This is a genomic window from Bradyrhizobium sp. STM 3562 (genome assembly GCF_045571435.1).
Lineage (GTDB): Bacteria > Pseudomonadota > Alphaproteobacteria > Rhizobiales > Xanthobacteraceae > Bradyrhizobium.
Window position 1 is genome coordinate 4,970,030 of record NZ_CP120694.1, and the last position, 228,154, is coordinate 5,198,183.

The 228,154-nt window shown below is 62.3% G+C and carries 211 protein-coding genes, 1 tRNA gene and 7 pseudogenes (2 of these 219 cut by a window edge); 94 read left to right on the forward strand and 125 right to left on the reverse strand.

The window, feature by feature from the left end; all coding sequences use genetic code 11:
• The 11 genes from P6U23_RS23065 to rpoZ all read right to left on the reverse strand — a co-directional run.
• On the reverse strand, positions 1-183 hold the 5' portion of the coding sequence (locus P6U23_RS23065; protein WP_407174871.1) for an ABC transporter ATP-binding protein. It extends 1,371 nt beyond the left edge of the window; 183 of the gene's 1,554 nt are visible here — the first part of the coding sequence; it begins with the start codon at positions 181-183; its stop codon lies beyond the left edge, outside the window.
• A 20-nt stretch (positions 184-203) separates the two neighbouring features.
• Positions 204-785, reverse strand: a complete 582-nt coding sequence (locus tag P6U23_RS23070; protein ID WP_407174872.1) for an aminotriazole resistance protein — start codon at positions 783-785, stop codon at positions 204-206.
• A gap of 326 nt (positions 786-1,111) precedes the next feature.
• On the reverse strand, positions 1,112-1,864 hold the full coding sequence (recO, locus tag P6U23_RS23075) for a DNA repair protein RecO (RefSeq protein WP_407174873.1): 753 nt from the start codon (positions 1,862-1,864) through the stop codon (positions 1,112-1,114).
• A 131-nt stretch (positions 1,865-1,995) separates the two neighbouring features.
• Positions 1,996-2,376, reverse strand: a complete 381-nt coding sequence (locus P6U23_RS23080) for a hypothetical protein (RefSeq protein ID WP_407181548.1) — start codon at positions 2,374-2,376, stop codon at positions 1,996-1,998.
• 13 nt (positions 2,377-2,389) lie between these two features.
• Entirely contained in the window at positions 2,390-3,319 is a 930-nt protein-coding gene (era, locus tag P6U23_RS23085) for a GTPase Era (RefSeq protein ID WP_407174874.1), read from the reverse strand.
• A complete protein-coding gene (rnc, locus tag P6U23_RS23090) occupies positions 3,309-4,148 on the reverse strand; it encodes a ribonuclease III (RefSeq protein ID WP_407174875.1) in 840 nt (279 codons plus the stop codon). Before rnc ends, era begins: the two co-directional genes overlap by 11 nt.
• On the reverse strand, positions 4,145-4,903 hold the full coding sequence (lepB, locus tag P6U23_RS23095) for a signal peptidase I (RefSeq protein WP_407174876.1): 759 nt from the start codon (positions 4,901-4,903) through the stop codon (positions 4,145-4,147). Before lepB ends, rnc begins: the two co-directional genes overlap by 4 nt.
• Positions 4,904-5,184: 281 nt before the next feature.
• On the reverse strand, positions 5,185-5,604 hold the full coding sequence (acpS, locus tag P6U23_RS23100) for a holo-ACP synthase (protein ID WP_407174877.1): 420 nt from the start codon (positions 5,602-5,604) through the stop codon (positions 5,185-5,187).
• Positions 5,605-5,760: 156 nt separating this feature from the next.
• The gene (locus tag P6U23_RS23105; protein WP_407174878.1) at positions 5,761-6,522 is read right to left on the reverse strand and encodes a pyridoxine 5'-phosphate synthase; all 762 of its coding nucleotides are present in this window, start codon (positions 6,520-6,522) and stop codon (positions 5,761-5,763) included.
• Positions 6,523-6,549: 27 nt separating this feature from the next.
• Positions 6,550-8,823: a RelA/SpoT family protein gene (locus P6U23_RS23110; RefSeq protein WP_407174879.1), complete on the reverse strand. Its 2,274-nt coding sequence runs from the start codon at positions 8,821-8,823 to the stop codon at positions 6,550-6,552.
• Positions 8,824-9,065: 242 nt separating this feature from the next.
• A complete protein-coding gene (gene rpoZ, locus P6U23_RS23115) occupies positions 9,066-9,458 on the reverse strand; it encodes a DNA-directed RNA polymerase subunit omega (protein WP_024512695.1) in 393 nt (130 codons plus the stop codon).
• Positions 9,459-9,790: 332 nt separating this feature from the next.
• On the opposite strand from rpoZ, the gene P6U23_RS23120 reads away from it, so the two are divergent.
• From P6U23_RS23120 to P6U23_RS23130, 3 genes are all read left to right on the forward strand, one after another.
• Positions 9,791-10,420 carry an NYN domain-containing protein gene (locus P6U23_RS23120; RefSeq protein WP_024512696.1) on the forward strand — a complete coding sequence of 210 codons (630 nt, stop codon included), beginning with the start codon at positions 9,791-9,793 and terminating at the stop codon, positions 10,418-10,420.
• Complete coding sequence (locus tag P6U23_RS23125) at positions 10,401-11,087, forward strand: uracil-DNA glycosylase (protein WP_407174880.1); 687 nt, start codon at positions 10,401-10,403, stop codon at positions 11,085-11,087. The genes P6U23_RS23120 and P6U23_RS23125 overlap by 20 nt, the downstream gene beginning before the upstream one ends.
• A gap of 137 nt (positions 11,088-11,224) precedes the next feature.
• Positions 11,225-11,533 carry a GIY-YIG nuclease family protein gene (locus P6U23_RS23130; protein WP_407174881.1) on the forward strand — a complete coding sequence of 103 codons (309 nt, stop codon included), beginning with the start codon at positions 11,225-11,227 and terminating at the stop codon, positions 11,531-11,533.
• Positions 11,534-11,622: 89 nt separating this feature from the next.
• On the opposite strand, the gene P6U23_RS23135 is transcribed toward P6U23_RS23130, so the two are convergent.
• The 4 genes from P6U23_RS23135 to dapA form a co-directional block, all read right to left on the reverse strand.
• Entirely contained in the window at positions 11,623-12,198 is a 576-nt protein-coding gene (locus P6U23_RS23135; RefSeq protein ID WP_407174882.1) for a peroxiredoxin, read from the reverse strand.
• A gap of 138 nt (positions 12,199-12,336) precedes the next feature.
• Positions 12,337-12,810, reverse strand: a complete 474-nt coding sequence (gene smpB, locus P6U23_RS23140) for an SsrA-binding protein SmpB (protein WP_024512440.1) — start codon at positions 12,808-12,810, stop codon at positions 12,337-12,339.
• 1 nt (position 12,811) lies between these two features.
• Positions 12,812-13,225: a large conductance mechanosensitive channel protein MscL gene (gene mscL / locus P6U23_RS23145; protein WP_407174883.1), complete on the reverse strand. Its 414-nt coding sequence runs from the start codon at positions 13,223-13,225 to the stop codon at positions 12,812-12,814.
• Positions 13,226-13,261: 36 nt separating this feature from the next.
• The gene (gene dapA, locus P6U23_RS23150) at positions 13,262-14,152 is read right to left on the reverse strand and encodes a 4-hydroxy-tetrahydrodipicolinate synthase (protein ID WP_407174884.1); all 891 of its coding nucleotides are present in this window, start codon (positions 14,150-14,152) and stop codon (positions 13,262-13,264) included.
• Between the two features lie 260 nt (positions 14,153-14,412).
• Between dapA and P6U23_RS23155 the strand changes: the two genes are divergently transcribed.
• The 4 genes and pseudogenes from P6U23_RS23155 (at position 14,413) to P6U23_RS23170 (ending at position 19,261) form a co-directional block, all read left to right on the forward strand.
• The gene (locus tag P6U23_RS23155; protein WP_407174885.1) at positions 14,413-16,686 is read left to right on the forward strand and encodes a transglycosylase SLT domain-containing protein; all 2,274 of its coding nucleotides are present in this window, start codon (positions 14,413-14,415) and stop codon (positions 16,684-16,686) included.
• A gap of 265 nt (positions 16,687-16,951) precedes the next feature.
• Complete coding sequence (locus P6U23_RS23160) at positions 16,952-17,236, forward strand: hypothetical protein (RefSeq protein ID WP_407174886.1); 285 nt, start codon at positions 16,952-16,954, stop codon at positions 17,234-17,236.
• A gap of 504 nt (positions 17,237-17,740) precedes the next feature.
• Positions 17,741-18,686: pseudogene (locus P6U23_RS23165) on the forward strand (IS630 family transposase).
• A 481-nt stretch (positions 18,687-19,167) separates the two neighbouring features.
• Positions 19,168-19,261: transfer RNA gene (locus tag P6U23_RS23170), tRNA-Ser, on the forward strand.
• A 46-nt stretch (positions 19,262-19,307) separates the two neighbouring features.
• On the opposite strand, the gene P6U23_RS23175 is transcribed toward P6U23_RS23170, so the two are convergent.
• From P6U23_RS23175 to P6U23_RS23205, 7 genes and pseudogenes are all read right to left on the reverse strand, one after another.
• Positions 19,308-20,348 (reverse strand): DUF1254 domain-containing protein, encoded by a 1,041-nt coding sequence (locus tag P6U23_RS23175; protein ID WP_407174887.1) that lies wholly within the window; start codon positions 20,346-20,348, stop codon positions 19,308-19,310.
• Positions 20,312-21,919 (reverse strand): IS66 family transposase, encoded by a 1,608-nt coding sequence (gene tnpC / locus P6U23_RS23180; protein WP_407181549.1) that lies wholly within the window; start codon positions 21,917-21,919, stop codon positions 20,312-20,314. The genes P6U23_RS23175 and tnpC (P6U23_RS23180) overlap by 37 nt, the downstream gene beginning before the upstream one ends.
• 50 nt (positions 21,920-21,969) lie before the next feature.
• A complete protein-coding gene (gene tnpB / locus P6U23_RS23185; RefSeq protein WP_353705796.1) occupies positions 21,970-22,323 on the reverse strand; it encodes an IS66 family insertion sequence element accessory protein TnpB in 354 nt (117 codons plus the stop codon).
• Positions 22,320-22,745, reverse strand: a complete 426-nt coding sequence (tnpA, locus tag P6U23_RS23190; protein ID WP_407174888.1) for an IS66-like element accessory protein TnpA — start codon at positions 22,743-22,745, stop codon at positions 22,320-22,322. The genes tnpB (P6U23_RS23185) and tnpA (P6U23_RS23190) overlap by 4 nt, the downstream gene beginning before the upstream one ends.
• A gap of 128 nt (positions 22,746-22,873) precedes the next feature.
• Positions 22,874-24,062: pseudogene (locus P6U23_RS23195) on the reverse strand (IS3 family transposase).
• A 63-nt stretch (positions 24,063-24,125) separates the two neighbouring features.
• A pseudogene (locus P6U23_RS23200) lies at positions 24,126-24,581 on the reverse strand (DUF1254 domain-containing protein); the annotation flags it as partial.
• 562 nt (positions 24,582-25,143) lie between these two features.
• Positions 25,144-25,445: pseudogene (locus P6U23_RS23205) on the reverse strand (ATP-binding protein); the annotation flags it as partial.
• A 655-nt stretch (positions 25,446-26,100) separates the two neighbouring features.
• Between P6U23_RS23205 and P6U23_RS23210 the strand changes: the two are divergent.
• The 10 genes from P6U23_RS23210 (at position 26,101) to P6U23_RS23255 (ending at position 36,161) form a co-directional block, all read left to right on the forward strand.
• Positions 26,101-27,198, forward strand: a complete 1,098-nt coding sequence (locus P6U23_RS23210) for a helix-turn-helix domain-containing protein (protein ID WP_407174889.1) — start codon at positions 26,101-26,103, stop codon at positions 27,196-27,198.
• Positions 27,199-27,361: 163 nt separating this feature from the next.
• On the forward strand, positions 27,362-27,802 hold the full coding sequence (locus P6U23_RS23215; RefSeq protein WP_407174890.1) for a hypothetical protein: 441 nt from the start codon (positions 27,362-27,364) through the stop codon (positions 27,800-27,802).
• Complete coding sequence (locus P6U23_RS23220) at positions 27,802-28,035, forward strand: hypothetical protein (RefSeq protein ID WP_407174891.1); 234 nt, start codon at positions 27,802-27,804, stop codon at positions 28,033-28,035. Before P6U23_RS23215 ends, P6U23_RS23220 begins: the two co-directional genes overlap by 1 nt.
• A gap of 72 nt (positions 28,036-28,107) precedes the next feature.
• A complete protein-coding gene (locus tag P6U23_RS23225) occupies positions 28,108-28,371 on the forward strand; it encodes a helix-turn-helix domain-containing protein (protein ID WP_407174892.1) in 264 nt (87 codons plus the stop codon).
• A 249-nt stretch (positions 28,372-28,620) separates the two neighbouring features.
• Entirely contained in the window at positions 28,621-29,364 is a 744-nt protein-coding gene (locus P6U23_RS23230) for a serine protease (protein WP_407174893.1), read from the forward strand.
• Between the two features lie 734 nt (positions 29,365-30,098).
• Positions 30,099-31,046, forward strand: coding sequence for a helix-turn-helix domain-containing protein (locus P6U23_RS23235; protein ID WP_407174894.1), 948 nt, complete (start codon positions 30,099-30,101; stop codon positions 31,044-31,046).
• Positions 31,047-32,213: 1,167 nt separating this feature from the next.
• A complete protein-coding gene (locus P6U23_RS23240; protein WP_407181550.1) occupies positions 32,214-33,875 on the forward strand; it encodes an arylsulfatase in 1,662 nt (553 codons plus the stop codon).
• Positions 33,876-34,257: 382 nt separating this feature from the next.
• Positions 34,258-34,746 (forward strand): sulfatase-like hydrolase/transferase, encoded by a 489-nt coding sequence (locus P6U23_RS23245; RefSeq protein WP_407174895.1) that lies wholly within the window; start codon positions 34,258-34,260, stop codon positions 34,744-34,746.
• A gap of 378 nt (positions 34,747-35,124) precedes the next feature.
• On the forward strand, positions 35,125-35,658 hold the full coding sequence (locus P6U23_RS23250; protein WP_407174896.1) for a hypothetical protein: 534 nt from the start codon (positions 35,125-35,127) through the stop codon (positions 35,656-35,658).
• A gap of 53 nt (positions 35,659-35,711) precedes the next feature.
• Positions 35,712-36,161 (forward strand): hypothetical protein, encoded by a 450-nt coding sequence (locus tag P6U23_RS23255; protein ID WP_407174897.1) that lies wholly within the window; start codon positions 35,712-35,714, stop codon positions 36,159-36,161.
• 62 nt (positions 36,162-36,223) lie between these two features.
• Here the strand turns inward: P6U23_RS23255 and P6U23_RS23260 are convergent, their stop codons facing one another.
• On the reverse strand, positions 36,224-36,451 hold the full coding sequence (locus tag P6U23_RS23260; protein WP_407174898.1) for a hypothetical protein: 228 nt from the start codon (positions 36,449-36,451) through the stop codon (positions 36,224-36,226).
• Between the two features lie 378 nt (positions 36,452-36,829).
• On the opposite strand from P6U23_RS23260, the gene P6U23_RS23265 reads away from it, so the two are divergent.
• From P6U23_RS23265 to P6U23_RS23280, 4 genes are all read left to right on the forward strand, one after another.
• On the forward strand, positions 36,830-38,512 hold the full coding sequence (locus P6U23_RS23265) for an arylsulfatase (protein ID WP_407181551.1): 1,683 nt from the start codon (positions 36,830-36,832) through the stop codon (positions 38,510-38,512).
• Between the two features lie 217 nt (positions 38,513-38,729).
• Complete coding sequence (locus P6U23_RS23270) at positions 38,730-39,107, forward strand: hypothetical protein (RefSeq protein WP_407174899.1); 378 nt, start codon at positions 38,730-38,732, stop codon at positions 39,105-39,107.
• A gap of 108 nt (positions 39,108-39,215) precedes the next feature.
• On the forward strand, positions 39,216-39,548 hold the full coding sequence (locus tag P6U23_RS23275) for a hypothetical protein (protein WP_407174900.1): 333 nt from the start codon (positions 39,216-39,218) through the stop codon (positions 39,546-39,548).
• Positions 39,549-40,012: 464 nt separating this feature from the next.
• The gene (locus tag P6U23_RS23280) at positions 40,013-42,154 is read left to right on the forward strand and encodes a cytochrome c3 family protein (protein WP_407181552.1); all 2,142 of its coding nucleotides are present in this window, start codon (positions 40,013-40,015) and stop codon (positions 42,152-42,154) included.
• A gap of 14 nt (positions 42,155-42,168) precedes the next feature.
• On the opposite strand, the gene P6U23_RS23285 is transcribed toward P6U23_RS23280, so the two are convergent.
• From P6U23_RS23285 to P6U23_RS23295, 3 genes are all read right to left on the reverse strand, one after another.
• Positions 42,169-43,755, reverse strand: a complete 1,587-nt coding sequence (locus tag P6U23_RS23285; protein WP_407181553.1) for an OprO/OprP family phosphate-selective porin — start codon at positions 43,753-43,755, stop codon at positions 42,169-42,171.
• Between the two features lie 105 nt (positions 43,756-43,860).
• Positions 43,861-44,664, reverse strand: coding sequence for an LssY C-terminal domain-containing protein (locus P6U23_RS23290; RefSeq protein ID WP_407174901.1), 804 nt, complete (start codon positions 44,662-44,664; stop codon positions 43,861-43,863).
• A gap of 142 nt (positions 44,665-44,806) precedes the next feature.
• On the reverse strand, positions 44,807-45,901 hold the full coding sequence (locus tag P6U23_RS23295; protein WP_407174902.1) for a transporter: 1,095 nt from the start codon (positions 45,899-45,901) through the stop codon (positions 44,807-44,809).
• Between the two features lie 347 nt (positions 45,902-46,248).
• Between P6U23_RS23295 and P6U23_RS23300 the strand changes: the two genes are divergently transcribed.
• The 5 genes from P6U23_RS23300 (at position 46,249) to tnpC (P6U23_RS23320) (ending at position 52,379) form a co-directional block, all read left to right on the forward strand.
• Positions 46,249-46,539 carry a hypothetical protein gene (locus P6U23_RS23300; protein ID WP_407174903.1) on the forward strand — a complete coding sequence of 97 codons (291 nt, stop codon included), beginning with the start codon at positions 46,249-46,251 and terminating at the stop codon, positions 46,537-46,539.
• Between the two features lie 142 nt (positions 46,540-46,681).
• Positions 46,682-49,873 (forward strand): ABC transporter substrate-binding protein, encoded by a 3,192-nt coding sequence (locus P6U23_RS23305; protein ID WP_407174904.1) that lies wholly within the window; start codon positions 46,682-46,684, stop codon positions 49,871-49,873.
• Positions 49,874-49,982: 109 nt separating this feature from the next.
• Entirely contained in the window at positions 49,983-50,390 is a 408-nt protein-coding gene (tnpA, locus tag P6U23_RS23310; protein ID WP_407174905.1) for an IS66-like element accessory protein TnpA, read from the forward strand.
• On the forward strand, positions 50,387-50,734 hold the full coding sequence (gene tnpB / locus P6U23_RS23315) for an IS66 family insertion sequence element accessory protein TnpB (RefSeq protein WP_407174906.1): 348 nt from the start codon (positions 50,387-50,389) through the stop codon (positions 50,732-50,734). Before tnpA (P6U23_RS23310) ends, tnpB (P6U23_RS23315) begins: the two co-directional genes overlap by 4 nt.
• 73 nt (positions 50,735-50,807) lie before the next feature.
• Positions 50,808-52,379 carry an IS66 family transposase gene (gene tnpC / locus P6U23_RS23320; protein WP_407181554.1) on the forward strand — a complete coding sequence of 524 codons (1,572 nt, stop codon included), beginning with the start codon at positions 50,808-50,810 and terminating at the stop codon, positions 52,377-52,379.
• Between the two features lie 300 nt (positions 52,380-52,679).
• Here tnpC (P6U23_RS23320) and P6U23_RS23325 read toward each other — a convergent pair whose 3' ends face one another.
• The 10 genes from P6U23_RS23325 to P6U23_RS23370 form a co-directional block, all read right to left on the reverse strand.
• On the reverse strand, positions 52,680-54,248 hold the full coding sequence (locus tag P6U23_RS23325; RefSeq protein ID WP_407174907.1) for a porin: 1,569 nt from the start codon (positions 54,246-54,248) through the stop codon (positions 52,680-52,682).
• A gap of 982 nt (positions 54,249-55,230) precedes the next feature.
• Positions 55,231-55,497: a hypothetical protein gene (locus P6U23_RS23330; protein WP_407174908.1), complete on the reverse strand. Its 267-nt coding sequence runs from the start codon at positions 55,495-55,497 to the stop codon at positions 55,231-55,233.
• 1,171 nt (positions 55,498-56,668) lie between these two features.
• A complete protein-coding gene (locus tag P6U23_RS23335; RefSeq protein ID WP_407174909.1) occupies positions 56,669-57,100 on the reverse strand; it encodes a hypothetical protein in 432 nt (143 codons plus the stop codon).
• A 150-nt stretch (positions 57,101-57,250) separates the two neighbouring features.
• The gene (gene gatB / locus P6U23_RS23340; protein WP_407174910.1) at positions 57,251-58,729 is read right to left on the reverse strand and encodes an Asp-tRNA(Asn)/Glu-tRNA(Gln) amidotransferase subunit GatB; all 1,479 of its coding nucleotides are present in this window, start codon (positions 58,727-58,729) and stop codon (positions 57,251-57,253) included.
• A complete protein-coding gene (locus P6U23_RS23345; protein ID WP_407174911.1) occupies positions 58,726-59,031 on the reverse strand; it encodes a hypothetical protein in 306 nt (101 codons plus the stop codon). Before P6U23_RS23345 ends, gatB begins: the two co-directional genes overlap by 4 nt.
• The gene (gatA, locus tag P6U23_RS23350; RefSeq protein ID WP_407174912.1) at positions 59,022-60,497 is read right to left on the reverse strand and encodes an Asp-tRNA(Asn)/Glu-tRNA(Gln) amidotransferase subunit GatA; all 1,476 of its coding nucleotides are present in this window, start codon (positions 60,495-60,497) and stop codon (positions 59,022-59,024) included. The genes P6U23_RS23345 and gatA overlap by 10 nt, the downstream gene beginning before the upstream one ends.
• Positions 60,494-60,712, reverse strand: a complete 219-nt coding sequence (locus tag P6U23_RS23355; protein WP_407174913.1) for a hypothetical protein — start codon at positions 60,710-60,712, stop codon at positions 60,494-60,496. The genes gatA and P6U23_RS23355 overlap by 4 nt, the downstream gene beginning before the upstream one ends.
• 53 nt (positions 60,713-60,765) lie before the next feature.
• Entirely contained in the window at positions 60,766-61,053 is a 288-nt protein-coding gene (gene gatC, locus P6U23_RS23360; protein ID WP_407174914.1) for an Asp-tRNA(Asn)/Glu-tRNA(Gln) amidotransferase subunit GatC, read from the reverse strand.
• Positions 61,054-61,182: 129 nt separating this feature from the next.
• Positions 61,183-63,807, reverse strand: a complete 2,625-nt coding sequence (locus P6U23_RS23365; protein ID WP_407174915.1) for an EAL domain-containing protein — start codon at positions 63,805-63,807, stop codon at positions 61,183-61,185.
• 222 nt (positions 63,808-64,029) lie between these two features.
• Complete coding sequence (locus P6U23_RS23370; protein WP_407181555.1) at positions 64,030-65,106, reverse strand: NAD(P)H-dependent flavin oxidoreductase; 1,077 nt, start codon at positions 65,104-65,106, stop codon at positions 64,030-64,032.
• A gap of 162 nt (positions 65,107-65,268) precedes the next feature.
• Here P6U23_RS23370 and ruvX point away from each other — a divergent pair, with 162 nt between their 5' ends.
• Positions 65,269-65,748 carry a Holliday junction resolvase RuvX gene (gene ruvX / locus P6U23_RS23375; RefSeq protein WP_407174916.1) on the forward strand — a complete coding sequence of 160 codons (480 nt, stop codon included), beginning with the start codon at positions 65,269-65,271 and terminating at the stop codon, positions 65,746-65,748.
• A gap of 57 nt (positions 65,749-65,805) precedes the next feature.
• Here the strand turns inward: ruvX and P6U23_RS23380 are convergent, their stop codons facing one another.
• From P6U23_RS23380 to P6U23_RS23390, 3 genes and pseudogenes are all read right to left on the reverse strand, one after another.
• The gene (locus P6U23_RS23380; protein WP_407174917.1) at positions 65,806-66,582 is read right to left on the reverse strand and encodes a CPBP family intramembrane glutamic endopeptidase; all 777 of its coding nucleotides are present in this window, start codon (positions 66,580-66,582) and stop codon (positions 65,806-65,808) included.
• A gap of 10 nt (positions 66,583-66,592) precedes the next feature.
• Positions 66,593-68,236: an acyl-CoA dehydrogenase family protein gene (locus P6U23_RS23385; RefSeq protein ID WP_407174918.1), complete on the reverse strand. Its 1,644-nt coding sequence runs from the start codon at positions 68,234-68,236 to the stop codon at positions 66,593-66,595.
• Positions 68,237-68,279: 43 nt separating this feature from the next.
• Positions 68,280-68,366 (reverse strand): annotated as a pseudogene (locus P6U23_RS23390) (peptidase M15); the annotation flags it as partial.
• Between the two features lie 233 nt (positions 68,367-68,599).
• Between P6U23_RS23390 and P6U23_RS23395 the strand changes: the two are divergent.
• From P6U23_RS23395 to P6U23_RS23410, 4 genes are all read left to right on the forward strand, one after another.
• Positions 68,600-69,553 (forward strand): aspartate carbamoyltransferase catalytic subunit, encoded by a 954-nt coding sequence (locus P6U23_RS23395; protein ID WP_407174919.1) that lies wholly within the window; start codon positions 68,600-68,602, stop codon positions 69,551-69,553.
• A 22-nt stretch (positions 69,554-69,575) separates the two neighbouring features.
• Positions 69,576-70,883 (forward strand): dihydroorotase, encoded by a 1,308-nt coding sequence (locus P6U23_RS23400; RefSeq protein ID WP_407174920.1) that lies wholly within the window; start codon positions 69,576-69,578, stop codon positions 70,881-70,883.
• A gap of 32 nt (positions 70,884-70,915) precedes the next feature.
• Positions 70,916-71,512, forward strand: coding sequence for a glycerol-3-phosphate 1-O-acyltransferase PlsY (gene plsY / locus P6U23_RS23405; protein ID WP_407174921.1), 597 nt, complete (start codon positions 70,916-70,918; stop codon positions 71,510-71,512).
• A 195-nt stretch (positions 71,513-71,707) separates the two neighbouring features.
• Entirely contained in the window at positions 71,708-73,069 is a 1,362-nt protein-coding gene (locus tag P6U23_RS23410; protein ID WP_407174922.1) for a patatin-like phospholipase family protein, read from the forward strand.
• Here the strand turns inward: P6U23_RS23410 and P6U23_RS23415 are convergent.
• Positions 73,066-74,304: an amidase gene (locus P6U23_RS23415; protein ID WP_407174923.1), complete on the reverse strand. Its 1,239-nt coding sequence runs from the start codon at positions 74,302-74,304 to the stop codon at positions 73,066-73,068. The genes P6U23_RS23410 and P6U23_RS23415 overlap by 4 nt on opposite strands.
• 179 nt (positions 74,305-74,483) lie before the next feature.
• On the opposite strand from P6U23_RS23415, the gene dprA reads away from it, so the two are divergent.
• Positions 74,484-75,599, forward strand: coding sequence for a DNA-processing protein DprA (gene dprA, locus P6U23_RS23420; protein ID WP_407174924.1), 1,116 nt, complete (start codon positions 74,484-74,486; stop codon positions 75,597-75,599).
• Here the strand turns inward: dprA and P6U23_RS23425 are convergent, their stop codons facing one another.
• Positions 75,600-75,998 carry a winged helix-turn-helix transcriptional regulator gene (locus tag P6U23_RS23425; RefSeq protein WP_407174925.1) on the reverse strand — a complete coding sequence of 133 codons (399 nt, stop codon included), beginning with the start codon at positions 75,996-75,998 and terminating at the stop codon, positions 75,600-75,602.
• 97 nt (positions 75,999-76,095) lie between these two features.
• Between P6U23_RS23425 and P6U23_RS23430 the strand changes: the two genes are divergently transcribed.
• Positions 76,096-76,710 carry an FMN-dependent NADH-azoreductase gene (locus P6U23_RS23430; RefSeq protein ID WP_407174926.1) on the forward strand — a complete coding sequence of 205 codons (615 nt, stop codon included), beginning with the start codon at positions 76,096-76,098 and terminating at the stop codon, positions 76,708-76,710.
• Between the two features lie 62 nt (positions 76,711-76,772).
• Here P6U23_RS23430 and P6U23_RS23435 read toward each other — a convergent pair whose 3' ends face one another.
• Both P6U23_RS23435 and P6U23_RS23440 read right to left on the reverse strand, forming a co-directional pair.
• On the reverse strand, positions 76,773-76,994 hold the full coding sequence (locus P6U23_RS23435) for a hypothetical protein (protein WP_407174927.1): 222 nt from the start codon (positions 76,992-76,994) through the stop codon (positions 76,773-76,775).
• Between the two features lie 189 nt (positions 76,995-77,183).
• Entirely contained in the window at positions 77,184-77,957 is a 774-nt protein-coding gene (locus P6U23_RS23440; RefSeq protein ID WP_407174928.1) for an SDR family NAD(P)-dependent oxidoreductase, read from the reverse strand.
• A gap of 127 nt (positions 77,958-78,084) precedes the next feature.
• Between P6U23_RS23440 and P6U23_RS23445 the strand changes: the two genes are divergently transcribed.
• Complete coding sequence (locus P6U23_RS23445) at positions 78,085-78,558, forward strand: winged helix-turn-helix transcriptional regulator (protein ID WP_407174929.1); 474 nt, start codon at positions 78,085-78,087, stop codon at positions 78,556-78,558.
• Between the two features lie 9 nt (positions 78,559-78,567).
• On the opposite strand, the gene P6U23_RS23450 is transcribed toward P6U23_RS23445, so the two are convergent.
• Positions 78,568-78,804 carry a hypothetical protein gene (locus P6U23_RS23450; RefSeq protein ID WP_407174930.1) on the reverse strand — a complete coding sequence of 79 codons (237 nt, stop codon included), beginning with the start codon at positions 78,802-78,804 and terminating at the stop codon, positions 78,568-78,570.
• Between the two features lie 227 nt (positions 78,805-79,031).
• Between P6U23_RS23450 and topA the strand changes: the two genes are divergently transcribed.
• The 7 genes from topA (at position 79,032) to P6U23_RS23485 (ending at position 87,893) form a co-directional block, all read left to right on the forward strand.
• Entirely contained in the window at positions 79,032-81,779 is a 2,748-nt protein-coding gene (gene topA / locus P6U23_RS23455) for a type I DNA topoisomerase (RefSeq protein WP_407174931.1), read from the forward strand.
• A 5-nt stretch (positions 81,780-81,784) separates the two neighbouring features.
• Positions 81,785-84,103 carry a ribonuclease R gene (gene rnr, locus P6U23_RS23460; protein WP_407174932.1) on the forward strand — a complete coding sequence of 773 codons (2,319 nt, stop codon included), beginning with the start codon at positions 81,785-81,787 and terminating at the stop codon, positions 84,101-84,103.
• Entirely contained in the window at positions 84,103-84,555 is a 453-nt protein-coding gene (locus tag P6U23_RS23465; RefSeq protein WP_407174933.1) for a DUF983 domain-containing protein, read from the forward strand. Before rnr ends, P6U23_RS23465 begins: the two co-directional genes overlap by 1 nt.
• A 61-nt stretch (positions 84,556-84,616) precedes the next feature.
• A complete protein-coding gene (locus P6U23_RS23470) occupies positions 84,617-85,366 on the forward strand; it encodes an NUDIX hydrolase (RefSeq protein ID WP_407174934.1) in 750 nt (249 codons plus the stop codon).
• A gap of 213 nt (positions 85,367-85,579) precedes the next feature.
• On the forward strand, positions 85,580-86,905 hold the full coding sequence (locus P6U23_RS23475; protein WP_407174935.1) for an LLM class flavin-dependent oxidoreductase: 1,326 nt from the start codon (positions 85,580-85,582) through the stop codon (positions 86,903-86,905).
• 134 nt (positions 86,906-87,039) lie between these two features.
• Positions 87,040-87,207, forward strand: coding sequence for a 50S ribosomal protein L33 (rpmG, locus tag P6U23_RS23480; protein WP_024512402.1), 168 nt, complete (start codon positions 87,040-87,042; stop codon positions 87,205-87,207).
• Between the two features lie 155 nt (positions 87,208-87,362).
• Positions 87,363-87,893, forward strand: coding sequence for a hypothetical protein (locus tag P6U23_RS23485; RefSeq protein ID WP_024512401.1), 531 nt, complete (start codon positions 87,363-87,365; stop codon positions 87,891-87,893).
• A gap of 94 nt (positions 87,894-87,987) precedes the next feature.
• Here P6U23_RS23485 and P6U23_RS23490 read toward each other — a convergent pair whose 3' ends face one another.
• From P6U23_RS23490 to P6U23_RS23505, 4 genes are all read right to left on the reverse strand, one after another.
• A complete protein-coding gene (locus P6U23_RS23490) occupies positions 87,988-89,121 on the reverse strand; it encodes a DUF6745 domain-containing protein (RefSeq protein WP_407174936.1) in 1,134 nt (377 codons plus the stop codon).
• The gene (locus P6U23_RS23495) at positions 89,099-89,443 is read right to left on the reverse strand and encodes a hypothetical protein (RefSeq protein ID WP_407174937.1); all 345 of its coding nucleotides are present in this window, start codon (positions 89,441-89,443) and stop codon (positions 89,099-89,101) included. Before P6U23_RS23495 ends, P6U23_RS23490 begins: the two co-directional genes overlap by 23 nt.
• 142 nt (positions 89,444-89,585) lie before the next feature.
• Positions 89,586-90,974, reverse strand: coding sequence for an ammonium transporter (locus tag P6U23_RS23500; protein WP_407174938.1), 1,389 nt, complete (start codon positions 90,972-90,974; stop codon positions 89,586-89,588).
• 492 nt (positions 90,975-91,466) lie between these two features.
• Positions 91,467-92,645: an MFS transporter gene (locus P6U23_RS23505; RefSeq protein ID WP_407181556.1), complete on the reverse strand. Its 1,179-nt coding sequence runs from the start codon at positions 92,643-92,645 to the stop codon at positions 91,467-91,469.
• Between the two features lie 200 nt (positions 92,646-92,845).
• Here P6U23_RS23505 and P6U23_RS23510 point away from each other — a divergent pair, with 200 nt between their 5' ends.
• On the forward strand, positions 92,846-93,436 hold the full coding sequence (locus P6U23_RS23510) for a TetR/AcrR family transcriptional regulator (protein ID WP_407181557.1): 591 nt from the start codon (positions 92,846-92,848) through the stop codon (positions 93,434-93,436).
• Positions 93,437-93,531: 95 nt separating this feature from the next.
• Here the strand turns inward: P6U23_RS23510 and P6U23_RS23515 are convergent, their stop codons facing one another.
• Positions 93,532-93,957, reverse strand: coding sequence for a GFA family protein (locus P6U23_RS23515; RefSeq protein ID WP_407174939.1), 426 nt, complete (start codon positions 93,955-93,957; stop codon positions 93,532-93,534).
• Positions 93,958-94,464: 507 nt separating this feature from the next.
• Between P6U23_RS23515 and P6U23_RS23520 the strand changes: the two genes are divergently transcribed.
• Both P6U23_RS23520 and P6U23_RS23525 read left to right on the forward strand, forming a co-directional pair.
• Positions 94,465-95,385, forward strand: coding sequence for a DMT family transporter (locus P6U23_RS23520; protein WP_407174940.1), 921 nt, complete (start codon positions 94,465-94,467; stop codon positions 95,383-95,385).
• A gap of 268 nt (positions 95,386-95,653) precedes the next feature.
• Positions 95,654-96,535, forward strand: a complete 882-nt coding sequence (locus P6U23_RS23525; protein ID WP_407174941.1) for an aldo/keto reductase family oxidoreductase — start codon at positions 95,654-95,656, stop codon at positions 96,533-96,535.
• Positions 96,536-96,580: 45 nt separating this feature from the next.
• On the opposite strand, the gene P6U23_RS23530 is transcribed toward P6U23_RS23525, so the two are convergent.
• Entirely contained in the window at positions 96,581-96,874 is a 294-nt protein-coding gene (locus P6U23_RS23530; RefSeq protein WP_407174942.1) for a hypothetical protein, read from the reverse strand.
• 340 nt (positions 96,875-97,214) lie between these two features.
• Here P6U23_RS23530 and P6U23_RS23535 point away from each other — a divergent pair, with 340 nt between their 5' ends.
• A complete protein-coding gene (locus tag P6U23_RS23535) occupies positions 97,215-98,177 on the forward strand; it encodes an IS110 family transposase (protein ID WP_407174943.1) in 963 nt (320 codons plus the stop codon).
• Between the two features lie 440 nt (positions 98,178-98,617).
• Here the strand turns inward: P6U23_RS23535 and P6U23_RS23540 are convergent, their stop codons facing one another.
• Together P6U23_RS23540 and P6U23_RS23545 are read right to left on the reverse strand one after the other, a co-directional pair.
• Positions 98,618-99,991, reverse strand: coding sequence for a PleD family two-component system response regulator (locus P6U23_RS23540; RefSeq protein WP_407174944.1), 1,374 nt, complete (start codon positions 99,989-99,991; stop codon positions 98,618-98,620).
• Between the two features lie 12 nt (positions 99,992-100,003).
• A complete protein-coding gene (locus P6U23_RS23545) occupies positions 100,004-100,369 on the reverse strand; it encodes a response regulator (RefSeq protein WP_024508686.1) in 366 nt (121 codons plus the stop codon).
• A gap of 234 nt (positions 100,370-100,603) precedes the next feature.
• Between P6U23_RS23545 and P6U23_RS23550 the strand changes: the two genes are divergently transcribed.
• Entirely contained in the window at positions 100,604-100,903 is a 300-nt protein-coding gene (locus tag P6U23_RS23550; protein ID WP_407174945.1) for a DUF3572 domain-containing protein, read from the forward strand.
• Complete coding sequence (locus P6U23_RS23555) at positions 100,882-102,189, forward strand: DNA polymerase IV (protein ID WP_407174946.1); 1,308 nt, start codon at positions 100,882-100,884, stop codon at positions 102,187-102,189. The genes P6U23_RS23550 and P6U23_RS23555 overlap by 22 nt, the downstream gene beginning before the upstream one ends.
• Before the next feature lie 110 nt (positions 102,190-102,299).
• Here P6U23_RS23555 and P6U23_RS23560 read toward each other — a convergent pair whose 3' ends face one another.
• Both P6U23_RS23560 and P6U23_RS23565 read right to left on the reverse strand, forming a co-directional pair.
• Entirely contained in the window at positions 102,300-102,551 is a 252-nt protein-coding gene (locus P6U23_RS23560; RefSeq protein WP_407174947.1) for a hypothetical protein, read from the reverse strand.
• A gap of 194 nt (positions 102,552-102,745) precedes the next feature.
• Positions 102,746-103,600: a cell envelope integrity EipB family protein gene (locus P6U23_RS23565; protein WP_407174948.1), complete on the reverse strand. Its 855-nt coding sequence runs from the start codon at positions 103,598-103,600 to the stop codon at positions 102,746-102,748.
• 239 nt (positions 103,601-103,839) lie between these two features.
• Here P6U23_RS23565 and P6U23_RS23570 point away from each other — a divergent pair, with 239 nt between their 5' ends.
• The 4 genes from P6U23_RS23570 (at position 103,840) to P6U23_RS23585 (ending at position 106,929) form a co-directional block, all read left to right on the forward strand.
• Positions 103,840-104,307: a RidA family protein gene (locus tag P6U23_RS23570; RefSeq protein ID WP_407174949.1), complete on the forward strand. Its 468-nt coding sequence runs from the start codon at positions 103,840-103,842 to the stop codon at positions 104,305-104,307.
• Positions 104,308-104,322: 15 nt separating this feature from the next.
• A complete protein-coding gene (locus P6U23_RS23575) occupies positions 104,323-105,069 on the forward strand; it encodes a glycerophosphodiester phosphodiesterase (RefSeq protein WP_407174950.1) in 747 nt (248 codons plus the stop codon).
• A gap of 136 nt (positions 105,070-105,205) precedes the next feature.
• Positions 105,206-106,450, forward strand: a complete 1,245-nt coding sequence (locus P6U23_RS23580; RefSeq protein ID WP_407174951.1) for a GNAT family N-acetyltransferase — start codon at positions 105,206-105,208, stop codon at positions 106,448-106,450.
• A gap of 50 nt (positions 106,451-106,500) precedes the next feature.
• Complete coding sequence (locus P6U23_RS23585) at positions 106,501-106,929, forward strand: HIT family protein (RefSeq protein WP_407174952.1); 429 nt, start codon at positions 106,501-106,503, stop codon at positions 106,927-106,929.
• A 122-nt stretch (positions 106,930-107,051) separates the two neighbouring features.
• Here the strand turns inward: P6U23_RS23585 and tsaA are convergent, their stop codons facing one another.
• Together tsaA and P6U23_RS23595 are read right to left on the reverse strand one after the other, a co-directional pair.
• On the reverse strand, positions 107,052-107,543 hold the full coding sequence (gene tsaA, locus P6U23_RS23590) for a tRNA (N6-threonylcarbamoyladenosine(37)-N6)-methyltransferase TrmO (RefSeq protein ID WP_407174953.1): 492 nt from the start codon (positions 107,541-107,543) through the stop codon (positions 107,052-107,054).
• Positions 107,544-107,634: 91 nt separating this feature from the next.
• Positions 107,635-108,621 (reverse strand): lytic transglycosylase domain-containing protein, encoded by a 987-nt coding sequence (locus P6U23_RS23595; protein ID WP_407174954.1) that lies wholly within the window; start codon positions 108,619-108,621, stop codon positions 107,635-107,637.
• 304 nt (positions 108,622-108,925) lie between these two features.
• Here P6U23_RS23595 and P6U23_RS23600 point away from each other — a divergent pair, with 304 nt between their 5' ends.
• Positions 108,926-109,957 carry a TRAP transporter substrate-binding protein gene (locus P6U23_RS23600; RefSeq protein ID WP_407174955.1) on the forward strand — a complete coding sequence of 344 codons (1,032 nt, stop codon included), beginning with the start codon at positions 108,926-108,928 and terminating at the stop codon, positions 109,955-109,957.
• Positions 109,958-110,054: 97 nt separating this feature from the next.
• Positions 110,055-111,479 carry an MFS transporter gene (locus tag P6U23_RS23605; RefSeq protein WP_407174956.1) on the forward strand — a complete coding sequence of 475 codons (1,425 nt, stop codon included), beginning with the start codon at positions 110,055-110,057 and terminating at the stop codon, positions 111,477-111,479.
• A gap of 114 nt (positions 111,480-111,593) precedes the next feature.
• Here the strand turns inward: P6U23_RS23605 and clpA are convergent, their stop codons facing one another.
• The 3 genes from clpA to P6U23_RS23620 form a co-directional block, all read right to left on the reverse strand.
• Positions 111,594-113,993, reverse strand: coding sequence for an ATP-dependent Clp protease ATP-binding subunit ClpA (gene clpA / locus P6U23_RS23610; protein WP_407174957.1), 2,400 nt, complete (start codon positions 113,991-113,993; stop codon positions 111,594-111,596).
• Positions 113,994-114,185: 192 nt separating this feature from the next.
• Positions 114,186-114,518, reverse strand: a complete 333-nt coding sequence (gene clpS / locus P6U23_RS23615) for an ATP-dependent Clp protease adapter ClpS (RefSeq protein WP_407174958.1) — start codon at positions 114,516-114,518, stop codon at positions 114,186-114,188.
• 504 nt (positions 114,519-115,022) lie between these two features.
• Complete coding sequence (locus tag P6U23_RS23620; protein WP_407174959.1) at positions 115,023-115,364, reverse strand: phasin family protein; 342 nt, start codon at positions 115,362-115,364, stop codon at positions 115,023-115,025.
• Positions 115,365-115,756: 392 nt separating this feature from the next.
• Between P6U23_RS23620 and P6U23_RS23625 the strand changes: the two genes are divergently transcribed.
• Positions 115,757-117,559: a serine hydrolase gene (locus P6U23_RS23625; RefSeq protein WP_407174960.1), complete on the forward strand. Its 1,803-nt coding sequence runs from the start codon at positions 115,757-115,759 to the stop codon at positions 117,557-117,559.
• A 323-nt stretch (positions 117,560-117,882) separates the two neighbouring features.
• On the opposite strand, the gene P6U23_RS23630 is transcribed toward P6U23_RS23625, so the two are convergent.
• From P6U23_RS23630 to P6U23_RS23645, 4 genes are all read right to left on the reverse strand, one after another.
• Positions 117,883-118,608: a DnaJ domain-containing protein gene (locus tag P6U23_RS23630; protein ID WP_407174961.1), complete on the reverse strand. Its 726-nt coding sequence runs from the start codon at positions 118,606-118,608 to the stop codon at positions 117,883-117,885.
• Positions 118,609-118,647: 39 nt separating this feature from the next.
• A complete protein-coding gene (locus tag P6U23_RS23635) occupies positions 118,648-119,334 on the reverse strand; it encodes a VWA domain-containing protein (RefSeq protein ID WP_407174962.1) in 687 nt (228 codons plus the stop codon).
• A gap of 162 nt (positions 119,335-119,496) precedes the next feature.
• Positions 119,497-120,387, reverse strand: coding sequence for an alpha/beta fold hydrolase (locus P6U23_RS23640; RefSeq protein WP_407174963.1), 891 nt, complete (start codon positions 120,385-120,387; stop codon positions 119,497-119,499).
• A 284-nt stretch (positions 120,388-120,671) separates the two neighbouring features.
• Entirely contained in the window at positions 120,672-121,592 is a 921-nt protein-coding gene (locus P6U23_RS23645; protein ID WP_407174964.1) for a division plane positioning ATPase MipZ, read from the reverse strand.
• Positions 121,593-121,893: 301 nt separating this feature from the next.
• Here P6U23_RS23645 and panC point away from each other — a divergent pair, with 301 nt between their 5' ends.
• Positions 121,894-122,745, forward strand: a complete 852-nt coding sequence (gene panC / locus P6U23_RS23650) for a pantoate--beta-alanine ligase (protein ID WP_407174965.1) — start codon at positions 121,894-121,896, stop codon at positions 122,743-122,745.
• Here the strand turns inward: panC and P6U23_RS23655 are convergent, their stop codons facing one another.
• The 5 genes from P6U23_RS23655 to P6U23_RS23675 form a co-directional block, all read right to left on the reverse strand.
• Complete coding sequence (locus P6U23_RS23655) at positions 122,746-123,186, reverse strand: DUF1489 family protein (RefSeq protein WP_407174966.1); 441 nt, start codon at positions 123,184-123,186, stop codon at positions 122,746-122,748.
• Positions 123,187-123,220: 34 nt separating this feature from the next.
• Entirely contained in the window at positions 123,221-124,228 is a 1,008-nt protein-coding gene (locus P6U23_RS23660) for a hypothetical protein (RefSeq protein WP_407174967.1), read from the reverse strand.
• Between the two features lie 278 nt (positions 124,229-124,506).
• On the reverse strand, positions 124,507-124,710 hold the full coding sequence (locus P6U23_RS23665; protein WP_157450028.1) for a hypothetical protein: 204 nt from the start codon (positions 124,708-124,710) through the stop codon (positions 124,507-124,509).
• Positions 124,711-124,925: 215 nt separating this feature from the next.
• Complete coding sequence (locus P6U23_RS23670; protein WP_407174968.1) at positions 124,926-125,294, reverse strand: YidB family protein; 369 nt, start codon at positions 125,292-125,294, stop codon at positions 124,926-124,928.
• A gap of 130 nt (positions 125,295-125,424) precedes the next feature.
• Positions 125,425-126,084: a glutathione S-transferase family protein gene (locus P6U23_RS23675; RefSeq protein ID WP_407174969.1), complete on the reverse strand. Its 660-nt coding sequence runs from the start codon at positions 126,082-126,084 to the stop codon at positions 125,425-125,427.
• Positions 126,085-126,168: 84 nt separating this feature from the next.
• On the opposite strand from P6U23_RS23675, the gene P6U23_RS23680 reads away from it, so the two are divergent.
• Together P6U23_RS23680 and P6U23_RS23685 are read left to right on the forward strand one after the other, a co-directional pair.
• The gene (locus tag P6U23_RS23680; RefSeq protein ID WP_407174970.1) at positions 126,169-126,852 is read left to right on the forward strand and encodes a DUF599 domain-containing protein; all 684 of its coding nucleotides are present in this window, start codon (positions 126,169-126,171) and stop codon (positions 126,850-126,852) included.
• A gap of 200 nt (positions 126,853-127,052) precedes the next feature.
• A complete protein-coding gene (locus P6U23_RS23685; protein WP_407174971.1) occupies positions 127,053-128,000 on the forward strand; it encodes an IS630 family transposase in 948 nt (315 codons plus the stop codon).
• 6 nt (positions 128,001-128,006) lie between these two features.
• On the opposite strand, the gene P6U23_RS23690 is transcribed toward P6U23_RS23685, so the two are convergent.
• From P6U23_RS23690 to P6U23_RS23700, 3 genes are all read right to left on the reverse strand, one after another.
• Positions 128,007-128,813 (reverse strand): hypothetical protein, encoded by an 807-nt coding sequence (locus P6U23_RS23690; protein ID WP_407174972.1) that lies wholly within the window; start codon positions 128,811-128,813, stop codon positions 128,007-128,009.
• A 59-nt stretch (positions 128,814-128,872) separates the two neighbouring features.
• Positions 128,873-129,691: an aldo/keto reductase gene (locus tag P6U23_RS23695; RefSeq protein WP_407174973.1), complete on the reverse strand. Its 819-nt coding sequence runs from the start codon at positions 129,689-129,691 to the stop codon at positions 128,873-128,875.
• A 99-nt stretch (positions 129,692-129,790) separates the two neighbouring features.
• Positions 129,791-130,090: a helix-turn-helix domain-containing protein gene (locus P6U23_RS23700; RefSeq protein ID WP_407174974.1), complete on the reverse strand. Its 300-nt coding sequence runs from the start codon at positions 130,088-130,090 to the stop codon at positions 129,791-129,793.
• Positions 130,091-130,340: 250 nt separating this feature from the next.
• Between P6U23_RS23700 and P6U23_RS23705 the strand changes: the two genes are divergently transcribed.
• Positions 130,341-131,123: a polysaccharide deacetylase family protein gene (locus P6U23_RS23705; RefSeq protein WP_407174975.1), complete on the forward strand. Its 783-nt coding sequence runs from the start codon at positions 130,341-130,343 to the stop codon at positions 131,121-131,123.
• A gap of 94 nt (positions 131,124-131,217) precedes the next feature.
• A complete protein-coding gene (locus tag P6U23_RS23710) occupies positions 131,218-132,510 on the forward strand; it encodes a polysaccharide deacetylase family protein (protein WP_407174976.1) in 1,293 nt (430 codons plus the stop codon).
• Between the two features lie 2 nt (positions 132,511-132,512).
• Here the strand turns inward: P6U23_RS23710 and P6U23_RS23715 are convergent, their stop codons facing one another.
• The 5 genes from P6U23_RS23715 to P6U23_RS23735 form a co-directional block, all read right to left on the reverse strand.
• Entirely contained in the window at positions 132,513-133,751 is a 1,239-nt protein-coding gene (locus P6U23_RS23715) for an NAD(P)/FAD-dependent oxidoreductase (protein ID WP_407174977.1), read from the reverse strand.
• Between the two features lie 34 nt (positions 133,752-133,785).
• A complete protein-coding gene (locus P6U23_RS23720) occupies positions 133,786-135,276 on the reverse strand; it encodes an MBOAT family O-acyltransferase (protein WP_407174978.1) in 1,491 nt (496 codons plus the stop codon).
• 9 nt (positions 135,277-135,285) lie between these two features.
• Complete coding sequence (locus P6U23_RS23725; protein WP_407174979.1) at positions 135,286-136,221, reverse strand: hypothetical protein; 936 nt, start codon at positions 136,219-136,221, stop codon at positions 135,286-135,288.
• A gap of 342 nt (positions 136,222-136,563) precedes the next feature.
• Positions 136,564-137,220 carry a DUF5074 domain-containing protein gene (locus tag P6U23_RS23730; protein ID WP_407174980.1) on the reverse strand — a complete coding sequence of 219 codons (657 nt, stop codon included), beginning with the start codon at positions 137,218-137,220 and terminating at the stop codon, positions 136,564-136,566.
• 35 nt (positions 137,221-137,255) lie between these two features.
• Positions 137,256-138,476 carry a helix-turn-helix domain-containing protein gene (locus P6U23_RS23735; protein ID WP_407174981.1) on the reverse strand — a complete coding sequence of 407 codons (1,221 nt, stop codon included), beginning with the start codon at positions 138,474-138,476 and terminating at the stop codon, positions 137,256-137,258.
• Between the two features lie 91 nt (positions 138,477-138,567).
• On the opposite strand from P6U23_RS23735, the gene P6U23_RS23740 reads away from it, so the two are divergent.
• On the forward strand, positions 138,568-138,867 hold the full coding sequence (locus P6U23_RS23740; RefSeq protein ID WP_407174982.1) for a hypothetical protein: 300 nt from the start codon (positions 138,568-138,570) through the stop codon (positions 138,865-138,867).
• Between the two features lie 120 nt (positions 138,868-138,987).
• Here the strand turns inward: P6U23_RS23740 and P6U23_RS23745 are convergent, their stop codons facing one another.
• Positions 138,988-139,362 (reverse strand): hypothetical protein, encoded by a 375-nt coding sequence (locus P6U23_RS23745; protein WP_024508645.1) that lies wholly within the window; start codon positions 139,360-139,362, stop codon positions 138,988-138,990.
• A 383-nt stretch (positions 139,363-139,745) separates the two neighbouring features.
• Between P6U23_RS23745 and P6U23_RS23750 the strand changes: the two genes are divergently transcribed.
• Complete coding sequence (locus tag P6U23_RS23750) at positions 139,746-140,006, forward strand: hypothetical protein (protein WP_024508644.1); 261 nt, start codon at positions 139,746-139,748, stop codon at positions 140,004-140,006.
• Between the two features lie 285 nt (positions 140,007-140,291).
• Positions 140,292-140,414, forward strand: coding sequence for a hypothetical protein (locus tag P6U23_RS23755; RefSeq protein ID WP_407174983.1), 123 nt, complete (start codon positions 140,292-140,294; stop codon positions 140,412-140,414).
• Between the two features lie 22 nt (positions 140,415-140,436).
• Here the strand turns inward: P6U23_RS23755 and P6U23_RS23760 are convergent, their stop codons facing one another.
• From P6U23_RS23760 to P6U23_RS23800, 9 genes are all read right to left on the reverse strand, one after another.
• The gene (locus tag P6U23_RS23760) at positions 140,437-141,447 is read right to left on the reverse strand and encodes a formate dehydrogenase subunit gamma (RefSeq protein WP_407174984.1); all 1,011 of its coding nucleotides are present in this window, start codon (positions 141,445-141,447) and stop codon (positions 140,437-140,439) included.
• 43 nt (positions 141,448-141,490) lie between these two features.
• A complete protein-coding gene (gene fdh3B, locus P6U23_RS23765) occupies positions 141,491-142,087 on the reverse strand; it encodes a formate dehydrogenase FDH3 subunit beta (RefSeq protein ID WP_407174985.1) in 597 nt (198 codons plus the stop codon).
• A gap of 14 nt (positions 142,088-142,101) precedes the next feature.
• A complete protein-coding gene (locus tag P6U23_RS23770) occupies positions 142,102-145,047 on the reverse strand; it encodes a formate dehydrogenase subunit alpha (protein WP_407174986.1) in 2,946 nt (981 codons plus the stop codon).
• Between the two features lie 10 nt (positions 145,048-145,057).
• Positions 145,058-145,267, reverse strand: coding sequence for a twin-arginine translocation signal domain-containing protein (locus tag P6U23_RS23775; RefSeq protein ID WP_407174987.1), 210 nt, complete (start codon positions 145,265-145,267; stop codon positions 145,058-145,060).
• 27 nt (positions 145,268-145,294) lie between these two features.
• Entirely contained in the window at positions 145,295-146,077 is a 783-nt protein-coding gene (locus P6U23_RS23780; RefSeq protein ID WP_407174988.1) for a molecular chaperone TorD family protein, read from the reverse strand.
• 120 nt (positions 146,078-146,197) lie between these two features.
• Complete coding sequence (locus P6U23_RS23785; RefSeq protein ID WP_407174989.1) at positions 146,198-146,854, reverse strand: DUF3306 domain-containing protein; 657 nt, start codon at positions 146,852-146,854, stop codon at positions 146,198-146,200.
• On the reverse strand, positions 146,851-147,366 hold the full coding sequence (locus P6U23_RS23790) for a DUF3305 domain-containing protein (RefSeq protein WP_407174990.1): 516 nt from the start codon (positions 147,364-147,366) through the stop codon (positions 146,851-146,853). The genes P6U23_RS23785 and P6U23_RS23790 overlap by 4 nt, the downstream gene beginning before the upstream one ends.
• Entirely contained in the window at positions 147,363-148,370 is a 1,008-nt protein-coding gene (locus P6U23_RS23795; RefSeq protein ID WP_407174991.1) for a DUF6352 family protein, read from the reverse strand. Before P6U23_RS23795 ends, P6U23_RS23790 begins: the two co-directional genes overlap by 4 nt.
• Positions 148,371-148,507: 137 nt before the next feature.
• Entirely contained in the window at positions 148,508-149,239 is a 732-nt protein-coding gene (locus P6U23_RS23800; RefSeq protein WP_407174992.1) for a biotin/lipoate--protein ligase family protein, read from the reverse strand.
• A gap of 152 nt (positions 149,240-149,391) precedes the next feature.
• Between P6U23_RS23800 and P6U23_RS23805 the strand changes: the two genes are divergently transcribed.
• Positions 149,392-151,362: a 4Fe-4S binding protein gene (locus P6U23_RS23805; RefSeq protein ID WP_407181558.1), complete on the forward strand. Its 1,971-nt coding sequence runs from the start codon at positions 149,392-149,394 to the stop codon at positions 151,360-151,362.
• Positions 151,363-151,425: 63 nt separating this feature from the next.
• Here the strand turns inward: P6U23_RS23805 and P6U23_RS23810 are convergent, their stop codons facing one another.
• The 6 genes from P6U23_RS23810 to P6U23_RS23835 all read right to left on the reverse strand — a co-directional run bounded on the left by P6U23_RS23810 (position 151,426) and on the right by P6U23_RS23835 (position 159,021).
• Positions 151,426-151,731 carry a hypothetical protein gene (locus P6U23_RS23810; RefSeq protein WP_407174993.1) on the reverse strand — a complete coding sequence of 102 codons (306 nt, stop codon included), beginning with the start codon at positions 151,729-151,731 and terminating at the stop codon, positions 151,426-151,428.
• A 109-nt stretch (positions 151,732-151,840) separates the two neighbouring features.
• Complete coding sequence (locus P6U23_RS23815) at positions 151,841-153,127, reverse strand: c-type cytochrome (RefSeq protein WP_407174994.1); 1,287 nt, start codon at positions 153,125-153,127, stop codon at positions 151,841-151,843.
• A 1,113-nt stretch (positions 153,128-154,240) separates the two neighbouring features.
• Entirely contained in the window at positions 154,241-154,939 is a 699-nt protein-coding gene (locus tag P6U23_RS23820; protein ID WP_407174995.1) for an ABC transporter ATP-binding protein, read from the reverse strand.
• A complete protein-coding gene (locus tag P6U23_RS23825) occupies positions 154,936-156,765 on the reverse strand; it encodes an ABC transporter permease subunit (protein WP_407181559.1) in 1,830 nt (609 codons plus the stop codon). The genes P6U23_RS23820 and P6U23_RS23825 overlap by 4 nt, the downstream gene beginning before the upstream one ends.
• 14 nt (positions 156,766-156,779) lie before the next feature.
• On the reverse strand, positions 156,780-157,655 hold the full coding sequence (locus tag P6U23_RS23830; RefSeq protein WP_407174996.1) for a branched-chain amino acid ABC transporter permease: 876 nt from the start codon (positions 157,653-157,655) through the stop codon (positions 156,780-156,782).
• A gap of 43 nt (positions 157,656-157,698) precedes the next feature.
• The gene (locus P6U23_RS23835) at positions 157,699-159,021 is read right to left on the reverse strand and encodes a substrate-binding protein (RefSeq protein ID WP_407174997.1); all 1,323 of its coding nucleotides are present in this window, start codon (positions 159,019-159,021) and stop codon (positions 157,699-157,701) included.
• Positions 159,022-159,371: 350 nt separating this feature from the next.
• On the opposite strand from P6U23_RS23835, the gene P6U23_RS23840 reads away from it, so the two are divergent.
• The 8 genes from P6U23_RS23840 to P6U23_RS23875 all read left to right on the forward strand — a co-directional run bounded on the left by P6U23_RS23840 (position 159,372) and on the right by P6U23_RS23875 (position 167,807).
• Complete coding sequence (locus P6U23_RS23840) at positions 159,372-159,593, forward strand: hypothetical protein (protein ID WP_407174998.1); 222 nt, start codon at positions 159,372-159,374, stop codon at positions 159,591-159,593.
• A 263-nt stretch (positions 159,594-159,856) separates the two neighbouring features.
• Positions 159,857-161,203, forward strand: a complete 1,347-nt coding sequence (locus tag P6U23_RS23845) for an extracellular solute-binding protein (RefSeq protein ID WP_407174999.1) — start codon at positions 159,857-159,859, stop codon at positions 161,201-161,203.
• Between the two features lie 150 nt (positions 161,204-161,353).
• The gene (locus tag P6U23_RS23850; protein WP_407175000.1) at positions 161,354-162,385 is read left to right on the forward strand and encodes an ABC transporter ATP-binding protein; all 1,032 of its coding nucleotides are present in this window, start codon (positions 161,354-161,356) and stop codon (positions 162,383-162,385) included.
• A gap of 15 nt (positions 162,386-162,400) precedes the next feature.
• Positions 162,401-163,333 (forward strand): carbohydrate ABC transporter permease, encoded by a 933-nt coding sequence (locus tag P6U23_RS23855; protein ID WP_407175001.1) that lies wholly within the window; start codon positions 162,401-162,403, stop codon positions 163,331-163,333.
• A gap of 2 nt (positions 163,334-163,335) precedes the next feature.
• On the forward strand, positions 163,336-164,181 hold the full coding sequence (locus P6U23_RS23860; RefSeq protein WP_407175002.1) for a carbohydrate ABC transporter permease: 846 nt from the start codon (positions 163,336-163,338) through the stop codon (positions 164,179-164,181).
• A 301-nt stretch (positions 164,182-164,482) separates the two neighbouring features.
• Entirely contained in the window at positions 164,483-165,520 is a 1,038-nt protein-coding gene (locus tag P6U23_RS23865; protein ID WP_407175003.1) for an AI-2E family transporter, read from the forward strand.
• A gap of 44 nt (positions 165,521-165,564) precedes the next feature.
• Complete coding sequence (locus P6U23_RS23870) at positions 165,565-166,716, forward strand: glycosyltransferase (protein ID WP_407175004.1); 1,152 nt, start codon at positions 165,565-165,567, stop codon at positions 166,714-166,716.
• Positions 166,713-167,807: an AI-2E family transporter gene (locus P6U23_RS23875; protein WP_407175005.1), complete on the forward strand. Its 1,095-nt coding sequence runs from the start codon at positions 166,713-166,715 to the stop codon at positions 167,805-167,807. The genes P6U23_RS23870 and P6U23_RS23875 overlap by 4 nt, the downstream gene beginning before the upstream one ends.
• 41 nt (positions 167,808-167,848) lie before the next feature.
• On the opposite strand, the gene hpnA is transcribed toward P6U23_RS23875, so the two are convergent.
• Together hpnA and P6U23_RS23885 are read right to left on the reverse strand one after the other, a co-directional pair.
• Positions 167,849-168,898: a hopanoid-associated sugar epimerase gene (gene hpnA, locus P6U23_RS23880; protein WP_407175006.1), complete on the reverse strand. Its 1,050-nt coding sequence runs from the start codon at positions 168,896-168,898 to the stop codon at positions 167,849-167,851.
• A 196-nt stretch (positions 168,899-169,094) separates the two neighbouring features.
• Positions 169,095-169,808 (reverse strand): hypothetical protein, encoded by a 714-nt coding sequence (locus P6U23_RS23885; RefSeq protein ID WP_407175007.1) that lies wholly within the window; start codon positions 169,806-169,808, stop codon positions 169,095-169,097.
• A gap of 317 nt (positions 169,809-170,125) precedes the next feature.
• Here P6U23_RS23885 and hpnI point away from each other — a divergent pair, with 317 nt between their 5' ends.
• On the forward strand, positions 170,126-171,367 hold the full coding sequence (gene hpnI / locus P6U23_RS23890; protein WP_407175008.1) for a bacteriohopanetetrol glucosamine biosynthesis glycosyltransferase HpnI: 1,242 nt from the start codon (positions 170,126-170,128) through the stop codon (positions 171,365-171,367).
• A gap of 173 nt (positions 171,368-171,540) precedes the next feature.
• Here hpnI and P6U23_RS23895 read toward each other — a convergent pair whose 3' ends face one another.
• Complete coding sequence (locus tag P6U23_RS23895) at positions 171,541-172,332, reverse strand: Crp/Fnr family transcriptional regulator (protein WP_407175009.1); 792 nt, start codon at positions 172,330-172,332, stop codon at positions 171,541-171,543.
• A gap of 282 nt (positions 172,333-172,614) precedes the next feature.
• Here P6U23_RS23895 and P6U23_RS23900 point away from each other — a divergent pair, with 282 nt between their 5' ends.
• The 3 genes from P6U23_RS23900 to P6U23_RS23910 all read left to right on the forward strand — a co-directional run bounded on the left by P6U23_RS23900 (position 172,615) and on the right by P6U23_RS23910 (position 176,639).
• On the forward strand, positions 172,615-173,946 hold the full coding sequence (locus P6U23_RS23900) for a class I SAM-dependent methyltransferase (RefSeq protein WP_407175010.1): 1,332 nt from the start codon (positions 172,615-172,617) through the stop codon (positions 173,944-173,946).
• Positions 173,947-173,997: 51 nt separating this feature from the next.
• Positions 173,998-174,654 (forward strand): YkoP family protein, encoded by a 657-nt coding sequence (locus P6U23_RS23905; RefSeq protein ID WP_407175011.1) that lies wholly within the window; start codon positions 173,998-174,000, stop codon positions 174,652-174,654.
• 197 nt (positions 174,655-174,851) lie between these two features.
• Entirely contained in the window at positions 174,852-176,639 is a 1,788-nt protein-coding gene (locus P6U23_RS23910) for a glycoside hydrolase family 15 protein (protein ID WP_407175012.1), read from the forward strand.
• 85 nt (positions 176,640-176,724) lie between these two features.
• Here P6U23_RS23910 and P6U23_RS23915 read toward each other — a convergent pair whose 3' ends face one another.
• The 3 genes from P6U23_RS23915 to tnpB (P6U23_RS23925) form a co-directional block, all read right to left on the reverse strand.
• Positions 176,725-176,892 carry a hypothetical protein gene (locus tag P6U23_RS23915; RefSeq protein ID WP_407175013.1) on the reverse strand — a complete coding sequence of 56 codons (168 nt, stop codon included), beginning with the start codon at positions 176,890-176,892 and terminating at the stop codon, positions 176,725-176,727.
• A 72-nt stretch (positions 176,893-176,964) separates the two neighbouring features.
• Positions 176,965-178,617 (reverse strand): IS66 family transposase, encoded by a 1,653-nt coding sequence (tnpC, locus tag P6U23_RS23920; protein WP_407175014.1) that lies wholly within the window; start codon positions 178,615-178,617, stop codon positions 176,965-176,967.
• A 69-nt stretch (positions 178,618-178,686) separates the two neighbouring features.
• A complete protein-coding gene (gene tnpB, locus P6U23_RS23925; protein WP_407175015.1) occupies positions 178,687-178,845 on the reverse strand; it encodes an IS66 family insertion sequence element accessory protein TnpB in 159 nt (52 codons plus the stop codon).
• 67 nt (positions 178,846-178,912) lie between these two features.
• Here tnpB (P6U23_RS23925) and P6U23_RS23930 point away from each other — a divergent pair, with 67 nt between their 5' ends.
• Positions 178,913-180,262 (forward strand): IS701 family transposase, encoded by a 1,350-nt coding sequence (locus P6U23_RS23930; RefSeq protein WP_407175016.1) that lies wholly within the window; start codon positions 178,913-178,915, stop codon positions 180,260-180,262.
• An 88-nt stretch (positions 180,263-180,350) separates the two neighbouring features.
• Here the strand turns inward: P6U23_RS23930 and tnpB (P6U23_RS23935) are convergent.
• From tnpB (P6U23_RS23935) to P6U23_RS24015, 17 genes and pseudogenes are all read right to left on the reverse strand, one after another.
• Positions 180,351-180,485 (reverse strand): annotated as a pseudogene (tnpB, locus tag P6U23_RS23935) (IS66 family insertion sequence element accessory protein TnpB); the annotation flags it as partial.
• Entirely contained in the window at positions 180,482-180,874 is a 393-nt protein-coding gene (gene tnpA / locus P6U23_RS23940) for an IS66-like element accessory protein TnpA (protein WP_407175017.1), read from the reverse strand. The pseudogene tnpB (P6U23_RS23935) and the gene tnpA (P6U23_RS23940), both read right to left, overlap by 4 nt.
• Positions 180,875-180,968: 94 nt before the next feature.
• A complete protein-coding gene (locus tag P6U23_RS23945) occupies positions 180,969-181,325 on the reverse strand; it encodes a hypothetical protein (protein WP_407175018.1) in 357 nt (118 codons plus the stop codon).
• Positions 181,322-181,975: a cytochrome c oxidase subunit 3 gene (locus P6U23_RS23950; RefSeq protein ID WP_407175019.1), complete on the reverse strand. Its 654-nt coding sequence runs from the start codon at positions 181,973-181,975 to the stop codon at positions 181,322-181,324. The genes P6U23_RS23945 and P6U23_RS23950 overlap by 4 nt, the downstream gene beginning before the upstream one ends.
• Complete coding sequence (locus tag P6U23_RS23955; protein WP_407175020.1) at positions 181,965-183,635, reverse strand: cbb3-type cytochrome c oxidase subunit I; 1,671 nt, start codon at positions 183,633-183,635, stop codon at positions 181,965-181,967. Before P6U23_RS23955 ends, P6U23_RS23950 begins: the two co-directional genes overlap by 11 nt.
• Entirely contained in the window at positions 183,632-184,579 is a 948-nt protein-coding gene (coxB, locus tag P6U23_RS23960) for a cytochrome c oxidase subunit II (protein ID WP_407175021.1), read from the reverse strand. Before coxB ends, P6U23_RS23955 begins: the two co-directional genes overlap by 4 nt.
• Positions 184,580-184,583: 4 nt before the next feature.
• On the reverse strand, positions 184,584-185,405 hold the full coding sequence (locus tag P6U23_RS23965; protein WP_407175022.1) for an SCO family protein: 822 nt from the start codon (positions 185,403-185,405) through the stop codon (positions 184,584-184,586).
• Entirely contained in the window at positions 185,402-185,929 is a 528-nt protein-coding gene (locus P6U23_RS23970) for a hypothetical protein (RefSeq protein WP_407175023.1), read from the reverse strand. Before P6U23_RS23970 ends, P6U23_RS23965 begins: the two co-directional genes overlap by 4 nt.
• On the reverse strand, positions 185,922-187,022 hold the full coding sequence (locus P6U23_RS23975) for a hypothetical protein (protein WP_407175024.1): 1,101 nt from the start codon (positions 187,020-187,022) through the stop codon (positions 185,922-185,924). Before P6U23_RS23975 ends, P6U23_RS23970 begins: the two co-directional genes overlap by 8 nt.
• Positions 187,019-187,534 (reverse strand): c-type cytochrome, encoded by a 516-nt coding sequence (locus P6U23_RS23980; RefSeq protein ID WP_407175025.1) that lies wholly within the window; start codon positions 187,532-187,534, stop codon positions 187,019-187,021. The genes P6U23_RS23975 and P6U23_RS23980 overlap by 4 nt, the downstream gene beginning before the upstream one ends.
• Complete coding sequence (locus tag P6U23_RS23985) at positions 187,531-188,064, reverse strand: DUF3341 domain-containing protein (RefSeq protein ID WP_407175026.1); 534 nt, start codon at positions 188,062-188,064, stop codon at positions 187,531-187,533. Before P6U23_RS23985 ends, P6U23_RS23980 begins: the two co-directional genes overlap by 4 nt.
• Positions 188,061-189,428, reverse strand: a complete 1,368-nt coding sequence (gene nrfD, locus P6U23_RS23990) for an NrfD/PsrC family molybdoenzyme membrane anchor subunit (protein ID WP_407175027.1) — start codon at positions 189,426-189,428, stop codon at positions 188,061-188,063. Before nrfD ends, P6U23_RS23985 begins: the two co-directional genes overlap by 4 nt.
• Entirely contained in the window at positions 189,406-192,378 is a 2,973-nt protein-coding gene (locus P6U23_RS23995; RefSeq protein ID WP_407175028.1) for a TAT-variant-translocated molybdopterin oxidoreductase, read from the reverse strand. The genes nrfD and P6U23_RS23995 overlap by 23 nt, the downstream gene beginning before the upstream one ends.
• A complete protein-coding gene (locus tag P6U23_RS24000; protein WP_407181560.1) occupies positions 192,375-193,028 on the reverse strand; it encodes a cytochrome c3 family protein in 654 nt (217 codons plus the stop codon). Before P6U23_RS24000 ends, P6U23_RS23995 begins: the two co-directional genes overlap by 4 nt.
• A 234-nt stretch (positions 193,029-193,262) precedes the next feature.
• Positions 193,263-194,645 carry an alpha-hydroxy-acid oxidizing protein gene (locus P6U23_RS24005; protein WP_407175029.1) on the reverse strand — a complete coding sequence of 461 codons (1,383 nt, stop codon included), beginning with the start codon at positions 194,643-194,645 and terminating at the stop codon, positions 193,263-193,265.
• A gap of 188 nt (positions 194,646-194,833) precedes the next feature.
• Positions 194,834-197,944, reverse strand: coding sequence for an FAD-binding and (Fe-S)-binding domain-containing protein (locus tag P6U23_RS24010; protein WP_407175030.1), 3,111 nt, complete (start codon positions 197,942-197,944; stop codon positions 194,834-194,836).
• On the reverse strand, positions 197,941-199,767 hold the full coding sequence (locus P6U23_RS24015; protein ID WP_407175031.1) for a thiamine pyrophosphate-dependent enzyme: 1,827 nt from the start codon (positions 199,765-199,767) through the stop codon (positions 197,941-197,943). The genes P6U23_RS24010 and P6U23_RS24015 overlap by 4 nt, the downstream gene beginning before the upstream one ends.
• A gap of 194 nt (positions 199,768-199,961) precedes the next feature.
• On the opposite strand from P6U23_RS24015, the gene P6U23_RS24020 reads away from it, so the two are divergent.
• The 3 genes from P6U23_RS24020 to P6U23_RS24030 all read left to right on the forward strand — a co-directional run bounded on the left by P6U23_RS24020 (position 199,962) and on the right by P6U23_RS24030 (position 202,055).
• On the forward strand, positions 199,962-201,041 hold the full coding sequence (locus tag P6U23_RS24020; protein ID WP_407175032.1) for an NAD(P)/FAD-dependent oxidoreductase: 1,080 nt from the start codon (positions 199,962-199,964) through the stop codon (positions 201,039-201,041).
• Between the two features lie 146 nt (positions 201,042-201,187).
• Positions 201,188-201,370: a hypothetical protein gene (locus P6U23_RS24025; protein WP_407175033.1), complete on the forward strand. Its 183-nt coding sequence runs from the start codon at positions 201,188-201,190 to the stop codon at positions 201,368-201,370.
• A gap of 175 nt (positions 201,371-201,545) precedes the next feature.
• Positions 201,546-202,055 (forward strand): dienelactone hydrolase family protein, encoded by a 510-nt coding sequence (locus tag P6U23_RS24030; RefSeq protein WP_407175034.1) that lies wholly within the window; start codon positions 201,546-201,548, stop codon positions 202,053-202,055.
• 226 nt (positions 202,056-202,281) lie between these two features.
• Here P6U23_RS24030 and P6U23_RS24035 read toward each other — a convergent pair whose 3' ends face one another.
• Positions 202,282-202,650: an HIT family protein gene (locus P6U23_RS24035; protein WP_407175035.1), complete on the reverse strand. Its 369-nt coding sequence runs from the start codon at positions 202,648-202,650 to the stop codon at positions 202,282-202,284.
• Between the two features lie 648 nt (positions 202,651-203,298).
• Here P6U23_RS24035 and P6U23_RS24040 point away from each other — a divergent pair.
• The 7 genes from P6U23_RS24040 to P6U23_RS24070 all read left to right on the forward strand — a co-directional run bounded on the left by P6U23_RS24040 (position 203,299) and on the right by P6U23_RS24070 (position 211,178).
• A complete protein-coding gene (locus P6U23_RS24040; protein ID WP_407175036.1) occupies positions 203,299-204,249 on the forward strand; it encodes a hypothetical protein in 951 nt (316 codons plus the stop codon).
• A gap of 151 nt (positions 204,250-204,400) precedes the next feature.
• Positions 204,401-205,219 (forward strand): nucleotidyltransferase domain-containing protein, encoded by an 819-nt coding sequence (locus tag P6U23_RS24045; RefSeq protein ID WP_407175037.1) that lies wholly within the window; start codon positions 204,401-204,403, stop codon positions 205,217-205,219.
• A complete protein-coding gene (locus tag P6U23_RS24050) occupies positions 205,209-205,931 on the forward strand; it encodes a metallophosphoesterase (RefSeq protein WP_407175038.1) in 723 nt (240 codons plus the stop codon). The genes P6U23_RS24045 and P6U23_RS24050 overlap by 11 nt, the downstream gene beginning before the upstream one ends.
• An 18-nt stretch (positions 205,932-205,949) precedes the next feature.
• Entirely contained in the window at positions 205,950-206,576 is a 627-nt protein-coding gene (locus tag P6U23_RS24055; RefSeq protein ID WP_407175039.1) for an HAD family hydrolase, read from the forward strand.
• 328 nt (positions 206,577-206,904) lie between these two features.
• Positions 206,905-207,375 (forward strand): hypothetical protein, encoded by a 471-nt coding sequence (locus P6U23_RS24060; RefSeq protein ID WP_407175040.1) that lies wholly within the window; start codon positions 206,905-206,907, stop codon positions 207,373-207,375.
• A 242-nt stretch (positions 207,376-207,617) separates the two neighbouring features.
• On the forward strand, positions 207,618-207,905 hold the full coding sequence (locus P6U23_RS24065) for a DUF5132 domain-containing protein (protein ID WP_407175041.1): 288 nt from the start codon (positions 207,618-207,620) through the stop codon (positions 207,903-207,905).
• 144 nt (positions 207,906-208,049) lie between these two features.
• Positions 208,050-211,178 carry an HAD-IC family P-type ATPase gene (locus P6U23_RS24070; protein ID WP_407175042.1) on the forward strand — a complete coding sequence of 1,043 codons (3,129 nt, stop codon included), beginning with the start codon at positions 208,050-208,052 and terminating at the stop codon, positions 211,176-211,178.
• Between the two features lie 40 nt (positions 211,179-211,218).
• Here P6U23_RS24070 and P6U23_RS24075 read toward each other — a convergent pair whose 3' ends face one another.
• The 7 genes and pseudogenes from P6U23_RS24075 to P6U23_RS24105 all read right to left on the reverse strand — a co-directional run bounded on the left by P6U23_RS24075 (position 211,219) and on the right by P6U23_RS24105 (position 219,567).
• Positions 211,219-212,565, reverse strand: a complete 1,347-nt coding sequence (locus P6U23_RS24075) for an IS5 family transposase (protein ID WP_407175043.1) — start codon at positions 212,563-212,565, stop codon at positions 211,219-211,221.
• Positions 212,566-212,738: 173 nt separating this feature from the next.
• Positions 212,739-213,392 (reverse strand): hypothetical protein, encoded by a 654-nt coding sequence (locus tag P6U23_RS24080; RefSeq protein ID WP_407175044.1) that lies wholly within the window; start codon positions 213,390-213,392, stop codon positions 212,739-212,741.
• An 87-nt stretch (positions 213,393-213,479) separates the two neighbouring features.
• Positions 213,480-214,625, reverse strand: a complete 1,146-nt coding sequence (locus P6U23_RS24085; RefSeq protein ID WP_407175045.1) for a DUF445 domain-containing protein — start codon at positions 214,623-214,625, stop codon at positions 213,480-213,482.
• A 496-nt stretch (positions 214,626-215,121) separates the two neighbouring features.
• Positions 215,122-215,634, reverse strand: a pseudogene (locus tag P6U23_RS24090) (ferritin-like domain-containing protein).
• A gap of 793 nt (positions 215,635-216,427) precedes the next feature.
• Positions 216,428-217,936 carry a PQQ-binding-like beta-propeller repeat protein gene (locus P6U23_RS24095; RefSeq protein ID WP_407175046.1) on the reverse strand — a complete coding sequence of 503 codons (1,509 nt, stop codon included), beginning with the start codon at positions 217,934-217,936 and terminating at the stop codon, positions 216,428-216,430.
• A gap of 94 nt (positions 217,937-218,030) precedes the next feature.
• Entirely contained in the window at positions 218,031-218,357 is a 327-nt protein-coding gene (locus tag P6U23_RS24100; RefSeq protein WP_407175047.1) for an antibiotic biosynthesis monooxygenase family protein, read from the reverse strand.
• A gap of 19 nt (positions 218,358-218,376) precedes the next feature.
• Positions 218,377-219,567 carry an NADH-quinone oxidoreductase subunit D gene (locus P6U23_RS24105; protein ID WP_407175048.1) on the reverse strand — a complete coding sequence of 397 codons (1,191 nt, stop codon included), beginning with the start codon at positions 219,565-219,567 and terminating at the stop codon, positions 218,377-218,379.
• 324 nt (positions 219,568-219,891) lie between these two features.
• On the opposite strand from P6U23_RS24105, the gene P6U23_RS24110 reads away from it, so the two are divergent.
• The 8 genes from P6U23_RS24110 to P6U23_RS24145 all read left to right on the forward strand — a co-directional run bounded on the left by P6U23_RS24110 (position 219,892) and on the right by P6U23_RS24145 (position 227,090).
• Entirely contained in the window at positions 219,892-220,329 is a 438-nt protein-coding gene (locus P6U23_RS24110) for a CBS domain-containing protein (protein ID WP_407175049.1), read from the forward strand.
• 298 nt (positions 220,330-220,627) lie between these two features.
• Entirely contained in the window at positions 220,628-221,611 is a 984-nt protein-coding gene (locus P6U23_RS24115; protein WP_407175050.1) for an alpha/beta fold hydrolase, read from the forward strand.
• A 447-nt stretch (positions 221,612-222,058) separates the two neighbouring features.
• Positions 222,059-222,232 carry a hypothetical protein gene (locus P6U23_RS24120; RefSeq protein WP_407175051.1) on the forward strand — a complete coding sequence of 58 codons (174 nt, stop codon included), beginning with the start codon at positions 222,059-222,061 and terminating at the stop codon, positions 222,230-222,232.
• Between the two features lie 367 nt (positions 222,233-222,599).
• The gene (locus P6U23_RS24125; RefSeq protein ID WP_407175052.1) at positions 222,600-223,172 is read left to right on the forward strand and encodes a carboxymuconolactone decarboxylase family protein; all 573 of its coding nucleotides are present in this window, start codon (positions 222,600-222,602) and stop codon (positions 223,170-223,172) included.
• A gap of 11 nt (positions 223,173-223,183) precedes the next feature.
• A complete protein-coding gene (locus tag P6U23_RS24130; protein ID WP_407175053.1) occupies positions 223,184-224,278 on the forward strand; it encodes an acyl-CoA dehydrogenase family protein in 1,095 nt (364 codons plus the stop codon).
• On the forward strand, positions 224,275-225,045 hold the full coding sequence (locus tag P6U23_RS24135) for an ABC transporter ATP-binding protein (protein ID WP_407175054.1): 771 nt from the start codon (positions 224,275-224,277) through the stop codon (positions 225,043-225,045). The genes P6U23_RS24130 and P6U23_RS24135 overlap by 4 nt, the downstream gene beginning before the upstream one ends.
• Positions 225,046-225,060: 15 nt before the next feature.
• Positions 225,061-226,251 (forward strand): ABC transporter substrate-binding protein, encoded by a 1,191-nt coding sequence (locus P6U23_RS24140; RefSeq protein WP_407175055.1) that lies wholly within the window; start codon positions 225,061-225,063, stop codon positions 226,249-226,251.
• Complete coding sequence (locus P6U23_RS24145) at positions 226,248-227,090, forward strand: ABC transporter permease (RefSeq protein ID WP_407175056.1); 843 nt, start codon at positions 226,248-226,250, stop codon at positions 227,088-227,090. The genes P6U23_RS24140 and P6U23_RS24145 overlap by 4 nt, the downstream gene beginning before the upstream one ends.
• A 49-nt stretch (positions 227,091-227,139) precedes the next feature.
• Here P6U23_RS24145 and P6U23_RS24150 read toward each other — a convergent pair whose 3' ends face one another.
• Both P6U23_RS24150 and P6U23_RS24155 read right to left on the reverse strand, forming a co-directional pair.
• Positions 227,140-227,940 carry a MetQ/NlpA family ABC transporter substrate-binding protein gene (locus tag P6U23_RS24150; RefSeq protein ID WP_407175057.1) on the reverse strand — a complete coding sequence of 267 codons (801 nt, stop codon included), beginning with the start codon at positions 227,938-227,940 and terminating at the stop codon, positions 227,140-227,142.
• A 25-nt stretch (positions 227,941-227,965) separates the two neighbouring features.
• A protein-coding gene (locus tag P6U23_RS24155) for an O-acetylhomoserine aminocarboxypropyltransferase/cysteine synthase family protein (RefSeq protein ID WP_407175058.1) crosses the window boundary here: on the reverse strand, positions 227,966-228,154 show its final stretch. Its footprint extends 1,137 nt past the window's final position; 189 of the gene's 1,326 nt are visible here — the last part of the coding sequence; its start codon lies off the right edge, out of view; the stop codon is at positions 227,966-227,968.

Below are 228,154 nucleotides of genomic sequence, written 5' to 3' on the forward strand. Positions count from 1 at the left end.
CATGCGCTGCGGCCGGATCAACTTGGGAACGACGCCCGCCGCCACGGCAAGCAGGCTCGACTTGCCCGAGCCGCCCGCCCCCGTCACGATCGTGACGCTGCCTTGCTCCAGAGCGAGATCGATATTGGACAGCACGTGGGCGTCGGCGCGAAAGCCGACGCTCACCGCCTGCAAATTGAGCATTCCGATGGCTCCCCGGGTGGTCAGAACCGGTGCAGGCTTCCGCGGCTGAGGCCGGCCAGAAGCTTGGCGCCGGGGCGCACCAGGAGGGGCGTTCCGATCACCATCGGAACGATGTCCGACAGACCGATGTAGAGCATCGCATACCAGAACGGGAAAATGCCGAGGAAAGCAAGGCTCGCCGACACCGCCGCCACCATGATGACGCCGACCACCGCGCAGATCACGGCGATCTTCGCCAGCACCGGCATGGAGAGATCGAAACTGGTCTTGCGCAGATTGACCAGCAGCGGCGGCACGACACCGGTGAGCCCGACCATGATGCCATCCACGATCAGCGAGTGCGCCGGAATGAACGTGCCCGCCAGCAGCGACCATACGATCGTGCCGATATAGCCGCAGATGAAGCCGCTCTTCGGCCCGAGCAGGAGCCCGATCAAGGGCGGCAGGAATGCGAAGATGCGCCACTGGATGACGCCGGGCACGAGTTGAATTGGATTGGCGTAGGCCCACAACACGCCGGTCGCGACGCCGCACACGACGGCCAGGACGATCGGAAAGAACCCGACCGAGTCGGATTCGGTGTAAGTCATTTGCGAACTCATCTCATGCTCCGTCTGCCAGGAAATTTGACCATCTCGAAATTGTTCGGCGACTCGCGCTGCGACTTCTGCGCGAGAGTACCTCGCTCGATCGCAGAAATCCCGCTTCACCACAGATTTGCAGGCAAGTTCCGGGCCACGGACTGCGTAGATCGCGGGCAAGCGGATTCGCGTGGCCGCTCCAGCGCCACGCATGGAGCACAGGTGATGTGATCGCTTTCCTCGTCGAGGTGTTGCTTTGGCGCGAACGCCCTGGCGCATCCGCGACCGCGCTGCAGTTGCCGATCAGCTCAAGGCGGCTCCGTTCGGCATGACGGAAGCGCGGCAGTTCAGGAGGCGACGGTTGCCTTCGACCGCCGCCTCGTCACCGCGCTGATGAAGCCGTCGCGGGCATCCGAGTGGCCCTGGCCGCGCGGCTCCAGCACATGGCGCAACAGGAAGAGGCCGGTGAGCTGGAAGCCATCGAGCAGATCCTGATCGGACCAGGCATTTTGCCGGCTTTCATCCTCGCGCAGGAATGGCGGCAGGGGCAGCAGGCGGTCGCGCCAGGGCTCGCCGGCCGTGCGCGATACCGCACTGCCTGATTTCGGCGAGACGTAGACCAGATCGGTGATCTCCCCAGTCGCGGCACAAGTCTGCAGATCAAGTCCAAAGCCGAGCTCGGCGAGCATTGCGAGCTCAAAGCGCACGAGATGCACCGCCGCTTCGCCGGCGTCGTCGAAATCGTCGAGCGTCCGCTCCAGCATCTCGTAGATATCTTCGTGCGGATCGCGTTCCGGCAACAGCCGCGCCAGCGATGCCAGATGGGTGACCCCATAGACCGCATGGGACGACGCGAGCAGGCCGGCGGCGCGCAGCCGCGTCCCCTCTATCGCGTAAGTGCCGAGATGCTCATCGAGCCGCGCCCGCCATACCGCACGAACGCTGTTGCCCGGCTGCAGCCAGGGCCGCATTCGCGCGCTCGCCGCGCCTCGCACCAGGCCGAGGTGGCGGCCATGGGCGCGGGTCAAAAGCTCGACAATGGCCGATGCCTCGCCATGCCGGCGCACCCCGAGCACGATGCCTTCGTCGGTCCATTCCATGGTCAAAAGTGTATCACGTGGGGTGGGCTCAGCGAAGCAAGCACCCGTCGTTTCGGGGCGGCCCGAAGATCCGAACCCAGAATCTCGAGAGTCCGGGTTCGCCTTCGGCGCCCCGGAATGACGGCGGGAGGTCAGGCGTTGAACCAGCCCTTGGCGTCGCCGGTGAAAGAGAAATAGAGCCCGAACGCGGTCAGGACGCAGGACACGATCTCGATGCCGCTGTCCAGTTCCAGGCCGTTATCCCCGATGACCTGCACCAGTGACAGCACCGACAGCACAAGCGCCGCGGCCAGCACCCAGCGCGGCCAGTTCTTGCGGTGCCGGGCGGCCAGGTGGACGAAATAGAGCAAGAGCAGGATCATGGCGCCGCCAAGGATCGCGGCGGCCAGGATCATGGAATCCGTCATCTCCGCGGTCGGTGTGCGGTCCTCAAAAGCGAGCGACAGCGCGTCCAGCATCAGGGACGAATAGAGCAGCGCTTCGAACCACCGGACGTTATTCGGGACGTTCATCGGGATCGGCAAATTATTCCTTTGGGAACTCAAGTCCCATTTCCCGGTAACGGTCGGGATCATCGCCCCAGTTTTCGCGCACTTTGACGAACAAGAACAGGTGCACCGGCACGCCGAGGATCTCGGCGATCTCCTTGCGCGCTTCGGCGCCGATCGACTTGATGGTGGCGCCGCCCTTGCCCAGCACGATCTTGCGCTGCCCTTCCCGCTCCACAAAGATGGTCTGCTCGATGCGCACGGACTTGTCCTTGCGCTCTTTCCAGCTCTCGGTCTCGACGGTGGACTGATACGGCAACTCCTGATGGAGCTGCTGAAAGATCTTCTCCCGGGTGATTTCGGCCGCCAGATGCCGCAGCGGCGCGTCAGACATCTGATCCTCGGGATAAAGGAACGGCCCCGCCGGCACCATTTCGGCAAGCGCGTGGCGCAGGTCCGCGACGCCGCTGCCCGACAGCGCCGAGATCATGAAGGTCCTGGCAAAGGCCAGGCGGTCATTGGCCGCTTTCGCCAGCGCCAGCAGTTTTTCGCGCGGCACGAGGTCGATCTTGTTCAGCACCAGAATCTTGTCGTGCTCGACACCGGCGAGCCTGTTCAGGATGCCGTCGGCTTCCGCATCGATGCCGAGCTTGGCATCGAGCAAGACGCAGACGAGGTCGGCATCATGGGCGCCGCTCCATGCCGTCGACACCATGGCGCGATCGAGCCGACGCTTCGGCGAGAAGATACCAGGCGTATCGACCAGAATGATCTGCGACTGGCCTTCGATCACGATGCCCCGGATCAGGGCGCGCGTGGTCTGCACCTTGCGCGAGACGATGGTGACCTTGGAGCCGACGAGCGCGTTGACGAGAGTGGATTTGCCGACATTGGGCGCGCCGATCAGCGCGACAAAGCCGCAGCGCGTTGGCGCGGGCGGCGCGTCGGCGCGTGCCTCATCCGTCATTGCCGCCGCCGCTGACGCCTTCGCGCTCGATCATTACCGAGGCGGCGACCTTTTCCGCCGCACGCTTGCTGCCGCCGACCCCTTCGGCCGGCGCGAGTCCCGGCAGGTCCACCGCGACGCGGAACTGCGGATCGTGATGGGGTCCGGTGCGCTCGACCTCGCGATAAACCGGTGTCGGCAGGCCTTTGCCTTGCGCCCACTCCTGCAGCACCGTCTTGGGATCGCGCAGCGGACGCCGCGGCTTGTGCATCCGCTCGGTCCAGTTGCGCGTGACGAATTCGGCTGCCGCCGTGTAGCCGCCATCGAGATAGATCGCGCCGATCACGGCTTCGCAGACGTCGCCCAGCACCGATTTGCGCAAGCGCGCGCCGACGCTGGCGCCGACGGCGCCGAGCTTGATGTCCTCGGCCAGTCCAAGCGACTTTGCGACATCGGCGCAGCTCTCCTTGCGAACGAGCTCGGCGAGGCGCTTGGACAATTCGCCCTCATCCGCGTTGGGAAAGGCGCGATAAAGCATGTCCGAGACGATCAACCCCAGCACGTGGTCACCCAAGAACTCGAGCCGCTGATAGCTCTCGGTGCGCTTGCGCTGGGACTTCAGCGCGGAAACATGGGTGAAGGCGGTGATCAGCAGGTTGGGATCGGCAAAATTGTGCCCGATCCGCGCCTCGATTTCCGCATGCGCAGGCTTGGCAGCCGCCGCGGCCTTGGCGGCGCTGGCCTTGCTGCGCTTCTTCTTCGCTGGTCTGGCCTTGCGCCCGGGCTCAGGCTCCTGGCTCTGCTGGCCGGCAAGCGAACTGGTCTGGATGTCCGGTGTGTCGTCGTTCATCGCACGATTTTGAATAGGCGATTCCAACGCACCGCCCACGGCCAGCGCCAGAACATCCAGGCGTGCTCGCCTTCCGCAATGGAGAAGAAGATCATCTGGGCGCGCCCCACGATGTTTTCGAACGGCACATAGCCGACCGCCGACAGCACGCGGCTGTCGGTCGAATTATCGCGGTTGTCGCCCATCATGAAGAAATGGCCGGGCGGGACGGTGTAGACGTTGGTGTTGTCGTAAAAGCCGTTGTCGACGCAGTCGAGCGTCTCATAGCTCACCCCATTGGGCAGCGTCTCTTTCCAGCGCTTCACCCGTGCGGTCGCCTCCGAGCCGCACGGATCTTCGCCGATGAAATCACTCAGCCGCTCACGCTCGACCGGCTTGTCATTGATATAGAGCAGGCCCTCCTTCATCTGGATCCGGTCACCAGGAAGTCCGATCACGCGCTTGATGTAGTCGGTGGAGTCATCCTTGGGCAGACGAAACACCACGACGTCGCCGCGTTGAGGCTCCGAGCCGAAGATGCGCCCCGCGAACAAGGGCGGCGAGAGCGGCAGCGAATAGTGGCTGTAGCCGTAGGAAAATTTCGAGACGAACAGGTAGTCGCCGACCAGGAGCGTCGCCTTCATCGATCCCGAGGGGATGTTGAAGGGCTGAAACAGGAAGGTGCGAATCACGAGCGCAATCAGGAGCGCGTGGATGACGACGCGGATCGTCTCGCCAAGGCCGCTTTCAGTTTTGGTCGGAGATGTCACGCTCATCGTTTCCTGCTTCCTATTCCGCCGACCGCCCCGCGCGATGGCAGAACATCCCCACGCGAACGGCGTATGCCTCGCGCTTATCGAGGGAATTGGTCCTGATTCTGATAGTGAGAGCCAATTCCGGCGCAAACCCGAATTCGCCCGCATGGAGTATCGCGCGGCTGTTTTAGACCGTTGCGCCCGGGCGCGCAACAAACGGCCGCATCAAAACTTTCCAACCGTCTGAATTCACTGCTATTTTTAGTTTTCGCCCGCGACGGCCCCCACCGAGCCGCAGTCCGCTAGGATTCGTCCGAGCGGACTGCGGAAATGATGACGAAGGCCTGGGCCAACGGCCAATCATCGGTGATGGAGACGTCGATTCGCGCCTCAAAGCCCTCCGGCGTCAGGGCCTGCAGCCGCGCCAGTGCCCCGCCGGTCAACCGCATGGTCGGACGCCCGCCCGGCAGGTTGATGACGCCCATGTCGCGCCACCAGACGCCGCGCCTGATTCCCGTTCCCAATGCCTTGGAGCAGGCTTCCTTGGCGGCGAATCGCTTAGCATAGGTTGCAACCACCATCTTTTCGCTTTTGGCGCGACGGGCGGCCCTGGCGCGCTCCTCTTCCGTGAAGATCCGGTCCAGGAAGCGATCGCCATGCCGCTCGATCACCTTGGCGACGCGACGAATATCGATCAGGTCGGAGCCGATGCCGATGATCATAGGCTAGCGCCCTCTTTCCGAAGTTCGAGAACGATCGTGGAAGCCCCTTACACGAACTTCGGAAAGCAAAGGGCACTAGCAAACAATGAAATATTCTAGCGCCGCTTTTCGATTTGAAGTTCCTGGCGCGAACTCGCGGCCAGCTCTGCAGGAACTTCAAATCGGCGGCGCTAGCCTCCGGCCCCGGTCCATGGCCGCCCGCATGGTCCGCACGGTCTCGGCCAGTCCGACGAAAAGCGCCTCGCCGATCATGAAGTAGCCGATATTGAGCTCGGCAATTTCAGGCAGCGCCGAGATTTTCTCGGCGGTCTCATAATCCAGTCCATGACCGGCATGGACCTCAAGGCCGGCCGAGCGGGCAAGTGCCGCGCCGGCGACGATGCGCTGCCATTCCGCCTCGGCCTTGTCGCTGTGCCCATCGACCACGGCGTCGCACCATGCGCCGGTGTGGAGCTCGATCACGGGCGCGCGCAGCTTCGCCGCCGTCTCGATCTGCCGCGGATCCGCGGCGATGAACAGCGACACCCGGATGCCGGCATCGTTCAGGCGCGCGATGAAGGGGGCAAGCACATTGTGCTGGCCGACCACATCGAGGCCGCCTTCGGTCGTGAGTTCCTGCCGTCGTTCCGGCACCAGGCAGACGGCGTGCGGCTTGGTCGCAAGCGAGATCCGCATCATATCGTCGGTCGCCGCCATCTCGAAATTCAGCGGCTTTGATATCTCGGCCTTCAGCCGTGCCATGTCGGAATCGCGGATATGGCGGCGATCCTCGCGCAAATGCGCGGTGATGCCGTCGGCGCCCGCTTCGATCGCCAGCAACGCCGCCCGCACCGGATCAGGCCGCTCGCCGCCGCGCGCATTCCGTAAGGTCGCGACGTGATCGACATTGACGCCAAGGCGCAGCGGGGGAGCAGGCATGACCGGACTCGCTAAAATGAGAGCAACCTAACCATTCACGCGCTCGACCCGTGCGACCACGGCCTTGGCGCGCAACTGCGCGATGATAGCGCTGAGGTGCTTGAGGTCATAGACCTCGAGATCGATGGTCAGTTCCGTGAAATCGGGCGAGCGGCGAAACATGCTGATGTTGTCGATATTGCCGTCGTGCTCGGCGATTACGGTTGCGACCTGGGCGAGGCTGCCGGGCTCGTTGACGTTCTCGACCAGGATGCGCGCCGGAAAGCGCTGCGGCGTCGTTTCATCGACGTCCCAGCGCACGTCCAGCCAGCGCTCCGGCTCTTCCTCGAAATCCTTCAAGGCCGGCGACTGGATCGGATAGATCGTGATGCCCTCGCCCGGGGTCACGATGCCGACGATGCGATCGCCCGGCACCGCGCCGCCGTTCGGCGCGAATTTGACCGGCAGGTCGGAATTGATGCCGCGGATCGGGATCGCGTTGGGACTGCGGGCGGGGTCAGGCGGCGACTTGGCCACGGGGCTCTTCTTCGCGCCGTAGCGCGCAACCCTCTCCTCCTTGTAGTCCGGGTACATGGCCCGCGCGACGTTGGAGGCCTTCATCTCGCCGCGGCCGACGGCGGCCATCACATCCTCGATCGAGTTGCGAGCGAGCCTGGGCAATGCCCCCTTCAGCTTGTCGTCGGCGTATTCCAGCTTGGCGCGCTCGAACAGGCGCTCGACGATACGGCGGCCGAGCCCGGCGTACTGATCGCGCACCGCGGCGCGGGTGGCGCGCCGGATCGCGGCGCGTGCCTTGCCGGTCACGGCAAGGGACTCCCAGGCCGACGGCGGCGCCGATTGCGCTTCCGACGTCAGCACCTCCACCTCGTCGCCGTTCTGCAGCTCCGAGGACAGAGCCGAGAACTTGCCATTGATCTTGCAGCCGACCGCGCTGTTGCCGACGTCGGTGTGCACCGCATAGGCGAAGTCGATCACATTGGCATGCCGCGGCAATGCGATCAGCTTGCCCTTCGGCGTGAAGCAGAACACTTGGTCATGGAACAGCTCCAGCTTGGTGTGCTCTAGGAACTCTTCCGGGTTGGCGCCTTCGGAGAGGATCGCAATGGTACTGCGCAGCCAGGCAAAGGCATTGGATTCGCGCTTCAACAGTTCGGTCGGCGAGCCAACACCTTCCTTATAGAACACGTGCGCGGCGATACCGAACTCCGCTACGCGGTGCATTTCCTCGGTCCGGATCTGCAATTCGACGCGCTGGTTGCCGGGACCGATCACCGTGGTGTGGATCGAGCGGTAATCGTTCTGCTTCGGTGTCGAGATGTAATCCTTGAAACGACCCGGTACCACCGGCCAGGTGGTGTGCACGATGCCGAGCGCGCGGTAGCAGGATTCGACGTCGCCGACGATGACGCGGAAAGCGAAGATGTCGGACAGTTGCTCGAAGCCGACCGACTTGCGCTCCATCTTGGTCCAGATCGAAAACGGCTTCTTGCGCCGGCCATAGACCTGCGCGGTCAATCCGTTCTTGCGCAGATTCGTAGTGAGCTGGGTTTCGATCTCGCCGATCAGGTTGCGGTTGCGCTCCGCCAGAGAGTCGAGCCGCTGCTTGACCACGGCATGGGCTTCCGGATCGAGCGTGCGGAACGAGAGGTCTTCCAGCTCTTCCCGCATCTCCTGCATGCCCATGCGGCCTGCGAGCGGCGCGTAGATGTCGAGCGTCTCCTCGGCGATGCGCTGGCGCGATTCGGGGCGGACGAATTCCAGCGTGCGCATGTTGTGCAGGCGATCGGCGAGCTTGATCAGCAGCACGCGCACGTCGTCGGAGATCGCGAGCAGGAGCTTGCGCAGATTTTCCGCCTGCTTGGCCTCGCGCGACACGAGTTCCAGCCGCTTCAGCTTGGTCAGCCCCTCGACCAGCGCGCCGATCTCCGGGCCGAAGATCTGGTCGATCTCCGCCCGCGTCGCCTCGGTATCCTCGATGGTATCGTGCAGCAGCGCCGCCACGATCGTGGCGTCGTCGAGTTTGAGGTCGGTGAGAATCGCCGCGACTTCCAGCGGATGAGAGAAATAGGGGTCGCCCGAGGCGCGGGTCTGCGACCCGTGCGCCTTCATGGCGTAGACATAGGCGCGGTTGAGCAGGTCCTCGTTCGTATCGGGGTTGTAGGAGCGGACGCGCTCGACCAGGTCATATTGCCGCATCATGCGGACGCGGGACTTCGGCGGCTTCGCCGGCGCAGAGGGCGCCATCGCGACCTGCTCGGTCGCCGCCTGCATCTGGGGTGGGCCTTGGCGCCAATACGCCATCGAAAACCGCCTCTCACGCTTTCGCGGCCGCAATATGCGGCGTTGCTCAACTGCGGCCCAGTGTAACGCCAATGAGGCAGCCCGCCGATTAAATCGGGGACAGCCTAAGCGGACGTTTGTGGGCCGCGGGAAGACCCTAAGGTAACCACGAAAACGCCAACAAAAGCAAAGGCCCGGATCAGAATCCGGGCCCTAAAGATGTGGCGGCTGGAAAGGTCGGAAGCAAGCCTCGGCTTGGCGGCTTACTCGTCCTCTTCGGGCTGCTCCTCGGGCGGCGCCAAGCCCTCAAGTCCCTTCAAGAGCTCCTCTTCGGTCATGCGCTCGACCGCCACTTCGGTGTCGTCCGCATCGACGCTGGCGCCGGCCGAACCGATCAAGGGCACGGTATCGGGCTCGGGCTCGTCCACCTCGACGAACTTCTGCAGCGAGTGCACGAGCTCTTCGCGCAGGTCCTCCGGCGAAATGGTCGAATCAGCGATCTCCCGCAGCGAAACGACAGGGTTTTTGTCGTTATCGCGATCAACTGTAAGTTGTGAGCCGGAGGAAATCATACGGGCGCGATGTGCGGCCAGCAGGACGAGGTCGAACCGGTTGTCCACCTTGTCAATGCAGTCTTCTACGGTGACGCGCGCCATGGCCTGTCGCTCCGTTGGTTGGGGGTCAATAAATGTCGATTTGCCCGCTAGTTATAGAGCCGGGCGGCCTTTCGCAAGACTAATTTGTGATTTGGCCTCACGTGAACGCTCTGATAACCGATATGAGGGTGTGGGATCGAAAGCGGCACGTGGCGGTTTTGGACAAGAAAACGCTTTATTGCTTCGTCACAGTTATACCTTTATTGCCCCGCCCCTACCCGATTTGCGGTAATGTCCGAAAGACGATCCGGCCGGCGTCGGCAGTGCTTTGAAATGCGCGGTCCCTGCCGCCGCGCCAAGAACGGATACCAAACAACGCGAGTAAGCAACGAATGTCCTCTTCCTCAAACAAGATCGCGCTCTTTATCGACGGCGCCAATCTTTACGCGACGGCCAAGACGCTCGGTTTCGATATCGACTACAAGCGCCTCCTCAAGGAATTCCAAAGCCGCGGCAATCTCGTCCGCGCGTTCTACTACACCGCGATCATCGAAGATCAGGAGTATTCCTCGATCCGCCCCCTGATCGACTGGCTGGACTACAACGGTTACACGGTCGTGACCAAGGCGACCAAAGAGTTCATCGACGCCAGCGGCCGTCGCAAGGTCAAAGGCAACATGGACATCGAACTCGCCGTCGACGCGATGGAACTCGCCGAGCACATCGATCAGATGGTGCTGTTCTCCGGCGACGGTGACTTTCGGTCCCTGGTCGAGGCCGTGCAGCGCCGCGGCGTGCGCGTAACGGTGATCTCGACCATCTCGAGCCAGCCGCCGATGATTGCCGATGAGCTGCGCCGCCAGGCCGACGTCTTCACCGATCTCGTGGAGCTGCAGTCGAAACTCGGCCGCGATCCGTCCGAACGCCCCGCGCCGCGCGAGCCGCGTCATCATGCGCCGCAATTCCTGCAGCGCGCGACGACGATGGCGCCACGGGGCGGCGATGACGATTTCGACGATTGAGAAGCATGCGGCGGGGGCACCGACATCCTCCGCGCCGCTCGGCATCGAACCCGACCGCAACTGTCCGCTCTGCCCAAGGCTAGCCGCATTCCGCGCCGAGGCGCGGACGAAGCAACCCGGCTGGTTCAATGCACCGGTGCCCTCCTTCGGTGATCCCGCGGCCCGCCTGTTGGTGGTCGGACTAGCGCCGGGGTTGCAGGGCGCCAATCGCACCGGCCGCCCCTTCACCGGTGATTTTGCCGGCGACCTGCTCTATGCGACGCTGCTCGAGTATGGCTTTGCGCGCGGCCATTACGAGGCGCGGCCCGACGACGGACTCACGCTGGTCGATTGCCTCATCAGCAACGCGGTGCGCTGCGTGCCGCCGCAGAACAAGCCGCTGCCGGCAGAGATCAACACCTGCCGATCCTTTCTCGCCGCGACCATCGATCATCTGCCGCGGCTGCGCGCGATCGTCGCGCTCGGCCGCATCGCGCATGATTCCGTGGTGAAAGCACTGAAGCTGCGCAGTTCAGCGGCGCCATTCGCGCATGGCGCGGTCCATCAGGCCGGGCGGCTCAAGCTTTACGACAGCTATCATTGCTCCCGCTACAACACCAACACAGGCGTGCTGACGGCGGACATGTTTCGCAGCGTGTTTGCGAAGGTGAAGGCGGATATGGATTGACGCGCTGGGTGGACCACTCTTGCTGCGGGCCGAGCACCAATCTCAAACCGTCATCCTGAGACGCTCGCGCAGCGAGCCTCGAAGGATGAACGGCCCCGCTGCAGCCACTCGTGCGCGACGCAAAGGGATGAACGCCCTTGGGCATATACGTCTACATGCTCCGTTGCTCCGATGGCTCATTCTATGTTGAAAGCGCAACCGGAGAAGATCTGTCGCCACGTATCGATCAGCACAATGCAGGCGCCTATCCCGGCTACACATTCTCGCGTCGACCGGTCGTTCTCGTCTGGTCCGAGTATTTCGACCGCATCACGGACGGGATTGCCATCGAACGACAGATCAAGGCTGGAGTCGCACCAAAAAAAGAAGCGCTCATTCGTTCCGATTGGAAAGCCCTCAGTGTACTCGCCCGTCGTCGGGCTGGAGCGCCGAAAGCGAGTGAGTGAAGCAGCCGCGCCGTGCATCCTTCGAGGCTCGCTTCGCTCGCGCCTCAGGATGACGGGTCAAATGAGCGCCGCTGAAAGGATGGCCAGCGCTAAGCCTTATTCTCCTTCAACCACGCCAGCACTTCCGCGGCATTCTGGTCCGGCGGAAATACCGGATAGAACACGTGGGTGATGCGGGCGTCATCGATGATCAGCGTCAGCCGCTTGATCAGCGTCAGTCCCGCCACCTCCATCGTGGGCAGGCGCAGCGCCTTGGTCAGTTCAAGCTTCTCGTCCGACAGCACCGGAAACGGCAGATGCAGCCGCGAGGCCATCTCGGTCTGATAGGCGTTGTCCTGCGTGGACAGGCCGAACACATGGGCGGCACCCGCCGCCTTCAGCTCGGCGAACAAATCGCGGAAAGCGCAGGTCTGCGGCGTACAGCCGCGCGCCCCCGGGATCATGTCCCAGTCGTCGACCAGCGCGATCTTGCCGGGCTCGCCGGTGCGGGGATAAGCGAACACGACGCTGCGTCCGGAAAGCGCCGACAACGTCACCATGGTGTCGTCGGTCGCACGCAGGCCGATGGGCGGGATCGCCATGCCGGGCAGGTGCGCCGCGCCGCCATCGTCGCTCGGCGCGGGGATCTTGCTCCAATCGACTTCGAGAAGATTTCGCTGGTTCATGTCGTTTCCTCAACATCCTCGACGCCCGATCCTCATGGTGAGGAGGCGCTAGCGCCGTCTCGAACCATGAGGCCGCCGCTCGAGCCTCATCCTTCGAGACGCCCGCCGGCGGCGGGCTCCTCAGGATGAGGGCAATCATTACCCCCTTGCCCGCAACAGGCGGCCTTTCTCCCGACCCCAGTCTCGTTTCTTGAGAGTCTCGCGCTTGTCGTGCAGCTTCTTGCCCTTGGCGACGGCGAGCTGCAGCTTGGCGCGGCCGCGCTCGTTAAAGTAAAGCTTGAGCGGGATCAGCGTCATGCCTTCGCGATCCACCGCGCCGATCAATTTGTTGATCTGCTTGCGGTGCAACAACAGCTTGCGCGGCCGTTTCGGCTCATGGTTGAAGCGGTTGGCCTGCAGATATTCGGGAATGTTGGCGTTGATCAGCCAGATCTCGCCGCCCCTTGCATCGGCATAGGATTCCGCGATCGTGCTCTTGCCGCCGCGCATCGACTTCACTTCGGTACCGCTCAGCGCAATCCCGGCTTCCACCGTATCCTCGATCGCGTAGTTGAACCGCGCTTTCCGGTTTTCCGCGACCACCTTGATCGCACGTTCGTTTTTCTCGGCCACTTCAAGTCTTCTTCAACAGATCCCGGATTTCGGTCAGGAGCTCTACCTCGGGTGTCGGCTTCGCCGGCGCGGGAGCTGCTTCCTCATGGCGCCTCAACTTGTTCATGACGCGAACGACGAGGAACATCGCAAAGGCGACGATGAAGAAATTGATGGTGAGCGTCAGGAAATGCCCCCAAGCCAGTACCGCGCCTTGTTTTTTTGCTTCCGCAAGATCCCCCGCAGTGACCTTGCTCGACAGGGGCAGGAAATAGTTGGAGAAGTCGATCCCGCCGGTGACCGCGCCGACAACCGGCATGATGACGTCGGCAACCAGAGAGCTGACGATCGCTCCGAACGCCGCGCCGATAATGAGGCCGACCGCGAGGTCGACGACATTGCCTTTCATCGCGAATTCGCGGAATTCCTTCAGCACCTCCGCCTCCCTCCTCGTTGACCCGCGAAGAGCGTATCAATTGATCAAGCCGGCATGCACCATGGCGTTGCGCACGGCGATCCGGGTGGGTTCGGACACCGGCACCATCGGCAGGCGCAGCTTCTCCTCGATCTTGCCGAGCAGCGAGAGCGCATATTTCACCGGCGCCGGATTGCTTTCGATGAACAAGTTCATGTGCAGCGGCATCAGCTTGTCGTGAATCTTCAGCGCGGTGGCGTGATCGCCGCGCTGCCAGGCGACGTGAAACTCCGAGCAGAGCCTTGGCGCGACATTCGATGTCACGGAGATGCAGCCGTGACCGCCATGGGCCATATAACCGAGCACGGTCGCGTCTTCGCCCGAGAGCTGGTTGAAATCCTCGCCCATGGCTGCACGCTGTTGCGACACCCGCACCATGCTCGCGGTCGCGTCCTTGACGCCCGCGATGTTCTTGAGCTCGAACAGCCGCTTCATGGTATCAACCGACATGTCGATCACCGAGCGCGGCGGAATGTTGTAGATGATGATCGGAATCCCGATCGCATCGTTCATGGCCTTGAAGTGCTGGTAAAGACCCTCCTGCGTCGGCTTGTTGTAATAAGGTGTCACCACCAGCACGGCGTCTGCACCCGCTTGTTCGGCGTGTTCGCAGAGTTCGATGGCTTCCTTGGTCGAATTGGAACCGGCGCCGGCGATGACAGGCACCCGGCCCTTGGCCTCCGCGATGCACCACTCCACCACGCGCTTGTGCTCGTCATGGCTCAGCGTCGGGCTCTCGCCGGTGGTACCGACCGGGACCAGCCCGTGGGTGCCCTCGGAGATCTGCCAATTCACCAGCGAACGGAACGCCGCCTCGTCCACTGAGCCATTTTTGAACGGGGTCACGAGGGCGGTGAAGGAGCCCCGGAATTTTGTCTTGGCTGCCATGGAACTTCTCCAAAAACGCGGGCTGCGGCCGCTAGCATCTGGCTGAAAACTCCTTCTTATCGGGTCCGGCGACTGGGCGAAAGGGTCGCTTGCCCCCTCTCAGGTCCACCGTAGCCTCGCGGGAGCCTTCGGCCGCGATTTCGCCGCGGTGCGGGCGCACAAACCGGGCCTTCGGGGCGCGTTTTCCAGTTTTTTCCGAAATATTCAGACGAATACCGCTAACCCTTGGGCGACCAAATGATTCGCCGCGAAGGAATGCCGTGATCCCCTCTCCTCTCGCCGCCGTTTTGCGATCGACGGGCCTGCTTGCCTTGTCCTCGGTGCTGGCGATCGGCCTGACCATTTCGGTCGGGCTAACCGCCTATGCGGCAAACGAGCTGATCGGTCCCAAGGTTCCTCTGCCGAAGCCTCGCCCGATCGCACGCAATGCAGCATCCACGGCCCGCAACGCCGTACCCAAGGCCATTCCGGTCTCGGCGCACGCCTCCGCGTCCGTTCCCGCGACCGCGCCGAAGGTAACCGCAAGCATTTCCAGCCAGGCACCGCTGGCCACACCGCCGACGCGACAGCGTGCCGCAATGCCGGCGCTCGCCCCGCGCAAGCCGATCGTCCCGGCCGCGATCGCCGCGACCGCCTCGACCTCGCAAGGCGACCGCGACGCGCTGGAAAACGTCATCGAGCTCATTCGCAAGCACAACCCGACCGAGGCGACCCAGGTCGAGGCTTCGATCTCCGATCCCGTGGCGAAAAAGCTCGCCGAATGGATCATCCTGCGCAGCGACGACAATGGCGCGAGCGCCGAACGCTATCGTGCTTTCATCGAGGCCAATCCGAGCTGGCCATCGCAGACATTCCTGCGCCGGCGGCTGGAGGCCACGCTGTGGGACGACAAGCGCGAGGACTCCGCGGTGTGGTCGTGGTTCGAGAACGAATCGCCGCTGTCGGCCAAAGGCCGCTTTGCGCTAGCCAAGGTACTGCTGGCGCGGGGCGACCGCACCAATGCCGAGCGGCTGGTGCGCGAGGCCTGGCGCAACGACTCCATGGGTGAGGAAACCGAGAGCACCGCGCTCGACCTGTTCGGCGCGCTGCTTGCGCCGTCCGACCACAAGGCGCGCATGGACACGCTGCTCTATGGCAGCGAGCATGAGGCCGCGATGCGCGCAGCCAAGCGTCTGGGCTCCGGCTATGTCGCCTTGGCCAAGGCGCGGATCGCTGCCTACCGCAAGGCGCCCAATCTTCGCGCCCTGCTGGAAGCCGTTCCGTACGAGCTGCGCAGCGACACCGGCTATCTCTTCGCCAAGATCCAATTGCTGCGGCGTGAGGAAAAATTCGCGGAAGCCGCGCAGCTCATGGTGAACGCGCCGCGCGATCCGGCCCGCCTTTATAATCTCGACGAATGGTGGGTCGAGCGGCGCCTGCTCGCGCGCAAGATGATCGACGCCGGCGAATATCGCACCGCCTATGTGATCGCGCGCGATGCCGCGCTGCCGACCCGCGATATCTACAAGACCGAGCAGGAATTCACCGCGGGCTGGATCGCGCTGCGCTTCCTCAACGATCCCACGACCGCCGCCCAGCATTTTGCCCGGATCGGCGTCGGCAGCGTCAACCCGACCACGCTCGCGCGCGCCGGCTATTGGCAGGGCCGCGCGGCGGAAGCCGCCGGCCGGATGCAGGAGGCGCGCGCAGCCTACGCCTCCGCCGCCGAGCAATCGACGAGCTATTACGGGCAATTGGCCCGCGCCAAGCTCGGCCTGCCGCAGCTCGGCTTACGGTCGGCGCCGCGCAGCCGCAGCGCCGAACGGCTGGAGATCGTCCGCGCCGTGCAGTTGCTCTACGAGCTGGACGAACGCGAAATCGCGGTGCCGATCTTCGCAGACATGGGCGAGAACGGCGATCCCGAAGCACTGGTCGGACTCGGCGAGCTCGCGCATCGCTATAACGATGCGCGCGGCATGCTCCTGGTCGGCAAGGCCGCGCTCAATCGCGGGCTGCCGTTCGACTTCTATGCCTATCCCCTCAACGGCATTCCGCAGTACCGGGCGATCGGGCCGGAGGTCGAGCAGAGCGTCGTCTTCGCGATCGCGCGGCAGGAAAGCGCTTTCAATCAGGCCGTGGTGTCGCCGGCGCAGGCCTATGGCCTGATGCAGGTGACGCCCGATGCCGGCCAATATGTCTGCAAGCGCGCCGGCGTCGCCTTCGATCTCAGGCGGATGAAGAGCGATCCGGTCTACAACACGGCGCTCGGCGCCGCCGAGCTCGGCGGCCTGCTGGAGGATTATCGCGGCTCCTACATCATGGCCTTCGCGGCGTACAACGCCGGTCGCGGCAGCCTGAAGAAATGGATCGAGCGTTACGGCGATCCGCGCGATCCCAAAGTGGACGCGGTCGACTGGGTGGAGCTGATCCCCTTCTCCGAGACTCGCAACTATGTGCAGCGGGTGATGGAGAACCTGCAGGTCTACCGCGCCCGTTTCGGCGGCGGCACGCATCTGCAGATCGAGGCCGACTTGCATCGCGGTGCGATCGAATAGCGGCGCCGAGAAATCAAACGATTGCCGATGCACACGCTTCCTGGAGCGCGAACGAGCGACGCGTCACAGCGGCTGCCCACACAACTGCCTCATTGCTTTAGACCAATGTCACCGCGACACTCGAGGCAAAATGCCCTAGTATGGAGCCGGCAACTTGTGCGTGGAGGACTATATCGGCGCAGCTTTTGCATGAGCCCAATCGGGCTAGGACCAATCAAACTAGAAAAAAGACCAGAGACCACTCTGGCTATCTGGGGAGGATCGGGTGAACTTAGCAGACGTTCAGAACTTCTGGGCGAGAGCTCTCGGCGTGCGAGGGCCGCAATGGATGATCATTATGGCCTTGCATGAGCTCGAGCGGGGCAAGGCCGTTCCGGTCGCGGCGGTCGCCGAAATGCTTCACGTCGACGCTGCGTTCGTGACGACGCAATCGAGACTTCTCTGCAGGAGAGGCTTTGTTTGGCAGATCGAAGACGACGAGGTTGTCTTCCTCTCACTCACGGACAAGGCGCGCAAGCATTTGGCCGAGCTGACTTCGCGACAGATCTAGAGAGTAGCGTCATTACGAGCGCAAGCGAGGCAATCCAGTCCGCATCCGCGGAGAAAGTCTGCATTGCTTCGTCACTAGAGCCAGTCATCGGGCCGCGCTTTGCGCGGAGCCGTTGGCTTCTCGCAATGACGGCTTGGTCGAAGGCGCTCATCCTCCACAAGAGCTCCACAGGAGCGCGTGCTCTTTGCGAGAGCACGGACGCTCACATTTCGCATTGATCGACGCCGTCCTAAGCAAAAACCCGGCGGATGGGCATGCAGTGCGCTTGCCAAGATGTCGGCGGGCACTCCCTCACCCTGATCGAGATCCTGCAACGCGGCAATGATCATCCATTGCGGGCCACGGACGCCGAGAACCTGCGCCCCAGAATTTTCGAATCTCTTCCAAATGCATCGGCGGTTTTCCGAGCTAGGAGCGGTTCACAGCTTCATTGAATCGGAAGGGATTCCGGTTTTGGGGCGAATGTGATTCAAGATGCTGGCTGGGACTGGAGGCCAGCATCCGATGGTTCGACCAATTTCCAATGACCTGCGTAAGCGTGTTGTTGCGGCGGTTGCGAAGGGTGAGAGCTGTCGTTCGGTCGCAGCGAGGTTTGGCGTTGCGGTGTCGTCCGTGGTGAAGTGGTCGCAACGTTATCGCGCGACCGGCTCGGTAGCGCCCGGGAAGATGGGGGCCATCGCAAACCCGTCCTTGAGCCGCATCGCGCCTTCATCAAGGAACGGATCAGTCAGACGCCGCATGTGACGCTTCACGCCCTAAAGGACGAACTGGCGGCGCGCGGGATCAAGGTTTCCCACAATGCGGTTTGGCTGTTTCTGCGTCGCGAAGGGCTGCGGTTCAAAAAAACGCTGCTCGCCCTCGAGCGAGCTCGCTCCGACGTCGCGCGTAGACGCCAGCGCTGGCGTTCATGGCAGGCCAACCTCGATACCCGACGCCTGGTCTTTATCGACGAGACCTGGATTAAGACCAACATGGCCCCACTGCGCGGATGGGGGCCAAAAGGCGCGCGGGTGCGGAGCTTCACGCCACATGGCCACTGGCGCACCCTGACTTTTGTCGGCGCCTTGCGCTGCGACCGCCTCACCGCACCGTGCCTGTTCGACGGCCCAATCAACGGCGAATGCTTCCGCGCCTATGTCCAGCAGGTTCTCGTTCCGCAGCTTCAGCCCGGCGACATCGTCATCATGGACAATCTCGGCAGTCATAAGTCGGCGGTCCTGCGCCGCTTGATCAAAGCCGCCGGCGCGAGGCTCTGGTACCTGCCGCCATACTCCCCGACCTCAATCCGATCGAACAGGCCTTCGCCAAGATCAAGCACTGGATGCGCGCCGCCCAGAAGCGCACCATCGACGACATTTGCCGCCATATCGGCAGCCTCATCACAACCATCCAGCCCAACGAATGCAGCAACTACTTCGAAAACGCCGGATACGCTTCTATCAAAACGTGAAACGCTCTAAGACATTTCCAGTCTCACGCAAAAGGGCAATTCCAATACATTTTATCGCAGACCTGCCGGAGATCGTATTGGCGGCCCCGTCTTGGAGTAAGCCGAGAGCACGGCCCTCGGTTTCCTGCCGAGCTGTATTGGAATGCCCCGGAGGGGGGACGCCCTGGTCAGAAGTCACGCAGCACGCTGACGTTGAGCGTCCATCCGCGCACGGGTCTCAGCGGCCTCCGGAACCGGACAGAACAGATGAACTGCGCCGGCGCGTGCACGCGTCGTCAGGGGGGTGTTGCACAAATGGCACGCAATCAAGCCCTCCCACCCAAGTTATTGTTTTTTCTGAAGATTTCTGGCAGGAGTTTTCGACTGTCCGTTTGCCAGTTCGCGCTCGTTACCCAACCGCAGGCGTCCCGCACATTACAAACGGGACAGACCAAATCTGGCGCTTGCGGCGCAGGGCAGCGTCAGGCATATCGGCGCTGCCGGAGACGTGGCCGAGTGGCTGAAGGCGGCGGTTTGCTAAACCGTTATAGGGTTGTAAAGCCCTATCGAGGGTTCGAATCCCTCCGTCTCCGCCACCAGCTTGTTTCGCAGCGTGCGCCAAAAGCCCAAAGCCAACGCGGTCTATTGAGCAGCTAGGCCCCGCGCAGCCTGAACCCGTGTGACCGGGGGCGGGTCCCATTTTCCCGTGATCGCCTCTGATTTCGGGGCATACATGCGCATGGTCAAATTGAACGGCCCCTTTGGAGCTGGCAGCCAGTTGGCTTCCTTGTCAGTGCCCGGACTTTCGTTCTGAAAATAAAGATCGAGCGATCCGTCCGGATTGTATTTCCACGGCATCCAGCTACTGACGGCGAAGCGATTGAGCGCGTTTGGGACCTGATAGCCCTCGCTGTTATACAGTGTGACGGACCAGAACGCGTGGACGGGTGGTGTGCTTGCCTTATCGAAGTGAAGAACGAACTTGTTCGACCCCTCGAGCGGCTTTCCCATCTCATCACCAAGATTGAAGGGATAGATCGCATCTTCAGGCACGCTCGCCCCAAGGCCGACTGCGGCCACGACAGCGCGTTTTAAGTAGTAGTTGCCATAGACGCCCATCGTGGTCGTATTCATTTGCCAGCCGTTGACGACGCGGGCCAGCCTTGGTGTGATCCATTCCATCAATTTATGCGCGTCTTCCGGAGCCGTCATGAGCCCCCTTCGAATGGCAGGATCGACCTTGCTCAAGTCGAAACTCTTGCCACGCTCGATGCCGATCTTCTTCAGCTCATCCAGCATAGGTTGATCAGTGATGTGCGGAGGGTTCACCTTCAAAAGCTCGGCGGCATATGCGAAGTAGCGATCTGCCGACATCCCGTCCACCTGCTCTTTCGGCGGCGTCTTCATGTCGATGCTGGGATCGACTTTCACGGTCAACAGCTGAGGTGGTTTGCCCCACTCGGACAGTGGGGTGACCCTGTAGTCCGCTTGTATCTTGTGGACTGCATCATAGTCCTGTGGACCGTCAGTTTTCGTGCGCCCGATCACGATGCTGTAGGGGGTCGGCGCCTCGATGACCTGTGTATCCTTGGGCAGCTTGAAATCCTCGATGACACGCTGTCGTAAGTAAGCGCTTAGCCGCAACCCTATTGATGCTGGCTTGACGTTTTGCGGAACCGCCATGGCATGAGGTCGTCGATTTCGCTTTGGGGATGGCCGGCAATGATCGCCGTGAGCGTTTCGGCGATGTAGGCGACCGGGTTGACGTCGTTGAGCTTACAGGTCGCCACGATGGATGCGAGCAAGGCCCAGTTTTCGGCTCCGACCTCATGACCGGCGAAGAGAGCGTTTTTTCTGGTCAAGCAGATTGGCCGGATCGCGTTTTCAACCGGATTGGTATCGAGCTCGAGACGCCCGTCATCGAGGAAGCGCGTCAGCCCCTGCCAATGATTGAGCGCGTAGCGGATGTCCTCAGCGAGCGTCGAGCCGCTGGAGATCATCGACAGCTGTTTCTCGAACCACGGCTTCAACGCCTCGACGAGCGGCAGCGAGTGTTCCTTCCGCGCGGCCAGCCTGATATCCGGCGATGAACCGCGTACCATGGCTTCGATGGCGTAGAGCTGTGCGATCTGCCGGACGGCGGCCTCGGCGATCGGCGATTTACTGTTGCGGGCCAATTTGACGAAGCGCCGGCGCAAATGGCTCCAGCAATGTACGAGCGTCCACGGCCCTTGCGGTCGGGCGACTTCGAGCAGCCGATCATAACCGTCATAGGCATCGCATTGCAGGAAGCGTCCGTTGAAGCCGTCCAGGAACTGCTCAGCGAAGGCGCCGCTGCGACCGGGGGCATATCGGAACAGCACGATCGGCGGACTTGGGCCGCTATGGCCGCGGTCGTCGGAGACGATTGCCCAGAAGTAGCCCTTCTTCGTTTGACCCCGCCCAGGATCGAGCACCGGCGCCGTGGTTTCATCCATGAACAGACGATCCGCTGCTGCCAGATGGCGGCGCATGCGGTCGGCAACGGGTTGCAGATGGAAGCAGGCGCGGCCTGACCAATTGCCCAGGGTCGCCCGATCAAGCCGGATCCCCTGGCGCGCATAGATCTCGGCCTGACGGTAAAACGGCGTATGGTCGCCAAACTTGGAGACGATCACCTGCGCAATCGCCGCTTCGGTCGGTAGTCCGCCAGGCACGACATGCTCCGGCGCGTGCGCCTGCACGACAGGGCCGGAGCAGCGGCGGCAGATGTATTTCGGGCGGCGCGTGACCAGCACGCGCCATTGTGCCGGGATCACGTCAAGGCGCTTGCTGACGTCCTCGCCGATCTTCGTCATCGCGCCGCAGCCGCACGGACAGAACGTGCTCGCAGGCTCGAGGATCCGCTCCACCCGCGGCAAATGGGCAGGCAAGCAGCCCCGATTGCGATGACGGTCCTGATCCGATCCAGCACGCGATCGGCCCCTGATGACGGCCGCAGCCTTCTCCTGTGCCGCGTCCAGGACGCCTTGCGCGATCTCCACGTCTTCGAGCGGCAAATGATATTGATCTGGCCGCAGCTTCTCGGACTTCGCTCCGAACTTCTCTCGGCGTAGTTCCCCGAGAATGACCTCCAACCGGCGCCGCGCTTCTTCCGACGTTGCCAGCGCCGCTTGATGTTCGCTCAATGCTGCCTGCGTTTGCGCTAAAAGCGCCTTCAGGCGTTCATTCTCGTCGCGAAGCGTCGCGGTGCTCATGCGCCATGTCGAGCACATCTGCGCCGCCGGCGCCATGCCCAACTCGGTACAGAGTCATTCTGCCGCACTTATCCAGCGACCTGTGGACGCCGCGCTTCCTCCGGGCGGACCAATCTCCAGTCCAAGCCTTCGAACAGTGCCGCGAACATCGCCGGCGATATCCGCATCACGCCATCCGCAATCTTTGGCCACACGAACTTGCAACCCTCGAGGCGTTTGTGCACCAGCACCAGGCCCGTTCGATCCCACACCAAAATCTTGATCCGGTCCGCCCGTTTCGACCGGAACACGAAGGCTGCACCGCTGAACGGATCGAGACCAAGCATCTCCTGCACCTTCGCAGCAAGCCCATCATGCCCACAGCGGAAGTCGACGGGCCGCGTCGCGATGTAAATCTTCAGCTCGGCGCCGGGGACAATCATCGTGACGCCCGCACCGCGCGGATCACTCGAGATAACTGCTCCCCATCTATCGCCGCGTCCGTCCGCACGACGACGTCGCCAATCGCAATCTCGAGCTTGACTGTTGGAACGTGACGCTCCTCAAACGGCCCCTCCACGACCAGCGGCGCGAACGGCGGCTGCGGAGCCTCGCACGACGGCAATTCGCCGCGCTGTCGGAAGCGTCGTCGCCAATCGTAAATTTGCCAGCGCGTCGCCCCGTGCTTGCGCGCCACCTCCGCCACCTGAGCGCCGGGCAACAGACTTTCGGCGACGATCCGAGCCCGCTCGGCCTCTGAACGCACGCGACGCCCGGACGGTCCCTCAAGCACCTCAAGCCGGCTGACTGCTCCACCAACTGATGAGCTGTCCAAATGGGCGTCTTTTTTGCCGTCCGATCCCATCCCAAACCTCCGTTCAAGCCGGAGGCTTCTTCGCACATCTAATCCAACCCCGAAGCCAGGGTATTGGCTGAGCGCTTACTGTCGTAAATCAGGCCGCCATCCAGGTGGAATGACCATGCCCCCAAGTTTTATCCAGTCCTGAGTTCGCCCTGGCTGTTGGATTTACCCGGTTGGGCGGTGGGAGCGACGGGAGCTGGCGCGGAGCCCTCGGCAAAGCGCAGCGCCAGATCCCGGCGCGGGTGGCAGATCAAGGCAAACTCAGATGGTGTTCTCCATCCAAGCTGCGAGTGTGGTCGTGCCTCGTTGTAATCGGCCTGCCAGCATTTGAGCGCGATGCGGGCGTGGGCCAGCGACGTGAACAGTGTCTCGTTCAACAGTTCGTCCCGCAGCCGGCCATTGAAGCTCTCGATGAAGGCGTTCTGCATGGGCTTGCCCGGCGCGATGTAGTGCCATGCGATGCGGTTCTGATCGGCCCATGCCAGGATGGCGTTGCTGGTGAGTTCGCTGCCATTGTCGCTGACCACCATCTTCGGCTTGCCGCGCTCAATCACCAGCCGGTCCAGTTCCCGCGCCACCGGCGTGCCGGAGAGCGAGGTATCGGCCACCAGCGCCAGGCACTCGCGGCTGCAGTCGTCGACCACTGTCAGGATGCAGAAGCGGCGGCCGTCGGTGAGTTGATCGGATACGAAGTCAAGCGACCAGCGGTCGTTCGGCGCCATTGGCACCATCATTGGCGCCCGGGTCCCGATCGCCCGCTTGCGACCGCCACGGCGAGGCACCGCAAGCTTCTCTTCCCGGTAGAGCCGGAACAGCTTCTTGTGGTTGATCACATAGCCCTCTCGCTTGAGCAGAACGTGCAGGCGCCGATAGCCGAAGCGGCGGCGCTGCTGGGCGATCGCCCTCATGCGCTGGCGAAGGCCGGCTTGGTCCGCCCGGGTCGTCTGGTATCTCATGGTCATGCGGCAGCAGCCGATGGCTTTACACGCCCGCCGTTCGCTCATCGCGAATGCGCCTCGCAGATGGGCGACAGCTTCCGCTTGGCCGCGGGCGTCACCATTTCTTTCCCAAGAGATCCTTCAAGGCCGCGTTGTCCAGCATGGCGTCGGCCAACAGCCGTTTCAGCCGCGTGTTCTCGTCCTCCAGCGTCTTCAGCCGCTTGGCCTCCGAGACCTCCATCCCACCGAACTTGGCCTTCCATTTGTAGATGCTGGCGTCGCTGACGCCATGCTTGCGACACAGGTCGGCGACCGAGACGCCGGCCTCGTGCTCCTTCAAAATCCCGATGATTTGCTCTTCCAAAAAGCGGCTGCGTTTCATGCTCTGGTCCTTGTCGTGGGCCAGAACGAACTTCAAACTGGATTAAGCCCGTGGGGCAAGGTCAGGAACGACCAGAAACGTCTGAGCCTGCGTCCCTGTCGTTCTCCAGGCTGGAGACGCATACACATCGGTCCACATGTCGAGCATGGGTAGAAGGAAGTAACGACCGTTGGTATCAGGCGAGGAAACAACGACAGGCTCTTTGGTCATGTCGAGCCAAGCCAAGGAATACAGCGTATCGAAGTTGATACGGACGACGAGCTTGAGATCGTCGGGGGGATAAGCGGCTGCGCTTACGAAAGTGTTCATCGGCCCTCTGAGCGGCTCCTTTCCGGGCTCGCTGTTAGTGCTCCAAAGCCGCGTAACATCCGTCGAAATCAACGGATAGAAATACAGATACGCGTTGACGCCAATGGCGTGTGCCTCTTGCTCGGTTATGGCTGATTGGGAATCTGCCGGAACTGCAGAACTAGCCAGGAAGCAAGAGCTCAAGAGGACGGCTAATTTTATATGCTTCATTCGCCTACTCCCGCATCAGCTCGTCTTTTCCGGATGCTAGAGGGCGAAGAACACGATCGCCTATGCAAGTTCGGCAAGCCGGAGCTTAGTGGGTGGGACCGATCGACTCAGGACTCCCGCGCGAGGCCAACAGGTAGCGTTTGAAATAGTCGGCCGTGAAGAACCTCCCAAGCCATTCAGCGGACTCAATTTTGCGGACGGAGCGGCATTTGAGATTGCAAGCTTTTGGGGTGTGAGACCGCAAAAGCTTGCAACTTCGTTTTCGGGATTATCGATGCCCGTGATTCCTTCGGTCGCATCGGAGGCGACGATGCGACCGAACGAACGACGCGACAGCGGACAGACCGATATCTTGCGCTCGCGGCTGGACGCGATCATCGACATAGGGCACCCGCTGGTGAAGCTTGCGCAGACGATCGACTGGTGGTTCCTCGAGCAGCGCTTCGGGGCGGTTTACGAGGGTTTGCTTTCCGCCATCTGCGGATTCCGACGAAGTCGCCCAGGGATTCCGAGACGATGTCGCCCACCTTTCCGATTTGATCTCGCCCGGGGGCGAGGCGTTCTGGCAGAGGTCGTCGCGGGCGCTGGCATCGAGCGGGGCGAAGACCAGTCGTCGAGGATGAGCAGATCGACGCGGCCAAGCGCGCGCAGCAGGTGCGGATGGCGGCCGTCGTCGCGGGCGAGTGCCAGATCGTCGAACAGGCGCTGGGCGCGCTGGTAAAGGACGGAGCGATTGTCGCGGCAGGCCTTGTGGCCGAGCGCCGAGGCGATCCAGCTCTTGCCGACGCCGGCTGGTCCGCAGATCAGCAGGTTAGTGTGGTCATCGAGCCAGCGGCCCTCGACAAGCTTGGCGAACAGCGGGCGGGTTATTGCTTGCGGACCCTGATTTCCCGTGAGCGTGGTTGCGGTGCTGGCTGATCGTGTGGTGTGCGCGCGCCAAAGAGAGAGAACAGGCCAGGCGGCACCGGATCACCAGGCTGCCATCTTACGATCGTTCCGGGAATGGCCGTAGTCACGCCGGCTGAGCCCGCCGGCCCGGTGGCAGCAGCAGTCCCCATCAAGCCGCCGAACAGAATCGTTGCGAATAGAAGGGAGGGCTTCATGTTTGCTACAGCCTCCTCTGGTCCTATAGAGATCATATTACCAAACACCCGCCGATCGGCCTATGCGAAACCGGCAGATTTGCCGAATGCCGCGGACCCCAACCTGCCCGGTGCGTGGTCTGGCCGAAAATTGCCCAGCCCGCGTCCCGGTCCAACGCGCGTTCGGCTGACCCACCAATCGGATGCCCTCCGCCGCGCGATGAGGTCTCGCTATCCGACTTAATTCCAACACCGCATGCGAGCCCCGGCACGATGCCACAATTCCGTGCATTGATCAGAAGTGGTAGTCGCGATAAAACACGCCCATTCCTAGCGGCGGCGATTGGGGTAGGTGAACAGCGATCTTTGAGGGTCAGCCAGTTTGGGGCTGGCCCATGGATATTTCATAACCGCGAACTTTTCTCGGGAGGCCGGAAATGGCCTGGAGTAGGGTTATCAGCTTCACCGATCCGCTGGCATGTCAGGCGGCGATCCTGGCGGCCGACGTCGAAATATTCCCGATAACAAGAGAAGATTTTGAGGTCGAAATCACGCAGGTCGGCACAAACCGGCTTTGGATGCAACGTTTCCACGTATCCTCGCCGCAACTCTGCACGGTCGCCTGCAAGCCAGACCGGCGATCGATCGGCTTTCTTACCGAGCCCAATTCGTCGCCGTTCCAACACTGCGGCCTGGAAGTCTTGCCCGGCGACATCATCGTCAACAGATCCGATGTGGTGCATCGGCGATCCGGCCCCAATCTAAAATACGGCTCGATGTCTCTCCCGATCGATGAACTCGATACTGCAGTCGAGGCAATCATCGGCCGTGACTTTGTGAAAAGACTGGATCAGCGGATTGTTCATCCGCATCCTCAATTGATGTCGCGCCTGTTGAGGCTGCACAGAGCGATAGGACAGCTCGCCCATGACTGTCCGGACATACTGCAACTGCCAGAGGTGCTTCGTGCGCTTGAGAACGAGCTTATCCACACCATGGTCCGATGTCTCGCGGAGGGCGCCGACGTAGAGACCACGACTGGCGGCCGCCGCCACGACGCGATCATCGCGCGTTTCGAAGATTTCCTGGCGGCAAATCCCGACCGGCCGCTTTATCTCACCGAAATCTGTGCCGGCATCGGCGTCGCGGAACGAACGCTTCGTGCCTCATGCGAAGAGCATCTGGGGATGGGACCGATCCGCTTTCTCACCCTACGCCGAATGCACTTCGTCCGGCGGGCGCTGTTGCGTGCGGATCCATCCAAGTCAACTGTCACCCACATTGCCACGAATCACGGGTTTTGGGAGCTTGGGCGTTTCTCGGTCGCGTACCGTACACTATTCGGGGAGTCGCCATCGGATACATTGCACCGCGCCGTGGAGCGCACTGTGGTCGGCATTGATCGCGGGTCGACACTCGCGGGCGGCGAAACTCCACACTTGAACCAAAAGCACGCGAAGAAAGACACAACCAGGTGTCGAATTGCGGGTCTCTTGCCGAAACGGCAGGGGACGCCTCTCACCAGCGTGCCCTGATCTCAACATCGTATCTCGGTCGAGGGCGCTAGTCGACAATTACACGGCAAGTCCCTGCAACGACGATCGCCTTGACGGACGGGCATCTATGAAGGGCCCTTGAGATCATTTTTGCGAAATTTTGATACGCGTAACCGCGGACTGTTCTGCCTGGGGGAGACCGATGCCTTGGAGTAGAGTCCTCAGTTTTACCGACCCCCTGGCCTGCCAGGCGGCCGTTCAGGCTGGCGACGTGGAAATCCTTCCTACCGCGAGGGGACGCTTTCATGTCGAAATGACGCAAATCGGCATGGACAAGTTGTGGATGCAGCGTTTCGGCGTGGTTCTGCCGCAGATAAGCACCATAGCGACGGCGCATGATCGCATGGCCATCGGCTTCGTCGAGACAAGCTCACCGAACCTGCAACATTGCGGCGTCGAGGTCACGCCGAACGATATCCTCGTTCATGGCCACGACATCCTGCACCAGCGATCTGCATCCGGCTTTCACTACGGAACAATGTCAGTTCCGCTGAACGACTTTCCTGCGTTTGCAAAGCGATCACTGGGCGAGAGTTTTTGGAAGAACCGCGCTCCTCGATTGTCCGTCCGAGTCCTGCGTTGATGTCGCGACTGCTGAAGCTGCACAGGATTGTCGGCCGACTTGCACACGACGCTCCCGATATACTTGCTCTGCCGGAAGTACGCCGAGCGTTGGAGGAACAATTGATCCACGCCATGGTACGATGCCTCGCCGAAGGCGCCGGCGTCGAGGTCACTACGGGTGGTCGCCGCCACGATGCGATCATCGCGCGCTTCGAGGATTTCCTGGCGGCAAATCCCGACCGGCCGCTTTAGCTTACCGAAATCTGTGCCGGCATCGGCGTCGCGGAACGAACGCTTCGTGCCTCATGCGAAGAGCATCTGGGGATGGGCCCGATCCGTTTTCTCACCCTGCGCCGAATGCATCTGGCGCGCCGGGCGTTGCTGCGCGCCGAGCCGGGAAGTGCTACCGTAACTCGCGTCGTGACCGATCACGGTTTTTGGGAACTTGGCCGCTTTTCTGTCGCGTATCGCGCGCTGTTCGGGGAGTCGCCGTCCGAGACGTTGCGGCACTCCGTGGAGCCTACTCCGGCCCAAATTGCCCATCCGTCACTTAGAGCCATTGCGGCGGAAATGCCTGAATTGGCGTGACGCGCTGGGGCGAGGCGTCGATAGGCTGCTCAGCCAGCAAGCCCCCTCGGCCAATTTAGGAACATTGTGATCTTGCAAATGTTTGTCGATCGGATCGCGGGACGAGATAAGTCGCGGCCCGGAAACCGAAGCGCCACATTACGCGCGGAATTCCCGAGCTCTGCGAAAACCTCCGGATAAGCCGATCCGTTCTGTTGCTTCCCCACGGGGTTTCGCTTTCCCTGTGTCCGGGCACGGGGATTCCTGCGGATGCGTGGACCCGCTTCTGAGCTGTTTCTACTTTTCACTCTGCTTGCAGATACCAGCATCGCTGCCACAGCTTGCGTTGATCCGACTCAGCTTGCACACTCGGCCGTCCGGCTTACGCGATATTTCGACGAGTTGGAGAGCCATGACCATCGCGGTTTGGTCGGAGTGAGGGGCACCGGATGGTTTCTATCCCCAACGACGATCGTTACCGCCGAGCACGTCACCGCCGCAATGACGCTCTCAACCCAAAGCTGGAAGCCGCTCGAGATCGTCGACGAAGATGGCAGCCAATTCGTCCCCACGCGCATTCAGCGCGTAGCGGGACCCCAAACCGAAAGGCTCGCTATCATCGAACTGCAACGCGCCGTCTCGGACGCGAGAAGTGTCGCAATCCGCAAAGAGCCGCTGGCGCCCGACGAGCAGGTCATGGTCCTCACCTATCCGGCCGGGCGTCCGCAGCTCATCACCGGACGATTCGTTCAATTCGGGGATTACGGAAAGCTCATTGGTTTGGTGCTGTTGGAAATGTACGACGGCGACAATCGCCTCATTGTCGATCACGGCGCGTCAGGAGCCCCCGTTTTCGATTGCAAGGGCCGCATCGCGGCTGTGGTCAGCAATGTCTTTACTCAAAGCATCGAGTGGGCACACCACGAGATACGCATCTCGACCGCGTGGGGCATGCCGAACGTCGTGTCTGTGCCCATCCAGGCGCTCGATGACAGTTCTCCCCAACCCCACTGAGATCGTAGATTCCACTGGTATTTGCTCGTTTCGCTCATCCGCTAACGAGACCAACGGCGCTTCCTGTCGCGTGGCGCTTCTCTGCGCTCGCGTCCGGTTAACATACACGCAAGCAGCCATGGCATCCTACTCAAACTCCCGTCTGTTTGCCGCTATCGCATAGTGGCTCGGGATGCCGATGATTATCTTTCCCTTAGCCGGGGGTCATATTTGGTCGGAGAACACTTAACTCGCGACCGGCTGGGTTTAGTGTCCTGCAGGGAGACGAATATGCTTAGCTTGAGAACACTCTTCGCTGTCGCTTTGCTCGTCCCATTCATTGGCGCGTCATTACCGGTAAAAGCGGCCAAGATGGATTCCAGGGCAGCACGTGCTGAATGCTTCAGGCAGGCGCAGGCTGCAGTGAACACCATCGGCTTTAGTCCGACAACTGCCGACAAAAATGAGGTTGGAATGGACGCCTATCGCCAGTGCTGCTATAAAATGGGCATACGGCCATAAGACGACATGATCGTCTTCTAAAGACCGCTGTCGGGCGGTCTTTTTTTGTTGACCGTGGCCTCAGTCGCGATCCCTCCCCCACCACCTGCCGGAATTGCATAGCCGCCGCGCCCTCCGAAGTTCCGAAGCCGCATAGCCAGATCCGGCCGCTGATCTAAAGCTTTCCAACTCGGTGAGGCGCAGAACCTTGAACAGGCCGCAAGAACTGTCCGCCGCTCCGACGGGTGGGAGATATGGCAGAAGGCGGTACACTTACCTTTAGCGATCCGCAGAGTTACGAAGCCGCATTTGGCGATGGACGTGTCAACCTCACGGTGACAGGCGCCGGAGATTTCAAGGCACGACTGACATGGCTGAAATTGCGGCATCTCGACGTTCGTCGGTATTACGAAAGCCTCCCGCGTATTGCCTTTATTTCGCTGCCCACCGATCGGATTTTTCTGTCGTTTCCGGTGGGTACGGCATCACCGATATTCGGTGGATTTGCTTTGCGAAGCGGCGACATGGTCTTTCACAGCCGCGGCGAGTGCGTGCATCAACGCACCAGCGGCGAGTGCCAATGGTGTTTGATATCGTTGCCGCCTGAGCAACTCGCCAGTTGCGGCAAGGCATTGACCGGACGGTCGATCACGTCCCCACCTGCAAACAGGATACTCCGTCCCTCGCGCTCGGAAGCAGCAAGGTTTCAGGGCCTGCTCAGGCAGGCCTGCCACCTTGCGGAAGCCAAAGCGAAACTCATCGCGCGTCCTGAGATCGCACGAGCACTGGAGCAGGAAATGCTTCACGCCATCGTGCATTTCCTGGCTGCCAACGAGGCCGACGACCATCCCAGGGCAAGACATCATCGCGCTGCCGTAGTGCTTCGTTTCGAACAAACGCTGAGCAAGCGCATTGATCAAAAATTTAGGATGCCGACGATTTGCGCGGAGATTGGCGTAGCAGAGAGAACGCTGCGGATGTGCTGCAGCGAATTTCTCGGCGTGAGCCCCACGCGGTATGCCTTGTTGCAACGATTGAACAAAGCTCGCGCAGCGCTGCGGCGCGCCGATCCTTCGAAGGCGAGCGTCGCGCAGGTGGCCCGAAATCATCAATTCCTGGAGCTTGGGCGTTTTGCGGTGACGTATCGCACCACCTTCGGTGAATCGCCTTCAACCACACTGCAGCGCAATTACGAAATTTAAGAGCACCTTGCCGAAACCGCATAGCGTAACACGCTCCCTGTGGTTCGACTCCGCGTTAACCGCCCCTGTCAATGTCACAGCGTACGACGTTGGCTGACGCCGAGATTGAAGGCGCCCTTCTATTGCAGTCGATCCCGGGAAGCGGAGGATGGAAGGAGTGCTTGGCCGACCTAGAACAGGCGCGCTCCGAAGAGCTACTTCAATGCACACTGCCGTCCCATCACACAATTGTCCAAGATAGGAGAATAATCAATGTTGCGTAGAGCACTGATTGGATGTGCAGCCGCCCTCGTTGTGGGCGCAACCCTTGTCCCCGCCGACGCGCTCGCTCGTGGTTTTCGCGGTGGAGGGTTTCACGCTGGTGGGTTTCACGGCGGCGGGTTTCGCGCGGCAGGTTACCGAGGCCATGCCGTAGGCGTCGCGGGACGTGGCGTGGCTTATCGCGGAGCGGCCTATCGTGGAGCATATCCTTACCGCGGAGCAGCAGTTGGCGCAGCGGCGGTTGGGGCCGCGGCGGCTGGTTATTACGGCGCTTACGGCTACAACAGCGGCTGTTACCGTAGCGCCGCCGGCTGGGTCTGCCCAAATCAGTACTGACCGCCTCACGGATCGGTATTGACCGCCTACCGAGCGATCCGGACGGCAGACGCCGCCGGGATTTGACGTCTCTCCTTTGTCGCAACGGCGGAATCTCGGTCGTTCGCGAGGGAGGGACTCGAGAACAAGATAGAGGTGCGGTAGGCGCAGTCGAGGACGGGCACGCGGAATATCGAGGCGCGCGGTGCCACTTACATTATCAATAGCACAACCACGACGTCACCATCGTCAGTTCCGTTTCGAGCACGATCTGTTGAACGCGTGAACAAGCGTGCGCAAGACGGCCCCGCGCAGCAGCCACCTGCCGATCAACCACTCGCGGGTCCAAAAACCGTAAATCGCCGGACTTGCATAGCGCATCCGGGTCGTCTCAAGGAATTTTCGTGTTCGCAAGGCATCGAACGGTTGCCCAAACGATCCAGCATCAATCAGCAAGGGCAAAGACGGTCGGTGGGTGGAACTGGGCGAAGGCTGCGGCCCGTGCCTCGGCAGCCGAGATTGAGGAAAGCAACCATGAGCATGTTCAGAGCAATCTGGGGCGCTCTTGTCGTGTTGTGTACCGCCACCACGATGGCCAGCGTTCCCGCCTCCGCCCAGCGGCAGGGGCAGAAACCCAACATCCTCTTCATCATGGGCGACGATATCGGCTGGATGCAGCCGAGCATCTATCACCGCGGCCTGATGGTCGGCGAAACGCCGAACATCGACCGTATCGGCAATGAGGGCGCGATTTTCATGGATTACGTCGCCATGCAGAGCTGCACCTCGGGGCGCAACGCGTTTTTCACCGGTATGTATCCGCTGCGCACCGGCATGATCCCGCCGCAACTTCCGGGCAGCCCGTCCTACTTGCGGCCCGGCACGCCGGCGCTCGCCAAATTCCTACTTGATCTCGGCTACACCACCGGCGAGTTCGGCAAGAACCACTTGGGCGACCACACCGACGCGCTGCCAACGGCGCATGGCTTCCAAGAATATTGGGGCTATCTCTACCATCTCGATGCCATGCAGCAAGTGAGCTTCCCTGACATCAACAAGACGCCGCTGCAGCAGACCGTTGCGCCGCCCTGCAAGAACACGCCGATACCCGGCATTCCGGAAGTGCCGGGTGCTGTGGACCCCAAAACCACGATGTGTCTAACGCCTCCACGCAACATCCTAGCGTGCAAGTCGCCGGACGGCAGCAGCAAGAGCCAAATGTGCAGCGACGAGGGCCCGCTGACGTTGGAGCGCTCGAGGACGGTTGATGAGGAGATCTCCGAAAAGGTCGTCGACTTCCTTGACCGCAACGACCCGAAGAAGACCGGCAAGCCGTTCTTCGTCTGGTACAACCCGGCACGCATGCATGTGGTTACCGTGCTGCCACCAAAATATGAGGCGATGATCGGCGAGCGCGGCGGCAAGGACTGGGGCGTCAATGAAGCCGGCATGAAGCAGCTCGACGACAATATCGGCGTCGTTCTTAAAAAGCTCGACGACATGGGCCAGGCCGACAATACCGTCGTCGTGTTCACTACGGACAACGGTGCCGAGGCGATTTCCTTCCCGGACGGCGGCGTGACCCCGTTCAAGGGCCAGAAAGGCGAAGCCTGGGAAGGCGGCTATCGCGCGCCGATGGTGGTCCGGTGGCCGGGACATATTAAGGCGGGTACGGTGAAGAACCAGCTCTTCGCAGCGCTTGATTGGGTGCCCACCTTCATCGATATCGCGGGCGGCCCGAAGGGTGACGGGCTCAAGCAGCAGATCGAGGCTGGCCAGTACCCCGGCATCGTTAAGACCACGCTCGATGGCTTCGACCAGCGCGACTATCTCGAAGGCAACTCCGAAAAGTCGGCGCGCGATTACTTCTTCTACTACTCGGGCGCAACGCCCTCCGCGGTGCGCTACAAGAATTGGAAGATGTACTACACCATGTCGGAGCCTGGGCCGGCCGGGTGGATTATGCCGCTCGTTCCGTTCCACTTCACGTTGGTCCAAAACATCAAGCGCGATCCCTTCGAGCAGAACGTCGGCATCAATCAGAAGTCAGCCATGAGCCTGGGCGGCGCGCTCGGTGCCCCGGCAACAGCATTCCAGTATGACTGGAACATGCTGCCGATCGGCCAGCGGTTGTGGCTGGAGCATTTGTCGTCCTACGAAAAGTTCCCGCCGCTGCAGGCGCCGGAGAGCTACAACCTCAGCCAGGTCCTGGAAGAGGTCAAGAAGGCCAATGCCAGTCACGCAAGCGATTAGCTTCGCAGGCCTGATGTGACAAGCGGACGCCCGCCGTGGGCGTCCGCTCCCCGCAGGTGAGCGCTGAATGCGCTTCGCATGCAATCCCTTCGAGACACATCGACCTGCCCCACGCCCTTGCGATGACCAGGAGTGCTCATGACCATGACAACGGACCCCGTGAACTCGCCACGAAACGTGCGGCGGGTGATTACCGGTTCGTTGACTAGAACGACGGCCATCCGAGTGCACCGGGCAATCGCCATTAAAGCGCAGATAGGCAGGTGACATATGAGCAGTAGCAGGACGATTTGGCTCGGTTTGCTTGCAGCGCTCGCCTCCATAATGGTCCTGCCGGCGCAATGTCGTTTTCATTCTCGCCGATAACGTTGGGTACGGTGATTTGGGCGCCCATGGCGACGGTGAGCTGCGCGGCGCGCCGACGCCGCGTCTCGATCAGTTGGCCCGCGAGGGATTGCGTCTCACTCAGTTCCTGGTCGAGCCGGCCTGCACGCCGTGGCGGGCGGCGTCGATGACGGCGCGGTACTCCGTCCACAACGGTCTGTCGATGATGGCCGTCAAAGCAAAGGCCCCCTACACCTTCCTGCGCGTGCCTTCACAATGGGTGAGCTGTTCAAGGAACAAGGCTACGCCACGGCAATCTTCGGCAAGTGGCGTCTGGGTAGCGAACCACGGAGCCTGCCACGCGCACGGGTTCGACGAATTCTACCGCATCCGACCGGCCATCTCGTGGGATGCGGCCAGCGCTTCGATGGCAGGCTACCCAAAGGCGTATAATATCGGAATGGATCCGCATGAGGATCTCGTTGTCGCAGGCCTGTTTGGCTGGATCTCCGAACCCTCGCTTAAGGTGGTCGAACAATACCTGTAGTCGGTCAAAAGATAACGCCATCCGCCTGCCCCGAACCTCACACGCTTCAGCAGTGGTGGTGGCTAGTCACCGCCACGCCAGCGGCCCGGCAGTTTCTCAGTGGAAATGCTGAGGCTTCGCTATCGACGAGCTCGGACACGACGACCAGCCGAAACTGCATAGCTTCATCAGCGCACTTCCGCCAACTTCCCATCATCGACCTGCGTCATTGGAAGCAGGTAAACTTACAAGTGGACGTCTTGGCCGGACAGTTCCGGTGATCGCATATTGAGCGCCGGCTTGGCTTCAGTTCTGCTGATGCCCTTTTACGAGTGCAAGGCAGATCGCGCCACTTCAGCTCATGCGAGAGCGACGCCCGAAATCAAAAGGAGGCATGCAATGCGCAACAAGAGATTAGCGATTCTGAGCAGTATTGCGATCGTCGCATCGATGCTGGCGCTGACTCCAGAACCTGCCGGCGCGAGAGGAGGCTTCGGTGGTGGCGGCTTCCACGGCGGCGGGTTTGGTGGCGGGTTCCATGGTGGCGGCTTCGGCGGCGGCTTCCGTGGCGGAGGCTTTGCAGCGAGAGGTTTCGGAGGCGGATTAAGCGGCGCTCGCTTCGCGGGAAGCCGCGCCATGGCTATTGGCGCTGGCGGCTTTCGCGGCGCCGGTGTGGTCGGACGACCTGGCTGGGGCGGCGCTGCATGGCGCGGTGCTGCATGGCGCGGAGGCTGGGCTGGATGGCGGCCCGGCTGGCGCGGTGGCTGGGGCGGATGGGGCTGGCCGGTTGCGGCTGGCGTCGCCGCCGGCGTCATCGCCGCCAATGCTGCCTGGGACTACGACTATCCCTATGCGGGCTATGACCAGTGTTTGTTCTGGAACGGCTTCGCCTGGGTGAACGGCTGCTATCAGTCTCCCGGTTGGTGGTGGTGACGAACCGATGAAATGGGGCGCCCGCTAAGCATCGCATTGAAGCCGGAGGCCACATGAAATTCCTGACTGGCGTGCTCGCGGCAATGCTCTTGCCAGCGGGTGCAGGGGTGAGTCACGCGACTGTTCGGATTGCCCATGACCGCGGCGGACTGATTGCGAGCTACTTATACAAATATGAAAAGCTGCGCGCTTCCGGCGACACCGTGATCATTGACGGCCTCTGCGCTTCGGCATGCACGATCGTGCTTGCCGCGATCCCGCCGAACAACATCTGTGTAACTTCAAACGCCAATCTCGCGTTCCATGCGGCCTGGGAATTTGGCGTCCGGGGGCGCGCCATCCCAAACTTTGAAGCAACGCAGATGCTATTCTCATTGTATCCGTTGCCGGTGCAGCGCTGGATCGCTCGTCGCGGCGGTTTGACGCCGCGACCACTCTTTCTTCGAGGCAAGCAACTCCAGTCGATTTATCGCTCCTGCGCAACGGCCTCCGCGTCACGCTGACCCATAGCCGCTCCGCCCCAAGGCAATACCGATCCTGCGGAGGACAACGGAAAAGACCAGGATCATCCGCCCTGGCACTTCAGCTTCGCGAGATCAACGTTGACGCTGCATTGCTCGGCGATGCTCTTGACCGCCCGCGTGAAGTCGGGATCGTGGATCAAATTCTGATAGTTCATTCCGCGGACCGCCGCTCTCGACGGCTGCGAAAGATTGACGATCAGCGCAAAGGCGTTTAGCGCGCCCAGCAAACAGAGGAACGAGGTCAAGATAACGTTGGCTCTGACCGACATTGCCGATCTCCCGATTTTTCGTCGCAGGTGAAGCAGCAAGGCTCGTGCCCGCCGCCGCCCAGCGGGATGGTAACACGCGGTATGTCTGCTCGATATGCCTATCCGCGTTAGCCGCGGATCGCCGAAGTCAAGGCGATGTAGGAATGCAACACGAATTCTGTCTCGCTGCTCGCCTCGCAAGCGGATCGGCAAATTTAACTTGCCGTAATCGCATAGCGCTTCGGCGGCGCTTCGACGATTCTCCCGTCCGGCATCCGACCGATGATCCGAAATATCTTCGGTGTGGATCGGCAACGGCAAATCGGCCGGTGGGTGGAAATGGGCGACGGCTGCGGCCTGCGCTTTCGGCACTCCATCTTGAGGAAAGCAACCATGCACATGTTCAGAGCAATCCGGGGCGCTTTTGTCGTGTTGTGTACCACCACAATCATTGCCAGCGCTCCCGCGTCCGCCCAGCAGGGCCAGAAACCCAACATCCTTGTGATTATGGGTGACGATGTCGGCTGGTTCAATGTCGGCGCTTACCACCGCGGGATGATGTCCGGCAAAACACCAAATCTCGACAAGTTGGCGTCCGACGGCATGATGTTCACCGACTACTACGCCGAGGCGAGTTGCACGGCGGGCCGTGCCAACTTCATCACCGGCGAGTTGCCAATCCGTACTGGATTGACAACGGTCGGTCAGGCCGGTGCCGATGTCGGCATACCGGACCAAGCCGTGACGCTTGCCACTGCACTCAAATCGCTCGGCTATGCAACCGGCCAGTTCGGCAAGAACCACCTCGGCGATCTCAACAAATATCTGCCGACGGTGCACGGCTTCGACGAGTTCTTCGGCTATTTATATCACCTGGACGCGATGTCCGATCCCTACTGGTACTCGTTCCCGGTCAACGAGGCATACTACAACAAGTACGGCCCGCGCAGCCTGATCCACAGCTACGCGACGGACACCGACGACCCCACCGAGATGCCGCGCTGGGGCAAGATCGGCAAGCAACGGATCGTCGACGAGGGCCCGCTGCCGCCGTTCCCCGACATGTCCAACGTGCCGAATATGCACGATCTGCCGTTCCTCAAGCCGAAGTACAACATGACCACCTTTGATGAGGATCTGGTCAAGGCGTCCAACGACTTCATGGACAAGGCCAAGCGCGACGGCAAGCCCTTCTTCGTCTGGCACAACACGACGCGTATGCACGTCTGGACGTTCCTGCAGAAGAAGTACGCCGCCATGCAGAACCACGACACGAACTATGGTCTCGAGGAAGCCGGCATGGCCCAGTTGGACGATAGCGTAGGCGCTCTGCTCAAACATATCGACGACATCGGCGAAACCAACAACACCATCGTCATCTTCACAACGGACAACGGCGCCGAGGTGTTCACCTGGCCGGATGGTGGCATGACCCCGTTCAAGGCCACCAAAGGGACCAGCTTTGAAGGCGGATTCCGCGTGCCGGCCATCATTCGTTGGCCGGGTCACGTCAAGCCGGGTTCGGTCGAGAATGGAATCTTCTCGGGTCTCGATTGGTTCCCGACACTGACCGCTGCGGCGGGAAATCCGAACATTACCGACCAGCTTCTCAAAGGCGTGTCGCTGGAAGGCCGCACCTACAAGAACCATCTCGACGGCTACAATCAGATGGATCTTCTGACCGGCAAGGGCCCGTCAGTTCGCCACGAGATCTTCTATTTTGCCGGCCCGAAACTCGGCGCACTTCGCTACGATGACTTCAAGTTCCAGTTCTTCCAGCAGCCATACGGATGGCCCGGTGAGAAGGACACGACCGACATGCCAACGGTCATCAATATCCGCCAGGACCCGTTCGAGCGGACGCCATCAATCCGCGGCGAGAGCCTGAATAACATGGGCGGCGGTTATATGAATGATTTCTTTGGCCGCGAATTTTGGCGGTTCGTGCTTGTACAACAGGAAGTCGCCAATTTGGCGAAAACGGCCATTGATTACCCTCCAATGCAAGCACCGGCAAGCTTCAACCTTGAAGCGGTAAAGAGGGAAATTGATGAGAAGATCAAAGCCCATCAAGGGCAATAATCGGGCTTGGGCTTTCAAAAGCGGGCGCTCTGCGGAGAGTGCCCGCCCATCCTTGCCGAAATCTGCAGGGCAGATCGTCTTCTCGGCCTCCGAAAATTCCGATGCATATCAGCACCGCGGGTGGGACATTTAACTCGGCTTGTCTCAACAGAAGGCAAGGCGCCTGCGCGCTCCAAGCCTCCGACCCGTGATTCAGTTCAACTGGAAGGAGCACCCCATGAATGTCGCGTTTTTGCCAATCGCACTTGCTGTTCAACTTGGAAATCCGTTGGTGACCCCCATCGGAGATCGTGTACCGACGATCGACGTCGAACGGACCTGCAAAGAAACGGCGGCCACGGATAAAGCAATGAACCTCGATCTTCCTCAATCCGTCGCGAATTGCATGCGCGACGAGAATGCGGCGCGAGAGCAGCTTGCCACTGTATGGTCGACCTATTCCGTTTCCATTCGCGATCGTTGCACGCAGGAAGCGACCCTCGTCGGAATGGGCAGCTACGTCGATCTGCTGACCTGCATGCAGATGACGGATCCGGCGAAGTTGTCGCCAGCGCTCGACCTGAAGGGAGCGAGCAAAAATCGAAGCAAGAACTAGTGCCAAGCGCCACGCGGGCAGCGCAGCCGGCGGCTTTGCCGGGACCGAAGGAAGCCCGAGACGTGCAGCCCCTTGTTAGGGCCAGCCTGATTATTAAGGATAGTCATTATGAAAACTCTATCGTTGGTTATCGGCATCGCTGCAGCGCTTGCGGCTACCGGTGCTTCAGCTCAATCGATTAACCTGACCGGGATCTATATGTGCGTTGACATGTGCCGAGGAAGTCAACTTGCCCATGTCACGCAGAACGGGCCCGCGCTTAACCTCTTAACCGAAGCAGGCGTACCCGCCCAAGCATGGCCAGACTGGTTTGCGCCGGCAAGCCGGATCTGGATTGATGCCTTCAACCAAGGTGCCATTTATTCTCCGGATGGCATGGTCATTCAGTTCGATAATGGGACCATCTGGCACCGGGGCTTGCCACCGCTACGGCGAAGGTAGTGCCGGTGGAACCTGCTGGCCCGCGCCGGCTATCGACCCAAGCCGCCTTGATCCAGTTCAGAGCAGTACCGGTAAATTGCCGAATCTGCATAGCCCGAAGGGACCGGTGCTGATCAATTTCCCTTGGAGAAATCCGGCAGGTCTGACGAGCAGAGCCAGTGGAACGCAACAGGAGCACGAGCGGCAGGAGCGACAAGCGTCCTCGGCGCAGCGTCAATTCGAAGACGGCCACAAGCAAAGCAGATGCCGGCAACGCACCGGTCCGCTCGAAGCCACGGATCATCGCGCTAGCTGCAATCGGCGCCATCGTGACGGGCGGCTTAGCTCTGTTGTTCGTGGCCGATCGCGAGGAGCTTCGCACCCACACACCGCCCCCCGCCCTCGCCTTTGTCGGCAGCGAAACCTGCGCCGGTTGCCACCAGGCCGAAACGGCGCTGTGGAAGAAATCCCAGCACAGGCACGCCATGCAGCACGCCAGCGCCACCACTGTGCTCGGAGATTTCGACAACGCAAATTTCGATTACTACGGTATTCAATCCCGCTTTTTCAAAAAGGACGACAAATTCTTCGTTGAAACCGACGGCCCCGACGGCAAGCTTGCCACGTTCGAGGTCAAATACACGTTCGGCATCGATCCACTGCAGCAATATCTGATCGAATTCCCGGATGGCCGCATCCAGGCGCTGTCAATTGCGTGGGACAGCCGGCCGAAGGACCGGGGCGGCCAACGCTGGTTTCATCTCTATCCCAATGAAGACATCAAGCACGACGATGCGCTGCACTGGACCAAGCTCAATCAAAACTGGAATTTTATGTGCGCCGAGTGCCATTCCACTGGCGTCCACAAGAACTACGACGCGGCCAAAGACAACTTCCACACCAGTTGGTCCGAAATCAACGTAGGCTGCGAGGCGTGTCACGGCAAAGGCTCGCGGCACGTCGCGTGGGCGTACAATCAGCGACGCTGGTGGCCTTTCGAAAGAGATGGACACCCGCTGAAGGGTCTCCCGGTGTTCCTGGACGAGCGAGAAGGTGTCACTTGGCAGCTCGATCCCAAAACCGGCAATTCGCGACGCAGCGTCGCCCCGGCAAATATTCGCCGCGAAGTCGAAACCTGCGGACTGTGCCACGCGCGGCGTGCCGAATTTTCGGAGGATTGGATACCCGGACAACCCTTGTCAGACACTCATGTCGCCTCTCTCCTTGCTCGCGGTCTCTATCATGCAGACGGGCAGATGCTCGACGAGGTTTACAACTATGGCTCGTTCAGGCAGAGCAGGATGTTCGCGGCCGGCGTTACCTGCAGCGACTGTCACGAGCCACACGCTGCCACGCTGCGCACGCCCGGCGATGGCGTGTGCCTGCAATGCCATGCGCCGGAAAAATACGAGACTGCCTCGCATACCCACCACGCCGGCGTCACGCCGAGGGTCACCTGTGCGTCGTGCCATATGCCGGTCAGTACCTACATGGTGATCGACAAACGGCACGATCACAGCCTTCGAATTCCGAGACCGGACCTGTCAGTGACGCTCGGCACGCCCAACGCCTGCAACAATTGTCATGCCGATCAATCTGCGCAATGGGCCGCTGATGCCATCGAGCGTTGGCACGGGCCGGTACGGAAGGGTTTCCAGAATTACGCCGAGGCATTTCATGCTTCCTGGACCGACCGAGCCGATGCGGCTGCGCTGCTTGCGGTGGTTGCAGCAGACCCGACAAACCCGGCAATCGCGCGCGCAAGCGCCCTTAGCGAACTTCGTTCGCGAGTCTCGCCCACCAATATCGAGCTCGCGCGTAGGGGGCTGTCAGATCCTGATCCATTGGTGCGGATCGGGGCGATTGACATGCTAGACGGCCTGCCAGTCGATCGGATCTGGCCCCTCGTCTCGCCGCTTCTCGCCGACACTAGTCGCGGCGTTCGCATCAGGGCAGCGTCCGCGTTGGCCGCCCTGCCGACCGCCAACCAACCGGCTTCCGACCGCGCTGCTTTCGAGCGGGCCGCCGCCGAATTTACTGCTGCACAGCGCCTCAATGCAGATCGACCCGAAGGCCGCTCGACGCTCGGCAATTTCTATGCGCGTCGCGGGCTCACGGATGCTGCAGAAAATGAGTATAAGGGGGCACTGCAACTCAGCGCCCAATATACGCCTGCTGCGATCAACCTTGCGGACCTCTACCGGCAGCGCGGTCGGGATGGCGATGGTGAGAAAGTGTTGAGGGCAGCTATCGCATCGTCCGCCCGCGACGCGGGCTTGCACCATGCGCTCGGGCTTACCCTGATCCGGGAAAAACGCTCCGATGATGCGCTCCTCGAATTGCGGATGGCAACCGAGCTCGAGCCTGACCGGACGCGCTACGCTTATGTCTACGCCGTGGCACTGCATTCCTCGGGCGCGGTGGACGAGGCGACGAAGGTCCTGAAAGAGAATCTGGCTCGTCATCCAAGCGATCGCGACACCTTGCGCGCCCTGGTAAGCTTCAGCCGCGATGCCGGCGATATCGCCGCAGCGCTTGGATATGCTGAGCACCTCTCACGCATAGCCCCGAACGACCCGAATACCGCCCGTCTCACCGACGACCTTCGCGCCCGTTTGAAGCAATAGGGCTGGCCGGCCGTTCAAAAAGCGACCTGCGTGCGCATCGCGAAAGCGTCGAACCTGGCGCCGGCATCTCCATTGTTGGTCGAGCTGATCTGCTTAGCGATGTTGCCGTGCAAATAGTCGAACATAAAGCGCACGTTGCCATTGACGTACCAGTTCAAACCCACGGTGTAGATGGTCTGCTGTCCACCAGCGACGCCATTTGCCGTTCCCAGTTGATTGTTCAAATTCATGGTGCTGACGCGTCCGGCGATCTCCCACGCGCCCCAGCCGCCGCCCCATAGCGAGAACGGATTTGCAGGGATGATGCCGCCATAGGCCGCGGTGGCCGGAAGATAGGGATGGGTTTCGCCGGTTAGCACAAGGCTCGCTTCGGCGTAACCGCCCTGGAATTTCAGATTCGGCAAGCCCAGCAGGTTGTTACGGGCGACGTTGTACCAGAAGTATTCGCCCTGGAAGAAAAATAGGCCGTAAGTCGCAGCGGCTTCGGCATTGTAGACCTGTGCCCCCGATATGCCTGACATTGCGTCGGTGGTGATAATCACTGTCGGATCGATGCGCAATTCCGGTCGGTCGCTCAATGTAAGGGTAAACGAGTTGTCGACTAGGTTGTGCGGCGGCTTGATCAGAAATTCGGCGTCGGCCCCGAAATGCAGCGAGTAGTCGTATCCGCTGATGACCTGACCAGCGACACGGGCCGTCGCGCCGAGTTGCTCTGTGGTGCCGTTGGGATTGGTGCTGGAGGCCGAATGGATCGCGCCGGTGGTAGGCCCAGTCACATAGGATCCGGCCCAGAACACGTCATTGTACCACCGCGCTCCAAAGGCGGATCGCTTGTTGCCCGCCGCAATATTGACGGCGATCACCTCCGAGGAGGCCCGTTCGAGAAACAGGGTGTCGGTCGAACTCGTGATCTCGTCGAGCGCGTAGGGAACTTTCATGTAGCCGCCCTCGATGGCGAGCTGGCCGCCGAAGGGCTTGATGCCGGTGTAACTAAGGTAGGCCCTCTCAATGCCTGACAGGCCGCCACCCGGCAGGAAATCGACCTTCGTGCCACCTGCGCTTGCAGTGCCTGCGAAGCCGTCGGAAGAGCCGCCGAAGTCGTAATAGAGGAAGTAATTCCAGTCACCCAGGAATTTACCCAGCACGCCAATGCGGGCGCGGCGAGCATTGACGCCGTCATCGAGACGTTGCGGTTTGGTGTTTGCGGTATTGGGACGATAGTCGTAACCGCCGGCGTCAAAATCCAGATGGCTGGTCAGCGCGATGCAATTCTGTTCGTCGGCTGTGCAAATCGTCGGCCGGTTGTTCGGCATTTTGACGATGGCCTCCGGCGGCCGGGGCGGAGCCTTGACGGGGACAGTATTAGCGTCGACAACGCTGACCTTGGCGCTCGCTTCGACTTTGGCGTTGGCCTTTGCCGCGGCAGCCGTATTGGCTGCGGTCTGCTTCTGCAGCCTGTCGAGCTTTTCCTCCATCAGCCGGAGCTGTCTCTTCAGCGCGGCGATCTCCGCGTCTGCTGAGCCCGCCGATTGCGCGCTGACCTGCGAACCGGCAAATGTCGTCACCAGGGCAATTGCAACTTTCGTACTCTGCCTTGCGATGGCCACGGAAGCGCCCTCCTCATTGGTTGGGATTGGACTCGTCTCGAAAAGAATTGATGTTCGCGCAGCCTGAACGACACTCTGGCCGGCCAGATATCGCGACTTCTATTGGCTGATTGCGTTGCTGACGCGGTGCCAGACTGCATCCTTCACCGCAATCAGTGGCGGCGGTGGCAGCGTCATGGGCGGCTCTATCCGCCTGACGCCATCGATCACCAGAGTGGCAAGGTCGATTTCGCCGTCCGTGTAGTAAGGATCGCCTTCGCCATTTCGGCTGAACAAGGTCGGGCCCGTTCCGGAAATCTGAAAAAAATCTTGAACCATCCCGGCGTCGCGCAAATCGCGCATCAGGAGGTCACGCTCCGCATCAATGTCAGGGGCGATGTGATGGGTCACCTGCCCCGTGTCATGGCTCAATCCTACCCCGCGGTCGAAGGTCGCTGAACCGAGCCAGACCGGACGGCCGTCCGTTCCCTTCTCGAGCACCTGCCAGAAGCGGACGTGATGGCGCCGGTCCGCGCTTCTGCCATCAGGCTTCTCGAATGCGAGCTGCTCCCTTTTTCCCTCGTAGTAGAGTGGACTGACAGGTGCATCGCGATAGGGGCGATCAAGCACCACACTTCCGACGATCTCGACGCTGGTACGCAACGTAATCGGGTCAGCCGGAAACCAGCCGGCTGCATTCATGGCGCGAAGGACATCTTCCTTGCTGCCGATCAACCCTACATTGAGAGCATCACCGGGGATGCCGCTCGCTGTTCGCGTCACCATGGGCAGGGAAGCCAAGCCCGGCTCGTGTTCGTGATGTCTCCACAACGCGGGTAATATGACGTAGGCCAGCGTCAGGTAGGCGAAGAGCACGCCCACAAGAACTATCCACCATCGTCGCGCAGCCGTAATCCGTGTCATATGCCGCCACCGCCAAATGGTTGCGATAGCTTCGTGCAGCCTCTCCCCGCGCGCGATCCGCCAAAATTCGCTGGGTGTGGACTGGGATCAATCAGATCAAATAGTTGCTCATGTCGTCATAAGGAGCTTGGCACCGCCGCTTCTATTTCGTGAACATGGGCCTTGTGGGCGTCGGCGGCGTTGGCGCCGCCGGCGAGAGGTTGAACGTCAGCCAGAGATTCCAGCCCGCTGGCCTATTTTCATTGGCGAATTCGCCATAGGCCTTCAGGTTGATATACCCCTGCATTTTGTCGCCGACCGGAAAAATGTAGCCGACCTGCGGGCCGACACCGATCACCCGCGACTGGAAACAACCGACGCGATCGCCGGAGCCGCTGTCGCAGCCGATCTCCTGATAGAGGTAACCCACCAGGCCGACTTGCCACTGCTTGGTCAGGAATTGCGACACGCCCCAGTCGAGGTGCATGTCGACGCCGCTCTGATATTGGGTGGAAGGGTTGACGAAGTTGTAGGTGAATCCGAGCACGGCCGAAGCTTCACGCCCGGTCTTTTGGTCGAAATAGGTGTAGCCGAAGCCGGAGTCGATCGCCCAGTGTCCGAGTCCAATATTTGCGAGACGGGTCGACTGGTAGGCGCCGACTGGGATGTCGCCGGTGATGTAGGTCATGAAGTTGTTGACACCGGCGTTCCATTTCAGCTGGAACATTGGGAGCAAATCGCCAAACGCGATGATCGAGCTGTTGATGCTGTCGAAGCGCGAGAACGGAACGGTGCCGAACGGTGTCGCCAATGCTCCTGAGAGCGTTCCCGCAAGCGTGCTCGAGTTGGAGCCGTAGACTCCCAACAGGCTGGCGGAGGCCTGAGCACCCAAAACCGGGGTCGCGAAGGTATAGGTCCCGGCCAAGAGGCCAAGATCCAAGTTTGCATTGACGTTACCGGTGAAGCTGGCCGTCAGGTTCGCGGGAACGCGACCGAGCGTGATGTCACGTGCGCGCGCCACGTCGCCGGCGGCGGAAACCGAGTCGTGCCAATAAATCGATGTCATGGACCAGCCCGGGGCCTGCGCGGGGACAGCCGCGAGGCTGCCGAAGAATCCGGGGATCCAGAAGCTGACGCCGTCTTCATCGGCTCGGGCGATTTGAGAGGTAAGCGCGAGCGAGGCGGCAACTACCCCAACACACAAATAAAAATACCGTCGAGAAAAACTGGACCCCATGCCCAATGACAGGCATCGCATCTGCCGCTCCTCCTGGCCCTATGCCCCTGCCAAGAGTCCCGCACGCGGAGACTCAACTCCCGATCAGCATAACTCGACACTGCCACCGGTCGTCTATGCAGAATCGGCAAGCCCCGCGATCGCCGGATGTTTGTTGAAGGACTGTGCCCTGGGTGCCACAACCGATCTTCGTGGCCGCCTGCCGTTTTCGCATAGTCGCACAGGATCAATTCCTCCAAAATCGAGAGAAGCAAAACGGCTTCATTTGGCCTGCAATGGCAAAGCTCACGGGTCACATCCGAAGGTGAGCAAACTTACCTTTTGCGTCGCTCGGTACTGGGCAGGCGCGAGTTGAGAGCGGGCGCCCCATGAGAACGGGTCGAGATCTCCTGTTTTTGTCCTTCCTTGTCCTCGCCGGCATGCTGTTGGCGAACCGGGCGACCGGTCCTGTCGCAAGGGCCGCCGGAGAATCGGCCAAGGATATGCTCGCCGCCCAGATCCGCAGCCAGGGGGTTGTGTGCGACAACCCGCAGCGCGCTGTGCGGGACGTAAAGCGCTCCAGGCCGGATTATGACGTCTGGGTTCTCACATGCCAGAACGCAACATACAGGATCGGTCGCTATCCCGACCTTGCGGCGAAGATCGTGCGGCTTCGATAGTGCTGCCGGAGATCCGAGCTTGCCTCCATCCTCCGTCCGCGGGTCGTGCGCCGCAGCGTGCCCCGCTCGCTGCAAGCCGATGATGCACACCGGCGACCGGCTTACCAGGAGGCATCGACCTGTGACGCCTTAGAGAGAGGCCATGCGCATGAAACATGCCATGTGGAACTTCGCGGCGGAACGATCGCACCTGCTCTTCCGGTCCGCCAGCTTGGCCAACGCAGGCTTTTTCGTTTGCCTGATCCTGCTGCTCATCGCACCGGCCAGAGCTCTCGACCGCGTCTCGCTGCAGCTCAAGTGGAAGCACCAATTTCAGTTCGCCGGCTATTACGCAGCGATCGAGAAAGGCTTTTATCGCGACGGCGGTCTGGAGGTCGAAATTCGCGAAGGCGGCCTCGACATCGATGCGGGCGCCGCAGTCGCGTCTGGTGCTGCCGACTTTGGCGTTTGCACAACGAGCGTTCTGGTGGATCCGGCCCAACGCGCGAACAATGTTGTCCTCGGTGTGATCTTCCAGCACTCCGCAGCCATCATCTTGGTGCCGCATCGCGTCGGAATTCATGCCGTTTCAGAGTTGAAGGGCCACCGTTTAATGGATGTTCCCGGCGAAGTCGCCATCGCTGTAATGCTGAAACGCGAGGGCGTCGACTATGGGAGTCTGCCACGTGTCTACTACGACGGTAATCCACGCGGTCTGCTCGACGGCAAGGCGGACGCGATGGTCGCATATAGCACGAACGAGCCTTACCTTTTTGAGGAGTACGGTACGCCGTATCTGACCTTTTCGCCGCGCGCCTATGGGCTCGACTTTTATGGCGATAACCTTTGCACCTCGAAACGGCAGGTAACGGAGCATCCCGAACGCGTGCGCGCATTTCGCGACGCCAGCCTGAAGGGCTGGGAGTATGCCCTCGCCCACAAGGACGAGATCGTCGGCCTAATCCAACGCAAGTATCCGACGCAAAAGAGTCAGAAGGCTCTGCTGTTTGAAGCAGCACGGACCGAACCACTGATCCAGCCGCATCTGAAGCCGATTGGCGACCAGAGCAACGAGCGCTGGGCGACCATCGCCAAGGCTTATGTCGAGCTCGGCATGTTAAGCGAGGGGAAGCTGCCTGAAGGCTTGCTCTACATGCCCGACGGCAGCGGATGGCGCGCGTGGCTAAAGGCACCGCTGCTGTCCGCCCCGCTTGCCGCAATCCTCCTGTTCGCCGCGGGCTGGACCATCTACCGGAACGCTCGCGCGCTTGGTGCACTTCGGCTCAGCGCAGTGATGTCCGGATTGTTTGTGCTTCTCAGCATTCCGACGCTGATTTTCATCCTGCTTTACAACTATGAGCAGAATGCCGCCGCGATCAATGCGACCTTAAACGACGTTGTGGCCAAGACCAAGCAGGCAAGCATCGAGGACGCCGAGAACTTGATCAATCCGGTCGCAGCCACGTTGACGCTGCTCGCGACGGTTGCCGCAGAGAACCCGGAAGGCTTCAAAAAGGAAGAGAGCCGGAATTTACTCTACCAGGCCCTCACCTCGGCGCGGCAGATCGATGCGATTTATGTCAGTTTCGAAGATGGCTATCATAGGGTCGTGACCCGGATCGACGACGACCGCAGGCGCTCCGATCCCCAGATCCCTCCATCGGCGAACTGGCATTCCAGCTATATCGACAGCTTTTCCGGCTCCCCGCGACGGGTCCGGCATCGCACGTTTTTCGACACCTGGCCACATCTGGTCGGAAATTACGATGTCGAGCAAATCATGGATATCAGGACGCTACGGGGATATCAGGCCGCGAAGGACACACGTTCTCTGATCGTAGAGGAACCGTCACTCAATCCGGATACCGGATATCCGGTCATCTTCGTCCGGTTTCCGATTGTCAGGAATGAGGCCTTCATCGGCTGCGCCACTGCTAATATCACCCTCGACATACTATCGCAGTTTCTCACCAGTCACCGTGCGAGCCCTCGCAGCACCACGGTCATCGCCAATCCAGCCAAGGGCACCATTATCGCGCATCCCGACCCGAAGAAGACCGTGCGTCTTGAGAACAGCCGGCTGGAACTCGCCAAACTCGATAGCATTGCCGACGACAATGTGCGTGAGGCTTATCGATTGCAGAGCGAGACTAACAGCGACGATTTCTTCTTCCGCTCGCCGGCAAACGACGAGGAAATCAGCGCGTCCTTTACGCGCTTTCCCGGCAGTTTCGGACAGCCGTGGGAGATCATTATCCTGACGCCGACCGACGACTTTGTCGGCACTCTCAAGCGAACGAACCGGCAGATGATCGTTCTGATCGCCGCTCTAACCGGCCTCGAGCTGCTGCTGATCTATGTCTTCTCGCGGCGATTGTCGCGACCAATCGAGGGCGTGTCACGGGAGTTGCGCTCGGTCGAGGACCTGACGTTCTCTCATGCTGCGCCCCCATCATCTAAAATAAAGGAGATCAAGGAGCTGCAAACTGCAGTGTCGCTGTTCGAGACTTCGCTGCGCTCGTTCTCGTCGTTCGTTCCGCTGGATGTGGTTCGACAGCTCATCAAAACCGGCACGCCGTTGACGCTTGGCGTCGAACCACGCTTCATGACGGTCCTGTTTGCCGATCTGCAGGATTTTTCGACTCTCGCCGAGCAGATGGCGCCGAATGATCTGCTCGCGCAACTCTCGGTCTATTTTGAAGCCGTTTCGCACGCGATTGCAGAGGAATCCGGCACAGTCGACAAATTCATCGGCGATGGCATCATGGCGTTCTGGGGAGCACCGGCGCATCGCGACGACCACGTGCTGCGTGCCTGCTGCGGCGCATTGCGGGCCGTGCGGCGAATGCAGCAGCTCAACACGGAATGGAGCGCGCAAGCGCGGCCGCCATTGCATCTTCGAATCGGGCTGCATTGCGGGGACGTGCTGGTCGGCAACGTCGGCTCAAGCGAACGGCTGAGCTACACGGTGATGGGCGACGGGGTCAATGTCGCCTCGCGGCTCGAGGGCATCAACAAGACGTTCGGCACCACGATCTGCATCAGCGACAAGGTTATCGCGGCCGCGGGATCGGCTATCGTTGCAAGACCCATCAGGAAAGTTCAGGTCAAGGGACGCAAGCATGAGTTTATGATCCATGAGTTATTGGGAATCAGAAACATCACCGATCCTGAGTTGGCCGCGGCTACTGGAAGTGAGAGGTTGTGTGACATGACCCGGGCCGCCTCGGATCATTTCGAGCGCGGGCAGTTCGATGAAGCCGCCCAGCGCTATGAGCAAATATTGCGGACGTTTCCTGAAGACGCGGTTGCCAAATCATTGCTGGCGATGTGCTCAAGCATGACGCAGGCTTAGCAGAGCACATCCCCGCGACCTGCTGAAGAACGCAAAACTGCGGCAGTTTACTGGTACGCATCCGGTGACGGCCGCCTTGGAGTGAGGCATGTTGTTGAGAACTGTCCTTATGGACAGTGATAGGTGCAGTGCCCAAGTCGAACGGCTTGAGGTGGTGGACACGGGCCGGCGGCGGCGCTGGTCCGAGGATGAGAAGCTCAAGATCGCCCTGGAGAGCTTACAGGCGCCGCGCCAGGTCGCGGCAACAGCGCGGCGGTATGGCGTTTCGCGCTCATTGCTGCTGCGATGGCGACGCTCGTTTCGGCCGGAGCCGAAGGATGCCGCCGATCAACCTGGCTTCGTACCGGCGATAGTCTCGGAATCAGGGCCGACGCCTGGTCCAGTCGCGCCGGCCAGCAGCGGCGGGTCGATCGAGATCGAGTTTGCGGCCGGGGCTCGGATGCGGATCACGGGCGCGGTCGACGCGGCGACGCTGAAGGCCGCCGTGGCGGCGCTGGCAGATGGACGCCACCGGTGATCCCCATTGCGTCGGGCGTGCGGGTGTGGATTGCGACCGGCCACACCGATATGCGTCGCGGCATGAACTCGCTGGGCTTGCTGGTGCAGGAAGCCTTCAAGCGAGACCCGCACGGCGGCGACCTCTATGTGTTCCGCGGCAAAAGTGGCAAGCTGATCAAGATCCTTTGGCACGATGGACTGGGCATGTCGCTCTACGCCAAGCGGCTGGAGCGCGGCCGCTTCGTGTGGCCGTCGTCGGCTGATGGCGTGGTGACCATCACCCCAGCCCAGCTTGGCTACCTGCTGGAGGGTATCGACTGGCGGCTGCCGCAACATACCTGGCGACCGCAGGCGGCGGGCTGATCGCCGGGATTTGAATCGGTGGCAGGATCTGCGGTTCGGACAGAGATCGCGTCTTGTGCTTCTCTGGTCGGCGATGGGCGCTGATGATTCTCTTCCCGACGATGTGACCACGCGGCAGGCGATGCTGCGCACCGAGCGAGCGGCCCGGTTGGCCGCGGAGGCGGAAGCCCAGGCGGGGACCTTGCTGATCGAGAAGCTCAAGCTCACGATCAAGAAGCTCCGGCACGAGCAGTTCGGACAGTCCTCCGAGCGAGGCGCATTGCTGGACCAGCTCGAGCTCCAGCTCGCCGACCTGGAGGAGACCGCAGCGCAAGCTGAGACCGCGGCGCAGATGACAGCCGAGAAGATTGCGGTGCCATCGTTCGAGCGCCGCAAGCCAGCCCGTCGGCCGCTGCCGGAGCATTTGCCGCGGGAGCGCATTGTTTATCCGGTGCCTGCCATCTGCCCATGCTGCGGCGACAGCCGATTGCGCAAGATTGGCGAGGACGTGACCGAGACGCTGGAGCTCGTTCCCCGCCAGTGGAAGGTGATCCAGCACGTGCGCGAGAAGCTCGTCTGCCGGGCCTGCGAAGCGATCACCCAGCCGCCGGCTCCCTCGCATCCGATTGCGCGCGGTCGTGCAGGGCCCAAGCTGCTGGCCCATGTCCTGTTCGCCAAGTACGGCCTGCACCTGCCGCTTCATCGTCAGAGCGACGTCTACCAGCGTGAAGGCATCGATCTCGACGTCTCGACGCTTGCGGACTGGGTCAGTGCCTCCGCGGCAACCCTGATGCCTCTGGTCGATGCGATCCGGAGCCACGTCTTCGCAGCCGAGCGCATCCACGCAGATGACACCACGGTGCCGGTCCTGGCCAAGGGCAAGACCCGGACCGGTCGGCTCTGGACCTACGTACGCGACAACCGTCCGTTTGCCGGCCCAGATCCGCCGGCGGCCGTGTTCTTCTACTCGCCCGATCGTGGCGGTGCGCATCCGGAGCAGCATCTCGCCGGCTATGCCGGACTGATGCAGGCCGACGCCTACGCCGGTTTTGGCAGGCTCTACGAGGCCAATCGTAAGGGCGGCCCGATCATCGAGGCCGCGTGCTGGGCGCACGGCAGACGCAAGTTCTTGGATCTGGCACGGCTCACCAAGGCGCCGATCGCGGCTGAGGCGGTCAAGCGCATCGATATCCTGTTCGCCATCGAGCGTGAGATCAACGGTCTTGCTCCGGAGGAGCGCCTACGTGTGCGCCAGGAGCGTAGCCGCCACCTGATCGTCGAGTTGGAGGCGTGGTTGCGCGAACAGCGCGCCAAGCTCTCCAGGAACAACGACACGACCAAAGCGATCAATTACTGCCTCAGCCGCTGGGATGCATTTAGCCGCTTCCTCGATGACGGACGGCTTTGCATGTCGAACAATGCTGCCGAGCGCGAGCTACGGGCGGTCGCTGTGGGACGAAAAAATTGGACCTTCGGCGGGTCCGACGAGGGCGGCCGGCGTGCGGCCGCCATCTACAGCCTCATCGCCACCGCCAAGCTCAACGACATCGATCCGCAGGCTTGGCTTGCCGACGTGCTGGCGCGCCTACCGGATCACCCTGCCAAGCGCATCCACGAACTCATGCCCTGGAATTGGCGACCTCAGAACGTCGCCCAGGCCGCATAAGCGCGGTCAGCCATCTGCTCAAGATGACCTAACCAGGGGCCGCCACCGGACGCGTACGTTTACTGCGCGGGGCTCTGTTACGCGATGGCATGTTCATGCCGTCATGACCTGGACGTTAGGGATCGGGCCAGGGAATGCGGGCGCCACTCGCATGGGGGATCCAGCACGCAGTAGGCATTCTTGGTGTGAATGCGCTTCCTCTTGCGTGCTGTAGCAACGAAATGAAGGCCCACGCGCACCAACGCAAACCCCGGCGGTTTCCCGCCGGGGCCTTGTTAGACAATGCTCAGTGCGTTCAGATCAGAAGTTGCGCTGAACGCGAACGTTGAGAGACACGGTGTCCTGGTTGTGGAAGGTCCAATTCTGGACCGGCTGCGGCGCACCCGGCGAGAAGAGGCCCGTTACGCCCGAGAAACCGGTGTTCAGGTGAGTCCACATGACTTCGCCCGAGAACGTCAGGTTCTTAACCGGAGTCCAGCGGGTGATAACACCGAGCTGGGAGACGTTGAAGTTCGGGTCGCAGGTATAGCTCACGCCTCGACCGGGGACGACTGTAGCAATGGCTGAACAGAGCTCGGCCTTTGCGGTGTCGTCATAGCGTACCCAAGACCAGCTACCAAACAAGCTGGTCGACCAGTACGGATCCCAGTTGTGGTTGAACGCACCGCGGAAACCAAAGGCTTCCGTCAGGTGAATCGAACCATCGCCGCCGGCCGCGACCGGGAGGTACACGCCGTCCGTGGTCAACCCGACACCGAGGCTGCCATCGGGTCCGAACTGGCCGGGAACACCACCCAACATCAAGAAGGACGGCGAAGCAGCCGAGGTAGAGATCACGTTCTTGGTGTCACCCTTGGCCCAGCTCGCGTCCAACTTGATGTCGTCGCCGGGACCGGTCGGGATGTTCTTGATCTGCAACGCAGCCATCACCGAACCACCCAGCTTCGTGTCTGGGTGACCCGACAGGACCGAAGCGGTGTTTGGCACGGCGCCAGCAGTGCCGGAGCTGAGCGAGTTGTACGATGCATTGACGGTGTGCAATGCGCCCGACAGCTGGAACAGACCCCAAGCCTGATCGATACGCACGTTACCAACCAGGTCTGGCGCCACAAAGCCGCCGTAGGCGTTCTGGCCCTGGAAGGTCGAGCCAACAGGAACCGACAAGTTGTACAGCGGGGTGCGGTTGAACACGGTCGGATCATCGAGGCCGATGGTGGCCGACACGCCGTTACCGAACTGCGCCTGATACTGGATGTTGTTCACGCCAGTGACGGTGTCGTGGCCGCCCAGCAGGAACGATGTGTTGTTGCCGGGATAGCCGTTCCAGGGCGTTGCATAAGCCGAGGACGACTTACCGAAGGTGAATCCGGCAAACTGGATGAAGACGTACTCAACCGCGACATAGCCGCCGCCTGGGCCGTTCAGAATGCCCCCAGAGAGGCCATTGAGAGCGCTGACGTTCGCAGCAAGACCGTTCGGGTTGGTCGTACCGAAGTTATTGAACTGGAAGTCGCCCTGCATAAAGGTGCGGACGACGCCGTATTCGGTAGCGGTACGGGTATCGACCGTCAGCGCCATACGGGAACGGCTGTTGATCCGGTCGGCGAAGCGGTTGCCCTGACCGCCGTCACCGTTCCAGAACGGAGCATCGTAAACGCCGCCGTTAAACGTGGTATCGATGCGCAGATAACCGCCGATCTTCATGCAGGTGTCGGTGCCAGGGATATACCAGAATCCGGCACCATACAGGGAGCAGATCCTCACGTACTCGACCGCTTTGGCCTTGACGGGAAGATCAGCAGCCTGTGCCCCGCTCATGGCGATGAGACCCGCCACTGAGCCGAGCATAAGGCTCTTAACCAACTTCATGTTAAACCTCCAAGTTGCTCTATCAGGGAAGGTTCCGGATCCACTGGGTGAAACACCCCAAGTCAGGTCCCTTAGTCCCCGTGACCCGCGCATGCGTCTCATCGCGCCTTCGGACACACCCGCGAAACGCGAGGGACGTAAAGCGACAAGCTGAAAACACGGGACGACTTCGGGATGCCCCCCTCCGTCGCGATGTCAGAATTACCGAAGGGCCATGCACAAGCAACAAAGGAACCGCTTCGAACGCAGTGCTGCAGCGCGTTTTCCGAAGGGTGTTGCACAAATAACACGCAATCGTGATCGCGCCGTCTTCGCAACTCTTTGTTTTTTCAGCGGATTTCAAAACAGCGTTGATCGATGCGCGCTTTTCGTGCAAACGGCCACGGACGCCATCTCCCGTGACACAATTACATCAGCAGCGAATCGAGAGCGGCCTCGCAGGCGCCAATGATGGCCAATGATAATGATAATGATAATGAGTATCGGAGCCATCGCTGATCGGTCTCGTCCGCCATCCGTCCCGTCCGCCGACGAGTCGCGACCGGCCGTTGCGGCTTGGCCGGAGCCGCAGTTGGAGGCGTGAATCGGTTCTCCGGTCGGGCCCTACGCACGTCACGAGCGGGACAGGCCAATCTGCCGCTTCCGGCGCAGAGCAGCGTCAGGCATACCGCCGTGCCAGAGAGGTGGCCGAGTGGCTCAAGGCGGCGGTTTGCTAAAGCCTTGAAGTCCTATTGAGGGTTCGAGTCCCTCCGTCCCCGCCACCTAGGCACCGAACGCTAAGAGGCTCTGCCTCGCGCCGCGCGGCCGATGCGCCCGATCTATTGTAAAGCGGCCGTCCGACATCGCTGCAACGATCGCCGCGTTCTTCTCGTGCCGTTTGGCCTTTTCTTCAATCGCGACGACCCAAGCCTTAATGAAACCGCGCCCACGGTATGCGCGGCGCAAGGCGCCGCTCTCGTACTCAGCGCTACAGACGTGCGGCTCAATGCGCGCTGATCCAGGCGCGGGCTTCGCGCTGGGCGCGAGCGATCTCTTCGTCGGACATCTGCTCGGCGACCTCGCGGCGAAGCGCGATCGCATCGCTGCGACCCTTGAGCGCCGCGAGGTTGAACCATTTGTGGGCGGCCACGAGGTCGACGAGGCCGGAGCGGCCGCTCGCCCAGTACAACCCGCGCTCGAACAACAGGTCCGGGATCGCAGTCGCCGCAACCGGCGTCGCCGCATCCAGATCGATCAAACCCTGAAACATACGCACTCCCCTTTTTCTTCTTGCCGCAGCTCGTACGAGCCGCGGCCCCTGTCCACTTCTGTCACTATCCCCCAAGCCGCTGCGGGCTTGTTGAGGCAGATCATGACCGATCAAATTTGAAAGGCAGTTTAAGAGGTGCGATGAACCGGACGTAAACGCGGCGTGCCGCGCCCGGGCGCTGAATTCTAGAAATGCCGGGATTGCAAGGCTTTCTGCCGCTTCGAGAGATTCGGTTTACCGTGCCGGTTCGGTTCGCGATAACCATCGCGGCACCAATCGCGAGCTCCCTTCTCGTCGCCGCGAAAGCTTGCGCAAGCAGGGACCCGTTAGGCAACAGCCAGCCGCATGAGCATGCCCGGGCTTGTCCCTGCGTCCACGATTTTGTTTCGGATACCCGGGGCAAGCCCCGGCATGACGAGCAAGGTTTGACCGTCTCAGCAGCGATGCCGGCCTGTGATGGCTCCCGGCTCTGCGCGGAGCCTGCCATCGCGCGCGGCGACCCGTTGTGGCGTTTGCCAGGAGTTCGCTTGGCCGGGACGACGGCCGATCTCGGCGGCAGGACCAAACGCCCACGCTTGAATGCTTGCTATCGATGTCGGGGAGAGAAAGGGAAGGCCCGCTGACGTTTTTGCCTTCCGGAGAACGAGGGCGTCGGCGAACACGTCAGGACCAGATCTCATCCGGAGATGAGCCCCGGTGAAACTGCGGTCCTCTCACCGAGGAGCCGCATCGAACGAAGAAACCTTGTTTCTTCTGCCGGACCGGCTTTGCGAGGCGAAGCCTTCGAAAGTGATGGTCCAGCCGCTCGACCTGATGTCTCGCCGACACCCTCTTTCGTCAATCGGAGCTACCAGGATCGTCCCATCGGCTCCAATGACGTGCCGGCAACAAGCCTGCCGGCATTCGTAAGCCAGGCGAGGCTTACTTCTTCTTCTTGGCGACCTTGCGGGTCTTCTTCGCAGTCTTCTTCACTGCGCTCTTCGCCTTCTTCGCCTTCTTCGCTTTCTTAGCCATAGTGCCCTCCGATCTAAGTGAGATGGCTATCATTCGCTGCGTGCACTCGGGAATCGAGATACACGACATCCCGAATACACCAACACGGCGAAAAAAACAGCGTCCCGCTTAAGGAAGTGTTGACGCGTCGATCCGTGTGCGCGCAGTGCGCATCGACTCAACACAAGGCGAAGATTGCGAGCAGCGATGCAAGAAGCGCCGCAAGGATCGACGCTTCCATTTGTCGAATATGCAAGAAGTGCTTGTGCCGCAGCGGTTTCTTGAATTGATCGATGATGCGCTTCTTGCAACGATGATGTTGCTGCGAATAGCGAAAGCCGCGCGGACGACGCTTGTTGGAAGTCCGGACCGCGTTTTTCGGCAATGAAAAAAATTTTGGGAGTAACCCTGCAAAGCCGCCTCGCGGGGGCGAGAGAGCACCGTCACGAGCGAATCGAGACGGTCGATTCGTGATTGGTGGAGTGCCGGTCGACGGCGAAGCGCGGCTTGGTACGTCCGCCGAAGTGGCGTGCAGCAGTACCCTCGAGCCGCTCATGAAGCTGTCATCGCCCGGCTTGCCGCCTCCGCTGAAGCTCGGCGCGCCCAGCACTCGTGAGCCTCATCGAGGCTTTGGCGTAAGACCGGACCGGACGATCCAGTACGCCGCGGCGCGCATCGTGAGCTCGCAACGGGCGCCACGGGTTACTGGATGCCCGCATTCGCGGGCATGACGTGAGGAAAGTCCGTCCGAAACCCGGCGTCACACGCCGAGCTTTTCCTTCAACAGCGCATTGACGGCCTTGGGATCGGCCTTGCCGCCGGTCGACTTCATGACCTGGCCGACGAACCACTGGATCGCCGCCGGCTTCGCGCGCGCCTGCTCGACCTTATCGGGATTGGTGGCAATGATATCGTCGACCACCTTCTCGATCGCGGCGAGGTCGGTGACCTGCTTCATGCCGCGCTCTTCCACCAACGCTCTCGGATCGCCGCCCTCCTGCCAGACGATCTCGAACAGATCCTTGGCGATCTTGCCGGAGATCGTTCCCTCCCCAATCAGATCGACGATCGCGGCGAGCTGCGTGGCGGATACCGGCGAGCTCGCGATGTCCTTGCCCTCCTTGTTCAGGCGGCCGAACAGCTCGTTGATCACCCAGTTGGCGGCGACCTTGCCGTCTCGCTTGGCGTCGGCGAGCTTGGCGAGCACCGCTTCGTAGAAGTCGGCGCTCTCGCGCTCGGCGACGAGGACGCCGGCGTCATAGGGCGACAGCCCGAGATCGGCGATGAAGCGGGCCTTCTTCTGGTCCGGCAGCTCCGGAAGCCTCGCTTTCAGCTCGTCGACGAAGGCCTGGCTGAACTCGAGCGGCAGCAGGTCGGGATCGGGGAAATAACGGTAGTCGTGCGCTTCTTCCTTGGTGCGCATCGAGCGCGTCTCGCCCTTGCCGGGGTCGAACAGCCGCGTCTCCTGCTCGATTGTACCACCGTCCTCGATGATGTCGATCTGGCGGCCTGCTTCATACTCGATCGCCTGGCCGATGAAGTTGATCGAGTTCATGTTCTTGATTTCGCAGCGGGTGCCGAGCGGTCCGCCTGGCTTGCGCACGGAAACGTTGACGTCGGCGCGCAGGTTTCCCTTTTCCATGTCGCCGTCGCAGGTACCGAGATAGCGGAGGATTGAACGCAGCTTCGACACATAGGCCTTGGCCTGCTCGGCATCGCGGATATCGGGCTTGGAGACGATCTCCATCAGCGCCACGCCGGAGCGGTTGAGATCGACAAAGGACATGCTCGGCGATTGGTCGTGCAGCGACTTGCCCGCGTCCTGTTCCAGATGCAGCCGCTCGATGCCGATCGTCGCCGTCTTGCCGCCGTCGAGTTCGACCGTGACCTCGCCCTCACCCACGATCGGCGACTTGTATTGGCTGATCTGATAGCCTTGCGGCAGGTCGGGATAAAAATAGTTCTTACGGTCGAACACCGAACGCAGGTTGATCTTGGCATTGAGACCCAGCCCGGTGCGCACCGCCTGCTTGACGCATTCCTCGTTGATGACCGGCAGCATGCCGGGCATCGCGGCATCCACCAGCGAGACATGGCTGTTCGGCTCGCCGCCGAACGCGGTGGAGGCGCCGGAAAACAGTTTTGACTTGGAGGTGACTTGGGCATGCACCTCCATGCCAATCACGACCTCCCAGTCGCCGGTTGCGCCCTTGATCAGCTTGCCGCTTGCTGCCGTCATGCCTTGCCATCCTCGATGAGGGCGGAAGCGATCCGCTCCCATTCGGTCTCCAGAGAATCCTTCGCCATCGGCTGGCCCGCCTGCCGGTACCAATAGCCGGCGTTGCCAAGATCGCCTTCGACGCGGTGCAGATAGGCATGCACCCAGGCCGCCTCGCGCGTCGTCTCGTCCTGGACGATCTTGTGGGCCTTGTCCCAGTCGCCCTTCGCCGCCCACCAGAGCGCCGCGAGCGGCGGCGCCAGCGCAGCCGCGGGCGCGGCGTCCGACAGGCTCGCCTTGAACGCCGCGGTGCTCACCACCACCTCTCGGGCGTAAAGCGCCCCGCCGCCTGCTCGATCACCTCGCCGAGCGAGAATAGCGTCTCCTCGTCAAAGGGTTTTCCGATCAACTGCAGCGCCAGCGGCAAACCCTGTGCATCCTTGCCGGCGGGCACCGCGATGCCCGGCAGCCCTGCCATGTTCACGGTCACCGTGAAGATGTCGTTCAGATACATCTCGACCGGATCGCCGCCACCCTTCTCGCCGACGCCAAAGGCCGCCGACGGCGTCGCAGGCGTGAGGATCGCGTTGATGCCCTTCGCAAACAACTCCTCAAAGTCTCTCTTGATCAGGGTGCGCACCTTTTGCGCACGCAGATAATAGGCGTCGTAATAACCGGCCGAGAGCACATAGGTGCCGATCATGACACGGCGGCGCACCTCGGCGCCGAAGCCGGCCGCACGGGTGTTCTCATACATGTCACTGATGCTGCCGCCCGGCACGCGCAGCCCGTAGCGCACGCCGTCATAGCGCGCGAGGTTCGAGGAGGCTTCCGCCGGCGCGACGATATAATAGGCCGGCAGCGCATATTTGGTGTGCGGCAGCGACACTTCGACCAGCTCGGCGCCGGCCGCCTTCAGCCAGGCCGCGCCCTCGCTCCAGAGCTTTTCGATCTCGGCCGGCATGCCGTCGAGGCGATACTCCCTGGGGATGCCGATCTTCATGCCCTTTACTGACTTTCCAACCGCAGCCTCATAGTCGGGCACGGGCGTATCCACCGAGGTGGTGTCCTTCGGATCGTGGCCGGCCATCGAACGCAGCAGCAGCGCGGCATCGCGCACGCTGCGCGCGATCGGACCCGCCTGATCGAGCGAGGATGCAAAGGCGACGATGCCCCAGCGCGAACAGCGGCCATAGGTCGGCTTGATGCCGACCGTCGCAGTGAAGGCCGCGGGTTGGCGGATCGAGCCGCCGGTGTCGGTTGCGGTGGCGCCCATGCAGAGCAGCGCGGCAACCGCCGACGCCGAGCCGCCTGAGGAGCCGCCCGGCACCAGCGTCGTGTTGGAGCCCTCGCGCCGCCAGGGATTTGCCACCGGGCCGAAGCAGGAGGTCTCGTTCGACGAGCCCATGGCGAACTCGTCATTGTTGAGCTTGCCCAGCATGACCGCACCGTCACGCCAGAGCTGCGCGGTGACGGTGGACTCATATGTCGGCACGAAGTCTCCGAGAATCTTCGAGCAGGCGGTGGTGCGCACGCCCTTGGTCGCGAACAGGTCCTTGATGCCAAGCGGAATGCCTGCGAGGGGCCCGCCGTCGCCCTTGATGATCCGGCTATCCGCCTCGCGCGCCATGGCGCGCGCCTGGTCCGGCGTCTCCAGTACGAAGGCGTTGAGCGCACGCGCCTCCTCCATCGCCTTCAGATGGGCGTTGGTCAGTTCCAGCGACGTGAACGATTTTTTCGCAAGGCCCTCGCGGGCCTCGGCGAGCGTCAGCGATGTGAGAGCGGTCATTTATTGATCGGGCTGCAGAAGAACGGAGACAAGGTCTTGTCGTTTTTGGGATCGTCTTGCTTGGCACGCGCATTGGCCTCGGCCTGCGCCTCGAGTTGATCGAGCACGGCATTGACCGCAGCTTCGGGATCGGCGGCCTTCCCCTGCCGCTCCATCGCGTCGAGATAGTTCATGTAGGCCTGATAAGCCTTTTCATCGTCGCAGAGCAGACACATCGGACTTCCCGTCTCGGGTAATTGCGCACTTCGTATCCAAAGGCGCGACCAGACTATTCGACGACCTTCGGCACCAGGAAGAAATGATTATCCGTCGCCGGCGCATTCTTGACGATATCATCGGGGATCTCGCCATCATTGACCACGTCGGCCCGTTTCTTCATCTCCATCGGCATCACTGACGTCATCGGCTCCACGCCGGCGACATCGACCTCCGACAATTGCTCGACGAAGGACAGAATCGCGTTCAGCTCGCCCTGCAGGTGCGGAACCTCTGAAGCGGTGACCTTGATCCGCGCCAGGTGCGCGATCCGGCGGACGGTATCGGCGTCGACAAACATTATATAAGGCCTCAAAACGGCAGATTCATCCTGCCGTATAGCAGAGGCCGGTTTTGCACCGCAACCGCAGACGCCTGTCGGCCCGCTTTTCCTCGCTTGGTCGGCGTCGGTGGGAGTGCAAGACGGGGGCTAACCAGCCCGTTTTGCCGCCGAGAGCCCCGCCGAAACAGCGCCGGCCTGCGCAGACAGGGCGCGACCGATGCGCTTGAGCATCTCGCTCGCCTGCCGGGCGCTGTAGTCGACAAGCCATCGCCCGAAGGCGGCGGGCGAGAGCGCCGGCGCATAGAGAAAACCCTGAACGGCGTCGCATCCGAGTTCGCTGAGCAGATTGCGCTGTTCCTCGGTCTCGACACCTTCCGCGACGACGGTCAGGTGCAAGCTCTGGCCCACGCGCACCACCGCGGTCACGATCGCCTTGGCACAGCCGTCCTTCTCGACGTCCCGCATGAAGCTGCGGTCGATCTTCAACTCGCGAATCGGCAATTGCGCGAGCCGGCTGAGGCTGGAATAACCCGTCCCAAAATCATCCAATGACAGGCCAACACCCAGCTCGCGGATGGCATTCATCGTCTCGATCGCGACCGATCGCTCATTCATGATCACGCCTTCCGTGATCTCGAGCATGAGGACGTGCGGCGGCAGAGCATGGCAGGTGAGGATCTCGGCGACCGATGCCGCGAGGTTCGGGTTCTGGAAATTGATCGGCGATAAGTTGACGGAGACGCAGGGAATATCCAGCCCGGCCCGACGCCACGCCGCCATCTGCCGACAGGCCTCGCGGATCGACCAGAGCCCGATCTGCTCGATGAGACCGCCCTCTTCGGCCAGAGGGATGAATTTTGCCGGCGGCACCTCGCCAAGGTCGGGATCATGCCAGCGTGCCAGCGCCTCGACGCCATGGATGGCGCCGTCGGCCGTCCCGATCTGCGGCTGATAGTGAAGGGTCAAGCCGTCGCTCGCGATGGCGCGGCGGAGCGCTGCGCTATACTCGAGCCGCTGCTCGCGGAGCCGTTTCATGTCGGCGCTGAAGAAACGGTAGGTCGAACGTCCCGCCCGCTTGGCGTTGTACATCGCGGCATCCGCCTGCTGGATCAGCGTGTCGATGTCGGTTGCGCTGTCCGGGTAGAGGCTGATGCCGATGCTGACCGATGTCGCCACCTGCCGGTTTCCGATCTGCAAGGGTGAGGCCAGCGCTTCGGTGATGCGCGAGGCGATGGAAGCGGCGTCGCGAGCGTCGCGGTTCGGCATCACGATCACGAACTCATCGCCACCCAGGCGGCCCAGCATGTCCGCTGGCTGGATCTGCGCACGCAGGCACCGAGCGAGTTCGGCCAGCAATTGGTCGCCGGCGGAATGCCCGAGCGTGTCGTTGACGTCCTTGAAATTGTCGAGATCAAGGAACGCCAGTGCGACGTGCTTGCCGTCGGGGCAGGTCTGGATCGCTTCATCGATCAGGTGCCGCAGGCGCGCGCGGTTGGGCAGCCCGGTCAGCGTATCGTAATAGGCAAGCTGCGCGATCTGCGCGCGTGCTTCCTTGCGCTCGATCGCAAGGGCCGCGACATGGATGCAGGCGTCGATGATGCGTTGATGCCAGCGGCTGGGCGCACGCGATTCCCTGAAATAAAAGGCGAAGGTTCCGATCACCCGGCCGTCCTTGGCCTTGATCGGCGTCGACCAGCAGGCGCGCAACCCGATTTGAAGCGGCAGGTGCTTGTAGGGTTGCCAGCGCGGATCTGTATCGATGTCCACCGCCAGCACCGGTTCCCCATAATAAGCCGAGCTGCCGCAAGAGCCGACGTCCGGGCCGATCGCGACGCCATCGAGCGCACGCGAGTATTCGTCAGGGAGGCTCGGACCGCCCAGCGGGCGTACCAATCCGTTGGCGTCAATGTGAAGGAGCGAGGAGATGACGTCGGGCGCAATTTGCTCGACACGGCGGCAAAGGCGGTCGGCGATGTCAGTGATCGGAAGTTCATCCGCAAGCGCCGTCATGATCAGTTGCTGCAGCGAGCGTAACTGCACGCTCTCGGAGATGTCGGTCAGCAGCGCGAACATGTACTTGACCCGCCCGCGCGGGTTACGAAATGGCTGGATGTGGGCGGAGATCCAGATTTCGTTGCCGTTTTTGTCATACGCGAGGATATCCTCCTCGCCCAAACTGCCCTCGATGATCCCGCGCCACAAAGCTGCGAGCCTGTTGTGGTCGGTATGTCGGCCGACAAGCAGTTCGATCGCGTGCCGCCCCTTGGCCTCCTCGGGCGCGTAGCCGAACATTCCCGCGAACGTGGCGTTGGTGTAGATGATCTTCAGATCACGATCGGTGATGACGATCGCACGGCTGGTCTTGTCGGCGACCAGCGAGAGCAGCGCGACCTTCTCGCGTACCTCGCGTTCGGCGCTGATGTCGCGAGCAAAGACCAGATACTGAGTCTGCCCTTCAATCTCGACCGACGAAAACGACAGCGCGGCGCGGACCCTGCTACCGTCATTGCGCCGGATCTTGAACTCGGCACGACGTGCGTCAGATGAGGACGACACCGCGAGCAGGTGCTCGCGAAGATCATCGAGCCCAAGGCGGCTGACATCGCGACCGAGCACGTCGTCGCGATCGAGCCCCCACATCTCCTCCGCCGCCTTGCTGAAATAACTTACGCGGAAATCGCCATCGATGAACACAATGGCGTCGTTTGCCCGCTCGAGCGCGGCGAGCGGCAGTTCCGGGGTTTCGGCCGCGGACAAATCGTGGGCGCGCATCGTCTAACCTTGGACCTGTCTTGCAAGGCAGCGACGTGGACTTGCGCAGACGAGTGAACATGTTGGACGGAAAGCCTATCGCTCCAACGGTATGCAAAGCGTTTGCTCGCACCGCGCGGCGGGCGCGAGAACGATCATCCTTAACAATCGGCTATTCCGTCGCCCTCTTCGCGTTGGAGGGCGACAGCGCCGGAGATCGATCGACCTCGCTTCGGTATTAAGTTACGCAGAAAGCGCACGGAGGCGCGCAAGCGCTTCGCCCGCCAGCGCGCGGGTTAGTTCGGTCGCTGGCACATCGCGTCCCATCCGCACGGCCTGCCCCGCCCAGAGATTGGTGAAATCGATCCGCCCCTGCTTCTCCGCGGCCTGGCGCAGCGGCGCCAGCGCGGTCGCGGCATGGGGAAAGGCCGGAGCATCAGGCGAAATCGGGCCGACCTCACGCATCACGCGGTTGGCTACGCCGCGCGCGGGGCGCCCGGTCATGACGTTGGTGATCACCGTGGAATCGTCACGCGCATCGGCGAGCGCCGCCCGCGCCGGCGCGATCACCTTGGACTCCGGACAGCGCAGATAGGCGCTGCCGATCTGCACCCCGCTGGCACCGAGCGCGAACGCCGCCGCGATGCCGCGCCCGTCGGCGATGCCGCCGGTGGCAATCACCGGCACCCTCACCGCATCCACCACCTGCGGCACCAGCGCAAAAGTACCCGGCTGTTCGGCGATGTTGTCGGTGAGAAACATGCCGCGATGGCCACCGGCCTCGGCACCTTGCGCGATGATGATGTCCGCGCCGTTCTGCTCCAGCCAGATCGCTTCCTTGACGATCGTCGCCGACGCCATCACGAGACAACCGGCCGCCTTGACGCGCTTGAGCAGCGCCGGCTCCGGCAGGCCGAAGTGGAAGCTGACGATCTCGGGCTTGAGTTCCTCCACAACCGCGCACATGGCCGCATCGAACGGCGCACGGTTGGCGGCGTTGACGGGCGCCGCAGGGTCCAACCCAAACTCTCCGTAATAGGATGCAAGCCGCTCTCGCCAGCCCGATTCGCGCTCGGCGTCCGCGGCGACGGGTTGGTGGCAGAAAAAGTTCATGTTGATGGGCGCTGCGACCCGCTGGCGGATGATGTTGACCTGCTCACGCGCCTTCTCAGCCGAAAGCATCGCGCATGGCAGCGAGCCCAGCCCTCCCCCTTGCGCCACCGCGATCACGAGGTCGGCATCCATGACGCCCGCCATCGGCGCCAGCACGATCGGAAATTCGGTCTTGATGAGATTGAGCAAACGGCGGTCCGGCCACATGGTTTGGTCTTTCGATTGCGAGGACGACTTGCTTGGCACATTAGTGCGCTCCGACGGCGGCGAGAATTCAATAATCGAGAACATGTCGGTCTCGATCGTAAAACAGAATGTGAGCCTGCGATCGGCTTTGCCTGAACGCCGGCCTGCGTGTTATGCCGCAGCATGCCTGCCCCCATCCTCGCGCTCATCGACGCCGCCGCGCATTGGCCGCCGCGCGGCGCGCTTGTCGGGCTTGATCTCGGCACCAAGACCATCGGCGTCGCGGTGTCCGATCCGGACCGCAGGCTCGCGACCGGCGTCGAGACCATCAAGCGCAAGGCTTTCAAGGCGGATGCGGCGCGGCTGCTCGCAATTGCGGTGGAACGTAAGGCGGCCGGCTTCGTGCTGGGATTGCCCATCAACATGGATGGCAGCGAGGGCCCGCGCGCGCAATCGACCCGCGCCTTTGCCCGCAACCTGTCGCAGCTCACCGAGCTTCCGATTGCGCTGTGGGACGAGCGATTGTCGACGGCGGCGGTGGAGCGCGAATTGATCGGCATGGACGTGAGCCGCGCCAAGCGCGCCGAGGTGATCGACGAGCACGCAGCGATCTTCATCCTGCAGGGCGCACTCGACCGGCTGGCGAATCTGCGGACGGGCTGAGGCCAGAAAGGAGCCCGCACCCTTCATCATAGCAACGACGAAGAGGAAACGCGGTGCCTACGACTGCCCTGCCAGCCAGATGGTCTGGATCACCGCGCCGAGATTGTTCAGCCCATGCAGGACGATCGTCAGCCAGGTCGAGCCACTGCGGTAGCGCAAGTACCCGAACCAGAGGCCGAGCACGAACACTTCGGCGAAGAAATACCAATCATATTGCAGGTGCAGGCTCGTCCACACCAGCGACGACAGAACGATCGCGCCGATCGGGCCAAGAACCGTCTCCGACCAGCCGCGATAGAGAAAGCCGCGCGCGAAAAGCTCTTCCGAGATCGGCGCAGCGACGCAGAAGGCGACGATCAACAGCCAGAGCGCACCGTCGCTGCGCGCCGATTTCAAGACATTGACCATGAAGTCCGGCGAGCTCTCGTGCCCGACCAGGCGGGACAAGAGCTCCCAAGAGCCGAGTATGGCAACGAGGCCGACCGCGCCGATCAGGAGGTTTTTCCAGGGCGTTAAGCGCAGCACGAGGTAGTCGGCAAATGGCGTCGTCGTGAAGCGGATCGCAAGCCAGAGCGCCGCGACCACCGCCGGCAGCCCCATGATCACCGAGAGCGAAATCGTCGTGCCGCTGCTTGCAGCAGCACGGATCGCCTCCTCAATGGAGATCCCGTCACCCTTTTGCAGGACCACATAACCCACGACCGCGATTTGACCGACAAACAATGCGGCGAAGGCGAATAAGCCCCATAACGCGGTGCCCCAGAAATGCCAGACGCGGCGCCTCTTTGGCGCTTCGACGACGAGGGACGGGTTTTCGGAATTGAGAGAGTCCATCAAGTCACTTTCACGGCAGCGCCCGCTCCAGGAGCGCGCGGATATCATCGTTTGTGAACTCAACCGAGCCATACATGCCGGTGTGATTGGCCGCAAGCCGGGTTGCCGCGAACAGCTCGGCCTGACGCGGGGCCACTCTGTTCAACGCCGCGGCAGCCGCCAGCAGCGCCAGTTTTTCCACCGCGATCCGCGCGACGCGCTCACTGTCCGGCCGGCGGAACGTCTTGCCGATGAAGGCAACCGCCTCACCCGCGCCGGATAGCCCCTGCGTCTCCGCTGATAGTTCGCGCAGCACGGCCAGCGCGGCCTCGGCCTCCCGCGCGAGCGCCCGCAGCACGTCCAGGCACATCACATTGCCGGAACCTTCCCAGATCGCATTGACCGGCGACTCCCGGTAATGCCGCGCCAGGATGCCTTCCTCGACATAACCATTGCCGCCGAGGCACTCCATCGCCTCGTAGAGGAAGGGCGGCGCGCTCTTGCAGACCCAGTATTTGATGGCGGGCGTCAGCAGCCGCATGTAGGTCGCCTCGCCCGGCTCCTGCGGCGCGCGGTCGAAGGCACGGCAGACCTGCATCACCAGCGCAACCGATGCTTCCACGTGCAACGCCATGTCCGCCAGCACCGCCTGCATCAGCAGCTGATCGGCGAGGTGCTTTTGGAACACGCTGCGATGGCGTGCATGATGCAGCGCATGCGCAAGCCCGGAACGCATCAGGCCTGCGGAGGCGATGGCGCAATCCTGGCGCGTGAGCTGCACCATCTGGATGATGGTGCGGATCCCCTTGCCCTCCTCGCCGACCGGCAAGGCATAGGCGCCGACGAACTCGACCTCGCTCGAGGCGTTGGAACGGTTGCCAAGCTTGTCCTTCAGCCGCTGGAACTGCAGGGCGTTGACCGAACCATCGGGCGCAAAGCGCGGCATGAAGAAGCAGGTCAGCCCGCCTTCCGCCTGCGCCAGCACCAGAAACGCATCGCACATCGGCGCCGACATGAACCATTTGTGCCCGGTGAGACGGTAGCCGTCGGCGGTACGCTCCGCGCGCGTCATATTGGCGCGCACGTCGGTGCCGCCCTGCTTTTCGGTCATGCCCATGCCGAGCGTCATGCCTCGCTTGGTCCACCAGGGCGCGAAAGTCGGATCATAGGCGCGCTGCGCGATGACAGGCATGGTCTTGGCGAGCAGATCCGGCTGGCTGGCGAGTGCGGCGACCGAAGCGCGCGTCATGGTGATGGGACACAGATGGCCGGTCTCCACTTGCGCAGCCATGTAGAATTTCGCGGCGCGCACGACCTCGCTGGGCGCGCCCGCCGGCTTGCCGTCGGCCGTCCAGGTCGAATTGTGCACGCCCGCATGGGCCGAATGCGCCATCAGCTCGTGGTAGGAGGGGTGAAACTCGACCTCGTCGCGGCGGTTGCCGCGGGAATCGAAGGTCTTGAGCTTGGGCGTGTTTTCATTGGCAAGCCGGCCGCGCGCGGCCATCGCCGCGGAACCCCAATGCCGGCCGAAATCAGACAGTTCCTTCGCCGCGTCCGCCCCGCCATTGGCCGCGACCGCGTCGACCAGCGGCTCATCCGCCGTAAAAAGATCGACGTCCTCGAACGGCGGCGACTGGTTGAAAACCTCGTGGGTCGCGAACGAGGGCTTGGTCATGGCCGATACCTCCGCAAGGAATCATGGCCGGCGCGGCGAATTGGGGGAAATCATAGGCCGCCCCGCCCGCGCCCGGCAGCGAAAAGTGCCACCACTCCTTGGCATAGTTCACAAAGCCTTGCCGCGCCATGACACCACGGCTCGATGTCATCATGGCGGGGCTTCGCCCGGTTCTTCAGACGGCACCGTCATTCCGGGATGGTCCGAAAGACCAGACCCGGAATCTCGAGATTTCCGGGTTCGTCGCCTGCGCGACGCCCCGGAATGACGGCGAAAGCGGATCAGCACTCCCCGGGGGATAACTCGCCCCGCCACCTTTCACACTTGCGGCCACAAGCATCCGCGCCTATAGCTCTGGCTTTAATGACATCGCCATCGAAATCGACCTTCGTCCTCGGCCACCGGCATTTGCTGGGAATCGAGGGACTTTCCGCTGCCGATATTACCGGCCTGCTCGACCTTTCCGAAGAGTATGTCGAGCTCAATCGCCAGATCGACAAGAAGCGCACGTCCTTGCGCGGGCGCACGCAGATCAACCTGTTCTTCGAGGCCTCGACCCGCACCCAATCCTCCTTCGAGATCGCGGGGAAACGGCTGGGCGCCGACGTGATGAACATGTCGGTATCCTCCTCCTCCATGCGCAAGGGGGAAACCCTGATCGACACCGCGGCGACGCTGAACGCCATGCACCCGGACATCCTGGTGGTGCGGCATCACGCCTCGGGCGCGGTGGAACTTCTGGCGCGCAAGGTCGACGGCTCCGTGATCAATGCCGGCGACGGCGCGCATGAGCATCCCACCCAGGCGCTGCTCGATGCGCTCACGATCCGCCGTAACAAGGGCCGGATCGAGGGACTTGTGGTCGCGATCTGCGGCGATGTCCTGCATTCGCGCGTGGCGCGTTCCAACATCCTCTTGCTCAACACCATGGGCGCGCGGGTGCGCGTGGTCGCGCCCTCCACGCTGCTGCCGGTCGGCATCGAGCGGATGGGCGTCGAGGTCGCGCGCGACATGCGTGCAGGCCTGGAAGGCGCTGACATCGTCATGATGCTGCGCCTGCAGCGCGAGCGCATGAACGGCTCCTTCGTGCCGTCCTCCAGCGAGTATTTCCACTATTTCGGGCTCGACCAGAAGAAGCTTGCCTACGCCAAACCCGATGCGCTGGTGATGCATCCGGGGCCGATGAACCGCGGCGTCGAGATCGACTCCATCGTGGCCGACGGCGCCCAGTCGTTGATCCGCGAGCAGGTCGAAATGGGCGTGGCGGTACGCATGGCGGTGTTGGAAGCGCTCGCCCGCAACTTGCCGAACGCCTAGTTCAGAACTGGGACACTGGAGAATGCCGATCCTGACCGACCGCCGCCCGATCCTGCTCGCCAATGCGCGCGTGATCGATCCGTCGCGCGACTTCGACGGCCTTGCCGATGTATTGATCGCCGACGGCGTCGTTCGCGAGATGCGGCGCGGCATCGGCGCGGCCGGCGTGCCCGAGGGCACCGACATTATCAACTGCACCGGCAAGATCGTCGCCCCCGGCCTGATCGACATGCGCGCTTTCGTCGGCGAGCCCGGCTTCAGTCATCGCGAGACCTTCGCCTCCGCGAGCCAGGCGGCGGCATCCGGCGGCATTACGACGATCATCTGCCAGCCCGATACCGAACCGGTGATCGACAATTCGGCGACGGTCGACTTCGTGCTGCGCCGTGCCCGCGACACCGCCATCGTCAACATCCAGCCGATGGCGGCGCTGACCAAGGGTCTGCACGGCGAGGAGATGACCGAGATCGGGTTGTTGAAAGCGGCCGGCGCGGTCGCCTTCAGCGACGGCGACAAGAGCGTCACCAACGCGCAGGTGATGCGACGGGCGCTCACCTACGCCCGTGATTTCGACGCGCTGATCGTGCATCACACCGAGGATCCCGATCTCGTCGGCGAAGGCGTGATGAACGAAGGCGAGTTCGCGGCAAGGTTGGGCTTGATGGGCATTCCCGACGCGGCCGAGGCCGTGATGCTGGAGCGCGACATGCGGCTGGTGGCGCTGACCGGCGGGCGCTATCACGCCGCATCGCTCTCCTGCATCGCTTCGCTCGAGATCTTGAAGCGCGCCCGCGATGCGGGGCTCCCGGTCAGCGCCTCCGTCTCGATCAATCACGTCACGCTGAACGAGAACGACATCGGCCCCTACCGTACCTTCCTCAAGCTGTGCCCGCCGCTGCGCACTGAAAACGACCGGCAGGCCCTGGTTCAGGCGGTATCGTCGGGCCTGATCGACGTCATCATGTCCGACCACAATCCGCAGGATGTCGAGGTCAAGCGCCTGCCCTTCGCGGAAGCCGCTTTTGGCGCCGTCGGCCTGCAGACCATGTTGCCGGCGGCCCTGCGACTGATCCACAATGGCGACATGGACTGGAAGACCCTGATCCGCGCCATGTCGACCCGCCCCGCCGAGTTGCTCGGCCTGCCGGGCGGGTCCTTGCGCGCGGGCGCGCCCGCCGACGTGATCGTGATCGATCCCGAGACGCCCTGGGTGCTCGATCCCGCCGATCTGAAATCGCAATGCAAGAACACGCCGTTCGATGAAGCCCGGTTCTCGGGCCGGGTGGTACGCACCATCGTCGGCGGCCGCACCGTATATGAGCATGTCTGAAGCGCGGCATAGCCCCGCTGGGAGCCGCTCCAATGGGACCTGACGCTTTCCTGCCGATCGCTCTTTTCATCGGCTATCTCTTCGGCTCGATCCCGTTCGGGCTGATCCTGACCCGGCTCGCGGGCACGGCGGACCTGCGCTCCATCGGTTCCGGCAACATCGGCGCCACCAATGTCCTGCGCACCGGCCGCAAGGGCTTGGCTGCCGCCACGCTGCTGCTCGACGCGCTGAAGGGCACGGCCGCGGTCATGATCGCGGGCTCACTCGGCGGACCGAACGCGGCCATGCTGGCGGCGCTCGGCGCATTTCTGGGCCATCTGTTTCCGGTCTGGCTGAAATTTCGCGGCGGCAAGGGCGTCGCCGTCTATATCGGCGTATTGCTGGCGCTGTTCTGGCCGGCGGCGGTGGTATTCTGCGCGATCTGGCTCACGACGGCCGTCGTCACCCGCTACTCCTCGCTCTCTGCGCTGGTTGCAAGCGTTGTCACGCCGCTGTTTCTGTGGTGGTTCGGCCATCCGGCGCTGGCCTCGTTGTTCGCCGTGCTGACGCTGCTGCTGTTCTACATGCATCGCGAGAATATCAAGCGGTTGCAGGCCGGCACCGAGGGACGAATCGGCGAGAAGCGGTAGTTCATTCCTCGCTCCGTCCTTCCGGGGCGGTGCGAAGCACCAAACCCGGAATGACGGAACGAGAACCGAGCCTATCGCTGCAAAGTTACAACACATCGCGCAAATCCTGTTCGCAACGCATGTGCAGCGCTGGCAAGACTCTCTTTCGCCTGCCATCTTTGCTGCGGGGTAGTTCGCGTCAAACGGTTGCCGAAGATGAACGAGAACGATTCATCAGGCGCACAGCGGGGGCTGACTTTGCAGAGCACTACGCCATCTGAGGCGCGCGAGTTCCGGAGCGGCGCCAGCGCGCTGCTGGCCGCCGCAGACATCTGGTCGACGAACAGCGCGCCGCCGGTGCCGACGGAAGCCGTCGCGGCAACGGTGGAAGCTGAGCCGCCCCAAACGCCTGAGATCGTGCAAGGCCCCGCGAAACCCGCGACCGTGCACGGGCCGCGGCCATCCGAGCTTGCGGCGGAAGCGCGTTTCTTCTTCAATTCGATTGGAAAGCGGGCTCGACAAGCTCAACTGGCGTCGCAGGCGAGCGCCAGGGTCAGCGTGACGCCGTCGACACCAGAGGCCATGCCGGGCTTGGCCGACGCTATAGCCTGGCCGCCGCGAAAACTGTCGCTCGCCCTGCAAGGGGGTGGCTCGTTTGCGGCCTTCACCTGGGGCGTGCTGGAACGGCTGCTCGAAGAGCCAGCTTGCGCCTTTGATGCCATCAGCGGCGCCAGCGCAGGCAGCGTCAATGCCGTGCTGCTGGCGTCCGGACTGGTCGAGGGCGGGCGTGAGCGCGCACGGACGCGCCTAGCGCAATTCTGGAATCGGATGGTGGATGAGGCATCGTTCCGGTCGCTGATGCTGCTCGGCGGATTTTCGCCGGCCGGAAGCTCTGTCGCTTTCGGCGCGGCATTGCGCTCGGGCCAGTTCGATCCGCTCGACATTGACCCGCTGCGCAGGGTGCTCGCCAAGCACGTCAATTTCGAAGCACTGCGCGCCCCGTCCTGCCCCAAGCTCCTGATCGGGGCGACGCGCGTTCGCGATGGCGCGGCGCGCATTTTCCGCAATTCCGAGATCACCGCGGATGTGGCGCTGGCCTCGACCTGTCCTCCGCTTGTCCACTGCGCCGTCGAGATCGATGGCGATGCGCATTGGGACGGCGGCTATGCGACCAACCCGCCGCTGGTCGACTTGGTGCAGGAGTCATCCGCGACCGAGCTCTTGATCGTCCAGGTCACGCCGTCGCGCGACAGTTACGTGCCGATCACGGGCGCCGCAATCGATCGTCGTCTCGACCAGATCACCGCGAATGCAAGTTTGAACGCGGAAGTCGCCGCACTCGAATGGGCCCGCAGCGCCGGCGCGACCGCACCTCGGATCTCGCGGATCGCAGCGGAGGACGAGATCGACGGGCTCGCCCAGCGCAGTGCGGTTGATCTCGGCCGCGCCTTCGTGATGGCCTTGCACCGGAGCGGACGAACCGCCGCTGACCGCTGGCTGCGGGGGGCAACAAGGCCGGTCCCAGCGAAGCCGGAGTCGGCTCCGGTGCATCCCTCGCGTGAGCCGGAGCTGGTCTAAATCCGCAGCGCGCCTTCAAGAAAACGCGCTGCCGCGAGCGCCTTTGCATCCTCGCCAAAGCGCGCCACGATCTGCACGCCCACCGGCAAACCACCGTCGGCGACGTCGGCGGGTACGTTCACGCAAGGTGTACCCAGCAAGGTCCAGAGCCGGTTGAAGCGCGGGTCGCCGGTTGAGGCGAGTCCCTTGGTCGCGGCGCCCGGCGCGGAATAGGTCAGCACGACATCGACATCGGAGAGTGCGTCGCCAAATGCAGCGCGTGCGCGATTGCCGATCTCCAGCGCCTCGGCGTGGGCGGATGGTGACAGCCCGGCGGTCTCGTCCATCTTGGACCGCAGCTTCGGCGCGATCTCGTCATGATGCGTGGCGTATTCCCAGACGAGTGCACGATGCGCCTCGAAATCCTGGATGATCGGCTGGATCTGCCAGGCTTCCGCCACGACATCGGCGAGCTTGAGCGCGCGAACGGTCGCACCCGCGCGCTCGGCCGCCGCAGCCGCGATCCGCAAGGCGGCATCGCTCGCCGCTTCCACGCTGCTCGCGAAATCCTGGGTGACCACGCCGATCCGCGGCGGCTTTGCCAGAGGATCGCTCGCAAGGTCCGGTCGGCCGGTCATCGCCGACAACGCAAGGGCCAGATCCTCAACGCCGGCCGCGAACAGCCCGACCGTATCCAGCGTCCATGAGTAGCACTTGACGCCGACCGTCGGCAGCAGCCGATAGGATGGCTTGATCGCGGCAACGCCGCAGAACGAGGCGGGCCGGATCACCGAGCCCGCGGTCTGCGTGCCCAGTGCCAGAGGAATCATGCCGGCCGCCACCGCCGCCGCCGAGCCCGCGGACGATCCGCCCGGCGTGTGGCCGTGATTGCGCGGATTAAGGGTCGCGGTCGGATCGAGCGCGGCGAACGTGGTGGTCGTGGTCTTGCCGACGATCGTTGCCCCTGCCCGCTTGAGCATCATCACCACAGATGCATCGGCACGCGGCTGCCATCCCCTGTAGATGGATGAGCCCATCTCGGTCGGCAGATCGGAGGTGTCGATGATGTCCTTGATGCCGACAGCGATGCCGCGCAGCGGCCCCGCGCCCGCCGCACGCGGCGCCTTGGCGCGGTGAACGAAGGCGCCGATCGCTTTTTCCTGAATTTCGATTGCTTCCAATGATTGCGCCAGCGCGGCGTCGGGCGACAACTCGCCGTGATCGATGCGACGCTTGAGGTCGGAAACGGAGATCATGGCGGACACTCCTTTCAGTGATCGAGCCGGTCCTTAGAAATCGCATTGACGCGATGCAGGCAACCCCGAACTCCGTCATGGCCGGGCTTGACCCGTCCATGACGAATGAAGAGAGTGTACTCCACCCCCTTCCCTACGCGCGCAGGTTGCTTCATGTTAGCCGCGCAGGGGACCTTCGCGTGGACGCCATCACCTCACAATTGCAGCTTACCGATGCCGAGCGGATTGACCGCCTGCGGCTGATCCGGTCCGAAAATGTCGGACCGCGCACGTTTCGCTCGCTGCTTGCGCATTGCGGCAATGCGCGCGAGGCGCTGCGGCAGCTGCCGGAGCTTGCACGTCGTGGCGGTGCGGGTCGGTTGCGCATCTGCGGCGAGGAGGAGGCACGCGCCGAGCTTGGCGCTTGCCGAAAGTTCGGCATCGACCTGCTGGCGCCGGAGGAAGCCGGCTATCCGCCGCGGCTTGCGACGATCGATGATGCGCCGCCGCTGCTGGCTGTGCGCGGTGCGAGCAGCAGCCTGATGCGGCCGATGATCGCGATCGTCGGCTCCCGCAACGCCTCCGCCGCGGGATTGAAATTCGCGCAGGTGCTGGCGCGCGAACTCGGCGACGCCGGTTTTGTCGTCATCTCCGGGCTTGCGCGCGGCGTCGACCAGGCCGCGCATCGCGCCAGCATTGCGAGCGGCACCGTGGCGGTGCTGGCGGGCGGGCATGACCGCATCTATCCGCCCGAGCACGAGGATCTGCTTGCCGCCATTCTCGCGTCAGAAGGCGCGGCCATCTCCGAAATGCCGCTCGGACATGAGCCGCGGGCGCGGGACTTTCCTCGCCGCAACCGGCTGATATCAGGGGCCGGGCTCGGCGTGGTCGTGGTCGAGGCCGCCCAGCGTTCAGGCTCGCTGATCACCGCGCGCATGGCAGCCGAACAGGGCCGCGAGGTCTTCGCTGTCCCAGGCTCCCCGCTCGACCCGCGCGCCGCCGGCACCAATGATCTGATCAAGCAAGGCGCAACGCTGGTCACGGAAGCGGCCGATATCATTCAGGCCGTCGCGCCGATCATGGAGCGGCCGATCGCGTTGCCTGCGAATGAACCGGACAGCGATCCGCTTGAAAGCAACCTGCCAAGCGCGGAGCGCGACCGCGTCGTCACGCTGCTCGGGCCGACGCCGGTCTCGATCGACGATTTGATCCGGATGGCCGACATGCCCGCGTCGATGGTGCGCACGGTGCTGCTCGAACTCGAACTCGCCGGCAAGCTCGAGCGCCATGGCGGCGGACTGGTCTCGCTCGTTTGATCAGGCGGTGTCGTTGCGCTGGTCGAAGTGGGCGCGCGCGGCCTCGATTTGCTCCATGTGATCCATCGCCCATGTGCCGAGCGCGATCACCGGCTTGCTCAGGCCGCGCCCGAGATCTGTGAGCTCGTAGTCGACTCGCGGCGGAATGGTCGGGAAAACGGTGCGCGTGACCAGCCCGTCGCGCTCCAGCCCACGCAGCGTCAAGGTCAGCATCCGCTGCGAAATGCTGCCGATCAGGCGCTTGATCTCATTGAAGCGCTTGGGCCCATTGAAGAGCATCATGATGACGAGGACGCTCCATTTGTCGCCGACACGCGAAAGGATGGAGGCGACACCCCGGCAGTTGTCATGGTCCAGTTGTGCCGGAGGTGCAGGAAATTCGCTGTGCGCAGGTTTCACTGATGTGCCCGGGTTTCAAAAAAGTGCGTTCTTGCGGCGTTTGTGGACGGTCACTCATATAGCGCCGGTTACAAACTTATACCAAAGGGTGACTGCTATGACAAAACTTCTGCACATCGATTCCAGCGTGCTCGGCCCGCACTCGGTCAGCCGCCAGGTGACCGCCGCGATCGTCGATCGGCTGCGCCAGGCGACACCTGGCGTTGAGATCGTCTATCGAGATCTCTCCGCCTCGCCGCTCGCCCACCTGTCCGGAGCGCAGCTCGCGGCGGCCCAGGGTGCGCCCAATCCCGATCCGACCGTGCAGCAGGAGCTCGCCACCAGTTCAGCCGTGCTGGCGGAGTTCCTCGCCGCCGACATCGTCGTGCTCGGTGCGCCCATGTACAATTTCACCATCCCGAGCCAGCTCAAGGCCTGGATCGATCGCATCCTGGTCGCAGGCAAGACCTTCAAATATGGCGCGCAGGGGCCGGAAGGACTGGCAGGCGACAAGCGCGTGATCGTCGCCATCTCGCGCGGCGGATTTTACGGTCCGGGCTCACCGGCCGAGGCATTGGAACATCTGGAATCCTATTTGCGCGGCGTGTTCGGCTTCATCGGCGTGACGAAGCTCGAGTTCATTTCCGCCGATGGCATTCAGATCGGCCCCGAGCATCGCGAAAAGGCGCTGGCAGGCGCGCTGCAGGCGGCGACCCAGCTTCACGCCGCGTAAGCGAACGACTGCCGCCGAGCCGCCGCCACGCGGCGGCAACTCGCGCGCAAAACGAGGAAGCATCAATACCAGTAGCCCTGTTGCCCAAACAGCAGGGCTACCAGGCAAACCAATAGGCCGATGCCGGAGAAGAGCGCGATCGCAATGAGCTCGCTGCTCCAGGACGGCTTGCGCGCGGACTGTACAGCCTTTCGTAGATCGTCACGGCTGAGTTGGGATTGCCAGCTATCGGATTTGTCCGAAATGCGCGCTGCGGGAATCGATAAACCAAGTGCTTTAAGCATAACAGCACTCCAATATTCTTTTTAAGAAATGACTTGTTAAAAAAATGACCTGCCTTGCAAGAAAGGTATCTGCAGCCGCGCGCAAGGTTCAACGCGGCCGAAAATAACTGTTCAAGAAAAAGCGAGTGGCCAACGCCTTCCCTTGAGAGAACGCGTCGGCCGCTTTGTTTGGGAGGACGGAACCGGCCTTTAGCCGCGAAAGATCGGCGCCCCCGCAGGCGAACCCGTCGCGCCGCCGTCGACAAAGATTTCCGCACTCTGCACATGCGCCGCATCGTCGGAGGCCAGGAACAGCACGGTTTTGGCGATGTGATCGGCTTCGGCCATTCTGCCGAGCGGGGTCGTGCGCGCGATGCGCTGCTCCAGCGCTGCAAAGGCCTCGGGCGTCGGGGCCGCGCCATTCCAGATCGGCGTCCGCGCACCGCCAGGCGCCACCACGTTGACCCTGATGCCACGCGGCGACAGTTCTGATGCCATCACCCGCGCCATCGCGCGCACACCGGCCTTGCTCGCGGCGTAGGCCGAATAGCCGGGATTGCCAAGCACGGAGATCACCGAGCCGTTGAGAATGATCGACGCGCCGTCGTTCATATATGGCAGCGCCGATTGCACGGTGAAGAACACCGAGGTGATGTTGGTCCTGATCACCGTCTCGAAGGTTTCCAGGGTCGTCGCACCGAGCGGCGTGCTGCCGGGAATGCCGGCATTGGCAAAGAGGATGTCGAGCTTGCCGAACGTCTCGACCGCCCGCCTGATCGCTGCCTCGGTAGCTGCGTTATCGGTCGCATCCGCCGCCACCGCCAGCGCGCTCGCGCCCAGTTCGTTGGCCGCCGCGTCGAGCGTCTCCCTGTTGCGGCCGGTAATGGTCACTTTAGCGCCTTCGGCGACGAACAGTCTTGCGGTCGCAAAGCCGATGCCGCTGTTTCCGCCGGTAATCAATGCCGTCTTGTTCGCGAGTCTCACGAGTGCCTCCATGCTGGTTTGGTTTCATAATTAAACCGGACTTGCGATCTAGGTCGCCTGGTTTTATAATGCAACTACACAAAGCGGTGATGCATGCATCATCGAACGAAAATCTGAACGAGCGGCGATGGTGAAACGGACGAGCCTGGAAGGCGATGGATGCCCGATCGCGCGATCGCTGGACGTGATTGGTGACTGGTGGTCGCTGCTCATCATCCGCGACGCCTTTTTGGGCCGCCGCCGCTTCGGCGAGTTTCAAAAGAGCCTGGGGCTGGCCAAGAACATTCTCACGGCGCGGCTGCGCATGCTGGTCGAGGAAGGCATTCTCAGGATGGCGCCCGCCTCCGACGGCAGCGCCTACCAGGAATATGTGCTCACCGAAAAAGGGCGTGGCGTGTTCCCGATCCTGGTCGCCTTGCGGCAATGGAGCGAAGAGTTCGACCGCTGCCCCGAAAGCATCGCAACCATCATGGTCGATCGCGAAAAAGGCCGGCCGGTGAAAAGGCTCGAGCTGCGCGCCCAGGATGGCCGCTTGCTCACGCCGGCCGACATCGCGCTAAAGCCGCGCCCCGCAGCAAAGCGTCGCCGGGCGAGCGCGTAAGCCGCGCGCTCAAGACAGCTTCCGCCGTCGGCGTAAGCGATCCTCTGCCTCAAGCCGCACCATCGCCAGCAGATGATTGAGCAGATGCAGCTCGTGGCGCCGGGCGAGTTCGGCAAGTTCGGACACGGTCTCGGCAATGAAAGCGGCAGCCTCGTCCGGTCCGCCCTCCCCGGGCGGGTCATCGTTTTCCGATTGGCGGTTTCTGCGCGAGGTCGCCCGCTTCCGCTTGCGTCCAGTGCCGGCCACGCAATTACATCCCGCTCGGTGTATTTGCATCAAAATACACCCAAATGGTGCGCAACCCTAGGGCGGTATTGTGCAACCAATCCGGGGTGAAGTTCCCTTTCTTCGTCCCACTTTCAACACCTGGCGATTTGACAGAGGGGCCGGCACCACCCATGTTCGGACCCAAAGGGGGCGGCTCGAGTCTTGACGGAACCGCCCTAGATTCTCCCGTAAGTCACTGGAATTACATGAATATCGTCATTGTGGAGTCGCCGGCGAAAGCCAAGACGATCAACAAATATTTGGGCTCGTCCTACGAGGTTCTGGCCTCCTTCGGCCATGTCCGCGACCTCCCGGCGAAGAACGGATCGGTCGATCCGGACCATAATTTCAGGATGATTTGGGAGGTCGATCCCAAGGCGGCAGGCCGGCTCAACGATATTGCCAAATCCTTGAAAGGCGCCGACCGCCTGATCCTGGCAACCGACCCTGATCGCGAGGGCGAGGCTATCTCCTGGCACGTGCTGGAGGTGTTGAAGGAGAAGCGCGCACTCAAGGATCAGAAGATCGAGCGCGTGGTCTTCAATGCCATTACCAAGCAGGCAATCTCCGAGGCCATGAAGAACCCGCGCCAGATCGACGGCGCCCTGGTTGACGCCTATATGGCGCGCCGCGCGCTGGACTATCTGGTCGGCTTCACCCTCTCCCCTGTCCTTTGGCGCAAGCTGCCCGGCGCCCGCTCGGCGGGCCGGGTGCAGTCGGTCGCGCTGCGGCTGGTCTGCGACCGCGAGCTCGAGATCGAAAAATTCGTGCCCAGGGAATATTGGTCGCTGATCGCGACCTTGCTCACGCCGCGCGGCGAGGCCTTCGAGGCCCGCCTGGTCGGCGCCGACGGCAAGAAGATTCAAAGGCTCGACATCGGCTCCGGCGCGGAGGCCGAAGCGTTCAAGAAGGCGCTGGAAGCGGCCGCCTTCACCGTCACGACGGTCGATGCCAAACCGGCGCGGCGCAATCCCCAGGCCCCCTTCACCACCTCGACTTTGCAGCAGGAAGCAAGCCGTAAGCTCGGCTTTGCCCCGGCGCACACCATGCGCATCGCCCAGCGCCTTTATGAAGGCATCGATATCGGCGGCGAGACCACCGGCCTCATCACCTATATGCGTACCGACGGCGTGCAGATCGCAGGCGAAGCGATCACCCAGGCGCGCAAGGTGATCGGTGAGGACTACGGCAATGCCTATGTCCCCGACAGTCCGCGCCAGTACCAGACCCGCGCCAAGAACGCGCAGGAAGCCCACGAGGCGATCCGTCCGACCGACCTGTCGCGCAGGCCCGACGCCATGCGCCGCAAACTCGATGCCGATCAAGCCAAGCTTTATGAGCTGATCTGGAAACGCACCATCGCCAGCCAGATGGAATCGGCCGAGCTCGAGCGCACCACCGTCGACATATCGGCGAAGGCGGGTGGACGCGCGCTGGAGCTCCGCGCCACCGGCCAGGTCATCAAGTTCGACGGTTTCCTCGCGCTCTATCAGGAAGGCCACGACGACGATGGCGACGAGGAGGACAGCCGTCGCCTGCCCGCCATGAGCCAAGGCGAAAACCTGAAGCGGCAAAACCTTGCCGTCACCCAGCACTTCACCGAGCCGCCGCCACGCTTCTCTGAAGCTTCGCTGGTCAAGCGGATGGAAGAGCTCGGCATAGGCCGTCCCTCGACCTATGCCTCGATCCTGCAGGTCCTGAAGGACCGCGGTTATGTGCGGCTGGAGAAGAAGCGGCTCTATGGTGCCGACAAGGGCCGCGTCGTCATCGCGTTCCTGGAAAACTTCTTCCGCCGCTATGTCGAATATGACTTCACGGCCGACCTCGAAGAGCAGCTCGACCGCATCTCCAACAATGAGATCTCCTGGCAGCAGGTGCTGAAGGATTTCTGGCGCGACTTCATCGGCGCCGTCGATGATATCAAGGATCTGCGCGTTGCCGAGGTCCTGTCCGCGCTCGATGAGATGCTCGGCCCGCACATCTATCCGCCGCGCGCCGATGGCGGCGATCCCAGGCAGTGTCCGACCTGCGGCACCGGCAAGCTGCATCTGAAGGCCGGCAAGTTCGGCGCCTTCGTCGGCTGTTCAAACTATCCGGAGTGCCGTTACACCCGTCCGCTCGCCGCCGACAACGAGGCAGCCAATGCCGACCGTGTGCTCGGCCGGGATCCCGAGACCGGGCTCGACGTCGCCGTCAAGGCGGGGCGCTTTGGTCCCTACATCCAGCTCGGCGAGCAGAAAGACTATGATGAGGGCGAGAAGCCCAAACGCGCCGGCATCCCCAAGGGCACCAATCCCGCCGACGTCGATCTCCAGCTCGCGCTGAAGCTGCTGTCGCTTCCGCGTGAGATCGGCAAGCACCCGGAAACCGGCCTTCCGATCACGGCCGGCATCGGCCGGTTCGGACCGTTCGTGCGGCATGACAAGACCTATGCGAGCCTGGAAGCCGGGGACGAAGTCTTTGACATCGGCTTGAACCGGGCCGTCGCCCTGATCGCGGAAAAGGCGGCCAAGGGTCCAAGCCGCCGCTTCGGCGCCGATCCCGGCAAGGTGCTGGGCGATCATCCGAGCCTCGGGCCCGTCGCGGTGAAGAGCGGACGCTACGGTGCCTATGTCACCGCAGGCGGCGTCAACGCCACCATCCCGAGCGAGTTCGAGAAGGACAGCGTCACGCTCGAACAGGCGATCGCACTGATCGACGAACGCGCGGCGAAGGGTGGCGGCAAGGCCAAGACCAAGGCCGCAAAGACCAAGACGGCCAAACCCGCCAAGGATGAGACCGAAGCCGCCAAGCCCGCGAAAAAGGTCGCGGTGAAGAAGGCTGCGGTCAAGCCGAAGCCGGAGGCCACCAGCAAGGCGCGTGCTCCGGTGGCGACGGCAGCCAAGACATCTGCCGCAAAACCCGCGCCGGCGTCAAAACCGGCGGCGAAGAAGAGCGCCGGAAAGGCTCGCTGACCACAGTGAAGAAGCAGAAGGACAATGGCTTTCCCGACCGCCAGGCCATTGTTGCCTTCATCCGCCAAAATCCTGGCAAGGTCGGGACACGCGAGATCGCCCGCGAGTTCGGGTTGAAGAATGCCGACCGCGCCGAGCTCAAGCGGATCCTGCGCGAGCTCGCCAACGAAGGCACCATCAAGAAGCGCGGCAGGAAGGTGCAGCAAACCGAGGCCCTGCCGCCGACTGTCGTCGCCGACATTACCGGCCGCGACCGCGACGGCGAATTGATCGCGACCCCGACCGAATGGGACGAGGTGGAAAGCGGCGAGCCGCCAAAGATCCGCATCCATCTGCCGCGCCGCGCGCGTCCCTCCGCCACCGCCGGTGTCGGCGACCGCACGCTGCTGCATGTCGAGCCCTCCGACGAGGGTGACGGCGCGGCCTATCGCGGACGCATCATCAAGATCATCGATCGCGCCAAGAGCCGCATTCTCGGCATCTTCCGCAAGCTTCCCGACGGCGGCGGCCGGCTCGTTCCCGTCGACCGCAAGCAGGCCGGACGCGAACTCAACATCGCGGAAGCCGACAGCCAAGGCGCGCGGGACGGCGACCTCGTCAGCGTCGACCTGATCCGCACCCGCGCCTTCGGCCTCGCCTCCGGGCGGGTGAAGGAGCGGCTTGGTGCGATCGCGTCGGAAAAAGCGATCAGCCTGATCGCGATCCACGCCCATGACATCCCGATGGAGTTCTCCAGGGCCGCGCTGCGCGAGGCCGAGGAAGCGCAGCCTGCGACGCTGAGGGGCCGTGAGGACTGGCGCGAGGTGCCGCTCGTCACCATCGATCCGCCCGACGCCAAGGACCATGATGACGCGGTGCATGCGCAAGCCGATCCCGATCCGAAGAACAAAGGCGGCTTCATCCTCCACGTGGCGATTGCCGACGTCGCCTTCTATGTGCGCCCCCACTCCGCGCTCGACCACGACGCTTTGATGCGCGGCAACTCGGTCTATTTCCCCGACCGCGTGGTGCCGATGCTGCCCGAGCGCATCTCCAACAATCTCTGCTCGCTGGTGCCGGGTGAGCCGCGCGGGGCGCTCGCGGTGCGCATGGTAATCGGCGCCGACGGCCGCAAGCGCTCGCACAGCTTCCATCGCGTGCTGATGCGCTCGGCCGCAAAACTCCATTACGCGCAGGTGCAGGCGGCGATCGATGGGCAGCCCGACGACAGCACGGGCCCTTTGCTCGATCCGATCCTCAAGCCGCTTTATGCGGCGCATGAGGCGATCAAGCACGCGCGCAAGGAGCGCGACCCGCTCGATCTCGATATTCCCGAGCGCAAGATCCTGCTCAAGGCCGACGGCACCGTCGATCGCGTCATCGTGCCGCAAAGGCTGGAGGCGCATAAATTGATCGAGGAGTTCATGATCCTCGCCAATGTCGCCGCGGCCGAAATGCTGGAGAAAAAGGCGCTGCCGCTGATCTATCGCGTGCACGACGAGCCCAGCTTCGAGAAGGTGCAGGCGCTGCAGGAATTCCTGCGCACGCTCGACCTGCCGTTTGCGAAGGGCGGAGCGCTACGGCCCTCCTTGTTCAATCGCGTGCTGGCGCAGGTTCAGGGGCAGGACTACGAGCACCTGGTCAATGAAGTGGTGCTGCGCTCGCAGGCGCAGGCCGAATATTCGGCCGAGAATTACGGCCATTTTGGCCTGAACCTGCGCCGCTACGCGCATTTCACCTCGCCGATCCGGCGCTATGCCGATCTGATCGTGCACCGCGCCCTGATCCGCGGATTGGGGCTTGGCGAGGGAGCGCTGCCGGATGGCGAGTCGCTGGAAACCTTGAGCGAAATCGCCGCGCAGATTTCCGCAACCGAACGCCGGGCCATGAAGGCGGAGCGCGAGACCGCCGATCGCCTGATCGCGCATCATCTCGCCGACCGCATCGGTGCGACGTTTCAGGGCCGTATTTCCGGGGTCACCCGCGCCGGCCTGTTCGTCAAGCTCGACGACACCGGCGCCGACGGCTTCATTCCGATGCGTTCGCTGGGCAGCGAGTATTACAATTACGACGAAACCCGCCACGCTCTGGTCGGTTCACGCTCCGGAGCCACCCATCGGCTCGGCGATGTGGTAGATGTGCGGCTGGTGGAGGCGCAGCCGGTCGCGGGCGCGCTGCGGTTCGAGCTTTTGAGCGAGGGCGAATTCGCGCCCACGGTGCGCCGGCGGGACGGCGCCAAGATGCGCGCTGCGCAATTGCGCCGCGTCACACGTGAGAAAGGCCGCAAGCAGGACCGGACAAAGGCCCGCAAGACAAAAGCGGGCAAGACCAAGCGAGGCAAGTGATGGACAGTGCAAATCCAGCCACCAGGGTGTGGACCCGCGAGACCGCCGAGACCGCTACGCACGAGAAACGCGATCTCTGGCTTGCGATGAAGCGCGGCTTTCGCGGCCGCTGCCCGCGCTGCGGTGAAGGCAAGCTGTTTCGCGCTTTCCTGAAGGTGGACAACAACTGCTCGGTCTGCGGCCTCGACTTCACGCCGCATCGCGCCGACGACCTGCCGGCCTACCTTGTCATCGTCATTGTCGGGCATGTCGTCGTGCCGCTCGCGCTGATGATCGAAACCGAATATGCGCCGCCCGTCGCATTGCAGCTTGCGATCTATCTTCCCTTGACGTTGATCCTGTCGTTGCTCCTGCTGCAGCCCGTGAAAGGCACCGTGGTCGGCCTGCAATGGGCGCTGCGCATGCATGGCTTTGACGACGAAGGCGGCTATAGGGACGACCCGCCGCTGTAGACTATCCTCGACCCGCCGTCATCAGTTTTGATCAGAAAAAGAACAAATCATCGGGGTGGAAATGACGGAAGCAGCGGCAGCGGCTAACGAAGAAAAGCGGGAAGAAAAAGAGGCCGACCATCATCCCTATTACCGGCCGAAGGATGCGGCGACGCTGATCCTAGTCGATCGCGCCGGTCCCATTCCAAGGGTTCTGGTCGGCCGCCGCCACGACAAGGTCGTGTTCATGCCCGGCAAATTCGTCTTCCCGGGCGGTCGCGTCGACAGGGCGGATCATCGCGTGCCGGTCGCGGCGCCGATTCCGAAAGAGCTTGAAGCCAACCTGCTGAAAGGCAGTCCCAAGATCACCGCCTCCCGCGCCAAATCGCTTGCGATTGCCGCGATCCGCGAAGCCTGCGAGGAGACCGGCCTCTGCCTGGGACGCAAGACCGATAGCTCCGCAGGACTCGACGGCCCCTGGGCGCCATTCGCGCAAGCAGGCCTGCTGCCCGATCCGTCCGGGCTCTTCCTGATTGCCCGCGCCATCACGCCGCCGGGCCGCGTGCGCCGTTTTGATACGCGCTTCTTCACCGCGGACGCCTCCGCCATCACTCATCGCGTGGAGGGCGTGGTGCATGCGGACGCCGAACTGGTCGAACTCGTCTGGGTCGAACTCGGCTCGAAGCCGCTGGCCGACCTGCACCCGATGACCAAGAACGTCCTGGGCGAACTGGAAAGACGGCTTGCCACTGGGCCGCTCCATCACGACGCGCCAGTGCCGTTTTTCCACTTCTACGGCGGCAAGATGCAGAAGGATGTGTTGGGAGCCTAGCCCCCTTGACGTCATTCCGGGGCGCGACGACGTCGCGAACCCGGAGTCTAGAAGTTGTGGCGCGAGATTCCGCTTTCGCGCTTCGCGCGCGCCGGAATGACGAGCATGCCAGAGCGCAGCCTAAAAACAAAATAATCTTCCGTCATTCCACGCTGGCGCCGCCCGCGGCCATCCCTATGTCTTTGCAACGACACTTTCAGCGGGAAGCGGGCGATGAGACAACGTCAACTCAAGCTCGGCGCTTTCATGCGCCCGGTCTCAATCCACACCGGCGCATGGCGCTATCCGGGCGCGTGGCCCGACGCCAACTTCAATTTCCCGCATCTGAAGGACCTGATCCGGAAACTGGAGGCGGGCAAATTCGACGCCTTCTTCATGGCCGATCACCTGGCCGTGCTGAACATGCCGATCAATGCCTTGAAGCGCAGCCACACCGTGACCTCGTTCGAGCCGTTCACGCTACTCTCGGCGCTGTCGACCGTCACCGAGAACATCGGCCTGGTCGCGACCGGCTCGACCACGTTTGACGAGCCCTATCACATCGCCCGCCGTTTCGCCTCGCTCGATCACATCTCCGGCGGCCGCGCCGGCTGGAATATCGTCACCACGTCCAATCCCGACGCCGCCCTGAACTTTGGCCTCGACGATCACATGGAGCACGCCGAGCGCTATCGCCGCGCGCGCGAGTTCTACGACGTGGTGACGGGATTGTGGGACTCCTTCGCCGACGACGCCTTCGTCCGCGATGTCGAGCAAGGCCTCTATTTCGACCCCGCCAAAATGCATGTGCTCGACCACAAGGGCAAATATCTGAAAGTACGCGGTCCGCTCAACATCGCCCGCCCCGTGCAGGGCTGGCCGGTGATCGTGCAGGCCGGCGCATCCGAAGACGGCAGGCAGCTTGCGGCGGAAACCGCGGAAGCGGTGTTCACAGGCGGCGGGAGTCTTCCCGACGGGCAGAAGCTCTATGCCGACATCAAGGGCCGCATGGAAAAGATCGGGCGCAATCCAGAGCATCTGAAGATCCTGCCGGGCGCCTTTGTCGTGGTCGGCGACAGCGTGGAAGAAGCCAAGGAGAAGCGCGCCCTGCTCGACAGCAGGGTGCATTACGATAGCGCCATCGCCTCGCTCTCGGTGATCCTGGGCACGGATGCCTCCGGCTTCGATCCCGACGGGCCGCTGCCGGAGATCCCCGAAACCAATGCTTCCAAGAGCGGGCGGCAGCGGCTGGTGGAGATCGCCGTCCGCGAAAAGCTCACCGTGCGCCAGCTCGCGCAGCGCGTCGGCGGCTATGGCGGGCTGTCGTTCGTCGGCACGCCCCAGACCATCGCCGACCAGATGCAGGAATGGCTGGAGAGCCGCGGCAGCGACGGCTTCAACATCATGTTTCCCTACCTGCCGCAGGGGCTGAGCGATTTCGTCGACAAGGTCATTCCGGAACTGCAGCGGCGGGGCATTTTCCGCAAGGAATATGAGGGCAAGACGCTGCGCGAGAATCTCGGCCTGCCGCGGCCGAAAAACCGGTTCTTTGAGGGTTAATCACGCGGAATCGGCCCCTTTTTCGGTCCGAAATCCTTGACTTTGAGCCGTATCTCGCTAGGTTGCCGGCAACTCAAGCGGTCCGGTTTTGGCCGGCGCCCTGCCCAGGCTCCCAGAATCGAAGGTTTTAGGACATGGCCAAAGCGGTCACCATCAAGGTCAAGCTCGTGTCCTCGGCGGACACCGGCTACTACTACGTCGCCAAGAAAAACTCGCGCACCATGACTGAGAAGCTGGTCAAGAAGAAGTATGACCCGGTCGCGCGCAAGCACGTCGAGTTCCGCGAAGCAAAAATCAAGTAACATCGCGGGAATGCTGCTGACTTCCGACGGGGCCTTGAGCCCCGTTTTTATTTGCGGCGGAAGGTCACGCTTTCGCCGTTCCAGCCTTCGGGCATGATCCTTGCCTCGCGCTGTCGCCGGATCAGGCTCTCCTCCGGTCCGACAAAAGGTTCGCCATGATCGCAACCTTGGACGAAGGCAATGTTGGTGGCTATTCGGTCACCTACGAACGCGACGAGAGCTACTTTCCGGTCTACATCACGGCCGCGCTCGCGGCGATCTTTCTCACCGCCACCTGGATCACCGGCGCGCTCTATTGGCTGCTGCCTGCCGCGGCGGCCGCCGCCTTCACCTACTACAACATGCCGCTGCTGGAGACCGGCCGCCCCACGATCGGCGCCAATCAATACGGCATCTTCATCCAGGCCTTCGGGCTGATCCGTTGGCGCGCCATCGAACGCATCGACCTCGTCGAGATCGCCGAGCGCGCCATGACGGTCCATGAATTGCAGATCGTGCTCAACGTCCCGCTCTCCAGCGCGCTGGTCGCCGATTGGCGCAAACAGCCATTCCACCGCCGCTTCATGCGCCTGCCCTGGCGGATGAATCACAGCAACATGGTGCGGATCGATATCGAGCCGTTCGACCAGCCGCCGGACGCGATCCACCGCACGTTCCTGCGGATGTGGCGCTATTATCGGAGTTAATCCCGTCATTCTCGCGCAAACGGCTTCGCCGTTTGTCACTGGACGGCCGCTTTGCGGCCTCCTCAGGATGACGGGTCGAAAACACCCATCTGGTTCACGTCCTCACCATGACGTTCGCATATTCATCCGCCCGCATCCCGTAGGTCCAGGCAACCGCCTCGCGCGCGGTCTGGACGTTTGCGGGCACCTGTAGGAAGAAGTGCTTATGCGTGCCGTCCGGCTCCGGCGTCGCGTTGATCACCTCGACGGCGGACCAGATGTCATAATTGAACCAGATCCTGCGCCAGAGCACGCCGGTCTCGTCCGCGGCTATTTTTCTCGCCCCGCCGAGCGCCACGAAACACTGCGGCGTCATGATCTCGATCATGCAACGGCGGAGCTGAACGTTGCTCTCGGCATCGATCGCGGCGAGCGTGATCGTTGCCGGCTGTTCGATCATCCAGCGCGGCACCTCCACGCCCTTCCAGGCGAAGACCGACCAGCCATCGGCAAAGCGCAGCGCCGGTCCGCTCGCATGATGCAGCCGCGCCTCGGCGTCGCTGCGCAGCACCTTCGGCCGCTCCGACAGCCAGCAGGTGTGCTCGTGCGGCTGCAGCCAGCCCACATTCATCGCCACCTGCCAAAGTCCGAGCAGCAGCGCGGTCTCCTCCTTGAGGCCGAGGACATCGCGGACATATTCGTAAGGCCCGAGCCAGGACAGCTCGGCTGGCCCCGCCGCGCTGTAGCGAAAGCCGTCGCGCCCCAGCAGCACATTGAGCGTGCCCCGCCACGACAGTGGACGCGATCTCTGCAGGCGACTGAGCAGGGATCTGCCGTCATGCGCCGTTCCCGTCCCCTGGACGACGGCGTCCACGACGGAGGCGATCAGCGCATCGGCGGGATTCACCGCGCGCTCGACCTGCGCGCGGATCCGCGCGCGCAGGCGTGCCCGCACGCGCGCTGCGACCTGCCGGCGCGGCCGGTCGATCACGGCCGATTTCACATTCGGCCCCTCGGTGCGCGATGCCAGGCTGGCGCGATCAGACAGGTCGACCGGACCGTCGCACCAGATTATGCGGCTCGGCGGCTTCAGCTCCGCGGCCTGGTAGGCCAGCCGAACGCCCTGCTCGGCCGCCGCGCGATCGCATGGCGCGGTCGAGCGGCGGATCGCCAGCCAGCGCGCCCGATAGCGATCGAGCGCGGCCGTCTGCTCAGCCGTCAGTGCCTCAATCGGCGAGGACGCGCGCATCCCTGGGCCCGAGCTCGCGCTGGCGGCGGACGCGGTAAGTTCCGCGTGGCAGCGTGATCGGCGCATGTTCCTCATGCGTCACCCGCGCGTAAGGGGATGTGACCTGGACATGGCCGAGATAGAGGCCTGGGGGGATATCGGCCGCGAGCTTCTCGTCCCGGAATAACGTCACGCGCTCGGCGATCGCGTGACGATGGCCGCTCTCCTCGCCTTCCGCCAGCACCATGGCCACGCCGTCGAGATTTTCGGTCACCGTGCCCGACGGAGCCGCATCGGCAACGCGCTCAAGCAGCAGGTCTCCTTGCGCAAAGATCTCCCTCATCGCCGTCTCCTTGTGCTTTCGAGCACCCGGCGGCGTGCTGGGTGCTCTTTCGTTCCACCCAATGTCTCAATCTCTTTAAACCTCATCCGGCGCGGAGGTTCGCGCCGCATGAGGATCTTTTATGTTGGGCAGTATAGCACGATCAGTGCACGACTTCTCCGTGCAGTGCGAGATCGAGCCCTTCGCGCTCCGCATCCTCGGAGACGCGCAAGCCCACGAACATCTTGACGACGAGCAGGATGATCAGGCTGACAACGGCGTCATAGATGAACACCGTCGCTACACCGATGCACTGGTTGACGAACTGGCCGGGGTTGCCTTCCAGCACGCCGGCGGTACCGCCATATTGCTTCACCGCGAAGACCCCCGTCAGCAAGGCGCCCACGATGCCGCCCAGGGCGTGCACGCCGAAACAATCCAGCGCGTCGTCATAGGCAAACATCCGTTTCAGCCCGGTGCAGCCCCAATAGCAGACGACGCCGGCGGCGATGCCGATGGCAAAGGCGCCGACCGGGCCGACAAAGCCGGAGGCCGGCGTGATGGCGACGAGGCCCGCCACCGCACCGGAGCAGATGCCGACCACGGTCGGCTTGCCCTTCAGCGCCCATTCCACCAGCATCCAGGTGAAGGCGGCCACCGCAGTCGCGATCTGCGTCACCAGCATGGCCATGCCGGCCTGCATGCCTGCGGTCACCGCGGAGCCGGCGTTGAAACCGAACCAGCCGACCCACAACAGCGAGGCGCCGATGAAGGTGAGCACCATGTTGTGTGCCGGTCCGGTCTCGACGCGCTTGCCGAGCATGATGGCACACATCAGCCCGGCGACGCCCGCATTGATGTGCACCACCGTACCGCCGGCGAAGTCGAGCACCTTGACCCAGGCATCGTCGTTGCCTGCGGCGAAGATGCCGTCGGGACCCCAGACCCAGTGCGCGATCGGTGCGTAGACGAAGATCGCCCACAGGCCGATGAACCAGAGCATCGCCGAGAATTTCATGCGCTCGGCGAAGGCGCCGGCGATCAGCGCGGGCGTGATGATCGCGAACGTCATCTGGAAGCAGATGTAGACGCTCTCAGGAATCGTTGCGGCGAGCGGATTGGGATTGCCGATGCCGCCGGCGCCGATATCGCTCAGGATGTCCTTGAGGAACATGCGGTCGAGCCCGCCCACGAACGGTGAGCCGGCCCGGAACGCCATGCTGTAGGTCAAGATCGCGAACAGGATGGTGACGAGGCAGGTGACCGCGAAGCTGGTCATAACGGTGTCGCCGACGTTCTTCTTGCGCACCATGCCGCCATAGAACAGGCCAAGGCCCGGAATGGTCATCATCAGCACCAGCGCCACAGAGGTCAGCATCCAGGCGGTGTCGCCGGAGTTCGGTGTGCACTTCTCCAGGATCTTCCCGCCGCAGGCCGGCGGCGCGTCGTCGGCAAACGCAAGGTCACCCAGCGCGAGCCAGAGGGCCGCGACCCCGACCAGCGCCACCACTGATGTCGCGAGCCTCCGGCGCGCGATTTTCCCCGATTCCATTGTCGTCCTCCTTGTCCCAATCGTTGTCGGCATTGTTGTAGGCGTGTTGCAGTGCAGGCGTCTTGGAGCTCCTGGTCGTTTGGACGCAGGCGAACGGCGCCCGGCGCGAAGTGCTGTTCGCGCCTTTTTCGCCCTGCTTGCGTTGTTGAGAATGGGGACGATGACCCGCAGAGGCTGCAGGCGGATCGATCCGAATGTCGGGCGCAGAGGCTCTGCCCGGCGCCGCTGCGCGGCCGTCGAGGCGTACCGGCTGAAGATTGGCGACGACGAGCCTCATGGCTGACCGGCCTTGTCCTTGGGAAGCCCAAGGTCGGGAGAACGTCAGCGACGTTTCCCGACTCCAATTCCTAGCCAGCTTCAGTCAAGATTCGTGCCATTCGCGATGGCGGCGCAACCACCTGACTTCCTGCGGATTTTGCGCCTTTGCGGCGGAGAACAGTTTTCTCCTGCCGCTTTAGTCGGCAAATATCAGCCCAAAGAATAGGCGGCACTTCAGGCCGGACGCAGCATCGGCGGAGCCGTCGGCCGCAGCAGTGCAAAGGCAACCTGGATGACACCGGCCGCCAGCCCCACGGCCACACCGATCCGCCAGGCCAGACCGTACGAGCCAAGCGTATCGTAGATCAGGCCGCCGCCATAGGCGCCGACAAAGCTGCCGATCTGGTGGCTCATGAAGGCAAGGCCCTGGATCATCGCCTGCCATTGCAGGCCGAACATTTCCGCGACCGCGCCGGCGACCAGCGGCCCGACGCCGAGCCACAAAAATCCCATCAGGGCCCCGAACACCAGCGTCGTGGTCGGCGTCGGTGGCAGCATGAAATACCAGGCAAGCACCAGGGAGCGGCAGACATAGATGCCGCCGAGCAGCGCGAGCTTGTTCCAGCGCCCGCCGGCCCAGCCGAAGAACAGGCTGCCGAGCACGTTGAAGCCGCCGATCACCCCAAGCGTCTGCGCGCTCAGCATCGGGTCCATGCCGCAGATCAGGAGATAAGACGGTAAATGCGTGGTGATGAAGACGAGCTGCATGCCGCAGACGAAATAGGCCAACGTCATCACCACGAAGGACGCGTTGGTGAAGGCCATGCTCACCGCGGCGCCGGCCGAGATGTTGCCGCCGATCTGGCCGGACGACCGCTCGGGCAGCGGTATCTTGTCGACCCGGCCGGCAAGCCAGGCAGCGGGAAGCAGCAACAGCGCGAGCACGACAAAGCCACCAAGGCCGAAGCGCCAGCCATAGCCCTCATTGAGCACCTGCCCGATCGGCGCCGATAACAGCGCTCCCAGCGAGCCCGCCCCCGAAACGATGCCCAGCACGGTGCTGCGCACGCTTTCAGGCACCGCGCGCGTCGCAACCGACATCGCAATCGCCGCCGCCGTGCAGGCCAGGGACATCCCGATCAGGACGCCCGCGCCGACCATGACAGCAACAAAGCCATGCGCGCTCGCCATCAGCACCAGACCCACGATGTAGAATAGCGCGCCCGCGATCATGATGGGACGAAAACCGTGGCGCACGGTCAGCGCGCCGGCGACCGGCTGCAAAAATCCCCAGGCAAGATTTTGCACCGCAATCGCGAGCGTGAACTCCGAGACCGAAATGCCGATGTCGTGCGTCAGCGGTTGCAGAAAGATCCCGAGCGACTGGCGCAGCCCCATGCTCAGGCTCAACATCAAGGAGGCGCCGATCAGAATCGCAAGCGCGGGACGCAGGGTCTTGGCGAGGGTCACGGTTGTTTTCTCCCCTTTTTGCGGCCGCATCTCAGGCGCGGGCTTGATTACACAGGTCTGTGTAATTAACATACCAAGGGCCGTCGCTTGTCAAGGCAAAAGTAAACAGGTCTGTGTACATGCCCGCCGCCGCCAAACCCGACATGAAAGAGCGGATCCTGCACACCGCGGACCGGCTGTTCTATCTGAAGGGCATTCGCGCCATCGGCGTCGATACCATCGCCGCTGAGATCGGCATCAGCAAACGCACGCTCTACAACCACTTTCCGTCCAAGGACGAGCTGATCTCGGCCTATCTCAAGCGACGCTTTGTGGTGGCGAGCGCGTCCGAGAAGCCGCCGGTCGCGCAGATTCTCGGCTATTTCGATGCGCTCGAGCGGCGCTTTTCCGCGAAGGATTTCCGCGGCTGTCCCTTCGTCAACGCAGTCGCCGAACTCGGCCCCGAGGACCGCGCAGTGAAGAAGATCGCGATCGCCTTCAAGGAAAGCCGCAGGCTCTGGTTTCGCGATCTCCTGGCACAGCTTGGTGTGGCCGATGCGGAAGGCTTGGCGACACAACTCGTGCTCCTGGTCGATGGTTCGATCGCGCAGGATCTGGTGCGCGATGATCCGGCCATGGCGCGGGCGGCGAAAGCGGCGGCGAAGGTGTTGTTGAAGAATGCGGGGGTGAAAGTCGAAGACGACGCTACGCAAGCACCACGGGGACTTTCGAAGCGGCAGGCTTCCGCATCCTGAGCCGTCATCGTCCGCGACAGCGGATGATCCATGGTTGGAGGCGGTCAGCTTCCAGGCGCGAGCATTGCCGGGCGGTCGTCGGCTGACAGCGATCGTTAGTCAGCCGGGATGAAGCGGAGGGTGCCTGCTCGACGCGTTGGCCTGCCGGTGTCGTTGGTATGATTGACGCCATCCATGACAGGCACCTCGGAGAAATCGAATGGGCTTACCCCGTCCAGGCAAGCCACGTTGACGGCATACAGGTTCTGGTTCGATCGTCGTTGATGATGCGTGTATATTCCGCAGCGAGAACAGAAGAAGTGCTGCGCTGATCCGGTATGGAAACGGTAGCTTGTTAGCGCATCCTCCCCCCGCAGGAGCTTGATCCCACCCATTTCCGCCATGACAACGACGGCGCCGCGCATCCGGCAGTAAGAGCAGGTGCAGCGGCGGATCGAATTGAAACCATCGCTGAGCGTCGCCTCGAAACGCACCGCGCCGCAATGGCACTGGCCAGCCCGAACCTTCGTGTCGCTCACCATGTTGCCTGTGTCTCCTGTAAAGATCACGTCTGGATGACGGCCGACATCGTCTGCGTCATGAGTTGCATGAGCGTCATCAACCACTAGCGGTCGCTGCCGCCTCAGAGCATCGCCTTCCAATTTGCGCGAGGGACTGCGGCGCGTTACACAGCCAAATACGATCGGCGTCATACTGCCTGCGCAACTATCATCATTTGCTGACTGAGACTGACCTCAAGATCAATACGAACGTATCTCTGGAATTTGAGCCCGACAATTCAAAAAAATTCGCGCACAACGCGAGAAAAACTCACGCGAAGGTTCGATGCGCATTTCAACAATGCTGTGTGTGAACCAAGTGGTCGGAAGCGGGACCCCGCCCCCACGCTGGTTGAGTCCAGCCCCAAGGGCGGCCAGATCCCGGAAGTCGGCGGGCCCGGCTGACACTGTTCGTTCTTCATCGAATTATTTGCGCCACCAATCCGCATAGCTTGCGGCTTTCGATCGCCTTGAGAGTAACACTCTGCCATGGAACGACACGCCTTCCGAACCCCGAATGTCGTGCTCGAGCTCGCCCTGGTGGTTGTCCTCGCCACGCTTTGGGGCGCTTCCTATTCTTTCATCAAGATCGGCGTTGAGACCATTCCACCGATCACGTTGATCGCGGCGCGCACCTCGATTGCGGGACTGGTGCTGCTCGGCGCCATGCGCTCCCGCCGCGTGAAGCTGCCATGGGATGCCGAAACTTGGCGGCGCTTTGCCTTCCAGGCTTTCCTAAACAGTGTGATCCCCTGGACGCTGATCGCGTGGAGCGAACGCTTTGTCGATGCGGGCCTTGCCACGATCCTCAACTCGGCTTCACCCATTTTCACTTTCCTGCTCACCACGGCAGTCACCCGGCACGAAGCGACGACACCACGCAAGCTGTTCGGCATCGCGGCCGGCATGGCCGGGATTTGCCTGATCGTCGGCGTACAGGCATTTCAGGACGTCGGCCGCGCGCTGCTCGCCGAGCTCGCGATTGTTGCGGCGACCGTCTGCTATGCCTGCGCGGCGATCTTCGGCCGCAACTTTGGAAATCTCGATCCGCTTGCCCCGGCGGCCGGATCGCTGATCGCGGGTGCGATGATCCTTCTTCCCTTCAGTCTCGTGACGGAGCAGCCGTGGAGCCTGAGCCCGTCCACATCATCTCTTCTGGCGCTGCTCGCACTTGCCGTGTTTTCCACCGCGCTTGCCTTTGTGATCTATTTCCGCCTGATCCAGACCCTCGGATCAGTCGGCACGACGGCGCAGGCCTATCTGCGGGTGCCGGTCGGCGTCGCAATCGGCGCGCTCCTGCTCGGCGAGAAGCTCACCGCGACGGCCTGGATTGGCCTTGCCTGCGTAGTGCTGGGCGTCGGCGCGATGACCATTCCGCCGCGCAAACCCGCTACACCCATAGCTGCTTGATCTGGCTAAGCGCGTCGCCACCACCGGACGCGTCAGGCGCTGCGCTGCTAGCCGCAAGCGGTCCGGAATCCCCTTCCGCAGCCTAGCGATGGCGCAGGATCTGGCACGCCACGAGCCCGCCGTGGGCGGGCGGCGAAGGAGTGGAATCGGCGTGGTCGCTCAAGTCGGCTTTCACTGTTCGCTCCGCCGAACAACCCGTTCAGGTTTTGCTCAATTATCGCACAGGCGAACGGCGGCTATCCATGCGCCGTCTTGAAAGGAGATTGGCATGTCCAGCCTCGACCGGTCCGGCACGTTCGTCCTCGGCGATCGCCGCGTAAAACGGCTTGGCTATGGCGCCATGCAGCTCGCAGAGCCCGGTGTCTTCGGTCCGCCCAGGGATCATGATGCGGCAGTGGCCGTGCTGCGCGAGGCCGTGGCCTCGGGCGTCAATCATATAGATACAAGTGACTTTTACGGCCCGCACATTACCAACCACCTGATCCGCGAGGCGCTGTATCCTTATCCGGAAGACCTCATCATCGTCACCAAGGTCGGTGCCCGGCGCGGCGCGGATGCATCATGGAATCCCGCCTTCTCGCGCGAGGAGCTCACCCAGGCCGTGCACGACAATCTCCGCAATCTCGGCCTCGATGTGCTTGATGTGGTCAACCTCCGCGCCATGTTCGACGCGCATGGCCCTGCCGAGGGCTCGATCGAGGCGCCACTCACCGTCCTGGCCGAGCTCCAGCGTCAGGGTCTGGTGCGCCACATCGGACTGAGCAATGTCACCCCCGCGCAAATCGCGGAAGGCCGCCGAATCTGCGACATCGTCTGCGTGCAGAACCACTACAGTCTGGCTCATCGGGCCGATGACGCCTTGATCGACGATCTCGCCCGCGAGGGGATTGCCTACGTGCCATACTTTCCGCTCGGCGGGTTCAGCCCGCTGCAGTCGTCCAGCCTGTCTGGCGTCGCTGCGCGCCTTGGAGCCGCGCCCATGCGGGTCGCGCTCGCCTGGCTGCTTCGGCGCGCGCCCAATATCCTCCTGATCCCCGGCACCTCCTCCATCACGCATCTGCGCGAGAATCTCGCCGCAGCCGAACTCGATCTGCCGGATGATGCGATCAAGGCGTTGGATGGCGTCGCCGCGAGTGCTGGTTCTGCCTGATGGGTCGTAGTCGGGCTCCGACGACGTTAGGCAATTGACTTCAGGTCAAGTGATTTGCCCGTCGGGCAGGCTGCGAAAAATCCTGTCCAGTCCTCGCGTCAAAAATATTTCTGTTTTTCCGAAGGTAGAATCAATCGTATCGTCCCCGCGTTCCGCTTCCTTGCAGAGGGACGTACGCGTCGTCACGAACGTGGAGCGGAATGCGGTGGCCGCCATGGTGCTGACTGACGAGCGGCCCCAATCGCGGACGGCGAAGTCGTGTGGTCCTGGCGCGCCCATGCAGGCGCCAAGTTCGCGACGATGCGCTTTGCGCATCGCGCGGACGACGGTGGCAATCAAGCTTGGTTCACCGGGAGAGCGCGAAGTAAGCCGTAAAGCCACTGCGCAGGGAGGGCCGGAGTGTCTCCGCCTGTACCTGTGGTCAACGCGCTCTTCGCGCAATTCTTTGCGCGGGGGCCTCGGGTGCAGCGGCCACCCGGCCTCCCTGCGCCCTTGTGTGGAGAAAATCTGCCAGAATGTGCAAACGGGCGGTTGGATCAGAACCGCCCGTTGCTGGAACTGAGCCCGCTGCGGCCAAAGGCCATGAGCCTGGTACAGAGCGTGGGACAGCTCCGGTGTCTTCCTCAACCCGAACAGTTGCAAGGGCCTTTGAGCCCGAACCGAGCAAGGAAGGGAGTGGATGATGGCACAAAATGACGCTGTTGTCGTCGGTATCGATGTATCCAAGGCCAAGGTGGATGCGTGCATCCGTGCGCTCAACCTGAGCCGGGCCTTTCCGAGCACGCCAGAGGGACGAGGTAAGCTGGTTGCCTGGTTGCGCAAGCACAAGGTGACCAAGGCAGTGATGGAGGCGAGCGGCGGCTACGAGCGGGACTGGGCCAAGGCGCTGCGCCAGGCCAGCATCGAGGTGCGGATCGTCGATCCCAAGCGAGTTCGCAACTTCGCGCAATCGGCCGGACGCCTGGCCAAGAACGATGCGATCGATGCAGAGATGATCGCCTGGTTCGTCGAGACATTCAGCGAGGGGCCGGCTCAGGTCTACGATGCGGCCCGTGAGGAACTCCAGGCGCAGGTGAAGGCACGCTCAGCTCTTGTCAATCTCAGGGCGCGCCTTCAGTGCCAAAGCGAGCATGCCGCGCCCGGATTGGTGCAGAAAGCACAAGCCCGCGTTCTGAAATGCCTGGACAATGAGATTGCCAAGCTCGAGGCCGCGATCTCCGCCAAAGTGAAATCCACCCCGGATTTGGCCGAGCGCGCTGAGATCATCGAGAGTGTGCCCGGGCTCGGCGAGACCAGCGCCACAAACCTCGTTGCAGGCTTGCCGGAACTCGGCGAAGTCAGCGACAAGATTGCCAGTGCTCTGATCGGCGCTGCCCCGTATGACGACGACAGCGGCAAACGGCGCGGCCACCGCCGCATCAAGGGTGGCCGCCGCTGGGTGAGAAACGCCATCTACATGCCCTGTGTCGGCGCCGCCAGGCTGAACAACCCTGTCCTCATGGCCTTCTATGATCGCCTGATCGCCAGGGGCAAAAAGCCCAAGGTGGCTCTCGTCGCCTGCATGCGTAAGCTGATCGTGATCCTCAACACCATGCTCGCGCGGCGGCAGAAATGGGATCCTAGCCGCTACGCGTTGCGGTGAGTCGAGCGAGCGCGCTCCTATCGCCCTCGGTCCGCGACCAAGCGCATGCCAAGCCGACAGACCGGCGAGCGGACGGGCTCAAGGCCTTCAGCCGCCGAAGGCGGTGGCGCGCCTTCGCGCCAGCCTTGAGACCGGCCGATCGCCGGGCTACTTCCAACACAGTTGCTCTGCATTCGGAGGGTCATGGACGATGCAGAACTCGGGCGAGGTCCGTCGCGAGAATGCGAACGTGTGACCAGGCGCCGCCATTGCGAGGAGCGCAGGCGACGAAGCAATCCAGAATCGCGTGCGTGGCTCTGAATTGCTTCGCTTGCGCTCGCAATGACGAGTGAGCTGTTTGAAAATTGAATCAGGATATCACGAGGACGTCGTCCTGCCGCAGGCCAGGACCCACAGTCAATGGGTGCCGGCCTTCTCGGGGGCGACACTGAGCGAGTATCCTACGCCGCCTGCGCCACGACGCGGTTGCGGCCGTCGTGCTTGGCGCGATAGAGCGCCTTATCGGCGCGCTTTAAGACATCGGCGACCGCCTCGGCCTTTTGCTCGAGCGTCGAGAGCCCGATCGAGATCGTGACCTCGATCTGCTTGGCTCCCTTATTGACCGCAAACGGCTCGCCGGCAATGCTGCGCCGGAGCCGCTCGGCCACCATGCCGGCGACGTGCAGATCGGTTTCCGGCATTACGATCACGAACTCCTCGCCGCCATAGCGGCAAGCGAGATCGATGCCGCGGATCGACTTGCGCACGCGCACGGCGAACTCGCGCAGGACGTCGTCGCCCGCATCATGGCCATAGGTGTCGTTGATCGACTTGAAATAGTCGATGTCGAGCATCATCAGCGCGAGCGGCTTGCCGCGGGATGCCGCCTGTTCGGCGAGCGTCGCCAGATGGCTCTCCATGTAGCGGCGATTATGCAGTCCGGTGAGCGCGTCGGTGATCGCCATCTCGATCGAGTTCTGCACATTGTCGCGCAGGTGGTCGGTGTAGCGGCGCCGGCGGATCTGGGTACGCGCGCGCGCCATCAGTTCGTTCTTGTCGACCGGGCGCAACAGATAGTCGTTGACCCCGATCTCGAGCCCGCGCAACAGCCGCGTGTTGCTCTCGGGATCGGCAATGGCAAGGATCGGCACCTGGCGCGTGCGCTCCAGCGAGCGCGCCTGGCTGCAAAGGCGGAGCCCATCGAAATTGTCGAGGTCGAGCGAAACGATCAGAAGATCGTAGTTGCCTTCGGCGGCGTGAAACAACGCTTCTGCCGGATTGGTCTCGACATCGAGACTGTGCTCGGCGGCAAGCAGCGGCGCGATCCGCTCATAGGATGACGGGCGGTCGTCCACCAGCAGGACGCGGCCGCCCTTCCCCGCGTCGGCGACCGCGCTGCGCTCCGGCGCCTGCACCCCGATCTCGAGCGAGGTCAGCGCGCGCATGCGCAGCTCGTCGGTCATCATCTTCAACCGGGTCAGCGAGCGCACCCGTGCCAGCAGCACGATGTCGGAGACCGGCTTGGTCAGAAAATCATCGGCACCGGCCTCGAGCCCGCGCACGCGGTCGGCCGGGCTGTCGAGCGCGGTCACCATGACCACGGGAATGAAATGCGTCGCCGGATCCGATTTCAGGCGACGGCAGACTTCGAAACCGTCCATGTCCGGCATCATCACGTCGAGCAGGATCAGGTCGCACTCGGCGCGCTGGCACATCTTCAAAGCTTCCGTGCCATTGCTCGCCGTCATCACGTCAAAATACTCGGCTGACAGACGGGCTTCCAAAAGCTTGACGTTGGCGGGGACGTCGTCGACCACCAAGATACGCGCGGACACTGAAACTCACTCCTACCCGATAAATCGCCTGACAGTTTCAATGAATTTGCCGACCGAAATCGGCTTCGAAAGATAAGCCTCGCAGCCGCCTTCGCGGATACGCTCCTCGTCACCCTTCATCGCGAAGGCGGTGACGGCCACGACAGGGATCGCGCGCAATTCCGGATCATCCTTGATCCAACGCGTCACTTCGAGCCCGGAAACCTGCGGGAGCTGAATATCCATGAGGATCAGGTCGGGTCGCATTTTGCGCACCAGATTGAGCGCCTCGAAACCGTTGCTGGTCCCCGAGGTCTGATAGCCGTGAGCCTCCAACAGATCGCGGAAGAGCTTCATGTTGAGCTCGTTGTCCTCCACGATCAGGACGGTCTTAGCCATCCCGTCCTCCAATCCTCTCGTCCCAGAAGCTGGCCCGGTTTGAGCTGCGTTCAACCCTCGGCCGGGTTGCCCGCGAAATCTAATTCAAACTAGCGTCAGATTCGCTCCAACCCGTTAAGCCCGCTCTTCTTCTTCGTCATTGTGGTTGCCACTTGCTTGAACGGATCCGGAAGACTCGGGCATGATGGTTTGCAAATTAGACATCATAAGTTAACGGAAAGGCAAATCGGGCCGTTGAAAAAGCCTGTTCAAAACCCCCGGGAAGTCGCTGAAATCGTTGCGATTCAGGCCCTAAATTTTATTGCGAGCGAGCCTGAAAGGCTGGGCCTGTTCCTGGCCGAGACAGGAATCGGGCCGGACACCCTGCGCAAGTCGGCCGCCGATCCCCGGTTCCTGGCCAGCGTGCTCGACTTCGTGATGCGCGATGACGCGACCGTGAAGGCGTTCGCGAATGCCTCCGACCTGCACACGACCAACATCGCCGCCGCGGCCGAAGTGCTCAGCGATCCCAAATGGGAGCGCGACGTACCGTGAGCGATCCCGCGCCAGTGGTGGGGCCGACCTGCTTCTGCCGGGACTGCCTCGCCGATCTGGACGCGAGCGCCAAGCGCTGCGGCGAATGCGGTTCCCCGCGCCTCGTCCGTCATCGGGCGCTGCCCGCGCTGGCGCTCGCCCATATCGATTGCGATGCATTTTACGCGACGGTCGAAAAGCGCGATAACCCTGACATCGCGGACAGGCCCGTCATCATCGGCGGCGGAAAGCGCGGCGTGGTCTCGGCGGCCTGCTACATCGCGCGGACCTATGGCGTGCGCTCGGCGATGCCGATGTTCAAGGCGCTGGAACTCTGCCCTAATGCGGCCGTGATCCCACCCGACATGGCGAAATATGTTCGGGTCGGCCGCGAGGTGCGCCAGGCGATGCTGCGGCTGACGCCCCTGGTGGAACCGCTCTCGATCGACGAGGCTTTTCTCGATCTCGCCGGCACGCAGCGGGTCCACGGCATGATCCCGGCAAAGGTCCTGGCGCGTTTTGCCCGTGACGTCGAGCGCGACATCGGGATCACGGTGTCGGTCGGGCTATCCTGCAACAAGTTCCTGGCCAAGATCGCGTCCGATCTCGACAAGCCCCGCGGCTTTGCCGCGCTCGACCAGGAGCAAGCGTGCGCACTATTGGCCGACAGGCCCGTGGGGTTCATCTTCGGCGTGGGGCCGGCGACACAGGAAAGGCTCGCCAGGGGCGGCTTTCGCACCATCGCCGATCTGCAGCGCGCCGACGAGATCGAGTTGATGAAGCAGTTTCCGTCCGATGGACGCAGGCTGTGGCGGCTGGCGCGCGGCATCGACGACCGCAAGGTCGTGCCCGATCGCGGCGCCAAGACGATTTCGAGCGAGACCACGTTCGAAACCGATATCCGCGATTTCGCCACCCTGGAAAGGCTGTTGTGGCGCCTGTCGGAAAAAGTGTCGCTGCGGCTGAAGAATGCGGGCCTGGCCGGCTCGACCATCACGCTGAAGCTGAAGACTGCGGATTTCCGCCAGCGCGCGCGTTCGCAATCGATCACCGCGCCGACCCAGCTTGCCGCCAAGATTTTTGCGGTCTCGCGCGAGCTCCTCGCGAAAGAGATCGATGGCACCGCCTTCCGCCTGATGGGAGCCGGCGTCAGCGCGCTGCGGCCGGGTTCGCAGGCCGACGACAGCGACATGCTCGACCGCCGCGCCGCGCATGCCGAACGGGCGATGGATGATTTGCGCAAGAAATTCGGCGCAGGCGCGGTGATCCGCGGCATCGCCTATGGCGGGCCGGAAAGGGCCGGCTGAAGCGAGAGAGCCGTCCTTGCGAGGAGCGAAGCGAACGAAGCAAATCCAGAATCTTCACGCGGCGCTGGATTGCTTCGGTTCAGTCGTAATGACGGCTTGGTTGCAGCGGATCAATAGAACGACCCGGGCTCGCACGGCGTGCTGTTGGTCCAGGGCGCACTGGCAAAGGCGCCGACGCGCGGTGCCGGGACACAACGATAGCCCCCGGTGTAATACGCACCATAAGGCGCGGCGGGCACGACGCTGGCATAAGCGTCCTCTGCAGCGGCCCGCGAGATCGCATGGTGCTGCCGCGCCATAGCCGGAGTAGCGAGCATAGCTGCAGCAAGTACGGCTGCCGACAGGAATTTCAGCTTGGCCATTCTATCTCTCCATCGATTGTGAGAAGCCAATGCTATGTGGCTTCTCCACCCAGATGAGAAACGCGCGCGGCTGTTTAAAGGGATCGGCAGCTCACATTGATTCAAGGACGCGCGAGCCTTGCGCGTCCGATGATCACGAGATTTGGAAAAACATAACGGTGTATTTAATGGCTGCGCGTGGCGCCCTGCTCGCCTCAATTACAAGGCTTGCTCTGCTTGGCGTCCTTGATGTCGAACTTTGCGAGCGTGCCGGCGATGACGAAATCATTGTAGTCGAGCACCAGTGCGCGCGAGACCCCGTTCTCGAACAGCTCGAACGACATCGCATAGACCGGCGTCTGCTCGCCTTCCTTGTTCTTGGCATCGCGGTCGTAATAGCTCACCGTAACCGGCCAGCGCGTCAGCGACTTCATCTGGGCGTTCTCGGTGGAGGGATCCGGAGCAGCAACCGCCTTGTCGCCCGGGACCGCCTGCCCGATCACGGTCAGCGTGTTGTAGACCTTCTCGCCATTGTCGGATCCGTCGTAGACGGTCAGCTCGAGCAACGATTTGCCTTCCTTGGCCGCAGCAATGATGCGCTTGATCTGTTCGGTCGGGAACACGGCCGCGCCGTCGATCGTGAACGTCTTGTTCTCGGGCTGCTTCAACTTGACGGTGATGTGGTCGCCGCTGCGCTCGGCAATGCCGTCGACCGGGGTGGGATCGCTATCATTGGTCCGCGTCTCGATATTGAAGCGATAGGTCTTGCCGGCGCCATCCTCCCACGAGCTCGAGCGCAGGTCGCTCAGCATCATCTTGCCCTCGCCGATCTCGAGCTCGGAGACCTGCCGGAAATCCGAGGTGTAGCCCTCACAGGCATTGCCGGAAAAATTATACAGGATGCGGCCGCGCGCGCTGTTGATCGGGTTGGAGCCGCGCGACTTCAGAAGGCTCAGATCATACAGCGCCTGATGCGGCAGAAACGGCACGGCGGCCCAGGCTTGCACCGGCCCGCAAGCTAGAGCCGCAATTGCCAGCGCACCGAGCGACGTCCGGAAAGAATGAGCCATGACCGATCCTTGAGCGGAGAGATTTGTGAAGCTTATCACCGGTCCATTGCGTCGCAACTGGGGCCGCTTCACGGAAAAGTGCACCTTTCCCGCGCACAATCCTGTTTTTCCAGAGAAAAGTCCTCCGCGCCTCCCGCGCGAGCCCCGCTTGCATGTCATGGCGCAATGGGCGAAACAAGGCCGCGCCCGGTCGGAGGCCGATCGGGAATTTGGGCACCCTTCTAGAGCGAGGACGTCACATGGCGGGCACGATCGAGCAGAAATTAGCATCACTGGGTATCACCCTGCCCCAACCGGCCGCGCCCGTGGCGAACTATGTCGGCTTTGTCCGGACCGGTAATCTCCTGTTCGTGTCCGGCCAGGTCTGCTTCGATGCGGCCGGCAAGCTGATTGCCAAGGGCAAGCTCGGCGCGGGCGTCACGGTCGAGCAGGGCAACGCGGCCGCACGCGGCTGCGCCATCAACCTGCTCGCGCAGGTCAAGGCCGCAATCGGCGATCTCGACAAGGTCGTGCAGGTGGTTCGCCTCGGCGGCTTCGTCAACTCGGCCCCGGACTTCCTCGAAGGGCCGAAAGTGCTCAACGGCGCGTCGGATCTGATGGTCGAGGTGTTCGGCGATAAGGGCCGCCATGCCCGCACCACGGTCGGCGTGGCGGCGCTGCCCGCGGATGCTTCGGTGGAGGTTGAGGGCCTCTTCGAAGTCGCCTGATCGAGGACGCCCGTCTTGCGCGCACCGGATTGGCTGACGGCGCGGCCGGTCGCTCATCGCGGCCTGCACGAGGAGGCGCGCGGCATCATCGAGAATATGCCGGCGGCGGCGCGTGGCGCGATCGCCGGCAATTTCGCCATCGAATGCGACATCCAGCTTAGCGCCGATGGCGAGGCCATGGTGCACCATGACGATGTGCTGGGCCGCCTCACCGGGAGCAGCGGCCGCCTGCGCGACAAGACCGTCGCGGAATTAAAGGCGGTGCGCTTCAAGGCGACCTCCGAGTCCATGATGACGCTCGCCGAGCTCTGCGAGCTGGTCGCCGGCCGTGTGCCGCTGGTCATCGAGGTCAAGAGCCATTTCGATGGTGACCGTAAGCTCGTGACGCGCATGGCGGAGGTGCTGTCCTCCTACGACGGTCCAGCGGTTGGGATGTCGTTCGATCCCGACCAGGTGATGGCGTTGCGCGAACTGATCCCCTCGCGCCCGCGCGGCATCGTTGCCGAGCGCCACTACACCGAAGGGGGTTGGCCAGAAGCCTCGCCCACGCAGCGGCGCGACATGACACATCTGCGCCATTTCTTTCGGACCCAGCCGGATTTCGTCGCCTATTACGTCAACGAGCTGCCCGCGGCGGCGCCCTGGCTCGCCCGCAATATCTTCGGCTGCCCACTGCTGACCTGGACCGTACGCACCCCCGAGCAGCGCGACCGCGCAGCCCGTTATGCGGATCAGATGATATTCGAGGGATTTGTGCCCTAAGCCGATCGCCTCATTCCGGGGCGGTGCGCAGCACCGAACCCGGAATCACGGTGCATGTGTTCTGCTCGGCGCACAAAATGACTGCGCAAAGATCACCTCTTGAAGTCCCTGCTGCGATGCACGATCTTCAGGGCAGATGGCGTCTTCCGAAATCACTCTCGAAGCAGTTCCCTCTGTCGCCGATGTTTCGGCTGAAGCCTGGGACGCGTGTGCCAATCCGCAGGTCCCGAGCAACCGGGGACGTGGCCTTGCCCCGGGTTTGGATGGCAGCGCAGCCGGCTCCTGCATGGAGACAAAAGCCTCTTACAACCCCTTTGTTTCGCACGCATTTTTCTCCGCCTTGGAGGCCTCCGGCTCGGCGACGGTGCGAACCGGCTGGGCGGCACGGCATCTTTTGGCGAAAATCGATGGCACGGTTGCCGGCATCGTACCGTGCTATCTGAAATCGCATTCGCAGGGTGAGTATGTTTTCGATCGCGGCTGGGCGGATGCCTATGAGCGCGCCGGCGGGCGCTATTACCCGAAACTGCAGGCGTCGGTCCCCTTCACGCCGGCGACCGGCCCCCGCCTTCTGATCCGCGACGGCGTGAATCGCGAGCAGATCGCATTGGCTCTTGCGAGCGGGTTGATCGCGCTTACCGGCGTCAGCAAGGCCTCGTCGGCGCATGTCACCTTCGCGCCGGAAGCAGAATGGAAGCTTCTCGCCGAGCATGGCTTCCTGCAGCGTACTGACCAGCAGTTCCACTGGCACAATCAGGGCTTTGCCGCCTTCGACGATTTCCTCGCCACCCTCAATTCGCGCCACCGCAAGGCGATCAAGCGCGAGCGCCGCGATGCGGTCGCAGCCGGCATCACCGTTCATTGGCTCACGGGCTCCGACATCACCGAGGACGCGTGGGACGCCTTCTTCGAATTCTACATGGAGACCGGCTCGCGCAAATGGGGCCGGCCGTATCTGACCCGTGCATTCTATTCGCTGGTCGGCGAGAGCATGGCGAGCGACGTGCTCCTGGTGATGGCACGGCGCAACCATCGCTGGATTGCAGGCGCGATCAACTTTATCGGCTCGGACACGCTGTTCGGTCGTCACTGGGGCGCGATCGAGCATCACCCGTTTCTGCACTTCGAGATCTGCTACTATCAAGCGATCGAATTTGCGATCAAACACCGCCTCAAGGTGGTTGAGGCCGGCGCGCAGGGCGAGCACAAGCTCGCGCGCGGCTACCTGCCGCAGACCACCTATTCCGCGCATTACATCGCCGATCCTGGCCTGCGGCGGGCGATCGCCGACTATCTCAAGCGCGAGCGCGCCTATGTGGCCGAGGCCGGCCGCGAGCTTGCGGAAGCCGCACCATTCCGAAAGGCCGACGAAGCGCCTTGACCACGCGCGCACGCGCAGCGAAATTGCGCCAAATTTGTTCGGGAGCCGCCATGACCGCCTATGACAACAACAACGTCTTCGCAAAAATTCTGCGCGGTGAATTTCCCTGCTATAAGGTTTATGAGAACGAGCATGTGCTCGCCTTCCTCGACATCATGCCGCGCGCGCCCGGCCACACGCTGGTGATCCCCAAGGCCCCTGCCCGCAACATCCTCGACATCAACGAGGAAGACTACCTGCACGTGGCGCGCGCAACGCGCATCATCGCGCGTGCGGCGAAGACCGCGTTCAATGCCGATGGCGTCACCATTCAGCAGTTCAACGAGGCCGCCGGCGGTCAAGTGGTGTTTCACCTGCATGTGCACGTGATGCCGCGCCAAGAGGGCATCGCGCTGCTCCCGCCCGCAAGCCGCAGGGAAGATGTCAAAGTGCTGGAGGATCACGCCGACAAACTGATTTCGGCGTTGAAGGGATTGTAAGTTTCTCCTCTCGTCATTCGAGCCAATGGGTGGCCCGATGACAGGCCCCGCGAAGCAATCCAGAGCCACTCGATGACTCTGGATTGCTCCGTCGCTGCGCTCCTCGCAATGACGGTGGGTCCCTACTCCGTCTGAAAATCCCCCGGCTGGGGCTGGGCCAGCGGCGTGAACTCGCAGCGGTCCGGCTTGACGTCGAGTAGCGGCGTGCCGTCGAGACAATCGAGACCACGCACGAGGATGGTATTACCCTCCACGCCCTCAAGCTTGACGATGGACGTCCCGATCGGGTTGGGGCGCACCGGCGAGCGCAGCGAGAAGGTACCGCGAGTCGCCCTGTTGTTCTTCGGACTCTGCAGCACCACGTCGCGCCGCGACTTGTCGAGCCAGTAGATCACTTCGAGGTTGCTGTAGAAATCGACGCCCTTGATCGCGGGCACCCAGGGCTCGAAGATCTCCAGCCGGCAAATCGGTCCGTCATGGCGGCCCTGCCGCGGCGTCTCCAGCCGCGAGGTCCAGGGCGTACGGATGCGGCCGATGAAGACAAGACCGGCGTCCACAGCCTGCGGCATCTCGACCGCGACCTCGCCTTCACGAAGTTCATTCTCTCGTACCATGTGTCAGTCCTGCGTGCTGGCCGAAAGTCTAGCGAATTACCGCCGCGCCGCAATTGCGGCACCTCAACCTGCGGATGGCGGGCATAGGGTTCTAACCCCTTACCCCCATATTCCGCAGCACAAAGCAAGCGCCACCGGCGCGGCGGATGCGGTTGCAGAGATCGTCCGCTTCGGGCCGTGTATCGGCACCGATGCGGACCTGATAGAACGGTCGGGTGCCGCGGTTGCGCATGACGGAAGAGAGGATGCTCGGGTCCCGATCGCCGATGATCGAGCCAAGTCCCTTGATCGCACGAGCATACATCCCTAGCGCCTTGTCGCGATCAAAGCCGGCGGCGAGCTGCACGCCCCAGAGCTTCGCGGCGGCGAGCTGCACATGATGCTCGAGCTGAGTGACGAAGGGATTGGGCGCGCGTTTCAGCAGCGCCATCAACTCGCGGCACGACGTCATGGGGCTGCTCGGCGGCATCTTGGCGCCCTTGCCCGCCGCCGCCCATTCGTCCACCGTCGACCCCGTAATCGCCACAACATAGTTGCGGGTTTGCTCCGGCATAGGGCCTTGCCTTGCAAGCCATTCCTGCACCCGGCGCGGACCGGCATTGTAGGCGGCTGCAGCCAGTCCGAGGTTACCGAACTGGTTGCGCAGCTCTGCCAAGAATTCCGCGGATTTCGGCAACGCTTGCACCGGATCGAAGGGATCCAGCAGCCGCCGCTCGCTGGCTGTACCCGGCATGAACTGGGCAATGCCTTGCGCGCGCTCGCCGTTGCGCGTCACAGGGCCGACCGCGTCCGACTGAAAACGGCTCTCCTGCCAGATCACGCGGGCGAAAAATTCGAGCGGCAGGTCGTTGGCGCGAGCCGCCGATTCCACCATCAGGCAGATCGCTTCGCGGGTGCCGCTGTCCGCCTCGTCCGACTTCGGCGACTGTTTCGGAATGGCCAGTTCCTCGACGCTCGGCGTTGCGATGCCGGTCTTGGCCGGCGTGTCGTCCGCCGATGCGGTGTTGGTCAGCGCCAGGAGCGCGATCACGGCAAGCGAGAAGGCGGCACGCATGCCGACAAAAGTCCGCAAACGCATGCTTGTTCCCTCGGAACGCTCGACAGAAGGACGCGCCGGTCCCTTTTTTGAAAAAGATCGTGGCAATTCGCCGCGAACGCAAGCCGCGATGGCGCCCCTCCAAGCTCTTGTGAAGGCTCAGGAGAAATCGCCGCTCAGCCGGGTTGATCCGGCTTAAGCAGATCGTCGCGCCCGTGACATTGTCTTATCCCGCGGTCCGAAAGCGCGATGCGGAATCTTACCCTTAAGCCGCTTTCTCGCCGTTGACGTTGAGGCGACGATACGCTCGATTGCGAGGCACTTTCTTCAACCTTTCAGGGATGGCATGCAACTACTTGTCTCTTCCCGCCCAAAGGGCCTGTCGCTCCCCGACAAACTGATCCTCGCCTGCGCGGCCCTCATCGCCGTCGCTGTGGCGTCATTTGCGACCCCGGCGCTGGCGCAGGCGACATGGCGGATGGTGACGGAATATCCCCAAAGCAACATTTCGGGCACCGGGCTGGCAACCTTCGCGCGACTTGTCTCGGCGCGCACCAGCGGTGCCGTCAGCGTGACCATCGCTTTCGATAACGAGGCCAAGATCACTTCGGGCGACATGCCGCGCGCCGCCAAGGAGGGAGTTATCAGCGGCGGCGACGCCTTTGCCGGCGCGCTCACGCATCTCGATGCCGTGTTCGGCCTGCCGACTCTGCCCTTCGTGGTGCAATCGGCCGACGTTGCGCGCACCGTCAACAAGCGGGCGCGGCCGCTTTACGAACAGGCGCTGCGGACGCAGGGCCTGAAACTGCTCTATCTCACGATCTGGCCGGCGACCGGCTTGTGGTCGGAGCAGCCGCTGCTCGTCCATGACGAGTTGACTCACCTCAAGCTGCGCACCTACGACGACAGCTCGACAGCCGTGATGCGCGCCGCCGGCGCAAGCGCTGAATTCCTTCCCTTGAACGAGGCGATCAAGGGATTGAAGGAGCACCGGCTCAATGCCTTCCTCACCTCCGGCGACGGCGGCGCCGGACGCAAGCTCTGGGACTATCTGCCGCATTTTACGGCGATCAACTATGCCATGCCGGTCTCGCTTGCCTTCGTGCGAACAGAGGATTTCGAGGCGCTCCCGGATGCGCTCAAGGGCGAGGTGGAGGCAGCCGCCGCTAAGACCGAGCAGAGCCAGTTCGACCTGCTTGCGAACAGAAGCAGCGAAAATTATGCGCGGATGCGGGCCAACGGCGTCAGCATCGCAGAGCCGGCACCTCCGGCCCTCATTGCCACGCTGCGGCAGGCCGCGACGGCCCCGATCGCCGCCTGGAAGGCGCGGAATTCGACTGTTGCGGTCGAGATCGTGGAATGGGCAATGAAGCAATAAGGTTGCGCGCATAGCTGATGGAACCCTGCCCCGCCTGCTCGGTTGGCCCTATTCCCGCTAGTTTGCCGGGCAGTTAAGCAAGGCTCGATTCTTTAGGATGTCTCCTGCAGTTGTTGAGTACGCCGATGGCCTGCCGTTGCCGCAGCGCTATTGGGCGATCGTCACGATTGCGTTTGGTATCGTGATGGCGGTGGTCGACGGCGCCATCGCCAATGTCGCCCTGCCCACCATCGCAAGTGACCTCAATGCCTCGCCGGCGTTCTCGATCTGGATCGTCAACGGTTACCAGCTCGCGGTGACGATCTCGCTGCTTCCGCTGGCCTCGCTCGGCGAGATCATCGGCTACCGGCGGGTCTATATCGCCGGGCTGGTGCTGTTTACGCTCGCATCGCTGTTTTGCGCGCTCGCGCATACGCTGATGCTGCTTACGGTTGCGCGCATCGTGCAGGGATTTGGCGCGGCCGGCATCCTCAGCGTCAACTCCGCTTTGGTGCGTTACACCTATCCACACGATCAGCTTGGCCGCGGGATCGGCATCAATGCCATGGTGGTTGCGACCTCCGCAGCAGTCGGCCCGACCATCGCCGCCGGCATTCTGGCCGTGGCAAGCTGGCCCTACCTGTTTGCCGTGAACGTGCCGATCGGCCTCATCACGCTGGCGCTCGCCTGGCGCTCTCTGCCGTATGCGAGGCCCGCTGAACACGCCTTCGACTGGCAGAGCGCCGGCCTCAGCGCCATCACCTTCGGAGTGGGGATCGCCGCCATCGACAGCGTCGGACATGGCGAGCCTCTCGCTACCTGCCTGCTGCAATTCGCGATCGCGGGCGCCGCCGCCGCCGCGCTGATCTATCGCGAAACGCACATGGAAACCCCGCCGCTGTTGCCGGTCGATCTGTTGCGGATTCCGATCTTTGCGCTGTCGATCGCAACCTCGATCGCCTCATTCTGCGGCCAGATGCTGGCCTTTGTCGCCTTGCCCTTCTATCTGCAGAGCCGGTTCGGCTACACGGCCGTCCGCATGGGTCTATTGATCACGCCCTGGCCGATCGCGGTCGCCTTCGCCGCTCCGCTGGCGGGCCGGCTGGTCGAGCGGTTTCCGGCCGGCCTTTTGGGTGGCATCGGGCTGCTCATCTTTGCGCTGGGGCTGGCGACGCTGGCGCTGTTACCGGCCCATCCGACGCCTTCGGACGTGATCTGGCGCATGGCGCTGGCCGGCTTCGGTTTCGGCCTGTTCCAGACGCCCAACAATCGCACCATGATCGCGGCCGCACCGCGCGAGCGCTCCGGCGGCGCCAGCGGCATGCTGGGCACCGCGCGGCTGCTTGGACAAACCACCGGGGCTGCCCTGGTCGCGCTGTTCCTCGCACGCTATCCGGCCGAGGGGACACAGCTCTCGCTGCTCGCCGGCGTCGGCTTTGCCTTGGTCGGCGCCATGCTGAGCATGCTCAGGCTCTCGCCCGCCGGCGCCCGCGGCGCCGAGGAGGTGCGTGTGCGTGACGGTCAGCGCCTGAAGGGCGAGTGAGCGCGGCACCGCGCGCCGCCCAACGCCCACGATCGGCAAGCCCGCAATCAAGCCGCGACAGGCAAAAAGGCCGGCTTTTCAGCCGGCCTTTCGATCGATCAATCGAAGCACGCGTCAGACTTTGACCAGCGGCCCCTTCGAGGTCGGCCCCTTGGCGCCGCCGCCTGGGCCGCCCGATTTCGGCTTGCGCTTGCGCGCGCCAGGCAGCTTCTCTGGCTTCGGCGTGACCGGACCTTCGACGAACTCGAAGCCGATCTTGTCCGTCCCCGTCGCCTCATCCTTGACCAGCACGACCCGGACATGGCCGCCGCCCTTGAGCTTGCCAAACAGCACCTCGTCAGCCAGCGGCTTCTTGATGTGCTCCTGGATGACGCGCGCCATGGGCCGCGCGCCCATCTGCTGGTCGTAGCCGTGCTCGATCAGCCAGGCCTTGGCGGGCTCGGACAGCTCGATAGTGACGTCGCGGTCGGCGAGCTGCGCCTCGAGCTGCAGCACGAACTTTTCCACCACCATGCCGATCACGTCGACATTGAGATGCGCGAACGAGATGATGGCATCGAGGCGGTTGCGGAATTCCGGCGCAAATTGCCGGTTGATGGCCTCGTGGTCGTCGCCTTCGCGCTTGCTGCGGGTGAAGCCGAAAGCCTGCTTGGCGAGATCGGCAGCGCCCGCATTCGTTGTCATGATCAGGATCACGTTGCGGAAATTGACCTGCTTGCCGTTGTGGTCGGTGAGCCGGCCGTGATCCATGATCTGCAACAGTACGTTGTACAGATCCGGATGCGCCTTCTCGATTTCGTCCAGCAGCACCACGCAATGCGGATGCTGATCGACGCCGTCGGTCAAGAGACCGCCCTGGTCGAAGCCGACATAGCCCGGAGGCGCGCCGATCAGGCGCGACACCGTGTGCCGCTCCATGTATTCGGACATATCGAAGCGCAGCAGTTCCACGCCCAGCGTCGCTGCGAGCTGTTTTGCGACCTCGGTCTTGCCGACGCCGGTGGGACCGGAGAACAGATAGCAGCCGATCGGCTTTTCCGGTTCGCGCAGGCCCGCACGCGCAAGCTTGATCGAAGCGGAAAGCGACTCGATCGCCTTGTCCTGACCGAACACCACGCGCTTCAAGGTCGTTTCGAGATGCTTCAGCACCTCGGCATCGTCCTTTGAGACGCTCTTGGGCGGAATCCGCGCCATCGTAGCGATCGTGGTTTCGATCTCCTTGATGCCGATGGTCTTCTTGCGCTTGTTCTCGGCGACCAGCATCTGCGCCGCTCCCGACTCGTCGATCACGTCGATCGCCTTGTCCGGCAGCTTGCGGTCATGGATGTAGCGCGAGGAGAGCTGCACCGCAGCCTCGATCGCCTCGTTGGTGTATTTCAGCCGGTGATAGTCCTCGAAATAGGGCTTCAGCCCCTTCAGGATCGCGATCGCGTCTTCCACCGACGGTTCGTTGATGTCGATCTTCTGGAAGCGCCGCACCAGCGCGCGGTCCTTCTCAAAGTGTTGGCGATATTCCTTGTAGGTCGTCGAGCCCATGCAGCGGATCGTGCCCGAAGCCAGGGCCGGCTTCAGCAAATTGGACGCATCCATCGCGCCGCCGGAGGTGGCGCCGGCGCCGATCACGGTATGAATCTCGTCGATGAACAGGATCGCGTTGGGGTGCGCCTCCAGTTCCTTCAGCACCTGCTTCAAGCGCTCCTCGAAGTCACCGCGATAGCGCGTGCCCGCAAGCAGCGTGCCCATGTCCAGCGAGAACACGGTGGCCGCCGCCAAAACCTCCGGCACCTCGCTGTCGACGATGCGCTTGGCGAGTCCTTCGGCGATCGCAGTCTTGCCGACGCCGGCCTCGCCGACGAACAGCGGATTGTTCTTCTGGCGCCGGCACAACACCTGGATCGCGCGGTTGATCTCGGAGTTCCGCCCGATCACCGGGTCGATCTTGCCGTCACGCGCCTTCTTGTTGAGGTTGACGCAATAGGTCTCGAGCGCCTCGCCCTTTTTCTTGGCGTCCTCGTTGCCCTTGGTCTCCGTCTCCTCGTCGACGCCGCGCACGGGCCGCGCCTCGGAAACGCCGGGCCGCTTGGCAATGCCGTGGCTGATGTAGTTGACGGCGTCGTAACGCGTCATGTCCTGCTCCTGCAGGAAATACGCGGCATGGCTTTCGCGCTCGGCAAAAATCGCGATCAGGACATTGGCGCCGGTCACCTCTTCGCGACCGGACGACTGCACGTGAATCACCGCGCGCTGAATCACGCGCTGGAAACCGGCGGTCGGCTTGGCGTCGTCGGCGCCATCGGTAACCAGATTTTCGAATTCGGTTTCGAGATAGTTGACCAAGCTCGTGCGCAGCTTGTCGAGATCGACACTGCAGGCACGCATCACGGCCGCCGCATCGGAGTCGTCAATCAGCGACAGCAAGAGATGCTCTAGCGTCGCGTATTGGTGATGTCGCTCATTGGCAATCGCCAGCGCACGATGCAGGGATTGCTCAAGGCTCTGGGAAAAAGTCGGCATTCGCGCTCCTGTGGCCCCCTGCCATCATGATCGCCGTCGCCCGTCGAGGCAACAACAACCTTACTCACCATATAGTTATACAAGTTCGCGGCAAAAGACCGGTTCCGCGAGTTAAGCGTCGCAACAGCGGCATCCGTCCACGGTATTTCTCGATGCAAGACCCGTTCCGCTTTGGACCGAACGGGCACGCCGTTATTTTTTTTCCATTACGCACTGCAGGGGATGCTGATGCTTGCGCGCGAAATCCATCACCTGCGTCACCTTGGTCTCGGCGATCTCGTAGGTGAAGACGCCGCACTCCCCGATCCCGTGATGGTGGACGTGCAGCATGATCTTGGTCGCGGCTTCCGGGTCCTTATTGAAGAATTTCTCCAGCACGTGAACGACGAACTCCATCGGCGTGTAGTCGTCGTTGAGGATCAGGACGCGATAGAGATTAGGCCGCTTTGTCTTCGGCTTGACCTTGGTGATGACGGAGGTGGAAGGACCGCCGACGCCCCCGGTACGGTTCTCGTCGTTGCTCATTCGAACGGCAAAGACGGCGGAGGCGGGCCGAACAGATGGATCAGAGCTCAAAGTTAGTTGCGACATGGCACAAGCGTTCAAAGGGTCCCCACGGAAGCCGAATAGCGATCGTGTGACGCTGCCGAAGCTACCTCGGTCTCCAGACAAGCTTTCCAGATCGCCGCTCCCGTTCGGTCCGGCCCCCGGGGCGGATCGATCGATGGAATATGGGTCAGTCGGCGCCTCATCGCAAGCGCGGGGTCATTGGACCCGCATACGGCGAGGTCGATTCCCGACCAGGCGATCAACATCGTAGGTTAATCAATCCTGCGCCGATTTACAAAACCAATTCCATTCGGCTTTGCGATTCCGCAAGAGCTGTCCGCTTTGTGACGAGCTTTAGCCGCGGCGGAACATGCGTGTCCCTTACCGTGCTTTGCCCGAACAAGCCCTTGCTTCGCTCAAACAAAAAAGCCCGGCCGACGCGACCGGGCTTTCGGCGATGATCGTGTCGGCGTTGCGGCTTTACTGCGCCGGCGTCGGCGCAAACTTCGCGGCCAGCGTTTCCACCGGCTTGAACACCTGCTTGGCGAGATCGCCATAGAGACCGGCAATCTTCTGCGACTCCGCGACAAAGGTTTCATACGCCGCCTTGACGTATTCGGTCTCCGCCTCGAGCACCTTGTCCAGCGATTTCACGCTGGAAAGTTTTTCCACAAACGACTTGGTGTCCTCATACGATTTCTTGCCGTAGTCGCCGTACGCTGTGGCGATCGCGCTGAGCCCGTTCTGCACATTGGTGGCGGAAGCTACGAATGTTTCGAACTGCTCCTTGCCGTAATTCTGGAAGTCCTCAACCTTGAACATTACAAATTCCTTTTCCCAGACTGCTTGAATAGCCGGGAGGTCCCGGCTCCCTGACGCGACCGTTAGATACCGCATTGCACAATAAACGTCAAGATTTTTGTGCACTGCACAATCAATTCAAAATTCCGGCAAATCCAGGGTTCAAAGCAAGGGTTACTTAAGGCTTTGGCAACCCTCGCCCCCTACCCTGATTCCTGGACCTGTTCACCCTTCCGCAGGCAGTAAAAAAGCTGTTTGTGAGCAGTGCCTTAGCTAGAAAAGCGGCCTGAACTTCGACTCCGCGGGCAAGCCAATGGCCTGGATCGACGTTCGCGCAGGGAATGATCAGCGGGGACTGGGCACAATTTTGCCTCACGAGCCGGTGATCAAGTCAGAAACTGGGACGGGGATTCATGCTTCGCAAAAACTTGGCTTCCTCGCGCTTGGTGCGAGTTAGCATTTTCGGGGTCGTCACGCTGACGGCCGGCGCGATGGTCACGACCGACAGCGCTCAGGCGCGTCGCTCTCACCGTTCTCACCACCACGTTGCCCGCTCTCATCAGGACTCGGGCGACGACTACAGCCCCAAATTTTCGTCGATCATCGTCGACGGCAACTCCGGCGCGGTGCTTACGGCCAATAGCCCCGATGGGCTTCGTCACCCAGCCTCGTTGACCAAGATGATGACGCTCTATCTGCTGTTTGAGCGTCTCGATGCTGGCAAGATCAAGCTCGATAGCGAAATGCCGGTATCGGAACACGCCTCCGAGCAGGATCCGACCAAGCTTGGCCTGCGCCCTGGGCAAACCATCAAGGTCGAGGACGCCATCAAAGGGCTGATCACTCGCTCCGCCAATGATGCTGCCGTCGTGATCGCCGAAGCACTGGGCGGCAGCGAAGATAACTTCGCCAGAATGATGACGCGCAAAGCGCGCGAACTCGGTATGAGCCGCACCGTCTATCGCAACGCATCCGGCCTTCCGAACGACGAGCAGGTGACGACGGCACGCGACCAATCGATTCTCGGACGCGCCTTGCAAGACCGCTTCCCGCGCTACTACCGCTATTTCTCGACGACGGCCTTCACCTTCCACGGCCAGACGATCCGTGGTCACAATCACCTGCTCGGCAGCGTGGAAGGCGTCGACGGCATCAAGACCGGCTACACCCGTAGCTCCGGCTTCAACCTGGTCACCTCGATGCATCGGGGCAACCGTTTCCTGATCGGCGTGGTGATGGGCGGACGCAGTGGCGGTTCGCGCGACGCTATCATGCGCAGTCTGCTGGCCGAAAACCTCGATAAGGCTTCCACCGTCCGTACCGCTGCCGCGATCACCGAGCACAACGTCGCGGACAACACGGCTGACGCCGATGATGACGCGCCCGATACCCGCTCGAAGGGCGTGCAAGCCGCCGTCGCGGAACCTGCGGCGGCAGCGCAGGCCCCTGCACCGGCCCCGCGCATGTCCCTCCTGGCCCAGGCGACCGCGGCGGTGCCACCCGCGCAGCCGAAAGATCCCGCTCCGCTCACCAACGGCGTGATCCAGAGTCAACCGGTGGCGGTCATTCCAGGCTCCTCGGAGCCGATGAAGCCGGTCCGGGTGAAGACCGTGCAGGTGAAAGCTGGCCCGTTGAAGCTCGCTTCCGCGGCCCCGTCGCAGCCGGCACCGCCCGTGACCAGCGCCCTCCCGCCGACGCGACCTGACGTCGCTGAAACCTCCAATGCCCTCGTCGCGAGGGCTGAGACCGGTCGCGGCGAACCGCCAAGGGCCGATACCGCCAAGCCCGAAACAGCGAGAACTGATCTGCCGCCGCAACCGCCGGGCTTTGGGACCGGCAACGGCATTCTTGGTGTACTCCCCGCCTCCAGCGTGCCCTCCTCTTCGCCGGCGCAGGCGATGGCCTATGCCGCCCCATCGCAGGCCCAAGCCGCACCGCAGAGTGCTATCAGCAAGTCCGCGGCCGTCCATACCGGCTGGATCGTCCAGGTCGGCGCGCTGGAGAGCGAAAGCGAGGCGCAGCAACGCATCGAGGCCGCGCGCAACCAGGCCCGCGGCCTGCTCGCCAAGGCGGACCCGTTCACCGAGCCCGTGATCGCCAAAGGCGACCGTAAACTCTACCGCGCCCGTTTCGCAGGCCTTGACCGCGATCAGGCGGAAGCGGTGTGCCGGACGCTGAAGCGTTCCGAAATCTCCTGCATCACCGTGAAGAACTAAACATCAAACCCGCAAGAGCGAGACAGAGGGCCCGCGCCGCAAAAGCGCGGGCTTTTTGCGTCTGTCCGGTCCCGAACTTCTTCGCGGCGACTGTCTTGCTCGGAGCAGATGCGTCGGAACAGAAAGCCCGGGTCACGGTTCTGGCAGAACCGCGGCTTCTTCCGAGCTGCAGTGCCGCAAAGCTGCAAACGTCTCGTCAAGAATTTGCGGTTAGAACTTTTTGCAACAAATGATCGACCACGCCGCGCAACGGCGGGCGACCTCGGCGTCACTCAGAGGCGGCCAGCGGCTTTCGGTTGTAGCGTTTGTTGGCGTTGCCGGAGTCAGCCGTGATGCGTGCGAAGCAGAGTATCCTTGGCCTCGTTTACACGGGCGGCGAGATACGTCGACCCCCCTTGGTCGGGATGCAGTTTCTTCATGAGCGTACGGTGGGCTTTGGCGATTTCGTCGCGCCCCGCGCCCGGCTGCAGGCCAAGGATCTGGTAGGCCTCCTCTTTCGTCATTTTGCTGCTCGCCGTCGCGCGGCGCTGCCCCCCTGCCGCATTTCGCTGCGCGTCCTCACGCCAAGCGGGAAACCGGCGGTCCAGATAGCTTTCAAGTAAGGCCACGCTTTCCGCGTCAAAGGCCGTGATCATCGCCGTCAACTGCGGCAGGTCGAACTCATCGAGTTGGCGCCCCGCATAAGGGCCGGCCACAATCCGGCCTTTCAGTTCGCCGCTGTCGTGGTCCAGAGTCATTTCCAGAAAATGCGAGCGGACCTGCGAGCGCTGTCCTGCGGAGCGCTGGCCGCCGCCAAACAAGCCGCCGATGTTGCCGAACCCAGACGATCCGAACGGCGACCAGCCCAACAGGCCCGCGCCGAACACGCCGATCGGAATGGCAACCGCAAGCTCGCCGCGCAAACCGACGAAGGCGGCGACCGCCAACGCCACCACGCCACCGGCGATCTTGAGCGCGCGCGCGAGCACGGCCGGGTTTGCGGCCCGGAACATCTGCAGCAGCAAGTAAAGCGTGAGGACGGCAACGGCGCCCGCGATCAGGGTCGGCATGGCTCCAATATAATGAAATCAGCCGCAAAAAGTCAGGGATCACTTGATCTGGCCGAGCAGCTTGGCCGCGCCGCTCTCGCGAGCCGACAGCCGCCTTAAGGCTTCGCGCCCTCCGGCGGCATAGGCGGCCGCGGCGCGCAAAAGTTCGCGCAATTGGGCCCCGGCGCCCGGATTGAACCGGCACCAGGCCCCGCCGCTCAAGCGTGCGATTTCACGAAATGCCTGCTCGGCCGTGGGATCATGTCCCTCCTGGAACATGAACACCGGCACTTTGAGCATGCCGAGTTCGCCCGCCTTGGCGCAGAGATCGTCGACGCTCTCTTCCATGGCATCGCCCACGAACGCCACTGCGCGCACGCCGGACGCCGCCGCCTCGCGCCTCGCTTCGGCCAGCACCTTGCCGATCTGGGTGTTGCCGCCGCGACAATCGATCTTGCCCATCAACCGTGCGAGTTCGGAGCTGTCGGAAATCCATCGCGAGGCGCGGCATTCATTGAACCCGCGGTAATAGACGAGACGAATATCGAGGCTGCCGAGCGAGGCCGCTTCGCGGAACATATCCGCCTGGAGCGCGCAGGCCATGTCCCAGGTCGGCTGCCGGCTCATGGTGGCATCGAGCGCGAACACCAACCGCCCTCTCGCGCCCGCTGCATGCGGCAACATCGTCCGGGCCTTGGCGACGAAGGCGGCGATGTCCTCCGAGCTAGATGTTTTGGCTTGAGGCACGGAGCCGCACTGCTCGGCCTGTCGCGCCTCGTCTGGCAATTTATTTCTGGTCGGCTCGGGTGACACGACCATGGCCCTCGCAGTTGGTGGCGAGCCTAATCTGGGCCGGCTTGTCAGGATGTGCCAGTGCTTTCCGTCGCAACCGAAAGGCAGTTCGGATAATTAGTGCGTCAGCGCCTTTGCCTTCTCAGGCTGCTTGCCGACCGGCACGTAAGGCGCCACCGGGCCAGGCTCCGCCAATACCTTCGGCGTGCTGACTTCAACCGGCGTGCTGTCGGAGGTATCGCTATCGGCCAGGAATTTATCCAGCATGCTCTGGATCGAGGCCTTGGCCGTCTCAGAGCCGGTATCGCGCATGTCGTTATGCTGGAATTCGGTCTTTACGACCGTAATACCCTCCTTCTCGCAGATGTCTTCGGTCGGGACCACGCCAGGATCGGCCTTGAACTGCGGATCGTGCGAACGGAACGAGAGGATCTTGAACTTGCCCGAGGTGACGAAGGGCACGCGCAGATTATCGAGCGTCACGACCTTCTTGACCTCTTCGGGATACTGCTTGGCGAAGTACATGGTGATATCGCCGCCCATGGAATGTCCGACGACGGTCAGGTGGTCGTAATCCGCGTTGGGTTGAACGTTCTTCATCTCCTCAACGGCGAACCTGATATTGGCAACGCCGCGCTGGATCTGCTTCAGACGTCCGACATAGAGCTCGCCAACCTTGGTCACCATCGGCGGGTCGGTCGGCAGGTCGTGCTGGATACTGACGACGACATAGCCGCGCGCGGCGAACACGTTCGCCAGGAACGAGTATTCGGTGTTCTTGACGGTGTTGCCGTGATTGAGGATTGCGACCGGCAGCTTGATCATGCCGGCATTCGCCTGCATCTCCTTGTCGCGGCGAACAGCGATATCAACCGGCACAGGGCGGTTGTCGCGCGCCGGATCGTAAAAGGTCAGAGACTCGTGCTTGATCGCCCATTTGCTCGCCATGATATAGCCAACGACGAACACGGCGCCGACCGACAAAAGAACGGTAATTCCACGCTTCATTCTTGACCTCGGAGATCGGCTTGATCGCCCAATTCGAGTGCGGAAAGTCGCTCTATTCCCTAGTATATGTAACGACTGCGTGACAGGAAGACCAAATGTTGTGAATTTGCCGCCTTATCGTTGTGCGCCGCACCTAGATATTGCACAGCGGTAACGAGCAACTGCCGGCCTCATTAAACTTCGACGCTTTGAGTCAAGCTCCGGTTCAAATGTAGAAAAGCCCGCGCGAGCGGGCTTTGCATTGCGCAGGATCAGTTATGGGTAGTAGGAAATACCGTAACGTGCTAAGCGAGAATATCGTGCAGCTCGAGCGGCTTATCGACCTGGGCGAACCACTCCGCCCGATTTGCGGCGCGGCGCCGGCCGCGTTCATCCAGCGGTAATTTGAGCTGGCGCAACAGGCTCGTCACCTCTTCGCGGGCGGTGACATGGCCAAGGCTTGGCCGCGTGCCGAGCGTCGCCTCGTCGATGTCATCGAGCGCGGTCAGGCCACGCGGAAAGAACTCGCGATAGACCACGCGCTCGGCAAGACCGTCGATGGCGCGGAAGCCGAGTTGGAATGACAGTTCCTTCAGCCCGTCGGCGACGAGCTGCTTGTTGCGCGAGCCCAGCATCGACAGGCGGTTGCGGACCACGATCCAGTCGGTGGTGGCGCCGTCGAGCTGGCGGCGCTTGCGCCTGGTATCCCGGACCATCTCCGCATAATGGCTGATGCCGGTCACCGCATAGGTCGCGGGGTCGACGGTGCCGAGCACGTCGAAATCGAGAAAGCTGTCGTTGATCGGGGTGACCAAGGTGTCGGCCATGGAGTGCGCAAGTCGCATCAGGTAGCTGTCGGTACCCGGCGTGTCGATGACGATGAAATCGAAGGTCCGCTCGACCGCGCTCACCGCCTCGGCAAACTGCTGGAACTCCGAGTTCTCGTTCTCGGCGATCTGCATGGTCTCGCCGAGCTTGATGCAACTATGGACCGGCAGTTCGAGCGTGAGTCCGGTACGCCGCGCCCAGGCGCTGCGGTTATTGATGTAATGCGTAAAACTCTGCTGGCGGGAGTCGAGATCGATGGTGGCGACGCGCTGGCCTGCTTTCAGAAGAGCAACGGCAATATGCAACGCCGCGGTGGATTTGCCCGACCCGCCTTTCTCGTTGCCCATCACGACCACATGGGCGGCGCCCGATCGCCCCTGGCCAGCCTGCACCAGCATGTTTCAGCCCCCGTGACATCTTTGAGTTGCGCGCCGCTGCGGTCAAGTGAAATGCACGCAGGCAGCATTAAATCGCACGTCGTGTCACTTATTGATGACTCGCCCGTCCGCGTTGCATCTTCTGCGGCCGAGCCCACAAATTTTGTGCGAGTGATGTACGCGTTCAACACAAAGACGTCAGCGGACGCGCATGGTGGGCCAACCGCGCTGTTGCCAAAGTCGAATTCTCTGTTGTTAATGCGCGCGCTCTTACGCCAGCCTGGCGATCCTGCGGTCCCGCCATCAAACCAGTCGAGCCCCGATGTCACGAAGTCCCATGATCGTCCGCACGGTCCCTACCTTGCGGCGCGCCGTCGATAGTCTCCGCACCCGCAGAGCCACGGTCGCACTGGTGCCAACCATGGGTGCGCTCCATGACGGCCATGTGTCGCTGGTCGACCTCGCGAAGCGGCGCGCGGACAAAGTGGTCGTCTCGATCTTCGTGAACCCCACCCAGTTCGCACCGACGGAGGATTTCGGCTCTTATCCGCGAACCTGGAAGGCGGATATCGCCAAGCTGGCGGCCGAGAAAGTCGATCTCGTCTGGCACCCCGACGTCAAAGCCATGTATCCGGACGGTTTCTCGACCCGCATCCTGCCCGAAGGCCCCGCGACGGTCGGCCTGGAGGATCGTTTCCGTCCGCATTTCTTTGGCGGGGTCGCAACCGTCGTCGCAAAGCTATTCGCGCAGGTCCGGCCGGACGTCGCCATCTTCGGCGAAAAGGATTTCCAGCAGCTACGAGTGGTGACGCGGATGGCGACCGATCTCGACCTCGGTGTCAAAGTGATCGGTTCAAAGACCGTCCGCGAGCGCGATGGGCTCGCGATGTCGTCCCGCAACGTCTATTTGTCGCCAGAGGAGCGGCAGATTGCGCCCGAGCTTTACCGCGCCATGAAAGAAAGCGCACGCCTCCTGCGCAGCGGCACCGAGATCGAGGCGGCGATGGCCGCTGGCACCGAAATCATCAAGCGAGCGGGCTTTAAGCTGGACTATTTCGAACTCCGGCATGCCGAGACGCTGGCGCCGGTCAGCTCGCGCGACGAACGACCGATGCGCATCCTGGTCGCCGCCAAGCTCGGAACCACCCGCCTGATCGACAATATGGGAGTTTAGCTAAAGCAGCCCAAGCTCGCGCAATTCACGCCGCATCGGTTCGGGCATGTCGGCGAGGGCGGATGCCGACGTCTTCGTGAGATCCGGCGGCACGGCCTCTTCCTTGAGATAGCGCCAGCCCTGGAAGGGACGCATCGGGCGCGGCGACACCGCGATCACCTTGGGCTGCATCACCAGACGGCAACGGCCGATGCCGTCACGGTCACGGAACGGCTCGATCGCAACGATCTTCTCGCGCGCCGCGATCTCGCCGCGGATCACCCAATAAAGCGAGCCACCGTTCAGGATCTCGTCGATCCGCTTCGGCGTCATCCGGGTCACGTGAACGTGCCGCTGCGGCAGCCCCTTCTTCTTGGCCAGCTTCATTCGCTCGGCGACCCATCCTTTCAGCTCTTTGACGGAATCGCAGCCAACGGCGAGCTTGATCAGATGCAACGGCATGGTTGTTCGAAACTAACGAGCGGCGGAGGCGCAATCAATCGTTCGATGGCGCGGGCTGAGAAGGTGTCGGCGAAAGCAGGGTTGGCCCTACCCCGGGCGCTGGCGTTGGTGATGGCGTCGAGCGTGGCGGTTTGGGTGTGGTCTTCTTGGCCGCGGCCACGGCCGGGCTTGGGCGTGGGGCCGGCGCTGCCGCATTCCCCGGCGGTGGAGATGAGCGCGCTCCTCCCGTACCTGTGCCCGGCTCCGGCGCCATGATGCTCACGGGAGGCGTAGAAGCTGCCGACGGAAAGTCGGCATTGGTCGGCTTACCCGTCGGCACCGAGGGCGGGAACGCCGCAAGTGCTCCCATGCCCGGAGCCATGGCGGACGATCCGGTGGCAGCCGTGGTCTGCGGCGCACTCCACGTTGCGGCGTAGCGGTTGACGAGCGCTTCATAGAGATGCTCGTCCATATTGGTGATGATCTGGTGATTATCGGTCAGCGAGCGGAACACGCTGCATTCGGTCGGCGAGCAGTGCTCCCGCGCCTGCAGTACCTGCGCCACCAGACCGTAGCGGTCATGCTCAATCGAACGGCGCACCGCCTGCATGTCCGGGGTCATGATTTTCGCTGCGGTGGCGGCATCGCCCAGTGCAGTCAGGCGAGAAATCTGGGAGGCGATATAGCTCACCGCGGCAGCAGTGGATTCGGCCGACGCGAACACCGCCCTCTCGCAGGCTGCCAGCACGACATCACCGGCAAGGTCGTCAAGGCAGGATAGAGACGGCAACACGGGGCCGCTGATTGGAGCCACGGACCGCGCCTCGGTTGCAGCGCTACGGCCGGATGGCGTGCCGTAGCCGCGAATGGTCGACGCCACCGCGATCCCGACCGCCAGCAACGTAATGACCGTGAGCGCACCGGTGGCGACCGATTTCTCGGCACGCGCAAGCGTGATCACGACGAGAACCCCGAAAAAGCCCGCCGCGGCCAGTGTCAGCCACATCGGAAAGGCCGACGAGCGCCAGAAATCGTCCAGCGATGTAGCCCATGACCAATTCATGCGCGAAGAATCCCTGAGCCAGCCCGAAAAGCATTCTCAGCCAAGGCGAATGCCTCATCAAGGCATGCATAGTGTAGAATGACCGCGAGAGCCTCTTTTGGTCGGCGCAGACGCAGGTTCCGCTTGGTCCTACCGGATACGGCAGTTCCTTCCAAGCGAATCGGGCGGCATCGCCGCAACGGTGTGCGGGCGGTTGAACACACTTGGAGCCCCCGCGCCAGTGGCCTAAGCGCGCAGGCCTCAAAGGGAAACACTAAGGGTCGTGTGTAGCTGTTCGGTTAGGAGAGGGCGAGCTGGCTTTCCTTGGCGACCCGTTCGAAAGCTTCCGTGGCGCTCTTGATCCGGTACTGGCAGTCATCACCTTCGGTCGGGAGCTGACGGATGACCTCGTAGGTGCCGCGTGCGGCCGGACGCGAGATGTTGCTTGCAGTGAAGTACACGGTCGATCCAACGGGGAATTTGTGTTTCAACGCCCTCTCCATCACACAACAATACCGGTCCGCGCCCACGGTCCCGCTGCAGCGGCCGGTTGGATTCAGCGCCGGTTGTATAGCACGCGCCCATGCAGATTGGCCAGCTTCATGGCGGCATGGCAAACCCACAAATTCCGCAAGCTTTTCAGAGTGATAAAAGGTTAATCCGGATGGCTCACGGCCACCCGCGACAGCCGCCCTACGCCCCTGCCCCGCCGCGCCCTTTACGCATTGTGCGGCAGCTTCCCGTCGGGGCTCGCGCGGTCCACGGCGACCGGCAATTGGTGCGCCAGCACCTCCGAGACCTGATCGATCGGTATGTTGTACTTCGCGGCGATCTGCCGGACGGTGTCGTTGCCAAGCACCTGCCTGATTTGGTCGGCGGTTATCGGCAGATTCTGGCCGGTGCCGATCCAGGACTTGACCTGCTCGCCGAAGCCAGCCTGCTGGAGCTTGGCGATGATCGCATTGAGCCCACCCTGGCCGCCCGAACCGAAGACTTCGCTCATCACCACCGGCAGTACCGCAGCGCCAAGTTGACCGAGCGCACTCTTAAACGCCGGCGAATTTTCTAGTGAATCGAAGATACCCATGGTCTTCCCTCTGTTTGCGGGGCTGCAGAACCGTTCCGATTGAGGCGCGGCGGCACCTGTCCGTCAAGCCACGGACGGCGCCACATTGTCGTTGCGACGGTCTGCAGCATTCCCTCTCATCGGTCATGATCTACATGTTCTCGAACTTTTCGATGACAAGCGTTTCGGCGAGCGCCGCCTCGGTCCATTCCCGAAAGGCGGGCAGCGCCATCATCGTCTGCATATAGGTCTTCGCCTCCGCCCCCACATCGATCGCATAGGTGCGGAACCGATGCACGACCGGCGCGTACATCGCATCCGCGCCGCTGAAGGCACCGAACAGGAACGGTCCGCGACTGCCGTAGCGCCGGCGGCACTCGCTCCAGATCTCCTCAATGCGCGCGATATTGGCCAGGGCATCCGACGACAGCGCGACGGCGCCGACCGGCCGGTGCAGGTTCATGCCGCATTCGTTCCGCAGCGGCATGAATCCTGAGTGCATCTCGGCGGAGATCGAGCGCGCATGCGCGCGCATGGCGGCGTCCTCGGGCCACAGCTTCTTCTCCGGGAAGCGCTCGGCCAGATATTCAATGATGGAAAGCGAATCCCACACGGTGACGTCGCCATCGACCAGCGACGGTACCTTGCCCGAACGCGAATAGCTCAAGATGCGCTGCTTGTCGGCCGGGTTGTCGGTGTAGAGCGGTATGAAGACCTCCTCGAAGGCGATGTCGCTGGCGCGCATTGCGAGCCAAGGCCGCATCGACCATGAGGAGTAATTCTTGTTGCCGATCACGAGCGTCAAAGTCATCCCGCACGAATCCCTTTTTGGCGTATGGTCGCGCCGACCGGGCGGCGCTGACGCGCTTTACCATTTTAGCGCGGGGGTTGCATCATGGCTTCATATTCGTATACGGCCGACATCCTGGCCGTAGGCTTTTTCGTCTTCGAGTGGTTGGCTTACGCCATCACGCTCGAACATACGGCTTACGGCCGCGACAGCCTTTCGGCGCGCATGAATGTGTATCGCGAAATCTGGGTGCGCCGGCTGCTGGACCGCGAGGCCCGCATGGTCGACATGCAGATCATGGCTTCGCTGCAGAACGGCACGGCGTTTTTTGCCTCCACCAGCCTGTTTGCCATCGGTGGCGCGCTGGCACTGCTTCGCGCCGGCGCTGACGCGGCGATCGTGCTCAGCAAACTGCCGGTCGACTTGAGCCCCTCGGCGCATCTGTGGGAGGTCAAATGCGTCGGGCTGGTGCTGATCTGCGTCTATGCCTTTTTCAAATTCGCCTGGGCGTATCGGCTGTTCAACTATGTCGCAATCCTGTTCGGCGCGATGCCGCCGGCCACCAAGCGGGACACGGCGGAGGCCGACGCCCATGTGATCCGCACCACGCGTTTGTTCGAGGCAGCCGGGCGGCATTTCAACCGCGGGCAGCGCGCATTCTTCTTCGCACTCGGCTATCTCGGCTGGTTCATCAGCCCTTACGTCCTGTTCGTGACCACCGCCGCCGTCGTGATCGTGACCTGGCGGCGCCAGTTCGCCTCAAATGCCTGGAGTGCCATGGGGAGCTGAAGCATGACCGCTTTGGCCTGACGCGCACACCGTCTCGGACCGTCATCCCCGCGTCGGCGCCTCTGGGCAACGGTGATAGTTCGGTCCGCTTGGCGGTAAGAGGCCCTAGAGCGGTTCACAGCTTCATTGAATCGGAAGGGATTCCGGTTTTGGGGCGAATGTGATTCAAGATGCTGGCTGGGACTGGAGGCCAGCATCCGATGGTTCGACCAATTTCCAATGACCTGCGTAAGCGTGTTGTTGCGGCGGTTGCGAAGGGTGAGAGCTGTCGTTCGGTCGCAGCGAGGTTTGGCGTTGCGGTGTCGTCCGTGGTGAAGTGGTCGCAACGTTATCGCGCGACCGGCTCGGTAGCGCCCGGGAAGATGGGGGGCCATCGCAAACCCGTCCTTGAGCCGCATCGCGCCTTCATCAAGGAACGGATCAGTCAGACGCCGCATGTGACGCTTCACGCCCTAAAGGACGAACTGGCGGCGCGCGGGATCAAGGTTTCCCACAATGCGGTTTGGCTGTTTCTGCGTCGCGAAGGGCTGCGGTTCAAAAAAACGCTGCTCGCCCTCGAGCGAGCTCGCTCAGACGTCGCGCGTAGACGCCAGCGCTGGCGTTCATGGCAGGCCAACCTCGATCCCCGACGCCTGGTCTTTATCGACGAGACCTGGATCAAGACCAACATGGCCCCACTGCGCGGATGGGGGCCAAAAGGCGAGCGGGTGCGGAGCTTCACGCCACATGGCCACTGGCGCACCCTGACTTTTGTCGGCGCCTTGCGCTGCGACCGCCTCACCGCGCCGTGCCTGTTCGACGGCCCAATCAACGGCGAATGCTTCCGCGCCTATGTCCAGCAGGTTCTCGTTCCGCAGCTTCAGCCCGGCGACATCGTCATCATGGACAATCTCGGCAGTCACAAGTCGGCTGTCCTGCGCAGCTTGATCAAAGCCGCCGGCGCGAGGCTCTGGTACCTGCCGCCATACTCCCCCGACCTCAATCCGATCGAACAGGCCTTCGCCAAGATCAAGCACTGGATGCGCGCCGCCCAGAAGCGCACCATCGACGACATTTGCCGCCATATCGGCAGCCTCATCACAACCATCCAGCCCAACGAATGCAGCAACTACTTCGAAAACGCCGGATACGCTTCTATCAAAACGTGAAACGCTCTAGACGAAATCCTGCGGAGTGAAGGAGAGATCGAGCACCTTCCATTCGCCGTAGCGATCCGGCGGCAGCATGTCATAGGGTTGGCAGGCCAGTAGCGCCCGGACCGCGCTCTGCTTCAGATCCACGCCTTTCAGCGAGGCGGTGCCTTCGATCAGGATGGGCTCGGCCGCAAGCCGCGCCTGCGGCGTCATCATAACGCGCAGCTTCACCATGACATTATCCGATCGCGCCACCGACGCCGGCAGCTTCGAGCAGCTCTTCAGGTGCTGCCGAAATGCGGCCACCACGCTCGCGGGCACATTGGCTGCAGAAGATGCGTTCGCGTCGATGCCATCGCCCGGTCTGTCGGGCGTGGAGGTTGGAGGCGGCAGGGCGTCCGGCAGCCCGAGCATGACGTGATATTTGACTGTCAGATCGGGCTCGGGCGGCGTATAGGCGGGTGGCCCGGAAGGCGCCGAGGCTGCGGCGGTCGGCTGCTGCGGTGCGGCTTGCGGCTGAGCCGCGGTTTCATGGCTTTCCGGAGGCGTTTGGCTCTGCGGCGGCTGCGCCGCTTCCGCCGGCGGCGGGGACGCGGCCGGTTGCGTCATTGTGGCCGCATCAAGCTGTGGCAGTTGGGGCTTCGGCTTCTGCTCAGGTTCCGGCGGCTTCGGAGCCTCCTCTGGCGTAACCAGATCGACCGCGATCGGCTCGGCCGTAACCGTGCCGAACGGATGCACCTCGCTGAACAGCAGGATCAGCGCGAGACCTGCGAGATGCACCACTGCCGAGGCTACAATGCCCGGCCGCATGAGCTGCCGAACGTCCATCCTGTCCGACCGATTTGATCGCCGTCCCTCGCCTCAGCATAGCCGCCCGCACGGCGGCCTCAACCCCATTTCGGCGCGAATCCAAAATCGGTCAGCCGGCCCTTTGGACTGGCAAGCTCAAAGATCTGCTCCATCTCCTCGCCGGAGAGCGCGAAATCGAAAATGTTGATGTTCTCGGACAGGCGCTCGATGCGGGAGGTGCGCGGGATGGCCGACACATTCTGCTGCACCAACCAGCGCAGGCAGACCTGGGCCGGCGTCTTGCGGTGCGTACGCCCGATCCGCAGCAAGGTCTCGTCGTTCTTGATCTTGCCCTTGGCGACCGGGCTATAAGCAACTACCGCCATGCCCTCCTGCGCGCACGCCGCCCTGACCTTGGCCTGGTCGAGATAAGGGTGGTACTCAACCTGGTCGCATGCGAGCGGCTCAGGACAAGCCTTCACCGCCTCCTCGATCAAGGCCACGGTGAAATTGGAGACGCCGATGTGCCGGGTCAGCCCCAGCCGCTTGGCATGCGCCAGCGCGCCCAGCGTCTCGGCCAATGGCACGTGCGGATTGGGCCAGTGCAGCAGCAACAGGTCGACATGGGGCTGGCGCAGCCTGACCAGGCTTTCCTTGGCCGAACGCTCGAGATCATTCGGCGCGAAATGATTGGTCCAGACCTTGGTGGTGAGGAAGACCTCGTCGCGCTTTACGCCTGCGGCGCGCACTCCATCGCCGACCTCGCGTTCGTTGTCGTAGACCTGGGCGGTGTCGATGTGGCGATAGCCGAGCTTGAGCGCCTGCTCGACGATGCGCGCACAGGTACGCCCACGCAGCTCCCACGTGCCAAGCCCGATGGCCGGGATCCTGGCGCCATTGGCTTCAATGAATTGCATGATGGAACTCTGACCAATCGTGCCGTCATTATGTCCCGCAGGCATTGACGTGCCAACTGGCGGCGCCGGGCCCCCCTCTTTGGATCGGCCTTTGCCCACTCAACTTTTCGCCAGGGCCGCAAACACCGTATCGGGCGCGTGGGCAATGACAGCGAGCAGCGCCCGCGCCGGTCCCCGCGGCATGCGCTTGCCCTGCTCCCAATTCCGGATGGTTTCGACGGGCACCCCGACTTTCGCTGCAAATTCCTGCTGGGTCAGCCGCGCGCGGCGGCGGAGGTCGCGCACTTCAATCGGCGCGGTTTCGGCGCGGCCGCTCGGTGCATCCGGCGCCAGTGGAAACTCCTGCCCATCGCGCAATTCGACGATGCGTCCATCCGCTTTCAGCCGAAACCGCTGCATGCTCAAACCTCGCGCATGGCCTGCCAAGCGCGCCACGGAACAAGAGCTGGGTGGATTTGCCGTGCGCGCTCGATGGGACCATGATGGGACAAGCGCGTTAAGGTCGAATTAACGATAACCACCGTTTGACACAACAAAGCACGTGATCTTGGACTGTACTCTCATGCGTTCCCCCATCGGCCAACCAAGCGAATTGCCGGCTAGCGACCGTCCTGGAGCGTGGCTCCTTGGATTACTTGTCGCGCTCGCCATGTCCTGCTCTGCCGCCGCACCAGTTGCGGCAGGCGCGCCAACGGAAGGCGCCGCTTGCCCGCGCAACGACGCGGTGGGCACCTCGCGCATTCTCGAGGTCGATGCCGCAAGTTTCCCGCGGGTCGGTTTGAAGAGCTTTCCGCAGACCTTGCCGCTGCAGGATAAGGAGGTCGTGCTGACCTTTGACGACGGGCCCTGGCCGCCGACGACGCAGAAGGTGTTGCAGGCGCTGGCGCAGGAATGCGTGCACGCAACTTTCTTCCTGATCGGCAGGTCCGCGTCCGAATATCCGGACCTGGTGAAGCGGATCGCCGCGGAGGGGCACACGATCGGCCACCACACCTGGTCGCATCCGAGTCTGAAGCGCATTGCGCCCGACGAGGCCGTCGCCCAGATCGAACGAGGCATCGCAGCCGATGAAAAGGCGCTTCACGGTGTTGCGAGCGCAACTCCATCGACCCCGTTCTTCCGCTTTCCGGGTTTCGAATCCACACCCGCAACGCTCGATCTCTTGCAATCGCGCGGCATCGTTGTGTTCGGGGCTGATCTCTGGGCGAGCGACTGGCAAGACATGACGCCGCAGCAGGAGCTGGACCTGCTGATCAAACGCCTCAACGTGGCCCAGAAAGGCATCATCCTGCTGCATGATACCAAGGGAAGGACCGCCGCCATGCTGCCGGCCTTTCTGCGCTATTTGCGGGAGAACGGCTACCGCGTGGTGCAGGCGGTGGCTGCGGACCAGCAGAAGCCACCGGCCGTCGACATGACCCGGGCGCCCTGATCTGACATCTTTGTGAAACTTAGGCGGTTAATGCTGTATTCATCCCACGCGGTGCAGTCATAGATATTTGGCGTGGGAATACGGACGGTGCGTGATGGTCAGTAAGGGTTCGTTTGGCGTCCGGATCGGAGCTTGGGCCGCCCTTTGCGTTGGGGTCGCCTGGCTCCCCGCGCAAGCCGCGGTCGCGGCCGAATGCCCGGGCCATCCCGATGCGATCGGTACCGAACGAACCATCGTGGTCGACCCGCGCGAGCACCCGCGCATCGGCACCATGCAATATCCCGAAACGCTACCGCTGCGCGACCATGAGGTGGTGCTTACTTTCGACGACGGACCGCTGCCGCGTCACAGCAACCAGATTCTGCAGATCCTCGCCGATAATTGCGTGAAGGCGACGTTCTTCCTGATTGGCCAGCAGGCTCGTGCCAATCCGGAAGGCGTGCGCAAGCTGGTGGCGGCCGGCCACTCGTTCGGCACGCACAGCCAGACCCATCCGCTGACTTTCGAGAAGATGCCAGACGAGCGCGTCAGGCAGGAGGTCGACGAGGGGATTGCATCGGTCACCGCGGCACTGAGCGATCACAACGCTCTTGCGCCCTTCTTCCGCGTTCCGGGCCTGTTGCGGGCCAAGAACGTTGAGGACTATTTGGCTTCCAAGGGCATTCAGGTCTGGAGCGCGGACTTTGTCGCCGACGATTGGCGCCACATCTCGCCGGCGCGCGTCTATCAGCTTGCGATCAAGCGGCTGGAGCAGAAGCACAAGGGTATCCTGCTGCTGCACGACATCCAGGCCCGCACGGCTGCCGCACTGCCTATGATCCTGCATGAGATGAAAGTACGCGGCTATCATATCGTGCACGTCGTGTCGGCAACGCCTGAGCAGCCGGCAACGCCGACCGAGCCGCAGGACTGGCACATGCGCCCGACGCCCGAGGCCATGCCGGTTGCGGAGGGCGCGAAACTCCCGACTTTCGTCTTCAGCGAGGCGGAGCGCCTGGTGGCACCAACGTCTGATTTCGGTACGCTTGACGGCAAACTGCTGCTGAGCGGCGAGCCGTTCGACCGGGTGAAACGGCCGATCGAAGCCACCGCCTGGCCGAGCCCGACGGCACAGCCGGCGAACACTGCGGCGACGACGCTCCCGGCGCCGTCGGAAAGCCTGTTCGAGATCCCCGAGAAAGCGCAGACGCCGCTGGCGGCGGCTGCACGGGCCGCAGCCGAGACACCGCAGGCCGCCACTGCAAATGCGGCGCGAACAGCCTTCGCCCGCGCCGCTGGCTCGCAAAAGCGCGTTGCCCGTGGCGGCAAGGCCGAGGCGCAGGCGCGTGGCGAGAAGGGCGTGCGGCATCCGGTCAAGGTGGCCAGCCTCAAGAAACGCGAACGGTAATATCAGCCTTCGAAGCGATCGGCCCGACAGGCCGAGACGTCCACGCTGGGCGTCTCGCCGCTCATCAGTTCGGCCAGCAGCCGCCCCGTTACCGGTCCCAGGGTAAAGCCCTGATGGCCGTGCCCGAAATGCATCCACAGCCCCTTGTGCCGAGGGGCAGGCCCCAGAACCGGCAGCATGTCGGGCATGCACGGCCGGGTGCCGAACCACGGCTCGGCTTCGACCGGCCGGCCCAGATCGATGATTTGGCGCGCCGCCTGCTCCGCGCGTGCAAGCTGCGCCGGCGCTGGTTTATCGTCGGGCATCGCAAGCTCGGCGCCGGTGGTGATGCGCAGGCCGTTTTTCATCGGCGCTATCACGTAACCGGAAGCCACATCGCGCAATGGCAGACGGAGCACGCTGCCGCCTGCATAGTGCCGGTGATAGCCGCGCTTGCGCACCATCGGAATACGGTAACCGAATTTTCGCAAGGCGTCCGGCGACCACGGTCCCAGCGCGACCACAACGGCTTCAGCGTCGATGCGCCCATCGCGGGCTGTGACCGACCAAACGCCGTTGCGTTCGGCTAGCGTGGCGGCGTCGCCGAGCACGATCGCCCCGCCCGAACGTTCGAACAGCTTGGCATAGGCCGCAACGAGCCCACCGGGATCGGAAACGGTCCACGGCTCCAGCCAATGCAACCCGCCAAGACCTGCATCCATCAGGCCGGGCTCGACCTGTTTGAGCTCGTGCGCCGTCAAAACGCTGAACTTCGCGCCGTGAGCCGCATGCAGTGCCTCGGCCGCGGCGACCTCCGCGTCGAATGCAGCCTGCTCGCGGTAGAGCACGCGAAAACCCTCCCGGCGCACCAGCGCGTCTGCTCCGGCTTCGCCGATCAGATCCTCATGCTCCCGCGGGGCACGGCTGATGATCTCGGCATAGGCCGCCGAGATCCGATCATGCCGCCCCGGTGCCGAATGCGACCAGTAGCTGAGCAGCGGGCCGACATGATGACGCAGCGTCGCCATGCGATAGCGCACGTCATTGGTTCGGCCGGTCGCGATCCGCAGCAATGAGCGCCAGTCCCGCGGCATCGGATATGGCCGCAATGCCTCGCTCTGGATGATCCCGGCATTGCCATAGCTCGTCTCCTGCCCCGGCGGCTTGCGGTCGACGAGCGCCACCGACCAGCCACGACGCCGCAAATGGATCGCGGTGGCCACCCCGACCATCCCGGTGCCGAGAACGATCGCGCTTCTCATGGCAGAAAGTCCGCCTGTTCCGCACGTGCTGTCATCAGAATTGGAAATAAAGAAATTCAACGCGCTGCCACATGCCGAACAGCGAGACCGCGAATGTCAGCGAGCTCAGCAAAGCCCAGCCGAAGCTCGGCTGCCAGCGCACGAAGGCTGCCGTCTCCGGCGCGCGACGGTATTCGCGATAGCGAAACACTTGCGGAACATTGGGCAGAAAAAGCGCGATCGCCAGTGCCACCATGACCGCGCTCCAGCCGATCAGCAAGAGTCGCTCCTCACCGACCAGCAGAGGCAAGTCCATCACGCGAAGAATGCCGGGCGAGCCGTAAGCGGCGCCGGCCGTTTCGAGCCCCGCCAGACTGGCAAGCATGTGTCCTGCCCCAGTCACCGATTTCGCGCGAAAGAACACCCAGGCGACAACCACAGCGACGAATGTCAATCCCCAGGAGGACATCTGTGTCACCAGACCTGCCCGCCGCTTCCATTTATCACCGCGCCAGAGATGATTGAGAACGAGATAGAGGCCGTGAAGCCCGCCCCAGATCAGGAAGTTCCAGCCGGCGCCGTGCCAGAGCCCTCCCAGCAGCATGGTCACCATCAGGTTGATGTAACGCCGCTGCACGCCGAGCCGGTTGCCGCCGAGCGGAATGTAGAGATAGTCGCGCAAGAAGCGCGACAGGGTAATGTGCCAGCGCCGCCAGAAATCGATGATCGATGTCGCCTTGTAAGGCGAGCGGAAGTTGACCGGCAAGCGAATGCCGAACAGCAAAGCCAGCCCGATCGCCATGTCCGAGTAGCCCGAGAAATCGAAATAGATCTGCAGCGTATAGGCCAGGATTGTCAGCCAGGCCCATTCCGCAGGTACGCTGCCGCCGGCATCCACATGGGCGAACAAGGGGTTGACAAACTGCGCGAGGTTGTCGGCGATCGCAACCTTCTTAAACAGGCCGGCTACAAAGATCGCCCAGCCCTGGGCCCCAAGCAGCGCCGAGCGGCCCACGCGCTCGCGCTTGAACTGCGGAATCATCTCGGCGTGATGAACCAGCGGTCCTGCGATCAGATGCGGGAAGAAGGCGACAAATAGCGTGAAGCTTACGATGTCGCGTTCCACCTTCGCGCCGCGCATCACATCGACCAAATAGGCAATCTGCTGGAACGTGAAGAAGGAGATGCCGAGCGGCAGAACGACATCGAGATGCGGCAACGGCGCGCCGGTCGCCTCATGCAAGACGTCAAACAGAAAATCGGCGTATTTGAAAAAGCCGAGGACCGAGAGGTTGAGCGCGACGCCGACGGTGCCAATCGTGCGGCGCCGCAAGGGATCGTCCATCGCCAGCCCAAGCAGGTAGTTGATCGCCACCGATCCTGCAAACAACGACAGGTAAATCGGCCGCCAAGCGCCATAAAACGTCAACGACGCCACGGCCAGGACCACGATGCCGGCGCGAGCGGAATGACGACGCGCCGCGGCAAAGGCGAGAATCGTGGCGGGAAGAAATTGAAATATGAATGCGAACGAGCTGAACAGCATCGGATGCGGCTACTGCTTCAGCATCCCAACGAGATAGCGGGTGTAGATTGGCACGCCCGACGCATTGACATGCATTTCGTCGGCGTAGTTCTGCTGTGCCAGCCCCGGGACCTGCGGAAGGTTCAACACCTCGAACCCGCAGCGACGCCCCGCGTCCGTGATCAAGTCTACGTATTGGTCGTCTTTTGTCCGCCAGGCCGGGTCAGATGCGCGATCATAGCGCGGCGCCCACGGAGGTATCACCACCGTGAGCCTGCGCGTGAAACCGACCATGTCGCAAAGCGCGCCGATCCCGAACCTCGCCTTGGGACCAGAAATGTCCCAATTCGCATAATGAGCGTGCGAACCGATTGTCGCTGGCCAGCGGTCTTCCGGCTCCGTCTGGTCAATGGTTCCGAGCCCGAATGCAGGCGGCGGAGGCCCGCGATCGCTGATGTTCTGATCCGCCGCCAGCCGACTTGCAAAAGCCTCCCGGACGAAGCGGATCAGCGTGCCTATCTTTAAGGGAAGAAAGCTGATCATCTCGTCGAGGACACCCAGCCGCGCCACCACGTCAAGCGGGTAGACTGCAGCCGACTTCACGCCCTCGTTAAACAGAAATGGCGCGACGCTGACGACCGTGTGGGCGTCCCGAAAGGCCTCGGGTTCTTGACGCATGGCCGCGAGCAACGCCAGCGGCTCGCCGGCATCATAGGCGATGTTGACGACAGCACCAGCAGGTCTTCCGATCAGTTGCGCGACGAGAACAGGATCGACTTGATAGACGGTCCGACTCTCCCCGCCGAAAATGAGCACAGGGTGCGTTTTCAACAGCGGCAGTTTCTTGGCAAGGAGAGCCGGCACATCATCATGGACGCGCTTTGCGAGCGAGAGCAGTCCGGCAAGCGTCCCGAGCCAGACGATCGCGCTGAGCGCGAAGGTGAGCAGCAACCATGTGTGCGTCATGTACGGCGCACGGATTTGTGACCGCCTGGGCTGAACTGAAGACAGGAGCATCGGAGCCGCGATGAGGAGCGCAAGAGCGCTCACTCTTCACAGGTAGGTGCGGCATGTCAATTGAAAGCACCACTCGCGAGACTTCTCTCTGTGCCGCCCGGGGTGCGGAACCCCGCTCGATGTACGAGGAATTGTGGCGGCTGTTTCAGTCGAAGGCAGAGCTTCACGCGCTGGCTGTCGTCGCCCGGTCGACCAGACGACCAGTATTTCAAAGGCGATAATGCAAAACATCAGCCAGCACGACGCACTAGATCCCCGCTTTCGCGGGGAATGACGATTGGCTTGAAATATCTACCGACGATTAAACGCAGAGCCTAGCCTCGGTCGGCGGACCGCCCTCACCTTGCCGCTGTTGCCACCGCCGCAAAAGAACTGGTCACCGCCGTCGGATTCGAGTCCGGAGACCCCGGTGCCGGCCGGCATATCGAGTCGCTCCAGCACCTCGCCGGTCTGCGGGTCTATTCGCCGCACATCGCTCTCGTCACCTTCCCAGGTGCCGTGCCAAAGCTCGCCGTCAACCCAGGTCACACCGGTGACGAAGCGATTGGTCTCGATGGTGCGAAGGATCGTCCCCGTTTCGGGATCGATCTGATGGATCTTGCGATCCCGATATACGCCCACCCAGAGCGTCCCCTCGGCCCAGGCGAGCCCGGAATCTCCGCCGGCGCCAGGCGCCGGGATGGTGGCGAGCACCCGCCCGCTCTTCGGATCGATCTTCTGGATGCGGTCCTCGGCGATCTGAAACAGGTGCCGGCCGTCGAAAGCCGTTCCTGCATGGGCCGCGACGTCGATCGAGCGCCGCATGGTCCCGCTCCCCGGGTCCAACGCGCTCAACCTGTCTCCCGTCGCGAACCAGACCTGCTCGCCGTCATAGGTTACTCCATGCACCTTTTCGACCCCCGGAAAGGGCCCATATTCGCGGATGATTTCGGCCGCCTCTCTCTTCATCTTTCGATCCTCGCCAGTATTTTGATGGCGCGATCCTAGTCCGCGGGCAAAGGAGCCGGGAGTAACAAGGTGGTCGCGAAACCGGGCACGGGCGGGGTCACCCACCGGCGCGCGCGGCCGCGGCCAAAGGACTGCACCTTGCCGGCTGCAGCAAGCTCGTCGAGCGAGCGCTGCACGGTGCGCTGGCTGGCACCAAGCGCCAGCGCCAGTGCCGAGCTCGACCAGGACTCGCCGTCGGCGAGAAAAGCCAGCACCGCCGCGTGTGCCTCTTCGACCGGCCGCGCCAGCACGACCGCCTTGCGCGCACCGCGCGGCACCAGTGCAAAGCCTTCCCTGGTCGCGCTGATATCGGCGAACGTGCGAAGAACGCGGCGAAGTCGCCCGATTTCCACACGCAGCCGTGCGCGATGCGATTCATCGGCGTGCTTTCCTCGGAAAGCTAAGGCGACCAGCGTACCCCTGGGCACGTCGTGCGGCCAAGCTTCGGCCAAGGCGCGCGCGAGCGCAAACAACACCGGACGCGTCGTCAGCGAGATCACCTTGGTCGCATCGCGTACGGCATGGCGGCTTGCGTCCACGACGAGCGCGTCCGATGCCAGCAATGTCTCGACCTCCTCAAGCAGAAGTGGTCGCGACTCGCCATTGGCAATCAGGCGCGCCGCGGGCCTGTTCAGCACGAGGGACGCGCTTTCGACCTCGGCGATCAACGCCGGGATGGCCGCTTGCCGCGCGGCGCGCTCGGCCCGAACGAGCGCTTCGCGCGCCGGTTTCGTCCGGAGGCGTCGCATTGCGATCCCGGCAACGACCAGCTCATGGGCGGCTCGTGAGGCCGGCAGCAACGGCGTGGGGTCGAGTGCGGCAAGCCGGCGCTCGGCTTCGTCGAGATGTCCGATCAGGAGCAGGCGGCGGACCTCGAGATACCGCGCATGGGCGGCATTGACGCGATCGCCGTGTGTTTCGAGCGTCGCCCGCGCCGCATCGAGCGCTTTCGCCGAAAAGCCCAGGTCGCGCGAGACCAGTGCGATCTCGGCCTCGGCCACCACGCACCGCGCGCGGGCGACCGCCTCTTTCGGACCGAACGCGCGCGCCGCGCCTCGCAGCAGCGCCTTGGCGCGAACGAGATCGCCGAGCTGCGCCATCGCGATGCCGCGAAGCGCGAGCGCAGGCGCATCGTCGCGCAACGCGACCCGCTTCAGTGCACCCAGGGGATCACCCGCCGCGAGCGCCCGGCCCGCGGCCGTGATGAGCGAGTCCATTTGAATCCCGCCACACTTGTCACTCTCACCGCTGCTAGGTCCTAGTCTATCTCACGGCCACAAACCAGTACGTCCTGGCGAGGAGGCCATCATGGTCGACCGCACGGCCACTCAACGCGAAACTGCAGGTGCCTGCACCAGAGGCGGCGATGGCACCGCGCTTGGCGCAGCCGACTGGTTATCTCTGGCGGCGGCCCCGACATTCGCAACAATGGCACTGCTGACGTCCGTTCTTGGTGGTGGCGCGACGGACATGCTCTGCACGAGCGCGCATCCCTCGCCGCTAGGCGGAATGGTGCCGATGTACTTGCTGATGAGCGCCTTCCATTTGGCGCCCTGGCTGAAGTTCGTCTCGCGGCAACGCGCCGCCAGGATGCGGAATCATGTTTAGCATCGGGGCGAGCAAAGTCGCGTCAGCGACGTGCCCACCAGTCGCATCGCAGATCGGGGTTGGTGGGCACGTTTGCGGATTGCCTACCCTATTCCGCTACTCGGCTCCCGTTGGCCCCACTCAATCCGTCACGATCTTGGCGACGCAGAGCAGCACTACGAGCGCCAGAAAGAACAGGTCCATATAGGCCTTCAGCTCGTTGTCACGGCGCAGCACGCTGACGTCCTGAATGGTCTGCTTGCGCAACGGCGAGACTGCGCCGCCGTCGGTGATCAGAGAGACGAGCTTGCGCCCCTCCGCCTCCAATCGTTCGATCCGCTGGTAGAAGAAGAACGAGCGCACAGCGGAGACGGCGCGCAGGCCGGCATAGATCAAGACGAGGAGCGCGAGGACCGCGCGATTGTTGTATTTCTCGATGTAGTTCAGACTGAAATAGACCGAGGCCAGCAACGCGAAATCAGTGACGAAGTGGTAGACGAAGCTCAGGAATCGCATGGGTGCCCCGTGGCGGTAGGTGTTTCGTCTCTCGTTCGTGCGCGAAGTCTTGCCTTCCGGACGCAGGGCCGGAACAGCCGCAGTCAATCCCACTCTTAATCGGACTTACGCCACTGTTGTAACAGCAGGGCAACGGAAGTGAGGTCCGGCAGCGTTTGTCCCCCCGCGCAACGAACCGGCGCCGCCATTTAGGCGCACGAGCGAGCCGCTTTCAACCCCGATTCCGAGTGCTTCATCCCGGACGGTATATGATTCCTCTATTCCGTTTCCTGCGGACCGGCCGCGTCCTTCGCAAATCCCCCGGTTTCTCGGCTCAAAGCAACGTGGCAGCGAACACCGGATCGGGCTACAATGAGCCTTGCCACAGCATGTGGAGTGCGCCGATGCCCAGAAAAGGAATCACGGGCCACGACGAATGGGTCGTCACCGAAGCCTTGGCGACCGCCTTCGTGGCGCTGGAACAGCTCCCGTCGAAGCACCAGCCGCGGGCCCACATGGAGGACATCAGGAAGCTGCTCGCCAACGGCCGCGAGCCGGCAACCGTCCGCCTGCATCTGGCGCAAGCCAAATGCCGGCTCAACCCTCACCTTAACCCCTTGAGCATCTACGAGGAATACGGCATCAGCAGCGACCTTTACGGCTGAGGCCTGCATCACCCGCGTTTCGCTGCTTCGCAGAACCGAGGTAGGGCCATGCTACCAGCCGCTATCCGTCCTGGAGCGCCGAGAGGCTGCTAGCAACTTCAATAGCGGACATGGGAAAGGCGGGCGGCTCGACCGCAAGGCACGATCTCGACATCACGTCGGAAAGACACGGCAGCAGCGTCACTGCCGGCGGGTTACGCACATTTTCCGCAGCCGCCCGCAGTTTGCGCGGTTTGGCCGAAGTCCCCATCTTTTGCTATGATCTTCGTGTTGCGGAGAACGGCCATGAAAGCGTTTTTGTTGGGTTGCGCAGCCGCGATCGTGATCGCCGCGATCGGCGTTGTTGTCCTGAACCAGGTTCAAGAACCGGTCCAGCAGGCCTTTGCGACAAGCGCAGTACGCCTCTGATCGGCCGATGAAATCGACCCGCCTATTCCGCTGGCGCGGCGGCGGGCTGCCGTCGCGCATCATTGGGACCGGTGCGCGCGCTCTCCTCTTCGAGCCACAGGCTGTGGTGCTCCTTGGCCCAGTTGACGTCCACCGTACCCGATCCCATCGCTTCGAAGGCGCCTTCCATTCCGATCGTGCCAATGTAGATGTGCGCCAGCATCGCCGCTATGAACAGAACCGCGACGACGGAGTGGACAACTTGCGCGAGTTGCATCCCTTCGATGCCTGACAGGTAGAAGGGAAACATGAGCTGATATCCGGTGGCTGCAACCAGACCGCCGCCAATGACCACGATCCAGTAAATCGCCTTCTGGCCTGCATTAAAGCGGTAGGCCGGCGGCTGATCGTGTCCGACGATGCCGCCGCCTCGCTTGAGCCAATCGACATCAACCTTGTTGGGGATATTCCCGGCGAGCCACATCAGGAAGATCAGCACGACGCCGATGGTGAACGGGAAGCTCAGATAGTTGTGAGCGTACTTCGCCCATTGCGACCATTCGGAAAACGCCTCGAAGCCGATCAGCGGTAGCAGCAAAGGCCGGCCGAAGGTGATGTTCAGCCCCGAAATCGCGAGCACGATGAAACAGGTCGCCGTCATCCAGTGCACGAAGCGCTCAAAGGTCGTGAAGCGCACGATGGTTCGACCGGAACGTCCGCTTTCGAGCCGGACCATGCCGCGGGTGAGATAAAAGATCAGGAGCACGGCGAGCATGCCCAGGACCGCAATTCCGCCGACCCAGCGCAGCGCTACTGTCCGAAACTCACGCCACTCGCGCCCGGCCGGCTGCACGAGGACGCTGGACCGCTGATCGGGAATGCTGACGCGCCCCTGTATTCGGTCGAATTCCTGGAGAAGTTGCTGCTCCCTCACGGAGCTCGCCGTCGGGTTGACCTGATCCTGCTGGGCCATGGATGGTGCTGACGCCGTCAGAATCAACAGAAATGCCAACGCGCCGACAGTCCGAGAAATCAACCGCTCGAAAGAGGCCATGAACTCCTCCCGGTAGCTTGCGCGCTTCGCATGCCGCGCCGCCTCAAGACTCGATGGTTTCGCGATAGGCGGTTTTCCAACCCCAGGCGCCAGAGCCGTAACCACGTTTCTTGACGCGCTCCTTGTAGATCTGGGCGATGACTTCGCCATCGCCGGCGAGCAACGACTTGGTCGAGCACATCTCGGCGCAGAGCGGCAATTTGCCCTCGGCAAGACGGTTCGCCCCATACTTCTCGTATTCTTCCTTGCTGCCATCGGCCTCGGGACCGCCGGCGCAGTACGTGCATTTGTCCATTTTGCCGCGCGAGCCAAAATTACCGACCTTTGGATATTGCGGCGCACCGAACGGACAGGCATAGAAGCAATAACCGCAGCCGATGCACAGATCCTTGGAGTGAAGCACGACACCGTCGGCCGTCGTGTAGAAGCAGTTCACCGGGCAGACCGCGGCGCAGGGCGCGTCGGTACAATGCATGCAGGCCATCGTGACGGATCGCTCGCCCGGCTTGCCGTCGTTGATGGTAACGACGCGGCGCCGGTTGATGCCCCAGGGCACTTCGTGCTCGTTCTTGCAGGCGGTCACGCATGCATTGCACTCGATGCACCGGTCGGCGTCGCAGAGAAATTTCATCCGAGCCATGTACGTTGCTCCTCTTAAGCTGCGACGATTTGACAGAGCGTAACCTTCGGCTCCTGCATGCCGGTCGCAGGGTCATAGCCGTAGGTCGTGATCGTATTTGCGCTCTCGCCGAGCACGATCGGGTCGGTGCCCGCGGGATAGTTCTTGCGCAGATCGTTGCCGCCGAACCAGCCGCCGAAGTGGAACGGCATCCAGGCAACGCCCTTCCCGACCCGTTCGGTGACCAGCGCCTTCATCCTGGCACGCGAGTTGTTTTCGGCGCCGCTCACCCAGACCCAGCCGCCATCCTTGATGCCGCGATCAGCGGCATCCGACGGATTGATCTCGATGAACATGTCCTGCTGCAGTTCGGCGAGCCACGGATTGGTGCGGGTCTCCTCGCCGCCGCCCTCATATTCCACAAGGCGACCGGAGGACAGGATCAGTGGAAATTGCTTGGCGATCCCCTTCTCTACCGCAGCCTTCTGCACCGAGAATCCGATGTTGGGTACGCGGAACTGCTTTGCGTCAGGCAACGTCGGATATTTTGCGACCAATTCGACCCGCGGGGTGTAGATCGGCTCGCGGTGGACCGGAATGGGATCCGGCAAGCCGAACGCATTCATGCGCGCCTTGCCGTTGCCGTAGGGCACGCAGCCATGCATCAGCGCAACGCGCTGGATGCCGCCCGACAGGTCGAGCGACCAGGAGACCGTATCGGGGTTGGCGGGATTGACCTTGTTGATGGTGGCCATCTCGGCCTCAGTCAGCTCCTTGTCCCAGCCGAGCTTCTTCAACACCGCCAGCGTGAACTCGGGGTAGCCGTCCTGAATCGCCGAACCCTTTGAATACGAGCCCTCCGCCAACAGGCTGACCTTCCGTGTGGTGCCGTCGGGCAGCTTCTCCTCGCGCTCGAGGCCGAAGCGCGGCCGGAACGTGCCGCCGCCATCCATCACATGGAGATTGGTATTGTAGAGCAGGGCCGTGCCGGGGTGCCGCAGTTCCGGCGTGCCCCAGCATGGCCACGGCAGACCGTAATAGTCGCCTCCGACTTCCGGATCGTCCTTGGGCGCGCGCATGGTCACCAGGTCGAACTTGGCCTGGTTCTTCATGTGCGCTTTCAACCGTTCCGGCGATTGGCCGCAATAGCCGGTCGACCAGCTACCGCGATTGATCTCGCGCAGCACGTCCTCGGCCTCGGGAAGATTATTCTCGACCCTGATGTTTTTGAACATCTTGTCGGCAACGCCGAATTTCTTCGCCATAAGATAGATGAGCTCAAGATCATCCTTGCATTCGAACACCGGTTTGACGATCTGCTCACCCCATTGCAGCGAGCGGTTCGAAGCGACCCGCGATCCCTTGCACTCGAACTGAGTAGCGATGGGGAGAAGATAGAGATCATCTTTGCGCCCGGCCTCGACAGAGAGCGACGTCCATGTCGTGGGATGGGGGTCGGCGACCACCAGCAATTCGAGCGCCTTCAGCCCCTTCAGAGATTCGGGAATGCGCGTAATACTGTTGCTGGCGTGTCCCTGCACGAACACCGCCTTGATATTGTCCTGCTGCGCAACGTCGCTCTTCGGCAGGATGGTGGCATCGAACCAGCGTGTCAGCGGAATGCCTGGCGTTTCCATCTGCTTCTTGTCGCTGAAGCGCGAGGCCAGATAATCGTAATCGACTTCCCAGACCCGCGCCCAGTGCTTCCAGGCGCCTTCCGCGAGGCCGTAGTAGAACGGCAGCGTCACGATATCGAGGCCAACGTCCGTTGCACCCTGGACGTTGTCGTGGCCACGGAAGATATTTGCGCCTGTCCCCGCCTTGCCCACGTTTCCGGTAAGCAAGAGCGCAATGCAACTCGTTCGCACATTGGCCGTGCCGACCGTGTGCTGCGTCTGGCCCATGCACCAGATCAGCGTCGAAGGCTTCTCGGTGGCAAACATCTTGGCGACCCGCTCGAGCTGCGCAGGGGGCACCCCGCTGACGCGCTCGACTTCGTCCGGCGTCCACTTCTCGACTTCCTTGCGAAGATCGTCGAAGCCGTAGACGCGTTGCCGAATGAACTCCTGGTCCTCCCAGCCATTCTTGAGAACGTGCCACATCATCCCGTAGAGCACGGGGATATCGGTGCCGGGCCGCAACCGTACATATTCCGTCGCATGCGCCGCGGTCCGCGTCAGACGCGGGTCGACAACGATGAAATTGGCCCTATTCAACTCCTTTCCTTCGAGCAGATGCTGCAACGATACAGGATGGGCCTCCGCCGGATTTCCGCCCCAGATGATCAGGGTCTTCGAATTCCTGATGTCATTGAAGCTGTTCGTCATCGCGCCGTAGCCCCATGTATTGGCCACGCCCGTGACTGTCGTCGAATGGCAGATGCGCGCCTGATGGTCGGTGTTGTTGGTGCCCCAGAACGCGCCGAGCTTGCGGAAGAGATAGGAGCCCTCATTCGTCATCTTGGCTGATCCAAGCCAATAGACGGAATCGGGGCCGGATTTCTCACGGACCTGCATCAGCTTGTCGCCGATCTCATTGATGGCGGTATCCCACGAGATGCGCGTCCATTGACCGCCCGCAAGTTTCATCGGGTAGCGCAGCCGGCGCTCGCTATGCACGAGTTCGCGCACCGAGGCGCCCTTGGCGCAATGTGATCCGCGATTGATTGGCGAATCCCAGCTCGGCTCCTGGCCAACCCATACCCCGTTCAACACTTCCGCGGTTACCGTGCATCCGACCGCACAATGCGTGCAGATGTTCTTGCGTACGGTTGCCCCTGCGGAGAGCGGACCGGCGGCGGCAGCTTCCGCCTTGCGAACACCTCCGACCGGCAATGTGCCCAACGCGGCGAGCGCGCCTCCGGCAAGGCCGGAACGGCGCAGAAATGCACGGCGGTCAAGTCCGCCGACTTGCCCGGACAGGGTGGCCGCGACGGATCCGTGTGAAGCGGTTTCGGAACGCTGTGTCCTCTTGATCAGCACGGCAGCCTCCTCAACCCGGATAACGATTGACGCGATAGTACTTCTTCACATGATCGGTTTCTTTGTAGCGCGCCTTCAGTTTCTCATCGTTGGTCTCGCTGTCTGCCCGCGCGGGCGCGAGCAAGGGCGTTGCCAGCGTCGCGCTGGCACCAACTGTGCCGATACCGACCTTGCGGAGGAAATCGCGGCGGCCGACGGTCGTTTGCTTCTCGTCCTTCATCGCATTCCTCCTCAACCGGTGCAGTGGTCAACTGGCGAACGTAAAAGCCTCAGCTTCGATTTCCAGAAACACGCGTCCAAGTGTTCCGACCGAGCGGTAGAACCTGGCGTTTTCAGCTTTCTCCAAATCAGCGAATAAATGACCCATCCAGCGGGACAGATGTTTCTCGAAGAAGGCGCGCTGCGCGTGCGGCGACGCGACGAAGCGACCAGCCGCAAGGCCGGCCATGATCTCGCACAACGTCGCCGCATGATCCTCGGGTTCGGAATTGGTTTCGACCCGCTCGATACCAAGCGCGGCAAGATCCTCGCGCAAGCGGGACAGCGGGCGTTCGTTGAGGAAGCCGGTCAGATAGTAGGATGCGTAGGGCAGCAGCTCGCCACGCCCTACTCCGACGAACACATCGAAATATTCGCGCTCAACCTCGGTAGCGACGGCACGCGCCGCCGCTTCCGCGAGAGCCGCATGGGCACGCCCCAGCGGCGTCGCATCGTGGGGCAGTTGCGCGATCTGTTCCAGCAACGCAGGCGATGGCGCGGAAGCGAGCAACGTTGCGAGCAACGCATATTCCTGCGCACGCGCGGCATCGAGCGGATCAACAGCATGATCCGCCGCCGCCGCTGACTCGCCGTAGAGATCGGGACGAAGCAACTTGCGCGGCACGTCGGTCGCGGCTTCCACCGCGACCACCCGCTCCGCAGGCACCCTGTTCCAGTTGGAAACGGAAGGCTGCGCAATACCAATCTTGCGGGCAAGCTGGGCTACGCCGCCTGCTGCATCGATAGCTCGATTGAGGCCCGCATCGCGCACGTGGACCTCCCCATCCAGGGTGCCAAGCGCTTGAATAGCTTTGCGCAATCAAGACTAGGAGCGAGTTGGGGAACGGTCAATCGAGAGCCATAGCCCGAGACTATATCATTTGGTCGCAGTCTACCGCGGCAACGCGCCGCCATGCGTGCGTCGCCGAGGAGGACTTCCCTCGCTCTCTCCCGGCTCGCCCTGCATCGCACACGCCCGTTGCGATGCAGCAGAGCCCGGTTGCGGTTCGGCCGAGATGGACGCACAGGATGGTTGAGGCTCACCAGTCACTTCCGCCGGCTCTGACGCTTGCCGGAGTTCGCCCGATTGTTCGGCCGCCTCGGTGGGTGACTTCGAGATGCTTTCGGCCGCCTGCGCAACGCCGCCGACAATGCGGTGAACGAGGGCCGCTAGCTGCTCCGCCGAATAGTCGAGCGGACCAAAGCCGGGCATCGCGTCCGGGTCGTTGAAATCCCAGGCGCTCTCTGCGAGCCCGACGAAATCGCGGATCGCAGGATCGCTGCTCCAGGCTCGACGAAGCGCCGCGCGGCTCAACTCCTGCGGGATGCCCTTGCGCAGAAACGCGGTGATATCGGTGGCCGCGTCGATGGAATCGACTGGCGGCAAACTCGCAAGATCCAATTCCGGATGGGACGCCTCTTCCGCAGCACCGGCCGATGCTACCGGCTGCCGCACCTCAACGGGCTTCTCGGGCTGTGGCACAGCCTGACCCGCCCTCGCCTCCTGCTTGCGACGAGACCAGCGCGCCAGAAAATCATCACCGCTCATTCCCGCCCATCCTCATGGCGCCGCCGCGCCAGCGCCTCCGGATCGGCCCGGCGTCGCTCGCGCTTGACGAATTGCCTTTCGACGTGGTGCTCGGCAACAAAGCTTTCAATCGCCTGATGCAGCACCTCAGGCATCGGCACTGCCTCGACCAGATTGGCGGCGGCTTCGGTGAACGCCTCGCCCTCGGCCGGATCCGCGGTGACGGCCGAAACGGCGTAAGGCCAGGCGCCCTCGGAAGGGCTCAACACGATCCAGATGCTCGGTGCGCCGCTGGCAAGATTGTCGCGGTATCGCTCGGTCTCCGAGCGATAAAGATCGACTGTCGCACTGCCCGCATAAAAGAGCGTCGCCTCGCGCTGCTCGCGTATGACCGTCCAGGGCGTCATCGCCGGCTCATCCGGCAGCACGCCGATACCTCGCCATATGAAATCGACCCACGGAGACCCCGACTTGCGACGCTCCACCACGACGCCAACGGGAATGCGCTGCAACGGCGGGGCGGCGGGAGTCATGCTGTCGCCTCCGGATGCTTGATCGGCAACCCCGTCAAGAGATTTTGCGGCTTCATTCGCACCAGCCGGTCGGATGTCATTGCCAGTATCAAATAGACCGGCTCGCGATCGAGAGTATCGGCCGCCAGCGCAGCATCAGCAAAGGTGAGCTGGAACAGCGCAAGCACGCGGCCGGCCGTGCGGTCGTCGAGGGTCTCACCATTCCAGAGCCGATCGCCGATGCGGGTCGCCTCGGCGTCGAGCCCCACATACCAGGTGAGTCTTGCATCACGCAGCTCTGTCGTGGGCTTGATCCTGACATCGATGCCAAGCAGGTGAGAAATAAAATGCGTCATCGCTGCCGCGATCGCTGCTCGTCCTGGTCCGGTTCCGCTGAGGTCAAGCGCCATGTCGAACTGGTCGCTGCGTTGCCAATAGCTGTCGGCGTTCTCTTCGCTGAGAACGTCGACGTCGCCCTCGGCGGTTGCGCCGAGCATGGACATCAGCGACAGAACTGGAGTCGCGTTGCGGCAGCCAATGATCTCATCATCTGCCAGAAGCAGCGAATGTTCGTGCGTAATGAGCCGCTGTAGCCGGAAGAACAGCTCACCCGCGCGCAACGTGAACGGATCATCGCAGCCGTCCAATGCGTTGCGCATGATCACGTGAACAAGCTGATCGATGAACAGCGGCGGCAAATTGACCGAGCCTGAACGGATCAACACGAGATAGGCAGCCTCCAGGGTCGGATGACGCAACAAAAGGTCGCGGAACGCGAGCACGAAGTGCCAATTCTCCCGCGCATCGGCATCCACGATTGCTGCCAGTTCGTCAGCGCCGACCGCCAAGCGCGGATCATCCAGCAGGTTCCGGTGCAACATGCGCTCGACGGGACAGGCATCATCCGGCGGCCTGAGTTCGGGACGCACGAAATAGGCTTTCAGAAATTCGTCTGTGACCACAAGCCCGCCGCTCGCATCACGATCGAGCAAGTGGTGGCCGCTCGCGATCCAGAAATCTCTCATCGGCGCCACTGCTCCCGGCTCATGTTTCCAAAATTGAGGCTGCTCTCGAGTTCGGCGTCATCCTCCACTTCCATGAAATGGGAACGCCCCGCTTTGCGCTGCCGCTCTCGAAACCAGCCGCGGACGTCTACTGAGCTTCACAGACGCGGTCCTCCGAGCTTCGCGTCGAGCCAGGAGGGCGCGGCGAGCGCTTTGCGCAGATCGTGCCGATCGGTGGTTTCTGCCTCGATGCGGCGCACCAGAAGGTCGCCATTGCCGTCGATCGCACGAGAGCTCTGCCGTTCGCGTTCGAGGCGGCTCAAGAAATCGCGCGCGATGCCGTCGAAGCCGTCGACTTGCCAGGCATCGAGAACCCGCATCAGATGCCGAGCAAAGCCTTGCGTCACCTGAACCGCGCCCGTCTCGCCGAAGCCTTCCTGGTCGAGCGCGGACGCAAGCGGATACACGCCTGGTTCCTTGTCGGCGGCCGCCACCGTCCGGATCATGGCACCGAACACCAGCCAGCCCGGCGGCTCGTTCTCCTTCGCGGACGAAGGCCAACCGAGCCGCCCGCCACCGACAAGCCCGCCGTCAACCCGGATCGCGTCCGGCCATTCGATCGTGATCTCCTTGTTTGGCGGTGCGCGGGCGCGCAACGCATCGGTCAGCGCCACCATCGCGGCATAGAAAGCGCGACGTGCGCTGCGCAGCGGCTCGCTCGGTTCAAGCACCACGGCGAACTCGGCGAGATCAAATCGCCCGACATGGGTAAGCGTGCCGGCGCCGCTCTCCTCTGCGATGTCGATGGCATGGGCGAAGGCGTCACGGCTCTCGCGCAGCCTCACCAGCGTGAACGGCGGAGGCAGATCGATCGGTTCTGAAACGAACACGCTCGTACGGATGGCTCCAGCCTCCTTTCTTCTTTAGACAGAATAGCTTATACGAAGGGGATGGGCGGCGCGAGTCTCTCGGTTTGAGAGGATGATCAGCTCGCATGGTGCAGGCACCGAAAACGATCCTGATGTGCTCGTGTGAAGACACGATGCACCTCGATGTGTCCGCCGCAAAATGCGCATGCCGCAACGGCGAGATTGCGACGTTCCGTCAGTTGTGTCGCGCCGAGCTTGATCGATTTCGCGATGCAGCGAAATCTGATGCACCGCTCATCGTCGGCTGCACCCAGGAAGCTCCGCTGTTCGTCGAACAAGCCGGAGAACGCCGCCAGAGCATGGATTTCATCAACCTCCGTGAGACCGCCGGCTGGTCCGCTGAAGGAGCGCGCGCCGGTCCGAAAATGGCAGCGTTGCTGGCGGCTGCATCCGAGCCCTCGCCTCCCTATCCTTTCGTGACCTTGTCGAGCGAGGGCGTGGTCCTAATCTACGGCCGCGACGAAGCCGCCATCGAAGCCGGCGTCCTGCTCGCCGATCACCTCGACGTGACGGTCATGATCACGACGCCGGCTCAGGTCGCGCCGCCGGCGACGACATCGTTTCCCATCGTCAAAGGAACCATCCGCAACGCCAAGGGCCATCTCGGGGCGTTTGAGCTCACCATCGACGACTTTGCGGCGCCGCGTCCCTCCTCGCGGGATGCGTTCGTCTTCGAGGCTGCGCGCAGCGGCCTGACGTCGCGTTGCGACCTCGTCCTTGACCTCTCCGGTGGCTCGCCGCTGTTCCCCGCGCATCATCTGCGTGAGGGATATCTGCGCGCCGACCCGAAGGACCCGGCGGCCATGCTGCGTGCCGTGCTGAAAGCGCGCGATCTCGTCGGCAGCTTCGACAAACCGCAATACGTCAACTTTACCGCCGAGCTCTGCGCCCATTCGCGCTCGAAGCTGACCGGCTGCCATCGCTGCCTCGATCTTTGCCCGACCGGAGCCATCACGCCCGACGGCGATCACGTGAGGATCGATGCGGAGGTCTGCGCCGGCTGCGGCCAGTGCACGGCAGCCTGCCCGACCGGCGCAGCCTCGTACGCCCTGCCGCCGCCGGACGCGCTGCTGCACAAGTTGCGCGCGATGCTGCTGACATACCGTGAGGCGGGCGGCTCCAATGCCGTCGTGCTGTTTCACGATGACCAGCACGGCAGGGCGCTGATCGATGCGCTCGCCCGCCATGGCGATGGCCTTCCGGCACATGCGCTGCCGCTTGCCGTCAACGGGGTGACACAGGTTGGCCTCGAGGCCGTCGTCGCGGCTTTCGCATACGGCGCGGCGGGGATCCGCTTTCTACTCCGGGCAAGGCCGCTGCACGACATCGCCGGCCTCTCCCAGACCATCGCGATGGCCGATGCCATTCTCGCTGGACTTGGATTTTCGGGGCGGGCGGTTTCAACGATCGAGACAGACGATCCCGATGCGCTCGGCGAGGCGCTACGCGGGATAGAGCCCGGACCGATTGTGGAGCATCCCGCCACCTTCAAAACCGTCGGCAAGCGGCGCGACCTGCTTCGCCTCGCCCTTCATGAGTTGCACCGCGTGGCACCTGCGCCGACCGACGTCGTTGCCCTTCCCGAAGGTGCACCACTCGGCACGGTCACCGTCGATGTGGCGGGATGCACACTGTGCCTGTCCTGCGTATCCGCCTGTCCCACCGGCGCCCTTCGCGACGATCCCGAACGTCCTGTCCTCAAATTTGTCGAAGACGCCTGCGTGCAATGCGGATTGTGCCAGAGTACATGCCCGGAGAAGGTGATTACGCTGAAGCCGCAGATCGATTTTCGCGCCGCCAGAGCCGCGGCCGAGATCATCAAGGAGGAGGAACCCGCCCTCTGCATCCGCTGCGGCAAGCCGTTCGGTGTGAAGAGCACGATCGAGAGGATCGCGGCGAAGCTGGAAGGCCGCCACTGGATGTATCCCGCAGGCGATAGCCGGCTGGACGCGATCAGAATGTGCGCCGACTGCCGCGTCATCAGCATGAGCGAGCAGCAATTCGATCCGTTCGCCGGCGCTGGCGAACGCACGCCGGTCCGGACCACCGACGATTATCTGCGCGAGCGCGAGAGCAAGCATTAGGCCGCATGCCCGACGAAGGGCTGCGCGGGCGCACACGCCCGCCTCGTGCGGCGGCTCATAAATCTAAAACCCAGGCCATTGCTCGACCGGGAGGTCTGTCAAATTCGGATGGTTCTTGAGCAATTGAGTGACGTCCAGGTTAGGACGGCCTTTGAGAGCCTCTGCGACGCAATGATTGACGTATCTGCGGCGCGCCAGCCACTTGACCTTCCTGCCCTTGGCCTCCGCCTTGCATGCGATGATCGCTTGCTTTACGGCAGCCCTATCAGCGTTGGACGGAGCCGCCGCCGCGGCCGGCATGAATGCAGCGGCGCTGCTCAGCACCATCGCGGCAACGCCCGCAAATAGAGCTGTGGCGAGACGAGACATGATGCCCTCCCCATGATTGTCGTCTGCCACGAACTTACGGCAAAAACCGGCTTTCCGGCAGGGGTGACAGGTGTGGCGAATGCCACGCGCGCGGCCTGATGCGGCGCGCTTATCTCGCTGTGGCGCGTCCCAAGAAATCAGTCAACGCTTTGCGGTCCTCAGGCGATCCAATGCGCTGCTCCGGCATCTTGGTACCAGGCGTGTAGGCATTCGGACCGATTTCGAAGAGCCTGGACACGGTTTCCGGGCTCCAGATGATGTTCATGTGCTTGAGTGCCTCGGAGAAGCGATATCCCGGCAGCGACGCAATCCTGCGGCCATACAATCCGGCGAGCGTCGGCCCGGCGCGCTGCACTTCCTTCTCCGAGAGCGTATGACAGGCAACGCAGGCCCTGAACACGTCGGCACCATGATCTCCGGCATAGGCGGCCAGCGGATCGCGCGCCGTGCCTTGCAGCGACGAGCCGATGGGATTACCGGTACGCGCGTTCCAACGCCGGATCCTGCCGTCAGCGCAACCGGTCAGCAGGGTTGCATTGTCGGGCAGGAATGCCAGCGACCACACCGGCGAACCCGGACCGACCAACGTTCGCTCGACGCGGCGCGTCTTTCGATCGATCACCGCCACGGCGCCGCCAATTTCGGCTGCCGCTATCAGCGTACCGTCCGGAGAGATCGCCAGCGCAACGATCGGCGTCGAACTAGCCTGCGCCTCCCCGATCTCCCTGCCCTCCTTGGTCAGAAACCGCAGCTTGCCATCGGCTCCGCCCGTTGCGATTTGGCCGTCAGGTGCGATGGCGACTGCGTTGAGAGGCGACGGGGGCGTGACGACATCCGGCGGCCCTCCCGCGAGTGGCCAGATCCTCAGTGCGAGATCGTAACCGACACTGACCAGTGATTGCCCATCCGGCGCGAACGCAACGCCATTGACGTTTTGGCTATGGCCCTCAAGCACCTGCTGCGCGCCGCCGGCAAGCGACCAGAGTCGAACCGTGTGATCCCAGGACGCCGATGCGAGCTTCGCACCATCGGGCGAGACCGCAAGCGCGACGATTGGCGCGCGATGCCCCTCGAAAACCTGATCCGGCTGCTGCCGGCCCGACGTCCAGATCGCTATCCGCGCATCCGCTCCTGCGGTCGCCATTCGCCCGTCCTTGAGGAAGGCAACCGCATTCACCGCGTCCGAGTGGAAACGAAGGACTTGCTCTGCTGATTCCGTTTTGAGCGACCATCGGATGGCTGCGGTATCGAAGCTCCCGGACAGAGCGCTTTGGCCATCGCTCGAAACGGCGATCGCCCGCACCGGCCCGCCGTGCCCCGCCAGTTGCGCCTGCACCTGCCTTGGACCAAGCGCCAAAAGAGCCGCGACGACGAAGAAACTTACGGCCCAATTCATTGGCGGCCCCGACCAGCTATCGCCCGTCACGCCCCGGCTCAACGTCCGCGATCCTGACCCGCGCGTCCAGGACAGCGCAAGTCACAACGCCCAGCTTGACGCCCATCGTAGCGGGCCCGCCCGGACGTTTGCGCCTCACTCCTGCACCGCAACGACAGCAGTCGTCATTCGGTTCCATGCTGCATTGCAGAGCGGAGGGCCGTCGTGCCGCTAAACGTCGCGCAAGCCGCCATGGCATTGAATCACACCAGGCCAACACCTATCGTCAACTCGACACGTCAAGGACGACGTCATGCAAATACGACCCAAAACGTATCTGCAGTTCATCTATTGGTGGCGATCGTTCCGTGATTTGATGCCGCGACGTGCTCGCGACGCGCCTGTCGGGGCATCACCGCCCCTCATCTATGCCGCTATCGTGCTGGCGTTACTTTTAGCCATTTTGGAAATAGATGTTCATCGAGACGAATTGGCATCGCTTGGTCTTCTCAGCAATGACCACCCGATCGATACGAGCCCTATGAGCCCGTAAGATTTCGAGCTTCGACCAAGCGTGGCCTCGATAGCTCGCTTGTAGTGGCCTCCTTCGCGATGAGCCCGGACTCGCTACAGGCCTTCGGTTTAGCGCGTCACCTCCCTCGGATATACCAACGAGCGGTCCTCAAAGGTCTCGACCGGCAGCTTGTCCGCGCGGCCGCTTTGCATGTCCTGCAATGCGAACATACCGGCGGTCGCCCTGGATCCATGGTTCGAGAGCGGGTGCGATCGCATTACTCCGGTCGCGGCTGAGAGAAGAGCAAGGGCCGCGATTGCAGACACAACTAGACCCTTCATGCGACATCTCCGTTCGGCGGCACTGGAAGAAGTTGCAGCGTCTGATCTAGCGCAAATCGCGTCCCGGAGATGTGAGCCGCCTCACAGGTCTGACAGTGTTGGGAGGCTCACTCGCATTGAACCTGCACGGGCTTGCCGACGCGCCTCGCATCGGCGTGTCTTGGACACTCGTTCGCGCATTGGGCCGTACACATCGAGGCAAATCCCCGCCGCTTCGCGCTCGGTCGGAGACGAAGACCCCCGTCCGTTATAGCTGCTCTTGAATTTGCAGATGTCGGGTCACAATCCGAGATAGCGCTGAAGTAGTTGTGGTTGCGCCGATATCTCTGCGGCCGGGCCTTCGTGCACAATGTGGCCGTTGTTCATAATGTAGGCCCGATCGGCGAGCGCCAGCGTGGCCGCCAGATTCTGCTCGACCAGCACGATTGTCTGCCCCGCTTCGGCGAGCCTGCGGCAGGCGGCCATAAGGTCCCGCACAATCACCGGAGCCAATCCCTCGAACGGCTCGTCCAGCAAGATCAGCTTGGGCTCGCGGATCAATGCGCGTGCGATCGCCAGCATCTGCTGCTCGCCGCCGGATAGATCACTGCCGCGGCTGTGCCGGCGTTGGGCGAGCCGCGGAAAGGTGTCATAGATGCGCTCGAGCCGTGCGCCATTCGGCGCGGTCAAACTCGCCAGAACCAGGTTTTCCTCGACATCGAGGCTGCCAAAAATGCGCCGCTCCTCGGGAACGAGTTGCATCCCCAAGCGCGCAATCGCATGCGCAGGCTTGCGGGCTACATCTTCGCCGTTGAACGTGATCGAGCCGGAAGATGGCTTCACCAGTCCCATCAGGCTTTTCAGGGTCGTGCTCTTGCCGGCACCGTTGCGGCCAAGGAGCGCCACGACTTCGTGCGCCTCGACACGCAATCCGACGTCGAACAGGATATGCGAATCGCCATAGTAGCTATTGAGCGATTTGACCTCGAGCAGGCTCATGCCGCCGCCATTCCTCCGAGATAGGCTTCCTGCACGCTGATGTTGCCCTTGACCTCCTCCGCCGTACCTTCGGTCAAGATACGGCCCTCGTGCAGCACGGTGATCCGCTCGGCCAGCTCGAAAATCGCGTCCATATCGTGATCGATCACGATCATGGTTCGGCCGCGGCTGATCGCCTTGAGAAGATGTACGGTCTCGATGCGCTCGCGCGGGCTCAAGCCGGCGAGCGGCTCGTCCAACAGCAGGAGGCTGGGCGAAGTGGCGAGCGCAAGACCGATTTCGAGGCGCCGCTTCTCGCCATAGGCAAGATCCGACACGGGCAGATCGGCGCGTTCGGAGAGATGCACAAGCGAAAGCATCTGCGCGACCCGCTCGGTCAGGCCCGGTACCCGGGCCACGCCACTGAATATATCGAGGCGGAACGGTCCGCGTCGCTCGGCGAGCGCGGCGATGGTGAGGTTTTCGCGCACCGTCAGCCGCGTGAAGAGCTGGTTGACCTGATAGCTCTTGGTGAGGCCGAGCTGACAGACTTCCGTCACGCTGCGACCGGTGATATCGCGGCCTTCGAACACAATCCGGCCGGCGCTCGGCGCCACCTCGCAGGTGAGCATCTTAAAGAAGGTGGTTTTGCCGGCACCGTTCGGCCCGATGATTCCGCGGAGCTCACCCCACCGCACCGAGAAATCGATGTTGTTGTTCGCGACCAGCCCGCCATATCGCTTGGTCAGTCCTTCGGCCCGCAAGACGATCTCCGCGCCGCCTGGCCTGCCGTCTCGTACGGGCAACGGCACCACCGGCGCCCCATGGCTTACCATGATCGTGGGCGGATGGGCTCCCGCGGCCGTGCGGTACTGATCGCGTGCAAGCACGCTGACGAGGTCGGCCATGCCGCCGACAATGCCGCGGCGCAGGAAACAGACCAGGAGCACGAAGACGAGGCCCAGCACCAGCTTCCAGGTGGCGCCGAGATGCAGCGTGGTCTGGAAGAAGTCGCTGAGATAAAGCCAGACGGTCGCCCCCACCAGCGCTCCGAACAGCGTACCGGCACCGCCGATCGCGGTCTGCATCACCAACTGCCCTGATGTGTCGAACGTAAACGCATCGGGCGGCATGAACGCTTGCAACACCCCAAGGAGTCCGCCGGCAAACCCGGCATAGGCGGCTGCGATAACGAAGGCCGTGAGCTTGTAGCCGTGGACATTGTGACCGACAGCGGCTGCCCGCTGCGGATTGTCACGGATCGCGCGCAGGATCACGCCGACCGGCGATCGCACGATGCGCAGCGCGATCACAATACCGACGAAATACCAGAATGCGAGAAAGGCGTAGAACGACCAGTCGGTATCGAAGGCGATGGTGGTGAAGCCGAGCGATAGTGTCGGTGTCGGCACGCCCGGCAGGCCATTCTCGCCGCCGGTATACGCCGAGAGCGGATTGAACTCCACGAAATAGAACACCTGCGCGATCGCGACCGTGATCATGGCGAAATAGATGCCGGTGCGCCTGAGCGCGATCAGCCCGACCAGGTAGCCGACGATGGCGGCCGCGATCATGCCGATGAACAATGCGACGGTCACGTTCGGAAAGTTCAGCACGGTGAGCAGATAAGCCGCAACAAAGCCACCGGTGCCGTAAAAGGCCGATTGGCCGAACGACAACAGCCCGGTGAAACCGAACAGAATGTCAAAGCCAATTCCGAACAGACCCCAGATCAGGATCCGGTTGATGGTGGTCGGCGAAAAGCCGATATGGGGCAGCAGGAAAGGCGCGGCGAGCAGTCCTGCCGCGGTCAGCGCCTCGACGATAATGGGACGTTGCTTCAGCATGGAATGAACCGCGCTCATTCGCGGCCCGCCGTGCCGAGCAGCCCATAGGGACGCAGCACCAGAACTAGCGTCATCGCCACGAACAGCATCACATAGGAATATCCGGGGTTGAACATCGAGGTGAGGCTGATGATTTCCCCGGCGATGAGGCCGCCCAGGATCGCGCCCATAAAGGAGCCGACGCCGCCGATCACGACGACGACGAAGGTCTGCACCAAAACCGCCTCGCCCACGTCAGGTGCGATCGAGACCACCGGCGCGTTGACGATGCCGGCAAAGCCCGCCGCCATGGCACCGATGCCGAACACCACCATGAATACCTTCTGGACATCGATACCGAGCGCATCGACCATTGCGGAATCCTCGATGCCTGCGCGCACGATCAGGCCGAGACGAGTGCGATACAGCACGAGATAGAGAGCTATCAGCGCCGCGACGACGATCCCGAGCAGCGCCAGCCGGTAGGTCGGATAGAACATGAACCCGATCGGGGTGATTCCAGCCAGCGCGGGCGGCGGCGATACGGTTTTCGATAGGCTGCCGAACAAGAAGCGTACGGTCTCGACGAAAACGATACCGAGACCGAAGGTGACAAGAAGCTGATCCTCATGAGGCCTGGCATAGAAGTAGCGGATCACCGCCCGCTCCATTACCACGCCAACGACCATGACGAACAGCGAGCCGGCGACCACCCCGACCACGAATGAGCCGGTGTGGGTGTAGGCGAGCCACCCGGCGTAGCCGCCAAGCATGAACATGGCACCGTGCGCAAGATTGAGGACGCCGAGCGTTCCATAGATGATCGTCAGGCCGGACGAGATCAGCGCGAGCAATGCGCCGAGCACCAGCCCGTTGAACAATTGCGATATGAAATTCGCCCAGTTGACCACACCAGCCTCGCGCGGGATGTCCCGTCAATCTCTGTGATCGAGATCAGGTGTAATCGCCGAGATGGCAGCCGAATGCGTCGGATTTCTGCATCAGCGGCTCGCCGGGGACGACGTCGACGACCTCCCAATAATCCTCGTTGTTCTTCATGTCCTTCGGAGCCTTGCCACGCACGATGATGACCGGGCGGACGAGCTGGTGATCCTCAGGACGGAAGTGGACGTCGCCGACGGTCGAGGGGAAGGTCTCGCCTTTCTCGTACTGCTTGATCACGTCGGGCGGATAGAAACTGCCTGCCTCAGAGACCATGCGCGCCCAGATGGCAAATTGCATGTAGGCATTGTTGGCACCCCATTCCGGCTTGTAGCCGTACTTCTTATCGAAGGCCTCAACGAACATCTTGGCGAGCGGAAACTTGTCTTCCAGCGTCCACCAGAAGTCAGTGGCGGCAAAGACGCCCTCGGTGAGCTCCGGTCCCACCTCTTTGGCGAGGAACGGGATCTGGTAGGGGACGACGAGCCTCATCGTCGGGATGAGCCCGAACTGCTTGGCCTGCTGAATCGATAGCACGGCATCGCGACCCCAATTCACGTTGACCATGACGTCCGCGCCGGAATTGGCGATGTTCGTCAGGTATTGGCTGTAGTCCTGTGTACCGAGCGGCGAGATCTGGTTGGTCACCATGGTCCAGCCGCCGTTCTTGGTCAGGTAGTCGTTGACTGACTTGGTGACGGTGTGGCCATAGGTATAATCCGGCGTCATGAACGCGGCCTTCTTGCTTTTGCCGAAATTCTTCACCAGCACGGGGCCGATCGCGTTTGCGGCCGTTTCGCCGTAGAAGCACTGCCGGAACGAGTAACGCGCACAGTCCTTGCCCGTCGTGTCGTTCGAGCCGGAAATCCCCACCAGATAGAGCACCTTCTCACGCTCGGCGAATTTGTTGAGCGCGACCGCGACCGCCGAGGAGGTGGCGCCAGTCATGGCGATGATCTTGTTCTCGTTGATGAAGCGCTGCTGTTCCTGAACCGCCTCGTTCGGCTTGGCGGCAGAGTCGGCAATCACCAGCGTGACCTGCTTGCCGAGCAAGCCCTTCTCGACCTTTGGCGCAATCTTCTTAACAAGAGGATCGCCGCTGTTTATGTGCTCGACGGCGAGTTGCATCCCCTTGATTTCATCTTCGCCCTGCACGGCATAAGTCCCGGTACGCGGCACGGTCGCGCCGATCGTCACGGTTGCTGCCTCGCTGCCGGCCGGCCAAGTTCCGATCGGGGGATGGTCCGCAGCCAATGCTGGAAATGCGAACGATCCGGGCAGCAACATCCCGCCCATGAGCCCCGCACTGGCGTGAAGCAGTGTCCGTCGGGACATCAGCCCACGTGATATCTGGTCTTCGCTGAATTCGGATGAACCTAAGCGGCTTGGCCTGCGCATTTTCCTCCTCCACCTTTGGCATCTTTTAGCATTGCCCTTTGCCCCACCAGCGTGGCCAGCCCCTCGCCTCACACTCTGCCGCCCTCCACCAAAGACGGTCCCTCCCTCAAGAGACAACCGTCAATGCCACTTTGGTTGCAAGACGTTTTCCATCAGCAGCCAAAACGACAATGACGGTACGCCAGCGTACATAAGAGGGCGGCGGACACATTCATGCGCCCGAGATCAACAGACATGAATGGCGCATTGATCGGAGCGGAGCATTCCGTGTTGCTGGCGCCGGAGTGATGTTGCATGATCACGTCATGCGAGAGATGGCACATCGCAGCGTAGGCGCGCTGATCTTTTTTGCGGCTGCCATTCTGACGGCGTTCGGATTGGCAGACCTCGCGCACAATGAGCTCGGCCTCTCGCTTCAGATCATTCGAAGGAGTGCGCTGTTGACCGCCGCTCTGGTACTCGGCTTCTTGCTGCTCATGTACTCGGACCGTTTTGGCAGGCTAAAATAGGATTCTGATCGGGCACTTGGGTTTCGCGGTGCCGATACGACCTGCCGCAGCGCAGCCCAGCGCACGACACATCTTCGCGCCTTCTTCGTACGATGACGTACTTGGATGCTGAATCAGTCATGTTTGCTGACAGGCTTAAGTCGAACTGCGGAGGCATACGTTTGGCGGCATAATGCCGCAATAAAAAACGATCCAGTGGACGAGACAAATCCCTCATCTGGATTCGCCTTCTCCGACTGGAGGCAAAGGAGGAGGGATTGAATATGAGAACGCGCAAACGCGCGCGCGTCACGCGACGCCGTTTCTTGAAGCAAACGGGTTTCACCCTCGTTGCCGCCGGCACGGCCCCACTCATTTCCGCGCCACTCGTGTCCCGCGCACTCGCCGATGCGAAGACGCTTTCCATCGTCCAATGGAGCCATTTTGTCCCCGCCTACGATAAGTGGTTCGACAAGTTCGCAAGGGACTGGGGCGAGAAGAACCACATCGGCGTCACGGTCGACCACATCCCCGTCCAGGACGTTGCGGCGCGCGCGGCCGCGGAAGCCTCGGCCCAGGCAGGACACGACCTGTTCGGCTGGAACGGCGCCGGTGGTGCGCATCTCTACCGAAAGTTCCTGGTCGACGTCACGAGCCTCGTCGAGCCGGTTCAGCAGAAATACGGCAAGGTCACCGTGATCGGCAGGCAGATCGGCTACAACCAGGATGACCATACCTGGTCAGCATTTCCCGACTATTACATCAACTTCCCGGTCATGTACCGAAAGAGCCTGTGGGACGGCATCGGAGTGCAGCCGGATAGCTGGGACAACATTCGAATCGGCGGCGCCAAGCTGAAGGCCAAAGGCAATCCTGTGGGAATTTCGCTGGGCCATTCCAACGATCCGAACACCACCTGGCGCGGGCTCTTATGGAGCTATGGCGGCGCGGTTCAGGACGAAGCCGGCAAGCACGTCGTACTGAACAGCAAGGAGAGCGTCGAAGCCGTGAAGTTCGTCACCGCCCTCTACAAGGAGGCGATGACACCGGACGTCTTGTCCTGGAGCGATGCCAGCAACAATCAGTACATCGATTCCGGCGTGAGTTCGCTGATCATCAACCCGATCTCGGCCTATCGGACCGCCCAGCAGCTCAACAAGAAAGTGGCCGACGATATCTTTGTCATGAAGCCGCCCAAAGGGCCCGTGCGCCAGATCATGGGCGCCGCCGCGGAGTTCTACGGCATCTGGAATTTCGCCAAGAACCAGGATGCCGCGAAGGATTTCCTCAAATACTACGCCGACAACTGGGTCGAGGCCTTCAAGGCGAGTTCCGGCTACAACATGCCGATCTTCGCCAATATCGTGCCCAAGCCGATGCCGCTGCTGTCGGACGACCCGACCTCGACGCCGCATGACAAGCTCGCGGTCTTACAGACCTCCGACGAGTGGTCCGCGGCACCCGGCTATCCCGGGCCGTCCTGGCCCGCCACGGATGAAGTCTACAATGACTTTATCATCTGCGACATGATGGCGAAGGCCGCAACTGGCGCGATGAGCGCTGAAGACTCGGTCACATGGGCCGCCCAGCAGTGCGAAGCCATTTTCAAGAAGTGGCAGCACAGAGCTTAGAGCGCGACGGCCAACGCCTCGATGGCGTCCTCCTCCGTCCAGGCAAGCCGCCGCTATCGGCTCAAGGAGCCAGATCGGGGGTAAACACTCAAGGAAGCGCTGAGCAAGCAAGGGCGGCGCCGACTGTCAACTCTAATGTCCGGATATCCAATGGCTGCGGTCCTGGCCACGAATATCGTCAAACAGTTTGATGACGTTCTCGCCGTCAACGGCATCACGCTCGCCGTACCCGACGGCGAGTTCATGGTGCTGCTCGGACCGTCGGGCTGCGGCAAGACGACGTTTCTTCGCATCATCTGCGGGCTTGAACGGCAGACCGCCGGCGATCTGATCATCGGCGGCAGCGTCGTCAATGACATCCCGCCGCGTGCGCGCGGCGTTGCGATGATGTTCCAGAGCTATGGACTGTATCCACACTACACGGTCCGCAACAACATTGCATTCCCGCTGCGAACGCAGCGCGCGTCCCGCGCCGAGATCGACACGAAGGTCAAATGGGCGGCGCAACTGCTCGGACTTTCGCATCTGCTCGACCGACGGCCGCGCCAACTCTCCGGCGGCGAACGACAACGTGTTGCGTTGGCGCGCGCGCTGGTGCGCGAGCCGACCGCACTCCTGCTCGACGAGCCGCTCTCCAATCTGGACGCGAAGCTGCGCGCTTCGGCCCGCCAGGAGATCAAGCAATTCCAGCAGCGGGTGGGCGTGACCACGATCTACGTCACCCACGATCAGGTCGAGGCCATGGGCATGGGCGACCGCATTGCGGTGATCGAGCGTGGCAAGGTGCGTCAGGTTGGAACGCCGGCCGAGATCTATAACGAGCCCGCCGACCGCTTCGTTGCGACCTTTGTCGGCTCTCCGCCGATGAACCTGCTGGCGCGCAATGACGCCTATCTCGGGTTTCGGCCAGAGAACTTCCTACCCAGGGAAATGGTCGACGATGGCAATGGCGGGGTGACCGAATTCTCGTTCCGCATCGATCGTTGCGAATATCTCGGCTCCGAGAGGATCGCCTATGGCGTGATCGAAGGCTTTGAATCGCCGCAGCTCACCACGGCGAAATTGCCGCCAGCGCATGTTGCGGAGGAAAGCATCCGCCCCGGCCAATGGCATCGTTTCGCGGTGCGCAACAGCGCGCTGCGTTACTTCGATCACGACGGCAAGCGCGTGATCCGCTCCTAAAGCGAGTTGTCGCCGATGGTTACGATCGCCGAACCAGTACCCAAGCAACCCGTCTCGCGCTTTCGCTTCATCCTGGACCGCCGCGACGTTCTCGGTGCGCTCTTCGTCGCGCCGGCCATTCTCTACGTCTTTCTGCTGGTCGGGGTGCCGTTCCTGCTGGCCGTGTATTACTCCATTAGCGCCTACACCATCTACGATCCTTCGTGGCGTTTCGTCGGCCTTTCAAATTTCGAACAGGTCATCCAAAACCCGGTGTTCCTGGACACGCTGGGCAACACCTTCCTTTTCACCTTCGGATCGCAGCTCCTCGGGCTTATCCTGGGCAAGTTCGGCGCGCTGCTCTTGCTGCGCCCGTTTCCCGGGCGCAAGATCGTCAGAGCGCTGATCATCCTGCCATGGGCCGTGCCGATCGCACTCGCCAGCGTCGCCTGGGAGTGGATGTTCGACTCGCTCTACAGCGTCATCAACTGGACGCTGATCGCGCTCGGCATCATCGACCGCTCCAATGCTCCGAACTGGCTCGGCAACCCGCATCTGGCGATGCTGTGTGTGATCGTGGTCAACGCCTGGCGTTTCTTCCCGTTCGCGATCGTCGTCTTTCTCGCCGGCATCACCTCGGTGCCCCAGGACATCATTGACGCTGCCACGGTCGACGGCGCGGGGTTCTGGCGGCGCAATTACCAGATCATCATGCCGATGATCCTGCCGATCGTCGCGATCGGCCTGATCTTCGGGATCGTGTTCACCTTCACCGATCTCTCTGTCGTCTATCTCCTGACCAATGGCGGTCCGGTCAACGCCACCTCGGTGCTCGGTTTCGAAGGCTTCCAGGTCGGCATCGTCTCCGGCGACGTGTCGCATGGCGCCGCCATCTCGCTGTTCATGCTGCCCGTGCTGTTCCTGGTGGTCATAGGCATGCTGCGCTTCATCCGGCGGCGGGAGATCTGAAGATGCAACGAGCCCTCGCCAAGGTCGGCAAAGAGGTCGCATTCTATCTCGCGATCGCGTTCTTCGTCGCTCTGACGACCTTTCCGTTCTATTGGATGCTGATCACCTCGCTGAAAAGCAATCCCGACCTCTATAACGTCACCAACGTTCCGTTCTGGTTCAACGAGCCGCCCACACTTGAGCATTTCCGCTACCTGTTCGAGCAGACCCTGTTTGGACGCTGGCTTGTGAATTCGCTCATCATTGGGGTCTGTGTCGTCGTGATCACGCTGCTTGCCGCCCTGCCCGCCGGCTACAGCCTGGCGCGAATGACCGGCCGCAGCGGCGAGGCGATGGGAATCGGCATCTTCCTGACTTACCTCGTACCGCCGACGCTGCTGTTCCTGCCGCTGTCGCGAATTATCGCCAATCTGGGTTTGCAGAATTCCATGTGGTCGCTCGTGCTGGTGTATCCGACCTTTACGATCCCGTTCTGCACCTGGCTGTTGATGGGGTTCTTCAAGGCGATGCCGGTGGAAATCGAGGAGGCGGCGATCGTCGACGGCTGCAGCGTGTTCGGCGCTTTCATCAAGATGGTGCTTCCGCTGTCACTGCCGGCCATTTTGACGGCGGTGATCTTTACCTTCACGCTGACCTTGCAGGAGTTCGTCTACGCGCTGACTTTCATTTCCTCCTCGGACCAGAAGCCGATCACACTTGGGGTCGCCACCGATCTCGTGCGCGGCGACATCTTTTTCTGGGGCGAGATCATGGCCGGCGCCTTGATCGCCAGCATTCCGGTAGCGATCGCCTACAATCTGTTTCTCGATCGTTTTATCTCTGGCATTACCGGCGGCGCCGTCAAATAGCTTACCAAACCCAGCTCTGGGGCCGAGGTACCCTTCTCCTTGATCACTCGTCGTCTCGCACGCGCGACAAGATCAGCACTAAGCTCTGTCCGCTCGTTCCGCCAACCGTGCTCTTGAGGGACGCGCGCTCAAGTCGTCGCTCGTGTATTCCGCCGCGGCAGTACGCTCCCGTACGTTTCCTCATCGGCAGCATAGGCGCTGCGCGTTGCAACACTGGCGGGAGGGTGTTGGAACAGCCGCCATACGGTGTTGGTTGATCTTGAGGGCGGAGCCAGGAGCCAAGGTGTGGTTCAGTCGCCTCATGACTGCCGCAACTTCAGAATTCGTGAAACGGGCCGCGATTGCTGTCGGGCTCGCGTCGGTCGCGTTTCTGGCATGGTATCTACGAGATTTCCTTCTGGTCCTGGTCGGCTCGGTGCTGGTTGCGACGCTCCTGGAGCTGGTGAGCGAGCCGTTCGTGCGGTGGTGTCGCCTGCCGCGTTGGGCTGCGCTGCTCATCGCTGGACTCCTTGTGCTCGTGGCGATCGGCGGATCTGCCTTCCTGTTCGGCACGCAGATGAGCTCCGAGCTTGAGGACGTCCTCAGCCGGGCCAATTCGGCAACCACATCCATCACGAAGACGCTGCAAAATTCCCAGTTCGGCCGGCTGGTGTTGTCGCACATCAGCGGGGAAATGCCATCGCTGAGCAGCCTGCTCGGTGATGTACTCAAAATCAGTCTCCACCTCGTCGAGGCGGTCATCTTCATCGTTTTTGCGGGTATTTACCTTGCAGCGCAGCCCGACCTCTACCGCAGCGGTGCGGCCTACCTGTTCCCAGGGAAATCGCGTCTGATTGCCGCTGACACCATAGACGATATCGGCCGGGCGCTGCGACTGTGGCTCCTCGGTCAGCTCATCCAGATGCTGCTGATTGGGCTGCTTTCCACGTTTGCCCTCTGGCTCATTGGGTTACCCTCGCCGCTCGCCCTCGGTGCAATCGCCGGGATCGCCGAGTTCATTCCCTATCTCGGGCCGATCCTTGCCGCCATCCCGGCCCTTCTCGTCGCGGTGACCCAGGGATTGCATCCGGTGCTTTGGACATTGGTGGCCTACATCGCCATACACCAAGTGGAAGGAAATCTGATCGCGCCGATCATCCAGCGCCACATGGTTCTTGTCCCTCCCGCGACGCTCTTGCTCAGCATCGTCGCAATCAGCCTTCTGTTCGGGAACGCGGCGATTGTGTTCGCCGCGCCAATGACGGTGATCAGTTTCGTTGCCGTCAAGAAGCTTTATGTGCGCGACAGCCTGGGACAATCCACGTCGCTCCCGGGTGAGGCCGATGCGGAACGTCTTTGAAGTAGATCGATTGAGACGCCGACGAAGCCTGAGGAACCAATGGGATGGAACTTGCGTTATCGATCGGCTGGCTGGCCTTCGTGTCGTGGCTGATCCTGCGCGCCTGTACGCAGCGCGATCTGTTTCCAGTCGTGAGGCCGGAAGAGGCGACACGCGACACGCTCCCGCGCATCACGGTGCTCGTTCCCGCTCGAAATGAAAGTGCCAATCTCGCGCGCTGCGTCAACTCGCTTCTTGACCAAACCTATCCTTCGGATCGACTCAAGATCATCGTTGTCGACGATCATTCCACCGACGACACTTTCGAGATTGCAGCCTCGATCGCCCGAGACCGACCGCAGCTAACGGTCATTAAGAGTTCTCCGTTGCCGCCGCAATGGGTCGGCAAGTGCCATGCCTGCTGGATTGGCGCGAGGACCGCGTCGTCGGACGACGACTGGATATGTTTCCTTGATGCCGATGTCATCGCCGAGCCTGAGCTTCTGAGTGCCGCGTTGGCGGTGGCGCAGGCGCAGCGACTGGACCTGTTGTCGCTGACGCCGCGTCAGCGGCTGGAGAGCTTCGCCGAACGTCTCGTCATTCCCTGCGGACTGTACCTGATGGCCTTCTCCCAGGATCTGGCGACGGTTCAGGCGGATCACAGCGACAAGGTCATCGCCAGCGGGCAATTCATGCTGGTCCGCAGGAGCGCCTACGAGTCGGTCGGGGGCCACGCCGCCGTGCATGACGCAATCTGCGAGGACGTCCGACTGGCCCTGCGGATCAAGCGAGCCGGCGGACAAGTCATGTTGCAGGACGGAAAGGCCCTTCTCTCGGCCCGGATGTATACGGGGTGGAGCAGCCTGTGGAACGGCATCTCCAAGAACCTTGTCGAGATGCTTGGCGGACCTACTGCGACGCTGATCACGTCTGCACTCGTGCTCGCACTGTCGGTCGCGACACTGCTGGTCCCCGCGATCGACGGCATTTCATGCGCGCACGGGAGGGAGGCGGCCTGTATCGCCTTGATCCCCGCTTTGCTTGGGACTGCTGCGGCCTTCGGCCTCCACATTGCGGGCGCAGTCTATTTTGGCATCCCATTCTGGTACGGCTTACTGTTTCCGCTCGGCTATGCGATGGGGGTATGTCTCGCACTTGACAGCCTTCGGCGGCGCTGGCGTGGGAAGATCGTCTGGAAGGGACGGACTTATCCGTGAGCGACCAACCCGACTCGGGCGGACAAGAACGCGACCACGAGCATGTGGCAAGGATCTCGACCCCGACGATCCTGTTCGTTGTGGCCGCGACGGTGCTCGCTGTCTACGAGCTGCAGCTCGTTCTAATGCCCTTCGTCCTTGCAGGCGTCGTGAGCTACATCTGCACGCCCGCCATCGACAAGATTAGCCAAAAAGGCCGCCTTCCGCGTCTCCTTGTCTCCATTCTGGGCTTCCTCTTGCTTCTGGCACTGCTTGCGGCAATTGCATTTCTCGGAGTGCCGCCGCTGGTTGGAGAGATCAAACGCATCGCGACCGACTTCGAAGGCACGGTGAACAGTCTCGCTCAAGGCGTCGTTGGCCCAGGAAAAATCAACCTGCTCGGCCAGGAAATGGACGCCCAGGGCCTTGCGAAGGCATTAGCAGGAGCCATTCGCGAGTCGGTCGGCAACATGCGCGTGCTGACATTGCTCGGGGGATCGGCAGTCGTTTCCGGGTTCGGATTTCTTCTGACGCTGGTCCTTCTCTTCTTTTTCATGGTTAGCGGCCCCAGCATCGTTCGCGGGCTGCTATGGCTGATCCCTCCAGGAGAGCGTCCGCTCATACGAGATCATATCTTGTCCAATTTGGATCCGGTTCTCAGGCGATATTTCATAGGCGTCCTCGGAGTCGTGGCATTTGCTGGCGTATTCGCCTATGTCGGCCTTGGCGTGGTGCTCGGGCTCCCGCACGCGCTCTTTCTCGCTCTGGTGACGGGGATCTTGGAGGCGATTCCGATTGTGGGGCCGATTGCTGCGGCGGCCATGGCGGGACTGGTCGCTCTCCATCACAACTCAGGATTGGCCGCCATTCTCGGATACGCGATCTATATCGCCGCGCTGCGGCTATCGATCGATCAGCTCTTCGGACCGCTCGTGCTGGGCGCAGCCGGGCGCGTTCATCCCGTTCTCATCATCTTCTGCTTCTTGGCCGGAGGGAGTCTGTTCGGCGTGATCGGCGTCGTTCTCGCTGTTCCGGTCGCGCTGATCGTGAGAGCGACCCTTGCGGTGCTCTATGACGAGCCAGCGGATGGCGCGATCGACGGCAAGCGATGAGAGCCGGTGTTGGCTCGCACCCGTGCGGCTCATATGGTCCTCTATCGAAAGACTGAATGATCGGCCTCGACTGTCGGCGCGCTGGAGGACACCCCCAAATAGCCATGTTTGTCGAACCAGCCGACCGCATCGCGAAGAGCACTTGCGTATGGCCGCGCCATGTAGCCGAGCTCCCGTTCGGCCTTTGCCGACGTGAAGAACATCTTGTGCCTGGAGAGCAGAACGCCCGCCCAGGTGGCAAGCGGCTCCCGCCCCGTTATATACGCCCGCGCCTCACCGGCGGCTGCCGCCGGAAGCGCCAAATACCAGGGAATCCGAATAAGGGGAGCTGATCGCCCGACAAGCCCGGCGATCTCGGCCAGCATCCGGGAGAACAGAACATTTTGCCCGCCAAGAATATAGCGCTCCCCGATCCTACCCTGCCGCATCGCCGCAAGATGCCCGAATCCGACATCATCGACGTGGACGAGATTCAGTCCCGTATCGACATAGGCCGGCATCAGACCGGAGGCAGCCGCGACGATAATTCTCCCCGTCGGAGTCGGTCGGATGTCGCGCGGGCCGATTGGCGTCGACGGATTGACGATGACCGCTGGAAGCCCCCTCTCCTGCGCCATGTCCAGAACCAATTGCTCTGCCGCAAGCTTGCTGCGCTTATAGGCGCCAATCGCCTGCCGCGGAGACAGAGTCTCCGACTCACCGGCAGGCACGCCGTCGTGCCGACAGCTCAACGTCGCCACACTGCTGGTATAGACGACCCGCTCGATCCCGGCCCGCAAGGCCTCCTCCATGAGATTGCGCGTCCCGATCACATTCGTTGAAAAGATCGTCGCGCTGTCCCAGGATGACAATCTGTAATCGGCCGCGACGTGAAACAGGTAGCGGCAGCCGTCGCATGCGGCTCTGAGCGAATTGGTGTCCCTTAGGTCACCCTCGACGAATTGCAGGCCTGCCGCGGCCAAGTCAGTTCGCGGGCTGCGTCGGCGCACCAGCGCGCGCATCGAGAACCCCGCGAGCACTAATTGACGCAACACGGCGGATCCGACGAAGCCGCTGGCCCCGGTTATCAGCACGTCGGGCGATCTTGCCATGCAAGCACCTCGGAAGGCAGTTCTTGGCGCGGCAGACCGTCATTTTTTCGTTGCCAGGCCGCAAACAGCACAGCGGATGTCGTGAGAAGGCCGCGCGTTTCAGTGACATTGATAACGCACAGTGCGCCAACTGTTCCAATTGCGATCGGGACGCCGTCCAGCGCAGCGTCGGCTCTCCGTTCCGGGAATAATATAGCTACAGCCCCACCCGATAGACGCTTGCGCTGAGCATGTCGCAGCAATTGACGAGCGCCTTGCGTGCCGGCAGCCAATCCATGCACAGCCGTACGACATTGAGCGTATCCGCCGGCCGCTTCAGCAAGCAATGACCAAGCGCAGACATCCGCGCTTCGCCAGTGCTCGACACGCACGCCAGAGCGGCGCGTGGTATCTTGCGATGCATCGAGTCGATCACGACACGCACGGCCACAAAACGCATCCCATGCCTGGCGGCGAATTGGGCGACGAGGTGAGATTCCATATCCACCGCGAGCGCACCCGATCGCATCCCGAGCTCACGTCGCTGTGTCCTTGGGACGATCGCCGCATCGACGCCGGCGATCGGGGCGTAGAGGGCTCGCGGAATGGCCGACAGTAGCCATCCTGACCAGGCATCATCCGTCGAAAAGCTTCCGTTGTGTCCAACAACGCCGGAAGCAATGACGACGTCACCTGAACCCAGCTCGGGCGAAAGCCCGCCTGCGAGCCCAAAGCTTATGACACCTTTGCAGCTTGCGGCTGTCGCCCGATCGAGGACTGTACCCAAATCTGGCAACTGTCCGCCGCCAATCTCCCCCGGAAATTCACTTATGAGAATTTCCGCCTCAAGTGCGAGGCCGACGCAGACAATTGCCTGGCCGTTTTCGGCCGCGTTATCCCCCGGCCCCTTGAGCAGCCTGGTAACTGGCATTTTTCAGAACATCTGGCATTTTTTCGGAATATAATGGACTGCGGCCGCGAAGGTCTGAACCGGCGGTCCATCCCATAAACATGGGCGAGGCTCAATAGTTTCAAAGTGCATGCTCGCCGATGCGAGCGGCGTGATCCTTTCCGGAGCATCGTCAGGACACGCGCCGACGCGTCAGCACATCTAAAGGAGATCTCTGCGCGCTGCCGGACCGAGTTAGCGGCCGTTCTTTGGAACCTGCAGCTCCGAGCCGCATTCGTCCTTCTGAAGATGGTCGATAACAGCGTTCGCCGGCGTCGACGCTCAAATCCTCTGACCGTTTGCGGCGCGGCTCCCGCTCAAATTGGAGCGAGCTCAAACAACAGATAGGCAGTACGACTCTTATGCTTAGCCTTCACGAAAATATTTCGCTGTTGGCAGAGCTCTGCGTGGCCGGGGCGACACTCGGCATTCTTTACAATCTGGTTGCCGCACTCCTCGTTCTTCGATTTGGGAATCCGGCCAAGCCTACTGTCTCCAAGCTGCCGCGAGTGAGCATCCTAAAGCCGCTCCATGGCGCTGAACCCGGACTGTATCCGCGACTTACGACTTTCTGCCAGCAGGATTATCCGGAGGAGGTTCAGCTCATTTGCGGAACACAGCAAGCGGACGATCAGGCGATACACACGGTTCGGCTGGTGAAAAAACTGAATCCTGCCGCCCAGATTGATCTGATCGTCGACGAACGCTCCCGCGGCACCAATCGGAAGGTCGGAAACCTGGTCAACATGGAGCCCAGAGTTCGTCACGAAGTCGTTGTGCTGTCCGACAGCGATATACTCGTCGACAATCATTTCTTGCGGCGGATCGCAGCAGAGCTGGAGAGCAGAAAAGCGGGAGCGGTGACCTGCGTCTATTACGGAGTGGGGTTGCGCGGCATCTGGGCTCGCCTGTCGGCCGCGAACATCAACTGCCAACTTCTTCCCAACGTCATCGTCGCCCTGTCATTTGGCGCTGCCAGGCCCTGCTTCGGCTCGGCTATCGCCCTGCGCGCGGAAACGCTGAAGCAGATCGGCGGCCTTGTCGCTTTCGCGGACGAGCTCGCCGACGATTACGCCATCGGCAAGGCGGTGCGAGCGCTCGGAAAGGACGTTGTTATTACGCGCTGGGCCGTGGGACACGCTTGTTTTGATCGGAGCTTTCGCGCCTTCTGGGAGCACCACATGCGATCAGCGCGGACCATCCGCTCGATCGATCCCATCGGCTACGTAGGATTGCTTTTCATGCATCCGCTGATGCTGTCGGTACTTGCCGCGTGCGCCGGAACGCCTCATTCGCTCGTCCTCATCACCTCGGCGCTGTCGGCACGCGCCATTCTAAGCACCAGCGTGGAGAGCACGTTCGGCTTGCAACGACAGAGCTTCTGGCTGCTGGCACTGCACGACGCAATCTCTTTTGCGGTCTACGTGTGCAGCTTCTTCGGCAATTCGGTCACCTGGCGGGGATACAACTTTCACATCCAGCGTAACGGCACCATCGAAACGGGCGACCTGATTCCGGAGCCTCGGCGAAGCGAGGATTGATCACCGACTGAAGCTTGGTGCTGGCGGCACGATCTGGATGGGCATGTAACATGTCTCTTTCGCACCTGCGAATGGCGCCGGGGCGCCATTTCGCGAGCGTACGGGATTCCGCCCCGGTAGGCGGTGTCGGCGCGCACCCTTGCGCCGCGGGGAAAATTCGCAATTGCGAGCACTTAGGAACAGATGGGCTGATGGTTGGCTCGTCTGTGGTCTTCATCGGATGATGCATTGGTCCAAGAAGCGCCAGGGTCCAATTGCCGATGATACTCACGATCGATCAGGCCGAAACAGTCGCAGGCCATCCGCTCCAGCTCCTGCACATGCTCGATTTGGATGAACCGCCGCCTGGTGGAGATCACTCCGTCGATCTCGAGCTCTTCCAGTCTCTCCGTGACGCTTGCGCGCCGCACGCCTAGTAGCTGGCCGATGACCTCGTGGGTCAACGGAATTTCGTCCGCATTCAGGCTCCTGCTGGCAAGCAGGAGCCATCGCGCCAGGCGCTGCTTCAGCGGATGCCGCAGGTTGCAGGCGCCGCACTGAGATGTCTGCACAAGCAGGAAGGCGACGTAGCGATTTAGCAGCGTGTGCAGCACCGGGAGGCGCTGCAGCATCTCGCGGAATGCCGGCGCTGCAATGCGTAGAGCCGTCCCGCCAACCTGAACGATGCGGCGGTGCAAAGGCGCAATCTGGGTCCCAAGCATGAGAGGTACGCCGACGCAGCCATCCGATCCGATGAGCCAAACTTCAACGAAGTTTTCGTTGCCAACTCTTGCCGCGACCGACACCAGCCCGCTTTCGAGAAAATAGATGTACTCCATCGGCAGCTTCCAGTGCTGGAGCACCTGGCGGGGGCGGAGTTCCGTTTTCTCCGCCGCTTCAAGCAGGACTGACAGCTCCTCCGGCGGGAGTAAGCGGAGCAGCTTATTTTGCAATGTCGGAGCCCTTCGTGTTTCGACAGGGCTCATCCCCTCCGATCGAGGTCCTTCGTCCGAACCTGGCAATATGTCCATGGCAAACCTCTTGCCCCCCGTATTCACTCTTGCAGCGCAGCCGCATCCGGCGTAGACGCGTGTGCCCGTGGGTCCTCCAGTACAATAGGAACCGGCCGCTTCAATGAGGGTTCCTAAATAGACGCACAACATCCCTGGTTCAAATGAAGCCGGAAGCTGTGGCCTGACGAAGGCTGCCGGCTGTTGTGCGAGTGCGCTGCACGAATTGAGACGAACTCGATTCCATTGAGCCGCGGGATGTCCGTTCGCGATCGGCTGCTCCTATATTTGCGCAAGCGTCTCGAAAGCGACCCGGTGCCGCTTCGCTTGGTGTTCTGGGACGGCTATCAATTCGATTTTGCGCCGGGGCCATCCGTCACCCTCGTCCTGCACAGCGATGAGCCAATTCGCGCGCTGTTGCGGGGCAACTTCGAGCGCCTTGGGGATGCCTACGTGAATGGCGCGATTTCGATTGAGGGCAAGATCGAGGACGTCCTCGCGGTCGGCATTTCGCTCGCCGAGCGTTTCGGACGACCTGGAGTACTGCAGCGGCTTACGCGCCTGACGAGGCTCATCCCGCACCGCCGCTCGGCAGAAGCCGACGCCGCGAACGTCCAGCATCACTACGACGTCGGCAACGACTTCTACCGCCTCTGGCTCGACGAGCGGATGATCTACTCGTGCGCCTACTTCAAGACGGGCCTGGAGGACATTCACACCGCGCAAAGGCAAAAGCTCGATCATATCTGCCGGAAGTTGATGGTCAGACCCGGCGAGCGCCTGCTCGATATTGGATGCGGCTGGGGCGGCCTCCTGGTGTGGGCGGTAACGCGTTACGGGGCGAATGGCGTAGGAATCACGATCAGCGAACGCCAATACGCCTATGCGAAAGAGCTTGTCGCGGCTTCCAATCTCTCCGACCGGATCGAAATTCGTCGCCAGGACTACCGCGATCTCCGCCACGACTCCGCCTTCGACAAGATCGTATCGGTCGGAATGTACGAGCATGTCGGACTGGAGAATCTCTCGTCCTACTTCTCGATCATCGCCGATCTGCTTGAGCCTGGCGGGGCGTTCCTCAACCACGGCATTGTGGCGACCGATCCGAAAGGTCGCGCCCGCGGGCCCGCGGGGGGAGAATTCATCGACCGATATGTGTTTCCCGGCGGCGCCGTGCCGCATCTCTCCCGTGTGCTCGTTGAGATTTCACGCGCCGGGTTGGAGTTTGCCGATGCCGAAGATCTGCGGCCGCATTATGCGCTGACCCTGCAGCATTGGAGCGGCAGACTCGAAGCGCACCGTAGCGATGCCATCCGTACCGCCGGCGAGCGGCGGTTTCGGATTTGGCGGGTTTTCCTTGCAGGCATGGCCTGCGCCTTCGATCGCGGCTGGCTGTCGGTGGCGCAAGTGCTGTCCTTCAAACCGCTCGGAAGCGGTGGAGCGAGCAGACCATGGACACGCGCCTATCAATATGCGGAAAATCCTCCGGATCGGGATGCCATTCCGTGCGCGGCAACTTGGACCGGGCCCACAACTGAGGAATGGGCTACGGAAGGGCCCCCTTCTCCCCAGCTCCGCGGAGTCGTCTAGCTCTCCGGCCCCGGGCGGCGCAGATTTGAATGAGATGGCCTTGAACGTGTCATGCTGAACGGTCTCGTCAATCTCATCGACAGAAGACTCCGCGCCCTCCACGGCGTGACGGAATATACGTCATCTCCGGACTGTATCTTTCGCATTCAGTTGGGGACCAGCCCAGAGCGGATCATGCTGGAAGACGGTACAGTGGTCGGCGCCGGCACCCGCATCGCCATCCTGCATTTTTGGAACGAGCACATCCCTCCTTTCCCCGTGGGCGGGCCCAGGCTCGGCTGGGCGCGCCGGATAAGCCGTGCATTGGAGCATTCCCTGAGCGAGCTTGAACTATACCTCGCCTCACGGCCCGATCTCGACGACGTCCTGGCGATCCGAGCCGAGATGACCCTCGCGGCCGCCGAACGGGCCCCTCAGCTCCTTGCTCTCGCCGCCAAATACGGTTTCGCGCCGATCAAGACCCGGAACGCATCCTTGGGCAGGCAGGTTCACCGCTTGGGCGAGAACATCCTGATTGCGATGCTCGTGTTGGCGCATAACCCCCGCGCCTTCCGCGTCGATACGCTGCGCCGCTCATGCACGCCGATCTTCATCTCTCGAACTGAGATGCGCAGGCGTTTCGGCAAAGGCGGCGAAAACACGCACCAGCGGACCGATCTGCGCGAACCGGGCGAAGCGGATGGCGGGAGGCGAGCTACCAAGGACTAACATCAATCGATCGATATCCGTCGTGGTCCGCTTGCACGGCACAAAGGCGCGGTACCGTACCATTTCTGCATCGAGCCTCGGAACATTAAAGCATTGCCGATCATTTCCCGAGTGCGCTGGCAGAATTCCTGCTGTTGCGCTGCTTTAACGATCGCCCTTGCGAAAGATGAAAGGGCCTCATCGCCGCACCCCGCCTCATGTCGAACCCCATCGAAGAGTACGGCCTAATCGGGGATGGAGAAACAGCCGCGCTGGTCCATCAGAGCGGCTCCATCGACTGGTTGTGCTTGCCGCGTTTTGACTCCGATGCTTGCTTCGCCGCCCTGCTGGGCATGGCGGAGAATGGATTCTGGAAACTTGCTCCTGTGAGCCCGGCGCGGACCTCGCGCCATTACGCAAAAGACACCCTCGTCCTGGAGATGGAGTTTGAAACCAGCTCAGGAGCGGTGCGGCTAACGGATTTCATGCCCATTCGCGACATGAACCCGGCTCTGATCCGGATCGTGACAGGCTTGCGCGGTCGGGTGACGATGCGCAGTGAAATGAACCTTTGTTTCGACTATGGGTCGGCTCATCCCTGGCTTGACGTCCATGGCGACCGGGCGATCGCGCGGGTCGGTCCTGATCTTGCCGTTCTTTACTCCCCGCTCAAGCTGCATCGGGATGGACCGACGGTTGTCTGCGAGTTCGATTTGAGCGCCTCCGAAGAGCGCGCCTTCGCTCTGATCTATGGCTGCAGCTCTGCACCCGAGCCGCCCGCCGTGGATGCGGCCGACGCGCTGTCCGAGACTCTGCAGCATTGGCGCAAATGGATCGGCCGCTTTCGGAAGCAAACCGACTGGCCTGATCCAGTTCGCCGCTCGCTCATTACACTGAAGGCAATGATCTACCGCCCAACCGGCGGCATGATCGCCGCGCCGACCAGTTCGCTTCCAGAGCGGTCCGGCAGTGCCTACAACTGGGACTATCGCTATTGCTGGATCCGCGACGCGGCGTTCAATCTCATCGCGCTGATCGATGCCGGCTATCAGGCCGAGGCGACCCAATGGCGCAACTGGATGTTGCGCGCGGTGGCCGGCGATCCCGAAAAGATGCGCATCCTGTACCGCGTCGACGGCTCTCGCCGGCTGGAAGAATGGGTTGCCGATTGGCTTCCGGGCTATCGATGGATTCCTCCGGTCCGGGTTGGCAACGCTGCGGCTTCGCAGCGCCAACTCGACATATTCGGCGAACTCCTGGATTCCATTCATATCGGTGCTCAAGCCGGTATAGAGCGATCGAGCCAGGAGGAGGAAGTGCTTGAAGGCGTCGTCAAACATGTCGAAGCTGTGTGGCGCCTGCCGGACAACGGCCTTTGGGAATTACGCGGCCAACCCCACCATTTCGTCTACTCCAAGGTCTCGGCCTGGGTTGCGATCGATCGCTATATCCGACACCGTGAAGTGTACGGCCCTCATGCCGATGCCAACCTTGGCTGGATGAGAAGATTGCGGAAGACGATGCACGATGAGATATGTCAGGAGGGTTACGTTTCGGGCCTTGGTCATTTTGTCGAGTACTTCGGAGGCGAGTCGCTGGACGCTAGTCTCTTGCTCTTGCCCCTCCTCGGCTTTCTGCCGATCGAGGACGAACGGATCGCGCGCACGATCGACGCGGTCGAGAAGCACCTTGTGGTCGACGGCCTTGTTCACCGCAAAAAACCGCAGCAGCAGAATCCGGAAGGCGCCTTCCTTGCTTGTAGCTGCTGGCTGGCCGATTGTCAGTTGATGCAGGGACGATGCGAGGCCGCTCGCAAGACCTTCGAGCGTGTTCTCGCCGTGAGCAATGATCTCGGTCTTCTCGCCGAAGAGTACGACGTCAACACCAAGCGTTTCACCGGCAATTTTCCTCAGGCACTCTCGCACGTCGCCGTCGTGCGTACCGCCTTGCGTTTCTCCGGCGCGGTCAGCGAGCGCGGCGATGGACGGTCGAACCCGTCCGCGTGACCGGATCCTATACAGCGGGCTATCAGCAGCCGTTCTCGGGAGAGGCTCACTGTAAGCATGCGGCGTGGGCCGCTGGCCAGCTAGATTATTCTGATTGCCAGCGCTTGAGCCATTCCGGATTTTCTTTGTACATCCGGATGAGCTCGATCAGGTTTTCGATTCCGAAGTCGGTGAACGCCTGGATGCCGTCTTCGCCGACGCCATAGACCCAGATCACACCGTCCTCGATTTCCATTTCGATGGCCGCAACCATTCTTCGTCTTCGCCGAGGTCCTTGGCGACCTGACTGATGGTGGTGACGTGATGGACTTGTTGACGTGCGTGGTCATGCCGCTCGAGCGGAGATCGTTGCTGTCGCTGGCTTCCAATTCCAGGGCAGCAGCTCGTCCAGCCGATGAGCCGGATGGGAGGCGATGCGGGCGAGGACGTCCGCCAGCCAGGCCTGCGGGTCGACACTGTTCATCTTGCAGGAGATGATCAAGGTATACATGGCTGCGGCACGCCGTCCGCCGCGGTCAGAGCCGCAGAACAGCCAGGATTTTCGCCCAAGAGCTATGCCTCTTAGGCCTCTCTCGGCAGCGTTGTTGGAGAGACAGATACGCCCGTCCTCGAGGAAGAAGGTGAAGCTCGGCCAGCGCTTCAGGACGTAGGTGAACGCCTTCGCCAGGTCGTGCCCGCGAGAGAGCTTGGCAAGCTGCTCCCGCATGTAGATTTGAAGATCCTCGACAATGGGCCGGCTCAGCGTCTGCCGAACCTCCAGGCGCTCTTGTGTGCTCTTGCCATTGATCGAGCGCTCGATCTCGAACAGCGCATCGATCCGGCGCACGACCTCGATCGCGATCGGCGAGATCGGGATTTCCTTTTTGCCAGTGGCCTTGCGCCGCGCATTCTCTTCGATGTCGGCCATGGCGAAGAATGGACGTCGCGCATGCGCCCAGCAAGCAGCCTCCCGGATCGGTCCGGGCTGGCGCCCAGCCAGATAGAGCTGGTTGTACCCGTCAAAGGCATCGGCCTGCAGGATGCCGGCATAACGGGCCAAATGCGCCTGAGGATGCTCGCCCTTGCGGTCGCGTGAGTAGTAGAACATGGCCGCCGGCGGACCCGCGCCACCAAAGGGTCGGTCGTCCCGGACGTAAATCCAGCACCGTCCCGTGTCGGTCTTTCCCTTGGCCAGCACCGGCACCGTCGTATCATCGGCATGAAGACGCTCGGCCGCCATGACATGGGCTTCGATGAGGCGCAGCAGAGGATCCAGTACCGTGCAGACCGATCCCACGGCGTCGGCCATGGTCGAGAGCGCGATCGGCACGCCCTCCAGGGCGTAGCGCTCGGCCTGGCGGTTCAACGGCTGATGCTGGCCGAACTTCTCGAACATGATCATGGCCAGCAGGCTCGGACCGGCCCAGCCTCGTGCGACAGCATGGAACGGCGCTGGAGCCTGGCTGATCTTCTCACAGTCGCGGCAGCTAAACTTCTCCCGCACCGTCTCGATCACTTTCCACTGGCGCGGCACGGATTCCAGCGTCCGGGTCACGTCCTCGCCGAGCTTGCGCAGGCGCTTGCTGCCGCAGCACTCGCAAGCCGTCGGTGGATCGATCACCACCCGTTCGCGTGGAAGATGCTCGGGGAAGGTCTGGCGCTCGGCGCGCTTGCGCGTAAATCCGCGCACCGTCGTCGTCTTGGCCACGGCACGTTCGGCTGCCAATTCGTCTTCAGTGGCGTTACTTTCCAGCTCTTCGAACGTCAGCGCTAACTGATCCATCAGGCGGGACGATCGCTCTGACCGTTGGCCGTAGATCTGATGCCTTAGCTTGGCGATCTGCAGCTTCTGCTGGGCGATCAGCGCCTCGTCTTCTGACGCTTTGGCGCGGGCGACCGCAAGTTCGGCCGCGATCACCAAGCCGTTCGCGCGCTCGATCGCCAGCGCCTCTTTCAAGGCGGCGACCTCATCCGGAATCCCGTCGCGACCACCATCCATGCGACGCAATGAATCACAGATTGGACGCGTTGGGACTCCTAAAATGGAAACGCTCGCAGATTTCTTCGCTCAGCCCGCGCTCTGCGGCCGCCAACTTAGTTGTGGATTTCTCCAGTCGATGCCCTCGAGCATATAGGCCATCTGCGCCGCCGAGATCGACACCGCACCGCCCGATGCCGAGGGCCAGATGAACTTGCCGCGGTCAAGACGCTTGGCATAGAGCGACATGCCTAGCACTACTTTGGCGGATCGTTGATTTTGCCGTGCGTTATAGGATTCCCGAATCAATTTTTCAATGATTCATGGGTGGTCGGCTCTTGGAGGGCTGACCATGGCGGGATGGGAAGACGAACTCGAACGCTGGCTGATGCCGTTCTTGGACCGGCTGGGTCATAAGTCTCGGCAGCAGATGTGTCCCCGTTACGTTGCGGGATTGATCGGTCCTGGCGATCGCAAGAGCGTTCAGCCGATGGCAGAACGCCTCGCAACCGGCAACTACGATCAGCTGCACCATTTCATCGCCGATGGTGTCTGGGACGCGACGCCGCTGGAGACAGAGCTGCTCAGCCAGGCGGACCGACTGGTCGGCGGCAGGGATGCGGTGCTGGTTATTGATGACACCGCACTGCCGAAGAAAGGTGAACGGTCGGTTGGTGTTGCGGCTCAATATGCGTCGGCTCTCGGCAAAACGGCAAATTGCCAAACACTGGTGTCGTTGACGCTCGCGCGCGGCGAAGTGCCAGTGATGGTCGCGTTACGTCTCTTTCTGCCTGACAGTTGGACAAGCGACGTGTCTCGTTTGAAGCGCGCTCGCGTGCCAGTCGAATATCGAACGCCACGGTCCAAGCCGGAGATTGCTTTGGCCGAGATTGATCGCGCGATGGCAGCCAACGTGCGCTTTGGATGTGTGCTGGCGGATGCGGGATACGGACTTAGCGCACCGTTTCGACAAGGGCTGACAGAGCGCGGGCTGGCCTGGGCTGTCGGTATCCCTCGGCACCTGAAAGTGTATCCGGTCGATGTGAAGCTCATTTGGCCGATTACCAAGGTCCGCGGGAAACCACGAAAGCACCACGTGCCCGATATCTTATCGATTGCGGCAGAACAAATGCTGGCCAGCGCCAAATGGAAAACCGTGAGTTGGCGCAGCGGGACGAAAGGTCGGCTGAAAGCCCGATTTGCTGCTCTCCGTGTCCGCACCGCCGACGGTCCTCCTCAGCGGATCTGGGATAAGGGTCAGCAGCATCTCCCGGGCGACGAAGCCTGGCTCATTGGCGAGCAACGTGCCTCAGGGGAGAAGAAATACTATCTTGCCAATCTCCCGGCGGCGACAGATCTGCGCACACTGGCTGCCACCATCAAGGCACGATGGATTTGTGAGCAGGCGCATCAGCAGTTGAAGGAGGAGCTTGGACCTGATCACTTCGAGGGGCGATCATGGCAGGGCCTTCATCGCCACGCCCTAATGACAATGATTGCCTATGCCTTCCTACAGCATCGTCGCCGCGCACACGCGGGGCGGAAAAAAAAGAATCAACGGACCTCCGCCCCAGCCAACGATGCCCGCCGTACGTCACGCCATCGTCGATCTCATCCTTCGGCCGCCGCCTCAACGGTGCCCATACTGCCGAAGACAAATCCTTGAAAACCACTGGCGCAAACAGATTCTGCCAAAGTAGTGCTAGCCCGTCATGCCATAAAATCTTGACCAGATCGCCGCGGCGGCCCCGGAAGATGTAGAGATCACCGGCATGAGGATCGCGCTTCAAGCTCTCCTGAACCGTAAGAGCCAAGCTTTGCATGCCGCGGCGCATGTCCGTGTGACCCGTGGCGATCCAGACCCTGACGCCGCTCGGGATCGGGATCATCGCCGCCTCAATAGCTCAAGAACCCGCTGCAGCGCCTCGCTGTCTACGTCACGGTCAACCCGCACCCGACAGCCGCCAAGCTCGATCTCGATGATTCCAGCCCTTGCACGCTGCGCAGGAGGCGAACACGACGGTTGCGGCGCGCATGTCGATGCTGAAGCCGGCGTAGAAGTGATCTCCACCGGAACGAGCGCCGGAACGGTCTCGCCGCCTAAGCAGCCCTGGCGTGCCTGTCGGCGCCACGTGAACAGCAGGCTTTGAGCCATTCCATGTCGGCGGGCGACGCCGCAGACCGTCTCGCCAGGTTGCAAGGTCTCCTCAACTAGGCGGACCTTCTCGTCGTAACTCCATCGGCGCCGACGTTCAGCACCTAAGACCTTGACCTGCATTCGCTACATGACCTTAAGGCTAGACTTAAGGTCACATCCTCAGAAAGGCCGCGGAATTGCACAAGGTGGCCCGCCGCCGCCGCAGGGATACGGCTCACTGGCCAGTCTGCGGCGTTTGAATGCGGGGATGGGTCGGCTCAGAATGCGGCGGCCAGCCTTGCCGATTGGAATAGTCGGTCATGCTCAAACCATACAGAAACAGCAGCCAGAAAAAGCCGCTGATGGCGAACACCCATTTCAGCGAAGCTGATCCTTTCAGGCGCATGAAAAGGATGAACAAGGCGGCTGTCTGTATCCCTGCTATCCCGTACTGCACAATCGGCGCCCAGATCCCCATATTGAGGTATGCAGTCCAAACGCTCACGCCAGCCAGCAGGAGCATGACGCCCCAGGCGATGACGAAGGGCAATGCCCGCGCACGTCTTGCTTCAATTTCGGGCCCGATGCTCATGAGCGTCCAAGCAGGTAGATGCTGGGGAAGAGAAAAAGCCATACGGTATCGACGAAGCTCCAGTAGATTCCGACCGCTTCGAGCGGCGCATAATAGGCAGGCCCTATCTCGCCATGCCGTATCCGCCAGAGCAGCATGTAAAGGACCAGCGCGATTCCGACCGTGAGATGCACCGCGTGCAGGCCTGTTCCAACCCAGTAAAACACCCAGAACAGCTCCCCCGCTGATCCCTCTCCCGGCTTGGACTCGAAATGGACCACAGGCACGACCTTGTCCTGATAGTCGAGATAATATTCGTAGCCCTTGACGATGAGAAAGGCGCAGCCGAGCGCCACGGTGACGACCAGCCAGATTATCATCCTGCGAGGGTTCTCGTCCTGGGCGGCTGCATTGACGGCAAGCACCATGGTCAGGCTGCTCGTGAGCAGCAGCACGAAGTTCAGGCTGCCGCACCACAGCACCGTGTCCCGTGCGGCAACTTCAAATTCGTGCGGATAAGTCATTCGATAAAGAAAATAGGCGAAGATCAGGGCGCCGAAGAAGATCGTCTCATTCACCAGGAAGACCCACATCCCGAGCTGGGCCGTATCGCCTTGCTGTTCGAGCGTGGCGTATTGCACCTCGGGCGCAAGCCGTGCACTACCGGACATGCCGCGCACCCTCCTGGCTCACAAAGCTGTCGTTCTCCGGATCGTAACTGTAGGGTCCGAGCCTGACGACCGGCGTCCGCTCGAAATTGTGCTTCGGTGGCGGAGAGGGCGTGAGCCATTCAAGGCCGGTCGCGCCCCAAGGATTGGCTCCCGCCTTGCGCCCCCAGAACACGGTCCAGCCGAGATAGAACAACGGAAGAAGATAGGCCACCGCAAGAATGGAAGCGCCCGCTGAGGACAGCAGGTTCCAGGACTGCCATTCCGCCGGATAGGTGTAGGAGCGCCTGGGCATGCCGAGATAGCCGAGCACGAATTGCGGAAAGAATGTCAGATTGAACCCGATATAGGTGAGGATCGCGGCAAATCGCGCCCACATTTCCGGATAGAGGCGACCGGTCATTTTCGGCCACCAGTAATGCAGCGCGCCGAAGAAGGCGCTGACGGTCGCGCCGACCATGATGTAGTGGAAGTGAGCGATGACGAAATAGGTGCCGTGGACGTCGACATCGACCGCAAGGGTCGCCAGCATCAGTCCCGTGACCCCGCCCATCGTGAACAACAGCACGAACCCGAGTGCATAGAGCATCGGCGCATCGAAGGTGATCCGTCCCTTGTGCAGGCTCACCGTCCAGTTGAACACCTTGATGGCCGAGGGCACGGCAACAAAGAACGTCGCCAGCGAAAAGACGATCCCGGAATAGATCGAAATTCCCGCCACGAACATGTGATGCGCCCAGACAAAAAAGCTCAGGATCGCGATAGACATCAGCGCGATCGTCATTCCGGCATAGCCGAACACCGGCCGTCGCGCATAGCAGGGAATGATTTCACTGGCGACGCCCATCGCTGGCAGGATCATGATGTAGACCGCCGGGTGCGAGTAGAACCAGAACATGTGCTGCCACAGCAGTGGGTCGCCGCCATGGCGGGCATCGAACAGCCCGACGCCGATGAACCGCTCGACGGCAAGAAGAAATGTATCCATTGCTAGGACCGGAGTGGCCGTCAGCATGACGACGCTCACGGCATAGATGGCCCACACGAACAGCGGCAGGCGCATCCAGGTCATGCCGGGCGCGCGCAATCGATGAATGGTGACGACGAAATTGAGAGCGGTCATGATCGACGAGAAGCCGTTGATGAAGACCGCCATGGCCGCCGCGAAGACATAGCCATTGGCGTAGACCGTGGACAGCGGTGTGTAAAACGTCCAGCCGGTATCGGCCCCTCCCATGACGAGGGCATAAAGCACCACGAGACCTGACAAATTGAAAACGTACCAGCTCAGAAGGTTGACGCGCGGAAATGCGAGATCACGCGCCCCGATCATCATCGGAATGAAGAAATTGCCGAAGGTCGTCGGGATTGATGGAATGAGAAAGAACCAGACCATGATGATGCCGTGCATCGTGAACATGCGGTTATAAAGTGCCGGCTGCAGCAGGCCTTCAGGTGTTGCGAGATTCATCCGCATCAGCGTGGCGGCGCCGCCGCCGACAAAGAAAAAGAACGTGATCGAGACGAAGAAGAGAAGTGCGATGCGCTTATGGTCACGGGTGAACAGCCAGGAGGCGACCGTATTCTCCGATGTGAGATAGCTGGGCTCGGTCGTGGCGCCGGGTTCGAGCGCCGGAACCCGCCCAAATGTCGTGGTGCTCATCGGCCGGCCTCCTGCTTACCCCCGAGGGATTTGATATAGGCAATCAGCTTCAGCAGTTCGTCCTCCCCGAGCTGCCCGGAAAAATCGGGCATGACGGGCGGGTATCCGGCAACAGTGAAGCTGCGCGGGTTGAGAATGCAGTCCCGCAAATACGCATCATCGGCGATCCGGACCGAGCCGTCCTCCAGGTGCACCAGCGTGCCGTAGAGCCCTGCGAGCGAGGGCGCATGAACCGTGCTGTTCTCGCCGTGGCAGCCGCTGCAGCCATGCGCGCGGAAGAGATCGGCGCCCTGTGCCGCAAGGGATTGGTCCACGCCCTGCTCGCCAAGCCAGCGCGCGTAATCTGGCGCCGTCATCACGACGATATCCCCCTGCATCGTCGCATGCTGAAGCCCGCAATACTGCGTGCATTCGAGCTTGAACACGCCGGTTTTGTTGGCCTTGAACCAGATGGTTTCGAGCGTACCGGGCACCACGTCGTGCTTGATGCGGAACGCCGGGACAAAGAAGCTGTGAATGACGTCCTCGGACGCCATCACTAGCCTGATCGTCTTGTCGACTGGAACGTGCAGTGCATCGATCTCGCGCTGTCCGCCCGGATGCTCGACCTTCCACATCCACTGCTTGCCCACGACATAGACCTCCTCGTCTGCCGGCGGCGGCTTGAACAGCCATAGGTAGATGGCCGCCCCCCAGACAAAGAGGATCAGGAACACGCCGAGCGTCGCGGAAGTCCAGGCGATTTCGAAGTGCCACGTCTTTTCAACCAGATTGGCCCGTGAGGCGGCGCTGCGGCTACGGTAGCGGATGCAGAAGCTCAGCATCATCACGACGACCGTCGCCATGATCAGGCCGCTAAGCGCGAGTTCGGCTATGTAGAGGTTGTTGACCACCACTGCGTTGACGGCGGCTGTATCAGGCCAAAATGGGATCCAGTGATACATGGCCTCACCCGTAGCGCCGCCGCCGGATAGCGATGAATATTGCGATTGCGGTCAACGCGGCCCCGATATTGGCAGCCGTAAAGGCCGCCATGACCGAGACCGTCCATTGGCCGAGCGGCGCGCCCTGAACGTGGCAGAGCAACAGCAGACGAGTTAGAGGCCCCTGCGACTTGTCTTGCTCGGCATCCGCAAAGGCCGCGACCACTTCCTGCGGGCTCACCGTCGAGCCCTCCACATAACGGCTGATGACGCCATCCGGCGCCGCCACGATGAATCCTGCGGGATGGATGTAGGTATCGAGCAGAGGGTCATACCGATACGGAAATCCCACAGTCTCCGCGATGTTGCGTACACTCGCGGGGCTACCCGTCAGAAAGTGCAGGCCCGCCCTGCTCCCGGCACGATCAAGCAATGCGGCATAGGTCTCCGTTGCGGCAGCCGCGTCGCGTGGCCGATCGCGCGGATCGATGCTGATTGCAACCAACTGGTAATCGCGCCCCGGTTCGAGCGGCAGGGTCTTGAGCGTATCACTGACCAGATTGCGCAGGGTCACGCCGCACAGCGACGTGCAGCGCAGATATTCGAGCACAAGGATGACAGGTGACTTGGTAAAGTACGCGCCGAGCGAGACGCTGCGGCCGTCTTCATCGATGAGCCTCTCGCTGAGCGGCAGCCGCGCGCCTGGATGCGCTCGAAACGACAGGTCTACAATATCGCTGGTCTCGGGCGTTCCCGATCGAGAGATGCGCGGTCCGAGGTAAGCGATGCTCGAACCAACAGCCCCGAGCAGGACGACAAGGACCAGAGCGTGGGCGATCCGCATCATTGTTGCGCCTTCGGAAAGCCGTCGATCCCCGTCTGCGCAAGCTTCTTCATCGCCTGTTCAATCGGGATATGGACAATCCCCTTCTGCTTATCGATCCAGTAGTAGCTGTTGAGCCGCTGTGCCTCCTCGGCGCGAAAGCGCTCCAAGTCGGCTTCCGGATTGGTCTGCAGACGGGGACCCGGTGGATTGATGTGCAGCGTGCGGCTGACGTCAGGCAGCGCATCCGGATATGCGACGATCAGCACCACGCAAGAGATGGCGAGCAGCGCAAGGAGGCCGATATAGATCACGGCAACCGGGCGCAGCTCCCAGTCGGTCGGCTCGAACGCGGTGACCGGATCATCCTGCTGAACCTCTGTATCGGCCATGACCACCGGGGTCGCAGGATCGGGTTTGGATTTCTTGGGCAGCTTGCGCAAGAAAAGGTAGACTCCAAGCATGGCAGTGAGGACCGCGCCGGCGATGACATTCCGCCACGCCACGCGGCCAACGCCTTGCGTCTCCTCGTGCGCCTGGTCAGCCATGGTCCGTGGTCCAGAGCGGTCGGTTCGCCGGCGCAAGCCCGCGGGAATAACGCAATTCAAAGGCAAACAGCAGCATGATCGCGCCGCCCAGGGCCAGAACCGCCGCAACGTCAAGCCAGAATGGCGTCGGGCTCGTGGACTCCGGCATGATCAGAAGCCAGGTGTTCGCGACCCGGCTGATCAGGACCAAGGCACAGACGATCCCAACCACGCCTCGATGGCACTTGCTGGGCGCCCACAGCAGGACGAAGAACGGCACCACGAATCCGAAGCCGGCCGAGACGTAGATCGCCGGACGCCATGCCGAGTCGAGTCGCTTCAGGTACCATGGGATCTCCGTCCTGAGATTCTCCTCCCAGATGATCAGGAACTGCATGAACTCGAGATAGGCCCAGAAGATCGTTGTCGCGAGCAGGATGCGCGCAAGGTCGCTCATATGCGTGCGGCGCCTCTCCTCGGCTGGCCAACCAGAAGCTGCGACGGTCAACAACACCGTCGCCATCCCCGTGTTGAACCAGTTGGCCGCTTGCGTGTACGGGAAGATCGATGACCAAAACCGAGGTTCAAGCGAGAGAATCCAGTCGATCGCGGCAAAGCTCGCGGACAACGCCAGCACAATGAGTCCGATTGCACTGATCCAAGACAGACCGGAGCGCACAGGCTCCTTTCCCTCGCGCGGCCCCCACAGTGCGTAGCCCGCCAGCAGATTCCACAGCACCACGTAGATCCCATATCGGACACGAAAGGCGTGGGGATTAAGATAGAAGGTATTCGGCAGGTCCGGCGCCGGGTGCGTCCAGCCATACAGCGAATTCAAATCGATGAAGGCCGGAATGCCGGCAAGGCTTGCGAGCGGCATTGTCATGGTGGCGGCAGCGAGAACCGGCCGGGCCGTTTCCATCCAATCGCCACCGCTGAGGTCGTGTACGAGCACGAGCGTGACGCCCGCGAGTGGGATGCCGAGCCAAAGGACGTAGCTGCACAACCACGCATGCGCAAAAGCAGCCCAGTCCGACAGCGCACCGATGATGCAACCGGCAACGCCGATCGCGGAAACGACGACTGCACCAATCCTGACCCACATCGGTTTCATTGCAGCGCGCTCCGCTTGTCGGCTGGCACGTCGGACAGCGATGCGCTCGCACTTGCCTGTAAAGCCCGGATATAAGCCACGATGGCCCAGCGGTCCGCGGGGTCGACCCTGTCCGCGTAGGAATACATCGCGCCATAACCATGCGTCATCACGTCATAGAAGAGCTGGTTGGGCGCGTTCCGCAACGTCTGGCTGTGATACGATGGCGGGTGCGGAAACCCGCGCTGCACGATGATGCCATTGCCGTCCCCGCCCCTGCTGTGGCAAGGCGAGCAATAAATGTCGAAGCGCTGCTGGCCGCGTTCGAGCAGTGCCATAGTAACCGGCGGAGGGCTCGGCACAGCAGGAGAATCGTCGCGTGCGACCGTGTGCGGCACCGGTTTGATCGGCCAGTTGACCTGAGAGCCGACGGGCACTTCATAAGGATTCAACTTCGGCTGATTGGCCATGTTGTCGCACGCCGTCAGCGCGGCCGACAGAACAGCCACCGCCGCGCCCGACCTCCACCTCATGCCGGCACCTCCTCGATGCGTTCGGCACCGAGCCGCTCAAACAGGGCGCGCACGGACGCCGCGTCGAAACGTGGATCGGTCGCCTCAATGCAGATGACGAAGCGGTCGCGGGAGGCGCGTTCGAAGGCTCCCGCCTCGAAGATCGGATGATAGAGCCTGGGCAATCCGGACGCCGCCAGCATCCCGATAAAGCCGGCGGCAATCGTCACCAGTAGCATGAACTCAAACGTTCCGACCATGAAGGCCGGCCAACTGTTGTACGGGCGGCCGCCGACATTGATAGGATAGTTCAATGCTTCGTCCCAGAATTGGATCCAGTATCCCCAAAACGCACCCAGGACCGCGGCGGTGAACATCAGAAGCGGCAGAAGCGGCTTCGGCCCCGGATGGATGATCCGATCCAGCCCCTCGACCGGATAGGGCGTATAGGCTTCGAACGCGCGAAAGCCGGACCGACGCAGATCTTCTGCCGCGTTCCTCACCGCGTCCGGTGTTGCAAACTCCGCCACGAGGCCAAAGAGCTTCTTCATTTGACCTTCTCTTCGTCGATGATCTCCCGCACTTCGGCGAGCGAAATGATCGGCGCAAATCTCAGGAACAGGAAGAACAGCGTCAGAAACAGCCCGATCGTTCCGGCGAGCGTCGCCCAATCCCAGAGGGTTGGGAAATAGTAACCCCAATACGAGGGCATATAATTGTGCTCGAGGCTCGCCGTCGTGAAGACAACGCGCTCCTGCCACATCCCGACGATGATTCCGCCGGAGATCAGGAACAGCAGGACCTGATTGCGGCGAACGACCGGCAACCACAACAATTGCGGAACGATCACGGTGAGGATCTTCTCCGACCAGAACAAGGGTGCCGTAAATCCGAACGCTCGGTGAAGGAATTCGGTCCGTTCGGCAACGTCACTGCTGTAGAGCGGACCGAACGCTTCCCAGACGTAGGCGTAAGCGAGCATCAGGCTGCCGACGAGCATCACCTTGGCCATGGCGTTGAAATGATATTCCGTCAGCACGCTCTGGAGGCCGTAGCCCCAGCGTACAAGGATCGTCAGCATGACGATGATCGCGGTGCCCGACGTTACCGCGCCGAAGAAGAAGTAAGGAGGAAATTGCGTATCATGCCATCCTGGCGTCAGTCCCGCCGCATAGTCGAGGCCGACCACGCTGTGCACAGAGATGACCATCGGCGCCATGATAGCGGACATGATCGCGTAGACGATGCGCTGGTTCTGCCACTCCGCGACGGACCCGCGCCACCCCAGGGCGAGGATTCCGTAGAAGATCTTCTTCGGCTTGGTCGTCGCAAGATCGCGTACTGTCGCGAGATCGGGCAGGATCCCTGCGTAATAGTACATGATCGACATCAGAATGTAGCAAAGCAGGCAGATGAAATCCCACCACAGCGGGCTGCGCATCTGCGGCCAGACGCCCATCACGGTCGAATAGGGAAACAGCCAATAGAAAAATCCCGGCCTGCCCAGATGCATGATCGGCATCAGGCCCGCGCAGGGCGCGGCTGACAGCAACATGCTTTCGGCGATGCGGTTCGTGGCCGAACGCCATGGCGATCGTGTCAGGAAGAACAGCGCGGACACGATCGTTCCCCCGCTCGCCAGTGCGATCCACCAGACATATTCGGCAATCGCAAGCCCCCACGCGACCGGTATCTCGACGCCCCACACTCCGATGCCGACGATGAACAACACCGCCATCTGGACGATCAGCACCGTGAGCAGCGCGAATGAAACGCCGAAGCCGATCCACCACCAAAGCGGCGCCTTGCGCATGAGCACGCGACTGCTCACGTCCTCGCTCAAGGTGGTCAGGGTCACATCCGGCCCGACAACCCGCCCAAGGGCCGGCAATTCATTCGTCAGCGTCGTCGCCATGGCGTATTGCCTCGCCGTCTCCGGACGTATCGGTCTTGATCGCCGGATTGGGATTGCGGATAAGCGCGCTGTAACTGGTCCGCGGCCGCGTATTCAGTTCATCGAGCAACGCATAGTCGATCGGCCACGCTTTGCGTTTGGCGACGCCGCTGTTGCTGTCGTTGCGATCGCCGAACACGATCGCCTGGGTCGGGCAGCTCTGCTGGCAGGCAGTACGCACCTCGCCATCGGCGATCTTGCGATTTTCCTTCTCCGCGTCGATCTGAACGGTGCGGATGCGCTGAATGCAATAGGTGCATTTCTCCATCACGCCACGGCCGCGCACCGTCACTTGCGGGTTCCAGGACTCCGCAGCGCGCTCGTTCTCTTCGGCATATCCATAGAAATTGAAGCGACGAACCTTGTAAGGGCAGTTGTTGGAGCAAAACCGCGTGCCGACGCAGCGGTTATAGACCATCAGGTTGAGACCTTCGTGATCGTGCACGGTGGCGTGCACCGGGCAGACCACTTCGCACGGCGCCTGTTCGCAATGCATGCAAGGCATCGGCTCGAACGCCGTATCGGGCGCATCGGCCGAGCCGGAATAGTAGCGATCGACTCGCAGCCAATGCATCACGCGTCCTGCGAGGACCTGGTCCTTTCCAACGATGGGGATGTTGTTTTCGGCCTGGCAGGCGATCGTGCAGGCTTGGCAACCGATGCAGGAATTGAGATCGACCGCCATGGCCCAGGCGCGATCCGGATATTGATAGGCCTGATAAAGCGACTCTGCCTTCTTCCGCTCTACGATCTTGCCGGGATCGCTCTTGAATTGCGTGAGATCGCCCTCCCGGATGAGGTCGCGCCCGAGCACGCGATCCTGGCCCTGGGTGGTCGCGAGCCTGTAAGTCTCTTCCGTCTTGACGATCGAGGCTATCTCGACACTCCAAGTATGGCCGGAGTTGCGGACGATATAGGCGCTGAAGCCGGAGCCGACGCCAAGTCCGCCCGCGGCGCGGCCCCAGCCTAGCGGCAAGGTGATGCAATCGGGCGCCTGACCGGGCAGCACGAAGATAGGCGCCTTCAGCTTCGCCTTGTCGATGACGATCTCGACGACATCGTGCGTCTTCAGATCGAGCCGCTTCGCCGTACTTGGTGCGACGAGCGCGGCGTTGTCCCAGGTCAAGCGCGTGAAAGCGCGAGCCATTTCAAGAAGCCAGGGATTATTGGCGTGGCGCCCATCCCAAAGTCCCTCATCCGACCGGAACAGCGCTTGCAGCGCCGGCTGGCTAGCTGTGGCCGTGGGGTGTTCTTGAATGGCGACGTCAGAAACCTGCTTGAGCGACAGGGCGGGTTCTGCGGTGTCGGCAACGACCCCGGTCCGCAGAGAGTTGTGCCAGAACGCTTCAAAGTCGCCCCGGTTCTCCTGCTGAACACGCGCCCGCCAGAAATCACGCAACAGTCCGTAAGTATCGGGCGACAAATCCTCAAGCAGTACGGCGAGGAGTTCCTGCGGGGCGCGACCGCCATACAGCGGACGCACCTGCGGCTGCATGATCGTCACCGTGCCGTCGAAAGCGCGCGCATCGCTCCAAGCTTCAAAGGCGTGCGCAGCGGGAATGCGCCACCTGCACGCGACCGCCGTTTCATCATCATAGAGTGCAAGTGAGACCGAGAACGGGACGTGGCGCAGCCGCGCGGCAAACTCGAGATCGGCGGGCGCATCATAGACCGGGTTCGCGCCGAGGATCAGGAGTGTGTCAACCTTTCCCGACGCCATATCGTCGGCAAGTTCGGCAAGCGATTGCTGCTTCGACCCGGGCATTGCCTCGACGGGAGCGATCAGCTTGACCGTGCTGTCGAAGGCGCCAAGTCTGGCGTTGATCGCATCAGTCAGCAGATGGACTTCGGCAGGCTGCTCCCGTCCGGCATGCACGAGGGCCCTGCCCTTGTTCTCACTCAAATCATCGGCCGCTGCCTTCAGCCAAGGTGCATATCTGTTTTCCGCTTGCGACCATGCTTGCGGACCAGCTCCCAGCAGTGCCGCGAGATAACGCAAGGCGTCGATGATCTCGCCCGGCTGCATGGCAAGGCGATGATCCGCCTTCGCGCCGAGCAGCGTGGGCGTGCTTTCGATCGCATAGACCCGGCTCATTGTACCGCCGCTTTCAGCCGGCCGCCGCGCCGCGGCAAACTGCCGGGCATAGGCGAGCCAACCCGGCGTTGCCGAGATCAGATCGCTTTCGACGCCGAGGATTCGTTCGGCCTTGCTCAGGTCGAAAATCCGATCCGCATTCTGTCCAAAGCTCCGTGCGGCGGAGGCGTATTCGCTGTCGCGATGAAGCGGCTCCCATTGATGCCAGCGCATGGCCGGAAACTGCTGCTGCAGCTTAGTCATCTGGTCGGCTAACGACGGCGAGGTGATCGCTCTGGTCAGGATGCGTAACCTCTCCCCTTTTCTCTCCACCAAGGCATCGCGCCGGCTGTGCAGTGCGCTGACGAAGCTCTCCCAGGGAGCGATCCTTCCCTCGCCAAAAATGGTCTGGGCACGCCGCGGGTCATAGAGTTCGAGAATGCTCGCCTGCATGATCGCGCTCGCCGCACCCAGAGATGCGGGGTGATCCGGATTACCTTCGACCTTGATTGGCCGCGCCATCTGATGCGCGACCAGGACCCCTGTGGCGTAGCCATCCTGGAGCGTCGCGCCAGTGTAGTAGCGGTTGCGACCGGGCACGACGTTTTCGGGCTGCTCGACATAGGGCAGCAGTTGCCGCTGCTCGACCTCAGGACCGCATCCAGATAATCCACCCAGCGCCATCGATGCCGCCATCAACTGGAGGAATCGGCGGCGGTCGAATGCATTGACGACATCGCGAAACCGCGGTGCCTGCCGTTCGACCAGCGCCACGAACTCCGGTGACTCGGCCAATTCCTCGAGGCTTCGCCAATATGTGCGGACTGGTTCCTTCATCGGTGACAGATTCCGCAGTCGGACAGAGCTTCCGTTTTGATGTGGTACTGCACCAGCAACGCATCACCCGAGGGAGTTGAATCGGTGCGACGCCAGTGCGGGTTGAAGACCTGGTCCTTCGGGCGAAGGTGCGGCGCCGGATCGCGATGGCACGAGAGACACCAGCTCATGTAGAGGCTGTTGGCCTTCCAGGTCATTGCCATGTCGCCAATCGGACCGTGGCACTCCGTGCAACCGACGCCCTTGGCGATGTGGATGCTGTGGTCGAAATAGACATAATCCGGAAGGGTGTAGACCCGCGTCCACCTGATCGGACTGTTTTCGGCCACGCTTTCCCGGTCTGGCTCCAGCATTGCGGCATTGGTCCAGATCTGCGAATGACAGGTCATGCAAATTGCGGTCGATGGCATTCCCGCGTTCGAGGATTCCTCCACTGTCGTGTGGCAATAGCGGCAATCCAGCCCAAGTCCGCTGACGTGATGCTTATGACTGAACGGGATGGGCTGCTCGGGCGTGAAACGTTGCTGGCTGTTGTAATCCATTAACGGCACGATCCAGATGGCCGCCGCCAAAAACACGCACACGCAAAACGCCCCGACGAGCGCTGCGGTCATGAACAAATTTGCTCGTGGCCCGAACACCGCCATCAGTAAGCCCTGTGACAGCCACCCCGGCGCGTCACGCCAGTTCACACGATGTCGGAATATCGGCGAGCTGCGAAAAGAAACTCTATTGAAGGGGTGTCGTTCCAAAGACTTTCGACGACACTGCCGGCGCGATCGGCGTCGCGTTTGTACGTTCGCGTACAAAGCTCACAGCGCTTGATGCAGGTGTCCTCGTAGCGGGTGGCTCTGACGCGACCGAGCGGTCCATCCAAGCGGCCGTCAGGGCGGCATAGGATGACCCGCATGGCCGAAATGCGTGAGCAGATGAGGGCCAAGCTCGTCGATGCGGCTCACGCCCAACAGGCCCATCGCATCCAATGCTTCGGAGTTGAGAATCTCCAGGGCACGGGCCGCACCTGCGGTACCGGCCGCGCCGAGCCCGTACAGCGGCGCACGCCCGACCCAGACGGCATCGGCGCCCAGCGCAAGCGCTTTGAGCATGTCTGTTCCTCGTCGAACGCCGCCCGACACATACAGCGCGATCCGATCGCGGACGATGTTCCGTGCGACGGGCACGAGATCAAGCGGCGAGATCGTCCAGTCGAGTTGCCGTCCGCCATGACTGCTCAGCACGACTCCATCCACGCCGCTGTCGACGGCGCGCCGCACGTCATCCGGACTGAGGATCCCCTTCAGAATGAACGGCTTCTTCCAGCGCTGCCGTATCTTTGCGACCGTATCCCAGCTTAGCGAGGTCGGTTGATGCGCGCGGACCCAATTCGATGTTGCGAAAAAGCTGCGGCGGTTTTTCGGAACGAAATCGATGATGTTCGGAAAGTCGGGTATGCCATGGGACAGCACGTTTTGCGCCATCCAGCGCGGATGAGACATGCTCTCCAGCGCAGCGGAGGTGGAAAGCCGCCTCTTCCCGACCTGGTTGCGCCGCTGCCACTCGCGATCACCGAAAATCTGCGTATTGGTCGTGAGCACGAGGGCTTCACAGCCGGCCTGGTCCGCGCGGCGAAGGAGCTCCTGCCAGACTTCGTCGCCCCCAAAGACGTAGAGCTGCCACCAATGGCGCACGCCGGGCGCCGCCTTGGCCACCTGTTCCATTGTGTCGTTCGACATGGTGCTCTGGACGAAGGGAACGCCGGCGTGCAACGCAGCCTGCGCCAGCATGCTGTCGCCGTGAGCGCGGAAGATGCCGTTGAGCCCCGTGGGCGACACTACGACGGGCATAGCGGCGGGGCGGCCGAGGATGTCCGTCTTGAGCGTGCGGCGGGATACGTCGACGAGGGTCCGCGGCACGAAACGCCAATCGGCATAGGCACGCCGTTCACGGAATAGCGTCGCTTCATCCTGCGCACCGCCTTCGAGATATTCGAGCGCGAACCGGGGCAAGCGCCGATGGCTCATCGCCCGCAGATCGGCAATAGCAATGGCGCGCTGCAGGTCGAAACCGGTGTAATATCGCCGCGACGGCGTTCCATCGACTTGCGCGATCTCGGTGTGGCGATTGGGGTCGTAGGCCGTCGGATGCGACCGGCGACCGAGCGCCAAGCCGGCGACGATCCCGGCGAGGCCAGCAAGGCCATAGGCCAAGAACGGAGCGGCTCCGTGAGTAGCGGCGCGGTGCTGACCAAACCTGTCTAGGACCGACATCGCAACCTGAATCCCTGACTTTTCGCTTGGCGTCTGCCGTCACATCTCGGCGAGCTTGCCGCCACGCAGCGAACTCGGGAGAACATATCGCCCGACGATGTTGTTCCTCCGAGTCGGGTTACTCATCTGCCACGATGTCGTGCGCGTCGCCGCCAATCATGGCTCAGCATCCGGGCGTCTCGCACCCGTTAGAAGCTCCTCCTTACCTTGCCGGATGCATTCGACCGCCCAAACCCAACGTATAGGAGAAGACCAAGTGCCGCGACGGCTCCCACACCGGCAATGGCCGCGTTGACATTGAGGCGCGCCGGAGCTTCGCGGTAGGCCTCCGATGCCTCGCGGGCAGGCATTTGCTGCCTGGCCCTGACCGCCAGCGCCAGGACTTCGGCCGGATGCATGGCCCAACGATGCGCACCATGCAGAATCTGTTCGCGGCAACTGAAGCCATCGGCAACGATCAGCGTATCGGCTGGCGCCTTGCGAACCGCAGGAAGCAGCTCCTGCTCGGCGATCTTCATCGAGACATCATAATGCTCGGCCTCATATCCGAAAGAGCCGGCTTGGCCACAGCAGCCAAGTTTCGGATAGTCGACCTTGAGCCCCATCGCATCGAACATCTTCTGTTGGGCATCAAATTCGAGCACGGAGCGGTGATGGCAATGCGCATGGGCGAGCGCCGCACGCTCGAACCGCGGCGGCTTCCAGTGGGGATTCTTCATCAAGAACTCGCTGAGCAGCATGGTCTGCTTGGCGAGACGATGCGCATCGCCGTCGTCGGGCATCAGGTTGACAAGCTCGTCTCGGAACACCGACACGCAGCTCGGCTCGAGGCCCACCACCGGCACCCCTGTCCGGATTGCTGGACGCAAGGCATCGAGCACCTGGTTGAGCTTGCGTTTGGCCAGCCCGAGCATTCCGTAATCATAGAGCGGTCGACCGCAGCACAGCGGCGCTGCCGGAACAAGGACACGATAACCGGCGTCCTCCAGAACAGTGACGGCGGCTTTGGCGGTGCCCGGCAGGAAATAGTTATTGAAGGTGTCGGGCCAGAGGATGACCGGCGGGCGCGAGCGATCCTCGATGTGTCGGTTGCGCAGAAACCAGTGCTGAAACGTCTCCGCGCTGAACTTCGGGGGCTCGCGCTCGTGAGCGAACCCGGCCACGCGCCGCAGCACGCTGCCGACCACCGGCGACTGCACCAGCAAATTGGTAAAGCCCGGCGCGACGGCGGCGAGCCGCGCCCAAGCGAAAACCAGTCCCATCGAATAGGCCGCGGCCGGGCGCGCGCGCCGCGCGTAGTAATGGGAGAGAAATTCCGCCTTGTAGGTCGCCATGTCGACCGAGACCGGGCAATCGTGCTTGCAGCCCTTGCATTGCAGACACAGATCGAGCGCCTCGCGCACTGCCTCCTCGCGCCAACCGCGCTTGAGCTCATCGCCCCGCATCATCTCGAACAGCAAATGCGCGCGGCCGCGGGTCGAATGCATCTCTTCGCGCGTTGCCTGAAAGCTCGGGCACATCACCTGCCCGCCGAGCGAGCGGCACTTTCCGACCCCAAAGCAGCGCTCAGCCGCGGTGGCAAAGGAGCCGCGATCGTCGGGGAATTTGAAATGCGTCTTCACCTGCCGCGGGTGGTAATCGGGGCCGAGCCTTAAATCAGCGTCGAGCGGCTGCGGGTCGATGATCTTTCCAGGATTCATCCGCCAATGCGGATCCCAGATCGCCTTGAACTCGCGGAACGCCTGGATCAGGTCAGGCCCGAACATTTTCGGCAACAGTTCGGCCTTTGCCTGGCCATCGCCGTGCTCGCCCGAGAGCGAGCCTCCGTAAGACAGGCACAAGTCTGATGCTTCTTCCATGTAGGCGCGGAACCTGGCCACCCCCTCCGTCGTCCGCAGGCCGAAGGTCATTCGAGCATGGATGCAGCCGTCACCGAAGTGGCCAAAGGCGGTGTAGGCATAACCATATCGCTCGCACAGCGCCTTGAAGTCGCGCAGGTATGGACCCAGCCGATCAGGTGGGACGGCCGCATCCTCCCAGCTCGGCCATGCCTCCTCGACGAGAGGAATATGGCTCGACCCGACGCCGGACTCGCGCACATGCCAGACTGCGGCCTGCTCCTTGCGATCTTCGATCACCCGCATGCCGGTTGACCTGGTACCGATCCGCTGCAGCCGACGATAGGCTGTCTCGGCCTTGCGGTTTGCGCCCCTCTGATCTTCCCCGCCGAACTCGAGCAGAAGCCAGGCGTGTCCATCCGGCAACTGTGCCGCCCCGGCCACCGATTTAGCTTTGCGTCGCATGTTGACGACGACGTGTTCGTCGATACCTTCCAGCGCCAGCGCGCCAAGCTCCCGGATCGCGGGCACGTCGTCACCTGCCTCGGCGAGATCGTGATAGCCGAGCACAAGCAGGCTGCGCGCCGACGGCGACGGCCGCAACTTCACGGTGGCCGCGAGCGTCAGCGCGCAGGTGCTCTCGGACCCGACCAGCGCGCGCGCGACATGAAACCCGTTCTCCGGTAGAAGCGAGTCGAGGTTATATCCGGAGACACGACGCGGAATTTTCGGATAGCGCGCGCGGATCTGCTCGCCGTAGCGCCCCGCGAGCTCACGAAGCCGCCGATAAATCTCGGCGCGGCGCCCGCCGCCACGCTGGATCAATTCGAAGGCATCCTCCGAGGTCTCTCCCACGCGGGTGCGCAAGCCGTCATAGGTGAGAACGTCGAGCTCCTCGACGTTGTCGACGGTCTTTCCGCCCCAAAACGTATGGGCCCCACACGAATTATTGCCGATATTTCCACCCAGCGTGCAGTACTGGTGAGTAGCCGGATCGGGCGCGAAGGTAAGCCCGTGGCGCTCCGCGGCTTCGCGCAGTTGGTCGTTGATGAGGCCAGGCTCGACCCTGGCAAGGCGCGCATCCGGATCGATCGCAAGAAGACGGTTCATGTGTTTGGAGAAATCAATCACGACCGCGACGTTGCAACACTGGCCGGAGAGGCTCGTCCCGCAACCACGGCCGAAGATCGGCACGCCGCGGGGGCGGCAACTCTCGACTGCGGCAATGACGTCGTCCGCATCACGCGGGATCACGACGCCGATCGGGACGTGGCGGTAGATGGAAAGATCGGTTGCATAGAGCGCGCGCGCTCCCGCCTCGAAGCGGACCTCACCTTTAACGCGGCGCTGCAGCTCAGCATTGAGATCCCGTGCAGCCTCGCGACGCCGGCGCTGCACTGCATCGGTCCCCTCGCCGCGCCCATAGGGCGTGCGCGGTAGGAGCTCGGGAACGATGTTCATTCATTTTCTCCGTCGCGGCCCGTAAGCTTCTCCATCACCCGCGCGGCACTGCCGAACGGGCTTTCGGCGAAGCTGAACTCCTGTACGGCATGTCGCCCGATGGAGAGTCCGATCGGGCGCCGGTTCACCTCGCCGCGCGCGAGCGCCGTTACCAGCTTCTTGGCCTCATCATTCGTGATCACCGGCGGCCATGGTGGCTCGAGCGGATCGACCACGCACTCGATCAAGGCAGGACCGGGCTGATCTAGCGCCGACCTGATCTGCTCGCGGCAGCGGGCCGGCTCCTCGATGCGCACGCCGTGCGCCCCGCATGCCTCCGCGACCTTGACGAAATCGACCGGCGCGAGATCGACGCCGTATTCCGGATTGCCCAGATAGAGCATCTGCTCCCATTTGATGAGGCCGAGCGTGTTGTTTTTCATCACCACGACTTTGACCGGCAGCTTGTTCTGCACCAAGGTGATGAAATCACCCATCATCATGGTGAACGAGCCGTCTCCGGTAAACGCAACGACCTGGCGATCCGGGTACGCCGTCTGCGCGCCGATTGCATATGGTACGGCCGCGGCCATCGAACACATTGTTCCGCTAAAGGAGAATCTCTGGCCCTCGCGCGGGCGCATGCGCGCCGCCCACGTGGTCACGGTACCGGAGTCCCCGCAGAGAATGGCATTCGAGGCCATCAGATCCGGCAAGTGCCAGCCAACGACCTGGGGTCGCATCGGTTGCCGCGGGTCGCTGGCACGCTCCTGCATCAGCGCCCACCACTCTTTCATCGCGCTCTGCGCCTGGCTGAGGAAGCTGCGGTCCTCGTTCCGCTTGAGCTTGGAGAGCAGCGCCCGCAGGGTCGCCTGAGCATCGCCGACGAGACCAATATCGACGGGGTAACGCAACCCGATATGTTCCGGCTTGTCGTCGATCTGTACACTGACAGCCTGGCCGGGCTTTGGAAGGAATTCGATATAGGGAAACGAGCTGCCGACGATCAGCAAGGCGTCGCAGGCCTTGAGCGCATCGACCGACGGCCGCGTCCCGACGACGCCGATGCCGCCGGTCGTGTACTCGCTCGTGTCGGCGATGCAGTCCTTGCCGAGCATCGCCTTGACGATGGGTGCACCGAGCCGCTCGGCAACCTGCTCAAGCTCGGCGCCCGCGCCGCGTGCGCCGGCCCCAGCGAGAATCGCGACCTTTCTTCGGCTCCCGATCAGGTCGGCCGCTTCCCTGATCAGCCCGTCATCGGCAGGCAGGCGTCGCGGCGGCTGATACTGCGCCGAGCTGTGGCCCTTGACGTTGCGTTTGAACCTTCGCTCAGCGCTGGCCGGCATGGCCTGGATATCGATGGGCAACGCGACATGCGCGACCGCACGGTTGGACAACGCAGCGCGGCAGGCGAGATTGACGACATTCTCCAAATGCGCCGGGCCCATCACCCGCTGATTGTAAATCGCAACGTCCTGATAGAGGTAATCCTGATTGATATCCTGCAGGTAGTGCGTTCCGATCAGATCGTGATAGGTCATGCCAGTGAGCGCGAGCACCGGCGCGCCGTCGACCTTCGCGTCGTAGAGGCCATTGAGCATGTGTACGGCACCGGGCGCTGCGGTCGAGAAGCACACGCCAAGGCGCCCGCTGAACTTCCCGTAAGCCGACGCCGCGAGTGCAGCGGTTTCCTCGTGCAGGCAATGGATGTAGCGGATCCGGTCTTTCGCCTTGCGGAACCCTTCCACCAACCCATTGATGCCGTCGCCGGGTAATCCGAAGACCGTGTCGACCCCCCAGTGCATCAGAATGTCAACGAGATTATCGGACACCGTCATCGGCATTTGGCTGACCTCAGCGAGGTGATCGGCTGATGCTGGTAAAAGCGTCGCGGCAGAAATCGTTCCTGAACGACTGCGGACCGCGGAACGGCAGAACCTCCAGTCTCAAGGCAGAAGCTCGAGCCAAGGACTTTGCCCAGCGCGGAGCGTCGGGCTAGGCTTCGGTCGGCGTTCCCTTTCGCATCGATGGAGAGATCATGCGGGTCGCAATTTGCGGCGGCGGAGTGATCGGAGCCTGCGCTGCGTATTACCTCGCTCGCCACGGGATCAACGTCATCGTCGTGGAGCGGGCCGACGTGGCCGCGGCGGCATCGGGTAAGGCCGGCGGATTTCTGGCTCTGGATTGGTGTGCCGGGACTCCTCTCGATGCGATGGTGCGCCGAAGCTTTGTACTCCACGCCGACCTGCCCCGCGAGGTTGGCGCTGATTGGGCCTACCAGCGCATGACCGCCTATGGCGGGTTTGTTGTCGCCGATGGCGATGCTCGTCGTCGTCCGCGGGCCAAACTCAACTGGCTATCCGAGAGCGTAATCATCACCGATCGACTAGGCACGCCGGAAACAACGGCCGTTGTTCACCCGCGCAAATTCACTTCCGCAATGATGAGCGCGGCGCAACGACACGGCGCCCTACTCCGCCTGGGCCGGGTCACCGGCGTCGTCCGGAGCGCGGATGGATCGAGGATAAGGGGCGTCGAGGCCGACGGCACCACTGTCGAGGCGGACGCCGTCCTAATCGCCATGGGACCTTGGTCGATGGCGGCTGCAGCGTGGCTCCGTCTGCCCGCTGTGTTTGGGCAGAGGAGTCCGAGCCTGGTCTACGACACCGGCACAGATGTTCCGGCGAATGCGCTCTTCCTCGACTATCGCGAGGAAAGCGGCAACATCGCCATGGTTGAGGTCTTCCCGCGGGCGGACGGGAGCACCCTCGTCACCGCCTTCTCCAATCAGACCCCATTGCCGCCCGACCCCGCCACGGTGACGCCTGACGCGAGCGAGATCGATCGCCTCCAAGAGATCGCAGCACGGCTGTCACCTGCGTTCCGGCCGGAACGGATAATCGCTCGACAAGCCTGCTTCCGCCCGGTCACGCAAGACGGTCTGCCGTTCGTCGGCGAAGTGCCGGAGAGCGAGGGCGTCTACGTCGCCACCGGCCATAGCGTCTGGGGCATTCTCAATGCTCCGGCAACGGGCGAAGCCTTGGCGGAGTTGATCGCAGAGGGCGCCTCGCGGAGCACCGATCTAGCTCCGTTCGATCCGGCCCGGCTTCGGCCCTAACTCCATCGCCGGTGCGGTTTAGCTGATGGCGGAACTCCTGCTGCGATCAATTAGTTCTGTCCCCGTGCCGAACGGCGGCGTCGGGTCGCTATCTTAGGGCCGGTGCCCACCATTTCGGCAGGCAGAGAAATTTCGGGAGTCGAGCAATGTTCGAAAACCACGAAGTCGCCACTCCGATGACCAGCATTGCAGCGCTCCTGACGCAAAAACAGCACCTGCTCAGCCGCCTGGAAGAATGTCCTGGCCCCAACGAGCGGGAGGAGATCGAGCGTCTGCTTGACAGAATAGATGCCGAACTGAACGCGGTCGACAGACCGGATCGGCTATGAGCCCACCGGGCTATCGGGTACGGCCGTTTTGTTTCATGGTTCGGTTGCAAACATGAAAGGTCGGGAAGAGCTCAGTGAAGTCGTGATCGGGGCCCGTCAGCTCGCAGGGATATTGGGCATCCCTCACGATGCAACCGGCCTTGCGGTCTTTGCGCATGGTAGCGGAAGCGGTCGCATGAGCCCGCGCAACAACCAGGTTGCGGCCGGCCTTCGCGAGGCTGGGCTCGCAACGCTGCTGCTTGACCTTCTCACCCCCGACGAGGAGGGAGACCGGCGCAACGTGTTTGATGTCGCGCTACTCGCCTCACGGCTGTCCGAGGCCGCGGATTGGACCCGCACACATCCCAAGCTTAAGGCACTTCCGATAGGTTATTTCGGTGCAAGCACGGGCGCGGCTGCGGCGCTGATTGCCACAGCCGAACACCGCAATGTCGCGGCCGTCGTGTCGCGCGGCGGTCGTCCGGATCTCGCCGGTGGGGCCTTGCGAGCCGTGCGTGCACCAACCCTGCTGATCGTCGGCGGCGCCGATACGCCGGTGATCGCACTCAACCGTTCGGCGTTCGCGGAGCTGTCTTGCGAGAAGGATCTCGTTGTCGTGCCGGGGGCCACCCACCTGTTTGAAGAACCCGGCGCCTTGGACCAGGTTGTGATACACGCGAAGCGCTGGTTCCGCCGGTTTTTGTGATCACTGCTGCCACTCGGGGAAGGAGACTCCGTTCTTGCCGACCGGAGCGAGGCCGGCGGAAGTAACCGATAAGGGACTGAAGCCGACGTTGCTTCACCGCATCAACTGCCGCGCCTTCGGGCTGCACCAACGACTTAGGGCGCGGCGTCCGACAAGCTGCGTCGCAATACGGACACGCCGCGCGCTAATTCGACCCGCCCTAGCGCTGATGCGATCAGACTGTTAGCTACGACACCCCAAGTGCGTCGCGAATCCTTTTCGCGTTCGATTGAAAATCTTTCGGATCGCCGACGACCTCGCCTGGAGCCGGATAGAGCCAAATGTGGGCATGCGGCACTTCCTCGCCCAGAATGCTCGCGTGTATCTCCGGGCAGAACGCCTTTTGCATCGCCCGCGCGATCTTCCATACCACTTCGAAATATGCGCCGGCATTCGGGACGTCCCAGACCCAGCGAACGTGGCGCTTGGGGATTACCAGTGTGTGACCCGGGGATTGCGGGCGAATGTCGAGGAAGGCGAGATAATCTTCGTCCTCATAGACTCTTGTGGACGGAACCTCGCCGCGGACGATCTTGCAAAATACACACTCGGTCATGTCTCCGACTACTCCGGCTGGCGGCATTCATCTCATCCCATCCGTAGCTAATCAGTCGGACCGGCTATGCCACGGGCTCACGGGCTAATGCGACCAGATTTTAACTCTTGCCGAAGGCGAGGTTGGGACCCTCCGCGCGGAACGAGACCTGCTCCCCTTGCATTGACGTCCTAGCCAGCCGTGTTGCGGCTCGGGCGCTGAGGAGCTTTCGAGGACCTCCGGGCCTGGATCTGGGGCGTCGGAGGAAATGCGATGTTCGGCCTGCTCCTCTGGCGCGCTTACACGGCCGCAAGGCAGGATCGCGCAAGCGCGGCGCTCCCACCAGTTGTTTATTCGCTCTCGCTCGGCTGGTTTGTGCTCATTTTCCGTGGCATCTGGCGGTCGGCCGGCAATTATCGCGGTCCAAAGATATGGGGAACGCTCGCGAGGCTGGGCGTGCTCGTCGGGACCTTGCGTATGGCGACCGAGGCTGCAATCCTCTTTCCTGCAAGCCGCAAGCAATTGCGGAGTAGGCCCTAATACCGGTAGCAGTCTTGCCGACGCGATCTCACGCGTCGAATTCCTGCGGTCAGCGCCCCTTCCACAATCAGGGTTTGTACTGTCTGGCGGCTACCGAGACCTAAAATAGGCCCGGCCACGCATTCCGGCGTGACGACCTATTCCGCTATTTCGGCACCATGCCAGCGAGAATGTCCTATAGGCTTCACCCGGTCTTTCGCGAGGCTTGCACGACACCAGCGCCGTCAGCCGGAACCCAGGAACCCCTGCGTCCGCATTCTGTTGAGCAGTCCACGACAGAAGACAGCGAGCACGAGTGGTCGCGACATGGTGTCTGTGCGACGAAGGCGCCCTCAGGCCGAGGTTTCGGGGGAGATCGTCGAAAAAGGCGACATCTATTTTGCCTACCGACCGCCGATCGAGGAAGATAGCGCCGAAGGCCTGGCTGACGTCCAGCGCTTTTACATGGTGATGAGGCCGGAAGGACAGGCCCGGCTTCGTATGGCAGTCCTCGGGCGCAAGCGGCTGCCCGAGGCACGCGACCACGAACGCATCTGGGGTTTCATCGAGGCAGTCAAGTCCGGTCCCGCCGTCGAGGACGAATTCCATGGGCATCATTATACGACCAAGACCCGCGGCGAGCGCACCCTGCCGCCGGTCAGGCCCGCAGGCGAAGGAGTGTATGCGCTGCTCAAGCGCGACCGCAGTCTTCACCTGACCTATGAACTTGAACTGCCGCAGCGGCCCGGCCAGGTCCAAGAGGAGCTGAATATTGAACGCCAGGCCGCTTACATACTGTCCATCAAGAACCCTGAGGCCGGCTCGCCGCCCGGCGCGGGATTGTCGGAGCGGCAAGAGGCGCACTACCCCAAACCGCTCGAGCAGGAATTCCGAGGCCGCCGCTTTGCATCGGAGGACCGCACCTTCTCGACTACGAAGGCGCTGAGTTCATCCTGGTCGGCGCGCGCACCGATCCCGAGCGCGCCTATCCCGAACGCGCCTATGCGGTCGATATCGAGACCGAACACGAGACGGCCCGCAATGCCGACATTTTCCGCCAGCTCAAGACGTCGCCACGCGAGCATCCGATCGGTCCGCTGATCAAGGGCGAATGGCAATAGCGGATGGGCATCTGTCTTGGCCGCACCACCTGACAGCGTCCGTTCAATTGAACCGGCGCCTCTTCCGCGCGGCCGAGCGGCCGACGGAAGGGAACTTCTATCGTCCGCGCCGATTGGAACAGAAGCAGGCAATGGTGACATCGATGCATGCGCGAGATTGTCATAACCCGACGCCGCGTGCCGACTCCTCGGCCGAGGTCGACGCGTACAGGCTCGCGCGCCTTATGCAAGCGGAGCGATTCTATGAGGAGGTTCTTTCGGATTTGCTCGAAGCGCGCCTGCCGTTCCTCGTGGGTGGCGGCTACGCTGTGAACATCTATACCGGTGCACGCCGTCCCACAAAGGATCTCGACATTTTCACGACCGCGCGTGAATTTCCCCGCCTGCTTGCCTGCCTTGAGCACGACGGCCGCACTGCATCAACGGTGGACGAGCGCTGGATCGGCAAGATCCATCACGGCAATGATTTCGTCGATATCATCTTTGACTCGAGCAATGGCGCGGTGCCGGTCCAAGAACAGTGGTTTACCCAGGCGCGACAGGGTCGTGTGCTTGGGCTTTGCGTGCCCTTGATCAGCCCGACCGAGCTTATTTGGTCCAAAGTCTTCGTCCAGAAACGGCAGCGCCATGATGGCTGTGATATCGCCAATGTCATATTGAAGCAGCGCGACGACATCGATTGGCAGCGCCTGCTTGCGTACATGGACGCGCATTGGGAGGTCCTGCTTTGTCACGTGCTCAGCTTCCGCTGGATCTATCCCAGCGAGCGCGATGCGATCCCAGCCTGGCTGCTTGATGAACTTCTCAAGCGATTAAGACGACAGCGCGAACATCCACCACCCGGAGACCGACTATGCCGCGGCCGATTGTTGTCGAGCTCCGATTATCGGAGCGCCATCGAAGCGTGGGGATTTCTGGACGTCGAAGGCGAATGCGACAATGACGGCTGACACCAACTCGTTCACATTTGCCAGCATCGGCGATCTCCACGTCAAAGACGATCACCCGGGTTCCCTTCGCGAACTATTCGGCGAGGTCTCAAAGCGCGCGGGCGCCCTCGTGCTTTGCGGCGATCTTACCGATACCGGCACGCCCGCCCAGGCCGCGCTCCTCTCGGAGGAGTTGCGCGCCTGCACGATTCCGGTCATCGGTGTTCTCGGCAATCATGACTACGAGTCAGGACATGCCGATCAGGTAAGGCGGATTCTTTGTGATGCCGGTGTGCGCCTGCTGGATGGCCACGCTGCGGAGGTCAATGGCGTGGCATTTATCGGCGTGAAGGGTTTTGCCGGCGGATTTGGGCCACGGATGTTGAGCTCTTTCGGCGAACCGGCGATCAAAACCTTCGTCGCCGAGGCAATGAGCGAGGCGATGCGGCTGGAAAACATCATGCGCACCGTGAATAGTGAGCGCGCCGTTGTAGTCCTGCACTATGCGCCGATCGCGGAAACGGTGGAGGGTGAACCGCTAGAGATCTATCCTTTCCTTGGATGTTCGCGCCTTGCGGAGACGATTGACCGTTTCAAGGTGAGCGCCGTCGTGCACGGTCACGCGCATCGCGGAAGATATGAAGGGCGCACGCCCGCCGGCGCGCCCGTGTACAACGTCGCCAGACACGTGCAGAAGCCGTCAGGCCTGCCATATGCCCTCATTTCCGTCTGACGCAGCCCAGCCTCGACAATGTCCAGACACTACGACGCCGTCCTGTTTGACTTACTGACCGCTCTCCTTGATAGCTGGTCTCTCTGGAACGCGGTCCCCGGCAGCGAAGCCGCCGGCCGCTCCTGGCGTGCCGAATATCTCAGGATGACCTACGGCACAGGCCCTTACCGTCCCTATGAGGACATCGTTCGCGAAGCAGCCGACCGGGTCGGGCTGCCCTCGGGCCGCGCCGATGCTCTCGCTGCACGATATAGTGAGCTGAAGCCCTGGCCCGGCGTTACGGGCGTCCTGACCAAGCTTCGCGAAGCCGGCGTGCCGCTCGGCGTCGTGACCAATTGCTCCGAGAAGCTGGGGCGCATCGCCGTCGGTCGAATCGGGGTCCCGTTCGAGGTGGTCGTCACGGCTGAGCGGGCGGGCTTCTACAAGCCCGATCCCCATCCCTACAACCTTGCGCTTGAGGAATTAGGGGTCGCGCCGGAGCGCTCCCTCTTTGTCGCCGGCTCGCCCTACGACCTGTTCGGAACCGCGCGCGTCGGGCTACCGGCCTTCTGGCACGACCGAATGGGCGCGGAGCTTGAGGGCGCCCCCACCCCGATCGCGAGACATCGAGACCTGATGCCGCTCATTGCCGTCGTCCTCGGCTGAACCGATGCGTGGCCGGAGCTTGCCAGCGGCGCTCGCCTCGATGCTTTGGTGTGGTCGGGACCAAATCCGGCTTTGCGAACCGTGCAGTCCGCGACCGCCGCAGGACCTGATCGAACGCAACCGCATCAACCTGCGCCTGCGCACCTGTGGCGGCACATGCGCGCTTGGGGGCCGAGCCCTTGTCCCCTAACCGCCCAAATCACGAACACTGATCTCATGGAAACGGGCTCCGGTGATCGGGAACTGGCAAGTCTGTCACACAAGCTTCGTCACCTAGATGCTTTAAAGCACCCTCACCCGGCATCGGCCAAGGAAGGGACGCTCGATCATGTGTGCACCGGCGCGGGCTTTCGTGGCCCATCGGACTCCCACGCGTATTCGAATCAAGCTCGCCAAGGCTTCGGGGAAGACTCCGGAGTCTCGCGCCGATCTTGTGAACCTCAAGCAGCATCTCCTGGAACATCCACACGTCCTCGGCTTGCAACTAAGCCCGCTCACGGCCAGCCTGATCATCGAATGCCGGAAAGGCTTCGAACTGACGGCACGACACCGGCAGCTTCTGGGATTGGATATGCAAGCGCTAATGCAGTCGGCCCCTCATCGCCCGGGTCATGCAAGTGGACTGTCCGGTACCCTGATGCTTGCACATGTGCTGAAGCTCATGGTTGCGATCAGCACCAGGCAGATCGGCACGCAACTCATCGAGTGCGTTGTTGACGGCTTAATTCAGGCTGCAAGGAGCGAAGCCCAGCGCCGCGCCGCAGATCAAAAGCCGCTCGTCGCTGTCTCCGCCAAATAAGAGCGTCCGTGCGGAGCCGGTCCTTCAAGCACGTTCTTGATCCGAGCGGGTTTGATCTCGGTCGCTGGCCGACGAATCTCGAAGCAATCGCGCACTGGGATTTAATCTGTCGCATCACCCATGCGTGATTTTCCAAGGCTCGAACTTTGCTGTCCTATGTAAATTCATACAGTTGTAACATTCCTTACTCTCTCGCGTTAGGCCAAGTGGTTGTGAACCCCAGCGGGCAGAAGGAGCGTGCAATGAGTGCTTTTGAAGATCTATTCAAAGGCGGTAACATCGTGACAGGTCTGGCTATCGGGATCGGCGCCGCCGTGGTTGCACCGGTGATCACCCCGGTGCTGCGTCCGATCGCCAAATCTCTGCTCAAAGCCGGGCTCGTCGCCTATGACCAGGGGCGCGTTGCGTTCGCCGAATTGAACGAGCAGACAAGCGATCTCGTCGCGGAGGCGCGTTCCGAACTCGCCGAGGCGGGGCATACTGTGGAAGGTGGCCCAGAAGCGGAAGAGGGACGGCCACAGCACGCCTGACTTCGCTGATTTTGCTGAGAGCGGCCGGCGCGCGCGGCGGACGGGTGCGGTCTGCCGGGGGTATTCCTGCGCCGGCTGAAGAGCTCGTCACAAGGCGATCCTTCTGCAGTTCGGTACGGCATGTCGACGGTGCGCGATTCCACGATGATGCCCAGCGACGTCACGCCCGTCCACACGGCCGTTCGGGGCCGCGTGAGGTTTCGGGTCGCTGGATTGCGGGATGAGCCGTCGCTTGCTCGCACCATCGAGCGTGGCCTTATGCTATTCCCGGGCGTCACCCAGGCGTCGGCGAGCTCACGCACCGGAAATGTTCTCGTCCTCCATGACGAGGACACGGCGGTGCACGGGCTTGCCGGCCACATCGACGCGCTGCGGAGGGGTGAGGTCCAGTTGGATCGCGAGGACGAGTCCGCCGCACATCAATGGCACGCCATGGAGCCGGCCGAAGTTGCCGAGGCGGTTTGCACATCACCCCTGAAGGGACTTTCGCCGCAGGAGGCTCAGCAGCGGCTTGAGAGCGATGGGCCGAATGCCATTCCTCGCACCGCTGGCCGCACGGATTGGTCCATCCTGATGGAACAGTTCCAGGGGCTTCCGGTTGCCATGCTCGCCGGCGCGGCCGTGTTGTCTCTGGCCACCGGCGGACTGCTCGAGGCCGGCGCTATTCTCGCGGTTGTCGGACTGAACGCTGCGATCGGCTTCGGGGTGGAGAAGCGCACGGAGCAAACCATCAGCCAGCTCGGTGCGCCTTGCACGCGAAGCGCGCAGCTCATCCGGGACGGAATGGAAATCGAAGTCCCGACCCAGAACATCGTTCGTGGCGATATGATCGTTCTGCAACGCGGCTCCGTGGTTCCGGCCGATGGCAGGCTCCTGTGTGCCGATGCGCTCACGGTCAGCGAGGCTGCGCTGACGGGCGAGAGCCAGCCGGTCGCGAAATCGGAAGGCTTGCTTGCGGAGTCCGCCGCCGCGCTCGGCGACCGCAGCAACATGGTCTACCGCGGCACGATCGTGACAGGCGGCAGCGGGAGGGCGGTCGTTGTGGCCACCGGCCGGCACACGGAGATGGGGCGGATCCAGCAATTGGTTGGTATCAGCACATCTCCGGAAACGCCATCGCTGCGGCAGATGCGCGAACTGGGGCGCCAGTTATTCTGGGCGACAGCGGCCGCAACAGGCGTCATTTTCGGCGCAGGCCTGTTGCGCGGACTATCGCTCCTGCAACTCGTGCGATCTTCGCTTGCGGTGGCCGTGGCCGCGGTGCCCGAAGGCCTGCCCATGGTGGCGACCACGACGCTCGCCCTGGGTGTCGAAAACATGCGCCGGCGCGGCATCCTGGTGCGGCGGCTCGATGCGATCGAGACGCTCGCCGCCGCGAACGTGATCTGCTTCGACAAGACGGGCACGCTGACCCACGGCGCAATGTCTCTCGATTCGGTTGCCATCGGCGATCATGTCTGGCGCAGCTCCGACGGCGTCTGGACCGATCGCGGCGGCGAATATGCGGGCAAGAGCGACATGCGGCGCCTGCAACGGCTGCTCTCGATCGCCAGCCTGTGCAGCGATGCAGAGGTTCGTGATGCCCGGCAGCGTTTCGAAGCGAGGCGGTCCAGCACGGAAGTGGCATTGATCGAAGGGGCGCTCGCAATGGGCATTGACGTGACCCAACTGCGGCGTGATCACCCGCGCTACTCGGTTCAGCGTCGCACCGAGGCCTACCGCTTCATGGTGACCTGCCATCACGCGCCGCGAGGTTTCCTCATCGCCATGAAGGGCAGTCCGGCGGACGTGCTCGCGCGTTGCCGGTGGGAGCTGTCACCAAATGGACGGCGCAGGCGTCTGACGCCCGAGCGGAAAAATGCCATCGAAGGCATCAACCAGCAGCTCGCGGAGAAGGGCTTGCGCGTGCTCGGCGTAGCCTTTTTTGAGGGGCGGAAATCCCGCGGAAGTGGGGAGCTCGATCCGGCCGAGGTTGCGGATCTCGTATGGCTCGGTCTTGCGGCTCTTTCCGACCCGCTTCGCTCCGATGTCCGGGACCTGATGCCGCAGCTTCATCGCGCAGGCATTCACACCGTGATGCTAACAGGCGACCAGCGCCGGACCGCGTACACGATCGCCAGTGAAGTCGGGTTGAGCGGTGATGCTCCCATTGAGGTGATCGATGCCGTCGAGCTCGACCGTCTCGATACAGCGGAGCTTGTGCGCGCGGCAAGGCGCGCCCATGCGTTTGCGCGCATCACGCCGACCCAGAAGCTGAGGATCGTGCAGTCTCTGCAACACGCCGGGGCAGTCGTTGCGATGGTCGGCGACGGCATCAACGATAGCCCGGCGTTGCGCGCCGCAAACGTCGGCATCGCAATTGGACGCAACGAGGAATCTGCCGCTCGCGAAGTCGCCGACATCTTTTTCGCGAACGACCAGCTCGGAATGCTGCCGGTCGCCGTCGCGTGCGGCCGTTCTACTTATGTCAATGTCCGAAAGGCGGTGCATTATATATTGAGCACCAACACGAGCGAGGTCCTGACGGTGCTGGCCTCGACTGCTGCAGGTGCCGGCGAGATATTGAGCCCCGTGCAACTGCTTTGGATCAATCTGGTCTCCGATGTATTTCCCGGCATTGGACTCGCCATGGGTGAGCCGGATCCGAGAGTCTTGGATCGCGCCCCTCACGCCGCGGACGAACCGATCCTGAAGACTTCCGATTTCGGGCGGCTCGCGAGGGAAGCCGGGCTGATTACGGCCGGCAGTTTTGGAGCCGGGCTGATCGGAGCCACGCGCTATGGCATCGCTTCCCCGCAGGCGAGGACGATGACATTCGGAAGCCTGGTCACGGGGCAGCTCCTGCACGCGCTCACCTACGCCGACAGAGGCAACGGCGGGCCGATGCCATCCAACGCGGCCCTGCTTGGAATTGTAGGGGGATCGCTGCTGCTCCAGGGTCTGGCAATGTTCGTTCCCGGCCTTCGCAGCATCCTTGGCGTCGCGCCGATCGGTGCGCTCGACCTTACAGCCATGATCGCCGGCGGCGTGCTGCCATATCTCGGCAATCGTGCACTTGCCGAAGCGGGAACGGCATCGGCGTACCAAGCTCAAGGCCGGGATTTGGCGGCGGGCGTGCGCATGGATTCAGACGCAGCACGCCCGACCGACCCGGCGGAACGGCTTCTGCAACGGACTGCCGTCCACACGTTGGGCGGTGGCGAAGCCTCAAGACGCCTCAGGCCTGCGCACCCGTCGCGATCCGCCGCTAGGCGAGCGTCGTTGACTCGCTGAACCGGTCGGCCGAGTTCCGGTGTTGCGCACTAGTCGTCCGTTAAGAAGCCGATTTGAGCGCGGTTGGGGCGGCGAGCAGTCGCATCAAGGCGTTCAAGATCAAGCGTAGCAGAAGGCTAAGCCAGGCGAGGACGAGGCGGAGATTGTGGCCGACGGCAGAGAGGATGACGTTGGCCGCATCGCCCTCGCGGCCCTTGAGATAGCAGCGGCCGAGTTGACCGTCGGTCTTCATGTGTCCGATCACGGGCTCGATGGCTGAGCGGCGCTTGAGCTCGCGTTTGATTGCGCCGAAGACGCCCCGCTTCTGGCCGGAGATGAAGACGCGGCGCGGGTTTTCGGTTTTGTGGCCGCGATAGCCCTTGTCGACATAGCCGCGCTCGATCGCGCAACCGGTGAGCTTCTCGGTGGCCTCGATGACGTCACCGAGCGTGTGGCCGTCATATGGGTTGCCCGGCAGCGCCTGGGCGTGCAGCACAAACTGGCCGCCCGGAGCGCGGGCGTTAGTGGTCACGATCGAGGCTTTGACGCCGAACTCATAAGGCGCCGAGGCCTTGCCCTTGCCGATGCATTCGACCTCGGGCGCGTGGAAGGAATAGAGCTTCCAGCCACGCTGGCGCTGCTCCTGGGAGCGGATTTGCGCGGCGCGCAAAAGCGCCTGCTCGAAGGCAGCCTCAAGCTCCGACTGACCTCCGATCTTACGGCGGATGTCGCGGATAAGCCGGCCGAGCCAGGTTCGCAAGCTGCGCAATTGCCGACGATGGCGCTTGAACTGCTTGGCGTGGGCATAGCGCCCGGCCATCATCGCCGCCCGCTTGGCGATACGCAGATAGGACTGCCGCAGCCGCACGCCGTGCGCGCGTGCCAGCCGATTGAGGCCCTTGATCGCCGCATGGACGAGCTTGGCGTCGGTCGGGAAGGTGATGGCCTTGGGCTGAACGGTGGTGTCCACCGTCACCCGCTTCAGATCGCGCGTCCGCAACGCGCCAGTCTCATGCGCTACCCTCAGGCTCTCGGCCAGCAACAGCTCCAGTTTGCTACCAAGCCGCTTGCGCCAATGGCTGAGGCCGGAACGCTCGTGCGGGAACTCATGCTGGAAAAATTCAAAGCCGGTGAAGTGCTGGAAATACGGGTCGTAGACCCAGCGCTCGCAGACGCCTTCGTCGGACAAGCCGTAGATGTGCTTGAGCAGCAGCAGCCCGATCAGGAAGCGGCTCGCCACGCCCGGCCGGCCCTTGTCGCTGTAGAGCGGTGCGATCTCGCGATCGATCCAATCCCAGTCGATCTTGGCGCCGAGCTGCACCAGCTCGTGCTTCAGATTGATGATCTGATCCAGCCTGGCGCGAAACAGATCGCCTTCCGCTGTCGGTTCCGACTTTTTCGGTCGCATCGGTCCCCTCCGCTGCGACCACAGAATCATGCCCGGCGATTCGAGGGATCTCGAAAACGAAATTGCAAGCTTTCGAGGCCTCAACCCTCGAAAGCTTGCAATCTCAAAACCGCAACCGGCGCCAAAAACCGATTCCCGCTCAACGGCCTCGGCTCATTTTCACGGACGACGCACTAAGATCTCCTCGGGAAGACGACCTCCGCCCGCTTCCTCGGCGGCCGCTCGAGCGCTTCTGATGTTGCTTCGGAGGTCACGCCCGCGTGGCTCCTCTTTTCCCGTTCAGACGACGCCAGCCTGCGCGTGACCATCGAGTAGAACAACAGCGACGCGGCCGAACCAAGATAACGTCCGCTCAACACCTGATAGACGCCAATTGCGGCAAACAAGCCGGCCAGCCCCGGGCGCTGCAGGAGTTGCTTGGCACCATAGGAGTTCCAGAAATTCTCGACAGCGCTGCCGAACGCCTGCCCCCTTGCGAGCTGGAACAAAGCGAGTCCCGAAAGGCCCGTCGCAACCGCGTCCAAGGCAGAGGCCGGTCCGAGACCCGAGGCCTTCAGCGGGCTCGACTGGTTCGTCGGTGCCGTCGTTCGATCAGCGATCCTGAACAGTTCATATTCGGCTGCGACAGCCGCGATCGGCGCGAAGCTTCCGGCATGATGAAGCAGAATACTCGCCGTCTCGGGCGTCACCTTCAACCGTTCGACAGCGGAATTGACGGACAGTTTTTGCCTGACCGTTTCGAAGTAATGGTCGTCGCCGCGCTTCTCCGGCACGCGCAATCGAGTTCGCCCGGCAACCTGGTGCGCAATGTAAGCAGTAGGGGTCATGCGAACGGTATCCTTCCACTACTGATCACGAGGCCAATGTCGGCCAGAGACGTGGCAAAACTTGGAGCCCATCGATGATTTGTCCGCCTACCCCAACAACCACGTGACCATGAAGATGAGACAGCCTGCACAAGCTCCGACGATCGTGCCGTTCATCCTGATATATTGCAGATCGCTCCCCACCACGAGCTCGAGGCGATCCGAAAGGGTGCGCGTATCCCAATTTCGCACGACCTCCGCGAAAAACGAGCCGATCTCGCTGCGCCACGCGATAACGGAGTCGGACAAGTCCTCCACGACCTCGTCGATGTGTCGCTGCATCGCGGCGTCCGCCCCCAGCGCCTCGGCGACGATCGAAACCGGCTTTTCCAACGCCACCCGCAGCCTCGATGAGGGTCGCGCCAGATCGTCGAGCGTCGCCTGGCAGATTTCGTTCCAAACCGACCTGACCCAATCCTGCGTCTCGGGATGAGCCAGCAGGCGCCTCATGCCCTCATTTATCTTCTCACGCTGCTCCGCCGAGTTGATCATTTCGTCGATTGCCGACGTGAGTGCCTCACGAAACCTAGAGGAGACCTCACTCTCCGGCCGAGACAATCCATTGAGCAACTCCGTGATACCATTGACGATAGCGGCTGCAATCCGGCGATCGATCGCCTTCGGAATCCACCAGCGGCTGCGATCGGCTACAAGCTTGTCGATTTGGTCGCGGTTCTTTTCGAGCCAGCCGCTCGCGAGCTCGCTGACCCGTTCAAACAGAATGTTCGCCTCCTGGCTGCCGGTGAGAACGCGAAGCCCACGTCCGATCATCGGCGCGAAATCCGCCTGGCGAAACTGGTCGCTCAGGATCCGCTGCAGAAACTCGCCAAGATCCGGGCTCCTCAGTGAATGGATGAGATAGGGAAGCATTGCCGTGATCGAGTGCGCGACAAGCGGCGCAGTGCTCGGCGCGGCGAGCCAGGCCGCAAATCGTGCCCCAACGTGCATTTCGCGCAGCTTCGGCAGAAGCACATCCGTCGTGAGAAAATTGCGCTCGATGAAGCGCCCGATGGTGCGGCCGATCCTGTCCTTGTTGTTGGGGATAATTGCGGTGTGGGGGATAGGGAGCCCCAGCGGGCGTCGGAACAAGGCCGTCACCGCGAACCAATCGGCAAGACCGCCAACCATGCCCGCCTCGGCACCGGATCGGATGAGCAGCGTCCCGAAACCGGGCTCCGGAACCAAACGTGTCAAGGCGAATATCACCCCCATGCCGACGAGCATGGTCGTAGCAACGATCCGGTTCCGTCGCAGTCGCTTGCGCGTTGGCCCGTCGGACTCGCTCGCCAGCAGCGAAAGTGCTTTGCGGGGCGATGCCGGGGCGTGCTCTGGCAACATTCGGCCCATCCCTTCGTCACTGCCCCCCTGGCGACGGATGTAAGCCTAAGTCGGAAAATTGCATCGGAGCGTTCGATTGAACCGAGCGGACGCGGGTACCCCTAGTGTTGAACGGTTCACCACCATGTCGCGCGAGACGTTTTTGGACTGGTTCTGGCCATCCAGATTTCTGGCTCTACCCGCTCGCCGACTGCCTGGGAAAGTTCAGCTTTGCCCTTTCTCGCCGGCATGTCTGCGCCGCTCATTGGCGATCCGATGACGCGCGCGCCCGCAGCGAGCCGGCTCCAGCGCCTTGCTGCCGATGTATCAAAGCGCGTTCCATTTTGGAGAGGTGCTACTTCGGCGCGCAGCCTTACGCATTCGCGTCGCGATTGACCTCGGTCTTTGCAAGCGTCGTGAGCAATTCGTCCGCCCGCTTTTCCTGCTCAAGGCTGTTGTGCAGCAGATGCTGATCCTCGCGAAATTCGAGCTGGCCCGCGAGCGCGGCTGCGGTGCCCTAGGCCGCAATTTCATAATGCTCGAGCCTCTGCGCGGAAGCGATGATGCCCGCGTCGCGAACATTGTCGTGTGTCACGATCGTGCACATCTTTTCGGTCTCGTTGATGAGCGCTTGCATGGCTTGATCCGCATGCAGCTTTGGGCTGGCTCCGTGCTTCTTCAGGATCGAGCGGAGCCGTTCGCCTTGTACAATTGTCTCTCGCTGGTGCTGCTCAAGCACGGCCCTCAATGAGGCGTGCGACGATGCCCTCGCCGTCCGGACCAGTGCATGCTCAAGCTGCTCTTCGACACTGACCAGCTCCTGCAACTCGGCAGTGTACATGCCGTTGAAATTGTCGATCTGCATAAACGTGCTCCTATGCGGCATCGGCCGCCGACGGTTCTCCCAGCTTCGAGGGTTTCCGATTGGCACTGTCCTTCGCGGGAAGCTGCAGCACTGTTGCCCTTTGGCCAACGCGCAGCATTGCAAGTAGAACGACCCTGCCGTTCTCAAATTCCAGCGCGTCGTGATGCGTGTCCCTCACTCGCTGATGGACCTTCCGAAAGCGCGCCAGCCGCGCCCCAGTGCTGCCAAACCGCATTCTCGGTAACAACTGTGCAAACGGATGATTGCAGACGACGTCCTCGCTGAAGGCAAGCTCGGTTCCGGGCAACAGGCATACGGCAACTTCCGGCTCCCCGACAGCGGAGAACCCACGCGTGGCAGTATTCGGGAATTCGCTCGTGACCAGCACATCCCCGGCCTTTGCCGGACGCGCTTGGACAGCATGCATGCTGTAGTCACACATTGGACAACCCTCCATTGCTTGTCATTGCTGGCCCGATTAGGTGCTGGCGAGCTTTGGACCGCTCCCGCTCGCAACACCCCAACGCCCGCGCCCCAGACACCATTTCCAACAACCTGCGGAGGAGCCAGTTCCTCTCCTGTTATCAACGCCGGACAGCACCATAAGAGCCTGGATCGCCGGCGCAGATTTCGGGGGTATGGAGGTGATTCCAACAGGTGCAATGGCCGCTTGGCCTCACGCCGCCTCCACTTCAAGCGCCACTTGAATCCGGATGAACATCCGATTCCTTCCATGCTTGATCGAGATCGGCGACTGCCTGGCGCAAGCTCACGCCAAAAAGTCAGATTCAACCACCTGTATTCCGCATCACCTTCAAAACCTGAAAGCGTAAATGCGCCCATCTGCGCCGACATAGAGGCGGTCCTGCGTCGCGATCACCGTTTGAAAGCGTCGGAGACCGCTCAATGGCTCGCTTGCAAAAATTTCCTCGCCCGTATCGCCGCGAAACGCGTGCAGCCGATCATCGCCTTCGGCGCCAAGCATCCACACTGTCGGATTGGAATGCCCGTCGGTGGTGGTCGCAACAGGGGAGCCACGGCCGCGGAGCGCACCGCACCACGCAGTCGTCAGCATCAGTGGTGGTCCTGCTGCAATCTTCACGACTATCAGATCGTGACCGCGGCCCGGTTGCGGGCAATGCGTCCCGGGGGCTTGAAAAGCAACAAAGACATCATCCCCGACTGCGTAAGCTGTCGGTGAGGTGATGATCCACGACCGCGATACTGTTTCGGCAGCAAGCTGGCCGCCAATCCCGCCGAGATCGTTTCGATCAAGAAGATAGGCCTTGCCATCCTTTCCCAGCGCCAGGATCAGAGCACGACCGCCGCCCGCGCCGGGAACGTCGAGAGGAAGTGGATTGCTGCCTCCCAGATCCGCGTCTCGGGCATCGAGCGCCTTCCAATCTGACGGCGCAAAATAATTCCTCTTGTCTTCGCTGCGCCGCAGGTCGGCTCCAACCCGAAACACGCTTTCGCCGTCGTTCCAACTCGACGCGCCGAGGGTGTTTCCGGTCGCAAAATAGATGTCGTGGCCTACGACACTCAGTCCGCCAGGCGACCAGGTGCCACCTCCCCGCGCACGGGTCTCGAAGCTGACGAGCTTGCCCTGATCCTGCAGCGAAATTCCGACCACCCAGCCATGATAGTTGCCGCAATCCCCGAAATGGCCGCCGAAGGCGACGTAGATTGTCCCATCAAGAAGTGTAAGCGCGGCACGCTGATTTTGCACCCGCGGATCGAACTGCCGCCCCAACCTTTGCAGGGCGTCGGCAATATCGATCGGCCAGCCCGGAAGGACGCTGCCATCCTTCGTCGAAAGTGCGAACACCTCGTGATGCGCGCCGTTTTCCCGCTCCACGGCTGCATCGAAATAGATGGCCGCCGTCGCAGGGTCGATCACCGGAGTGCCGGTGATGCCAAGCGGATTGATGTTCCCGCATGGCAATGACGAGGCTCGCACGGGGCGCCCCACGAGGCGCCTCCATAATTCCCTCCCGGTCATCGCATCGAAGGCCTGAACGATATTGTCCTCCGTCGCCACGAACACCATCCCGGTGTTCGTTCCGGGAGGACGCCAGTAAAGCGGCTGGGCGTACATCGAGCCCGCGACGCGAGCGTCGAACGCGCGATCCAACTCGACAGATCTGGCATTCTCCCAGGACAACCCGGGAACCACGTACCGGCCGCTTCGGCTGTTGTCGCCGTGATAGGTCAGAACTGAGCTGTCCTGAGCGAGGCCGTGCAGCGGCGAGAACGCAAATGCAAATAGTCCCGCCATGACGGCGGCACGTGCTGTGATTGAAAAGACGCTGCGAATGTTCATGCGCGCTCGGCAGTCCGGTCCTGCGCTGTTCCGCCCTCATTGGGGGTCCGTGATAAGAGCTGCGGCGTTCCACTCTCGCGCATCGAGCGCCGGCTCACTGCTTGTCGGCGAGGATTTCGGCGACCTCGTACAGATGAGGATCGATATCGTCGGTGAGCTTTCCAAACTCGCCCCAGACCTTGCGAAATTCGGGTGACTGGTGCGCGGCGCGCAGCAGATCACGGTTTTCCCATTGAATGTAATTGACGATACGGCGCCCATCAAGGCTGCGATGCAGGCTGATCGAGATGAAGCCCGGTTGCCGTTGCATGAAGCGAGCGCGCTCGCGCATGAGCGACAATGCTTCGGCCTGCTTTTCGGGTTCAGCTTCGATAATGGTAATCTGGGTGACTGCCTGCTTGTCGGTTTGGATCTGCGGCATGGCGCTCTCCTTTCGCACCTTATCGATCGATCTCCCCAAACACGATGTCCAGCGAACCGATGATCGCCGAGACATCGGCGAGCAGGTGCCCGCGGCTGAGCAAGTCCATCGCCTGCAGATGTGCGAACGATGGCGCGCGGATCTTGCACCTGTAGGGTTGGTTCGTGCCATCCGAGACCAGATAGACGCCGAACTCGCCCTTGGGAGCCTCGACCGCAGCATAGACTTCGCCGGCCGGCACGTGAAAGCCCTCCGTGTAAAGTTTGAAATGGTGGATCAAGGCCTCCATGGAGCGTTTCATCTCGCCGCGCCGCGGGGGGAAGATCTTGTTGTCCTGGACCGCGACCGGCCCCTGCCCGTCAGGAGCACGGAGTTTTGCGATGCACTGTCTCATGATACGTATCGACTGCCGCATTTCTTCCATGCGGACGAGATAGCGGTCGTAACAGTCACCGTTCTTGCCGATCGGAATGTCGAACTCCATTTCGGGATAGCATTCATAGGGCTGCGCCTTGCGCAGGTCCCAGGCCGCGCCCGAGCCGCGCACCATCACGCCGGAAAAGCCCCACTCCCAGGCCTGCTTCAGCGTCACCCTGCCGACATCGACGTTCCGCTGCTTGAAGATGCGAAGGCCCGTCAGCAGCCGATCCAGATCGTCAACCACGCGCAGGAAGGGATCACAGAAGGCTTCGATGTCGTCAATCAGTTTCGGGGTTAGATCTTGACGCACGCCGCCGACGCGGAAGTAATTTGCGTGCATGCGCGCGCCGGACGCGCGTTCGTAGAACACCATCAGCTTCTCGCGCTCTTCGAATCCCCACAGCGGCGGGGTGAGCGCGCCGACATCCATCGCCTGGGTCGTAATGTTGAGAAGATGCGAAAGCAGGCGTCCAATTTCACAGTAGAGCACGCGGATCAATTGACCACGTCGCGGCACTTCGATGCCGAGGAGCTTTTCCACTGCGAGGCAGAACGCATGCTCCTGGTTCATCGGCGCGACATAGTCGAGCCGGTCGAAATACCCGATCGATTGCAAATAGGTCTTGTGTTCGATCAGTTTTTCGGTGCCGCGATGAAGCAGGCCGATGTGCGGATCGACGCGCCGGACCACCTCGCCGTCAAGTTCCAGCACAAGGCGAAGCACCCCGTGCGCAGCAGGATGCTGGGGGCCGAAATTGATGGTGAAATTGCGAAGTCCGGCTTCCTGCATGGGAGTTCTCGCTCACGACGCCGCCGATTGTTTGCCAGTGAACGCGCCAAAATCCCATTTTCGGCTGGCGCAGCTATCCCAACCCACTCCCGGCCAGAAGGACAGCAGAGCTGCGGTTTAGTCCCATCCGAGGGAGCCGCGTGATGCCAAACGCCGCCCAAGCTTTGGTTGTTCCTAAAGCTGTCGTGACTGCGCGGGCAATGCTCGCCGCGGAGAGATAAATGGCCTCGGCTCTACCTGCCTCGCATGGACGATTGCCTGGCCGGGAACGTGCAGGCACCGGCCCCGTTGAGCTGGTGTTCGCACACGCATAGGAGACGAACCATGAAGATCAGCGAGGTAATGACACGCGACGCGAAACTTGCAAGTCCAAACGACACATTGCAGCACGCGGCCAAGTCGATGAAGGCTTGCGATTGCGGCGTCCTTCCGGTCGCCGAGGGTGACCGGCTCGTCGGCATGATCACCGATCGCGACATTGCAGTGCGGTGCATTGCGGAGGGCAAGGGCCCCGACGCCAAGGTTCGCGACGCGATGACGGAAGGCGTGAAATATTGCTTCGAGGACGAGGACGTCGCTCACGTCTGCGCCAATATGAGTGAGATCCAGGTGCGGCGGTTGCCTGTCATGAGCCGAAACAAGCGCCTCGTCGGCATCGTCTCGCTCGGCGATTTGGCGCGCCAGTCGCCATCCACCGGGCGGGCGCTGCATGGCATCACGAAACCGAGTCAGCAGCACAATCAGAGTTCCGCCGCCGCCTGACGCGCATCAAGACGTTCCGGGGTGCGCAAGCTATGATCCGGGCATTGGGCCAGGGGATAACCTGCCGCGGATGCAAGTCGCACACCACGGCCTCGCGCAGGAGTCGTCCGCGCCCTGCATGTGGCGGCCGGAGACCTCCACTCAGACGGAATGCCGAACGTGAACACCAAGACGGCCGTTCACGAAGTCCTGCAAATCGAACGTTGACCCGCCCATGGAAGCATTGGCTCATGCGCGTGAACTGCGACGAGGCGCATTTGTCTCTGGGCTGCACAGGGAGATGTCCGTGATCGGAGATATGTTGATCGCCGGTCTCTTGGCCCTCATCGGGCCGGTCGGCCTCCCCGCGTCTTCAGCGTTCGCGCAGGAGACACCGCCGCCTCTCGCGGCCCGTACCGGACTGCCGGCCAATTTCGATCAGGTCTTTGCTCATCGCTTTGCCGAGGCCAACGGCGTGCGACTGCATTACGTGATTGGCGGCCCGCCGGGTGGCGATCTGGTTGTGCTTCTACATGGGTGGCCGCAGACCTGGTACACGTGGCGGCGCGTCATGCCCGCTCTGGCGGACGCGGGCTATCGAGTCGTCGCGGTTGACTACCGCGGCGCCGGCGACTCGGAAAAGCCGCTTGCCGGTTACGACAAGGCGACAATGGCCGCGGATGTCCGCGCACTCGTGCAACAATTGGGCGTGGGAAGGATCAACCTCGTCGGGCGCGATATCGTAGTGATGGTCGCCTACGCCTATGCGGCGCAGTGGCCGGATGAGGTCGCAAGGCTGGCGATGCTCGATGTGCCGCTGCCAGGCACACGGGTATGGGACGAACTGATCCATAAGCCAGACCCGGACATTTGGCACTTCGGCCTGCACCAGCAACGCGACGTCGCTGAGATGCTCGTCGCAGGACGCGAATACCCGTACATTTCCGATTTTTACAAGAAACGGCTTGCCGCACCCATAGCCGATAAAGATCTCGCAGTTTACGCGCGGGCCTATGCGGCGCCGGGCGGCCTGCGCGCAGGCTTTGAGCTCTATCGCGCCTTTCCGGAAGACGAGCCTCGATTCAGGGAATTCCAGAAGCGGAAACTCAAGATGCCGGTCCTGGCGCTCGCCGGTGAGCGCAGCAACGGCGCCAAGGAAATCGCGATGGCCAAGGAAGTGGCTGATGACGTGCGCGGTGGTGTTGCTCCTGAAACGGGACATTGGCTTCCGGACGAGAATCCGGGATTTGTTTCTACCCGGCTTCTCGCCTTTTTCGCCGAGACCGGGAGCGGATCGCGATGAAGATTTCCGTGCCGTGGATGCAACTCTCAAGCGGCGGCTTCGCGCCACCACGGCACTCAGGCGAAGGCGCGCAACGACGGACACGATCGTGGTGCGGCGGGCGAACAGAATGTAGAGACCGTCCCGCCTTGCGGCCTGAGGCCGTCAAGAATTGGTTCGAGATGATGCCGCCACCTCAATCCGACGCGGGCGATTGCTTCGGCTCTGCGGCGCGCCGCGCAAACAAGGGCGATCGGTGGCGATATGCAGGAGGCACCCCGCCGGACGGTTTGCTTTTTGCGTGGATCTATCAGTCCTGCAAAATGAACATGCTCCCGCCGGTCTTCAAAAGGAAAAGTTTCCCGCCTCGGTCGGCGCTATCTTAGAGGGCTCGATAACGGCTGATGCCGGCGAACCACATGAGGGCCGGTTCGTTGCACAAGCCGCCAATTTCTAGGGAGAGTCGCAATGAAGCCAACTGTTGCCGAACTCCTTGCGCGAAAGCAGCAGCTCCTGGAGCGGCTACAAGAAGAGCGCGGTTTGAATGAGCAGGACGAAATTGAGCATCTGCTCGTTGGGATCAACGCCATTTTGAATGCGCTGGATGGGACGCAGATGGAATCCATGGCGAAGCGACATTGAGCCAGGCGAGCCGCATCAGCTCATGATGCGACGTCAGGCGCGAACCTTTGCCAGCGCACGGGCAAGTTCCCATGAAGTGACGTGCTCGCCGCGCCCACGTCGGATGGCCAGTGAGGATCTGAAGCATCCGAATTCCAAACGAAAGATCGGACCAAGCCGGCGATTGCCAAAGTTGATCCGGGACTCAGCTTCCACGGCGCGGCTCTCGCGCAGCAAATCATTTCCCTAGCTGCCCGATAAGGCAAACGATTAGCCTTCTTTTTCCGAGCATCTGTTCAACGAAATCCTCAATGCATAGAAAAAAGGCAGCAACGATCGCGCCAATGTTGGGCGCGACCCAATCAAGCCTGTACCGGAGATTTCGTAGATGTCTCGTTTGTCACTCCGCACGATTGACAATGCGCCTGAGGCCGCAAAGCCCCGCTTGGAGGCGGCGCAAAGCAATAACGGCTTTCTCCCAAATCTCGTCCGCCTGCTCGCCAATGCTCCCGTCGCGCTTGAGGCCTATCAGACGCTCACTGCGATCAGCGTACGAGGCGGACTTAGCCCTGCGGAACGCGAGGCGGTTCAGATCACCGCCGCGGCAACGCATGGTTGCGGCTTCTGCGTCGCAGGTCATACCGCGATCGCCTACAAGAAGATCGGATTGAACGAGGATGTCGTCAGCGCATTGCGCAATGGCGATCCGGTTCCCGACGCACGGCTGAATGCCGTCGCGCAGTTCACGAAGGCGGTCATTCGAACCCGCGGCAATGTCCACGATACTGAACTCAAAGCATTCCTCGCGGCAGGCTTCAGCGAAGCCAGCGCGCTCGAAGTCGTCCTCGGCGTCAGCTTGGCGACATTGTGCAATTTCAGCAACAATCTTGGCCAGCCCACGCTCAATCCGGAACTCGCACCGTATGCTTGGGATCCGGCGCCGGCGGAGGCCGCCGAGTAGCGATGAGCGGCATGATTGATGCGATTCTTCCGGCCGATCTCGGCCGCTGGCTGGACGGCAACGCCCTCGAACTGGACGTCAAGTCGGAGGGCGCATCGTCCCTTCTGCCAAAGCTCGGCGGGGCCGGCCTGTTCAAAATCGGAGTGCCCACTCAGTTCGGCGGATCCGGAGCGGATGTAGCGGCTGCAATTGGCGCGATCGCGGCGGTGTCCGCACGGTCCCTCGCAGCAGGCTTCGTGTTCTGGGGGCACCGCACCTTTATCGAATATCTGCTGCAGAGCCCGAACGGAGCGTTGCGGGAACGGCTATTACCAGACTTGCTGGCGGGCCATCGGGCGGGCGCCACCGGCCTGTCGAACGCCATGAAGTTCCTCAATGGACTTGAGGAGCTCCAGCTTAGAGCCGCGCAGCACGGTCAGTCGATCCAGATCGAGGGCAAACTGCCATGGGTGACCAATCTGCGGAAGGAAGGGTTCGACGTCGCCGCGGCGGTGCGGGGTGGCGATCGCCGGCCCGCCTTCGTGATCAGCCTGTCCTCCGACGATGATGGCGTGGAACGCTCCGGGGATCTTGACCTCATGGCTATGCGCGCCACCAACACTGCGGCCATCAAGATTGGGCGCGCGGTAATCGGCGAAGATCGCATCATCCATGCCAATGCCAGCGAATGGCTTCTGCAGGTGCGCCCGGCTTTTCTGGGATTGCAATGTGGCATGTCGATCGGACTGGCGCGCCGCTCGCTTTCGGAAGCTCAACGCCAGATCGGTAGCGGCCGCGGCGTCCTGATGGCTCCGATCGAGAGATTGGCGGCGGAGCTGCACGATCTTGAGGCGCGACTGCTCTCGCAGGTCAACGGGCCACTGTTTGTCGACCAGCCGATCTTGCTGTTTCGTCTGCGCATCCGATTGGCCAAGATCGTCAGCGAGGCTCTTGAGCTTGAGCTCGGCGCCACCGGCGGCAAGGCCTATCTGTCCAGCCCGGGCGAAGGCTACCAGCGTCGCCTGCGCGAAAGCGCGTTCATTCCGGTCGTCACGCCCAGTCTCGTCCAGTTAAAGGCCGCGATCGAGGCACAGGAACAGCCAACACGGGCACGCGAAATCGCATGAGCGGCGAACCGATTCTTCAAGCCAGCGCCATCGCCCTCCGCTATCCCGGTGCCGGCCGCAACGTGATCGAGGACTTCGACATTGACTTGAAATCGGGCGAGACGGTCAGTGTTCTCGGGCCGAGCGGCGCCGGCAAATCGAGCTTGCTGCGCATCCTGGCCGGCCTGCAGCCGCCGACAAATGGAACGATAGCCGTGCATGGCGCTCCATTGCGCGGCCCACATCCGCGCCTCGCCATCGCCTTTCAGGACCCGACTCTGCTTCCGTGGCTGACGCTCGAACGCAACGTGGCATTCGGGCTCGACTTCAAGCATCAGCCGCGGTTGTCGCGATCCGAGCGAACAAGCCGCGTCGACAGCGCGATCAGCGAGGTCGGCTTGTCCCAGGCGCGGCATCATTTTCCGGATCAGCTCTCCGGCGGCATGGCGCAGCGCGCCGCGCTGGCGCGCTGCCTGACCCGCAAGCCGGATATCCTGCTGCTCGATGAGCCATTTGGCGCACTCGACGAAGTGACGCGAACGGAGATGCAGCATCTGCTGCTGAAGATCGTGCGCGATTTCCGGACCGCCACCGTCCTCGTCACCCACGATATCGACGAGGCGCTCTTGGTCTCGGATCGCATCCTCCTGCTCGGCCGATCCCCTGCCCGCCTGATCGGCGAATGGAGCATCGACCTGCCAAAGCCCCGAGAGGATTACGTTAGGGAGCTCGGTGCGATCCGGGTTGAAATCGTCGGCGCCCTGCACCGCGCGATCCGCACCCACTAGAGAGAGACAATACAGATGTTGTTTGAAGACGATTTCTCGCGTCGCGACCTGTTGAAGCTGTCTGCCATCTTGACGGCGGGCGGCGCGCTGCCGCTGCTGCGCACCTATGAGGCCCGCGCGCAGGAGAAAGACGCGCCGGTGCGGATTGGCTATCTGCCGATCACCGACGCGACGCCGCTGCTGGTTGCTCATGGCAAGGGCTATTTCGAGGCAGAAGGGCTGCAGGTGGCAAAGCCGGTGCTGCTGCGAAGCTGGGCGCAAATCCTGGAAGCCTTCATATCCGGGCAGGTCAATGTGGTGCACTTGCTGTCGCCGATCACGGTCTGGGCGCGCTTTGGCAGCAAGGCGCCTGCGAAGGTCGTCGCCTGGAACCATACTGGCGGCTCCGCGCTGACAGTTCGGCCCGAGATCAACAGCGTGAAGGAGTTGGGAGGCAAGACCGTCGCCATTCCGTTCTGGTACTCGATCCACAATGTCGTGCTGCAGGCGCTCTTTCGCGAGAACGGCCTGACACCGGTGGCGCGGCGCGACGCGCAGCCCGCCGCCAACGAAGTCCAGCTCGTCGTGATGGCGCCGTCCGACATGGTACCCGCACTCGCCTCAAATCAGATCACCGGCTACATCGTGGCCGAACCGTTCAACGCCGCCGCGGAGACGCTCGGAATCGGCAAGGTGCTGCGGTTCACGGGCGATGTCTGGAAAGACCATGCGTGCTGCGTCGTCTTCATGCACGAGCGTGACCTGCGAGAGCGGCCCGAATGGTCGCAGAAGGTCGTCAACGCCATGGTAAAGGCACAACTATGGACACGCGCGAACCGGGCGGAAACGGCAGCGCTGCTTTCCAAGGACGGCGTCAACAAATACACGCCGCACGCGACCGCAGTGCTGGAGAAAGTCCTGTCACCGCCCGAGAGCGACAACGCCGCCTATGTGCAGTCCGGCGCGATCCGCAACCCTGCCTGGCTGGAACGGCGGATCGATTTTCAGCCCTATCCTTACGCGAGCTACACTGAGGAGCTGGTTCGTCGCCTGAAAACCACGCTGATCGAAGGTGACCATGCATTCCTCAGCGACCTCGATCCTGTCGCGGCGGGACGCGAACTGGTCTACGACAGCTTTGTCAAAAAAGCGGTGCTGGCGGCTGGTGGGCTGAAGGCCTTCGGCTTGCCGGACGACTTCACGCGGCAGGAGCTGATCGTCGCATGACCGCGAGCTGGACATCGGCCGAAACACGTGGGGCGTCCGCGACAGCAGACCAAGGTGCCAAGGCCACGAACGCGATTGCCTGGCTTCGCTTTGCTGCCAAGAAATCAATCGGCGTCGCCGGCATTGCCGTTCTGGTCGTTGTCTGGTGGATCGCGACCGACGTGCTCGCCCAGCCCGGCGGCTTTCTGCGCCATTTTTCGCCAATCGAAGCTGTTGCAAGCTTCATCCAGCTTGCAAGCCACTCCGACCTGTCCATCCATGTCCTTGTCAGCCTCCGCCGTGTCCTGGTTGGCCTTGGTCTTGCCCTTCTGATTGGCGTGCCACTCGGCTTGGCCGTCGGGACATCCTCATTGTTGAACGCAGCAACTTCGCCGGCTTTTCAGTTTCTGCGGATGATCTCGCCGTTATCGTGGATGCCACTCGCCGTGATGGTGTTTGGCGTCGGCGACCGGCCGATCTACTTCCTGCTGACCTTTGCGGCCATATGGCCAATCCTTCTCAACACCGCTGAAGGCGTCCGACGCCTTCAGCCAAGCTGGCTTTCTCTTGCCGCCAGTCTCTCGGCCACGCGCTGGGAGACGCTGCGTCACATCGTAGTCCCGGGCATCCTGGCGCACGTCTTGACAGGCCTGCGGCTGGCCATCGGCATCGTCTGGATCGTCCTGGTGCCCTGTGAAATGCTCGGCGTATCGGCGGGCCTCGGCTACTTCATCCTCGACACCCGCGACCGGCTGGCCTATTCCGAACTGACCGCGACGGTCTTGATGATCGGCATCCTGGGCTTTCTGCTGGATGCCGCGGCGCGCGGCCTGTATCGGCTTGCGACTCGCGCGCACTGAAGGATCGAGATCCGGGCGAACCCAAACAATCGTCGAGCTCGAGGGACGACTAGCTGTTGAATCCAGCGGGAATGAACGCCGGCAGCTTCTCCTCGATGAACTGTTTCACCTGCGGCGACTTGAAAACCTCGATGAAGGCCTTCAGCCGCGGATCGTCCTTCTTCTCCGGCTTGGCCGTGAAGCGCAATACAAGTCCATCATCGATGGTGCGGTCGACAATCAGGGCAGTCTTTGGATCGCCCCCAGCCGCGATCAGATAGGTGATATTGACCAGCGCGAGCGTGACGTCATCCAGCGAGCGATACGTCTGCGCCGGATCGAGCTCGACGATCTTCAGGTTCTTAGGATTATCTGTAATGTCGAGCTTGCTGACCGAGAATCCCTTGCCCGGCGTGAGCTTGATCAAGCCGGCCCGCTCCAGAAGAATCAATCCGCGCGCACCGTTCAGGGGCTCGTTCGGGATTGCGACGGAGTCTCCGGACTTGATTTCGTCGAGGCTCTTGATCTTCTTCGAGAACAGTCCGACAGGAGCGATCACGCCGACCTTGTCGACCTGCACCAGATTGAGGCCGCGCTGCTTGTTCTGGAGCGCCAGATAGTTTCCATGCTGGAACAGATTTGCGTCGACGTCGCCACTATAGACCGCCTCATTGATCGCAACCCAGTCGGTCAATTCGATCACCTTGACATCAATGCCTTTGGACTTGGCGAGGCCGGCAGCGAACTGAACGAGTTGTCCAACCGGGCCGGCGCTGGTCGCGATTTTGAGCGGCTCGCCAGCAAAAGCGGCCGTGGCGAGCGCAAGCAACAGGCCAGTAGCCTGCGCGACACCGGTCAGCGTTCTAATCATTCCGAATGTTCTCCCGACGCAATGTTCAAGCCGCCTTGCGGGCGCCTTCGCCCGCATCAATCTTCGCAAGCGCCTGCGCAAGATCGGCAAGGATGTCATCAGGATGCTCGATACCGACCGAGAGCCGCACGTAACCCGGGGTCACGCCGGCGGCGAGTTGTTCTTCCGTACTGAGCTGCTGGTGTGTGGTCGAAGCCGGATGAATGGCGAGCGA

Excerpts from the sequence above, each read along its gene's own strand:
- P6U23_RS23220 (WP_407174891.1), top strand. The coding sequence starts at position 27,802 with ATGTCGCGACTGCTGAAGCTGCACAGGATTGTCGGCCGACTTGCACAC.
- P6U23_RS23860 (WP_407175002.1), top strand. The coding sequence starts at position 163,336 with ATGCAACGAGCCCTCGCCAAGGTCGGCAAAGAGGTCGCATTCTATCTC.
- P6U23_RS23865 (WP_407175003.1), top strand. The coding sequence starts at position 164,483 with ATGACTGCCGCAACTTCAGAATTCGTGAAACGGGCCGCGATTGCTGTC.
- P6U23_RS23110 (WP_407174879.1), bottom strand. The coding sequence starts at position 8,823 with ATGGCGTATTGGCGCCAAGGCCCACCCCAGATGCAGGCGGCGACCGAG.
- lepB (WP_407174876.1), bottom strand. The coding sequence starts at position 4,903 with ATGAGCGTGACATCTCCGACCAAAACTGAAAGCGGCCTTGGCGAGACG.
- dapA (WP_407174884.1), bottom strand. The coding sequence starts at position 14,152 with ATGGCAGCCAAGACAAAATTCCGGGGCTCCTTCACCGCCCTCGTGACC.
- P6U23_RS23700 (WP_407174974.1), bottom strand. The coding sequence starts at position 130,090 with ATGCAGCGGTTTCGGCTGAAAGCGGATGGACGCATCGTCGAATTGCGC.
- P6U23_RS23520 (WP_407174940.1), top strand. The coding sequence starts at position 94,465 with ATGGAACGACACGCCTTCCGAACCCCGAATGTCGTGCTCGAGCTCGCC.
- P6U23_RS23930 (WP_407175016.1), top strand. The coding sequence starts at position 178,913 with ATGATTCATGGGTGGTCGGCTCTTGGAGGGCTGACCATGGCGGGATGG.
- P6U23_RS23275 (WP_407174900.1), top strand. The coding sequence starts at position 39,216 with ATGAAAACTCTATCGTTGGTTATCGGCATCGCTGCAGCGCTTGCGGCT.
- P6U23_RS24145 (WP_407175056.1), top strand. The coding sequence starts at position 226,248 with ATGACCGCGAGCTGGACATCGGCCGAAACACGTGGGGCGTCCGCGACA.
- P6U23_RS24140 (WP_407175055.1), top strand. The coding sequence starts at position 225,061 with ATGTTGTTTGAAGACGATTTCTCGCGTCGCGACCTGTTGAAGCTGTCT.
- rpmG (WP_024512402.1), top strand. The coding sequence starts at position 87,040 with ATGGCCAAAGCGGTCACCATCAAGGTCAAGCTCGTGTCCTCGGCGGAC.
- P6U23_RS23585 (WP_407174952.1), top strand. The coding sequence starts at position 106,501 with ATGACCGCCTATGACAACAACAACGTCTTCGCAAAAATTCTGCGCGGT.
- P6U23_RS23955 (WP_407175020.1), bottom strand. The coding sequence starts at position 183,635 with ATGAGCACCACGACATTTGGGCGGGTTCCGGCGCTCGAACCCGGCGCC.
- P6U23_RS23715 (WP_407174977.1), bottom strand. The coding sequence starts at position 133,751 with ATGAGAAGCGCGATCGTTCTCGGCACCGGGATGGTCGGGGTGGCCACC.
- gatB (WP_407174910.1), bottom strand. The coding sequence starts at position 58,729 with ATGACGGCAGCAAGCGGCAAGCTGATCAAGGGCGCAACCGGCGACTGG.
- P6U23_RS23365 (WP_407174915.1), bottom strand. The coding sequence starts at position 63,807 with ATGCGCGCCCACGATTTGTCCGCGGCCGAAACCCCGGAACTGCCGCTC.
- P6U23_RS24005 (WP_407175029.1), bottom strand. The coding sequence starts at position 194,645 with ATGTCGGTCCTAGACAGGTTTGGTCAGCACCGCGCCGCTACTCACGGA.
- P6U23_RS23565 (WP_407174948.1), bottom strand. The coding sequence starts at position 103,600 with ATGGCTCATTCTTTCCGGACGTCGCTCGGTGCGCTGGCAATTGCGGCT.
- P6U23_RS24130 (WP_407175053.1), top strand. The coding sequence starts at position 223,184 with ATGATTGATGCGATTCTTCCGGCCGATCTCGGCCGCTGGCTGGACGGC.
- P6U23_RS23825 (WP_407181559.1), bottom strand. The coding sequence starts at position 156,765 with ATGCTGAAGCAACGTCCCATTATCGTCGAGGCGCTGACCGCGGCAGGA.
- P6U23_RS23690 (WP_407174972.1), bottom strand. The coding sequence starts at position 128,813 with ATGGACGTTCGGCAGCTCATGCGGCCGGGCATTGTAGCCTCGGCAGTG.
- P6U23_RS23210 (WP_407174889.1), top strand. The coding sequence starts at position 26,101 with ATGGCCTGGAGTAGGGTTATCAGCTTCACCGATCCGCTGGCATGTCAG.
- P6U23_RS23415 (WP_407174923.1), bottom strand. The coding sequence starts at position 74,304 with ATGATCTCCGTTTCCGACCTCAAGCGTCGCATCGATCACGGCGAGTTG.
- tsaA (WP_407174953.1), bottom strand. The coding sequence starts at position 107,543 with ATGGTACGAGAGAATGAACTTCGTGAAGGCGAGGTCGCGGTCGAGATG.
- P6U23_RS23135 (WP_407174882.1), bottom strand. The coding sequence starts at position 12,198 with ATGAACCAGCGAAATCTTCTCGAAGTCGATTGGAGCAAGATCCCCGCG.
- P6U23_RS24120 (WP_407175051.1), top strand. The coding sequence starts at position 222,059 with ATGAAGCCAACTGTTGCCGAACTCCTTGCGCGAAAGCAGCAGCTCCTG.
- P6U23_RS23815 (WP_407174994.1), bottom strand. The coding sequence starts at position 153,127 with ATGAATTGGGCCGTAAGTTTCTTCGTCGTCGCGGCTCTTTTGGCGCTT.
- P6U23_RS24100 (WP_407175047.1), bottom strand. The coding sequence starts at position 218,357 with ATGCCGCAGATCCAAACCGACAAGCAGGCAGTCACCCAGATTACCATT.
- P6U23_RS23355 (WP_407174913.1), bottom strand. The coding sequence starts at position 60,712 with ATGTGTCTGCTCTGCGACGATGAAAAGGCTTATCAGGCCTACATGAAC.
- P6U23_RS24020 (WP_407175032.1), top strand. The coding sequence starts at position 199,962 with ATGCGGGTCGCAATTTGCGGCGGCGGAGTGATCGGAGCCTGCGCTGCG.
- P6U23_RS23675 (WP_407174969.1), bottom strand. The coding sequence starts at position 126,084 with ATGACTTTGACGCTCGTGATCGGCAACAAGAATTACTCCTCATGGTCG.
- acpS (WP_407174877.1), bottom strand. The coding sequence starts at position 5,604 with ATGATCATCGGCATCGGCTCCGACCTGATCGATATTCGTCGCGTCGCC.
- P6U23_RS23695 (WP_407174973.1), bottom strand. The coding sequence starts at position 129,691 with ATGCAATTCATTGAAGCCAATGGCGCCAGGATCCCGGCCATCGGGCTT.
- P6U23_RS23975 (WP_407175024.1), bottom strand. The coding sequence starts at position 187,022 with ATGAAACCGATGTGGGTCAGGATTGGTGCAGTCGTCGTTTCCGCGATC.
- P6U23_RS23895 (WP_407175009.1), bottom strand. The coding sequence starts at position 172,332 with ATGAGCCCTGTCGAAACACGAAGGGCTCCGACATTGCAAAATAAGCTG.
- tnpC (WP_407175014.1), bottom strand. The coding sequence starts at position 178,617 with ATGGATGGTGGTCGCGACGGGATTCCGGATGAGGTCGCCGCCTTGAAA.
- P6U23_RS23600 (WP_407174955.1), top strand. The coding sequence starts at position 108,926 with ATGCAACTACTTGTCTCTTCCCGCCCAAAGGGCCTGTCGCTCCCCGAC.
- P6U23_RS23270 (WP_407174899.1), top strand. The coding sequence starts at position 38,730 with ATGAATGTCGCGTTTTTGCCAATCGCACTTGCTGTTCAACTTGGAAAT.
- P6U23_RS23395 (WP_407174919.1), top strand. The coding sequence starts at position 68,600 with ATGACATCGCCATCGAAATCGACCTTCGTCCTCGGCCACCGGCATTTG.
- P6U23_RS23290 (WP_407174901.1), bottom strand. The coding sequence starts at position 44,664 with ATGACACGGATTACGGCTGCGCGACGATGGTGGATAGTTCTTGTGGGC.
- P6U23_RS23730 (WP_407174980.1), bottom strand. The coding sequence starts at position 137,220 with ATGAAGAGAGAGGCGGCCGAAATCATCCGCGAATATGGGCCCTTTCCG.
- P6U23_RS23555 (WP_407174946.1), top strand. The coding sequence starts at position 100,882 with ATGGGAGCGCGACGTACCGTGAGCGATCCCGCGCCAGTGGTGGGGCCG.
- P6U23_RS23260 (WP_407174898.1), bottom strand. The coding sequence starts at position 36,451 with ATGTCGGTCAGAGCCAACGTTATCTTGACCTCGTTCCTCTGTTTGCTG.
- P6U23_RS23255 (WP_407174897.1), top strand. The coding sequence starts at position 35,712 with ATGAAATTCCTGACTGGCGTGCTCGCGGCAATGCTCTTGCCAGCGGGT.
- P6U23_RS23905 (WP_407175011.1), top strand. The coding sequence starts at position 173,998 with ATGCTGAACGGTCTCGTCAATCTCATCGACAGAAGACTCCGCGCCCTC.
- P6U23_RS23665 (WP_157450028.1), bottom strand. The coding sequence starts at position 124,710 with ATGGAGAGGGCGTTGAAACACAAATTCCCCGTTGGATCGACCGTGTAC.
- P6U23_RS24110 (WP_407175049.1), top strand. The coding sequence starts at position 219,892 with ATGAAGATCAGCGAGGTAATGACACGCGACGCGAAACTTGCAAGTCCA.
- P6U23_RS23380 (WP_407174917.1), bottom strand. The coding sequence starts at position 66,582 with ATGGACTCTCTCAATTCCGAAAACCCGTCCCTCGTCGTCGAAGCGCCA.
- P6U23_RS23580 (WP_407174951.1), top strand. The coding sequence starts at position 105,206 with ATGGCGTCTTCCGAAATCACTCTCGAAGCAGTTCCCTCTGTCGCCGAT.
- P6U23_RS23995 (WP_407175028.1), bottom strand. The coding sequence starts at position 192,378 with ATGAAGGAACCAGTCCGCACATATTGGCGAAGCCTCGAGGAATTGGCC.
- P6U23_RS23640 (WP_407174963.1), bottom strand. The coding sequence starts at position 120,387 with ATGAAGCGTGGAATTACCGTTCTTTTGTCGGTCGGCGCCGTGTTCGTC.
- P6U23_RS23855 (WP_407175001.1), top strand. The coding sequence starts at position 162,401 with ATGGTTACGATCGCCGAACCAGTACCCAAGCAACCCGTCTCGCGCTTT.
- P6U23_RS23950 (WP_407175019.1), bottom strand. The coding sequence starts at position 181,975 with ATGTCCGGTAGTGCACGGCTTGCGCCCGAGGTGCAATACGCCACGCTC.
- P6U23_RS23120 (WP_024512696.1), top strand. The coding sequence starts at position 9,791 with ATGTCCTCTTCCTCAAACAAGATCGCGCTCTTTATCGACGGCGCCAAT.
- P6U23_RS23470 (WP_407174934.1), top strand. The coding sequence starts at position 84,617 with ATGACGGAAGCAGCGGCAGCGGCTAACGAAGAAAAGCGGGAAGAAAAA.
- P6U23_RS23385 (WP_407174918.1), bottom strand. The coding sequence starts at position 68,236 with ATGACCAAGCCCTCGTTCGCGACCCACGAGGTTTTCAACCAGTCGCCG.
- P6U23_RS23430 (WP_407174926.1), top strand. The coding sequence starts at position 76,096 with ATGACAAAACTTCTGCACATCGATTCCAGCGTGCTCGGCCCGCACTCG.
- P6U23_RS24135 (WP_407175054.1), top strand. The coding sequence starts at position 224,275 with ATGAGCGGCGAACCGATTCTTCAAGCCAGCGCCATCGCCCTCCGCTAT.
- P6U23_RS23660 (WP_407174967.1), bottom strand. The coding sequence starts at position 124,228 with ATGAATTGGTCATGGGCTACATCGCTGGACGATTTCTGGCGCTCGTCG.
- era (WP_407174874.1), bottom strand. The coding sequence starts at position 3,319 with ATGACGGATGAGGCACGCGCCGACGCGCCGCCCGCGCCAACGCGCTGC.
- P6U23_RS23910 (WP_407175012.1), top strand. The coding sequence starts at position 174,852 with ATGTCGAACCCCATCGAAGAGTACGGCCTAATCGGGGATGGAGAAACA.
- P6U23_RS24045 (WP_407175037.1), top strand. The coding sequence starts at position 204,401 with ATGGTGACATCGATGCATGCGCGAGATTGTCATAACCCGACGCCGCGT.
- P6U23_RS23790 (WP_407174990.1), bottom strand. The coding sequence starts at position 147,366 with ATGACTCCCGCCGCCCCGCCGTTGCAGCGCATTCCCGTTGGCGTCGTG.
- P6U23_RS23685 (WP_407174971.1), top strand. The coding sequence starts at position 127,053 with ATGGTTCGACCAATTTCCAATGACCTGCGTAAGCGTGTTGTTGCGGCG.
- panC (WP_407174965.1), top strand. The coding sequence starts at position 121,894 with ATGTCACGAAGTCCCATGATCGTCCGCACGGTCCCTACCTTGCGGCGC.
- tnpA (WP_407175017.1), bottom strand. The coding sequence starts at position 180,874 with ATGCAGGTCAAGGTCTTAGGTGCTGAACGTCGGCGCCGATGGAGTTAC.
- P6U23_RS24105 (WP_407175048.1), bottom strand. The coding sequence starts at position 219,567 with ATGCAGGAAGCCGGACTTCGCAATTTCACCATCAATTTCGGCCCCCAG.
- P6U23_RS24055 (WP_407175039.1), top strand. The coding sequence starts at position 205,950 with ATGTCCAGACACTACGACGCCGTCCTGTTTGACTTACTGACCGCTCTC.
- P6U23_RS23885 (WP_407175007.1), bottom strand. The coding sequence starts at position 169,808 with ATGCCAGTTACCAGGCTGCTCAAGGGGCCGGGGGATAACGCGGCCGAA.
- nrfD (WP_407175027.1), bottom strand. The coding sequence starts at position 189,428 with ATGGCGACGACGCTGACGAATGAATTGCCGGCCCTTGGGCGGGTTGTC.
- P6U23_RS23230 (WP_407174893.1), top strand. The coding sequence starts at position 28,621 with ATGCGTGGACCCGCTTCTGAGCTGTTTCTACTTTTCACTCTGCTTGCA.
- P6U23_RS23595 (WP_407174954.1), bottom strand. The coding sequence starts at position 108,621 with ATGCGTTTGCGGACTTTTGTCGGCATGCGTGCCGCCTTCTCGCTTGCC.
- P6U23_RS23300 (WP_407174903.1), top strand. The coding sequence starts at position 46,249 with ATGAGAACGGGTCGAGATCTCCTGTTTTTGTCCTTCCTTGTCCTCGCC.
- P6U23_RS23720 (WP_407174978.1), bottom strand. The coding sequence starts at position 135,276 with ATGCTGTTCAGCTCGTTCGCATTCATATTTCAATTTCTTCCCGCCACG.
- P6U23_RS23330 (WP_407174908.1), bottom strand. The coding sequence starts at position 55,497 with ATGTTTCAGGGTTTGATCGATCTGGATGCGGCGACGCCGGTTGCGGCG.
- P6U23_RS23435 (WP_407174927.1), bottom strand. The coding sequence starts at position 76,994 with ATGCTTAAAGCACTTGGTTTATCGATTCCCGCAGCGCGCATTTCGGAC.
- P6U23_RS23445 (WP_407174929.1), top strand. The coding sequence starts at position 78,085 with ATGGTGAAACGGACGAGCCTGGAAGGCGATGGATGCCCGATCGCGCGA.
- topA (WP_407174931.1), top strand. The coding sequence starts at position 79,032 with ATGAATATCGTCATTGTGGAGTCGCCGGCGAAAGCCAAGACGATCAAC.
- P6U23_RS23410 (WP_407174922.1), top strand. The coding sequence starts at position 71,708 with ATGAACGAGAACGATTCATCAGGCGCACAGCGGGGGCTGACTTTGCAG.
- P6U23_RS23535 (WP_407174943.1), top strand. The coding sequence starts at position 97,215 with ATGATGGCACAAAATGACGCTGTTGTCGTCGGTATCGATGTATCCAAG.
- tnpA (WP_407174888.1), bottom strand. The coding sequence starts at position 22,745 with ATGGGATCGGACGGCAAAAAAGACGCCCATTTGGACAGCTCATCAGTT.
- P6U23_RS23250 (WP_407174896.1), top strand. The coding sequence starts at position 35,125 with ATGCGCAACAAGAGATTAGCGATTCTGAGCAGTATTGCGATCGTCGCA.
- gatA (WP_407174912.1), bottom strand. The coding sequence starts at position 60,497 with ATGACCGCTCTCACATCGCTGACGCTCGCCGAGGCCCGCGAGGGCCTT.
- P6U23_RS23735 (WP_407174981.1), bottom strand. The coding sequence starts at position 138,476 with ATGGACTCGCTCATCACGGCCGCGGGCCGGGCGCTCGCGGCGGGTGAT.
- clpS (WP_407174958.1), bottom strand. The coding sequence starts at position 114,518 with ATGAGCAACGACGAGAACCGTACCGGGGGCGTCGGCGGTCCTTCCACC.
- P6U23_RS23840 (WP_407174998.1), top strand. The coding sequence starts at position 159,372 with ATGTTGCATGATCACGTCATGCGAGAGATGGCACATCGCAGCGTAGGC.
- P6U23_RS23850 (WP_407175000.1), top strand. The coding sequence starts at position 161,354 with ATGGCTGCGGTCCTGGCCACGAATATCGTCAAACAGTTTGATGACGTT.
- P6U23_RS24150 (WP_407175057.1), bottom strand. The coding sequence starts at position 227,940 with ATGATTAGAACGCTGACCGGTGTCGCGCAGGCTACTGGCCTGTTGCTT.
- P6U23_RS23785 (WP_407174989.1), bottom strand. The coding sequence starts at position 146,854 with ATGAGCGGTGATGATTTTCTGGCGCGCTGGTCTCGTCGCAAGCAGGAG.
- P6U23_RS23325 (WP_407174907.1), bottom strand. The coding sequence starts at position 54,248 with ATGAAGTTGGTTAAGAGCCTTATGCTCGGCTCAGTGGCGGGTCTCATC.
- P6U23_RS23710 (WP_407174976.1), top strand. The coding sequence starts at position 131,218 with ATGGTCAGTAAGGGTTCGTTTGGCGTCCGGATCGGAGCTTGGGCCGCC.
- P6U23_RS23835 (WP_407174997.1), bottom strand. The coding sequence starts at position 159,021 with ATGTCCCGACGGACACTGCTTCACGCCAGTGCGGGGCTCATGGGCGGG.
- P6U23_RS23215 (WP_407174890.1), top strand. The coding sequence starts at position 27,362 with ATGCCTTGGAGTAGAGTCCTCAGTTTTACCGACCCCCTGGCCTGCCAG.
- P6U23_RS24030 (WP_407175034.1), top strand. The coding sequence starts at position 201,546 with ATGAGCCCGCGCAACAACCAGGTTGCGGCCGGCCTTCGCGAGGCTGGG.
- P6U23_RS23775 (WP_407174987.1), bottom strand. The coding sequence starts at position 145,267 with ATGAAGGACGAGAAGCAAACGACCGTCGGCCGCCGCGATTTCCTCCGC.
- P6U23_RS23965 (WP_407175022.1), bottom strand. The coding sequence starts at position 185,405 with ATGATGCGGATCGCCCACGCTCTGGTCCTTGTCGTCCTGCTCGGGGCT.
- plsY (WP_407174921.1), top strand. The coding sequence starts at position 70,916 with ATGGGACCTGACGCTTTCCTGCCGATCGCTCTTTTCATCGGCTATCTC.
- P6U23_RS23810 (WP_407174993.1), bottom strand. The coding sequence starts at position 151,731 with ATGTCTCGTCTCGCCACAGCTCTATTTGCGGGCGTTGCCGCGATGGTG.
- P6U23_RS23225 (WP_407174892.1), top strand. The coding sequence starts at position 28,108 with ATGGGCCCGATCCGTTTTCTCACCCTGCGCCGAATGCATCTGGCGCGC.
- P6U23_RS23295 (WP_407174902.1), bottom strand. The coding sequence starts at position 45,901 with ATGCGATGCCTGTCATTGGGCATGGGGTCCAGTTTTTCTCGACGGTAT.
- P6U23_RS24010 (WP_407175030.1), bottom strand. The coding sequence starts at position 197,944 with ATGAACATCGTTCCCGAGCTCCTACCGCGCACGCCCTATGGGCGCGGC.
- P6U23_RS23570 (WP_407174949.1), top strand. The coding sequence starts at position 103,840 with ATGGCGGGCACGATCGAGCAGAAATTAGCATCACTGGGTATCACCCTG.
- P6U23_RS24060 (WP_407175040.1), top strand. The coding sequence starts at position 206,905 with ATGTGTGCACCGGCGCGGGCTTTCGTGGCCCATCGGACTCCCACGCGT.
- P6U23_RS23500 (WP_407174938.1), bottom strand. The coding sequence starts at position 90,974 with ATGGAATCGGGGAAAATCGCGCGCCGGAGGCTCGCGACATCAGTGGTG.
- tnpC (WP_407181549.1), bottom strand. The coding sequence starts at position 21,919 with ATGTGCTCGACATGGCGCATGAGCACCGCGACGCTTCGCGACGAGAAT.
- fdh3B (WP_407174985.1), bottom strand. The coding sequence starts at position 142,087 with ATGGCTCGGATGAAATTTCTCTGCGACGCCGACCGGTGCATCGAGTGC.
- P6U23_RS24115 (WP_407175050.1), top strand. The coding sequence starts at position 220,628 with ATGTTGATCGCCGGTCTCTTGGCCCTCATCGGGCCGGTCGGCCTCCCC.
- P6U23_RS23510 (WP_407181557.1), top strand. The coding sequence starts at position 92,846 with ATGAAAGAGCGGATCCTGCACACCGCGGACCGGCTGTTCTATCTGAAG.
- P6U23_RS23625 (WP_407174960.1), top strand. The coding sequence starts at position 115,757 with ATGCTTCGCAAAAACTTGGCTTCCTCGCGCTTGGTGCGAGTTAGCATT.
- P6U23_RS24075 (WP_407175043.1), bottom strand. The coding sequence starts at position 212,565 with ATGCGACCGAAAAAGTCGGAACCGACAGCGGAAGGCGATCTGTTTCGC.
- P6U23_RS23655 (WP_407174966.1), bottom strand. The coding sequence starts at position 123,186 with ATGCCGTTGCATCTGATCAAGCTCGCCGTTGGCTGCGATTCCGTCAAA.
- P6U23_RS23985 (WP_407175026.1), bottom strand. The coding sequence starts at position 188,064 with ATGAAGAAGCTCTTTGGCCTCGTGGCGGAGTTTGCAACACCGGACGCG.
- P6U23_RS23105 (WP_407174878.1), bottom strand. The coding sequence starts at position 6,522 with ATGCCTGCTCCCCCGCTGCGCCTTGGCGTCAATGTCGATCACGTCGCG.
- coxB (WP_407175021.1), bottom strand. The coding sequence starts at position 184,579 with ATGTATCACTGGATCCCATTTTGGCCTGATACAGCCGCCGTCAACGCA.
- P6U23_RS23070 (WP_407174872.1), bottom strand. The coding sequence starts at position 785 with ATGAGTTCGCAAATGACTTACACCGAATCCGACTCGGTCGGGTTCTTT.
- P6U23_RS24095 (WP_407175046.1), bottom strand. The coding sequence starts at position 217,936 with ATGAACATTCGCAGCGTCTTTTCAATCACAGCACGTGCCGCCGTCATG.
- rnc (WP_407174875.1), bottom strand. The coding sequence starts at position 4,148 with ATGAACGACGACACACCGGACATCCAGACCAGTTCGCTTGCCGGCCAG.
- P6U23_RS23620 (WP_407174959.1), bottom strand. The coding sequence starts at position 115,364 with ATGTTCAAGGTTGAGGACTTCCAGAATTACGGCAAGGAGCAGTTCGAA.
- P6U23_RS24125 (WP_407175052.1), top strand. The coding sequence starts at position 222,600 with ATGTCTCGTTTGTCACTCCGCACGATTGACAATGCGCCTGAGGCCGCA.
- rpoZ (WP_024512695.1), bottom strand. The coding sequence starts at position 9,458 with ATGGCGCGCGTCACCGTAGAAGACTGCATTGACAAGGTGGACAACCGG.
- ruvX (WP_407174916.1), top strand. The coding sequence starts at position 65,269 with ATGCCTGCCCCCATCCTCGCGCTCATCGACGCCGCCGCGCATTGGCCG.
- recO (WP_407174873.1), bottom strand. The coding sequence starts at position 1,864 with ATGGAATGGACCGACGAAGGCATCGTGCTCGGGGTGCGCCGGCATGGC.
- P6U23_RS23795 (WP_407174991.1), bottom strand. The coding sequence starts at position 148,370 with ATGAGAGATTTCTGGATCGCGAGCGGCCACCACTTGCTCGATCGTGAT.
- P6U23_RS23915 (WP_407175013.1), bottom strand. The coding sequence starts at position 176,892 with ATGGTTGCGGCCATCGAAATGGAAATCGAGGACGGTGTGATCTGGGTC.
- P6U23_RS24035 (WP_407175035.1), bottom strand. The coding sequence starts at position 202,650 with ATGACCGAGTGTGTATTTTGCAAGATCGTCCGCGGCGAGGTTCCGTCC.
- P6U23_RS24070 (WP_407175042.1), top strand. The coding sequence starts at position 208,050 with ATGATGCCCAGCGACGTCACGCCCGTCCACACGGCCGTTCGGGGCCGC.
- P6U23_RS23560 (WP_407174947.1), bottom strand. The coding sequence starts at position 102,551 with ATGGCCAAGCTGAAATTCCTGTCGGCAGCCGTACTTGCTGCAGCTATG.
- P6U23_RS23670 (WP_407174968.1), bottom strand. The coding sequence starts at position 125,294 with ATGGGTATCTTCGATTCACTAGAAAATTCGCCGGCGTTTAAGAGTGCG.
- P6U23_RS23705 (WP_407174975.1), top strand. The coding sequence starts at position 130,341 with ATGTCCTGCTCTGCCGCCGCACCAGTTGCGGCAGGCGCGCCAACGGAA.
- P6U23_RS23490 (WP_407174936.1), bottom strand. The coding sequence starts at position 89,121 with ATGCGCGCGTCCTCGCCGATTGAGGCACTGACGGCTGAGCAGACGGCC.
- P6U23_RS23080 (WP_407181548.1), bottom strand. The coding sequence starts at position 2,376 with ATGAACGTCCCGAATAACGTCCGGTGGTTCGAAGCGCTGCTCTATTCG.
- P6U23_RS23630 (WP_407174961.1), bottom strand. The coding sequence starts at position 118,608 with ATGCCGACCCTGATCGCGGGCGCCGTTGCCGTCCTCACGCTTTACTTG.
- P6U23_RS24065 (WP_407175041.1), top strand. The coding sequence starts at position 207,618 with ATGAGTGCTTTTGAAGATCTATTCAAAGGCGGTAACATCGTGACAGGT.
- P6U23_RS23235 (WP_407174894.1), top strand. The coding sequence starts at position 30,099 with ATGGCAGAAGGCGGTACACTTACCTTTAGCGATCCGCAGAGTTACGAA.
- P6U23_RS24025 (WP_407175033.1), top strand. The coding sequence starts at position 201,188 with ATGTTCGAAAACCACGAAGTCGCCACTCCGATGACCAGCATTGCAGCG.
- gatC (WP_407174914.1), bottom strand. The coding sequence starts at position 61,053 with ATGTTTGTCGACGCCGATACCGTCCGCCGGATCGCGCACCTGGCGCGG.
- tnpB (WP_407175015.1), bottom strand. The coding sequence starts at position 178,845 with ATGTCGCTCTATGCCAAGCGTCTTGACCGCGGCAAGTTCATCTGGCCC.
- P6U23_RS23175 (WP_407174887.1), bottom strand. The coding sequence starts at position 20,348 with ATGGCGGTTCCGCAAAACGTCAAGCCAGCATCAATAGGGTTGCGGCTA.
- P6U23_RS23515 (WP_407174939.1), bottom strand. The coding sequence starts at position 93,957 with ATGGTGAGCGACACGAAGGTTCGGGCTGGCCAGTGCCATTGCGGCGCG.
- tnpB (WP_353705796.1), bottom strand. The coding sequence starts at position 22,323 with ATGATTGTCCCCGGCGCCGAGCTGAAGATTTACATCGCGACGCGGCCC.
- P6U23_RS23265 (WP_407181551.1), top strand. The coding sequence starts at position 36,830 with ATGTTCAGAGCAATCCGGGGCGCTTTTGTCGTGTTGTGTACCACCACA.
- P6U23_RS23505 (WP_407181556.1), bottom strand. The coding sequence starts at position 92,645 with ATGTTGAGCCTGAGCATGGGGCTGCGCCAGTCGCTCGGGATCTTTCTG.
- P6U23_RS23760 (WP_407174984.1), bottom strand. The coding sequence starts at position 141,447 with ATGGCCTCTTTCGAGCGGTTGATTTCTCGGACTGTCGGCGCGTTGGCA.
- P6U23_RS23745 (WP_024508645.1), bottom strand. The coding sequence starts at position 139,362 with ATGCGATTCCTGAGCTTCGTCTACCACTTCGTCACTGATTTCGCGTTG.
- P6U23_RS23280 (WP_407181552.1), top strand. The coding sequence starts at position 40,013 with ATGCAGCACGCCAGCGCCACCACTGTGCTCGGAGATTTCGACAACGCA.
- hpnA (WP_407175006.1), bottom strand. The coding sequence starts at position 168,898 with ATGGCAAGATCGCCCGACGTGCTGATAACCGGGGCCAGCGGCTTCGTC.
- P6U23_RS23900 (WP_407175010.1), top strand. The coding sequence starts at position 172,615 with ATGTCCGTTCGCGATCGGCTGCTCCTATATTTGCGCAAGCGTCTCGAA.
- P6U23_RS23740 (WP_407174982.1), top strand. The coding sequence starts at position 138,568 with ATGGTCGACCGCACGGCCACTCAACGCGAAACTGCAGGTGCCTGCACC.
- P6U23_RS23970 (WP_407175023.1), bottom strand. The coding sequence starts at position 185,929 with ATGGCTGACCAGGCGCACGAGGAGACGCAAGGCGTTGGCCGCGTGGCG.
- P6U23_RS23465 (WP_407174933.1), top strand. The coding sequence starts at position 84,103 with ATGGACAGTGCAAATCCAGCCACCAGGGTGTGGACCCGCGAGACCGCC.
- P6U23_RS23240 (WP_407181550.1), top strand. The coding sequence starts at position 32,214 with ATGGCCAGCGTTCCCGCCTCCGCCCAGCGGCAGGGGCAGAAACCCAAC.
- P6U23_RS23545 (WP_024508686.1), bottom strand. The coding sequence starts at position 100,369 with ATGGCTAAGACCGTCCTGATCGTGGAGGACAACGAGCTCAACATGAAG.
- P6U23_RS23870 (WP_407175004.1), top strand. The coding sequence starts at position 165,565 with ATGGAACTTGCGTTATCGATCGGCTGGCTGGCCTTCGTGTCGTGGCTG.
- P6U23_RS24015 (WP_407175031.1), bottom strand. The coding sequence starts at position 199,767 with ATGCCGATGACGGTGTCCGATAATCTCGTTGACATTCTGATGCACTGG.
- P6U23_RS23680 (WP_407174970.1), top strand. The coding sequence starts at position 126,169 with ATGGCTTCATATTCGTATACGGCCGACATCCTGGCCGTAGGCTTTTTC.
- P6U23_RS23525 (WP_407174941.1), top strand. The coding sequence starts at position 95,654 with ATGTCCAGCCTCGACCGGTCCGGCACGTTCGTCCTCGGCGATCGCCGC.
- P6U23_RS23750 (WP_024508644.1), top strand. The coding sequence starts at position 139,746 with ATGCCCAGAAAAGGAATCACGGGCCACGACGAATGGGTCGTCACCGAA.
- clpA (WP_407174957.1), bottom strand. The coding sequence starts at position 113,993 with ATGCCGACTTTTTCCCAGAGCCTTGAGCAATCCCTGCATCGTGCGCTG.
- P6U23_RS24050 (WP_407175038.1), top strand. The coding sequence starts at position 205,209 with ATGACGGCTGACACCAACTCGTTCACATTTGCCAGCATCGGCGATCTC.
- P6U23_RS23980 (WP_407175025.1), bottom strand. The coding sequence starts at position 187,534 with ATGAGGTGGAGGTCGGGCGCGGCGGTGGCTGTTCTGTCGGCCGCGCTG.
- P6U23_RS23645 (WP_407174964.1), bottom strand. The coding sequence starts at position 121,592 with ATGCTGGTGCAGGCTGGCCAGGGGCGATCGGGCGCCGCCCATGTGGTC.
- P6U23_RS23755 (WP_407174983.1), top strand. The coding sequence starts at position 140,292 with ATGAAAGCGTTTTTGTTGGGTTGCGCAGCCGCGATCGTGATCGCCGCG.
- P6U23_RS23370 (WP_407181555.1), bottom strand. The coding sequence starts at position 65,106 with ATGTGGCCGGACCGCCGTTTGCTCAATCTCATCAAGACCGAATTTCCG.
- P6U23_RS23605 (WP_407174956.1), top strand. The coding sequence starts at position 110,055 with ATGTCTCCTGCAGTTGTTGAGTACGCCGATGGCCTGCCGTTGCCGCAG.
- tnpC (WP_407181554.1), top strand. The coding sequence starts at position 50,808 with ATGGGCGCTGATGATTCTCTTCCCGACGATGTGACCACGCGGCAGGCG.
- P6U23_RS23125 (WP_407174880.1), top strand. The coding sequence starts at position 10,401 with ATGACGATTTCGACGATTGAGAAGCATGCGGCGGGGGCACCGACATCC.
- P6U23_RS23400 (WP_407174920.1), top strand. The coding sequence starts at position 69,576 with ATGCCGATCCTGACCGACCGCCGCCCGATCCTGCTCGCCAATGCGCGC.
- P6U23_RS23945 (WP_407175018.1), bottom strand. The coding sequence starts at position 181,325 with ATGAGCATCGGGCCCGAAATTGAAGCAAGACGTGCGCGGGCATTGCCC.
- P6U23_RS23475 (WP_407174935.1), top strand. The coding sequence starts at position 85,580 with ATGAGACAACGTCAACTCAAGCTCGGCGCTTTCATGCGCCCGGTCTCA.
- P6U23_RS23305 (WP_407174904.1), top strand. The coding sequence starts at position 46,682 with ATGCGCATGAAACATGCCATGTGGAACTTCGCGGCGGAACGATCGCAC.
- P6U23_RS24080 (WP_407175044.1), bottom strand. The coding sequence starts at position 213,392 with ATGACCCCTACTGCTTACATTGCGCACCAGGTTGCCGGGCGAACTCGA.
- P6U23_RS23845 (WP_407174999.1), top strand. The coding sequence starts at position 159,857 with ATGAGAACGCGCAAACGCGCGCGCGTCACGCGACGCCGTTTCTTGAAG.
- P6U23_RS23495 (WP_407174937.1), bottom strand. The coding sequence starts at position 89,443 with ATGAGGGAGATCTTTGCGCAAGGAGACCTGCTGCTTGAGCGCGTTGCC.
- P6U23_RS23805 (WP_407181558.1), top strand. The coding sequence starts at position 149,392 with ATGCACCTCGATGTGTCCGCCGCAAAATGCGCATGCCGCAACGGCGAG.
- P6U23_RS23820 (WP_407174995.1), bottom strand. The coding sequence starts at position 154,939 with ATGAGCCTGCTCGAGGTCAAATCGCTCAATAGCTACTATGGCGATTCG.
- tnpA (WP_407174905.1), top strand. The coding sequence starts at position 49,983 with ATGGACAGTGATAGGTGCAGTGCCCAAGTCGAACGGCTTGAGGTGGTG.
- P6U23_RS23485 (WP_024512401.1), top strand. The coding sequence starts at position 87,363 with ATGATCGCAACCTTGGACGAAGGCAATGTTGGTGGCTATTCGGTCACC.
- P6U23_RS23725 (WP_407174979.1), bottom strand. The coding sequence starts at position 136,221 with ATGACGCACACATGGTTGCTGCTCACCTTCGCGCTCAGCGCGATCGTC.